Annotated in this window: 196 protein-coding genes, 1 tRNA gene, 1 pseudogene and 3 riboswitches; of the genes and pseudogenes, 132 read left to right on the forward strand and 66 right to left on the reverse strand. The window is 63.9% G+C overall.

What is annotated here, in order from left to right; all coding sequences use genetic code 11:
• Positions 1–167 precede the first annotated feature (167 nt).
• The 3 genes from AC1DLO_RS11305 to AC1DLO_RS11315 all read right to left on the reverse strand — a co-directional run bounded on the left by AC1DLO_RS11305 (position 168) and on the right by AC1DLO_RS11315 (position 6,893).
• Entirely contained in the window at positions 168–1,157 is a 990-nt protein-coding gene (locus AC1DLO_RS11305; RefSeq protein WP_476889985.1) for a LacI family DNA-binding transcriptional regulator, read from the reverse strand.
• A 206-nt stretch (positions 1,158–1,363) separates the two neighbouring features.
• On the reverse strand, positions 1,364–5,950 hold the full coding sequence (locus tag AC1DLO_RS11310; protein WP_476914475.1) for an endo-alpha-N-acetylgalactosaminidase family protein: 4,587 nt from the start codon (positions 5,948–5,950) through the stop codon (positions 1,364–1,366).
• A 268-nt stretch (positions 5,951–6,218) separates the two neighbouring features.
• Positions 6,219–6,893, reverse strand: a complete 675-nt coding sequence (locus AC1DLO_RS11315; RefSeq protein WP_476889987.1) for a GntR family transcriptional regulator — start codon at positions 6,891–6,893, stop codon at positions 6,219–6,221.
• 161 nt (positions 6,894–7,054) lie between these two features.
• Here AC1DLO_RS11315 and AC1DLO_RS11320 point away from each other — a divergent pair, with 161 nt between their 5' ends.
• From AC1DLO_RS11320 to AC1DLO_RS11330, 3 genes are all read left to right on the forward strand, one after another.
• Positions 7,055–8,041, forward strand: a complete 987-nt coding sequence (locus tag AC1DLO_RS11320; protein WP_476889988.1) for an ornithine cyclodeaminase family protein — start codon at positions 7,055–7,057, stop codon at positions 8,039–8,041.
• Between the two features lie 129 nt (positions 8,042–8,170).
• Entirely contained in the window at positions 8,171–9,631 is a 1,461-nt protein-coding gene (locus AC1DLO_RS11325) for an MFS transporter (protein WP_476889989.1), read from the forward strand.
• A complete protein-coding gene (locus AC1DLO_RS11330) occupies positions 9,615–10,811 on the forward strand; it encodes a metal-dependent hydrolase family protein (protein ID WP_476889990.1) in 1,197 nt (398 codons plus the stop codon). Before AC1DLO_RS11325 ends, AC1DLO_RS11330 begins: the two co-directional genes overlap by 17 nt.
• A 60-nt stretch (positions 10,812–10,871) precedes the next feature.
• Here the strand turns inward: AC1DLO_RS11330 and AC1DLO_RS11335 are convergent, their stop codons facing one another.
• Complete coding sequence (locus tag AC1DLO_RS11335; RefSeq protein ID WP_476889991.1) at positions 10,872–11,495, reverse strand: PadR family transcriptional regulator; 624 nt, start codon at positions 11,493–11,495, stop codon at positions 10,872–10,874.
• Positions 11,496–11,705: 210 nt separating this feature from the next.
• On the opposite strand from AC1DLO_RS11335, the gene AC1DLO_RS11340 reads away from it, so the two are divergent.
• Both AC1DLO_RS11340 and AC1DLO_RS11345 read left to right on the forward strand, forming a co-directional pair.
• Entirely contained in the window at positions 11,706–13,616 is a 1,911-nt protein-coding gene (locus tag AC1DLO_RS11340) for an EAL domain-containing protein (RefSeq protein WP_476889992.1), read from the forward strand.
• Positions 13,616–13,903 (forward strand): YciI family protein, encoded by a 288-nt coding sequence (locus AC1DLO_RS11345; protein ID WP_476889993.1) that lies wholly within the window; start codon positions 13,616–13,618, stop codon positions 13,901–13,903. The genes AC1DLO_RS11340 and AC1DLO_RS11345 overlap by 1 nt, the downstream gene beginning before the upstream one ends.
• A 471-nt stretch (positions 13,904–14,374) precedes the next feature.
• Here the strand turns inward: AC1DLO_RS11345 and AC1DLO_RS11350 are convergent, their stop codons facing one another.
• From AC1DLO_RS11350 to AC1DLO_RS11370, 5 genes are all read right to left on the reverse strand, one after another.
• Complete coding sequence (locus tag AC1DLO_RS11350; RefSeq protein WP_476889994.1) at positions 14,375–15,259, reverse strand: helix-turn-helix transcriptional regulator; 885 nt, start codon at positions 15,257–15,259, stop codon at positions 14,375–14,377.
• 125 nt (positions 15,260–15,384) lie between these two features.
• Entirely contained in the window at positions 15,385–16,008 is a 624-nt protein-coding gene (locus AC1DLO_RS11355; RefSeq protein ID WP_476889995.1) for a PepSY domain-containing protein, read from the reverse strand.
• Between the two features lie 414 nt (positions 16,009–16,422).
• A complete protein-coding gene (locus AC1DLO_RS11360) occupies positions 16,423–17,520 on the reverse strand; it encodes an ABC transporter substrate-binding protein (protein ID WP_476889996.1) in 1,098 nt (365 codons plus the stop codon).
• An 85-nt stretch (positions 17,521–17,605) separates the two neighbouring features.
• Positions 17,606–18,490, reverse strand: a complete 885-nt coding sequence (locus AC1DLO_RS11365) for an ABC transporter permease (protein ID WP_476889997.1) — start codon at positions 18,488–18,490, stop codon at positions 17,606–17,608.
• Positions 18,487–19,344 (reverse strand): ABC transporter ATP-binding protein, encoded by an 858-nt coding sequence (locus AC1DLO_RS11370; protein WP_476889998.1) that lies wholly within the window; start codon positions 19,342–19,344, stop codon positions 18,487–18,489. The genes AC1DLO_RS11365 and AC1DLO_RS11370 overlap by 4 nt, the downstream gene beginning before the upstream one ends.
• Positions 19,345–19,605: 261 nt before the next feature.
• Between AC1DLO_RS11370 and AC1DLO_RS11375 the strand changes: the two genes are divergently transcribed.
• The 4 genes from AC1DLO_RS11375 to AC1DLO_RS11390 all read left to right on the forward strand — a co-directional run bounded on the left by AC1DLO_RS11375 (position 19,606) and on the right by AC1DLO_RS11390 (position 22,810).
• Positions 19,606–21,258 carry an ATP-binding protein gene (locus AC1DLO_RS11375; protein WP_476890139.1) on the forward strand — a complete coding sequence of 551 codons (1,653 nt, stop codon included), beginning with the start codon at positions 19,606–19,608 and terminating at the stop codon, positions 21,256–21,258.
• Positions 21,255–21,926: a response regulator transcription factor gene (locus tag AC1DLO_RS11380; protein ID WP_476889999.1), complete on the forward strand. Its 672-nt coding sequence runs from the start codon at positions 21,255–21,257 to the stop codon at positions 21,924–21,926. The genes AC1DLO_RS11375 and AC1DLO_RS11380 overlap by 4 nt, the downstream gene beginning before the upstream one ends.
• 87 nt (positions 21,927–22,013) lie before the next feature.
• Positions 22,014–22,496 (forward strand): SRPBCC family protein, encoded by a 483-nt coding sequence (locus tag AC1DLO_RS11385; protein WP_476890000.1) that lies wholly within the window; start codon positions 22,014–22,016, stop codon positions 22,494–22,496.
• The gene (locus AC1DLO_RS11390; protein WP_476890001.1) at positions 22,493–22,810 is read left to right on the forward strand and encodes an ArsR/SmtB family transcription factor; all 318 of its coding nucleotides are present in this window, start codon (positions 22,493–22,495) and stop codon (positions 22,808–22,810) included. The genes AC1DLO_RS11385 and AC1DLO_RS11390 overlap by 4 nt, the downstream gene beginning before the upstream one ends.
• A 22-nt stretch (positions 22,811–22,832) precedes the next feature.
• On the opposite strand, the gene AC1DLO_RS11395 is transcribed toward AC1DLO_RS11390, so the two are convergent.
• The gene (locus AC1DLO_RS11395) at positions 22,833–23,147 is read right to left on the reverse strand and encodes a hypothetical protein (protein ID WP_476890002.1); all 315 of its coding nucleotides are present in this window, start codon (positions 23,145–23,147) and stop codon (positions 22,833–22,835) included.
• A gap of 163 nt (positions 23,148–23,310) precedes the next feature.
• Here AC1DLO_RS11395 and AC1DLO_RS11400 point away from each other — a divergent pair, with 163 nt between their 5' ends.
• From AC1DLO_RS11400 to AC1DLO_RS11445, 10 genes are all read left to right on the forward strand, one after another.
• Positions 23,311–24,795, forward strand: a complete 1,485-nt coding sequence (locus tag AC1DLO_RS11400; protein WP_476890003.1) for an APC family permease — start codon at positions 23,311–23,313, stop codon at positions 24,793–24,795.
• Positions 24,796–24,954: 159 nt separating this feature from the next.
• Positions 24,955–26,115: an extracellular solute-binding protein gene (locus AC1DLO_RS11405; RefSeq protein ID WP_476914476.1), complete on the forward strand. Its 1,161-nt coding sequence runs from the start codon at positions 24,955–24,957 to the stop codon at positions 26,113–26,115.
• Positions 26,112–27,074 (forward strand): ABC transporter permease, encoded by a 963-nt coding sequence (locus AC1DLO_RS11410; protein WP_476890005.1) that lies wholly within the window; start codon positions 26,112–26,114, stop codon positions 27,072–27,074. Before AC1DLO_RS11405 ends, AC1DLO_RS11410 begins: the two co-directional genes overlap by 4 nt.
• The gene (locus tag AC1DLO_RS11415) at positions 27,074–27,937 is read left to right on the forward strand and encodes an ABC transporter permease (RefSeq protein ID WP_476890006.1); all 864 of its coding nucleotides are present in this window, start codon (positions 27,074–27,076) and stop codon (positions 27,935–27,937) included. Before AC1DLO_RS11410 ends, AC1DLO_RS11415 begins: the two co-directional genes overlap by 1 nt.
• A 52-nt stretch (positions 27,938–27,989) precedes the next feature.
• Positions 27,990–29,069, forward strand: a complete 1,080-nt coding sequence (locus AC1DLO_RS11420; RefSeq protein WP_476890007.1) for an ABC transporter ATP-binding protein — start codon at positions 27,990–27,992, stop codon at positions 29,067–29,069.
• Positions 29,066–30,616: an inositol monophosphatase family protein gene (locus AC1DLO_RS11425; RefSeq protein ID WP_476890008.1), complete on the forward strand. Its 1,551-nt coding sequence runs from the start codon at positions 29,066–29,068 to the stop codon at positions 30,614–30,616. Before AC1DLO_RS11420 ends, AC1DLO_RS11425 begins: the two co-directional genes overlap by 4 nt.
• Positions 30,597–31,448 (forward strand): DUF6454 family protein, encoded by an 852-nt coding sequence (locus tag AC1DLO_RS11430; RefSeq protein ID WP_476890009.1) that lies wholly within the window; start codon positions 30,597–30,599, stop codon positions 31,446–31,448. Before AC1DLO_RS11425 ends, AC1DLO_RS11430 begins: the two co-directional genes overlap by 20 nt.
• Before the next feature lie 56 nt (positions 31,449–31,504).
• Positions 31,505–31,681 carry a hypothetical protein gene (locus AC1DLO_RS11435; RefSeq protein WP_476890010.1) on the forward strand — a complete coding sequence of 59 codons (177 nt, stop codon included), beginning with the start codon at positions 31,505–31,507 and terminating at the stop codon, positions 31,679–31,681.
• Between the two features lie 144 nt (positions 31,682–31,825).
• The gene (locus tag AC1DLO_RS11440) at positions 31,826–32,128 is read left to right on the forward strand and encodes a DUF4193 domain-containing protein (protein WP_028266109.1); all 303 of its coding nucleotides are present in this window, start codon (positions 31,826–31,828) and stop codon (positions 32,126–32,128) included.
• A gap of 218 nt (positions 32,129–32,346) precedes the next feature.
• A complete protein-coding gene (locus AC1DLO_RS11445; RefSeq protein ID WP_476890011.1) occupies positions 32,347–32,892 on the forward strand; it encodes an AMIN-like domain-containing (lipo)protein in 546 nt (181 codons plus the stop codon).
• Between the two features lie 67 nt (positions 32,893–32,959).
• Here the strand turns inward: AC1DLO_RS11445 and AC1DLO_RS11450 are convergent, their stop codons facing one another.
• From AC1DLO_RS11450 to AC1DLO_RS11470, 5 genes are all read right to left on the reverse strand, one after another.
• Positions 32,960–34,525 (reverse strand): APC family permease, encoded by a 1,566-nt coding sequence (locus AC1DLO_RS11450; RefSeq protein WP_184738037.1) that lies wholly within the window; start codon positions 34,523–34,525, stop codon positions 32,960–32,962.
• 252 nt (positions 34,526–34,777) lie between these two features.
• The gene (locus AC1DLO_RS11455) at positions 34,778–35,194 is read right to left on the reverse strand and encodes a flagellar assembly protein FliW (protein ID WP_476890012.1); all 417 of its coding nucleotides are present in this window, start codon (positions 35,192–35,194) and stop codon (positions 34,778–34,780) included.
• Complete coding sequence (gene flgL / locus AC1DLO_RS11460) at positions 35,191–36,078, reverse strand: flagellar hook-associated protein FlgL (RefSeq protein WP_476890013.1); 888 nt, start codon at positions 36,076–36,078, stop codon at positions 35,191–35,193. Before flgL ends, AC1DLO_RS11455 begins: the two co-directional genes overlap by 4 nt.
• Positions 36,079–36,081: 3 nt before the next feature.
• Positions 36,082–37,503 (reverse strand): flagellar hook-associated protein FlgK, encoded by a 1,422-nt coding sequence (flgK, locus tag AC1DLO_RS11465; protein WP_476890014.1) that lies wholly within the window; start codon positions 37,501–37,503, stop codon positions 36,082–36,084.
• Positions 37,504–37,536: 33 nt separating this feature from the next.
• Complete coding sequence (locus AC1DLO_RS11470) at positions 37,537–38,037, reverse strand: flagellar protein FlgN (protein ID WP_476890015.1); 501 nt, start codon at positions 38,035–38,037, stop codon at positions 37,537–37,539.
• Positions 38,038–38,329: 292 nt separating this feature from the next.
• On the opposite strand from AC1DLO_RS11470, the gene AC1DLO_RS11475 reads away from it, so the two are divergent.
• The 16 genes from AC1DLO_RS11475 to AC1DLO_RS11550 all read left to right on the forward strand — a co-directional run bounded on the left by AC1DLO_RS11475 (position 38,330) and on the right by AC1DLO_RS11550 (position 51,616).
• Positions 38,330–39,166 (forward strand): flagellin N-terminal helical domain-containing protein, encoded by an 837-nt coding sequence (locus tag AC1DLO_RS11475; protein ID WP_476890016.1) that lies wholly within the window; start codon positions 38,330–38,332, stop codon positions 39,164–39,166.
• 140 nt (positions 39,167–39,306) lie between these two features.
• Entirely contained in the window at positions 39,307–40,692 is a 1,386-nt protein-coding gene (gene fliD, locus AC1DLO_RS11480) for a flagellar filament capping protein FliD (RefSeq protein WP_476890017.1), read from the forward strand.
• Between the two features lie 3 nt (positions 40,693–40,695).
• A complete protein-coding gene (gene fliS, locus AC1DLO_RS11485) occupies positions 40,696–41,127 on the forward strand; it encodes a flagellar export chaperone FliS (protein WP_476890018.1) in 432 nt (143 codons plus the stop codon).
• The gene (locus AC1DLO_RS11490; protein WP_476890019.1) at positions 41,117–41,407 is read left to right on the forward strand and encodes a hypothetical protein; all 291 of its coding nucleotides are present in this window, start codon (positions 41,117–41,119) and stop codon (positions 41,405–41,407) included. Before fliS ends, AC1DLO_RS11490 begins: the two co-directional genes overlap by 11 nt.
• A 137-nt stretch (positions 41,408–41,544) precedes the next feature.
• On the forward strand, positions 41,545–41,886 hold the full coding sequence (locus tag AC1DLO_RS11495) for a flagellar basal body rod protein FlgB (RefSeq protein WP_476890020.1): 342 nt from the start codon (positions 41,545–41,547) through the stop codon (positions 41,884–41,886).
• The gene (locus AC1DLO_RS11500) at positions 41,886–42,278 is read left to right on the forward strand and encodes a flagellar basal body rod protein FlgC (protein ID WP_476890021.1); all 393 of its coding nucleotides are present in this window, start codon (positions 41,886–41,888) and stop codon (positions 42,276–42,278) included. Before AC1DLO_RS11495 ends, AC1DLO_RS11500 begins: the two co-directional genes overlap by 1 nt.
• Entirely contained in the window at positions 42,278–42,622 is a 345-nt protein-coding gene (gene fliE, locus AC1DLO_RS11505) for a flagellar hook-basal body complex protein FliE (protein WP_184738013.1), read from the forward strand. The genes AC1DLO_RS11500 and fliE overlap by 1 nt, the downstream gene beginning before the upstream one ends.
• Positions 42,622–44,241 carry a flagellar basal-body MS-ring/collar protein FliF gene (fliF, locus tag AC1DLO_RS11510; RefSeq protein ID WP_476890022.1) on the forward strand — a complete coding sequence of 540 codons (1,620 nt, stop codon included), beginning with the start codon at positions 42,622–42,624 and terminating at the stop codon, positions 44,239–44,241. The genes fliE and fliF overlap by 1 nt, the downstream gene beginning before the upstream one ends.
• Positions 44,238–45,272 carry a flagellar motor switch protein FliG gene (gene fliG / locus AC1DLO_RS11515; protein WP_184738010.1) on the forward strand — a complete coding sequence of 345 codons (1,035 nt, stop codon included), beginning with the start codon at positions 44,238–44,240 and terminating at the stop codon, positions 45,270–45,272. The genes fliF and fliG overlap by 4 nt, the downstream gene beginning before the upstream one ends.
• Positions 45,262–45,876 (forward strand): FliH/SctL family protein, encoded by a 615-nt coding sequence (locus tag AC1DLO_RS11520; protein ID WP_476890023.1) that lies wholly within the window; start codon positions 45,262–45,264, stop codon positions 45,874–45,876. Before fliG ends, AC1DLO_RS11520 begins: the two co-directional genes overlap by 11 nt.
• On the forward strand, positions 45,873–47,204 hold the full coding sequence (locus tag AC1DLO_RS11525; RefSeq protein ID WP_476914477.1) for a FliI/YscN family ATPase: 1,332 nt from the start codon (positions 45,873–45,875) through the stop codon (positions 47,202–47,204). The genes AC1DLO_RS11520 and AC1DLO_RS11525 overlap by 4 nt, the downstream gene beginning before the upstream one ends.
• Positions 47,201–47,656, forward strand: a complete 456-nt coding sequence (gene fliJ, locus AC1DLO_RS11530) for a flagellar export protein FliJ (RefSeq protein WP_476890025.1) — start codon at positions 47,201–47,203, stop codon at positions 47,654–47,656. The genes AC1DLO_RS11525 and fliJ overlap by 4 nt, the downstream gene beginning before the upstream one ends.
• Complete coding sequence (locus AC1DLO_RS11535; RefSeq protein ID WP_476890026.1) at positions 47,653–48,330, forward strand: C40 family peptidase; 678 nt, start codon at positions 47,653–47,655, stop codon at positions 48,328–48,330. Before fliJ ends, AC1DLO_RS11535 begins: the two co-directional genes overlap by 4 nt.
• Positions 48,330–49,934, forward strand: coding sequence for a flagellar hook-length control protein FliK (locus AC1DLO_RS11540; RefSeq protein WP_476890027.1), 1,605 nt, complete (start codon positions 48,330–48,332; stop codon positions 49,932–49,934). The genes AC1DLO_RS11535 and AC1DLO_RS11540 overlap by 1 nt, the downstream gene beginning before the upstream one ends.
• A 16-nt stretch (positions 49,935–49,950) precedes the next feature.
• Positions 49,951–50,397, forward strand: a complete 447-nt coding sequence (locus AC1DLO_RS11545; protein ID WP_311770534.1) for a flagellar hook assembly protein FlgD — start codon at positions 49,951–49,953, stop codon at positions 50,395–50,397.
• Between the two features lie 46 nt (positions 50,398–50,443).
• A complete protein-coding gene (locus AC1DLO_RS11550) occupies positions 50,444–51,616 on the forward strand; it encodes a flagellar hook protein FlgE (protein WP_476890028.1) in 1,173 nt (390 codons plus the stop codon).
• A gap of 165 nt (positions 51,617–51,781) precedes the next feature.
• Here the strand turns inward: AC1DLO_RS11550 and AC1DLO_RS11555 are convergent, their stop codons facing one another.
• On the reverse strand, positions 51,782–52,477 hold the full coding sequence (locus AC1DLO_RS11555; RefSeq protein WP_476890029.1) for a TetR/AcrR family transcriptional regulator: 696 nt from the start codon (positions 52,475–52,477) through the stop codon (positions 51,782–51,784).
• A gap of 110 nt (positions 52,478–52,587) precedes the next feature.
• Here AC1DLO_RS11555 and AC1DLO_RS11560 point away from each other — a divergent pair, with 110 nt between their 5' ends.
• The 7 genes and pseudogenes from AC1DLO_RS11560 (at position 52,588) to AC1DLO_RS11590 (ending at position 59,935) form a co-directional block, all read left to right on the forward strand.
• Positions 52,588–53,634 carry an NAD(P)-dependent alcohol dehydrogenase gene (locus tag AC1DLO_RS11560; protein WP_476890030.1) on the forward strand — a complete coding sequence of 349 codons (1,047 nt, stop codon included), beginning with the start codon at positions 52,588–52,590 and terminating at the stop codon, positions 53,632–53,634.
• A gap of 278 nt (positions 53,635–53,912) precedes the next feature.
• Positions 53,913–54,566: pseudogene (locus tag AC1DLO_RS11565) on the forward strand (DUF4389 domain-containing protein); the annotation flags it as partial.
• A 140-nt stretch (positions 54,567–54,706) separates the two neighbouring features.
• Positions 54,707–56,083: a DHA2 family efflux MFS transporter permease subunit gene (locus AC1DLO_RS11570; protein ID WP_476914478.1), complete on the forward strand. Its 1,377-nt coding sequence runs from the start codon at positions 54,707–54,709 to the stop codon at positions 56,081–56,083.
• A 15-nt stretch (positions 56,084–56,098) separates the two neighbouring features.
• The gene (locus AC1DLO_RS11575; protein ID WP_476890032.1) at positions 56,099–56,506 is read left to right on the forward strand and encodes a (R)-mandelonitrile lyase; all 408 of its coding nucleotides are present in this window, start codon (positions 56,099–56,101) and stop codon (positions 56,504–56,506) included.
• Between the two features lie 28 nt (positions 56,507–56,534).
• Entirely contained in the window at positions 56,535–57,392 is an 858-nt protein-coding gene (locus AC1DLO_RS11580; protein WP_476890033.1) for an aldo/keto reductase, read from the forward strand.
• A 1-nt stretch (position 57,393) separates the two neighbouring features.
• On the forward strand, positions 57,394–58,098 hold the full coding sequence (locus AC1DLO_RS11585; protein WP_476890034.1) for a flavodoxin: 705 nt from the start codon (positions 57,394–57,396) through the stop codon (positions 58,096–58,098).
• Between the two features lie 316 nt (positions 58,099–58,414).
• Complete coding sequence (locus AC1DLO_RS11590) at positions 58,415–59,935, forward strand: arylsulfotransferase family protein (protein WP_476914479.1); 1,521 nt, start codon at positions 58,415–58,417, stop codon at positions 59,933–59,935.
• Positions 59,936–59,966: 31 nt separating this feature from the next.
• Here AC1DLO_RS11590 and AC1DLO_RS11595 read toward each other — a convergent pair whose 3' ends face one another.
• The 4 genes from AC1DLO_RS11595 to AC1DLO_RS11610 all read right to left on the reverse strand — a co-directional run bounded on the left by AC1DLO_RS11595 (position 59,967) and on the right by AC1DLO_RS11610 (position 64,556).
• A complete protein-coding gene (locus AC1DLO_RS11595) occupies positions 59,967–61,418 on the reverse strand; it encodes a purine-cytosine permease family protein (protein WP_476890036.1) in 1,452 nt (483 codons plus the stop codon).
• Positions 61,419–61,488: 70 nt separating this feature from the next.
• The gene (locus AC1DLO_RS11600) at positions 61,489–62,289 is read right to left on the reverse strand and encodes a carbon-nitrogen hydrolase family protein (protein ID WP_476890037.1); all 801 of its coding nucleotides are present in this window, start codon (positions 62,287–62,289) and stop codon (positions 61,489–61,491) included.
• A 28-nt stretch (positions 62,290–62,317) separates the two neighbouring features.
• Positions 62,318–63,667: an APC family permease gene (locus tag AC1DLO_RS11605; protein ID WP_476890038.1), complete on the reverse strand. Its 1,350-nt coding sequence runs from the start codon at positions 63,665–63,667 to the stop codon at positions 62,318–62,320.
• 10 nt (positions 63,668–63,677) lie between these two features.
• Positions 63,678–64,556 carry a carbon-nitrogen hydrolase family protein gene (locus AC1DLO_RS11610; RefSeq protein ID WP_476890039.1) on the reverse strand — a complete coding sequence of 293 codons (879 nt, stop codon included), beginning with the start codon at positions 64,554–64,556 and terminating at the stop codon, positions 63,678–63,680.
• 94 nt (positions 64,557–64,650) lie between these two features.
• On the opposite strand from AC1DLO_RS11610, the gene AC1DLO_RS11615 reads away from it, so the two are divergent.
• On the forward strand, positions 64,651–65,412 hold the full coding sequence (locus tag AC1DLO_RS11615) for a FadR/GntR family transcriptional regulator (protein ID WP_476890040.1): 762 nt from the start codon (positions 64,651–64,653) through the stop codon (positions 65,410–65,412).
• Between the two features lie 135 nt (positions 65,413–65,547).
• Entirely contained in the window at positions 65,548–67,029 is a 1,482-nt protein-coding gene (locus AC1DLO_RS11620; protein WP_476890041.1) for a purine-cytosine permease family protein, read from the forward strand.
• Positions 67,030–67,170: 141 nt separating this feature from the next.
• Here AC1DLO_RS11620 and AC1DLO_RS11625 read toward each other — a convergent pair whose 3' ends face one another.
• From AC1DLO_RS11625 to AC1DLO_RS11635, 3 genes are read right to left on the reverse strand one after another with little or no spacing between them, the layout of a single operon-like run.
• Complete coding sequence (locus tag AC1DLO_RS11625; RefSeq protein ID WP_184737978.1) at positions 67,171–68,013, reverse strand: IclR family transcriptional regulator; 843 nt, start codon at positions 68,011–68,013, stop codon at positions 67,171–67,173.
• A 54-nt stretch (positions 68,014–68,067) separates the two neighbouring features.
• The gene (locus AC1DLO_RS11630) at positions 68,068–68,961 is read right to left on the reverse strand and encodes a hypothetical protein (protein ID WP_476890042.1); all 894 of its coding nucleotides are present in this window, start codon (positions 68,959–68,961) and stop codon (positions 68,068–68,070) included.
• A gap of 18 nt (positions 68,962–68,979) precedes the next feature.
• The gene (locus AC1DLO_RS11635; RefSeq protein ID WP_476890043.1) at positions 68,980–69,765 is read right to left on the reverse strand and encodes an alpha/beta fold hydrolase; all 786 of its coding nucleotides are present in this window, start codon (positions 69,763–69,765) and stop codon (positions 68,980–68,982) included.
• 188 nt (positions 69,766–69,953) lie between these two features.
• Here AC1DLO_RS11635 and AC1DLO_RS11640 point away from each other — a divergent pair, with 188 nt between their 5' ends.
• From AC1DLO_RS11640 to AC1DLO_RS11655, 4 genes are read left to right on the forward strand one after another with little or no spacing between them, the layout of a single operon-like run.
• Positions 69,954–70,763, forward strand: a complete 810-nt coding sequence (locus AC1DLO_RS11640) for a phosphatase PAP2 family protein (protein WP_476890044.1) — start codon at positions 69,954–69,956, stop codon at positions 70,761–70,763.
• Between the two features lie 10 nt (positions 70,764–70,773).
• Positions 70,774–71,427 carry a DedA family protein gene (locus AC1DLO_RS11645; protein ID WP_476890045.1) on the forward strand — a complete coding sequence of 218 codons (654 nt, stop codon included), beginning with the start codon at positions 70,774–70,776 and terminating at the stop codon, positions 71,425–71,427.
• A gap of 5 nt (positions 71,428–71,432) precedes the next feature.
• Positions 71,433–72,107, forward strand: a complete 675-nt coding sequence (locus AC1DLO_RS11650) for a response regulator transcription factor (protein WP_476890046.1) — start codon at positions 71,433–71,435, stop codon at positions 72,105–72,107.
• An 11-nt stretch (positions 72,108–72,118) separates the two neighbouring features.
• Positions 72,119–73,135: a sensor histidine kinase gene (locus AC1DLO_RS11655; protein WP_476890047.1), complete on the forward strand. Its 1,017-nt coding sequence runs from the start codon at positions 72,119–72,121 to the stop codon at positions 73,133–73,135.
• A gap of 162 nt (positions 73,136–73,297) precedes the next feature.
• Here the strand turns inward: AC1DLO_RS11655 and AC1DLO_RS11660 are convergent, their stop codons facing one another.
• A complete protein-coding gene (locus AC1DLO_RS11660; protein WP_476890048.1) occupies positions 73,298–74,956 on the reverse strand; it encodes an HNH endonuclease in 1,659 nt (552 codons plus the stop codon).
• Between the two features lie 103 nt (positions 74,957–75,059).
• Between AC1DLO_RS11660 and AC1DLO_RS11665 the strand changes: the two genes are divergently transcribed.
• The 4 genes from AC1DLO_RS11665 (at position 75,060) to AC1DLO_RS11680 (ending at position 78,167) form a co-directional block, all read left to right on the forward strand.
• Positions 75,060–75,188, forward strand: coding sequence for a hypothetical protein (locus tag AC1DLO_RS11665; protein ID WP_476890049.1), 129 nt, complete (start codon positions 75,060–75,062; stop codon positions 75,186–75,188).
• 37 nt (positions 75,189–75,225) lie between these two features.
• Entirely contained in the window at positions 75,226–75,423 is a 198-nt protein-coding gene (locus tag AC1DLO_RS11670) for a hypothetical protein (RefSeq protein WP_476890050.1), read from the forward strand.
• A gap of 327 nt (positions 75,424–75,750) precedes the next feature.
• The gene (locus AC1DLO_RS11675; protein ID WP_476890051.1) at positions 75,751–76,095 is read left to right on the forward strand and encodes a hypothetical protein; all 345 of its coding nucleotides are present in this window, start codon (positions 75,751–75,753) and stop codon (positions 76,093–76,095) included.
• Positions 76,096–76,892: 797 nt separating this feature from the next.
• Positions 76,893–78,167 (forward strand): MFS transporter, encoded by a 1,275-nt coding sequence (locus tag AC1DLO_RS11680; protein ID WP_476890140.1) that lies wholly within the window; start codon positions 76,893–76,895, stop codon positions 78,165–78,167.
• A gap of 2 nt (positions 78,168–78,169) precedes the next feature.
• Here AC1DLO_RS11680 and AC1DLO_RS11685 read toward each other — a convergent pair whose 3' ends face one another.
• From AC1DLO_RS11685 to AC1DLO_RS11725, 9 genes are all read right to left on the reverse strand, one after another.
• Entirely contained in the window at positions 78,170–78,742 is a 573-nt protein-coding gene (locus AC1DLO_RS11685) for an MOSC domain-containing protein (RefSeq protein WP_476890052.1), read from the reverse strand.
• 116 nt (positions 78,743–78,858) lie between these two features.
• Positions 78,859–80,013, reverse strand: coding sequence for an ABC transporter ATP-binding protein (locus AC1DLO_RS11690; protein WP_476890053.1), 1,155 nt, complete (start codon positions 80,011–80,013; stop codon positions 78,859–78,861).
• Positions 80,010–81,611 (reverse strand): ABC transporter permease, encoded by a 1,602-nt coding sequence (locus AC1DLO_RS11695; RefSeq protein WP_476890054.1) that lies wholly within the window; start codon positions 81,609–81,611, stop codon positions 80,010–80,012. Before AC1DLO_RS11695 ends, AC1DLO_RS11690 begins: the two co-directional genes overlap by 4 nt.
• A 4-nt stretch (positions 81,612–81,615) precedes the next feature.
• Positions 81,616–82,674: an iron ABC transporter substrate-binding protein gene (locus AC1DLO_RS11700; RefSeq protein WP_476914480.1), complete on the reverse strand. Its 1,059-nt coding sequence runs from the start codon at positions 82,672–82,674 to the stop codon at positions 81,616–81,618.
• A 241-nt stretch (positions 82,675–82,915) separates the two neighbouring features.
• Positions 82,916–83,338 carry an arsenate-mycothiol transferase ArsC gene (locus AC1DLO_RS11705; RefSeq protein ID WP_476914481.1) on the reverse strand — a complete coding sequence of 141 codons (423 nt, stop codon included), beginning with the start codon at positions 83,336–83,338 and terminating at the stop codon, positions 82,916–82,918.
• Between the two features lie 67 nt (positions 83,339–83,405).
• The gene (locus AC1DLO_RS11710) at positions 83,406–84,785 is read right to left on the reverse strand and encodes an FAD-dependent oxidoreductase (RefSeq protein ID WP_476890057.1); all 1,380 of its coding nucleotides are present in this window, start codon (positions 84,783–84,785) and stop codon (positions 83,406–83,408) included.
• A gap of 42 nt (positions 84,786–84,827) precedes the next feature.
• Positions 84,828–85,247: an arsenate reductase ArsC gene (locus tag AC1DLO_RS11715; RefSeq protein ID WP_476890058.1), complete on the reverse strand. Its 420-nt coding sequence runs from the start codon at positions 85,245–85,247 to the stop codon at positions 84,828–84,830.
• Entirely contained in the window at positions 85,244–85,945 is a 702-nt protein-coding gene (locus AC1DLO_RS11720) for an aquaporin (RefSeq protein WP_476890059.1), read from the reverse strand. The genes AC1DLO_RS11715 and AC1DLO_RS11720 overlap by 4 nt, the downstream gene beginning before the upstream one ends.
• Entirely contained in the window at positions 85,942–86,292 is a 351-nt protein-coding gene (locus AC1DLO_RS11725) for an ArsR/SmtB family transcription factor (protein WP_476890141.1), read from the reverse strand. Before AC1DLO_RS11725 ends, AC1DLO_RS11720 begins: the two co-directional genes overlap by 4 nt.
• An 81-nt stretch (positions 86,293–86,373) precedes the next feature.
• On the opposite strand from AC1DLO_RS11725, the gene AC1DLO_RS11730 reads away from it, so the two are divergent.
• The gene (locus AC1DLO_RS11730) at positions 86,374–87,123 is read left to right on the forward strand and encodes an ABC transporter permease (RefSeq protein ID WP_184737945.1); all 750 of its coding nucleotides are present in this window, start codon (positions 86,374–86,376) and stop codon (positions 87,121–87,123) included.
• A gap of 7 nt (positions 87,124–87,130) precedes the next feature.
• Here the strand turns inward: AC1DLO_RS11730 and AC1DLO_RS11735 are convergent, their stop codons facing one another.
• Together AC1DLO_RS11735 and AC1DLO_RS11740 are read right to left on the reverse strand one after the other, a co-directional pair.
• Entirely contained in the window at positions 87,131–87,895 is a 765-nt protein-coding gene (locus tag AC1DLO_RS11735; RefSeq protein ID WP_476890060.1) for a cation diffusion facilitator family transporter, read from the reverse strand.
• Positions 87,892–88,218 carry an ArsR/SmtB family transcription factor gene (locus tag AC1DLO_RS11740; RefSeq protein ID WP_476890061.1) on the reverse strand — a complete coding sequence of 109 codons (327 nt, stop codon included), beginning with the start codon at positions 88,216–88,218 and terminating at the stop codon, positions 87,892–87,894. The genes AC1DLO_RS11735 and AC1DLO_RS11740 overlap by 4 nt, the downstream gene beginning before the upstream one ends.
• A gap of 200 nt (positions 88,219–88,418) precedes the next feature.
• Here AC1DLO_RS11740 and AC1DLO_RS11745 point away from each other — a divergent pair, with 200 nt between their 5' ends.
• The 15 genes from AC1DLO_RS11745 (at position 88,419) to csrA (ending at position 100,047) form a co-directional block, all read left to right on the forward strand.
• The gene (locus tag AC1DLO_RS11745; RefSeq protein WP_184737941.1) at positions 88,419–88,673 is read left to right on the forward strand and encodes a flagellar FlbD family protein; all 255 of its coding nucleotides are present in this window, start codon (positions 88,419–88,421) and stop codon (positions 88,671–88,673) included.
• Between the two features lie 3 nt (positions 88,674–88,676).
• Positions 88,677–89,504: a motility protein A gene (locus tag AC1DLO_RS11750; protein ID WP_184737939.1), complete on the forward strand. Its 828-nt coding sequence runs from the start codon at positions 88,677–88,679 to the stop codon at positions 89,502–89,504.
• Positions 89,501–90,295 carry an OmpA/MotB family protein gene (locus AC1DLO_RS11755; protein ID WP_476890062.1) on the forward strand — a complete coding sequence of 265 codons (795 nt, stop codon included), beginning with the start codon at positions 89,501–89,503 and terminating at the stop codon, positions 90,293–90,295. Before AC1DLO_RS11750 ends, AC1DLO_RS11755 begins: the two co-directional genes overlap by 4 nt.
• Positions 90,296–90,377: 82 nt before the next feature.
• Complete coding sequence (locus tag AC1DLO_RS11760) at positions 90,378–90,836, forward strand: helix-turn-helix transcriptional regulator (RefSeq protein ID WP_184737935.1); 459 nt, start codon at positions 90,378–90,380, stop codon at positions 90,834–90,836.
• A gap of 10 nt (positions 90,837–90,846) precedes the next feature.
• Positions 90,847–91,257, forward strand: a complete 411-nt coding sequence (locus tag AC1DLO_RS11765) for a VOC family protein (RefSeq protein ID WP_476890063.1) — start codon at positions 90,847–90,849, stop codon at positions 91,255–91,257.
• 237 nt (positions 91,258–91,494) lie between these two features.
• Positions 91,495–92,391: a flagellar motor switch protein FliM gene (locus AC1DLO_RS11770; RefSeq protein WP_476890064.1), complete on the forward strand. Its 897-nt coding sequence runs from the start codon at positions 91,495–91,497 to the stop codon at positions 92,389–92,391.
• Positions 92,388–93,134: a flagellar motor switch protein FliN gene (fliN, locus tag AC1DLO_RS11775; protein ID WP_476890065.1), complete on the forward strand. Its 747-nt coding sequence runs from the start codon at positions 92,388–92,390 to the stop codon at positions 93,132–93,134. Before AC1DLO_RS11770 ends, fliN begins: the two co-directional genes overlap by 4 nt.
• Positions 93,135–93,707 (forward strand): flagellar biosynthetic protein FliO, encoded by a 573-nt coding sequence (gene fliO / locus AC1DLO_RS11780; RefSeq protein WP_476890066.1) that lies wholly within the window; start codon positions 93,135–93,137, stop codon positions 93,705–93,707.
• Between the two features lie 32 nt (positions 93,708–93,739).
• Positions 93,740–94,558: a flagellar type III secretion system pore protein FliP gene (gene fliP / locus AC1DLO_RS11785; protein ID WP_476890142.1), complete on the forward strand. Its 819-nt coding sequence runs from the start codon at positions 93,740–93,742 to the stop codon at positions 94,556–94,558.
• A complete protein-coding gene (gene fliQ, locus AC1DLO_RS11790; RefSeq protein WP_184737924.1) occupies positions 94,558–94,833 on the forward strand; it encodes a flagellar biosynthesis protein FliQ in 276 nt (91 codons plus the stop codon). Before fliP ends, fliQ begins: the two co-directional genes overlap by 1 nt.
• A 1-nt stretch (position 94,834) precedes the next feature.
• On the forward strand, positions 94,835–95,593 hold the full coding sequence (locus tag AC1DLO_RS11795) for a flagellar biosynthetic protein FliR (RefSeq protein ID WP_184737922.1): 759 nt from the start codon (positions 94,835–94,837) through the stop codon (positions 95,591–95,593).
• Complete coding sequence (locus AC1DLO_RS11800; protein ID WP_476890067.1) at positions 95,593–96,708, forward strand: EscU/YscU/HrcU family type III secretion system export apparatus switch protein; 1,116 nt, start codon at positions 95,593–95,595, stop codon at positions 96,706–96,708. Before AC1DLO_RS11795 ends, AC1DLO_RS11800 begins: the two co-directional genes overlap by 1 nt.
• Before the next feature lie 55 nt (positions 96,709–96,763).
• Positions 96,764–98,812, forward strand: a complete 2,049-nt coding sequence (locus AC1DLO_RS11805; protein ID WP_476890068.1) for a flagellar biosynthesis protein FlhA — start codon at positions 96,764–96,766, stop codon at positions 98,810–98,812.
• The gene (locus tag AC1DLO_RS11810; protein WP_476890069.1) at positions 98,790–99,794 is read left to right on the forward strand and encodes a hypothetical protein; all 1,005 of its coding nucleotides are present in this window, start codon (positions 98,790–98,792) and stop codon (positions 99,792–99,794) included. The genes AC1DLO_RS11805 and AC1DLO_RS11810 overlap by 23 nt, the downstream gene beginning before the upstream one ends.
• 4 nt (positions 99,795–99,798) lie before the next feature.
• Positions 99,799–100,047 (forward strand): carbon storage regulator CsrA, encoded by a 249-nt coding sequence (gene csrA / locus AC1DLO_RS11815; RefSeq protein ID WP_184737915.1) that lies wholly within the window; start codon positions 99,799–99,801, stop codon positions 100,045–100,047.
• A 283-nt stretch (positions 100,048–100,330) separates the two neighbouring features.
• Here csrA and AC1DLO_RS11820 read toward each other — a convergent pair whose 3' ends face one another.
• Positions 100,331–100,897 carry a hypothetical protein gene (locus tag AC1DLO_RS11820; protein WP_476914482.1) on the reverse strand — a complete coding sequence of 189 codons (567 nt, stop codon included), beginning with the start codon at positions 100,895–100,897 and terminating at the stop codon, positions 100,331–100,333.
• Positions 100,898–101,143: 246 nt separating this feature from the next.
• Between AC1DLO_RS11820 and AC1DLO_RS11825 the strand changes: the two genes are divergently transcribed.
• Positions 101,144–101,962 (forward strand): sigma-70 family RNA polymerase sigma factor, encoded by an 819-nt coding sequence (locus AC1DLO_RS11825; protein ID WP_476890143.1) that lies wholly within the window; start codon positions 101,144–101,146, stop codon positions 101,960–101,962.
• Between the two features lie 34 nt (positions 101,963–101,996).
• On the opposite strand, the gene AC1DLO_RS11830 is transcribed toward AC1DLO_RS11825, so the two are convergent.
• Positions 101,997–102,434 (reverse strand): DUF1003 domain-containing protein, encoded by a 438-nt coding sequence (locus AC1DLO_RS11830; protein WP_260404848.1) that lies wholly within the window; start codon positions 102,432–102,434, stop codon positions 101,997–101,999.
• Positions 102,435–102,596: 162 nt separating this feature from the next.
• A complete protein-coding gene (locus AC1DLO_RS11835; protein ID WP_476890071.1) occupies positions 102,597–104,138 on the reverse strand; it encodes an MFS transporter in 1,542 nt (513 codons plus the stop codon).
• A gap of 94 nt (positions 104,139–104,232) precedes the next feature.
• On the opposite strand from AC1DLO_RS11835, the gene AC1DLO_RS11840 reads away from it, so the two are divergent.
• The 11 genes from AC1DLO_RS11840 (at position 104,233) to AC1DLO_RS11890 (ending at position 118,477) form a co-directional block, all read left to right on the forward strand.
• On the forward strand, positions 104,233–104,772 hold the full coding sequence (locus AC1DLO_RS11840; RefSeq protein ID WP_184737909.1) for a TetR/AcrR family transcriptional regulator: 540 nt from the start codon (positions 104,233–104,235) through the stop codon (positions 104,770–104,772).
• A 188-nt stretch (positions 104,773–104,960) separates the two neighbouring features.
• Positions 104,961–105,058: riboswitch (glycine riboswitch) on the forward strand.
• 188 nt (positions 105,059–105,246) lie between these two features.
• Complete coding sequence (gcvP, locus tag AC1DLO_RS11845) at positions 105,247–108,114, forward strand: aminomethyl-transferring glycine dehydrogenase (protein ID WP_476890072.1); 2,868 nt, start codon at positions 105,247–105,249, stop codon at positions 108,112–108,114.
• 9 nt (positions 108,115–108,123) lie between these two features.
• Positions 108,124–109,257, forward strand: a complete 1,134-nt coding sequence (gene gcvT, locus AC1DLO_RS11850) for a glycine cleavage system aminomethyltransferase GcvT (protein WP_476890073.1) — start codon at positions 108,124–108,126, stop codon at positions 109,255–109,257.
• Between the two features lie 303 nt (positions 109,258–109,560).
• Positions 109,561–109,944, forward strand: coding sequence for a glycine cleavage system protein GcvH (gene gcvH, locus AC1DLO_RS11855; protein WP_476914483.1), 384 nt, complete (start codon positions 109,561–109,563; stop codon positions 109,942–109,944).
• On the forward strand, positions 109,941–111,263 hold the full coding sequence (gene glyA, locus AC1DLO_RS11860; protein ID WP_476890074.1) for a serine hydroxymethyltransferase: 1,323 nt from the start codon (positions 109,941–109,943) through the stop codon (positions 111,261–111,263). The genes gcvH and glyA overlap by 4 nt, the downstream gene beginning before the upstream one ends.
• Before the next feature lie 208 nt (positions 111,264–111,471).
• Positions 111,472–112,914, forward strand: coding sequence for an L-serine ammonia-lyase (locus tag AC1DLO_RS11865; protein ID WP_476914484.1), 1,443 nt, complete (start codon positions 111,472–111,474; stop codon positions 112,912–112,914).
• Between the two features lie 124 nt (positions 112,915–113,038).
• Positions 113,039–114,520, forward strand: coding sequence for a hypothetical protein (locus tag AC1DLO_RS11870; RefSeq protein ID WP_476890076.1), 1,482 nt, complete (start codon positions 113,039–113,041; stop codon positions 114,518–114,520).
• 21 nt (positions 114,521–114,541) lie between these two features.
• Positions 114,542–114,775 carry a hypothetical protein gene (locus AC1DLO_RS11875; RefSeq protein ID WP_476890077.1) on the forward strand — a complete coding sequence of 78 codons (234 nt, stop codon included), beginning with the start codon at positions 114,542–114,544 and terminating at the stop codon, positions 114,773–114,775.
• A 155-nt stretch (positions 114,776–114,930) separates the two neighbouring features.
• Positions 114,931–115,752 (forward strand): DNA/RNA non-specific endonuclease, encoded by an 822-nt coding sequence (locus AC1DLO_RS11880; protein ID WP_476890078.1) that lies wholly within the window; start codon positions 114,931–114,933, stop codon positions 115,750–115,752.
• 94 nt (positions 115,753–115,846) lie between these two features.
• Positions 115,847–116,920, forward strand: a complete 1,074-nt coding sequence (locus tag AC1DLO_RS11885) for a lipid II:glycine glycyltransferase FemX (RefSeq protein ID WP_476890079.1) — start codon at positions 115,847–115,849, stop codon at positions 116,918–116,920.
• Positions 116,921–116,998: 78 nt separating this feature from the next.
• Positions 116,999–118,477 (forward strand): threonine/serine exporter family protein, encoded by a 1,479-nt coding sequence (locus AC1DLO_RS11890; protein WP_476890080.1) that lies wholly within the window; start codon positions 116,999–117,001, stop codon positions 118,475–118,477.
• A gap of 33 nt (positions 118,478–118,510) precedes the next feature.
• On the opposite strand, the gene AC1DLO_RS11895 is transcribed toward AC1DLO_RS11890, so the two are convergent.
• On the reverse strand, positions 118,511–119,350 hold the full coding sequence (locus AC1DLO_RS11895; RefSeq protein WP_476890081.1) for a siderophore-interacting protein: 840 nt from the start codon (positions 119,348–119,350) through the stop codon (positions 118,511–118,513).
• Positions 119,351–119,462: 112 nt separating this feature from the next.
• On the opposite strand from AC1DLO_RS11895, the gene AC1DLO_RS11900 reads away from it, so the two are divergent.
• A complete protein-coding gene (locus tag AC1DLO_RS11900) occupies positions 119,463–125,504 on the forward strand; it encodes an Ig-like domain-containing protein (protein ID WP_476914485.1) in 6,042 nt (2,013 codons plus the stop codon).
• On the opposite strand, the gene AC1DLO_RS11905 is transcribed toward AC1DLO_RS11900, so the two are convergent.
• Complete coding sequence (locus AC1DLO_RS11905) at positions 125,492–126,274, reverse strand: uracil-DNA glycosylase (RefSeq protein ID WP_476890083.1); 783 nt, start codon at positions 126,272–126,274, stop codon at positions 125,492–125,494. The two genes, AC1DLO_RS11900 and AC1DLO_RS11905, sit on opposite strands and share 13 nt — an antisense overlap.
• A 156-nt stretch (positions 126,275–126,430) precedes the next feature.
• Between AC1DLO_RS11905 and AC1DLO_RS11910 the strand changes: the two genes are divergently transcribed.
• The 6 genes from AC1DLO_RS11910 to AC1DLO_RS11935 all read left to right on the forward strand — a co-directional run bounded on the left by AC1DLO_RS11910 (position 126,431) and on the right by AC1DLO_RS11935 (position 132,533).
• Positions 126,431–126,766, forward strand: coding sequence for a DUF3263 domain-containing protein (locus AC1DLO_RS11910; protein ID WP_028266152.1), 336 nt, complete (start codon positions 126,431–126,433; stop codon positions 126,764–126,766).
• A 49-nt stretch (positions 126,767–126,815) separates the two neighbouring features.
• A complete protein-coding gene (locus AC1DLO_RS11915) occupies positions 126,816–127,436 on the forward strand; it encodes a LytR C-terminal domain-containing protein (protein WP_476890084.1) in 621 nt (206 codons plus the stop codon).
• Between the two features lie 138 nt (positions 127,437–127,574).
• A complete protein-coding gene (locus tag AC1DLO_RS11920) occupies positions 127,575–127,778 on the forward strand; it encodes a cold-shock protein (RefSeq protein ID WP_234751546.1) in 204 nt (67 codons plus the stop codon).
• Positions 127,779–127,918: 140 nt separating this feature from the next.
• Positions 127,919–129,187 (forward strand): ABC transporter substrate-binding protein, encoded by a 1,269-nt coding sequence (locus AC1DLO_RS11925; RefSeq protein WP_476890085.1) that lies wholly within the window; start codon positions 127,919–127,921, stop codon positions 129,185–129,187.
• Positions 129,188–129,483: 296 nt separating this feature from the next.
• Positions 129,484–131,112 (forward strand): chaperonin GroEL, encoded by a 1,629-nt coding sequence (gene groL / locus AC1DLO_RS11930; protein WP_184737888.1) that lies wholly within the window; start codon positions 129,484–129,486, stop codon positions 131,110–131,112.
• Between the two features lie 317 nt (positions 131,113–131,429).
• Positions 131,430–132,533, forward strand: a complete 1,104-nt coding sequence (locus AC1DLO_RS11935) for an RNase H family protein (RefSeq protein ID WP_476890086.1) — start codon at positions 131,430–131,432, stop codon at positions 132,531–132,533.
• A gap of 106 nt (positions 132,534–132,639) precedes the next feature.
• On the opposite strand, the gene AC1DLO_RS11940 is transcribed toward AC1DLO_RS11935, so the two are convergent.
• The 4 genes from AC1DLO_RS11940 to AC1DLO_RS11955 all read right to left on the reverse strand — a co-directional run bounded on the left by AC1DLO_RS11940 (position 132,640) and on the right by AC1DLO_RS11955 (position 136,025).
• Positions 132,640–132,930, reverse strand: a complete 291-nt coding sequence (locus AC1DLO_RS11940; RefSeq protein WP_184737884.1) for a WXG100 family type VII secretion target — start codon at positions 132,928–132,930, stop codon at positions 132,640–132,642.
• A gap of 188 nt (positions 132,931–133,118) precedes the next feature.
• A complete protein-coding gene (locus AC1DLO_RS11945) occupies positions 133,119–134,600 on the reverse strand; it encodes a sensor histidine kinase (RefSeq protein WP_184737882.1) in 1,482 nt (493 codons plus the stop codon).
• Positions 134,601–134,602: 2 nt separating this feature from the next.
• A complete protein-coding gene (locus AC1DLO_RS11950; RefSeq protein ID WP_184737880.1) occupies positions 134,603–135,313 on the reverse strand; it encodes a response regulator transcription factor in 711 nt (236 codons plus the stop codon).
• A 76-nt stretch (positions 135,314–135,389) separates the two neighbouring features.
• Positions 135,390–136,025, reverse strand: a complete 636-nt coding sequence (locus AC1DLO_RS11955) for a LysE/ArgO family amino acid transporter (RefSeq protein WP_476890087.1) — start codon at positions 136,023–136,025, stop codon at positions 135,390–135,392.
• Between the two features lie 69 nt (positions 136,026–136,094).
• Here AC1DLO_RS11955 and AC1DLO_RS11960 point away from each other — a divergent pair, with 69 nt between their 5' ends.
• Positions 136,095–136,997 (forward strand): LysR family transcriptional regulator ArgP, encoded by a 903-nt coding sequence (locus AC1DLO_RS11960; protein ID WP_476890088.1) that lies wholly within the window; start codon positions 136,095–136,097, stop codon positions 136,995–136,997.
• Between the two features lie 87 nt (positions 136,998–137,084).
• The gene (locus AC1DLO_RS11965; protein ID WP_476890089.1) at positions 137,085–137,324 is read left to right on the forward strand and encodes a hypothetical protein; all 240 of its coding nucleotides are present in this window, start codon (positions 137,085–137,087) and stop codon (positions 137,322–137,324) included.
• Between the two features lie 51 nt (positions 137,325–137,375).
• Here AC1DLO_RS11965 and AC1DLO_RS11970 read toward each other — a convergent pair whose 3' ends face one another.
• The 3 genes from AC1DLO_RS11970 to AC1DLO_RS11980 are packed head-to-tail and all read right to left on the reverse strand — an operon-like array spanning position 137,376 to position 141,757.
• Positions 137,376–139,019, reverse strand: a complete 1,644-nt coding sequence (locus AC1DLO_RS11970; RefSeq protein WP_476890090.1) for a DNA repair helicase XPB — start codon at positions 139,017–139,019, stop codon at positions 137,376–137,378.
• 10 nt (positions 139,020–139,029) lie between these two features.
• Complete coding sequence (locus AC1DLO_RS11975) at positions 139,030–141,492, reverse strand: helicase-associated domain-containing protein (RefSeq protein WP_476890091.1); 2,463 nt, start codon at positions 141,490–141,492, stop codon at positions 139,030–139,032.
• A 49-nt stretch (positions 141,493–141,541) separates the two neighbouring features.
• Complete coding sequence (locus tag AC1DLO_RS11980) at positions 141,542–141,757, reverse strand: hypothetical protein (RefSeq protein ID WP_476890092.1); 216 nt, start codon at positions 141,755–141,757, stop codon at positions 141,542–141,544.
• A gap of 231 nt (positions 141,758–141,988) precedes the next feature.
• Here AC1DLO_RS11980 and AC1DLO_RS11985 point away from each other — a divergent pair, with 231 nt between their 5' ends.
• From AC1DLO_RS11985 to AC1DLO_RS11995, 3 genes are read left to right on the forward strand one after another with little or no spacing between them, the layout of a single operon-like run.
• Positions 141,989–142,372 carry a cold-shock protein gene (locus tag AC1DLO_RS11985; RefSeq protein WP_078106274.1) on the forward strand — a complete coding sequence of 128 codons (384 nt, stop codon included), beginning with the start codon at positions 141,989–141,991 and terminating at the stop codon, positions 142,370–142,372.
• A gap of 7 nt (positions 142,373–142,379) precedes the next feature.
• The gene (locus AC1DLO_RS11990; RefSeq protein WP_476890093.1) at positions 142,380–142,961 is read left to right on the forward strand and encodes a DUF3027 domain-containing protein; all 582 of its coding nucleotides are present in this window, start codon (positions 142,380–142,382) and stop codon (positions 142,959–142,961) included.
• Positions 142,962–143,005: 44 nt separating this feature from the next.
• Positions 143,006–144,349, forward strand: coding sequence for an MFS transporter (locus AC1DLO_RS11995; protein ID WP_476890094.1), 1,344 nt, complete (start codon positions 143,006–143,008; stop codon positions 144,347–144,349).
• A gap of 24 nt (positions 144,350–144,373) precedes the next feature.
• Here the strand turns inward: AC1DLO_RS11995 and serC are convergent, their stop codons facing one another.
• Positions 144,374–145,504, reverse strand: coding sequence for a phosphoserine transaminase (gene serC / locus AC1DLO_RS12000; RefSeq protein WP_476890095.1), 1,131 nt, complete (start codon positions 145,502–145,504; stop codon positions 144,374–144,376).
• A 315-nt stretch (positions 145,505–145,819) separates the two neighbouring features.
• Between serC and AC1DLO_RS12005 the strand changes: the two genes are divergently transcribed.
• The 10 genes from AC1DLO_RS12005 to AC1DLO_RS12050 all read left to right on the forward strand — a co-directional run bounded on the left by AC1DLO_RS12005 (position 145,820) and on the right by AC1DLO_RS12050 (position 158,436).
• Positions 145,820–146,515: an iron-dependent transcriptional repressor DtxR gene (locus tag AC1DLO_RS12005; RefSeq protein ID WP_476890096.1), complete on the forward strand. Its 696-nt coding sequence runs from the start codon at positions 145,820–145,822 to the stop codon at positions 146,513–146,515.
• A 124-nt stretch (positions 146,516–146,639) separates the two neighbouring features.
• Positions 146,640–146,851, forward strand: a riboswitch (cyclic di-AMP (ydaO/yuaA leader).
• A gap of 2 nt (positions 146,852–146,853) precedes the next feature.
• Positions 146,854–147,675, forward strand: a complete 822-nt coding sequence (locus AC1DLO_RS12010) for a M23 family metallopeptidase (RefSeq protein WP_184737861.1) — start codon at positions 146,854–146,856, stop codon at positions 147,673–147,675.
• A gap of 146 nt (positions 147,676–147,821) precedes the next feature.
• A riboswitch (cyclic di-AMP (ydaO/yuaA leader) is annotated at positions 147,822–147,989 on the forward strand.
• 5 nt (positions 147,990–147,994) lie between these two features.
• Complete coding sequence (locus AC1DLO_RS12015) at positions 147,995–148,753, forward strand: NlpC/P60 family protein (RefSeq protein WP_476890097.1); 759 nt, start codon at positions 147,995–147,997, stop codon at positions 148,751–148,753.
• Between the two features lie 333 nt (positions 148,754–149,086).
• Positions 149,087–149,587: an HNH endonuclease gene (locus AC1DLO_RS12020; RefSeq protein WP_028266173.1), complete on the forward strand. Its 501-nt coding sequence runs from the start codon at positions 149,087–149,089 to the stop codon at positions 149,585–149,587.
• 37 nt (positions 149,588–149,624) lie between these two features.
• Positions 149,625–150,242: a molybdenum cofactor guanylyltransferase gene (gene mobA, locus AC1DLO_RS12025; RefSeq protein WP_476890098.1), complete on the forward strand. Its 618-nt coding sequence runs from the start codon at positions 149,625–149,627 to the stop codon at positions 150,240–150,242.
• 31 nt (positions 150,243–150,273) lie between these two features.
• Positions 150,274–150,561 (forward strand): DUF6457 domain-containing protein, encoded by a 288-nt coding sequence (locus tag AC1DLO_RS12030; protein WP_476890099.1) that lies wholly within the window; start codon positions 150,274–150,276, stop codon positions 150,559–150,561.
• Positions 150,558–151,970, forward strand: coding sequence for a molybdopterin molybdotransferase MoeA (locus tag AC1DLO_RS12035; protein WP_476890100.1), 1,413 nt, complete (start codon positions 150,558–150,560; stop codon positions 151,968–151,970). The genes AC1DLO_RS12030 and AC1DLO_RS12035 overlap by 4 nt, the downstream gene beginning before the upstream one ends.
• Before the next feature lie 62 nt (positions 151,971–152,032).
• A complete protein-coding gene (locus AC1DLO_RS12040; protein ID WP_476890101.1) occupies positions 152,033–154,369 on the forward strand; it encodes an FdhF/YdeP family oxidoreductase in 2,337 nt (778 codons plus the stop codon).
• Between the two features lies 1 nt (position 154,370).
• A complete protein-coding gene (fdhD, locus tag AC1DLO_RS12045; RefSeq protein ID WP_184737848.1) occupies positions 154,371–155,237 on the forward strand; it encodes a formate dehydrogenase accessory sulfurtransferase FdhD in 867 nt (288 codons plus the stop codon).
• 166 nt (positions 155,238–155,403) lie between these two features.
• Complete coding sequence (locus AC1DLO_RS12050; RefSeq protein ID WP_476890102.1) at positions 155,404–158,436, forward strand: alpha-mannosidase; 3,033 nt, start codon at positions 155,404–155,406, stop codon at positions 158,434–158,436.
• A gap of 59 nt (positions 158,437–158,495) precedes the next feature.
• On the opposite strand, the gene AC1DLO_RS12055 is transcribed toward AC1DLO_RS12050, so the two are convergent.
• From AC1DLO_RS12055 to AC1DLO_RS12075, 5 genes are all read right to left on the reverse strand, one after another.
• Positions 158,496–159,323, reverse strand: coding sequence for an amino acid ABC transporter ATP-binding protein (locus tag AC1DLO_RS12055; protein WP_476890103.1), 828 nt, complete (start codon positions 159,321–159,323; stop codon positions 158,496–158,498).
• Positions 159,310–159,975 carry an amino acid ABC transporter permease gene (locus tag AC1DLO_RS12060; RefSeq protein ID WP_476890104.1) on the reverse strand — a complete coding sequence of 222 codons (666 nt, stop codon included), beginning with the start codon at positions 159,973–159,975 and terminating at the stop codon, positions 159,310–159,312. The genes AC1DLO_RS12055 and AC1DLO_RS12060 overlap by 14 nt, the downstream gene beginning before the upstream one ends.
• Before the next feature lie 15 nt (positions 159,976–159,990).
• Complete coding sequence (locus tag AC1DLO_RS12065; protein WP_476890105.1) at positions 159,991–160,809, reverse strand: amino acid ABC transporter substrate-binding protein; 819 nt, start codon at positions 160,807–160,809, stop codon at positions 159,991–159,993.
• 272 nt (positions 160,810–161,081) lie between these two features.
• Positions 161,082–161,798, reverse strand: coding sequence for a hypothetical protein (locus AC1DLO_RS12070; protein ID WP_476890106.1), 717 nt, complete (start codon positions 161,796–161,798; stop codon positions 161,082–161,084).
• Positions 161,795–162,520, reverse strand: a complete 726-nt coding sequence (locus tag AC1DLO_RS12075; RefSeq protein WP_476890107.1) for a hypothetical protein — start codon at positions 162,518–162,520, stop codon at positions 161,795–161,797. The genes AC1DLO_RS12070 and AC1DLO_RS12075 overlap by 4 nt, the downstream gene beginning before the upstream one ends.
• 211 nt (positions 162,521–162,731) lie before the next feature.
• Here AC1DLO_RS12075 and AC1DLO_RS12080 point away from each other — a divergent pair, with 211 nt between their 5' ends.
• Both AC1DLO_RS12080 and AC1DLO_RS12085 read left to right on the forward strand, forming a co-directional pair.
• Entirely contained in the window at positions 162,732–164,402 is a 1,671-nt protein-coding gene (locus AC1DLO_RS12080; protein WP_476890108.1) for an ABC-F family ATP-binding cassette domain-containing protein, read from the forward strand.
• Positions 164,399–166,312, forward strand: a complete 1,914-nt coding sequence (locus tag AC1DLO_RS12085; RefSeq protein WP_476890109.1) for an ABC transporter ATP-binding protein — start codon at positions 164,399–164,401, stop codon at positions 166,310–166,312. Before AC1DLO_RS12080 ends, AC1DLO_RS12085 begins: the two co-directional genes overlap by 4 nt.
• A 32-nt stretch (positions 166,313–166,344) precedes the next feature.
• Here the strand turns inward: AC1DLO_RS12085 and AC1DLO_RS12090 are convergent, their stop codons facing one another.
• The 6 genes from AC1DLO_RS12090 to AC1DLO_RS12115 form a co-directional block, all read right to left on the reverse strand.
• Positions 166,345–167,277: a GGDEF domain-containing response regulator gene (locus AC1DLO_RS12090; RefSeq protein ID WP_476914486.1), complete on the reverse strand. Its 933-nt coding sequence runs from the start codon at positions 167,275–167,277 to the stop codon at positions 166,345–166,347.
• Entirely contained in the window at positions 167,274–170,588 is a 3,315-nt protein-coding gene (locus tag AC1DLO_RS12095) for a response regulator (protein ID WP_476890111.1), read from the reverse strand. Before AC1DLO_RS12095 ends, AC1DLO_RS12090 begins: the two co-directional genes overlap by 4 nt.
• Positions 170,585–172,618 (reverse strand): glycosyltransferase family 2 protein, encoded by a 2,034-nt coding sequence (locus AC1DLO_RS12100; RefSeq protein ID WP_476914487.1) that lies wholly within the window; start codon positions 172,616–172,618, stop codon positions 170,585–170,587. The genes AC1DLO_RS12095 and AC1DLO_RS12100 overlap by 4 nt, the downstream gene beginning before the upstream one ends.
• Positions 172,619–172,746: 128 nt before the next feature.
• A complete protein-coding gene (locus AC1DLO_RS12105) occupies positions 172,747–173,184 on the reverse strand; it encodes an NUDIX hydrolase (RefSeq protein WP_476890113.1) in 438 nt (145 codons plus the stop codon).
• The gene (locus AC1DLO_RS12110; RefSeq protein WP_476890114.1) at positions 173,181–173,636 is read right to left on the reverse strand and encodes a DUF6314 family protein; all 456 of its coding nucleotides are present in this window, start codon (positions 173,634–173,636) and stop codon (positions 173,181–173,183) included. The genes AC1DLO_RS12105 and AC1DLO_RS12110 overlap by 4 nt, the downstream gene beginning before the upstream one ends.
• Before the next feature lies 1 nt (position 173,637).
• Positions 173,638–173,710 (reverse strand) — tRNA-Arg (locus tag AC1DLO_RS12115).
• 142 nt (positions 173,711–173,852) lie between these two features.
• Between AC1DLO_RS12115 and AC1DLO_RS12120 the strand changes: the two genes are divergently transcribed.
• From AC1DLO_RS12120 to AC1DLO_RS12130, 3 genes are all read left to right on the forward strand, one after another.
• Entirely contained in the window at positions 173,853–174,617 is a 765-nt protein-coding gene (locus AC1DLO_RS12120; RefSeq protein ID WP_476890115.1) for a DUF998 domain-containing protein, read from the forward strand.
• A 274-nt stretch (positions 174,618–174,891) separates the two neighbouring features.
• Positions 174,892–175,338 (forward strand): DUF7793 family protein, encoded by a 447-nt coding sequence (locus AC1DLO_RS12125; RefSeq protein ID WP_476890116.1) that lies wholly within the window; start codon positions 174,892–174,894, stop codon positions 175,336–175,338.
• On the forward strand, positions 175,328–176,848 hold the full coding sequence (locus AC1DLO_RS12130; RefSeq protein WP_476890117.1) for a putative bifunctional diguanylate cyclase/phosphodiesterase: 1,521 nt from the start codon (positions 175,328–175,330) through the stop codon (positions 176,846–176,848). Before AC1DLO_RS12125 ends, AC1DLO_RS12130 begins: the two co-directional genes overlap by 11 nt.
• Before the next feature lie 60 nt (positions 176,849–176,908).
• On the opposite strand, the gene AC1DLO_RS12135 is transcribed toward AC1DLO_RS12130, so the two are convergent.
• Positions 176,909–177,199, reverse strand: coding sequence for a hypothetical protein (locus tag AC1DLO_RS12135; RefSeq protein ID WP_476914488.1), 291 nt, complete (start codon positions 177,197–177,199; stop codon positions 176,909–176,911).
• A 172-nt stretch (positions 177,200–177,371) separates the two neighbouring features.
• On the opposite strand from AC1DLO_RS12135, the gene AC1DLO_RS12140 reads away from it, so the two are divergent.
• Positions 177,372–178,412, forward strand: a complete 1,041-nt coding sequence (locus AC1DLO_RS12140; protein WP_476890119.1) for a tetratricopeptide repeat protein — start codon at positions 177,372–177,374, stop codon at positions 178,410–178,412.
• Between the two features lie 87 nt (positions 178,413–178,499).
• Here the strand turns inward: AC1DLO_RS12140 and AC1DLO_RS12145 are convergent, their stop codons facing one another.
• Positions 178,500–179,126 carry a hypothetical protein gene (locus tag AC1DLO_RS12145; RefSeq protein ID WP_476890120.1) on the reverse strand — a complete coding sequence of 209 codons (627 nt, stop codon included), beginning with the start codon at positions 179,124–179,126 and terminating at the stop codon, positions 178,500–178,502.
• 33 nt (positions 179,127–179,159) lie between these two features.
• Between AC1DLO_RS12145 and AC1DLO_RS12150 the strand changes: the two genes are divergently transcribed.
• From AC1DLO_RS12150 to wsfD, 8 genes are all read left to right on the forward strand, one after another.
• Positions 179,160–180,002, forward strand: coding sequence for an inositol monophosphatase family protein (locus tag AC1DLO_RS12150; protein WP_184737805.1), 843 nt, complete (start codon positions 179,160–179,162; stop codon positions 180,000–180,002).
• 390 nt (positions 180,003–180,392) lie between these two features.
• Positions 180,393–180,602, forward strand: a complete 210-nt coding sequence (locus AC1DLO_RS12155; RefSeq protein ID WP_476890121.1) for a UDP-N-acetylglucosamine 2-epimerase — start codon at positions 180,393–180,395, stop codon at positions 180,600–180,602.
• A gap of 224 nt (positions 180,603–180,826) precedes the next feature.
• Positions 180,827–182,113, forward strand: coding sequence for a PVV-CTERM domain-containing choice-of-anchor G protein (locus AC1DLO_RS12160; protein ID WP_476890122.1), 1,287 nt, complete (start codon positions 180,827–180,829; stop codon positions 182,111–182,113).
• 45 nt (positions 182,114–182,158) lie between these two features.
• Positions 182,159–182,344 (forward strand): hypothetical protein, encoded by a 186-nt coding sequence (locus AC1DLO_RS12165; protein WP_184737799.1) that lies wholly within the window; start codon positions 182,159–182,161, stop codon positions 182,342–182,344.
• Between the two features lie 94 nt (positions 182,345–182,438).
• Positions 182,439–183,800: a glycosyltransferase family 2 protein gene (locus AC1DLO_RS12170; protein WP_476890123.1), complete on the forward strand. Its 1,362-nt coding sequence runs from the start codon at positions 182,439–182,441 to the stop codon at positions 183,798–183,800.
• A complete protein-coding gene (gene xrtS / locus AC1DLO_RS12175; protein WP_476890124.1) occupies positions 183,800–184,369 on the forward strand; it encodes an exosortase S in 570 nt (189 codons plus the stop codon). Before AC1DLO_RS12170 ends, xrtS begins: the two co-directional genes overlap by 1 nt.
• Positions 184,359–185,207, forward strand: coding sequence for a septum formation family protein (locus AC1DLO_RS12180; RefSeq protein WP_476890125.1), 849 nt, complete (start codon positions 184,359–184,361; stop codon positions 185,205–185,207). Before xrtS ends, AC1DLO_RS12180 begins: the two co-directional genes overlap by 11 nt.
• On the forward strand, positions 185,200–186,915 hold the full coding sequence (gene wsfD / locus AC1DLO_RS12185; protein ID WP_476890126.1) for a glycan biosynthesis hexose transferase WsfD: 1,716 nt from the start codon (positions 185,200–185,202) through the stop codon (positions 186,913–186,915). The genes AC1DLO_RS12180 and wsfD overlap by 8 nt, the downstream gene beginning before the upstream one ends.
• Here wsfD and AC1DLO_RS12190 read toward each other — a convergent pair.
• Genes AC1DLO_RS12190 through AC1DLO_RS12200 form a run of 3 tightly spaced genes read right to left on the reverse strand, consistent with a single transcriptional unit; the run spans position 186,912 to position 189,870 of the window.
• Positions 186,912–187,619: a sigma factor-like helix-turn-helix DNA-binding protein gene (locus AC1DLO_RS12190; protein WP_476890127.1), complete on the reverse strand. Its 708-nt coding sequence runs from the start codon at positions 187,617–187,619 to the stop codon at positions 186,912–186,914. The two genes, wsfD and AC1DLO_RS12190, sit on opposite strands and share 4 nt — an antisense overlap.
• Complete coding sequence (locus tag AC1DLO_RS12195) at positions 187,616–188,776, reverse strand: hypothetical protein (protein ID WP_476914489.1); 1,161 nt, start codon at positions 188,774–188,776, stop codon at positions 187,616–187,618. Before AC1DLO_RS12195 ends, AC1DLO_RS12190 begins: the two co-directional genes overlap by 4 nt.
• Before the next feature lie 11 nt (positions 188,777–188,787).
• A complete protein-coding gene (locus tag AC1DLO_RS12200) occupies positions 188,788–189,870 on the reverse strand; it encodes a sensor histidine kinase (protein ID WP_476890129.1) in 1,083 nt (360 codons plus the stop codon).
• Positions 189,871–190,211: 341 nt separating this feature from the next.
• Here AC1DLO_RS12200 and pcrA point away from each other — a divergent pair, with 341 nt between their 5' ends.
• The 12 genes from pcrA (at position 190,212) to AC1DLO_RS12260 (ending at position 205,231) form a co-directional block, all read left to right on the forward strand.
• Positions 190,212–192,812: a DNA helicase PcrA gene (pcrA, locus tag AC1DLO_RS12205; RefSeq protein ID WP_476890130.1), complete on the forward strand. Its 2,601-nt coding sequence runs from the start codon at positions 190,212–190,214 to the stop codon at positions 192,810–192,812.
• Positions 192,813–192,836: 24 nt separating this feature from the next.
• A complete protein-coding gene (locus AC1DLO_RS12210; RefSeq protein WP_476890131.1) occupies positions 192,837–193,562 on the forward strand; it encodes a hypothetical protein in 726 nt (241 codons plus the stop codon).
• Between the two features lie 258 nt (positions 193,563–193,820).
• Positions 193,821–194,990: an ADP-forming succinate--CoA ligase subunit beta gene (sucC, locus tag AC1DLO_RS12215; RefSeq protein WP_476890132.1), complete on the forward strand. Its 1,170-nt coding sequence runs from the start codon at positions 193,821–193,823 to the stop codon at positions 194,988–194,990.
• 12 nt (positions 194,991–195,002) lie between these two features.
• Complete coding sequence (gene sucD, locus AC1DLO_RS12220) at positions 195,003–195,905, forward strand: succinate--CoA ligase subunit alpha (RefSeq protein WP_184737777.1); 903 nt, start codon at positions 195,003–195,005, stop codon at positions 195,903–195,905.
• 311 nt (positions 195,906–196,216) lie between these two features.
• Positions 196,217–196,621, forward strand: coding sequence for a tautomerase family protein (locus tag AC1DLO_RS12225; RefSeq protein WP_476890133.1), 405 nt, complete (start codon positions 196,217–196,219; stop codon positions 196,619–196,621).
• Positions 196,622–196,830: 209 nt separating this feature from the next.
• Positions 196,831–197,856: a 5-dehydro-2-deoxygluconokinase gene (iolC, locus tag AC1DLO_RS12230; protein WP_476890134.1), complete on the forward strand. Its 1,026-nt coding sequence runs from the start codon at positions 196,831–196,833 to the stop codon at positions 197,854–197,856.
• A complete protein-coding gene (locus AC1DLO_RS12235) occupies positions 197,853–198,782 on the forward strand; it encodes a Cgl0159 family (beta/alpha)8-fold protein (protein WP_476890135.1) in 930 nt (309 codons plus the stop codon). Before iolC ends, AC1DLO_RS12235 begins: the two co-directional genes overlap by 4 nt.
• Before the next feature lie 20 nt (positions 198,783–198,802).
• Complete coding sequence (iolD, locus tag AC1DLO_RS12240) at positions 198,803–200,731, forward strand: 3D-(3,5/4)-trihydroxycyclohexane-1,2-dione acylhydrolase (decyclizing) (protein ID WP_476890144.1); 1,929 nt, start codon at positions 198,803–198,805, stop codon at positions 200,729–200,731.
• 42 nt (positions 200,732–200,773) lie between these two features.
• Positions 200,774–202,282, forward strand: a complete 1,509-nt coding sequence (locus AC1DLO_RS12245; RefSeq protein WP_476890136.1) for a CoA-acylating methylmalonate-semialdehyde dehydrogenase — start codon at positions 200,774–200,776, stop codon at positions 202,280–202,282.
• A 111-nt stretch (positions 202,283–202,393) separates the two neighbouring features.
• Positions 202,394–203,305, forward strand: a complete 912-nt coding sequence (locus AC1DLO_RS12250; RefSeq protein WP_184737767.1) for a sugar phosphate isomerase/epimerase family protein — start codon at positions 202,394–202,396, stop codon at positions 203,303–203,305.
• A 31-nt stretch (positions 203,306–203,336) separates the two neighbouring features.
• Positions 203,337–204,350 carry a Gfo/Idh/MocA family protein gene (locus AC1DLO_RS12255; RefSeq protein WP_476890137.1) on the forward strand — a complete coding sequence of 338 codons (1,014 nt, stop codon included), beginning with the start codon at positions 203,337–203,339 and terminating at the stop codon, positions 204,348–204,350.
• 8 nt (positions 204,351–204,358) lie between these two features.
• Positions 204,359–205,231, forward strand: a complete 873-nt coding sequence (locus AC1DLO_RS12260; RefSeq protein WP_476890138.1) for a sugar phosphate isomerase/epimerase family protein — start codon at positions 204,359–204,361, stop codon at positions 205,229–205,231.
• A 276-nt stretch (positions 205,232–205,507) separates the two neighbouring features.
• On the opposite strand, the gene AC1DLO_RS12265 is transcribed toward AC1DLO_RS12260, so the two are convergent.
• Positions 205,508–206,527 (reverse strand): sugar phosphate isomerase/epimerase family protein, encoded by a 1,020-nt coding sequence (locus AC1DLO_RS12265; RefSeq protein ID WP_476891871.1) that lies wholly within the window; start codon positions 206,525–206,527, stop codon positions 205,508–205,510.
• Entirely contained in the window at positions 206,524–207,525 is a 1,002-nt protein-coding gene (locus AC1DLO_RS12270; protein ID WP_476891870.1) for a Gfo/Idh/MocA family protein, read from the reverse strand. The genes AC1DLO_RS12265 and AC1DLO_RS12270 overlap by 4 nt, the downstream gene beginning before the upstream one ends.
• Before the next feature lie 156 nt (positions 207,526–207,681).
• On the opposite strand from AC1DLO_RS12270, the gene AC1DLO_RS12275 reads away from it, so the two are divergent.
• The 4 genes from AC1DLO_RS12275 to AC1DLO_RS12290 all read left to right on the forward strand — a co-directional run.
• On the forward strand, positions 207,682–208,692 hold the full coding sequence (locus tag AC1DLO_RS12275; RefSeq protein WP_184737757.1) for a LacI family DNA-binding transcriptional regulator: 1,011 nt from the start codon (positions 207,682–207,684) through the stop codon (positions 208,690–208,692).
• Positions 208,693–208,861: 169 nt separating this feature from the next.
• On the forward strand, positions 208,862–209,857 hold the full coding sequence (locus tag AC1DLO_RS12280; RefSeq protein ID WP_184737755.1) for a substrate-binding domain-containing protein: 996 nt from the start codon (positions 208,862–208,864) through the stop codon (positions 209,855–209,857).
• A 64-nt stretch (positions 209,858–209,921) separates the two neighbouring features.
• Entirely contained in the window at positions 209,922–210,980 is a 1,059-nt protein-coding gene (locus AC1DLO_RS12285; RefSeq protein ID WP_184737753.1) for an ABC transporter permease, read from the forward strand.
• Positions 210,981–210,991: 11 nt separating this feature from the next.
• The coding region (locus AC1DLO_RS12290; RefSeq protein ID WP_476891869.1) for an ATP-binding cassette domain-containing protein at positions 210,992–211,365 on the forward strand (374 nt) is incomplete at its 3' end.

A 211,365-nucleotide genomic window follows, 5' to 3' on the forward strand; every position in this document is an offset into this window, starting at 1 on the left:
AGCAACCGCTCCGCAAGCTCCTTCTGATCGATGATCTCTCCCGTCACAGGATCGATCATCACCCCTGTCATTGCGGTCGTGGACTCTGACACGGCCGTCTCCTTTCGGATCAGGCCGGACCTCACACACCGTTATTCAGACAGTCCCCTATTTCGCCTCAATCAGCGCTATGTGTCCCTAGCAGCCGCCGTCGTCCCGCGCACGATCAGCCTCGGCGTGACCAGTTCAGGTTCTTGGGGTGTATCAGGGTCCTGCATCTGCCGCAACAAGTGGAAGAACGCGCGCTGTCCCGTCGCCTCGAAGGATTGGCTGACTGTGGTCAACGGTGGCGTCGCGTAGGCGGCCAGCGCTATGTCGTCGATGCCGACCACGGACACGTCTTCCGGCACGCGGCGGCCCAGCTCGGTCATTGCACGCATGAGGCCGAATGCCATCTCGTCACTGGCCACCAGGACGGCCGTGACCTCCGGCTTCTTGGCGAGGATCAGTCCGCTTCGATAGCCGGACTCGGGTGACCAATCGCCGTGCAGTACCGGCGGGACCTCACGGTTGGCCTCCTCCAAGGTGGCACGCCAGCCGGCAACCCTGCTCGCTGCGTCATTCCACTCCTCGGGACCTGCGACGTGCCAGACGGTCCGGTGGCCGAGGTCGAGCAGGTGTTTCGTGGCGATCCGGACTGCGGTGGTCTGGTCGATCGCGACGACGTCGGCCGCCGAAGTGCGCGAGCCATCGAGGGTCACCGTGGGCTTGAGGCGGGTGAGTGCTTCGAGCGAGTCATCGACGTCGAGCAGTGGAACCGCGATGATGAGCCCGTCGACGCCCTGGAGGATGAGCCGGTTGATGGCCTCGCTCACCGCCGAGGTGTCCAGCGTCGCCGTCGTCGCCGTGTTGACGGTATAGCCGGATTGGCGGGCGGCGTGCTCAATGCCCAATGCCAGCGAGGCACGCGAATAGAAACTTGAGGCGAGGGATACCACGCCCACAGTCTTCGACTTGCCCGTGACGAGGGCCCGGGCCGTGTTGTTGCGGTGATAGCCCAGGCTTTCGACGGCGGCCAACACCCGGGCCCGGGTGGCTTCTTGGACATTGGGGTGGCCACTCAACACCCGGGAGACGGTTTGGGCCGAGACGGATGCTGCCGATGCGACATCACGCATCGCTGGCGAGCGCTTCCCATCCGCCATCGTGCCCCGTTTCGTCCGTCTGCCGCTAAGGTCAAGTCCAGTATATGAGCCGTTGTTACCCATAACAGTTTGCTCTTTGGAGCAAGGTCAAGCATCGTCGGACGGCAAAGGGCCGCGGCGGCCGTGGTTTCGATAAAGCTCAACCACCGGCCACCGCGGCCCCTCGAATGCTTAGGCCATTATGGAGTGCAGCCCGAGTCCGAAGGTCGCGGCGACGGGTCGAATCCCGTGGCCACGGCCGAGGAATGACCGAACACCCGCATCTCGGCGGCCGCAGCGAACGGCTGGCCGTTGATGGAGCTGTTCGCTTGGAACTTCACGAACTTCGCTTGGACCGGCGCGAAGGTAATGTTCTGCATCGCCGTCGTGTCGATCAGGTTGCCCGTGGCTGCCTGGGTCCACGTGGTGCCGTCCTCGGAGGTGAAGATCGTGTAGCCCTTCACCTTGCCGTTTTGGCCGCCGCTCTGGCGCCCCTGGTAACCGAAGCCGTTGACGGTGTATTCGGAGTCGAGCTTGAGCTGAACCCAGTGTGGGTAATTGGTGATGGTGGGATCGTACTGTGTGTGCCAGATGCTGCCTGGGTCACCGTCCAGCACGTTGCCCACTGGTCCCTCACCCGTCCCGGACGTCAGGTTCTCCGAATCCGCCGTCGCCGTCATGGACGACGTCGGCACAATCGGCTGGGTGCCCACCCGCAGGTTGGAGTCCGAGTCCACGGTCTTGGTGGCGCAGTTGTTGGAGTACGTCGCCGATGGGTGGATCGAGGTTGCGGTGCCGGCTGCGGCGGCCGGCGTCGTGATGATCCACGTGGTCTTGGCCGTCGCACCTGGCTTCACGGTGCCCGCCAGGTTGCYGTCCTTGGCGGAAACTTGGGCGCTCCAGCCTGCGGGCAGCGTGCCCAACGACATGGCGACATTGGTGGCGTCGCTCGTCTCGTTGTTGGTGAACGTGGTGACGTAGCTGGTTGTGGTGCCCGGGCTGAGGTCCGCATTGGCGGGTCCGGCCACGCTAGCGCAGGCCGCACCCCCGCCGATCGCACCGAGATCGGTGACCGTGAAGTCGTCGAGTACGAAGTCCGCGCCGTTGGCCCCGCCTGTCTTGCGCAGGCCCACCCAGTTGTCACCGCATCCGGCCGTGAACGTCCGGGAGTAGGTGGCGGTGTTCAGGGCAGGGGCCATGGCTTCGTCCTTCAGGTCCCGCGAGGTCACGGTGCCCGAGTCCACAGTGTCGGCGCCGGTCACCCACTGCCACTGACCGGCAACATTCGTTTGGTATGTGAACTGCACCTTGTAGGAGTGGCCTGCCGTGAACGGGACAGTGGCCGGCACCGTCCGGTACACCAAGCCGCTGTTTTCCTCGTGCGACTTCAACGAATTGTTGCCATCCAGGACGTCGTCTACGGCCTGGCCGTTGAGTGCACCGGAGTTGTAGGGGCTGTGGGTGTTTTTCCAGTCTTTCTGCGAGTAGGGGGCGTTGAGGTCGCTGATACTGGTGCGCGGATCGGTGGCACCGCCGGCGTCACCCTTCACGAACGGGCCCCAGCCGGGCTGGTTGCCTTCAAAGTTGGCGCTGGCCACAAGCGTTCCGGGACCTGCCTGCACGCCGGCCACCGGCGTCGTCGTATCCTCCATGATCCGCACATCGTCGAGGGTAACCGCGGCCGATCCGGCCACTGCGCTGATGGATACGTCCACCTTCTGGTTGACGGGGACGGTGAACTGCACGGAGGCGCGCTGCGAATAGGTGCCCTGTTTCGAGTCGGCGGCCACCTGGTTCTTGGCCGGGGTGATGTCGAAGGTATTGGAAACGCTCAGGTCTTTGCCCGAGACGCCCAGCGTGACAGAGCGGCGGCTGCCCGCCGCGATCTCCACATTGGAGCTCAACGTGTACTTCTTGCCCTTCTCCAGCGACTTCACCGATTGGGAAACGGACGACGCCGAGGTCCCCAGCACCGCTACGTTGTCGCCTGTCGCGGTGCGCGAGATCGCCGCTCCGCCGGTTGGGCTCCAAGCGTCGAGATTGCCGGCATTGAAGCCTGGGTCCGTCAGCGGGGTGCCGGCTCCGTAGCTGGCATCCCTGTTGACAGGCTGGTCACCACTGGGGGAGAGCACATAGGGGGTACCTTTGTCGCCGGTCAGGGTGACCTGTCCGTTACTGGCGGTCACATCGGAAACCTTGACCCGGCCTTGATCGGTGAGCTTGTACAGCGTGTAATTTCGCCTGTTGGCGAACTGGCTGGTCAACGTGAAGGTAGTAGTGCCGCCGTCGGCCGTGTAGAAGTACATCTTGTCCGCGGTAGTGGGCGAGGTGGTCTTGCTGTTGTCTGTTGCATCCTGCCACGGCAGGAGGTAGGTGCCGCCCTGCAGGACGACGGCGTCACCCATCGTGATCTGGCGCTGGCCGTTCACCATGTTGATGGCGACCCCGCCGGTCAGCTGGGCTGACTGGCCGAAGTTCCAATGGGTGACGTCGAAGTGCTGGATGAACTTGGTGGGCAAGTTGGACGTGAAGATGTTGTTGTAGAAGGTGTTCCAGTCATCCTGGCCGGTCCAGCCCTCGAATTCCTTGACCTGGGAGCCGCCCAGAAGTGGATCGGTGTTCCAGACGTCGCGTTGGGCGTTGCTGATGAACCGGACGATATTGGAGTTGATCCCTTTGTTGGTGGCGCCACCGTAGTTCTTGTCGTTAGCCCAGTGCGACCAGACGGAGTTGCCCTCGAACTTGTAAGCCCATTCGGAGGCCACCTCGAAGCCCATCTTGTGCAGTTGCGTGGCGAGCTGGTCGGCCAGCCAGCCGCTGGAGTAGTAGGCGTCAATGTAGACCGTCTTGATACCGGGAKCTTCCTTGCGGAGTTGGGCGAAGCGGTCCAAGATGGCGCCCGAGCCCAGGTCCGTGCGCTGGTCAATGTGGTACGACTGGTTCAGCCAGTCCCAGCCGTTGACCTGCCCCGAGATCATGCCATCGCTGAAGCTCTTGGCCTGCGGATAGGCCTCGGTGACGTTCACGTGGACGGCAACGTCGGCGTTGAACTGCGCACCGCCGGTCGTGAGCGCGTTCAGATCGGCAAGGCCTCCGGCGCGTGTGTTGTAGTCCCCGCCGTAGTCCGGGTGGCCAGAGTCGTGGCCCTCACTTGCGTAGCCCTTCTCCAACACCCACTGGCCGAGATCGTCCGTAGACATGGAGATCCGCTTGACGTTGTCGAGGGTTTTCAGGAACGGGTTGGTGGCTTGGGAAGCGAAATTGAACGGAATGTGCTGGACGACACGCTCCGGCACGCGGCTGGCGCCCAGCGGTGCGGTCATAGCGTTCCGAAAAGCGATCGCGCCGTCCTCCCACGTCACCTTCCCATCAGCGTTGGCATCGGCGGAGAGAACCACGGTGGTTTTCGGAAGGGTGTAGAACTGCACGCGGGGATCGGTAGCTCCAGCCGCCGCATACGTGTAGTTGCCCGCAGACAGCTCGGCGCGCTTTGCCCCGTTGCCGGCGTCCTCGATCTGCGACTGCAGCCGCGAGTTCCAGTTGCCGTTGGAGTCCTGGGCGGAATCGTCGGTGGCATTGGTCATGAGACCCGCGGATAGCTGCGAGTTGCTGACGAATCCGTAGGGCGTGCCTACTGGAGAAGCGTCAGTCTTGCTGGCGGCGGCTATGGAGACGAACTGGTCGGCCGTGGTGGTGGAATCGGTGGAGATCTTGGTACGGGCCAGCTGCGATTGTGCATCACCCGAGTCGACCGACACGAGGGACTGGTTCGGAATGGACAGTTGGTCCACTGTCGAAGCGGCGCTGCCGGAGATCTTCGTGACCGCAAATTCCACTGTGTTCTTCGGCGTGACGGTCAGCGAGGACTCGATGGCCAGGTTCGGCAAGTCGGCGAACGTTGAGGTGTATGCGACTGAGTCAGGCGCCGCGGTCGACGTGGTGGTGGCGGCGTGGTTCTTGCCGTTGATGGCGAAGTCCTTCAGCAGGGTTGCCTGGCCGGAGAGATGCTTGCCGTGCAGCGAGTAGGAGATGGCTTGCGGGAATTCCTTGCCCACCTGGACGTCGAGGCCTTTGCCGTTGCTGATGGTCATGGGCGTGGCGGGGTCAGCGGGCGCGGCCGGCGGGACAGGTTGTGGCGTAGTGTCGCCGATGGCCCGCACGCGTAGCTCAGATGCTGACACGTTGTTGCTTCCGTTGATGGCGCTGTCCGCCTCAAACTTCACGTACCGTGCTTTGACCGGAGTGTTGAACAGCACGGTCTGGACCTGGGTGTTGCTGCTTGGCTGGGTGAAGCTGCCTGTGGCCGCGGGGGCACCCCAGTTGCCGGCCGGGTCAGTTGCCACGGCACGGTCGTCGGTGGCGAAGACTTTGAAATCCTTGACCGGGCCGTTGGCCTGGTTCTTGACGGAGTAGTCCAAGGCGGTCAAAGTGAACGATCCGCCCATGTCCCAGGAGATCCAATGTGGCATCGGATCGGCCACGCCCACTCCGTTAACCACCTTGTAGGCGACCGTCCACTGTGAGGAGTAGTCGTTGTCGAAAGCGCCGGCGGCCGTACCGTCCAGCGCGGGTGGTGCCGGGTAAGCCGGTGACTGGGAATCCGTGCCGAGCAGTGTGTACTGGCTCGCGCTCACGGGTGTGCCGCTTGAATCAGGGGCGGCCGTGGCGGCCACCGTTCCCGTTGCCAAGCTGAGGGCCGCGACGAGTGCGGTAGTTACCGTGCAAGTGGTCAGGCGCTGGAACGCGCCGCCGCGTAGTGGGGGAAATAAGGATGGCGGATAGATCATGCGATGTCCTTCGTGCCGGGGAGCATATAGTCCAGAGCGGCTTCAAACCGAGTTGGACCACGCAAATGTTATGGATAACACGAAAGACTATGGCACTGAAGTGATGTGGATTACAAGGGCTTTATAGGTTAAAGATGATTGATTTGTGACCAATTGCATCATCTTTGATCATTTGGCGCTGGAGCCCGACGCCAGCTGCGTGGCGCCGGGCTGCGCTGGCGCTGGAGCCCGACGCCAGCTGCCCGGGTGCCGGCTGAAGGGCGCATGCCTAAGCCCCGAGGCTCTTCTCTACGATGGGCAGGCATTCATTGCGGCTGTGTTCAACGTGCGCGAAGGCGAGGGCTGCGGCGAGCTCGGAATGCCCCTCGGTGATCGCCTGGACGATGGCGCTGTGCTCGTGGTGCTGCACGAGTTGGTCACGGTCTGCGGCGACGTGGAAGAGCCTGCGGACGTGGCCATTCACCGGCGACATGAGCCTTCGGAGGAGGTGGTTGCCGCTGAGTTCGAGGATCTCTTCATGGATTCTTGAGTTGACGTCCGCGATGAGGTGCTCATGGTTGTCCAAGAGGGCGGTCTCGGCGGCACCCAGAAGGACCGTGAGCCGACTTGCGTCGGTGCCGCTCGCGCACGCCTGGGCTGCGAGCCGAGCGCCGAGGACTTCGAGGCTCGCCCTGACGTCGAAAAGTTCGGTGACGGCCTGGACCGTCAGGTGGGTCACGACGGCGCCGCGCCGGGGCAGGCTTTCGATGTAGCCTTCGCTCTCGAGCTGGGGGAGTGCCTCGCGTACGGGCACTCTCGACACCTGGAGTTCGAGCGCTACGTCCCGCTCGCGGATCCGCTGTCCCGGCGGGAATGTCCCGTCGATAATCCGTTCTCGGATCCACTCGTACACGTTGCCGGTGCGTGACGTGGTGATTGCCCCGCTCGTTGCTTCTGCTGTCACGTGATTCCCCTCTGGCCGGGCCTGCTTAGCAAGCAGAACTCCCTTGGCATGCCAATCATCCTCCCGAAGCCGGAAATATTGCAACAAATTCCACCCTCAGCACTATTTGGTATACCAAAAGTGGTCTATGGTGATTAGCACCATACTCGGAAGGAGTCCCCGTGACCCTCATTCTCAGCGCCTCGGACCTCGCCGCCTCGGCGGACATGGGCGCGACCATTCGCGCAATTGAGGCCAGCCTCGCAGACCAGGCGCGCGGCTCGGCCGCCCAGCCTGGACCGCTTTCCATGCAACTTCCCGATACTGACGCGCGGTATCTGGTCATGGCGGCCGCATCGGCCCCGCAAGGCTTAGTCGCGTCAAAGCTGCTCAGTGACATTCCCGATAACGGGAAGGCCGGCCTCCCCAGCCAGCGCTCATCGATCGTCCTGGCCGACCGGGCGACGGGGGAGACCCTCGCGCTGCTCGACGGCCGCGTGCCAACCCGGATTCGCACGGCTGCGATGACGGCGGTCGCTTCGCGGCACCTCGCACGGCCCGAGAGTAGCATCCTCGGCCTCGTCGGGGCCGGCGCCCTCGCGGTGGCGCACGTCGAAGCTATGAGGTCCGTTCTCCCCATCGACACAGTTGTCGTGTGGTCGCGTACCGCCGGGACCGTGGATGCGTTCCGGCGGGAGGTGGAGCACTACGGCATCGAGGTGGTCCGGGCGGCGACCGTGCGCGACGTCATGGATGCGAGCGATGTCGTCTGCACCCTCACCCCCTCGGAGTCGCCGGTTGTCCTCGGGCGTTGGTTCCGGGATGGGCAGCACATCAATGCGGTTGGAGCGCGTCCCCGGCCCGATCATCGAGAGCTCGACGCCGAAGCGATGTCACGGTCGCGAGTCGTCGTGGACAACCTGGACACCGCGCTGGCCAAGTCTGGGGACCTGCTCCTGGCGATGGGCGAGGGAGCGCTGTCCGCCGTCGACGTCGCGGGAGAGCTGGGCCAGGTGATCGTAGGCTCGATCGCGGGGAGGGAGGATCCGAGCCAAGTGACCCTCTTCAACTCCGTGGGCATAGGGCTGCTGGATCTGGCTATCGGGAGGCTCCTCTACGACGCGGCGCTTGAGCGTGGCCTTGGCATGTGGGTTGATCTCTCCGCCTGAGCCCCAAAAGACATTTGGCATGCCAAAATGAGGAAAATCTCCAAAACATGGTGACATGACTCACTTTAAGTGCAATTGTGTATACCAAACCTCCTCAAGAACCACTTCCTCTTACAGAAAGGCATAGTGATGGCATCTACGCGATCACTCCCCGAGCGGATGGACGGCATGCGGGTCGGCAGGCCTCACGTCCAGCTCGCTTTTATCGGAGGCCTCGGGCTTCTCTTTGACGGCATGGACGGTTCACTGGTCTCCTACGTCATGCCGATCATCAAACCGCTCTGGCACATGGATGGAGTCCAGGCCGGACTGATCGGAAGTTCACTCCTCATCGGCATCTTTATCGGCTCGATCGCCGCAGGAGTGCTCGGTGACCGAATCGGCCGCCGACAGGTCATGATGTACGCTCTCGCGCTCTACGCGGCGGCGACAATTTTTGCAGCCTTCTCACCGAACTGGGAGATCTTCTTCATTCTGCGGGTCATCGCCGGCATCGGCATCGGCGCAGAATCAGCCATCATCCCGACGTTTATTGCGGAGTTCATTCCCAAATACCGCCGCGGCTTCTTCGTTGGCGCCGTGGCTGGGTTCTTCGCACTTGGCTACGTGAGCGCCGCCCTGATCGGCACCACGGTGGTCGCGGGGCTCCCGGAGGGCTGGCGGATCGGTCAGCTCATCACGGCCGCGCCTGTCGTGATGCTGCTCTGGTGGCGGCGGGTGCTGCCCGAGTCCCCGCGGTGGCTGCTGACCCGCGGCCGGGAAGCTGAAGCGGAAGACGTGGTGCGCGGCCTCGAGGAAGGGCGCCTCGTCCGCGCATGGAGCGGGCTTAAGGCCGCTACCCGAATCGCGGCACCGAAAGCCCCGCCCCTGTTCCAGCACGCAGATCTCTGGCGGCACGGGAACGCCCGCCGTACCGCGGTGATCTGGCTGCTCTGGCTTGCCGTTACCTTTTCCTTCTATGGCTTCTTTGTCTGGATTCCCTCGCTCCTGGTGGCCAAGGGAATGACGATCACCGGCAGCTTCACCTACTCCCTCATCATCACCGTCGCGCAGATCCCGGGCTACTACAGCGCGGCGTTCCTCAACGAGCGGCTTAGCCGACGCGTCACAATCGCGCTCTACCTGGTTGGGGGCGCGGGCGCAGCCTTCCTTCTCTCCCAGGCCTCGACCGAGGGCGCTGTCCTCCTCACGGGCTCGCTGCTTTCGTTCTTCATGAACGGCTGCTATGCCGGCCTCTACGCCTACACGCCCGAGGTTTACGGGACCAAGCTGCGGGCAACGGGCATGGGGAGTGCCTCCGCGTTCGGGCGGATCGGCGGCATCACCGCCCCGATCCTGGTCGGGGCGGCCTTCCCGGTACTGGGCTTCGGGGGCGTGTTCACGATGATCATGGCTGTCCTGGGCGGTGCCGCGCTTGTTGTTCTCGTCTTCGGGGTTTCGACGAGCGGCCGTTCCCTCGAAGAGATCGACGCCGATTCTGCCGGTGAAACGGAGGGCGCAGCGCCCGACGGCGGCAGCCCGGCCACCATCGCAGGTATGCCCGGCGCGGTGCGAACCGGAGAGGAAAGCGGCCGTGGCAGTTCGCGCTGACCCCGGGCGTTCCCGCCCCACCGCCGTCGTCCTCCGGAGGGCGCAGGTCCTGGACGTCGCGAGTGGGGAGCTTAGCGCCCCGCGGACCATTGTCGCGCGGGACGGCGTTGTCGCCGAGATCTCAGACTCGACCCGCACAGTGGCTGATGCAGTCGAAATTGACGTGGAAGGCCAGACGGTGCTCCCAGGCCTCATCGATGCGCACGCCCACGTCACCCAAGGGTCCGGGGACTTCAACGAAATCCTGTCCTGGTCTCCGCAGTACCACGCGGCCCGCACGTCCTGGGTGATGCACGAAATGCTCCTTCGCGGCTTCACCCTGGTCCGGGACATGGGTGGAGCGGACACGGGCTTGTCCCGTGCTGTCGACGAGCGGCTCGTGACAGGCCCCCGGCTCAAGGCCGGTGGCCCGATCTTCGCCCCTACCGGTGGGCACGTCCTCACGAAAGTCTGCGACGGTGAAGTGGAACTTCGCAGGGCCCTCCGGGCGGAGTTCCGTGATGGTGCCGACCACGCGAAGCTCACTCTCTCGGGCGGAGTCGTGTCCAAGATGCGCCTTGAAGCCCTCGGCTTCTCAGACGCGGAGGTCCTTGCCGCCGTCGACGAGGCCCGCCTCGCGCACCGGTACATAGCCGCGCACGTATACACGGCCGAGGCAGTCTCGCGGGCGTTGCGTCTCGGTGTACGCACGATCGAGCACGGCAACCTCCTCGACGACGAGTGCACCGCGCTGTTCCTTGAGCGGGACGCGTTTTACGTCCCGACGCTCGTCACATACTGGGCGATCATCTCCGGGGCGGCAGGCCATGGCCTCGCCGCCTCCAAGAGGGCGGCGGTGGAGGACATCTTCGAGCGCGGCCTCGAATCCCTCGCGAAGGCTTCGGCCGCAGGGGTTCGAATCGGATACGGAACGGATCTCCACGGTGAGGGGCTACGGTTCCAGCTCGAGGAATTCCGATTGCGCACGCGAGTGCAGGAGCCTCTCGATGTTCTCCGCTCGGCTACCCTGGTCGGGGCAGAGATCGTTGGGGAAGTGGGCCGCGCCGGCATCGTGGCCGAAGGTGCGTACGCCGATTTGATCGTCGTCGAGGGAGATCCGCTCGCGGACATCGGCGTCCTAGCCGACGGACGCTCCCTTCGGCTCATTCTCGCCGATGGCGACCCCGTGCGCCCTGGGTAGACCATGGCGGCGGCGGCTAGCGACGAGTGAGGGAGGAGTCCCACCTCGGAAGGGTCGGTACTAATCCGCGAGGATGTGGTAGAGCGCGCGCCGTGTTTCGTCGATCTTTTCAATCGCTGCGGTGCGCTGTTCCTCGGTTGCGGCGAAGCGGAATTGGTGGATAACTCCCATGAGCTTTGCCACGCTCTGGTGAAATGCGGGCCCCGATCCTTCTTGATCGATGTTCCACGCATTTTCCAGGTCCTCGGCGTGCTCGGCTACGTAGGCTTTCCCGGCGTCGGTGAGAGTGAACTCAGTGCGGCGGCCTTCCCCGACGGGTGTAATGAGCTCTTCGTCAACGAGTTGCTGCAGCGTCGGATAGACGGAACCCGGGCTGGGGCGCCAGGATCCGGACGTCTTCTCGGCGATCGTCTTGATCAGCCCGTATCCGTTGGACGGTGATTCGGCGAGCAAGGAGAGGATCGCGAAGCGAACATCACCCTTGTTTGCGCGACGGGGTCCGCCTGGACCAAAACCCGGTCCAAAGCCCGGCCCGAACCCCGGTCCGAAACCGCGGCCCGGCCCAAAACCGCGGCCCGGCCCGAATCCGCCATGTCCGTGGGGTCCGCGACGGCTCCGGCCGCGTCCGAAGCGTTCCATATCCGGACCGCAATCTGTGTGCTTGTTGTCGTGAATGCCTTTCATAACGGCATCGTCCTTCCAGTGTTGTGTGTTGCCCTGATGGGCTCGCAGCGTGTTCTGCGATAGTTAACGATATATCGGTGAGTGTCGTTAAGCAAGGATGGAACGAGGGGTTCATGTCTGGGTGGTAAGAAGAAGGACGTGTGTTCTGACGGCGGTAGCAGTGTGCCTTCCCTTTTTCGTCCGCTCCCGTCCTGTTTAGGGGACCTGGGCGTGGAGGCTCTCGTCGTACCAGGTACCGCCCCGGCCACAGAAATTGATGCCATGTTCCGGGGCGACCTCAGCCTCAGGGCCGTCGTGATCGAACAAAGCGGCTCGTTCGCGTTGCTGACCCGCGACCAACTGGAGTTCATGCTGACCGGCCGACTCGGCTACGGACGGGCATTAAACACGAGAACGACGGCTTCGGAGCTCCTGCCTTCCGCGGGCTCGGCCATGGCGGCCGATGTGGATCTCCAGTCCGCGGCACAAGCCGTTCTGGAAAGACCTGAGTGCCAGCGGTACCAGGACCTGTTGGTCTTGAGTGCCGCCGGTCCGCGGATCGTTACGGTATCCGAGATCTTTGCCGCCGTTTCCGCGCAATTCCGCCACGCTTCACTGCACGATCCGTTGACCGGGTTGCCCAATCGGCGGATGCTCGAAGAGCACGGCCCCGACATCAGTGCCGGGCCGCCCGGCGTCGGACCGCTTGGCTCATTGGTGCGCCTCGGTGGTGACGAGTTCGCCGTCCTTCTTATCGACGTCGACGAGGACACCGCCCGCGGGATCGCGGCCGGAATCCTGGGCAGCCACGAGGAGCCCATCGAATATGACCCCGGCGAGCGGCGCGTTGGACGGATCGGCCCTCGCCAAGAACCGGCACCGTTCGCGCGGCAGGCGCACATCCGGCGTCGGCTGTCTTCGGCCGTCGACGACTCGGCCCTGACTCTCCAGTACCAACCTGTTCTGGACCTGGCGACGGGAGAGGGCGCCGGCGTCGAAGCGCTCTTGCGCTGGGACGATCGGGAAATCGGTCCGGTGGCCCCGGATGAATTCATCCCCGTCGCTGAACACACGGGCGAGATCCACAGGATCGGGGCATGGGTCCTGGACCAGGCCTGCGCCCAGTCCCGCTCCTGGATCGACGCCGGGACACCCCGGAAGATCGCGGTGAACGTCTCTCCAGTCCAGTTCGCCGCCGGAACCCTTCCATCCGACATTCGGGCCGCCATGAACCGCCACGGTGTCCCTGCCCGGATGTTGGAGGTTGAGATCACAGAAGGCACAGAGATAGTGGACGTCCCCTCCGCGGCATCGCAGTTGCAGGAACTGATCGACATGGGCCTTGGTGTTGCCTTGGACGACTACGGAAGCGCCTATTCGTCGCTGGCAATGCTCCGGGTCCTGCCGCTGACCACGCTAAAAATCGACAAAGCGTTCATCAGGGACATCGATATTGAGCCGCACACTGCGACTATTGTCCAAGGGCTGATCCAAACCCTCAACGCCATGGGGGTCCGGGTCACAGCCGAAGGAGTGGAACGCCAGGAGCAGTTGGATATCTTGCACGATCTCGGCTGTGACACAGCCCAAGGCTATTTGATCTCGCGGCCGATGGCTCCTGAGGAATTGGACGACACTGAACGATATGGAGGACAGCTAATGAACGAACAACTTACAACAATCGAGGTCCAAGAGTTCTTGCCGTATCCGCCGGCGAAGGTGTGGCGGACACTGACCGAGCCCAAGTTGCTTGCCCGCTGGTTGATGGAGAACGACTTCCAAGCGATCGTCGGGCACCAATTCCAGATGCGCGGCATTCCCGTCCCGGCCGTCGGTTTTAGCGGCCTGGTGGCCAGCGAAGTCCTTGAAGTGGACGCCGGGAAGCGGCTGCGTATTTCGTGGCGGGACGCGAACTCCGGCAATAGCCTCAAGAGCACCGTGACGTGGTCAGTCTCCCCGGAAGGCGCGGGCACACGGCTGTCGCTTGTCCACGACGGGTTCGATCCCAACGAACCGACCCACGTCGCATCGCACCGCATCATGAGTAGCGGATGGCGAAACCAGGTGCTCCCGCGGCTCGCTCAGACCCTGGCTGAACTGGGCAGCGCTGAACCCGATAGCGCCGAACCCGAAGGCAAATAATGCAGTTCGTCGTTTTCTACCGCTCGGAACCGTCGGCCCTTGCCGAACTCCAAGCCGTCTATCCCCGTCACGCCGCATACTTTCAAGCCTTCGCCGCGGAGGGCGGCCTGATCGGTATCGGGACCTTCGACAATCCCGCCGTGAACGGTTCGATGGGTATCTTCACCAGCAGGGAGAGGGCGGAGCAGTTCATCGCGGGGGATCCCTTCGTTCTTGAAGGACTGGCAGTTCCCAGCGAGATCCGGGAATGGAACGCGGTAACGTTCGGTCCGCAGGATGCCGCCTGAACACTCGGTGAGTGTCCAGGCGGCATCCGCAGCGCTTCACCGGCAAGCCTCCATGACCGGTTGCGGCTCAGGCTCGACTGCCCATGCGGCCTGGTGTAGGGCAGTCGCCAGCCAACCCCGCAAGCGGGCCAGCCGAACACGGCTGGCCCGCCAAGCGGGTCCTGCCCGGCGTGCTGATACAACAGTGGGCGCCCCCGGCAACGCGCTGCGGCTGTCATTGTTCACGATGTTGATGACTGCGCAAGCCATCATCAACGAAAATTCCATGGTCATCTTCTCTTCATCTTTAACGTCGTGCGCTGAACTGGCGAATCAGTCTGCGGCTGGAAGAAACCTGGATACTCAACGGCGGAAACCGCCGCCGTACAAGGTCCCGTTAAAGACGCTAAGCGCTACGGAATGCCATGTCAGCAGATGTGCCGCTCCCTGCTTTTCCTAGGACTGGCCGTCCTACCATCCGCGCGCGGAAGGTCAGTCGGAGATCGACGCCGGTGCGGCCAGTTCGGTTGCGCTGGTCGCCGCCCAGCTGGCGAGTAGTTTCAGGCGTTCATCACTCGCTGACCCTGGTTCCGCGGTGTACGCGAACATTGTCCAACCGGGGTTGGCTGGCAGTTCCATGGCCTCGTAGCTGAGTTCGAGATCCCCAACCACGGGGTGGTGGAGGCGCTTGGTGCCGGTTCGGTGGAAGCGGACGTTGTGGGCCGCCCAGCGTGTGCGGAATTCCTCGCTGCGGGTGGCGAGCTCACCCACAAGATCGCTCAGGCTCTTGTTGTGCGGTTGCCGTCCGGCGTAGTTGCGGAGGGTGGCGACAATGTCGTTCGCGCCCTGCTCCCAGTCCGGGTAGAAGGTGCGTGACTCGGGGTTGAGGAACACGAAGCGGGCGTTGTTCACGGGCCGGACGGGGTCGGTGAAAAGCGGCGAGTAGAGGGCGCGGCCAAGGGGGTTGGCTGTGATGAGATCCATGCGCTCGTTGCGCACCCACGTGGGGGCGCCTGTGATCGCGTCCATGAATCGTTGGAGGCTCGGGCGCACCTGCTGCGCAGGAGTTACTGCCCGACGGCGGCGGGCTGGCCCTGGCTGTGCGGCGCGGGCGAGGTCGAACAGGTGAGCCGTCTCGGCTTCGTCGAGCCGGAGGGCGGCGGCGATTGCTTCAAGGACTTCATCCGAAACGCCCGTGAGGTTGCCGCGCTCCAGCCGAGCGTAGTAGTCCACGCTGACCGAAGCCAGGGTTGCTACCTCTTCCCTCCGCAGGCCCGGCACGCGGCGGTTCGCACCCACTATGAGATTCACCTGATCGGGTGTCACCTTGGCCCGGCGGGAGCGCAGGAACTCACTCACATCGTTTCGACTGTCCATGGTTTCAGGCTACTTCCGGGGGTGGAACTGTGGGAGGTCCTGCCAGTACACGGTTCGCGGGGCACAAGGGCGTGGGCGGATGCGGCCGGTGCCATATCCGCCCACGTGGGTAGTTGGGTTGGGAGTCAGTGCCCGGGGCCGCCGGGGCCGCCGGTTTCGGTTGCTGTGATCTTGAAGTTCGCATCGAGTTTGACCGTGGCGTGGGTGCCGTCCGACTTGGTGATGTGGGCTTCGTAGGCGGCGCTGCCGTCATCTTCGGTGGTCATGTTCTCCACCGTGGCGCCGGAGTTGGCGGCCAGTACGGCGTCCTTGACCCTGGTTGCGGTGTCACCGGTGAGGTCGGTCTCGTTTCCGTGGTTGCCGTGGCCACCCTTACCGCCTCCCGGCCCGCCGGTTTCGGTTGCTGTGATCTTGAAGTTCGCATCGAGTTTGACCGTGGCGTGGGTGCCGTCCGACTTGGTGATGTGGGCTTCGTAGGCGGCGCTGCCGTCGTCTTCGGTGGTCATGTTCTCCACCGTGGCGCCGGAGTTGGCGGCCAGTACGGCGTCCTTAACCTTGGTTGCGGTGTCACCGGTCAGGGCTGTTTCGTTCCCGCGCGTGCCCCCGTTCGAGGCAGGTGCGGACGGGCTGGCAGTCGAAGTGTCAGTGGTTGCTGCGGTGGCCGGCAGGGCCATGGCGGTGAGAGCGCCGCCGCCAGCGACGGCGCCCATCAGGGCAACGCCCGCAGCGATTTTCCGGACTTTGTTCACGTTGGTGCTCCTTAGAAGTTCAACTCCGACGGTTTCGAAGCTATCCCTATCCTGGAACCCCACACTTTCGTACCTCTGTACCTACCCTGTGCCTGGACTGTGACAATTCCACAGGCTCACAGGCTCACAGGCTCACAGGCTCACAGGCTCACAGGCTCACAGGCTCACAGGCTCACAGGATCCGGTGGCTGCGGTTCGACGACGGCGGCGGCCGCCGCGGTCGGGCGCTAAGGTGAGCTGCCGCCGTCGGACGTGGGCGAGCCCGGAGGCGGCGCGGGCCCCGTGCGGACCGGAGACCCTGTGTGCGGGCGGACACAGCGCGATCGGCCTGCGTGGAGTACCACGCAGGCCGATCCTGAGGCGTCATGTGCTCGGTGGCATGGTGACGCCGGTACTTTTTATGCCGGGATCACATCAGCCGTTGTCGCCGGCAGGCGTCGAGGTGGTCGCGAAGCCGCCAACCTTGTTCGCTTCGATCGCGTACTTGTTCGTGAAGGTGCCGCCGAGCGGGATCTTCGAGGTGTCCATGCCGAGCAGCTTCTCCATCGAAGCGATGGTCTTGGGGCCGCCCGCGGGCATGATGCCGTCCGGGAGGAACTGGCCCTTGTCCTGCTCAAGAGCCTTGACGTAGTCCTCCTTCTTGACGTTCTTGTTCTGGACGTAGTCCTGGGGCAGCTTGTCGGCGATGTCCTGGGCCGAGTGCGTCGCGATCCAGTGCATCGTCTCCACGAGCGCGTTGACGACCCGCTGGACGGCGTCCTCGTGGGTCTTGACCCAGTCGGCGTTGGCGATGACGCCCGCAGCTGGCCAGGTGCCGCCCACGGCCTTGGTCGCGCCGTCGGTCGTCGCGAGGTCGATCGCCGACTGCGCGATGCCCTGGCCCTCCAGTGCGGCGACAGTCGGTTGGGTCGTCATGACACAGTCGGCCGCACCGGTCTTGATGGCGGCAAGGGCGGTGGCGCCGGCTCCCGCCTTGACGGTGGTGTAGTCCTTGTGCGAGACGCCGGCCTGTGCGGCGATGAACTGTGTCAGCGTGTCGGTGCCGGATCCGAGATCGGTGACGCCCATCTTCTTGCCCTTGATGTCGGCGCCGGAGTGGACGTTTGCATTGGGGCTGCACATGATGCGTTCGCCCGGGGCCCCCGAGAGCTGCACGAGGTTGATGATGTTCTTGCCCTTGGACTGGAAGTCGAAGGTGTGGATGTACCACGCGCCCGACATGTCGACCTGGCCAGACGCCATGGCGTCCTCGGCGCCAACGCCGCCGTTGGTCTCGGTCGAGAGCTCCATATTGACGCCGTACTTCTTGTACAGGCCGAGCTGGTCCGCCAGCTTGTACGGGAGGTAGATCTGCTTGTCGATGCCGCCGATCATCATCTTCACAGTGGGCATTGGGCCGGAGCCCGTAGTGGCCGCGCCGCTGCTTGCGGCCGGGGCATTGCCGCCACATGCCGCGAGGCTGAGCGCAACGGCTCCGGTAGCGGCGACGGCAAAGATAGAGCGCTTCATCATTGTTTTACGCATCCTTTGTTGATCCCTGAAGGGATGTGGGTGTTTGGTGGAACGGAATTGCGGGGTGGGAAAGCAGCTTTCGGCCCTAGATCGACTGCGCCTCAGAGCGGTTCGGTGGACGCCACTTGAGGAGCTTGTGCTCAAGCAGCCCGATGAGGAATTCGGCCCCGAGCGTGATGACGGCAATGATCACCATGCAGGCGAAGACGGTGTCCGGATCGAAGGTGCCCTGGGCTTGGCTGATGATCAGGCCGATGCCCTTCTGGGCGCCGAGCACCTCCGCGACGAGGGCACCGATGATCGCGAAGCCGAACGCCGTATGGAGGCTCGCGATGATCCACGTCATCGCGGACGGGATCGTCACGTGCATCGCCACCTGGAACGGGGAGGCGCCGAGCACCCGCACGTTCGCCACGAGGTTCTGGTCCACTTCGCGGACGCCCTGGAACGCATTGAAGAAGACGACGAAGAACACGAGCACGGCTGCGAGCAGGATCTTCGGGAAGCTCCCGAGGCCGAACGCCACGATGAAGATCGAGCCGAGCACAATACGGGGAATTGAATTCAAGATCCGGATGTACGGCCCGACGACCGCCGAGAGGTACTTGTTGGAGCCCAGGAGGAGGCCGAGCACCACACCGACGAACGTCCCGAGCACGAAACCGAGGAGCGCTTCCTGGGCTGTGACCCCGAGGTTCTCCCAAATGGTGCCGAATGCGGTTCCTTCTGTGAAGAGCTTGACGAGGCTGTCCCAGATCTGCGTGGGCTGGCCGAAGAAGAACTTGTCTACCCAGCCTTCCTCGGTGAACCACTGCCAGCCGCCAACCACCATGACGGCGAGCATCAGGCGGCCCATCCAGATCGCTCTCGTGCGGCGCTGGGCCTTGTTCCTGCCTGCGTTCTTGGCTGCTGTCTCGGTTTCCACTGGCTTCTTGCTCTCGCGCGTTTCATGGTGGGTGAGGGTGGTCATGCTGCTGCTCCTGCCGTACGCGCATAGGCGCGGTCAACTTCGTCCTTCAAGGACGCCCAAATCTGCCCCTGGAGTTCCAGGAAGCGCTCCTCGTGCCGGATCTCCTGGACATTTCCGCGCGGCCTCGGTAGATCGATGTCGAAGACATCCTTGACCGAGCCCGGGCTGCTCGTCATGATGACCACCCGATCGGAGAGCGCCACCGCCTCGTCGAGGTCATGAGTGATGAACAGGACCGAAGGGCGCAGCTCCTCCCAGAGCTTCAGCAGCTCGTTCTGCATGATGGCTTTGGTCTGCACGTCGAGCGCGCCGAACGGCTCGTCCATCAAGAGAATCCGAGGATTGTTGATGAGCGCCGCAGCCATGGCTACGCGTTTGCGCATACCCCCGGACAACTGGTGCGGATAGCGATCCTCGAAGCCGGCCAGGCCGACCCGACGCAGCCAGTCCATGGCTAGCGCGGTGGCTTCCCGCTTGGGCGTGCCGAGGAGGATCGGGCCCATCATCACGTTGCCGAGCACGCTCTTCCAGGGGAATAGTGCGTCTGCCTGGAACATGTAGCTCACGCCGTTCGTGATGCCCTCCACGGTCTGGCCGCCCACCTTGACGGAGCCTTCGCTCGGGCTTTCCAGGCCCGAGACCTGGGCGAGCGTGGTGGACTTGCCACAGCCGGTCGGTCCGACAATCGAGCAGAATTGGCCGGGTTCCACCTTGAGTGACACATCGCGGATGGCAGTGAACGTCTCGCCTTTGGGGGTGAGATAACGCTTGGTCAATCCGACGATGTCGATACCGGCACTGTCGTCGACTTTCTTGAGTGCACCGGGCGGGCGGTGGTGATCGGTGGCTTCCATTTGCTAAGACCTCTCTGTCTTTTTGTTCATGTGTGCGTGATCCGGATCACGGAAACTATGAAGAGCCTAGAAAGCGAAAGCCCGTGCCAGAAGGCTTCAGTAAGTTGTGGGGATTAACAGCAAAAGTGCATGTTTTGTGCGTTTCTGCACGTCGGCGGGTCGCGGCCCAGGTGCAGCGGTACGATCGACGGGCTCTTCCTGCATGGTGGCCGTGAACTTTGTCACATAAGCTGCTAATTGGAGATGAGGAAGAGGGTGGCAATGCACGCAGGGTTGTTGGCGCCTGTGAAAGCCCTCAGTGCACGCTGGAAGGCCCGTCCCCTCGCCTCCCAGATTCTGGTGTGGTTGCTCTGCATCCTGTTCGTCACCGTCACCCTGGGTGCGCTTCTCTACACCCAGATCAGCAACCAGACCCTTGAGGACCAGTACAGGCTCAGGGCCTTGGGGATCGCCACGACAGTGGCACAAATGCCCGAAATCGTGACGTCGCTGGGCAATGGAGATCCAAAGCAAACCATCCAGGCGATCGCCACAAAAGTGCAGGCCGAAGCGCAACCGGCGTACGTCGTCGTGAGCGACCGCAATGGGAAGCGGTACTCCCACCCGAATCCGGACCTCATTGGCCGGACCCTAGAAGAACCCGTTGCTGTCCTTGACGGGCAGACCCACGTCGGAATCGACAAAGGCAGCCTGGGCGACTCAGTCAACGCCAAGGCACCGGTGCGCGCGGCGGACGGGACCGTCGTCGGGCAGGTCTCGGTGGGAATCCTGGAGACCAAGGAGAGCAGTGAACTGGCCCAGCAGGTGTGGCTGATCGCCGGCTACTCGGCCGTGGTGCTCTTGATCAGCGCTACGGGTTCGGCACTGCTGGCGCGCAGGATCAAGCGGGTCACCTTCGATCTTGAACCGGTGGAGATTGCGTCTCTCTTGCAAGAGCGCGAAGCGCTGCTGCACGGCATCCGTGAAGCGATGATCGGGTTCGACGACGACGGGCGGGTCACTGTTATCAACTCCGAGGCGCGCTCCTTGCTGCACCTCGAAGAAAACGTACTGGGAGAGAAGATCGAGGATCTTCTGCCGCCCGGAAGGCTCCGTTCCCTGCTGACCGGTCAGATCAGCGGCACCGACCAGATCGTGATCACCGAGGACGCTTTGCTGGTGGTCAACCGGATGTCCGTCGCCTTGGCCGGAAGGAGCATAGGCTCGGTGGTCACGCTGCGCGACCGTACTGAAGTCGAGGGCCTGGTGCGTGACCTTCGCTCCGTCGAGGGCCTGATGGAGGCCTTGCGCGCCCAGGAGCATGAGTACGCCAACCGTCTCCACGTGGTGGACGGACTCTTGGAACTCGGAGACGTGGACCAGGCGCGGAACTTCGTCTCGCGGATTTCGGACACCTCACGATCGCTCGGCGAGGGTCTGCGCTCGCGGATCGAACCTCCGGAACTCGCTGCGCTCTTGCTCGCGAAAATCACCGTGGCCGACGAGCAGGACGTAGAGATATCGGTGACTGACGATTCGCAGCTGCGCCAACCGTTCCTGGAAACGCAAGCCCTGCTGACGATCGTCGGGAACCTCCTGGACAACGCCGTCGAGATCCTTTCGGAGCAACCCGCGCCCCGCGAGGTGACCATACAGCTGGACGATTCCTCCGGTATCTTCATTTGCGTCACCGACAACGGGCCCGGTGTTCCTGCAGAATTGGTGGGCACGATCACCGCCGATGGGTTCACCACTAAGGAGCCGCGGCCCGGAATGCGTCGAGGGATAGGCCTTGCGTTGGTGAGCAGGATCGTTCACCGTGCGGGAGGCACTATGGATGTTTTCCCGGGTCCCGGGGGACGCTTTGAAATCTGGTTGCCGGAGCCGCACGTGGAAACCGGAAGCCAAGTAATGACAGGAAAATCGATCGAATGATCCGCACATTGGTGGTCGACGACGACTTCCGCGTAGCGCGCATCCACGCCAGCCGCGTGGCAAAAATAGAGGGCTACGAGTGCGTCGGTGAGGCGCACACCGCGGCGGAGGCCAGGGAAGCGGTTCAGCGGCTCAAACCCGACTTGCTTCTCCTCGATGTCTACCTCCCCGACGAAGACGGCATCAGCTTGTTGCGGTCCCTCCAGGGGGCAGGCGAAAAGCTCGACGCCGTCATGATCACCGCCGCGCGCGACCTTGAGACCGTCCGTGCTGCCATGCGCGGTGGAGCGGTGTACTACCTCGTCAAGCCGTTCGGCTTCGAACAGCTTCAAACCCAGCTGGAGGCCTACCGGCGCTGGCGGCGGGAGGCGGAATCCCGGACCGTGGCCGATCAGGCGACGGTGGACCAGCTCTTCAGCCTGCGGCGGACGGCTGCCCCCGCCCAAGGTCCCCGTCGCCTGCCGCCCACCATGCAAAAGGTCCTCGACATGGTCATCCACGCCACCGAGCCCTTAGGCGCATCGGAGATTGCGGGCAGCGTCGGCATCAGCCGCCCCACGGCCCAGCGCTATCTTAGTGAGCTCGAACGCAAGGGACTCGTTGACCTGCATTTGGCCTACGGCGCCACCGGGCGCCCGGTCAATACGTACTTGCCGCACAAGGGGTGAGGTATCCGATCTGCAACCTAGGGGTTGCTCTTTCTTTAAGTTAATGCAACCCTGTAGTTGCAGTAACTGACTGAAAGGAACAGAATCATGACTATGACTGCAAACCAGGCCTCTGTCGTCGACGCCGGCGAATTCACCGTGAGGCGCACCATCACCATCGCAGCGCCAATCGAGAAGGTTTGGGCCGCGATCACCGAGGCCGAGCACATCGCGCGCTGGTTCGGACAAGCCGCCGTCCTCGACGAGGTCGCCGTCGGTGCCGGCGGTGTCTTCGCTTTCGAAGGATACGGCGCCTTCCCGGTGCTGGTCGAGGAGCTCGACCCACCGCGAATGATCGCCTACCGCTGGAGCAACGACGACGCCCGCGGCACCCAATCTGCCACGGTCGACCCTGACCACTCGACCGTGTTCCGCTTTACGCTCGAAGCGCTCGACGGCGGCACTCAGCTCACAGTCGTCGAGACCGGCTTTGACGCGACCTCCGACCCTGCTTTCAACATGGAGAGCCACCGTCAGGGCTGGGACTCTGAGCTGGACGAGCTGGTCGCTTACCTCAAGGGTGGGTCGTGACCACGAGCACCCTGGTTCCGGTGTTCGCCGCGCTCGGCGACGAGACGCGGTGGAGCATCCTGGCGGCCCTGGGCGAGGGCGACGCATCGGCGTCGGCCCTCGCTGCTCGGCTCCCGGTCACTCGTCAGGCGATCGCCAAGCACCTCGCCGTCCTGCAGGACGTTGGATTGGTCGAATCCGTGCGCGTCGGCCGCGAGCTACGCTACAGGGTGCTCGGCTCGCAGTTGAGCGAGACGGCACGCAGCCTCGATCGCATCGGCGCTGAATGGGACCGTCGCTTGGCCGCGATCAAGCGGATCGCGGAGGGACTGTAGCTCTTTCGACTCACCCGATGGTCTAAGTAGAACGCCGATTTCGCGCTTGGTGCGCCAGCTGGATGAAGCCATAGATGAAGGCGGCCTCGATGAGCGCCATCAATCCCAGCCACACCAACTCGCCCTTGCCGATAAAGTCGATGGCCCCGACGAGGACGAGCACGGTTCCGAGGACCAGCGCATAGACGGCGAAACCGAAGGCCACTCTTGCGCTTCGCACACCCGTCCGGAAGCCAAAGCCCAAAGGTTCTCCTCCTGGGTATCCCTGGACACGATCGTGTCCAGCGGGCTTGAGCCTGTCGAACTCATCCCAAGGATCCTGATCCTGATCGGTCATATTTCCATTATCCCGCGAATGTAAGCGAAGCAGTCTCCGGGTGCGCGGCTTTCATGCTCTCCTTCAATAGCTCCATTCGCCCTGAGTCAAGCCGTTCGGTTCCATGCCGGAACAAGATTGACCAAGGTGAACGCACCCGCCACCGATCAGCAAAGGAGCTAACGTGTCCGAAACGACCCAAAATACCCAGTTGAGGCGTAACACCCTCGGAGTTGCGGCCATTGTCTTCCTTGTCCTGGCCGCAGTTGCACCCCTCACCGGAATTGTTGTGGTTGCTTCCCTTGCGGTTGCGCTTGGCAATGGAGGCGGGGCCCCGGCGTCGTTCCTGATCGTGGCGGTGATCCTCATGTTGTTCGCCGTCGGGTACGCGCAGATGTCGAAGCAACTTGTCAATGCCGGAGGCTTCTACGCTTTCGTCGTGAAGGGTCTGGGCCGGACCGGCGGCCTCATCGCGGGACTGATCGCCACACTGGGCTACAACTTCTTCGTCGTGGGAACCATTGGTACCAGCGGGTTCTTCATGCAATCGATCATCGCCGGCCTCACCGGTTTCGATCTTCATTGGTATGTCTGGGGATTGGCCTCGATCGCAGTGTCCTTCTTCATGGCACGGCAGGGAGTCGATTTCAGCTCGAAGATCCTGGGCGTTTCCCTGGTGCTGGAAACCCTCATTCTGGTTATTTTCGACATCTCGGTCCTCTCGCAAACCGGATTTGACGTGTCCGCCTTCAGCCCCGACGCGGTGTTCTCCGGCTCCCTGCCAATCGGCCTCCTCCTCGCAGCGACGGGCTACCTTGGCTTTGAGGCAACCGCCCTTTTCGGCGAAGAAGCAAAGAACCCGCTGCGTACCATTCCCAAGGCAACCTATGTTGCGATCTGCACCATCGGGCTTGTCCTTGGGGTTACCACGTGGGCAGTCGTCAGTGCCACAGGAGTAAGCCAAGCACAAGCATCAGCAGTGGACCACATGCCCGCGGGAGATCTTCTCTTCAGCCTTTCGCAGCGTTATCTGGGTTCCGCCATGACCGACATCATGATGGTCTTGCTGCTCGTCAGTCTCTTCGCCGCGATGCTGGCTTTCCACAACTCCGCAACCCGCTACCTCTACTCCTTGGGCAGGGCGAAGGTTCTTCCCTCGGCCTTGGCGCGGACCAGGCATAACGGCGCTCCCCAGTTTGCCGGCGTCGTGCAAATAGCATTCGCCGCAATCACCGCCGGACTTTTCGCGCTCGCCGGACTCGATCCGATCACCGCACTGGTGCCGAGCATGCTCGGTTTCGGAACCCTCTGCGTGATTGTCCTGCAGGCCCTCGCAGCCCTGTCAATCGTTGTGTATTTCCGTCGAGCACGTGACCCCCGTCTTTGGAGCACCTTGATCGCTCCGGGCATCGGTTTCATCGGACTGCTGGCGATAGTCGTCCTGGCGATCACGAACTTCGACGTCGTCGCGGGGTCCTCGGAAATCACCATCCGGCTCATGCCGCTGCTGCTCGTCGGCGCCCTCATTGGCGGCCTCCTCTACGCAAGCTATCTCAAACGATCGAAGCCCGCGGTGTACGAGGGACTGGCCACCGATCTTGAAAAATTCAACGGCGATGCTCCCTTGGATCAGCAAGAAGAGGAAGTTCTCCCAGCCGTCCAGGTTTGACCGCACCTTTCATGCTGTTGTTCGTATGTCCTGACATGTTTGCGAGAATTCTGTTTTCGGTTAATCCCTGATTCACAGGCCGTGTCTCGCCCCTTCACCTTGCCCTTGGATGGTGGTTCCTGCATTCGGGGGACTTTTCAAACAAGATGAAGGAACACCATGACCAACCGCTTCCTAGCCGCGGCCGCCGTCGCCGTTGTTGCAGCCACCGCTGTGACCGGCTGCGCACAAAGCAGTACCGCATCGGCCCAGAACAATGGCGCCAGCGCATCCCCGGACAAGTCGATCACCGTGTTCATCAGCGGGGACACCAATGTCCAGAAACTGTGGGAAAAGAGCCTTGTCCCCGCGTTCGAAAAGGCCAACCCTGGCTACCACGTGAAGGTCACGCTGGATCTGCACGGCGAGCACGATGCCCAGACCCTGGCGAAACTGACCAGTGCCACCGAGCAGAACAAAGAACCCGATTTTGATCTGGTGGACGGCGGCTTCGTCTCCAAGGCCTCCGCAGCCAATCTGCTGACCTCCGTGAACTCGCAGACGATTTCGGCCCTGAACGATGTCCCGCAGGACGTCATTAAAGCCGGTGGCACGGGTGGGATCCCGTACCGCGGCTCCGCGGTGCTCCTGGCATATGACACCAAGACAGTTGCCGCTCCGCCGAAGACCCTTGACGAACTGCTGGCCTGGATCAAGGCAAACCCGGGCAAGTTCACCTACAACTCGCCCAAGTCGGGAGGGTCTGGCGGCGCATTCGTCGCCACTGTTTTGGACAAGTTCGTCCCGGCCGACGCTCGCGCCAAGATGACGGTGGGCTACGAGAAGGACTTGGAGAAGTACTGGGACCAAGGCTTCGCAACGCTGAAGGACCTCAACTCTTCCGTTTTCCAAAGCGGTGTCTACCCCAACGGCAACCAGCAGACCCTTGACCTGCTCGCCAAAGGACAGATCTCCATGGCTCCGGTCTGGTCGGACCAGTTCATCACCGGTTTGACGAACGGCCAGATTCCGTCCTCCGTGAAGGCAACCCAGATCAGCAACCCGTCCTTCACCGGCGGCGCCGCCTACCTCGGCATCCCCAAGTCCTCGCCTCGCCAGGAGGCGGCACTGAAGCTTGCCAACTTCGTCCTCACGCCGGACGCGCAGTCCATGATCATCAAGGAAATGTCCGGCTTCCCCGCCATCAGCCTGGACAAGCTGCCGGCGGATATGAAGGAGAAGTTCAAGGACGCAGACACGAACAACCTGCGTAAGGGCTACTTCGACCAGATGGGCAAAGACCTGAACAACCTCTGGGACCAGAAGGTTCCCGGCCAGTGACAACCACGCTTCACAAGCCGGCGGAACTGCAACAGACAGTTCCGCCGGCTCGCGTCGGGCGCCCAAAGCGCCTGGGCCAGCGCGCCGTCGGGTTCTTCATGGCACTCCCGCCGATCCTGCTGATCGCACTCTTCGTCGGATTCCCGATCGTGCTCGCCTTCGGGTTCAGCATCGGACTGACCGGCGGGCTGAACCACACGATTGCCACCATTGGCCAGAACGTGCACGAGGCAGACGCCTGGTGGGGGACCCTGGCCGCGTACCAGGAAATGTTCACCAACAAGCGCTTCCTTGGGGACCTTCTCGTCACGGTCATTGTGACGCTCGTGAGCACGGCAACGGTCATCTTCCTGGCCCTCGGGATCGGGCTCTACCTGAAGCTCAAAGGTGGCCGAATGGCCCGCGTGCTCTCCGGCCTGGCGATCGTTCCGCTGTTCATCCCGGTGGTCATCGCGTCCTGGGCCATCCTGACCTTCTACTCCGGCACGGGTTTCCTGCGGAGCGTTTTCGCGCTTGCCGGGCTCGACTTCCCCGTGTGGGCCTTCACCATGGTCACGGTCATCATCGGCTCGGTCTGGACGTCGCTGCCGTTCGCTGTGCTCATGGTCTCCTCCGGACTGCAGTCCGTGCCGAACGCCATGATCGAAGCAGCGCGCGACGCCGGTGCCGGCGCCTTGCGCACGATCGTCTCAGTGATCGTTCCCATGGCCGCCGTTCCGATCATCATCGCGACGACGTTTACGGCCATCGGAATCGTCGGATCGTTCACGGTCCCTTACTTCACCGGGCCCAATTCGCCGAACATGCTCGGAGTGGACATGTCCAACTACTTCTCGTCCTTCAACCAGCCGCAGCAGTCGGCTGTCATGGCCTTCACGGTCTTCCTGATCGCCTCCGGAATAGCCGCACTCTACGTGTGGGCAAACTTCCGCTCCGCCAAGGAACAGGGGAAAGTCTGATGGCGACCACTACCGGTTCCCCTGCTGCTTCCCGTACCCGAAGGCCTCTCACGCTGGACTCGATGGTCCGGAGTGCCCTGGTTGGCCTGTTCGTGGTCCTCATGGTCGTTTTCATCCTGGGCCCCTTGCTCTGGCTGGGCGTCCGCGCCTTCGCCGGCAACTGGACGTTCCCCAACCTCCTTCCCGATGACTGGACGCTGCGCTGGTGGCAGGTTGTCGTCAACGACGGCGCGCTCGGCATCGCGGTGCAGAACTCCCTGTTCTTCGCTCCGCTGACTGTGCTGGTTTCTGCGATCATCTGTTTGCCCGCGGCCTACGCCTTCGCCCGCTTCGATTTTCCCGGACGCCGCTTCTTCCTGATCAGTCTCTTCGCGACCAACGCTTTTCCGAAGATGGGTTTGTTCGTCACTCTCGCGGCGCTCTTCTACGCGCTGAACCTCATGAACAGCGTGCTGGGAATCCTGGTGGTGCACGTGCTGGGAACTGTGGTCTTCATGACCTGGATCCCGGCGGCAGCGTTCGCTGCCGTGCCGCGCAACCTGGAGGAAGCAGCCCGCGACGCCGGAGCCTCCAAACTGCGCGTCTTCGCTTCAGTGACGCTCCCCATGGCATTGCCGGGGATCATCGTCGCGGCCGTGATGTCCTTCCTGGCGTCCTTCGACGAAGCACAAGGAACGTACTTGGTGGGTGCGCCCGCCTTTATGACCATGCCTACCCAGATGTACAGCCTGGTGTTGAACTACCCCACCCAGGTGGCTGCTGTCTTCTCCATCTTGCTGGCCATCCCCTCCGTGGCCCTCATGCTCGCGGCGCACAAGCACATCCTCGGCGGCCAGCTCGCCGAGGGCTTCCAGATCAAATAGCCCCTGCGCTCAGGCTCAATAGCGCCCAGCGCTCACGTCAGACAGAGACCCCATGACAATTCATGAACCATTGACTCAACCACCCGCCGGCACAACCGAGCCGGGCACTGCGGCATCGAGTGGCGGCTTGAACATCCGCGGCCTGCACAAGGTCTTGGGTGGCCGCACCATCATCGACGACCTCGATCTCTCGGTGAAGGAGGGCGAACTCGTGTCTTTGCTGGGACCCTCCGGCTGCGGCAAGACCACAACCCTCCGAATGATTGCCGGCTTCCTGGAACCTGACTCCGGCTCCATCGAGGTGGAAGGCCAGGAAGTGTCCCACTTGGGCGCGGAGAACCGCCCTAGCGCGATGGTTTTCCAGAACTACGCCCTGTGGCCCCATATGACAGTGGCCAAGAACGTCGGCTTCCCGCTGAAGCTCCGCAAGATGTCCAAGGCCGAGATCAAGGACAGGGTGGAAGCCGTCCTGGAACTGGTGAGCCTTTTGCACCACAAGGATTCCAAGCCGGCCCGCATTTCCGGCGGCGAGCAGCAACGCGTGGCTTTGGCCAGGGCACTCGTCCAGGAGCCGAAGCTCTTGCTCCTGGACGAACCCTTGAGCAACCTGGACGCGAAACTGCGCGTCAAAGTGCGTGAAGACATCCGCAAGATCCAGCAGGAACTGGGCATCACCACGGTCATCGTCACGCATGACCAGGAAGAGGCCATGTCCATGTCCGACCGCATCGCCGTCATGAACGCGGGCAGGATCGAGCAATACAGTACTCCGGAAGCGCTCTATGCCCGCCCGGAAACCGAGTTTGTGGCCACCTTCATCGGCAGCATGAACCGCCTGGAAGGCTCACTCAACGACGGACTCATCACCGCCGGCCAAGACATCCTGGGCATCCGCCCTGAGGACGTCATCCTGGGAGCCTTGCCCTTCGCGGGCGCAGTCCCTGCGACCGTGGAGAGGGTTGTCCCCCGCGGACACTTCCAGGAAGTGTACGTGCGCAGGGCCGACGCCCAGCTCCGCAGCTTTGTCAGCGGTGAGTACATGCAACCCGGCCAACAGACATACGCGGGGATCCGCAAGGCCATGACCTTCCGGGACGGACGCCTCGTAGCAGAGTCGGGTGCCGCGCTTTGAGCAACACGATTGCCACCGAAAAGACCCTCGCCACAGCCCATCGGGGTGACTCCAGCAACTTCCTGGAGAACACGCTGCCCGCCATTTCCTCAGCCATCGACGCGGGTGCGGACCTCGTGGAAGTGGATGTCCGGGTGACGAAGGATGGCCAGGTGATCCTGCTCCACGACGCCTCGCTGCTCAGGATTTGGGGCCTGGACTGCGACGCGTCAGACGTCGACTATGACCGGATCAGCCAGCTGGGGGCGCGCGAGGAACGTATTCCGCTGCTGTCCGAAGCCCTCGAACTTTTCCGCGGCAGCCGGTCAACGCTGCTCATCGACATGGACGAGCCGGGCCCCGCTGAGGCGGCTGCCGCGGTCGTGCGTGAAAGCGGCGTGGAAGTGGCGTGGTGCGGAAGCCTGGAGGGAATGCGGGCCATCCGCGCCCTCGACCCCGCGGCCCGAATCTGGCTGCCGTGGAGCAAGAGGAGCGCCCCGCCGAAAGCGCTGCTTGTTGAATTGAGTCCCGAGTTCGTCAATTCCGAGCACGTGGTTCTCAGCAAGGACATGGTGGACCAGATCCACGGTGCAGGGGCCAAGGTCGCGTGCTGGACCGTGGACGATCTGGAGTCCATGCGCTGGGCATTGGGACTTGGCGTGGACTCGATCACGAGCAACCAACTGGATCTGTTGCAAAATGCCATCGCCGAAGACCCGCAGGCATGGGCTTCGGCCCAGGCTCCCGGGGGACTGGCCGGAGACGAGGTTCTTGAGTCCCGGAAGGTCGCGTTGGAACTGGCCGAATGGGCCGTCGGGTACATGCGCGACGCCGATCGCGGCCAGGTCACGGCCAAGGCCCACCCCGGTGACCTGGTCACCGAAGTCGATGTCGCCGTCGAGCGCTATGTCCGCGAAGTGATTGCTGCCCGCCTTCCGGGCCACACGGTAGTGGGCGAGGAAATGGGCGGAGTCGCCGTTCCCGGGGCACCGTGTTGGTACCTTGACCCGGTTGACGGAACCACCAACTATGTGAACAACGTTCCCTGGACGGCGTTCTCGCTCGCCTTGGCAGTGGACCGCAAGCCCGCCGTGGCAGTTGTCGCCGACCCGTGGCGTGGCGAGATTTTCGAGGGGTGGGCCGGTCATGGTGCCTGGCTGAACGGAAAGCCGCTGTCGCTGGCTCCTCTGGACGATTCGGCGTCGGCGGCTTTGGCCGGAACCGTCGTAGCGACCGAACTCGCGGGGCACTTGCCGTGGCCCGGAATGCTTGAGCTCCTTGAGGAACTTGGCAAGCGGCACAGCATCATGCGGATCATGGGATCAGCGACCATGACGGTGGTGGGCGTCGCCGCGGGGCGCGGTGCGGGGGCCGTTATCGGCAGCTTCAGCCCGATCGACCATCTGGCGGCCACGCTTATTGTTCAAGAGGCCGGTGGAGTTGTCCTCAATTCCGAAGGTGAGATCGACACATTCCCGGAACGGGGCGGGGTGCTTGCGGCTCGTCCGGAATACTCCGCCGAGCTGTACGGACTGTGGAGGCAGGCACATGCCGGTGCCGGCAACTGAGCTCCACTCCGACGCTATTTCCAGACTTGACCGGGGGAGCCGCTTCGAATTGATCGGGGAGGTCCGCCTCGACTTCCCGACCCATCACCCACAGGGCATGGCCTTCGCCAAAGGGCTGACTTTCTTGTCCTCCGTTGAGATTCTCGAAGCGCCGTGCCCCGCGGCGGATCCGGCGCTGCGCACTCCCGGGCGGGGGAGGGGACACGTCTTCGTCCTCGATCCAGACGGCGCGCTGCTACGCGACATCTCCGTCGGCGAGGACACCCGGTACCACCCTGGCGGCATCGACTACGACGGTGCGCACGTCTGGGTCTCGGTGGCCGAATACCGGGCCGGGAGCCGAAGCATCGTGTACACGATCGATCCGGACAGCTTCGAGGTACGCGAGCGGTTCCGCGTGGATGACCACATCGGTTGGATCCTCCGCGATCCCACACTGGACCTCGTCTTTGGCGGAAGCTGGGGTTCCCGGCAGCTCTTCACCTGGGATACGGAAGGCCGCCTGGTGGATCAGTGGGAGAACCCCGGCCAGTTCGTCGACTACCAGGATGCCCAGCTCCTGGGGCCGGGCCTCCTGCTGTGCAGCGGGATTTCCCTGTTGCCGCAGGCCAACGGAGGTGTCCTTGAACTCGGGGGACTGGCGTTGGTGGAACCACTGCAGCAAAGAATCAGACGGGACGTGCCCATCAGCGTGTTCAGCAGTGCTGGTCACGTCATCACACGCAACCCTGTCACCGTCACCGCAGATGAATCCGGACTGCTGATTCACGCGGCGCCGGATGACGGTGATGACGACGGCGGTACACGGATCCTGAGCTACAGGATCATTTAACACAGCCGTGACAGACCGGAAACCGGTCTTGAACGGAGCCTCGATAGCGTGGCCGCATGATCGTATCCATCATGTCCAAGGTCAGTGCCTGGATCGAAGCCGCCTACTTCTACGACGCCGCCGAGCTGGGGGCCTCGGGAGCCACGGAATCCACCCGGTACGGCTGGCTCCCGGCCCTCAGCGGTGTTGCCATTGCCGAGGCCCAGGCCCGGAAAATCCGCACAGGGGAGTAGCGCAAACCCCTGAGTTTCCGGGGTCTTCATGTGGCCGAATGTCTTGTTGAACACACTATTCGTTGATGGCGTGTACTATGCCCTAAACTGCTTCACTGAGGTGCCTGAAATGGCACTATGCAGCAACGAAAGTGAACCACAACAATGGCTACCGATTACGACGCCCCACGCAAGACCGAAGAAGAGTCTCCCGCCGAATCGCTCGAGGCCCTTCAGGCGTCGCGCGGCTCCGGTGCCCAGACTGCTGTGATCGACGTCGACGAGAACGACACAGCCGAGGGCATCGACCTTCCGGGTGCCGACTTGTCCGGCGAAGAACTGACCGTCATCGTTGTCCCGGAGCAGTCCGATGAATTTACGTGTTCATCCTGCTTCCTGGTCCGTCACCGGTCGCAGATCGCACTGGAAAAGAACGGCCTCAAGTACTGCCGCGACTGCGAAGGCTAAAGGTCCGGCGTCGTTATCCGGGATAACGAACAGAGGCGCGAAACGGCCCGGTTTCCGCTCATGGCCGCGGAAACCGGGAGGCTATATGACGTCCCCGTAACCCTAATCGAGGTCCACTAACAGTTGGGCGCCGAAGCGGATACGAAGCCCCTTAAAGGGCCCCCACGCTCCTACGCTTGAGGTATCAAATCGCTCAAGCACTCAGAGGAGTGGGCCCAGTGAGAAAGTTTCAAGTGTGGTTGGCAGCTTCGATGGTAGCCGCCGGACTTGGTTTCGTGGCTCCGGGGGCAGCATCCGCCGCCCCGTATTGCGGGATTGTCTGGGGATCCTTGGCGAAGTCCACCCCTGCGTTGACCCAGGCACAAGTCATCAATGTCAGGACAGGTCAGCAAACCTGCTTTGACCGTCTGGTGATCGACCTGAACGGCGCGGTTGCCGGCTATTCAATCCGCTACGTTCCGCAGGTAGTTCAGGACGGCTCCGGACTTCCCGTTGATTTGAGGGGTAACGCGTTCTTGCAAGTCACGGTCAACGCGCCGGCGTACAACTCAAGCGGCAGTGCCACGTACAACCCGGCTGACAAGAACGAGCTGACGAACGTCTCCGGGTACAAGACCTTCCGGCAGGTGGCGTACGCGGGAAGCTTCGAGGGCTACACCAGCCTTGGCCTGGGTGTCCGTGCCCGGCTCCCCTTCAGGGTCTTCACACTCGCCGGCCCCGGAACGGGATCGCGCCTGGTGATTGATGTGGCCCACATGTGGTGAACCAACCAACACATGACAGAAGCCCTGTTCCGGTGAGTCCGGAACAGGGCTTCTGTCGCGTTGGAGGCTACTCGGGCACTACGAGGGCCGGGGTGTCCTTGCGGAGGGTTTCACCGCGGAAGAAGCCGGGGCGGACGCGGGCCATGATCACCATGACCACCGCTCCGAGGGCCAAGATGCCGATGCCGATGATGAACACCAGGCCGACGCCGAAGATTTCGGACCCGCTGCCGAAGTCCGGCGACCAGCTGTCCACTGCCGTCTGGATGAAGACCAGCGTCAGTACGACGCCGCCGACCACCGGGAAGAGCAAACGCATGAAGAAGTTGCGGACGCTGCTGAACACGCTGTGCCGGAAGTACCAAGCGCAGGCAAATGCGGTCATTCCGTAGTAGAAGCAAATCATCAAACCGAGCGCCAGGATGGTGTCGTTGAGGACGTTCTCGCTGACCACCTTCATGATGGCGTAGAACCCGCCGGAGATCGCGCCGGCAACGATGGTCGCGTAGCCCGGGGAACCGAAACGCTTGCTGACGGTGGAGAATTTCTGCGGCAGGGCGCCGTAGTGCCCCATGGCGAGGAGGCTGCGGGCGGGGGAGGCCATGGTGGACTGCAGGGACGACGCCGTGCCTGCGAGTACAGCGAGGGACATCAGGATGGCCAGCGGGCCCATGACTGGCGACGCCAGTGCAGCGAAGATGTTCGACTGGTTGTCCGGGTTGTTCAGCCCGATGCCATCGCCGCCGATTCCGGCAACCATCATCGTGGCGACGATCACCGCGACGTAGAGTCCCAGCACGGCAATCGCCGTCGTTGTGCCTGCCTTGCCGGCGGTACCCTTGCCGCCCTTGGTCTCTTCATTGACCGTCAGACAGACGTCCCAGCCCCAGTAGACGAAGACTGCAAGGGACATGCCGGCGGCGAATTGCTCGAAGCTGCTGATCTTCGTGGGGTCGAACCAGTCCCAGCTGAAAGCGATGGCCGTGGGGGTGTCGCCGGAGGATGCGTGGGTGAGTGCCATGACGATGAAGACGCCCAAGACCACTACCTGGAATCCCACCATGGCGTACTGCACCAGTTTGGTGGCGTGCAGGCCGCGGTAGCTGACCCAGACGGCCAGTGCCACGAAGGCCAGGCAGGTGGCGATGTTCAAGGCTTTGTTGGACGTCAGGTCGGCCAGATCGGGATTGCCGAAAACCTGGGCAAGGAAGAGGTAGAAGAAGTCCACCGCGACGCCGGCCAGGTTGGAAAGGACGATGATATTGGCGGCCAGCAGTCCCCAGCCGCCCATCCAGCCGATGAACGGGCCGAAGGCTTTGGTGGCCCAGGTGAAGGTGGTGCCGCTGTCAGGGGAGTCCGCGTTGAGCTCGCGGTAGGCGAAGGCCACCAGGATCATCGGGATGAACGCAACGATGAAGATGGCGGGCAACTGCAGGCCCACTGCGTTGACTGCCGGGCCAAGCGAGCTGGTCAGGCTGTAGGCGGGTGCCACGGAGGAAATGCCAAGGACGACGACGGCGAGGAGCCCCAGCTGCCCCGTCTTGAGTCCTTTGCCGCTGATGCCGTGTTCGGTGCCGGCGGGATCGTGGGCCTCCACGGTTTTCCTTGCGCTTGGGCGGGTTATTTGAGTCATGTAATTGGCTCTTTCTAGATGGCCGAGAGGTGTTGCTGGGTGATGCTGTGGCATCCGGTCATGCAGATCGTTCTTCAGTGAGACGAGAGTCACTAAATGAATGACGTTCATTTAGTATGGACGTGGAGAGGCCGTGGCGCAAGTGGTTTTACCAAACAATTTTGGTTTGTGGCGCGCGAAAAGGGGAGATCTCGGCTCTTTCGCGGGTTGAAAGAGCCGAGATCTCACGTCTCGAAATGGGGAGTGGGCTGCTTAGGCGCTCAGTTCGGCCCGGAGGGAGTAGTCCTCGCCGTCCAGGACAACCTGGGTGCAGCGTCCGGTTTCCGGGTTCAGCACGATCGGTGCCGCGAGGTTGACCGTGGTCTTTTCCAGGGTCGGGTTGACCACGACGAGGACGGTTGCCCGCCCAGTTCGGTCCAGCCCAGTCCGGTCCGACCCAGTCCGCTCCAGGCCGAGAACCTCCAGCGTTGAGTGCGGGATGGCCGGGGCGTAGTCCGGAACATAGACTGCGGCATCGGCCAGGAACATCCGGATGCGCGGGCTGGCTGACTCCATGGCGTAAAGTCCAGGGGCGCCGTCGATTCCCCGCAAGGCGAACCCCTCTGCGGCTTCAAGCCCGGGCATCGGTGCTGTGAAGCTCAGCTCACCAAACGCCAGTGCGGTACTCATCGCAGGAAATCCATGAGCGTGGGCTGGAGTGCCTTGGCGGTGACCGCGAGGGCAACCTGGTAGTTGGTTTCCTGCAATTTCAAGTCCAGGACCGTCTTTCCCATGTCGGCGTCTTCTATACCGGAACGCTGTGCGTCCAGCGTCAACTTCAGCCCATCGACGGAATCCTGGGCGCTCAAGAGCTTGGCCTGCCTCGCCCCCACCTCCGCGCGACCCTCGATGACTGTTTTGATCCTGTCACCGATTGCCGGCAAACGGCTGCTGACATTAGCGCCGGAGCGGATGTCCGCGACGACGTTGCTCACCAAAGCGAAAACCGAGGCGGCGCCATCGCCGAAGATCGCACCGCCGTCGGCGTCTACCCGCACAGTCTGTGACGCATCAACCCGGCGTTCCACTGTGCTTCCTGGCGTTCCGTTGTACACGGGCGGGGTGGCGCTAGTGAACGCCCCTGCGGAATCGGAGCTTCCCGCGAAGATGTTTCGGCCCAGATATTGGGTATTCGCCTGGGCGAGGAGATCCTTGTTGAGGCCTTCGAGTTCGACGGCGATCGCCTCCTTGGCGGTGTCGTTGAGGGAGCCGTTGGCGGCTTGGACGGTGAGGTCCCGGACGCGGTTGAGGATGTTGGTGGACATGCCGAGGGCAGAGTCTGCGGTGGTGAGCCACCCGTTGCCGTCGCTGATGTTGTTTCCGTATTGCCCGGCCGCGCTGAGTTGGCTCTTGGTGGCAAGGAGATTCGCCGTGGCGGCGGGATCGTCCGAGGGGCGGGTGATGTTTTTGAGGTTGCTCGCTTTGTCCTGCAAGGCGGCGAGTTTGGACTGCCCGGCCTGCAGGTTTCGTTGAGCGGCCGCGGACATCGTCAGGTTCGTGACACGGTTCAGCATGCTTTACCTTCCCACCAATCCGGTGTGATTGATCAGGACATCGAGGGCTTCGTCTACTGCGGTCATCGCCCGTGCAGCCGCCTGGTAGGCGTGCTGGTTGGTGAGCAGGCTGATGTTTTCTTCGTCGAGGCTGACCGACGCGCCTGAGGAACGCTGCCCGACGGCGGCCGCGCTCGCGGCGTCGGCGAGCTGCTCGTGCTGCTGCGCCGAACGGGAAACAGCGCCGATGCCGGTCACGATCCCGGCCCAGAACGCGTCGGGTGATCCAGGCGAGGCACCAAGCTGGGCCACGGCATCAGCAATTTTGCCGTCGAGGGCGCCGGAACCTGGAGCGCCGGTAGCGATCCCCGCGGCGCTGGTCGGGACCACGCCGAGGGATAGTGCCGCGGGGATACCCGGGGTGGTGGTGAAGAAATCGAGGTTGGTGGCGCCGGTGGTGGATTGCCCCGTGCGGTGAACGGCGTTGACGTCGTTCATGAGTTTGGTGGCGAAGGCGTTGTAGGAAGCCGCGGCCTCGGAGATGGTGCCTCCCGTCCCTCCAGCTGCGGCGGGAGCGAGGAGGGATACCGCACCGGCGAGCTTTCCGCCGTCGAGGGGAACGGCCGCACCGGGTCGATCGGCCCATTCCAACTGCACTGCTGAACCGGGCGCGCCCATGGTCGTTTGGCCCGCCAAGGTGAGATCGCGGTGCGAGGTGCCGGAGACGATGGCGTTGCCTCCGACGAAAACATCCACCGTCCCATCGGTGTTTTCCCGGATGGTTCCCCCGGCCAGGGATGCGATGGTTTCAGTCACTTGGCTGCGGGCATCGATCAGCTCGTTGGCAGAGCCTCCCGAGGCCGTCACGGAGCGGATGGTCGCGTTGAGTCCTGCGACCCGGGCCGCGGCATCGTTCAGCGTGGTGACGGTGGTTGCCGCTTCCCCACGGACGCGCGTCCATTGGGAATCCAAAGCCCGGTAGCCCGTTGAAACAGTCGCGGCGAGGGTTGCGCCGGACTGAAGCACCGCGCCAGCCGGCGCTGCCTCCCCGGGATGGTTGGAGACTCCCTGCCATGAAGACCAGAAGGCCTGCAGCGCCGTCGAAATCCCGGCAGCCCCGGGCTCGTTGAGGGACCCCTCTATCCGCTGGAGTTCAGTGGACCTCAAGCCGGCGTAGCCGGCTTGAGCGGCAGTGGAACGCACGCCGGCGTCGAGGAAGCTGTTGCCGAGACGGGCGATCCCGTCCACTGACACGCCTTGGCCGGCCTGCGCTCCGGCGGCACTGAGACCCGTTCGGACGGGTGAACCGACGGCCGATTGTTCGATGCGTTGCCTCGTGTAGCCGTCAGTGCCGGCGTTGGCGATGTTCTGCCCGGCAAGGTTGATGCCCTGCTGCGCTGCGGTGAGGCCCAGGTAGGCCGTGTTGAGTCCGCCGAATGTGCTCACTGCTTGTCCTTTGGTGGTCCGGCCGGGTTTCGGTCAGAGTTGCTGGTCGAAGAGGCGGGACGGGGCGGGTTCCCCGGTCCTGCCCTGGGAGCCCGTCCGGCCGTGGGAGTCATACGTCCCGGCCGCCGGCTTCAGGTCCGCCATGGTTTCCTGGGTGGAGCGGACGGCGGCGCGCAGGAACTGCTCGTTGGAATCACGCAGCTCCTTGATGTTGGCGGTCTGCTGCTGCATGGCGTACAGGTGTGCGGACAGGACATCAGCCCAAGCTTCTTCCGGGGCGGCAGTGGCCAGCTCGCCTAGCGAGGACTCGGCAGACAGGCCCCATTGCTCAGCCACCGCCGCTACTTCCACAGCCCTGGCCAGACCGGCCTTGGACAGGTGTTCCAGGACCTGTTCCACTTCCCGCGTGCCATGCGGCAACCAGCGGGATTTGCCTGCTGTGAGGAGGAGCTGCTCTTCCTCCAGCTTGAATGTCAGCAGATCCAGTAGCTCACGTTCTCGCCACAGCAGGGCCGACAGTTCATGGATGGCCATGGCGGGTCAACTCCAGTTCCGGGTTGGTTTTTGGGTGCGTTCCCGCGAGAAAGCACTTCCCCCGTGCCTTCATCGCGCTAAAGACAACTATCGGCCGCGCTGCTCCATGCGTTAGGAGTCGTTCAAGCATGATTTGTGCGCTTTGTCCAGTCAAACGGCAGTCGGTCGATTTGTGTGCTGCAGCAGATTCCTAGCGGGTTTTTGCTAACCACAGGCTTCCCGGTTCCGATAACCAGAAGTGACAGGCCACGGATGGCCTGGAAGTAGAAGACCCAATCACGGAGGAAACACCATGGGCATGGCAATCAACAACAACCTGATGGCTAACAACGCATACCGCAACCTCAACAACACGCAGAACGATGTGTCCAAGTCGATGGAGAAGCTCTCCAGTGGCCTGCGCATCAACCGTGCAGCCGACGACGCAGCGGGCCTCGCGATCTCGGAAGGCCTGAAGTCCCAGGTCAGCGGCTCGGCAGTTGCCTCCCGCAACGCGCAGGACGGCATTAGCCTCATCCAGACCACTGAAGGCGCACTGGGCGAAGTCACCTCCGTCCTCCAGCGCATGCGGGACCTGGCTGTCCAGGGCTCGAACGATACGAACAACGCAGCGTCCCGCACCGCGATCAAGAAGGAAGCCGACTCGCTGGGCAAGGAACTGGACCGCATCACGCAGTCCACGAACTTCAACGGCATCAACTTGCTCCAGGCTGGATCGAAGAACATCCAGGTGGGCACCGGTGGCACTGCCAACGACACGATCTCGGTAAACCTCGGCGACGTGGCGACGGCAGCCGGCACCCTGTCCTCCAACACGGGCGCCACCGGCTTCGACGTCACCTCGAACGCTGCTGCCCAGACCACGATCACTGCGATCGACGCCGCCATCACGGCTGTCTCTGCCCAGCGCTCCGACCTCGGTGCCAACCAGAACCGTCTGGAGCACGCGGTCAAGACCCTGAACGTCTCCGGTGAGAACCTGCAGGCTGCTCAGTCCCGTATTGCCGACACCGACATGGCTGCGGAAATGGTCAAGTACACGAAGGCCAACATCCTGTCCCAGGCAGGCACGGCCATGCTGGCCCAGGCGAACCAGTCCGGTCAGGGTGTTCTTTCCCTCCTGCGCTAAGCCCTCCGGGTAAAGGACAACTTTTAGCGGAACTGCGTTAGCTCCAACGGCGGCCAAGACGGGCAACTTGCTCCCTTGGCCGCCATTGGCATCCGCCCGATGGCCGCTTACGGCATTCACAGACCCGGAAGGAACGTCCCGTGGGAACTTCGATTGATGGCCTCGCCAGTGGCTTGAACACCACGTCCATCATCAACTCGCTCATGAGCGTCGAAGCGCTGCCGCAGACGCAGCTCAAGACGAAACTGGCCTCGGACCAGACGATGATCTCCACCTTGCAGTCCTTCAACACGAAACTGGCGGCGTTGCGCGATCTCGCCACCGGTGACTCCGCGGCGAATGCCCTGAACTTGTTCACAGCAAGCACGACGTCCCCCTCCGTTACCGCCACGGCAACTACCTCAGCTACTGCCGGCTCCGTTGATTTGACCGTCACACAACTCGCCCAGACCCAAGTGGATGTCACCGCTGCCATGGCCACCTGGCCGGTTGACGGGACGGGCGCCCCCGCACACCTGACGCTGGTGGACTCCACGGGGAAACAGACCGAGATTGTTCCCGCCAGCACGTCCCTTGACGACGTCGTTACGGCGATCAACAACGCTTCCGGCGGAGCCCGCGCTGTGAAAGTCCCTGCGGGTAACGGCAACTACCGGCTTCAGCTGACGGCCACAACCTCTGGCGCGGCTGGAGCCTTCACTGCGTACCAAGGAACGGCGGCCCAAGTGACCGCCGGAACTGCCACGGACCTGATGGCTGATCCTTCAGCCGCCGTCGTGAAGGCCGCCCAGGACGCCAAAGCGACCCTGTACGCAGGCACCGCGGCCGCCCAGACCGTGACTTCTTCGTCGAACACGTTCACCGATCTCCTGCCAGGCGTGTCCGTGACCGCGACCGCCGTGACAGCGGCGCCCGTGACTGTCACCATCACCAGCGACACCGCCGGGATCGCCAAAAAGGCGGGGGACCTCGTGGCCTCGGTCAACGATGTGCTGGGGTTCGTCTCGATCTACAGCGCGGTCAGCAGCAAGACGGACGCCAATGGAGTGACGGCTCCGACGGGCGGGATATTCACCGGCAACAGCAGCGTCCGCGCGGTCAACGACCAGGTCCTCACGGCGTTGGCGATGCCCGTGAACGGGCAGTCCCCGTCTGCTTACGGAATCAACATCACCAAGTCCGGCGACTTCACCTTCGACTCCGCCAAGCTCGCGACGGCCTTGGCGGCGGATCCTGCCGGGACCCAAGCCGCCCTCCAAACAATCGCGTCCCGGGTTGCCGACGCCGCAACCGCTGCGACCGACCCGTTCAGCGGTTCCGTCACTGGCCTGATCAAAGGACAACAGGCCGAAGTAACAGACCTCGGCAACCAAATCTCGGACTGGGATCAACGCCTGGCAAGCCGACGTGCGACGCTGCAAGCCGTCTACACCAACATGGAGGTCCTGCTCGGAGGGCTCCAATCCCAGTCCTCGTGGCTCTCCGGACAGATATCCAGCCTTCCCAAGTCCTCGACAGGAGCGTAAAGCATGACCTCCACAGCCCTCCGCGCCAGCCAGCTTTCCCGGTATAACGACGACGCGGTGCTTTCTGCCCCGCCGGCCCGCTTGCTGACCATGCTGTATGACCGGCTGCTCCTGGACCTGAACCGAGCCCAATTCGCCCAGGAGAACGCCAATTGGGGCGTCGCAAGCGAAAACCTGTTGCACGCCCAGGCGATCGTCACGGAGCTGTCCTCCACCTTGAAGACCGATGCGTGGGATGGCGCCTCCGGGCTGTTGGGCATCTATCAGTACTCGATGGAAGCCATGATCGGGGCCAACATCTACCGGGACGTCAACCGGACCAAGGAATGCATTGCGCTCCTGGAACCGCTCCGGCAAGGCTGGCACGAGGCTGCCTCGCAACTGTCTGTCCAGGGCTCTGCAGCCAGGGCGAACGGCACGCTTGGTGTCGGCTGATCCAGTTCGGGAATGGTCGGAAATTTTCGACCGGCTTGAAGCTGACATCGCCCTGGCTGTTTCCGGCGGTGAACCCATGCCCTGGGATCCCCCCGCCGGGGCTGGTCCCCTTCCGGTGGAACTGGCTGGTAGGGCGCGGCGGATCCTCGATGCACAGCTGGAATCCATGACCATGCTCGGCAAGGTCCGCAACGACGCTCTCGCACATCTGGATGCCCTCAGTACCGTCCCGGAAGCCCGGAATTCCGCGCGCCCGCTGTTCCTTGACGTCCAAGGCTGAAGAGAAAGCATCGAAAACAATTCCCACGATCGGCTAACGGATTCCCCGCACGTGCCGATGGTGGAAGTTGAGYAGGGATTGCTCGATGCGCGGCCACGGATCGGCCTCTTCATATCTATTCGCGAAGGCAGGCCGTCGTGTTCGATTCAGTGACTTCTGTTGCCCTTGGTAGCGCGCTCGACGGGCTGACATTGCGCCAGCGCACCATCGCCAACAACATCGCGAACATCAACACACCGAACTACCACGCCAAAAGGGTCCAGTTCGAAGATGCGCTCGCAGCCTCCGTGCGTTCGGGTGACGGATACGCCGCGTCCACGATCTCGACGTCGCAGGAGCCCACCCAGCTCAATGGCAACAACGTGAACCTCGACACCGAAACGCTCTCCACCATTGACACGGTGCTCCGATACCAATTCGCGGCCCGGGCCGTCGGCAACGAATTCACCGCCCTTCGCACAGCCATGAGGACCAGCTGATGACTTTTGATGCGATTGGCATTGCCGGCTCTGCCCTGACCGTGCACCGCAAGTGGCTTGACGCCGTCTCGGACAACCTGGCCAACATGAATACCGCGACCCGCAGCAGTGCCAAGGCGTTCCAAGCCCGCTACATCGAGGCCGCCGAGGGTAGCGATGGAACCGGCGTGTACGTCAAGAGCACCCCACAGGGCAGTGCAACAGGCAGGCTCGTGTACCAACCTGATCATCCGTTGGCTGATGCCCAAGGCTATGTCCGCTACCCGGATATCGACCTCGCCGAACAGATGGGTTCGCTGATTGTGGCCCAACGCGGTTACCAGGCCAACGCCCAAGTGGTGGACCGTGCCCGAGAGACTTACCTTGCAGCGCTTGAGATAGGAAAATCCTGATGGCATTGGACCCGATCGGTGCAATTCAAGGCGCTGGCGGCGGGCTTGGCGTGCGGGGTGTCAGCGGCACCGGCTACGCAAATAGCGGGGGCAATGTCAGTGGAGTCACTGGGACGGCGGACGGCAACGGTTTTGCTACTGCACTGACCGGCGCAGTGGACAACCTCCAGTCACTGCAATCGACATCGAACCAGTTGGCAGTCTCCGCAGTCACGGGCAACCTTGATGACATCCATAAGGCGACCATCGCGGCAACGCGCGCCCAGATCACCATGGAACTCGTGGCCACCGTACGGAACAAGGGCGTTGATGCGTTCAACGAGATCATGAGGATGCAGGCCTGATGCCTCCGCAGATTGCCGCCTTCTTTCGCAAGCTCGGCGATGGATTCAAGGGGTTCACCGCCGGGCAACGCACTGTCGCCATCATCGGCATCGCTGTCTTGGTCCTGGGCGGCGTTGCCCTGTCAGCATGGTTGGGCAAGCCGTCCTACTCACCCCTGTTCTCCGGATTGAAGGACACGGACGCCAACGGGATCGTGGAGCAGCTGCGCAAGGACAATGTCCCGTATGAGCTCAGCAATGGGGGTTCCACCATCCTGGTTCCCGACAACAAGGTCAACGATGAACGGCTGAAGGCGGCCGCAGCGGGCCTCCCGGCGGCCGCGGCCACGGGCTATTCGCTACTGGACAAGCTCGGGGTGACCTCATCCGAGTTCCAGCAATCAGTCACCTACAAGCGCGCGCTTGAGGGCGAACTCGCTTCCACCATCCAGGCCATGGATGGTGTCAAGACCGCAGCCGTGCAGCTCGCCATTCCGGCAAAAACAGTATTCGTGGACAAGACACCGGACGCCACGGCATCCGTGTTCGTCGAAACACAGCCGGGCGTGACCCTGTCCGCAGACAAGGTCCAGGCGATCGTGCATTTGACGTCCGCTTCAATCGAAAACCTGAAGCCAACGAACGTGTCCGTGGTGGATTCCCAAGGTAACGTCCTCTCCACTGTGGGAGGCGGAGCCACGGGTTCCTCGTCCAAACAAGCCGCCGACTACCAGCAGCGCACGTCCGATTCGGTGAAAGCCGTCCTGGACAGGGTGGTGGGACCCGGCAACGCCACCGTTGCCGTCGCCGCCGACGTGACCGCAGAGTCCGCGCAACAGCGCAGTGAGACGTTCTCCACCGCCAAGGACGCTGTTCCGCTGAGCGAGACCACCAAGACCGAGAAGTACACGGGGACCGGCGGCGGTGCCTCCGGCGTCTTGGGACCGGACAACATCGCCGTGCCGGGCGGCACCAACGGCAACGGAACCTTCGATTCCAGCGACACCACCAAAAACAACGCGGTCAACAAGGTCACCGAAGACCGCACCATTCCGCAAGGTGCCGTGAAGCGCCAAACCATTTCCGTCGCCATCAACCAGTCCGCGGCGGCGGGACTCAACGTCAACTCGGTCAAGGCGTTGGTCACGTCAGCCGCCGGCATCGACCCTGCGCGTGGCGACGTGGTCACGGTTGAAGTGTTGCCCTTCGGCACGTCGGCTGCGGACGCAGCGGCCCAAGCGCTGGGCTCGGCCAAGGCCCAGGCCGACGCCAAGCAACAATCGGACTTGATGAATACGCTCATCCTGGCTGGCAGCATCCTGCTGGCAGTGGTTGCCCTGATCGTGCTGGTGCTCATCCTCTTGCGGCGCAGGCAGCAACGCGAGCCTGTTGATCTTGGTGAGCGGCTTGACTACGAGATGCTTCCCCACGCCGTCACCGCACCGGCGCTCGAAGGACCTCCCGCGACGACGGCGATTGAATTGCCGCCGGTGCATCCCGTTCCGGCCTTGCCGATGGCGGGAGCCGAAGCGCTCGACGGCGAGCGACGGCGCGCACAGATTGAAGCCATGGTCGCCGAGAACCCGGCCCGAACCGCCGAGTACCTGCGCGGGCTCATGGACGAAAAGCAGCCGGTATGAGGGCCGCAGAGCTCGGATACGAGGTGAGCGCCTTGACTGGTGCCCAAAAGGTGGCCGTGGTGCTCATGCAGATGAGCCCGGCCAGCGCAGCCTCGGTCATGACGCAGTTCTCAGAGTCTGAGGCTGAGGACATCGCCGCGGAGATCGTGCGCTTGCGCCGCGTCTCATCAGCTGTGGCGGACCACGTCATGACCGAGTTCCACGAACTTGCGATCAGCGGACGCCGGACAGCCCGCGGCGGCCAGGAATTCGCCGTCGGGCTCTTGGAAGCCTCCTTCGGTGCGGACAAAGCAGCAGGCTTCATGGACCGTCTTGCGTCCACCATGGCCGGGAAGTCCTTCGAATTCCTGGAAATGATGGACTCTGGGCAGCTCCTGGCGCTGATCGACAGCGAAATGCCGCAGACCATTGCCTTGATCCTGGCGCACTTGCGGCCCGGCAAGGCTTCCGCGGTCATGGCAGGTCTGGGTGACGTCCAACGGAGCGAGGTGGCACGTTGCATCGCCACGATGGGAATGGCGTCGCCGGAGGCCGTGGGAATCGTGGCCGAAACCCTCAAAGTGCGTGCCGGTGCGGTCATGTCGCAAAGGAAATCGAGCGAGATCGTCGGTGGGATCCAACCCCTCGTAGACATCATCAACCGATCCGACGTCAACACGGAACGCTCCGTGCTGGACGGTTTGGAGACCCTCGACCCGGAGCTGGCCACCGAAGTTCGCGCCCGGATGCTGACCTTCGTGGACATCGTAAAGCTGGAACGCCGCGACATCCAGCAGATCCTGCGCGGAGTCAATGCCGAAGTGCTCGCCGTCGCCATGAAGGGTGCGCCCGCCGTGGTGCTGGAGGCCGTGCGCACTAACGTGTCCGGCCGCAATCTCGAAATCCTCGAAGCCGAGATGGCCTCCGCCGGGCCGGTGCGCGCGTCCCAGGTTGAAGAGGCCCGTGCAGAGATTGTCCGTTCGATCCGTGAATTGGAAGCCGAGGGTGCAATCGTGGTCCGGCGCGGCGAGGAGGACGACTATGTCTACTGAGGCTGAGCTCCAAAGGGTCGTCTTCCCCGACATCCTGCCAGCCACTCGGTCCCTCAAGGAGGACCGGGGCTACACCCAAGGACACGCGGCGGGTTACGCTGCGGGGATCCAGGCTGCGGCGCTGGAACAGCAGCGCCTCCGAGAAAAACTCCAATCCGAGCACCGCGCAATGCTCGACGCCGGGCGGCAGGCGGTTGCGCACGCTGTCCGTGCGCTCGAAGCCTCCGCCGCCGCGTCCCGGCAACACCGCGGCGTTGCGTTGGAAGAAGCGCAAGACGTGCTGGCGGCCAGCGCGATTGAGCTTGCCGAAGCCATCCTGGGCTACGAACTCGACAAGGGCCAGGACACTGCCCGCGCCGCCCTGGCCCGCGCCCTGGGCACTGTGTCCGGTGCGGAAACCGTGACTTCCGTCCGCCTCCACCCGGCAGATCTTGCCGCGGTGGCCGCCGTCGACGTCGTGGACGTGGCCGGCGTCGAACTCAAAGCCGATCCGTCGCTCAAGCCAGGGGACGCGATCGCGGAATATCCGCAGGGTTGGCTGGACGCCCGGCTCAGCACCGCGTTGGACAGGGCCAAAAGGGCGCTGCTGGGGATTGACGCATGAGCATCACCGAGTACCGGCCGCACGCAGGCCGATTCGGCGCGGCGCTCGCGGCCGCGGCCCCGCAACGCGTGGGCACGGTAACGTCCGTGCTTGGCCTTGGCCTGGAGGTCTCCGGGCTGGACTGTGCCGTGGGGGATCTGGTGATGGTGGGCGATGCGCCCGGGCTCGACGCCGAAGTGGTCGCGTCGCTCAGTGGTGCCGTGCGCTGTATGCCGCTGGGACGGCTGGCCGGAGTTGCGGCAGGAGACGCGGCACGTGCCAAGGGCAGCCCGATCCTGGTCCCCACCGGACGCGGTCTGTTCGGGCGCGTGGTGGATGGGCTCGGGCGTCCGATCGACGGCAAAGGCCCACTGCCCGCCAGTCCCATGGTCTCCTTGGACAACGAAGCGCCGTCGGCCATGCACCGCGCCCGGGTGGACACCCCATTGCAGACCGGCGTCCGCGTCCTGGACACGATGGCCACGCTCGGCCGCGGACAGCGTATGGGACTGTTCGCAGGCTCGGGTGTTGGCAAATCCTCGCTGCTGTCCATGATCGCCCGCGGCACGGATGCCGAGGTCTCCGTGATTGCCCTGGTGGGGGAGCGCGGCCGCGAAGTGCGCGAATTCCTGGAGGACGACCTTGGCCCCGAAGGCCTCGCACGTTCCGTGGTGGTTGTTGCCACGTCCGATGAGCCCGCCCTCATGCGCCTGCGTGCAGCAGTGACGGCCACCCGGATCGCCGAATCGTTCCGCGACGCCGGACAGGACGTGGTGCTTATGATGGATTCGCTCACCCGCGTAGCCATGGCCCAGCGCGAAATCGGCCTGTCCGCCGGTGAGCCGCCCGCCACCCGCGGTTACCCGCCGTCGACCTTTTCCGTACTGGCCCGGCTTCTGGAACGCGCAGGCACCGCCGAAACCGGTTCCGTGACCGGTATCTACACGGTGCTGGTGGACGGCGACGACCACAACGAACCGATCGCCGACGCCGCCCGCTCCATCCTGGACGGGCACGTGGTCCTGGACAGGAAGCTTGCTGTCACAGGGCACTTCCCCTCGGTGGACGTGCTCGGTTCAGTGTCCCGCGTGGCCTCCAAGGTCAACACCGCCGATCGCACGGCGCTCGCGGCATCCCTGCGCAGGATCCTCGCCGYGCGGCGCAGCGCCCAGGACCTGATCGACGTCGGTGCCTACCACCGCGGCAGCAATCCCTTGGTTGATGCGGCGCTGGACCACGAAACCGCCATCAACCGGTTCCTGCGGCAAGGCATGGACGAATCCACCCCGTACAGCGAGTCATGGCCCGAACTCTTCCGACTCTCAGCAAGCCTCGAAGGAGCCGCGTGAACCGTCAATTCTCCCTGGCCGGGCTCCTGCGCCTGCGCCAAACGCAGCAGGACGCCGCCGCCAGCGGACTGGCCCGCGCCAACTCCCGGACCGCATCCCTGCGATCCCGCCGAGCTACCGCCCGCGAGGAACTGGCCGAGTCCGCCGGAGCTGCTGGAAGCTCCGCCTCACTCTTGGCCATCGCAGCCTCCCGCGCGTCCGCGCAAAGCATGCTGGCCGAGCTTGACGCCTTGGCCGCCAGCGCGGAGGCAGACGCCGAACAGGCCCGCGCGGAATACACCGAAGCCAAGCGTCGCGCGGTGGGGCTGGAGAAGCTCGAAAACCGACACGGAGCCGCCTTCGAGGCTTCCGCGCTGCGCGCCGAACAAGGCGTGCTGGACGAGATCGCCTCCTCCGCATGGCACCGAAGTTCCTCACAGCCGGCTCCGGCAGCGCGGAAGGCCGGCTCATGAGCGTAACCGAGGCCATCGGCCGCATCCAGAGCATCGAATCGATGCTGCAGCAACTGACACAGGGCGTTCGTCCGCAGTCCACGGGGACGGCCGGAGGTGCGTCCTCCTCTGGAAGTGCGCCTTCATCCGCGGACACGGCGTCCTTCGCGCAGGCGCTGAGCACGGCCGTCGGGGATTCGACGGGCTCGGCGTCGGGCATTTCGCAACTCGCCTCTTCCTTGGGGCCCGGGAGCACCACGGCCCTCAGAGGTGTAGCGGGGGCGGGTGCGCTCTCGGGCATAGCCAGCGGCACGGCCACCGGCGTCACGGGTGATGCCGTAGTGGCCGATGCCAAGAAATACGTGGGAGTGCCCTACGTCTGGGGCGGCACGAACCCCGCCGTGGGCATGGATTGCTCCGGCTTCGTGCAACGCGTCTTCAAGGATCTCGGCGTCGATCTTCCCCGCGTGGTGAGCGATCAGATGCGGCAAGGCACCCCGGTGGCTACCTTGGCTCAAGCCAAACCCGGCGACCTGCTGGTCAGTTTCGGCGGCGAACACATCTCCATCTATCTCGGCAACGGTAAAGCGATCGACGCGCCCGTTCCCGGACAGACCATCCAGATCCGCGATGCGTGGGAGCAGCAGTCCAATCTGACCGCGATCCGCCGCATCGTCCCAGCGGGAGGCTCGTGATGCAGTTGCCCCCGGCCAGTGCCGCTTCGCCTCGTCTGCCGTCTTCCGGACCCGGGACGGTTTCGCATTCCGGCTCGCCCGCCGGTTTTGATGCCGTGATGGGCGGCGTGCTGGCGTCCGGTGCGAAGGCTTCGGGGAAGGCGCCCGAAGCGAAGGAACAGCCAGTGTCCGACGACGGCGGGCGGGGAAAATCTGCCGCCGACGGTTCCGGGACGGTTGCCCACCCTGGTGAATCCCGGCTTGGTGAATCCCCGCAGGGTGAACAGGGAGAAGCGAAGGACGCCAAAGGTTCGGCTGCTCCCGTGAGTGCGGCGGCCAGTGCAGGCGTATGTGCTCCCAGCGGACTCGCGATTGCCGGAATCGCGGCGGCGCAGGGGGTTGCGCCCGGTCCCGGGTCCGGATCGAGCGTTGTGCCAGGCAAAGAGGGTGTCTTCGCGGGAACGGTGCCGCTCGGGTCGATCGCGGGCACCTCGGCAAAAGGCAATGTTGCGGCCCTGGCCGGGGGCTCGGCTTCTGGCGGGCCGGGCTTGGCGACGCAGCCAACAACTCAGCCAGCAACGCTGCTGGAAAATGCAGGAGGTCCTTCGGGACCGGCAGGTGTTGCCACGCTTGCGGGAAGCACACTGTCCTCGGGGAACACAGCGTCTTGGGGGAGCACAGCAGCTTCCAAAACCCTGGAGGCTTCTGCCGCTCCGTCGGCGCCAGCGCTCCCGGCCGGAAACCCGGGCGCAGTCCAGCTGGCCACAGTCCAGCCGGGCACGGTTCAGCCGGGCGCAGTCCGGCCGGGCACAGTTCAGCCGGGCACAGTTCAGCCGGGCACGGTCCAGCCGGGCACAGCGCCGGCACCGTCAGTACCGTCGGTCTCGTCAGCTCTGATACAGCCAAGCACCGCGTCAGCCGCCAGCCCGGCCCCCGTCGGCACCAAAACTGCGCCCACCGCCACCGCAGCCCCGGCGGATGGGGCCGGCACCGCCGTCGTACTTCCTCCCCGGAAACCCGGGACGCAACAGGACCCCCAACAGCCCGGCGGTCAGGGTATCGTTGCCACGGCGGCCGGCACTCAGGCCGGATTTCCGGCCATCACGCAGCCGGCATCGCCCCTCCAGCAGGTTCCCTCGCCCGCTACTCCCGGCATGGCTACGCCGGCACCACAGGCAGATCCAGCCAAGCTGCTGCCCCAGGTAGCCGGACCGCTGTTCTCCCTTGCCGCAGCGGACCCGGGAAAGCACGTGATGACGCTGAGGCTGTCCCCGGAAGACCTGGGCCCCCTGACCGTCCGGGCACACATAGACGGCTCGGGCGTGCGGATCGAATTGTTCGCCCCCGGGGAGGCTGGCCGGGAGGCAGTGCGCAGCATCCTGCCGGAACTGCGGCGCGGACTGGGGGAATCAGGCTTCGGCGCCAGCCTTGACTTGTCCGAACACAACACCCCGGCCGATGCCGGGACGAGTGGCTCGGACGCCCGCAGTTCTGATACACGGGACCGGCGCCCGGCGGAAAGCCCGGCCTTCCCACAGGGCAGCGGCGGCGAGCCGGTTCGCCTGCCGCGGACCGCCGTCGTGCTTCCACGAAGCAGTACAAGCAGCCTGGACATTCTCGTCTGATGAAGGAGAACCAAGAGTGACCATCCAAGCCATCGCGGCAAACAGCGGAGTCCAGCCTGGAACCACCGCGTCTGGAACCACCGCGCCTAAGCCCGCGCAGACCATGGACTCGAGCATGTTCATGAACTTGCTGGTGACACAACTGAAAAACCAGGACCCCAGCGCGCCCATGGATACCAACCAGATGATGGGGCAGACCATCCAACTGTCCATGATGGAGAAAATGACCGAACTTTCCACCGGGGCCAAGGAGAGTTTCTCGCTCCAGATGCGCACTGCTGCGGCGCAGATCATCGGCCACAACATCAGCTACGCGCTCGCGGACGGAACCAAGGGATCCGGCGTTGCGAGCTCGGTTTCCTTCGCCGGGGGAGTCCCCACCGTGGCGGTCGGGGGTGTGAACATTCCGCTCGATTCCATCAGCGGGATGACCGCCGCGGCCTCGCCCGCACCCACCGCCTGACGCTCCACCAACTTCCGCCCCGAACCACCCGAAGAAAGGCCACACCATGCTTCGTTCGCTGTACTCCGGAATCTCCGGCCTCCGAGCCCACCAGACCATGCTGGATGTTACGGGCAACAACATCGCCAACGTGAACACGGCCGGGTTCAAGGCTTCTTCCACCCAGTTCCAGGACACCCTCTCCCAGATGACGCAGGGTGCCGGTACCCCGCAGACCGAGACCGGCGGCACCAACCCCGCCCAGATCGGTTTGGGCGTGCGAGTGGCCGCGGTCAGCACCAACTTCAGCCAGGGTTCATCGCAGAACACCGGGCGTGCCACGGACATGATGATCTCCGGCGACGGTTTCTTCATCACCAGCAAGGGCGGCCAGCAACTCTACACGCGCGCCGGAGCCTTCGACATGGACGCCGCCGGCCGCCTGGTGAGCCCCGACGGCGGCATCCTCCAGGGCTGGTCCGCCGTAAGTGGCGCCGTAAACGTGGGAGGTCCCACCGGGCCTATCGCCCTCTCGCCCAACACCACGGCAGCCGCCGTCGCCACCACCAAGACTTCGCTGGACGGCAACCTGCCGTCGGACGCCGCCGTCGGGACCAGCGTGGAGCGCCAGGTCAAGGTGTACGACGCCGACGGCGCCTCCCGCAGCCTGACCCTGACGTTCAGCCGCTCCGCGGCCGGCTGGGACGTGGCCGGGGCAGACGCCAACGGAGCCACAGGCAACTCGACGCTCGCGTTCACGAACGGCGCGCTGACGTCGGGCGGCACCATGACGGTGGGCGGGATCACGGTGGACATGACCGGCGTTACCGGCTTCGCGGCCATGAGCACACTCACCGTCGGCAGCCAGAACGGCTCCGAAGCAGGCAAGCTCGAGTCCTTCACCCTGGGTGGGGATGGCTCGCTCATCGGTTCGTTCAGCAACGGCAGCAAGCAGGTCCTTGCGCGCGTTGCACTCGCCCGCTTCACAAACCCTGGCGGCCTCGAGAAGGCGGGCAGCTCCACCTACGTGGCCAGCGCCAACTCCGGCGCCGCCCAGGTGGGCGCACCCGGCGACGCCGGAATCGGCACCTTGACTGCCGGTTCACTGGAAATGTCCAACGTGGACTTGTCCCAGGAATTCACCAACCTGATCGTGGCCCAGCGCGGCTTCCAAGCCAACGCCCGCATCATCACTACTTCGGACGAGGTTCTGCAGGAGCTGAGCAACCTGAAGAGGTAGCGGTTGGGCTCCTGGGCTTGGTGCCGTGTCACGCTGAGCACCTTTTCGGCGCCCAGCCTCCTCCCGAGCCCCGGGATCTCGGGATCGCGGCTGGATCAAAGCGCCAAAAGCCTGCTCGGCGTGACGCCGGTGTAGCCGATCATCCGCGTGTTTGACAGGACTTCGCTAGCGCTGCCCCGGACCTCCGCCGGTGACCGGAACCGATTGGCTGAGGCCGTCAAGGATGAGGTTTAGCCCGAAGTCGAATTCATCCCCGAAGTCGTAGCCGGGTTTGAGGACGTGTTCGGTGGCGATCTCCATCATGTGCGGGTACTGGCCGGTCGAAAAGCGCTCAACAATCGGCGTCGTAATCTCGGGGGCGGTGTCCCGGCCCTCGAAAGGCAGAGCCGCTTCCTGGAGCGCGAATCCGTAGATGTAGCTGTCGAGCAAGGCGTACGCATGGGCCGTCATCTTGACCGAGAAGCCCGCTGCCCTCAGGGTGCTGAGTGTCGCCTCGTGGTGGCGCAAATTAGCTTCACCTGGGGAGGAGCGGCTCTCCAGCAGCCCTACTGCCCACGGATGGCGTTTGAGCGCTGCGCGGACGGCGTGTGCCCTTCGGTGCATCTCCTCCCGCCACTCGCCTGCGGGGGATGGGAGTTCGATTTCGCTGAAGACGATGTCCACGATGCCGTCCAGAATCTCATCCTTGTTGGCTACGTAGTAGTAGAGGGACATGGGCTTCGTTCCCATGCTCTGTGCGAGCGAGCGGATGGTCAACGCGGCGATTCCCGACTCGTCGGCGAGATTCACTGCGCAACCGAGCACCCTTTCCCGGCTGAGCGGAAGGCGCCGTTCGGCGAGCGGCTGCGTCGTTGCTGGCATGGGGACTCCTTGGGCTCTAGCGGTTTAGTACATTGTACGATATTCTGTTTAGTACAGCGTACGAAACGTAACGTAGGCTGCGCACCCCAAATGTTGTGAAAGGAATGGCTATGACCTCTGGTCAGCAGGCTGCGGAGACTCCTCTTTCGGGCGGCTCGCCATCGGCGGAGCCGCAAGCGTCCTCTACGATGGGGGCCATTGTGCAGGAGGCCTACGGCTCCGCCGACGTCCTGCACATGGCGCAGATCCCCAAGCCGAAGATTGCCGAGAACGAAGTGCTTGTTCGGGTTCACGCTGCGGGCTTGGACCGCGGGACGTGGCATGTCACCAGGGGCCTGCCCTACGCACTACGTCTGGCCTACGGCATGCGAGCCCCCAAAAACCCTGTGCCTGGGCTGGACCTGGCGGGCACCGTCGTGGCGATCGGCGCGGCAGTGACGCGGTTCGCCGCCGGGGACCAGGTCTTCGGCGTCGGGAAGGGCTCTTTTGCCGAATATGCGACGGCCCGCGAAAGCCAGCTCGCCCGCAAACCGGCGAACATCAGCTTCGAACAGGCCTCGGTGGTCCCGGTTTCGGCCTGCACTGCCCTGCAGACCCTCCGCGCGGCCAGCCAGATAACCCCGGGACAGAAGGTGCTGGTCCTTGGTGCCTCGGGCGGAGTCGGCAGCTATGCGGTGCAGCTCGCCAAGGCGGCCGGTGCCGAGGTCACAGGCGTGTGCAGTACGGGCAAGATGGATCTGGTGAGCTCCCTCGGCGCCGATCACGTCATCGACTACACCAAGCAGGACTTCGCCGACGGAATTGAACACTATGACCTGATCCTCGATATCGCCGGGAACCCCACCCTGTCACGCCTCCGCCGTGCGCTCACCGCCACCGGCACCGCCGTCATCACAGGCGGCGAGGAAGGCGGTTCCTGGACAGGCAGTATGGACCGGCAGCTCCGCGCACTAGCGCTGTCCCCGTTCATCAGTCAGCGGCTCACCATGGTCTTTGCAACACAAGGCTCGGCGGACCTTGAGCACCTCGCCGGACTCATCGAAGCCGGAACCCTCGTTCCCGCCGTCGGCCGAAGCTATCCGCTGGAACAAGTCCCCGATGCGATGCGCTATTTCGACGCCGGGAAAGCCCGCGGAAAAATCGCGATCACCATCTAAGAAGCCAGGATCACGCCATGAATACCAATCCTGCCGGAACGTTCGCGCATTCCAACCCTCCAAGCGAGAAAATGAGTCCCGTGCACATGCTCGTCCTTATGCTGGGAGACCTGCTCGCCGCTGGCTCCTTTGGTGTCTTCGCCAACTCCGGGCCCGTCCTCGTAGGGATCGCCATGCTAGCGGTCGGGCTTGCTCTGATTATCGTCGGGGCTGCCGGACTCGGCAGGAGAATGCTCCCTTCGTCCGCGTTGGGAATGAATGGAATCAGCGGAGGAGCTTATCCCGCGCGGTTGGAGGGGCAGTTGGATCCGAACCTCTCGCGGTGGATGTGGCTCGTCAAATGGTTCTTGGCCATTCCGCACTACATCGTTCTCGCCTTCCTCGGGCTCGCATTCGTCGTGGTGACTGTCGCGGCGGGGGTTGTGATCCTGTTTACCGGCCGCTACCCGGCCTCGCTCTTCCAATTCGCTGTTGGCGTCATGCGGTGGAATTGGCGGGTGGCTTTCTACGCCAACGGCGTCCTCGGCACTGACCACTACCCGCCCTTTACCCTCGCCCACGCGGACTATCCGGCCACATTCGACGTTGCGTATCCCGAAAAACTCTCCCACTGGCGGGTACTGGTCAAGTCCTGGCTGCTCGCCCTGCCTCACTTGATCATTGTCGGTGTGCTCGCTGGCAGCATATGGAGGTCCTCAACTGAAGGCGGCACTAACGGGATATCGCTGCTCGGCGTTCTCGTGTTCATCACAGCCGTGATCCTGCTGTTCACAGGCGTTTACCGATTGGGACTCTTCAACTTGATCATGGGAATCAACCGATGGGTCTACAGGACCGTAACGTATGTCGCGTTGATGAGCGACAACTATCCGCCCTTCCGCTTGGACCAGGGGCCGCTCGAACCGCCCGCAAGCTCCGGCAATTCCGGTTAGCGACTGCTAACTTCGGTTCGCTAGGCCGGCGAGGGTCGCCCTAACAGGCACTGGCAGTACACGGTACAACAGGCACTCCCACACGGATGCGGGGACTGGTTTTCTTGAATCAGTCCTTGTTTCTCCGTTTGGAAGGCCACATGTCTCCGACCACCATCAAATCTCCTCCGGCGACCCTCGCCCGGCCGCGCGCGTCGTTGGCGGTTGCGATGCTGGGATTCTTCGTCGTCGCCTTGGATGYCCAAATCGTCAACGTCGCCCTGCCCGGGATCCGGAACGATTTCGGGGGCGGACTCTCCGGCCTGCAATGGATCGTCACCGGCTATACCCTGATGTTCTCCGCGTTGCAGCTGTTCTCCGGGACGTTGTCAGACCGTGTCGGCGCCCGGCGAGCCTACGGCATTGGCATGACCCTGTTCACTGTTGCTTCRGTGGCATGCGGCTTCAGCCCCAGTCTTCCGGCTCTCATCGCCGGACGCGTGTTGCAGGGCATCGGCGCGGCCATGATCACCCCTACTTCCCTCGCGCTCATCCGTGAGGCCTACCAGGACCCCGCGCGGCGTGGAAGGGCAATCGTGTACTGGGGTTTGGGCGGCTCGGTCGCCGCTGCTGCCGGACCGGTGCTGGGCGGCGTTCTCACCCAAATCGACTGGCGCCTGATCTTCTTCGTCAACATTCCGGTTGGCGTGGCAGCCCTGCTCGTGCTCTCCCGCGTAGCTCCTTCGCCGTGGCGTCCGACGCCCTTTGACTGGCTCGGGCAGATCACGGCGGTCCTCACGCTGGCGAGCCTGGCTTATGGCATCATCGAGGGCGCGGAACTCGGCTATGGAAGTCCCGGAATCCTTGTTACCTTCGCAATCTGCGTCGCATCGGCGCTCGCGTTCGTGGGTGCGCAGGCCCGGGGCAAGCACCCGATGATCCCGCTCGACTTGTTCCGTTCACGCACGGTCTCCACCGCACTGACCATCGCCGCGGTCACCATGGCGGCCTTCTACGGCGTCGTGTTCCTTCAAAGTCTCTATTTCCAGCAACAACGCGGCGCCACTGCACTGGAAACCGGTCTCCTGTTCCTGCCCATGACCGGACTTGTTGCCCTCCTCAATCCGCTCGTGGCCCGGTTCGTGGACCGTTATGGGCGCATTGTCGCGATCGTCGCGGGCCTATTGCTCATGGCCTTGGGACTGGCGGGCCTTACCTTGCTCCCATCTGACGCGCCCACCCTGCTCGTCGCGTTCCTCATGGTTCCCGTCGGCGTCGGCGGCTCATTCACTGTCCCACCGATCATCGCCCTCATCATGGACCATGCGCCCGCGGGGCTGGCAGGAACCGCCAGCGGAGCGGTCAACACCGCCCGGCAGCTCGGTGGCTCGCTCGGCGTCGCCATCTTCGGTGCCGCACTCGCCGGTCAGGACTTCATGGCCGGCCTGCGCATCAGCCTCGGGACCACCGCCCTTCTCCTTCTGGTCCTCGCAGTGGTATCCCTGCCGCTACGGCACACCAAGCAATCACAGCACTAGCGAAAGGCAGTCAGGATGAAACTCGTACCTCCCACGCCAACGGCCAAAGCCCCGATCGAAAGGTTCACCGGGGAGGTCTACCTTAACCCTCTGCACAACGGCGAGGCTCCCTCGCGTCTCGTGGCGGCGATGGTCCGATTCACTCCTGGCGCCCGCACCAACTGGCATTCCCATCCCCTTGGCCAGACCCTGCACGGCACCGACGGCATCGGTCTCGTTGCCACCCGGGACGGCAGTGTGATCCTTATGCGCGCAGGGGACACGGTCCACACACCGCCCGGCGAGGAACACTGGCATGGCGCTACGAAAGACAACATGATGTGCCATCTGGCCTTGGTCGAACACGACAACGGGGAAAGCGCCACGTGGCTTGAACCCGTCAGCGACCAGGACTACGAAGCCGCGCACGCCCGAATTAACTGATGACTCCAAACCAACCAGATAGGAAACCATGAACAACGTCACCCTTAACAACGGCGTCGAGATGCCGATCCTCGGATTCGGCGTCTTCCAGATCCCCGACGACGAAACCGAAGCCGCCGTCGAAGCCGCCCTCGCAGCCGGTTACCGCCACCTGGACACCGCGGCCTCCTACGGCAACGAGGAAGCCGTCGGCAGGGCCATCAAGAACAGCGGAATCGCCCGCGACGAACTGTTCATCACCACCAAGCTCTGGATCCAGCACGCCCCGACAGGCAGTGTCCAAGACGACACCAAGCGCGCCTTCGACAGCTCGCTCAGCCGGCTCGGACTGGACTACCTCGACCTGTACCTGATCCACCAGCCGCTCGGGGACTACTACAGCGAGTGGCGCGCCATGCAGGAAATCCACAAGGACGGCCTCGCTCGCGCGATAGGGGTTTCGAACTTCCACCTGGACCGGCTGGTCGACCTCATCGACCACAACGAGATCGTCCCGGCCGTCAACCAGATCGAAACCCACCCCTTCCACCAGCGCGCCGTCGACCAGGCGCTGATGCGCGAACGCGGCGTCCAAATCGAATCCTGGGGTCCCTTCGCCGAAGGCAAGAACGGACTCTTCACGAATCCGGTCCTCAGCGCCATCGCCGAAGCGCACGGCAAGTCCGTCGCCCAGGTGGTGCTCCGCTGGCTCATCCAGCGCGAAGTGGTCGTCATCCCCAAGTCGGTCCGGCCGGAACGGATGGCCCAGAACCTCGACGTCTTCGGCTTCAGCCTCACCGAGGAGCAGATGGGCCAGGTTGCCACCCTCGACGCCGGCGCCAGCCTCTTCTTCGACCACCGCGACCCCGAGAAGGTCAGCTGGCTGGGCGGACGCAGGATCGACTGACATGCCCCCGCACCGGCCGGCCATCGACCGGCGCACCGTGCTGCGCTCCGCCGTCGTGGGGCTGGCCGGTGCGGCGGCCGTCGCCGGAACCTCAAGCAGCACCCCAGGAGCGCCGAACAACACCATGACCTCCCACCAAAAGAAGTCACAGATAACCACTTCCGAGCCAGGCGGCAACGGCGGGCGCGTCCTGCTCGCCTACTTCTCACGCGCCGGGGAGAATTATTACGACGGCGGCCGCATCCACCTCGACGTCGGCAACACTGAGGTGCTGGCCGGCATGATCAGCGCACTCATCACCTGCGACGTACACCGGATCGATCCCGCCGAGCCCTATTCCGACAACTACGATGCCACCGTGGCGCGCAACGTCCGGGAACAGAACGCGAACGCCCGCCCGGCCATCGCCACCCCGCTGCCCTCCACCGAGCAATACGACACGGTGCTGCTCGCCAGCGGCATCTGGAACGTCCGGGCACCCATGATCATGACCACGTTCGCCGAGAGCTACGATTTCACGGGCAAGACCATCCACCCGATCACCACCCACGCCATGAGTGGGCTCGGAACCACGGAGAAGGACTACGGCAAATCGTGCCCCGGCGCGATCATCGGCGAAGGACTCGCCGTGCGCGGCGAGCGTGTCCGCGACGCCGGACCGGACATCGAATCCTGGCTACGGCGGACCCAGCTCCTCCAAGGGTGATCGGCGCCGCGGTRATCGGCGCCGGAGGTGACTCGCGCCGCGTCACGCGGCGCGCCTTTTTGGCACCGCGACTCCGCTCAAACCTCGGAATCTTGAGCTCGCGGCCGACTCGACGCCCCAAAAACCTGCTCCGCGTGACGCCGTGCCGGCCAGCAACTCACACCGTCGTCGTGCCCGCTCCCTTACAGCAAACTTGCAGCTTCTGCCCGGTTCCCGCACTATGTTCCGGTTTTATCCTGAGGGGGTGGAGCGGAATACGGTGTCTGGGAACGGCGACCGAACTGTCCCGCGGGACGAGCGCGAGGCCCACTTCAGGATGAGCCGTCGAAGATTCCTCTCAGGGGCAGGGATGGCGGGCGCGGGCGTGGTTGCGGGGCTGGGTATTGCCAAGGCCGGCTTGCTGCCCGGAGTCCCAGCCTCGGTCACCGCTTCCGCACTTTCCCCGGCAGCGTCGCCGTCGCCGTCGCCGTCGTCGACTTCCACTGCTTCGCCGCCTGTGATCCGCAGCTTCGTGTCTACTGCTTTAACCGCTCCGCACGTTGCCAGTTGGTCTACCGGGCCCACGGGTGCGGGCCTGCTGTTCGTCGGGCCGATGGGCCGCGGCGCCAATGGGCTGATCATGGACAATCGCGGGGAGCCGGTATGGATGGAACCGACAGGTTCTGGCGTGACAGATCTTCGCGTGCAGGTCTTCGAGGGCCAACCGGTGTTGAGCTATTGGACCGGCACGGGAACCGGGGGACACGGTGAAGGAAAGGGCATCATCAAGGACACCCGCTATCGCACGGTAGCCGAAGTCAATGCAGGCAACGGACTTCAAGCGGATCTCCATGAGTTCACCATCACCTCTGCCGGGACGGCATTGATGATCTCCTACCCAACCGTCCGGCGTGACCTGACGTCCGTGGGCGGACCCGCGCAGGGCTACATCTTTGATTGTCATGTCCAGGAAATCGGCATCCGTTCCGGCACCGTCCTCTTCGACTGGACGGCCTCTGACCACGTCGACGTGAGCGAATCGTATCTGCGCCCGGCTGACAACCCCAAGGCTGATGGGTCCAGCGCGGCGAAAGCGTTCGATCCTTTCCACCTCAACTCCGTGGACGAGAGCGGGGACGCCCTCCTTGTTTCGTCCCGCCACACGCACACCGCCTATTTGATCGGCCGTCCGGAGGGGAAGATCCGTTGGCGTTTGGGCGGGAAACGCAGCGACTTCGCGATGACTCCGGAGTCTGTCTTCGCTTGGCAGCATGATGTTCGGCGTCGGCCCAACGGCATCATCAGCATGTTCGACAACCATTACAACCAAGGCAACACAGGGACATCTCGCGGGCTGCTTCTTGCCGTCGACGAAAAGGCACGCACCGCCGTCGTAAAGCAAGAGTTCAGCAGGGGCGGCCACCGGGGTGACGCCGAAGGGAACCTGCAGTTCGTCGATAACGGGCACGTCCTGGTGGGCTGGGGAGCGGACCCCGCCGCCACCGAATTCACTCCCGATGGGAAAGCGGTATTCGAAGCGACCGGCCTAGGCGATGCCTCCTACCGCACCTACCGCTCGCCATGGACAGGCCGGCCGGACACCGTCCCCGACCTCGCCGCGGTTCCCGGCAACGGGTCCACGATGCAGCTTTACGCGAGCTGGAACGGCGCAACCGAGGTTGCCAAATGGAGGTTCCTGACCGGAACCGGCCCCGGGTCCATGGCCGAAGCAGTGACGGTTCCGCGCCGCGGATTTGAAACCTCGACGGYGGTGGCCGCCGCACCGAGGGCGGCCGTGGAGGCCGTGGACAAGTCAGGCAACGTTTTGGCGACGTCCGCAGTCATCGCCACCGCGTGAATCCCGACGCCGTTACCGCCTCCCAGCGCAGCTACGGCAGGATGTGTTCGTGCGCGGCTGCCTCCAGGGCTTCGGCCTCTGCCTTGGCCAAGCGCGTTTCGGCGTCGACGTCGATACGGCGGGTCATCAGCCAGTACAGCCCGGCGGACACGGGAAGTCCGATAAACAGGGAGATGTCGGCGCCGTCAATGGCGTGGGCGATGAACCCGACGAAAAGCTTCCCGGCGGAGAAGAAGGGAATCATCACCACAAAGCCGACGAGGTAGGAAATGATTCCGGGCCAGCCCCAGCGTCGGTAGATCCCGTCGGGCTTGAAGATCTCGGCGATGGCGTAGTGGCCCTTGCGGACAATGAAGTAGTCGGTGAGGTTGACGGCCGTCCACGGAATGAAGAAGTACAGCACCAGCAGCAGGAAGTCGTTGAAATTCGCCAGGAAGTCGCTCGAGGCAAGGTTCGCTAGGACCACGGAAATGAGCGCGGTGATAGCGATTGTGATGATCCGGAGCCTCAGGGTCGGCCTGATCTGCCGCACACTGTCGATGGACGATATGAGGGTGAGGGAACCGCCATACATGTTCAGGGCAGTCACGGACAGCAAGCCCAGCGCGGCGACGAACAAGGCGATGCCACCGAATCCGCCGAAGAGCTGGTCGGCGGTGGATTTGATGGAGCCGATGGTCTCGAAGTTCTCCCCGGCCGCAGCGCCTATGTACGCGCCAAGGAACATCACCCAAATACCGCCCAGGGCGCTACCCCAGAACGTCCACCGGAAGGTGCCCCGTCCGCTTGCCGGCGGGAGGTAGCGGGAGTAGTCCGAGACGTAGATGGCCCAGGAGATCTGGTAGCCGGCGGCGACCCCCAATTGGCCCAGGAACGGCACCAGATGGAAGTCAGCCAGGTTGTACGCGCCGGCGGGGATGGCGAGCTTGACGGCCGCCACCGTGAGTAGCGCCAGCATGATGATGGTCAGGTAGGTCAGGTAACGCTCGAACGCGTGAATGAGGTCGTAGCCGAAAAGTGCGATGACAACGGCAACAATGGTGACCACCCAAAACCAGAGGGTTTGGGACCCGACGTTGACCGATTCCTGGATGGCTTGGCCGGCCAAGATCGTGTTGAAGATGTTGAATCCCGCGTACTGAAGATAGGCAAAGAGCCAAACTAGCAGGGCGCCGATATAGCCGAATTGCGGCCGGGACTGGATCATCTGGGGCAGGCCGAGCTGGGGACCCTGGGAGGAGTGCGCGGCCATGAACAGTGTGCCGACGAGGATGCCGATGGCGATCGCGAGCAGCGACCAGATCAGGTTGCCACCCGTGGTGATGCTGATCAACCCCACGGCCAAGGTAGCTATCTGGGCGTTGCTGACGAACCATAGCGGTCCGATGTGGGAGACCTTGCCGTGCCGTTCATTCAGGGGAACGTAGTCGATCGAGCGGATCTCCAGCCCGCGGCCCGATCCCTTATCCGTCGTTGTGCTCATGGCGTTTCTCCTTCGATGCGTGAGTGCATCTTGCACTTTGGTTTAGCACAGAGTTGGCAGTAGGTCGATATCAGAGGAGCCGGTGATGCCTCAGCGTGGGGAACTGCTCCCGGGCCTCCTGAACTGCATGTGGTGAGAGATCCAGCGTTGCGATGCTCGGCTCGGTGCCGAGGCTGTGCAGCACGGTGCCCAGCGGATCGATGAGCATGCTGTAGCCGATGGACACAGGCGGAGTTTGGGAGACAGCCGCCACGTACATGCCGTTCTCAATGGCCCGGGCCGTTGCCAGGGTGGCCCATTGCTCGGTCTTGCCCGTACCGGGAACCCAGGAGGAACAGACGAGGAGCGACTGGGCCCCAGCCTCGGCCAAGATGCGTGCGAGCTCAGGAAAGCGCAGGTCGTAGCAGGTCATCAACCCGAAGGTTATGCCGCCGCAGGAAAAGGTGACAGGCACTGGTTCCGGGGCGGGTTTGATGTACTCCGACTCACGGAATCCCTGGCAGTCAAAGAGATGGATTTTCCGGTAGCTGGCGAGACGGGACCCGTCCGGACCTATGGCCACCAGCGTGTTGAAGGCCCGGCGTCGTTCCTCGGTAGGGTCTTGTTCCTCTGACGCTTCGAGAAGGCCCGCGACGACGGTGATCCCGTAACGTGCCGCCGTCGCGTAGAGCTTGGCGGCCACCGGGCCGTCAAGGGGTTCGGCCATGTCCACGAAGCTCTGGTCCACCCGGCTTTTCTCGTACGTCGAGTACTCCGGGAACACGATGAGGTCAGACCCCTCCTGGGTGGCTCGGGCGCAGTAGTCCTCGATGAGGGCGAGGTTGCGGCCGACGTCCGTGCCGGAATCGATCTGGGCTAGGGTGATGCGCACTGCAGTCCAATCTCTCGTTGATCAGCCATCACACCAGGGCAGCTTCTTTTTCCTCCATCACCATCTCCGGTGGTGCCTTCCGGAACCCTTTGGTGATGATGCCGAGTACCACGACGCCGACGCAGAGCCAGATCAGCCCAAGTGTGATGGCATTCGAATCCAGCTGGGAGAGCAGGAACCCGTCGATGATGGCTCCCACCGCCGGGATGACCACATAGGACAATAGGTTGAGCCGGTGCCCTGAGCGTCGCTGGCGCACGTAGTAGGCAATGACTGAGATATTGACCAGGGTGAAGGCCGTAAACGCACCGAAGTTGATGAACGACGTGGACGTGGCGACGTCCAAGAACATGGCGACGAGTCCCACCGCGCCGGTAATGACCAGGTTGAATACGGGCGTGTGGAAGGACCTATTCAGCGCTCCGAAGATCTTCTTGGGCAGGACAGAATCCCGGCCCATGGCGTAGAGCAGGCGTGAGGCGCTGGCCTGTGCCGCGAGCCCGGAGGCAAACTGGGACACCACGAGTCCCGCCAGGAACACTGCGCCGAAGAACTGGCCCCCGATCTTCAGGGCTATGTCCGACGCCGCCGACGCCGAATCGTCGAACACCCCGCCGGGGTGGATCAGCTGGGTCGTGTAGGACACGACGACGAAGATCGCGCCGCCGATGAGTGCCACCAGCATGATCGCCTTCGGCACGGTCTTTTTCGGCTCGACGGTCTCCTCGGTGAGGGTGGAGACGGCGTCGAAGCCCAGGAACGAGTACGCCGCGATGGCCGCTCCCGCGGTGATCTTGTCGAAGCTCGAGGTGTCGTTGAAGAAGGGAGCGGTGCTGACCAGGGCGCTCGCGCCGGACGTGGAGAGCAAGTTTCCAACGGTCAGGGCAACGAACAGGACGATCACCAGAAGCTGGAACGCCATCAGCAGATAGTTGGCCTTGTCCGCGACCTTGACGCCAACCACGTTCAGTAGCGTGGTGATGGCGATGAACGCGACAATCCAGACCCCAATGGGGATGTCAGGGAACTGGGCCGTGAGGTAGGAGCCGCCGATCAGCCAGATAACCATCGGCAGGAACAGGTAGTCCAGCAGGACAGCCCAACCGGCCAGGAATCCGATCCGGGAATCGATGGAGCGTCGGATATAGGTATACGCGGAGCCGGCCACCGGATAGGCAACAGCCATGCGTCCATAGCTTTGTGCGGTGAAGAGCATGGCTACCATGGCCACCAGATAGGCCGACGGCGATGCTCCACCGGTGGTTTCGGCGATCACTCCGAAGATTGCGAGCACGATGAGTGGGGTCAGGTAGGCGAGTCCGAACAGGACCAGCGAGGGCAGTTTCAGGGCGCGCGTGAGGCTCGGTTGTGTTGTCACCGATGGTTCCTTAGGAGTCGGAGGACCGTGGGGTCCAAGTGGCCGGGTCGATGCGGCCTTGGTAGATCGGCAGCTCGATGGCCGGCTCGCCAGGGCGGAATTGGGACCAGGGACGGTTGAGGTTTTCGGTTCCGTGAGTGCGGACATGCTCGACGGCGGAAAGGTCCAGTTCCGCGGCGAGTAGGGTTGGGGCGTCGTCGGTGGCCTCGGCTATGGTGTTTCCCTCGGGGTCCACAATCAGGCTCAGGCCTTTGCCGGTGGGGCCCGCGCAGTTGACGCTGACCATGAAGACCTGGTTCACAATTGCGTTCGCCTTGGCGAGGACGAGTTCCTGCTTGCGGTCCGGCGTCGTGGTTTTCACGACGTTGAGGATGACTTCGGCGCCCATCCACGCGAGTTGGCGGGATACCTCGGGGAACCAGGCGTCGTAGCAAATGTTCAGGCCAACCCTGCCCATCCCCGCCAAGTCAACGGTCGTGAATCGATCGCCGGGGTCGTAGGGCTCAAAGGGGCGCCAAGGGAAGACCTTGCGGTAGTAGCCCGCAAGCTCTCCGGCAGGGGAGAGGACCAACTGGGTGTTGAACAATTGCCCCTCGGGGCCGCGCTCGCAGACGCTGCCCGGAACCAGCCAGATACCCAAATCCGCCGCGAGCTGTCGCAACTCGTTGACCCGCGGACCGTCCAGCGGTTCGGCAGAGTCCTGCAACACTTCAGTGCGCTGCTGATCCGGGTAGGTGTCCCCGAAGAGGTGCAGCTCCGGGAAGACCACAAGTTTGCTTTGCGGTTGGATCGCGACGGCGGCGGCGACCTCGTCTGCGAACGCGTGGATCGGCTCGCCGATCAGTCGGGGCGGCGCTTGAGCGGCGATGAGGGGAAGGATGCGTTGCACTGTTTTTCTCCACGTTGTCGTTGTGACTCGCCTCATATTAGATCATAATGATCAAATAAATGAAAGGTGGATTTTGCCCCGTAAAGTAGCGGATATGACCCGTCAGCTTGAGGACACTACCGGCGACTCACCCATCGATGCCGCCCCTTTGCTCGGTATCGACCGGAGGAGCGCGATCGACGCCGTGCGGCTGCGGATCGGCATGGCCATATCCCTGGGACTGCTCCAGCCGGGGGAGCGATTGCCTGACCAGCAGGACGTCGCGCTGGGTCTCTCGGTTAGCCCGATCACTGCCCGTAGGGCCTTGGCAAGCCTGGCCGATCAGGGCGTAGTGGTCCGACGCCGCGGACGAGGTGGCGGAACGTTTGTCGCTGACGAGCCGCCGCGGAACGTGCTCGAGGAGCTCGCGGCGTCGCCCGCCGAATCCCACGCGGTGAACCGGCTAGTGGACCGGCGGCTGCTGTTCGAATGCGCGGTGACGCACTTTGCCGTGGTCAATGCCACCGCCGGGCAACTCGATGAGCTGGAGCGGCTCACCCAAGAGATGGCTGGATCGACCAACTGGTCCGAGTATCACCAGGCCGACGAGCGGTTTCACCAACTAGTCGCGGTGTCCTCGGGATTAGGCCCGGCAGTGGACGCTTATAACGAGACATTGGCGGAACTCTATGCCTATTTCATCCCGTACCCGATCGAGCTTCTGCACAAATCCAACCAAGACCACATTGCGCTCGTGAACGCTCTGCGCGCACGGGACGATCGCGGGGCCGTCGAGGTGTCACGGCGGCATGTGGACGTGCTGCACAAGACGATGTTCATGGGCCTGGCCAGCGGTACCGGCAACCAAATGGGGTAAATCACAACTCTCGCCCTATAGTCCGGTATATCGGACTAAATATGGCTGCCTTTCGGTGATAGCCGTCACTTCGCATGCTCTGATTGATTCTCAGTTGGGGACATCGGACTTCGGTTGTCAAAGTAAGGAACAGGCATGCAGGCCACAGGAAACACGGGAACAGGCGGGCCGCGCGTCGAGCGCCGCTCCATTGATTTTGTCCCGGGGAACGAGCGGCATGGTTCGCCGGTCCAGCAGTTCACGCTCTGGTTCGGGGCGAACATGCAGATCACCGCCATTGTCGACGGCGCGCTGGCGGTGGTCTTCGGCGCTGATGCCCTGTGGGCGATCATCGGTCTCTTGATCGGAAACCTTTTGGGGGGCGCGGTGATGGCGCTTCACGCGGCCCAGGGTCCGAAGCTCGGCTTGCCACAGATGATTTCCAGCCGGGCACAGTTCGGAATCTTCGGTGCGGTGATTCCCTTGGTGCTGGTGGTCGTGATGTACCTCGGCTTCGCTGCAACCGGTACCGTCCTTTCCGGACAGGCCATCAGCCTCATCCTCCATACAGGCACCCCGGCCGTGGGCATGATCGTCTTCGGGGTGCTGACCATCATCGTGGCGACCCTGGGTTACAAATACATCCACATGTTGGGCCGCATTGCGACTGTGGTGGGTGTCCTTGGCTTCACCTACCTGGGCATCAGGTTGTTGGTCACCCAGGACGTCGGCGCACTCCTGGGAGCTGGCGGTTTCGAGTTTCCTACCTTCCTGCTCGCCATTTCGCTTGGCGCTGGCTGGCAGCTGACGTACGGTCCGTACGTGGCCGATTACTCCCGGTACCTGCCCGCCAACACTCCTGCGCGCAAGACCTTCATGTCGGCATACCTCGGCACGGTGCTTGGTTCTCAGTGGTCCATGACCCTCGGCGCGCTCTTCGCTGCCCTCGCCTTGCCTAAGGGTGCGAGGTTCCTGGATGGCCAAGTCGCCTTCCTCGGGAATTTGAGCGGCGGCGGACTGATCGCCGTGGTCATCTACCTCGTCATCGTGACCGGAAAACTGACGGTCAACACGCTTAACGCCTATGGCGGCTACATGACCATGCTTACCTCGGTCACGGCCTTCACTCGAAAGTCGGCAGTGGCATCTTGGACTCGTTTTGCCTATGTGATCGGCTTCATTGGACTCTCGGTACTCATCGCAGTCCTGGCTTCGCCCGATTTCATTGCCAATTTCAAGAACTTCGTCCTGCTCTTGCTGATGGTTTTCATCCCGTGGAGCTCGATCAACCTCGTGGACTACTACCTGGTTTCGAAGGAAAAGGTGGACATTCCGGCACTCTACGACGTGAACGGCCGCTACGGGCGTTGGAACAAGACAGCGTTGTTCAGCTACGCGATCGGCATCGTTGTCCAGATCCCGTTCCTGGCGCAGACCCTCTACACCGGCCCGATGACCGAGCTGCTCGGCGGGGCCGATATCTCCTGGCTCGTAGGACTCGTTGTCACGGCGCTTGTCTTCTACCCGCTGGGGAAGAGGAACTCCAACGCTCCGGCTGAGATGGTCTACCCGACGGAACTCGGCTCGGAGGCAGTAGCTCCGCTAGCCGGGTCAGAGCCGAACAACGCAGCAGTTTAGGCTCTGCCCCGCCCCCAGACGCTCGCTCACCTTTGGGGTGTTTCCGGCGGACGCTCGCTCACCTGAGGTGAGCGAGCGTCCTGGCATTTGGCCTCATATGTGAGCGAGCGTCCCTGCGCGAAGGAGGGAACGACGTCGGGATCAGGCTTGGGTGCCTAGCCTGCGGGAAATTTCCCGCGCACATCTGGTCACTTCCGGAATCCACTCGCGGGCGACGTCTTCAATGCGGACGGCCCTTTCCTCGGCCGTCTCGGCATCCTTACTCCGGTGCCTCATGCCCCCGCCGGGAAACGCGCGATTGGATACCGTCAACGTCACGCTGGCCACCGGATAGCGCTGCCGGTCAAGGACGGCGACGGCCACGGAGGAGAACCCCTCGGTGACCTCGTCCTGCTCCCACGCGTATCCGAGCGACCGTGCTCGCGCCAAGAGATCCTGCAACGCGGGCAAGGATTGCGGGCCTTTGCTGTGGCGTTCCGCGAATGCTTCCGGTCCCGGGAAAAGCGCAGCCACCTGCGCGGGGTCCATCTGGGCCATCATCGCCCTGCCGCTGGCCGTCAGGTGGGCCGGAAGTCGGACCCCGGTGTCGGTGACCAGGGGGCTTTGCCGCGGTGCGCGCTCCTCGATCACGTAAACGACATCGCGCCCGTGCATCACGGCTAGATGGGCAGTCCGACGGGTCCGGGCGACGAGCCGGGACAACGGGAACCGGGCAATCCGCTGGATCGGGGCTTGCCGCGAATACCCCGTCCCTAGCTCATGAGCGGTCACCCCCAAGGCGTACTTGCGCTCCTCCGGGAGATGGACCAAAAACCCGTCATCGATCAGCGAGGCAATGAGCTGATACGTCGTGGACCGCGGCAAGCCAACATCGCGCGCGATGATGGACGCGCTGACCGGACCGGCCTGGCCCGCGACGTATCTGAGAACCGCCAACACCTGGGCTGCAGCCGGTGCCTTAGGCCGCACGGAATGACTGTTCATCGTCCAAGAATACGCCCCCAACTGTCCGGTATATCGGACGCTTTGGATGCCTGCTTAGGACAGCCCCTCCAACCTGGTCCGCGCCGTTTCCGCCGCCCGTCGTTCCCGGCCGGCCAGCCGGGATGCCAGCTTGCGGTCCCGCTCGGCCAAGGTGACTGCCCATTCTGTGGAGGCAAGCTCCTGCTGCAACGCAGCCAGTTTGTCCTTGGCAGCTTTGACCTCGGCGGCGAGTTGCTCGCTTCGACGTACGGCCTCCGCCTTTTCGCGCTCGGCCTTGGCGAGTTCCATGTCGGCCTTGTCTGCATTGCGCTCAGCCTCCACGAGTGCGGTTTGTGCTTTCTCCCGTTCGCGCTGAGAGTCGGCGCGCTCGCGCTGCCGCCCGCCGTCGTCGGGCTCTTCTTTGGCGGCATCCCCGGCGGGACGGGCGCCCGCTACCGCGACAGAACCAGGCACCGCCACGGCGCCCGAGAGATCCACGGGTTCCAAGCCGTTCGTGGAGAGCGCGCGCACCAGTTGCCCACTGCGGAGCGCCGCGGCGGCGGCCGGATCCGTCATCGCGGCCCTCAACGTGGCTTCGATCTCCAGCGCGGCGCCGCCACTCACCTTGACGCCCAGGCCTTCCGCCACGGCGCGGGCCTGCTCGACGGCGGCTGCCAGCACGCGCGGGCGCTGCTGGCCGAGCGTTCGCAAGCGGTCGTGGTCCTGCTGCTCTTGGGCCCTCCCGAGCGATGCCCCAAGCTCCAGGACACCCGCGAATTCCTTGGTCCCGTGCCGGACGAGCATGTTGACCGCCCACGCTGCCGTCGAAGGCTTGGGCAACTGGGCTATCTGTTTCGCCAGTTCGGCGTTCCCGGCAGACTTGGCTTCCTTGGCCCGTGCGGTGCGGGCTGCCGTAAACGCCGAGGGAACCAAGGTGTAGAGTTCGACGGCGGTCGCGGCCAGGTCCATGGCGAATCCAGCGCCGTATTAGTCCGCGAAGAATTCAGCCAGCGCGTCAGCCATGACTCCGGGTTCCCAGCCGTGGTTGGCGGCGGGAATGGTCGCTTTGCGGGCGCTCGGGATGTTGGCAACGATGGAATCGGCGGCCTCCGGCATGATCGGCAGGGTTTGCTCGCCGACGATGGCGAGGGTGGGCTGGGTGACGCCGGACCACAGTTTGGCGCGCGGTGCCGACTGGGCCCACGCGAGGGATTCGGCGTCGGCCGAGAGGCTGGGTCCCAGTTCAAGCATGATGGGCCACCCCGGGCTGTTCTTGGCGCCTTCGAGCCACTCTGGCGGCATATCCTTCATGTAGTACTCGATGGTGGCGGCCTTGTCTCCGGATGCAACGCGTTCTCGGAATCCGGCGAGGAATTCGGTCCATTCCGTGCCGCCATCGGCCCTCAGTGGCACCTCCCAGAGCGCCAGCTTCGTGACGGGCAGGCCTGCTGCCGCTGCTGCCAGGGAAATCGCGCCGCCGGAAGAGCTCCCGAAGAGTGCGGCCGTGCCCCCTGCGATGTCGATGAGCGCGGCAAGATCGTCGATGTTGTCTTGCAAAGTGAATGATGGAGCGTCGGCGCTTTCCCCACGGCCGCGCCTGTCGTAGTTCAAGACCATTAACCCCTTGGCTGCAAGTTGCTTCGCCATTTCCACTGTGGTGGGGTCGAAGCCCCTGAATTGCATCGCACCGGCGACGAGGATCACGGCCGGTCCCTTGCCGTGCTGCTCATACCCGATGCGGGTGCCGTCTTTCGAGATCGCAAATTCGGACATCCCAAATCCTTTTTGACGTGGCGGGCATACGTTCCTCAACTCTGTGCCTAGGCATCTCACGGGTCAAGGGCCCCTCGTAGGATCAAGGGAACCTCCGGATTCGGGGGAGTTCTTAAGAGCTTCTTAAATGCCTCGCGGGAGAGTGGAAGCAGGCCGCAAACGGCCGCCACCTCACGTCGGAGAAACTCATGCCACCACACACCAAGCAGAACGCTCCCACGGAAGCCAGTTCCGCCGTCGTCCGCCACGGTGTGCCGTTGCTTCCGCAGCCCAGGTACTGGCTGCTGTGGGCGGTTGCCCTCGCTGCGGCAGTCCTTGCCATCGGCTTCAGCGTGCAGTTGGTAGCGGGTCTGACCACCAACGAGTTCGGCGTTGACCAGGAACTCAGCCGCCACCACGTTGGCGCTCTGACAACGTTGGCCATGGCCCTCAACTTTCTCTTCGCCCCAGTAGCAGGAGTCTGCATTGTCCTGGTGATCGGCTTGTACCTTTTCCTGGTTCGTAAGTCTTTTGTGCGTGCGGTCATGTTTGTGCTCTTCGCCTGTTCGGGGTGGGTTGCCAGCGAGGTATTCAAACTCATCGTTGCCCGCCACCGGCCCAATCCTGCGCTTCTTTTCGATCCCCTGGCCCCGGAAACGGGTTCCAATAGCTTCCCCAGCGGCCACACGGCCTTCGCCGTAGCACTCGCCTTTGCCTTGTACTTCTTGGTTCGGGGAACCCGATGGGGAGTCATCACCGCGTGGGCCGGGGCAGTCCTGGCCATTGTGGTTGCCTGGTCCCGGATCTACATCGGAGTCCATTACCCCAGCGACGTAGTGGCGTCATTCCTCGCCACCAGCGCTGCGGTCATCTTCCTGGCCGGGCTCTGGAACCGGTACGCGCCACGGGTCTTGGAACGTTTCCCGCGCCGGGCCCAATCAGGACTGGCTTCTTCAGAAGCAACCGCCTCGGACGAAGCGGCTTCAGAAACAGTCGCAACACAAGCTCACGGATCCTGAGGAGGATCAAATGCACGTACTTTCTGCCATGCCCGCATTCCTTGATCCCACCACCCTCCTTCAGGGCTTGGGTCCCGCAGCGTTGGGCGTCGTAGCCCTGATCGTCTTCATCGAATCCGGTCTCCTCTTCCCCTTCTTGCCCGGTGACTCCTTGCTGTTCACTACCGGGCTGTTGCACCAGCAACTTCAGCTTGAACTGCCGGTGTTGATTGCGGTTGTGTCGGCTGCTGCCATCGCCGGAGACCAGATCGGCTACATGCTGGGGCGCAAGTTCGGAAGGCGCTGGTTCAAGGACGATGCCCGGGTCTTGAAGACCGCCCACCTGGACAAGGCCGAGGAATTCTTCAAACGCCGCGGTGGACCGGCGATCGTCTTGGCCCGCTTCGTGCCCATTGTGCGGACATTTGCCCCGCTGAGCGCAGGCATCGCCCGGTACGACTACAAGTCCTTCACCCTCTGGAACGTCACTGGCGCCGTCATTTGGGGAACCTCCGTGACGCTTCTGGGTTCCTGGCTGGGACACTATGAATTCATCGCCAACAACATTGACGCCATTGCCGTCATCATGGTCTTGATCTCGGTGGTGCCCTGGGGAATTGAGTTGCTCAAAAAGCGGCGCAAGGTCACGGTGGGCGCCACGAGCGGACACGCAGGGGAAGAATAGACAGCATGACAACAGCTGAGCGGCCGTCCCTCCTCCTGGTCGAAGACGACGCCGCCCTAGGGCCGCTCATCAGCGAACTCCTGGAGCCGGACTTTTCCGTCCGCTTGGCTGTCAATGGGCGCGACGGACTCCACCTCGGCTTGACCCAGAGCTGGGATGCGATGGTCATAGACCGGGGCCTGCCCGTCATGGACGGTCTTGCCTTGATCAAAGCCCTTCGGTCCAAGGGAATTGCCACTCCGATCCTCATCCTGACGGCGCTCGGTGCTACCGATGAGAAGGTCCGGGGCCTCGACGCCGGGGCGAACGATTACATGAGCAAACCGTTCGACGCCATGGAGCTGGCCGCCCGCTTGCGAGCCCTCACCAGGACGTACGCCCCGCCGCCCACGACTCTGGGAATCGGGGACTGGGAGCTCGACGCCGGTGCCCGCTCCATGCGCTCCGTGTACGGTTCCGTGGTCACACTGACGGCGAAGGAAGCCGGGCTCCTCGAAACCTTGGCCAGCGAACCGGAACGCGTCTTCACCCGCGAAGACCTCCTCAACGCCCTGTTCCACCCAACGGACCAGCCGGGCGTGATCGACACCTACGTCCACCACTTGCGCCGCAAGATCTCCAAGACCGTGATCCGGACCGTCCACGGCCTCGGATACCAGATCGGCAATCCCCATGACTGAGAACAATTCCCGTGACTGAGAACTTGGACCAGGCGACACTCCGCAAAGCCTCCCTGAAGATCGCCGCACGGATCAGCGCCGCATGCGCGGTTTTAGTGTTGTGCCTCCTGGCGGCGGCCGCGATCTACCTCTTCAACCAGGCACAGCATCCAACGCTGCCTGGACGGGGCGAAACCGATTCCGTCTACGCGTATCTGGATACAAAGGACCTCCTGAAGGCCATGATCGTTGCCGGCATTGCGGGGATCCTCCTCGCCGGGGCCATCGGGTGGCTCAGCGCGCGGAGTGCCATCAGGCCCCTGGGAGAAGCGCTCGCATTGCAGCGACGGTTCGTGCAGGACGCCAGCCATGAACTGCGCACACCGTTGGCCATCCTGGATGCGCGCGTCCAGCTTGCCCAACGTGATACCGCTCCGGACTCGAAAACAGGGCAGGCACTCGCCCGCATCCGCAACGACACGGCGACCCTCACCGGCATCGTCAACGAATTGCTTGTAGCGGCCACCGGCTCGCCTTCGGACGTCACTGCAGAGCCAATCGATCTCGCCCACGTAGCGGCCGCCGTCGTCGAAAGCTTGCAGCAGCTCGCGGGGGAGAAAGACGTCCGAGTCACCCTCACGGAAAAAGACCGACCCTTCGCGCTCGTAGACGGCAACGGGTTCCGCCGCGCCCTCCTCGCCCTGGCGGACAATGCGCTGGCACACACCCCTCCCGGCGGAAACCTCGGGATCACGACGGCGGTGCTCGGCAACCGGGCCGTTGTCACCGTCTCGGACTCCGGGGCCGGGATCAAGGGTGTGGACCAGACAAGGATGTTTGACCGCTTCGTGAGAACACACAGCACGGAGGGCGCGCCGGGCCAACGCAGCTTCGGAATCGGCTTGGCGTTGGTCCGTGAAATCATCACCGGGGCCCGGGGCACTGTCGAGGTTGAGCGCAGCGGTCCGCGGGGAACGGTCATGAAGATCACCCTGCCGCTTGCCCCGAAAGACGCGACTCAGAGGGACGGGGCTCCGGGAGCCCGTTGAGCTAGGCCACCGGAGCTCCGCGGCAACGAGCTGGCCCGCCAAAGCTCCGCGGCGACGCTCAACGCTCGTCCGTCAATATCGGCAGGCTCGCCCGGAATAGCTTCCCGCCAAATACTGCCGGCACCCGGAATTTCCGTTCACTACTTAGGCGGCCGACAGTACTTAAGCTGCCTGCAGTTTGGCGGGTTGGGCGTATCTGAGCGCTTTGGCTTGGTGCCGTAGCTTGCGTCGGTGGTGCCTGGAGTGCGGTGCCACTGTGTTGGTGTTGGTGGTGTTGGGTAGCCCGGTTCCTGGCGGCGCGGATTTTGACAGCTCGCTACCTGGCGGCCCGGTTCGGGGGAGGGGCGGGGCTGTCGATCGGTACGAATGTCCGGTGGGGGTGCGGATGTCGAGGACATGCCTGCCCCCGGGGTGGGTTTGTGTTGTTCGGGTTTGTGCTGTCCAGTCGTTGAGTTCTTTGGTGTGGTTGCAGGCTTCGCACAGGCCTGCTCCGTTGGCCTGGCTGGTGGGTCCGGCGTGGTGCCAGGGGATGATGTGGTCGAAGTGCCGGATCGGCGCGTCGCAGTAGGGTGTGCGGCAGGTGTCGTCGCGGGCTTGGATGAAGCGCCGCAACCCCGCCGGGAACAGCCGCCTCCGGGAGTCCACGGCCACAAGGTTCCCGGTGCCGGGGGCGGTGTAGAGGCGCCGGAGCCAGACCTTGAGGTCCTGGCTCTGCTGGCCTTGAGCCGATTTTCCTTGCCCGGGCCCGCTGTTTCCGGCTTGGTCCTTGTCCGCGTCGCTGTTGCCGGGGTGGTTGTTCGCGGTGAGCATTGTCCTGGCCCAGGCGGCGGGGACGATGCCGTAGCCAGCGAGGCGCGCCGGTTCGCTGTCGCCCTGGAACAGGGTGCGGTCGGTCATAACGAGCTGAACCTCGACGCCGCTGATCCCCGCAGGGGTGCCGGTGGTGCGTTCGACGAGGGCGTCGGCCATGATCTGGGCCCGGGACCGGGTCTCCTCCCCGGCGTTGCGGAGGGTGTCGGCGTGCCGGGTCAGGGCCGCGTGCACGGCGACGCCCTGGGCGACGGGGAGCAGGGCGGTCAGATATGTCATGGTGTCCGGTGCCGGGCGCAGGCTGACGTGCCGTTCCTCGGCGGCGTGGCTGGCGCGCTGGGTGACGGAGCGCGGGTCCCGCCGGTAGGCCGCGGTCCGGGCCGCGGCGATAATCGCCTTGTCCCCGGCACCGTCGAAGGTCCCGGTGTCGGCGGCGAGTTCCTCGTCCACCGCGGAGCGGTCCTCGGCGCTCAGGCAGGCTGTTTCCTTCACGAGCAGCGTCGCACGCCATTCGTTCAGCCGCCCGGTGTCCAGTGCGGCGAGGGTGTGCGGCATTTCCGTCACGAGTGCCTTCGCGAGCCCGCAGAGCCGGGACCCGCGAGCGGGGGATTCCCGCCGGGCCAAGGCAATCTGCGCTCCGACGCCGCGTCCCTGTTCGTCGGCCGGAACGCCCAGGTCGGACTCGGCGCTGCGCTGGGCGGCATCGAACGCGACGGCGATCCGGGCCTGCAAACCCGCGACCGCGGACTTCAGGTCCTCAAGGGCACGCAACTGGTCGATCAATTCGGCGGGGTCCGGCAATACAGCACTGCCAGCCGACGCCCTGCCGCTGGGTGCGCGTGGCCGAAGCGAGTTCACGGCATGGATCAGGTCCTGCACCCGGGCATCTGCATTCTGCGCCTCCGCCAGCTGAGCATCAGAGGTCACAGCACACACGGCGGCCGAACTCGGAGCGGCATGCAGAGGTGGCTTACCCGCTCCGAGCAGTCGATCTCCCTGAATGCCGTCCATAATCGAAGCATCCCAAAGGGCTAGGACATTATTAGGTGGACAACTAGTCCGGCCCAAAAAATCGACGGAATTAGGTATCTGCTTAGCGGAAGTACGCTGGGGTATGGCCGATTTGCCGCCGCAGATGCCGCGTGGCGGCGTGGACTACCCGAGGACGTTCGGGCAGTTCCAGGACTGGTTCAGCACGGAGGAGGCCTGCTTCGAGTACCCGGCGAGGCTGCGCTGGGTATGAGACGGCGTGGGCGTGGATACACAAGCTCCGCCGCGCCATGATCCGCCCAGAGCGGGAACTGCTCTCCGGGCTTGTCGAGGTCGATGAGAGCTTCATCGGCGGGGCCCACCGCGGCCTGCCCGGCGTCGGCCCGGACAAGATCTCGGTCCTGGCCGCCGCGGAGCACGCGGACCACAACCGGATCGGACGGATCCGTCTCAAGCCCGCCCGACCGACCGCAGGCTGGCGCTGGTGAAGTTCGGCCAACGCGTCGTCGCGCCAGGCCCCACCATCCGCACCGACGGGGCGAGGCAGCTGCGGCGCCTCGCCGACGGCTCCTCCAGAAGCCACGAACACCGACCCCGCGCACCTGAAGGACCTCGACTCGCCCGCCAGTCTTTCCGCTCGGGGGCCTCCCCAGCGCGGCGGCGAGTGACGTAGGTTGAAGTCATGCAGAGCACGACCGCAGAGGTTTACCGCAGCTTCGCCGAGGTCGAGGCACGAGATGGTCAATGAGCAGCCCGAGCCCGAGTAATTTCGATTTCGTGATTAGTGATGGTTACGCGCCAACGGGGGCCGTTTAGTGAGGCAGTCCTGTGATCCGGGCGAAATCGCCCGCGGGCCTCGGCTCGGTCTGGTTCTGTCCACGGTGGTGTTGTTGCTCATCGCCTGTGCCGGGGCCTACTTCGGGATTGGGATCTGCGTTGCATTAACGATTAGCGGTTTCGGGCTTCATGAAGGCCCGAGAGCGGTCGCCTCCTCTGTCGTTTACGTACTCGCGGCCTACGCGGCGCCAACGGTCATCGGTGTCCACTTCTCCCGGACTCGCGGCTGGGGCCTGCTCAGGGCACTGCGGCTCGCCGCCGTCGCATCCATGGCTGTAAATATCGCGCTTTCGCCTGTAGGCATCGCAGCGCTGTCGATGTAGCCGTCACGCACCCGCGAACTTCAGCTAAGCAGAAACACCGACCCGAGCCCAGCTCACGGGTGAGAGCCCATGCGCAGGTGGCCCAGCAGAGTGGCCGGGTGAGCCGAAGCCACGACGGGCAGGCCGAACTTGCCAGCGCGAGCCTCCGGTCGGTCGGGCCCGGCTTTCGGGCGTCAAGAACGCCGCCGAGGTGTTGACCAGTTCGGATGGCGATAGATCGACCTGCGCCGACGGCCTGAAAGATCGACGACTTCGAGTACTGGCCCCGCCAGGAGGGGCCAGGGATGAACGTCTGCACGACGCGTGCGATCGTAAACGATCATCAGTTTGGCGCCATCGAGGTAGACATGGCCTGCCACGCCAGTCCCATCAATTGACGTGCTGGGATCTCCCACGATGATCTCGACCCTGTTGTCGCCGTCGATGAATCGAAGTAGAGCGGCACGCGCCTCCGGCTGCCACGCTTTCGGCCACGAGATTGACTCCACCGCCTCATCATTCCTCGGGCTGGGCAGCTGGAGCGTCACGACACGCGCGGCAGCAGAGGCCACCGCTCCGATCGGCCAATTCCGCATCTGCGGGTCACCTTCAGCTAAGCAGATACCCGATTCGAAAGACCAGCACGACTTCCTAGCGGGCATCGATAGTTTTGGGGATCCAGCCTCGCCTGCCTCCTGATGCTGGGCACCGAAGCTGTTTCGCGGGCGCGCAACTGACCCTCGGCTCTAGCGTGGTCAGCCGAAGGGGACGAGAATGGGCTCGTGCGTACCCCCCGCGCTGGACGGGACGGCGTCTTGATGAACGCCGCCGCCCGAAAGATTCAAAGTGTCTACCTCACGTTGACCCTCGGCAATACCCTTGCGGCCTCGTTCATCTGGGGGATCAACACACTCTTCCTGTTGGATGCCGGGCTCAGCAACCTCGAGGCCTTTGCGGCGAATGCCTTCTTCACGGCCGGAATGGTGGTGTTCGAGGTGCCCACTGGGGTGGTGGCCGACGGTTGGGGCCGTCGCGTCTCGTTCCTGCTTGGCACCGTGACACTGGCGGGGTCTACCTTCCTTTACTATTTGCTTTGGCAGTTTTCCGCCCCGTTCTGGTGGTGGGCGGTGGTATCGGTTTTACTCGGCCTGGGCTTCACTTTCTTCTCGGGTGCGGTGGAAGCGTGGCTCGTCGACGCGTTGCGCTTCACCGGATACGAAGGCGGACTTGAGACGGTGCTTGGACACGGACAGATGGTGTCCGGCGTCGCGATGCTGGTGGGCTCGGTGGCCGGAGGCGTGATCGCGCAGGTCACCAACCTGGGAGTGCCCTTCCTGGTGCGAGTGGGCGTGCTAGTGGCCATGTTCGTCGTGGCCTTCTTGCTCATGCGCGACGTCGGGTTCACCCCTGAACGCTCCACTCATCCCCTTCAGGCGACCCGCGCCGTCCTTGACGCCTCAATCGAGAACGGTTTGAAAAATCCACCCGTACGGTACGTGATGCTCGCAGCGCCGTTCAGTGCCGGCGTCGGGATCTATGTGTTCTACGCCCTGCAGCCGTTCCTGCTTCAGCTCTTCGGAGACCCGCGTGCGTATTCCGTGGCGGGTCTGGCAGCGGCCATCGTGGCCGGAGCCCAGGTGCTCGGTGGGTGGATTGCCCCCCGCATCCGGCGCCTCGTTCGCAAGCGCACCACTGTGTTGATCCTGAGCGGCGTGGTGGGCGCCTTGATCCTGGTGGCGCTCGGAATCACCCAGGTGTTCTGGGCGGCTCTGGTGCTCCTGACGCTCTGGGCAATGGTCGAATCGGCGGGCACCCCGGTGCGGCAGGCCTACCTGAACGACATGATCCCCTCGAAGCAGCGGGCAACAGTGCTCAGCTTCGACTCACTCATGGGATCAAGCGGTGGCGTGGTGGTGCAACCACTGCTCGGCCGGGCCGCCGATGTGTACGGCTACTCCAACTCGTTGGCGATCAGCGGTGTGATCGAGTTGATCGCGGTGCCGTTCCTGTTGGCGAGCCGTCGGCGCGGCTCCCTGGCCGATCAGGCCAACGCCGCGACTGCCACATCTGACGCGGAAACCCAACAGCTGTAGGCCTACGGCAGCCGTGAAGCTCGAAGCACCGTCGGCTGACCGGCCTTTTCGGGTTCGAGCGGCACGGGGCTAATTAGCACAGCTGGGCCACGAAACAGGGTGCCGTCCGAAAGCGGCTGGCAGCGTATGCCGCCCCGCCCACGCATTGCGGCATGAGCCCCTGGAGCCAGCATCTGGTCCATCCAAGCGCAGGGGTGGGCGGGCCGCCCTCCCCGTAGCCGCACAAGACCACCGCGGGATACCAAGGCGAACTCCTCGCCCAGCAGGGGAGCCAAGTGCGCTCCTCTGAGGACCACATTGCGGCGCGGGATGAGCGGGTCGAAGGGTGCCACACCGAGCTCCGTGGCGATGGCTTCGAGGGCCTCAACGGCGATGAGGGTGACTGCGGCATCCATGTGCGCGGCCTTGCCGAAAAACCGGTCGCCGACAATGCCCTTACCATTGACGACTTCGACCTGCTCGGCATCCGTGGTGGGCACTTCAGCGGCACCGTCACGTGCACGTCCGAAGTAGGCGTGTCCCGGTGATACCAGCAGATGAAGGATCTCGACGTCGTATCTGTAGCTAGCCGTCATGACGTAAGGCTATGCCCGTCCCTGGTCAGTGGCACAAGGACGCCTTCTGGGGTATGCGGAGCCCGCCCGCGACGCCACACGCCGCCGACCGTTGCACCCTCATCTGTGGCGGTCCCCTAATCCTCCACAGGGAACGCCACGCCTTCGCCCACCACGCGGAGGCACAGTTCCGTGCCGGGCTTGGTGATCGAAGCGTTCCAGTGCCGGATGGTGATGATTTCGCCGCCTCCCGGGTAGGCCAAGGAGGCGCCGGCCGCCGCAACGCGCGGTGCGAGCTTGATCCGCACCGTAGTCTCGGGTCCGAAGTAGTCGGTATCCACCACCACGCCGCGGATGGGGCCGTCGGGGGCAATCCGGATCTGTTCCGGACGAAGCATCAATTGCACGAGGCCCTGCGCGGGCGGACGGCGTACGGGAATTCCGCCCAGCGAACACGTGGCCAGGGAACCTTCCATCCAAGCGTTCAGGATGACTGCGTCGCCCAGGAACTCGGCCGTGGCGCGGTCGGCGGGACGGGTGTACACCACGAAAGGATTGCCGATCTGCGCCAACTTCCCGCCGCGCATGATGGCCACCTGGTCAGCGAAGGACAGGGCTTCAGCCTGATCGTGGGTCACCAGGATGGTGGTGACTCCAGCCTCGTTCAGCACCTTGGCCACTGCGCGCCGGGTGGCAACGCGGAGGCCGGCGTCGAGGGCGGAGAACGGCTCATCGAGCAACATGAGCTCCGGTTCACGGGCCAGGGCGCGGGCGAGTGCCACCCGCTGCTGCTGACCTCCCGAGAGCTGGTGGGGGCGCCTCTTGGCCATGTCCGCATCGAGGGAAACCATCTCCAGCAGCTCCTGGACCCGCGTCTTCACGGCGCGGCGGCCGCCGTCGAGCGCTGAGCTGTCCAGACCGAACGCGATGTTCTGCTCCACCGTGAGGTGGGGGAAAAGCGCACCGTCCTGGGCAACATAGCCAACGTGGCGCTTGTGTGCAGGCAACCAGACGCCGTTCCCGGCCACCGTGGTGCCATTGAGGCTGATAGAGCCGGTAGCCGGGTGTTCAAAACCGGCGATCAGGCGCAGCAGGGTGGTCTTGCCGGATCCGGAAGGCCCAACGATCGCGGTGGTCCCGCCCTTCGCCACGGACAGGTTCACGCCCTTCAACACGGCCTGGGAACCGAAGTTCTTGGTGACCTCGGCGATGTCCAGGTGCGTGTTGGTGGTGGGCGCCACTGACGCCGCGACGCGGGGTGCCGGAAGCCTTGAGGGGGATTGTTCGGTCACTGTCCGGCTACTTTCTTGGACTGTTGGAAAAGCAAGTACGTCATGGGTGCAGACAACAGGATCATGAGCAGGGCGTAGGGCGCCGCGCCAGAATAGTCGATCTCGCTGCTCTTGCTCCAGAATTCGGTGGCCAAGGTGTGCGTGCCGTTGGGGGATAGCAGCAGCGTTGCCGTCAGCTCGTTGACGATGGCAAGGAAGACCAGTGCTGCTCCGCCTGCGGCCGCGGGAGCGGTGAGCCGCAGGGTCACTTTCAGGAAGGACACGAGGGGTGTCTTGCCGAGCGACTGCGCGGCTTCGTCGAGTTCCTTGGGAGCCTGGGCCAGGCCGGAGCGGATGTTGACCAGGGCGCGCGGCAGGAACAGCAGCACATAGGCAGCAATCAGGACCCCCGAAGTCTGGTAGATTCCCGGGACCATTCGGATGCTCACTGTCACGAACGCGAGGCCCACCACGATGCCGGGCAGGGAGCTGGTGACGTAGTTGGAGAGTTCCAGCATCTTGCTGAACCAACTGGGGTGCCGCACGGCCAGATACGCCATGGGGAAGCCGACGACGATTGTCGCCACGGCGCCGACGGTGCCATAAGCGAGGGTCTGGAGCAGCGCCGGAAGGAACTCGTCGGCAGACCAGACGCGGGCGCCGCCCGCAAACACCCAGCGCAGGACGAACCAGATCGGCAATCCGAAGGCGAGCACCGTGACGGCCAGCAGGGCGAGCTGGGAGGGAATCTGGTAGTGGCGCAGCGGCAACCGGGTCGGCTTGGCTTGGGCCCCGGAACCGACGCGGGCGTAGCGCGCGCTACCGCGGCTCCTGACTTCCACCAGGAGCAGGATGAGGCAGAAGAACACCAGGACGCTTGCCAGCATGTTGCCCGCGGTGCCGTTGAACGTGGACTGGAACTGGGTCATGATCGCCGTGGTGAACGTGTCGAAGCGGATCATCGCGAACGCACCGTATTCGGCCAGCAGGTGCAGGGACACCAAGAGTCCGCCACCAGTCATCGCGATCCGCAATTGCGGCAGGACAACCCGGAAAAAGACGGCCCAGGGGCCCAGGCCAAGGGATGCAGCGGACTGCTCAATGGCTGGATCAAGGCGCCCCAGCGTTGCCGCGGCAGGAATGTAGACAAGGGGGAAGTAGGACAGCGTGGCAATGAGCACGCCGGACCAGATGCCCTGAAGCGATGGGACCGCGGACACCCACGAATAGCTGTTGACGAAGGCCGGAATGGCTAGGGGGGCCGCCAGGGCCACAGCCCACCAGCGATGCCCCCGCAGTTTGGTGCGTTCCACGAGCCACGCGCCGCCGACTCCCAGCACCAGGCAAATGGGCACTGTGAAGACCACCAGCATGACGGTGTTCAGGAGCAGCTCGCCGACGCGCGGCCGGAAGATGAGCCCGACGGCGGTGTTCCAGCCGGTCGCAGCCGTCATGTAAGCGACGTACCCCAGCGGGATGAGGGAAAACAGTGCGATCAGCACCGCTATGAGGGATATTGCGGAAACGCCGAAAGGCGGGCGGGGGCGCTTGCCCCGGCCCGCCGTCGTCGTGCTCTTCGAAGTCTTTGAAACTACGGGAGCCGATAGATCAGTGGTCACAGAATTACAGCAGTCCTGCCTTGGTCATCAGGTCGGTTACCTTCGCGGAGTTCAGCTTGGCGGGGTCCACGGTGGGAGCCTGCAGATCCTTGATGGGAACGACCTTAGCGTTGGAGTCCACCTTGGAAGCAACAGCGTATTCAAAGGAGGTGCCGTTCTTGAGGACTTCCTGGCCCTGCTTGCCGGTGATGAACTTGATGAAGGCCTGCGCAGCTGCAGCGTTCTTGGAGGACTTCAGCACGCCGCCGCCGGAAACGGACAGGAAAGCGCCCGGGTCCTGGTTCTTGAAGAAGTACGGGGTGACGTTCTTGGAGTTCTCGCCGGTCTTGGCCTGGTCGCCATAGTAGTAGTAGTGGTAGATCAGCGCCGCGTCGACCTCGCCGGCGTTGACTGCCTTCATGGCGGTGCTGTTGCCTTTGTACGCCTTGAAGTTGTCCTTCATGCCCTTGAGCCACTCTGTGGTGGCAGCCTCGCCCTTGAGCTCCAGCAGTGCGGAAACGATCGCCTGGAAGTCAGCGCCGGACGGCGAAGCCGCCCACTTGCCCTTCCACTCCGGCTTGGCCAGGTCCAACACGGACTTGGRCAGCTTGTCATCGCCGATCTTGTTCTTGTCGTAAACCAGAACGGTGGAGCGTGCAGCGATGCCGGTCCACTTGTTGGTGGAGGGGCGGTACTCAGCCGGGACCTGGTCCACAGTGGCCTTGTCGATGTCGGTGAAGAGACCGGCGTTCTCAACCTGGGCCATGGCGGGGGAGTTCTCCGTGAGGAAGACGTCGGCCGGGGACGCCGCGCCTTCCTGGACGATCTGGTTGGAGAGCTCGGTGTCGGAACCCTGGCGGACGGTGACCTTGACGCCGGTCTCCTTGGTGAACGCGTCCACCCATTCCTTGGTCAGGGTGTCATGCTGGGCGTTGTAGACGGTGATTTCGCCAGCCACCTTAGCGTCAGCAGAGGCAGAGCCGGTGGCTGCGGAGGAGGCGGTGCCATTGCCACAAGCGGCAAGGCTGAGGGCGGTGGTGGCGGCGAGTGCGATGCCGGCCAGCGCTTTAGCGCGAATCTTCATGAGGGCTACTTTCTGCGAGCAAGTCCTGGGGAGCCCGGGGGAAGGAAATGCGGGCTCACAGGTTGAAACTTTAGGTTAGCCATACCTAAATTTCCATCCAGAATGCCTGATCGTGACGGGAATCACATGTATTACGCAAGGTTTACGTGACCTAATCTCCCGCTACTGGTGCCGGGCCTACTGGACCGTTGGTGTTCCGCGAATCGGGCGCGGACTCTGCATCCACGATCTCGCCTGCGGCCTACTTTTCCGCGAGCTCGGTATAGAGCTTTTGGACCCGGGYCTGGATGTCGTCGCGGACCAGGCGCATGCGATCCATCCCTTCGATGCCGCGACTGGAGGGCTCGTCGATCTCCCAGGTTTCAAAGCGGGCCGTGCCTTGGGGTTCAACTTTGGCCTCGGTACCCAGGACAACAACGACGTCCACGGCCTCGAGTACCTCGTCCATGACGGGTTTGGGGTGCTCGCCCGTGATGTCGATGCCGAGTTCGTTCAAGGACTCCACGGATTCCGGGTTCAAACAGTTTCCGGGCTTGGTTCCGGCGGAGTAGATCGCGACGGCGTCTCCGGCCAGATCCCGCATGAGCCCTGCTGCGAGTTGGGACTTGCCGCCGTTCTTGCTGCAGACGAAAAGGACACTCGGTACCTTGCTGATTTCAGTCATGCCTATGATTCTTCCTTCTGTTTGGACGTGCCAAGGTTTGGATGTGCCCGCTATCAGGTGTGTGGGGTCAGAGTTCGCCGGAGCGTCCATGGGACAGTCCGGTGCGGAACCCGACAAGGACCGGTTCCGGGGCGGCGCAGCAGCCGGTTTCCTCGGTTGCGGTGGCGGGGTCCGTGGCGCGTGCGTCGCAGCTGTTGCCTGCATCGGTGGAGCAGACTCCGGTCTCGGGCAGTTCGAGCTGGACGGTGTCGGCCGCTGCCTGGTCTCCGGCGAGGGCGGCGGCAACGGAGCGGACCTGTTCGTAACCGGTGGCCAGCAGGAAGGTCGGGGCCCGGCCGTAGGACTTCATGCCGACAATGTAGAAGTCCTTCTCCGGATGGGCGAGCAGCTTCACGCCGTGCGGGGGCACGGTGCCGCAGGAATGGAATTCGGGGTCGATGAGCGGACCCAATTCGACCGGTGCTTCGACCGCGGGGTCCAGATTGAGGCGGAGCTCGCGCAGGATGCCCAGGTCGGGGCGGAAGCCGGTACAGGGAACGACGACGTCGGCCTCGAGGGTGCGGCCGTTGACGGCTTCGACGCTCACGTGGGAGTCCAGGGATTTCAGGGCCGCGATGCCGAATCCGGTATGCAATTCGATCCTTCCGGCCTTAACCAGGCGGCGCAGCCTTCCGCCAAGCTGGCCTCGCGCGGGCAGCCCATCAGCGTCCTCGCCGCCATAGACCTTTTCTGCGGACGCGCCGCGCACGGCCCACATGATCCGGGTTCCGGGTTCGTCCTTAGCCAGCTCCGTTAGGTTGATCAGGGTGTTCGCTGCCGAGTGCCCCGCGCCGACCACGAGGACGCGGCGTCCGGCGAAGGAAACACGATTCCGTGCGGTGACGTCGGGCAGGGGCGAGGAGATCCGGTCGACGGCGGTGTTTTCGCCGATGGCGGGCAGTCCGCAGGTGCCCAGTGGGTTGCGGGTGGACCACGTTCCGGAAGCGTCGATGACGGCTGCCACGGTGTGGTCCCGGACCTCTCCGGCTCCGTGGTCGACGCGGACGAGGAAAGGGGTGTTGTCGCGGTCCCGGACGTGCGTCTTGTCCAGGCCGGCACGGGTGACCGCGATGACACGGGCACCTGTCTGAAGGCGGGAGCTGATGGCCGGAAGTGCGGCTAAAGGCGCGAGGTAGCGGTCGATGATCTCCCGGCCATAGGGCAATGCGGTCAGGCGCGGGCTCTCCCAAGCGGAGGCCTCAAGCAGACGGACGGCGGCGGCGTCGAGGTTGAACCGCCAGGGCGAGAACAGGCGGATGTGCCGCCATTGTGCGACGGCGGCACCCGCGGCCGGGCCCGCTTCGAAGATGACAGGTTCCAGGCCGCGTTCGAGCAGGTGCGCGGCGGCGGCCAGGCCGATGGGTCCGGCGCCGATCACGGCAATCGGAAGGATGTTTTGTGCATCCATGCTGTCCTCTGTATCATCCGAGAGTCTTCTAGCGGTCGAGCGCTACTTTGCCGGCGTGAGGGATTCGATCAAGCCCTCAATGCGGGTCTTGATCTCGTCGCGTATGGGGCGCACGGCGTCCACACCCTGGCCGGCAGGATCCTCGAGGACCCAGTCCTCATAGCGCTTGCCCGGGAAGTAGGGGCATTCGTCGCCGCAGCCCATGGTGATCACGACGTCGGATTCCTTCACGGCGTCCGTGGTGAGAATCTTGGGGATCTCAGCGGACATGTCGATRCCCACCTCGGCCATGGCCTCGACGGCGGCCGGGTTGACTTTGTCCGCGGGTTGCGAGCCCGCGGAGCGGACCTCGATCCGGCCCTCGCCAAGGGTCGTGAGGAAGGCGGCGGCCATCTGGGAGCGGCCGGCGTTGTGGACGCAGACGAAGAGGACGGAGGGCTTCTTCACGGTTTCAGCGCTCATGAGAGGACCTTTCGATCGGCCGCAGCTACGGCCGGGGTGGGAGTGGTGGGGTAGAGGGCGCGGATCAGGAAGAACCCGGCGGTGCCGCCCAGCAGTTGGGCGAGGATGAAGGCCGGCGTGCAGGCCGGAGCGATGCCCGCGAAAGTGTCGGTGAGGGTCCGGGCCACGGTCACGGCGGGGTTGGCGAAGCTGGTGGAGCTGGTGAACCAGTACGCGGCCGTGATGTAGCCACCCACTGCGAAGGCCACCCGCTCGGCCCGCTGCGATCGGACGGTCCCGAAAATGACCAGGATCAACCCGATAGTCGCGATGATCTCGCCAAGCCACAGCCCCGTCCCGGCGCGTTCATGCGTGGACAGGGTTACGGCGTCGAGACCGAACATCAGGTTGGCGGTCACGGTCCCGGCCAGGCCGCCGCCGAATTGGGCGGCGATCAGGCCCGCAGCGGTGCGCGTGTCCACCATCCCGAGAGCCCGTTCCACCAAAGTCACCACGGGATTGAAGGATGCCGAGACCGGTTGCAGGGCTAGGATCAGTGCCACCAGTGCGGCGCCGGTGGCGACGCTATTCTGCAGAAGCTGCAGGCCGACGTCGTTCGGCGAAAGACGCGAGGCCATGACGCCGGACCCCACCACGGCCGTGACCAGGAAAGCGGTGCCCGCGAACTCCGCCAACACCTTCCGTCTCAACACACTCACCGGCTCTGACCCCCGATGAGGGCGGCGAGGTTTTCCAGAGCGTCGGTGCGAGCTCGGTAATAGACCCACACGCCGCGCTTTTCACGCTCCAGCAGCCCCGCTTCGTGCAGGACTTTCAGGTGGTGGCTGATGGTCGGCTGGGACAGCTCAAAGGCGTCATTGAGATCGCAGACGCAGGCTTCGCCACCCTCGTGGGACGCCACAAGGGACATCAGCCGCAGTCGCACCGGATCGCCCAGCGCTTTCAGCAACGGAACGATTCCGTCGGCTTCCGATTCAGACAACGGTTCCCGGGAAAGCGGTGAACAACAAGCCACCGCCTGGACGGGCGTTAACTCCAGAGGTATAGACACGCGTATATATTTACACTTATCGATATTGACGGCAAGGCGGGCCGGATTTCTTGCGGCACTCGATAAGCTGGCCCCATGCCCGGACTCGCCGAATTCACGCCGACATTCCTCGGCGTCGGCGTCTTGATGGCAGTCACGTTGGCACTGCTCTTGGCGTTCCGCGCCCCGCATCCCTTCGCACCCGCACTCGCCATTCTCCGCGGAGCCGTCCAACTCGCCGCGATCAGTTTCGTTCTGGGTGGCGTGATTACCAGCCCACTGTGGGTCGCCGTCGCGCTTCTGGTCATGTTCGCGGTGGCCGCGACGAGTGCAACCCGGCGCATCGGATGGAGCCTGCCCCATTTGGGCTTGGTCAGTGGCTCGATGGCCGGGGGCATAGCAATAACTCTCGCCGTCATTTTCGCCACGGGTGCCATCGCGTTCACCCCTCGCTACGCGCTCGCGATTGGCGGGATCGTCATTGGCAACGGAATGACCATCGCCGTCCTGGCCGGCCGGCGCTTCAAGGAATCGGTCTATGAGCATTGGGAGGAGGTGGAAGGCTGGCTCGCACTTGGCGCCACTCCGAGGCAGGCAACCCTGGATCTTGCGCGGCGCACGGTCTACTCGGCCTTGATTCCTTCCACCGATCAAACCAAGACGACGGGACTCGTCACGCTGCCCGGTGCGTTCGTCGGGGCGATCTTTGGCGGGGTCTCGCCGCTCGAAGCGGGGCGCTTCCAGATTGTAGTGCTCGCGGCAATCATGGCGGCCGGTTCCATGACGGCCGTCATGATCATCGGAATTCTCGCGCCGGTACGCGTCCGTCCGGCGACGCTCCGCTGACTCCGGGCTAGCGGGCGGTTTCCGGATTGTCGGTTTGGTGAGCCTGGGAAGCCGCTCGAACGGAAAGATTGACGGATTCAGGACCGGTTCCGCACTCAACGCAGCAGCCGTCGTCGGCTCCGGATCCTTGAACTGCGGGAACGCGCGGCACGGCGCAGCAGATGTCTCCGCGCCACGCGTTGAAGCCCTCCCGGACTGCGATTGCTGCGATCACCAAGGCAGAGCCGGCGTCGGCCCACCACCAGCCCAGCAGACTGTTCAGGACCAAACCTGCGAGCAGGACCGCGGAGAGGTAGGTGCACAGGAGGGTCTGCTTGGAGTCGGCGACGGCGGTCTTGGAGCCAAGCTCCCGGCCGGCCCGCCGCTGAGCCCAAGATAGGACAGGCATGATGAGCAGGCTCAAGGCGGCGATGAAGATCCCAGCCGTGGAGTTCCGGGCTTCACCCGCGCCAGTGAGGGAACGTACCGCCTCGACCGACACAAATGCTGCCAGGGCGAAGAAAGATATGGCGATGATTCTCAGGGTCACGTGTTCGCGCCGTTCCGGATCCGTCGCGGAGAACTGCCAGGAAAGCGCCAGCGCAGAGGCCACCTCGATCACCGAGTCCAACCCAAATCCGATGAGCGCCGAGGAATCGGCGACATCGCCTGCCCAGAGCGCCGCACCGGCTTCAACGACGTTGTAGGTGATGGTGGCCGCTGCGAAAAGCTGGATCCTCCGGCTCAGGACGGCCTTGCGCTCCGGCGTCGGAGCGTGCATGAGAACCGTCACGTGAGGCACCGGCCGTCCGGGGCGCAGCATGACGGGTCGACTGCGAGTACGACGCCGATCAGATCCTTGATCGCGTGGCCCAGGCGTTGATCGGCCAACTCATAGAGGCTGCGCCGCCCGTCCGGGACGGCGACCACGAGGCCGCAGCCCCGCAGGCAGGTCAGGTGATTGGACATACTCTGCCTCGAGACGGCCAAGGACTCGGCGAGATCGGACGGGTAAGCCGGTGCCTGCGCCAAAGCCAGAAGGATGCGCGCCCGGGTCGGATCTGACACCGCGTAACCGAAGCGTGCCAGCACGGGCGCAAGAGTCACAGTCTCCATGTCCTCAAAGTACATTGCTCGATGTATTCACGCAATTCTGTATGAAAATGCTCGGACCGCGGACCGATAAAACGCGGACGCCGTTTGATGACTGGAGCGACGCGGATCGGCGGCAAGCTAACGCGAGCGAGCCTCCGGCCGACAGTAGGAACTGAACCGCCCTCCCCACAGTGCCTTCCTACCTAAAGCAGAAACGGCCCATGATCGTTGTCACCCGCCTGAACGGCACCCGCTTTGCCGTGAATCCGGACATCATTGAACGGATCCACGAAAGTCCGGACACCCATCTGGTGACCCTCGACGGCGCTGCTTACGTTGTGCAGGAGAGCCTCGCCGACGTCGTGGAACTGATTGCGAATTACCGGGCATATATCCTTCGGCGGGCACAGGATCTCCCCACCGTGACGGGCTACCCCTTGAGCCTCGTTCGAACACCGGACCCGGACGGAAGGTAAGCCGTGGATCCCTCAACAATCATTGGCCTGTTCCTGGCCTTCGGCTCCGTGGTCGCCATGGTGACCCTCGAAGACGCCAACCTGATGGCCCTCTTGCTTCCCGCGCCGATGGTCCTGGTTTTCGGTGCCACCTTGGCCGTAGGCCTGGCCGGGAACACTTTCCGCGACACCATCCGGGCATTCAAGGACTTGCCCAAGGCCTTCAAGGGGAAGACGGATAAGCCCCAGGACAGCATCGACCAGCTGATCGGATTTGCCGAGAAGGCCCGCAGCGAGGGACTACTGACCCTTGAAGAGGCAGCTACCCAGGAAAAGGATCCCTTCCTGGCCCGGGCCCTCCAGAACATCGCCGACGGAACGGATGCCGAGGAGTTACGCATCCTCATGGAAGACGAGATCGACACCAAGATGCGCAGCGATCACGTCTCTGCCAAATTCTTCGCCAGCCTGGGCGGCTACGCACCCACCATCGGCATCATTGGCACGGTGGTATCGCTGACCCACGTCCTTGAGAACCTTTCCTCGCCGGACCACTTGGGACCCATGATCGCCTCGGCATTCGTGGCTACCCTGTGGGGTTTGTTGTCGGCCAACTTCATCTGGCTGCCGTTCAGTTCCCGGCTCAAGCGCCTGTCCGAGTTGGAAATCGAACGCATGACGCTCCTGATGGAGGGCATGCTTGCAGTGCAGAACGGGACCCAACCGCTGCTGCTCGCCGAGCGGCTCCGCGCCATGGTCCCTGCTGAGAAGCTCGGCAAGGAGAAGTCCGCAAAGAAGAGCAACGACGACGAAGGCCGTCCCGGCAAATTCGCTTCGTCCAAGGCCGCATGAGGTCCCGGCGCCGCCGTGGCTCACCTCCGGCGGAGGAGCACGTCGACGAACGCTGGATGGCTTCGTATATGGACATGGTCACTGTCCTGATGTGCATGTTCATCGTCCTGTTCGCGATGTCCACGGTGGACCAGGCCAAATTCGACAAACTCCGCAATTCGCTCGCGACCGGCTTCGGGACCGTCGCCAGCCAGAAGGTGGACACGGCCACCGGCACCGTGGTTCCGCCGGAGTTCACCCACGCCGACGCCCAAGGATTCTCTTCCTTGGACCTCGCGCTCAAGGAAGTGGACCGGCTCACCGCTTTGCGTGACGACATGAAGTCAAAGCTCGACGCCGCGGGGCTAGGGGCCAACGTGCAGTTCCAGATCGGCGAACGCGGACTCACCGTGAAACTCGTAGGATCACAGACCTTCTTCGAACCCGACCGGCCGGAGCTCACTGCCCGCGCAAGCCAGGTCCTTGGCACTATTTCCCCCGCCATGGTCAGCGCGGGCCTTGAAGTCATGGTGGAAGGCCACGCCGCCAACGGAATCACCTCCTACCCCTCTACCTGGGAGCTTTCTTCCGCGCGTTCCGTCAACGTCCTCAGGTACCTCGTGGACCACGGAGGCATCCCAGCGGGCCACATTGGAGCGGTCGCATTCGGCTCGGCCCGGCAAGTGAATGACGACTCCACCGAGGCGCTGATGGAACTCAACCGGCGCGTCGACGTCGTCGTACTCTCGGACAAACCCGAAGTGGTCCGCGCGCTGATCCCCGAGGCGCTCAAGGCGAGGGCGGGCCACTAGCGGGCACGTACGCGCGAGCGGCCGGTGCGGGACGGCGTCGGACTCCGTGGTAAAGCCCAGCGCGCCGAGGTACGCTCGTGGCATGACCCCGGAGGATCTTGCCAGGCTCACCTACTTGCGCCGGGCCCGTGACCTGATCGACCGCGAGTACGCCAAGCCCCTCGACGTGCCGACCATGGCCAGCCATGCCTTCATGTCACCGGCACACTTCTCGCGGCAGTTCCGGGCCGCTTATGGCGAGACCCCCTACAACTACCTCATGACCCGTCGGATCGAGCGCGCCATGGCACTCCTGCGCGGCGGAATGAGCGTCACCGACGCCTGCATGGAAGTCGGTTGTACGTCCCTTGGCTCCTTCAGCTCGCGCTTCACCGAACTCGTGGGAGTGACGCCCAGCATTTACCGCACCCGCGAGCACCTCGCAGTGGCGGCCATGCCCGCGTGCGTGGCGAAGATCCGCACCCGCCCCAGCAAACACGAACGGTCCAGCCGGAAAGAAGAGAGCAGGATTCAAGAAGCGCTCGTTATCGCCGCGGACTAACGTCATTGTCATGACCATTTCACTGCAGTACTCACACATCACTGTCAACGACCCCGACGAAGCTCTTACCTTCTACCGGGACGCCCTCGGCCTCGAGGTGCTCAACGACGTCGCGCAGGGCGGCTTCCGTTGGGTCACGCTCGGCAGCTCGGACCAGCCGGGTGTTGAAATCGTGCTTTCCGAACCGCACGCCGGTCGTTCCAGGGCCGACGGCGATTCCCTCCAGGAGTTGCTCACCAAGGGAGTCCTGGGGCCCATCGTCTTCCGCTCCGACGACGTCGACACTCTCTTCGAGAAGGTCAGAGCGTCCGGCGCGGAGGTCATGCAGGAGCCCATCGACCAGCCGTGGGGTCCCCGCGACTGCGCCTTCCGCGATCCCTCGGGCAACATGGTGAGGATCAACCAGGCACCGGCGGCCTAGGCCAGCCATTCATAACTATCGGAGGTCTCGTTTCACATCCGGAGCGGGACCTCCGTCGCGTTTTCGACACCCTGTATTGCCTGCGACGCGGAGACGGACGTAGGACGCGCAAATTCTGGTGTCGCCAGTGATTTTCAATGTCGCCAGCATTTACCCGTGTCGCCAGCGAACATAGGTGACTCGCGTCCGCCAAATTAACCCCTTACGCCCGCCCTTTCCTTGCCGATAGTGGCAACCGTGAGTGAACAGGAAGATCCGTTGGCGGGACGGCAGCGCACCGTGGACGTCTATGACTTCCGCAGGCCCACCACGTTGCCGCGCCAGCACAGCCGCGTCCTGGAGGTCGCTTTCGAGACCTTCGCGCGCCAATGGGGGACACAGCTCACGGCCAAGGTTCGCGTGAAATCCACCGCCACCTTGGAACAGCTCATCATGCAGAGCTATGACGAATACGCGGCTTCCCTGCCTTCCGTCACGTCGATGGTGTTGTGCCGTATTGAGGGCAGCGAGTCTCGGCTCGTCATGCAGTTTCCCGCCACGGCAGCCCTGTCTTGGGTGACCCGCATGTTGGGCGGAGGCACCGAGACGGCTGTCCCGGATCGAAAGTTCACCCAGATCGAGCAGGCCCTCATCAGCCGCATGGTGGAAGACGGGCTGGAAGACCTGAGCTATTCGCTGGGCGCCCTTCTGACTACTCCTGTGCGCATGGACGTCATCCAGTACAACTCCCAGTTCGCCCAGGCAGCGGCTCCGGCGGAACTGATGATCGTGGCATCATTCACCGTCAAAGTGGGTGAAAGCCTTGCCGCAGCTAGTCTCGCGATTCCCGCCGACGTCCTCCTTTCCGGGCTCGGCGACGTAAATCCCACGGTCCACAGCCGCGACGCCGAGGCGTTGGTCCGCGCCCAGGTCACCCAGGTGCCAGTGGATGTCGCCATCCAGTTGAGCCCCACACCGGTGACGCCGGCACAGATCCTGGGCCTCGCCGTCGGGGACGTCATCCCACTGCCGCACCTGGAGAACCGGCCGTTCGACGTCGCCATCAGCGGCACTCGGCTGGCTACCGCCGCCCCCGCCCGCAACGGCTCGCGTGCAGCCGCAGTCATCGTCACAATCGAGGAGAACCAGCGATGAGCATCACCCTGACCCTGCACGAGTCCGCGGCCGAGCGGTTGGCCGCCCAGTTGCCGACTCCTGCCGCGCTGCACGTCGCCGGCATCGTCCCCTCCCAGGGGGCTGCGCCGTACGCACCCCTGGCGATCACGGCCACCTTCGTGGGCGCCCTGACGGCGGACTTCGCACTCATCCTCACGGACCGTTCCTTCCTGGCCGCTGCAGGTGGCGCCCTTCAAGGGGCCCTGCCCGGTGGCGCAGTCTCCGCCGTCGACGTGCTGCGCCCCGCGATGGAACAAGCAGCTGAGGCGTTCGACGCCGGCGTGCTGGGCGAGTTGCGCGAGGAAGACGCCGCGGGGCTGCTCTCCGACCCCGAAACCGCTGTTTTTGAACTTCGCCAGTCCCCGGCAGGCGACGGCGGACAGGCATTCGGCTGGTTCGCCGTCCGGGTCCGAGAACACGGAACCGTGCAGGATACTCCGGCCGCTCGCGCCAGCCAGGCCAGCGCCGTTTCTTCCCGCCTCGGACTGATCAGCAACGTCGAAATGGCCCTCACAGTGGAGATCGGACGCACCCGCATGTCCGTGCGCGACGCCCTCGCCCTGGAACCGGGCAAAGTGATCGAACTGGACCGCTCGGCCGGTGCGCCCGCGGATGTCCTGCTGAATGGCCGATTGATTGCCCACGGCGAAGTTGTTGTGGTGGACCAGGACTACGCGGTGCGCATCACCCGCATCCTCGACGTCGCCGAGGGAATCTACTAGATGGATTCGCTCATCCTCGGGCTGCGTGTGCTCGTAGCCCTGGGTGCGGTGCTGGGCCTCATATGGTTCCTGCAACGCCGCCTTCTCAAGGGCAAAGGCAAAGGCCGGCGCCGGGCCAGTACCACCCTGACGGTGGTCAGCCGGCAGACCGTCGGCCAAAAGGCCTCGGTAGTGGTGGTCGACGCGGGGGACAAGCGATTCCTCTTGGGCGTCACCGAGCACGCGATCAATGTCCTGCACACCAGCGACGTCCCCGTGGAGCTTTCGGAAACCACGACGGCGGAGGCCCGGGTTCCGGGGGCGGCGCGGGTTCCTGCAGAGCGCCGGGAACTGGTGCCGGAGAGCTATCCGGCGCCGGAAGGCTTCGCCGACATCTTCCGCGACGCCAGCAGTACACCGCTGGCGGAAAATTGGCCCGAAGCCACTGAACCCCAAGCCGGTAGGCTCACGCGCCGCAGCGAGATCCACCGCCGCAGCGAGCTGGACAAGCAAGGGCAAGCCTTGCACGGATCCATCCTCGCCGGCTCAACGTGGCGGCAGGCCGCCGAGGCCATCAGGGGACGCCGCAGTTGATCCTGACTTTTGGGACTGTCGATGGCCGCCGCATGGCCAAAGTGGTGCTCGCAGTGCTCTGCGTGCTGCTGCTCACGGCCGTGTTCCTTTGGCTGGGCATGTCCGCTGGACATGCGGCCCCGATCGCCCCGACGCCACCCACCGCTCCCGCGGTGCCGAGCGCGCCGGCCCAGCCGTCCAGCGGCAACGTCAGCATCGACATCAACGGACTGGACGGTAAGCCTTCCACCGCAGTGGTGACCCTGATCGGGATCACGCTGCTCTCCGTCGCTCCTGCCCTGCTGCTGATGATGACCTCGTTCACCAAGATCTTCGTGGTGCTAGCGATGACCCGCAATGCTTTGTCCCTGCCATCCATCCCGCCCAATCAGGTCCTGGCCGGGTTGGCGCTCTTCCTGTCCCTCTTTGTCATGTGGCCCGTGGTTTCGGAGATCAACAACGTCGGAATCCAGCCCTACCTGAACGGGACGTTGGACTTCAACGGCGCCGTTTCTGCCGGATCCGCCCCGCTTCAGCACTTCATGGTGGCCCACACCCGGCAAGAGGACATTGCCCTGATGACCCGCGCGGCCAAACTAGCCAATCCGGCCAACCCGGAATCCGTCCCGCTGCAAACTCTCATCCCGGCGTTCATGATCTCCGAGCTCCGGGCCGCGTTCATCATCGGCTTCGTCATTTTCATCCCGTTCCTCGTGATCGACCTTGTGGTCTCGGCTGCGCTGATGTCCATGGGCATGATGATGCTTCCGCCGGTGATGATCTCGCTGCCCTTCAAAATCCTGCTGTTCATCCTGGTGGACGGTTGGGGCCTGGTGATCACAGCCCTGATCCAGAGCTATTCGAGCGGCTGATGGATACCAACGCAGTCCTGGACATCTGCCTCCAGGCCATGATCGTGGCCGCCAAGCTTGCGGCGCCAGCCCTGGTCACCGCGCTGGTGGTGGGACTGGCCATTTCCCTCTTGCAGTCCATCACCCAGCTACAGGAAGCCACCCTGTCCTTCGTGCCCAAAGCCGTGGCCGTGGCCGTTGCCCTGGTGGTGTGCGGGCACTGGATGATCACGGAGATGGTCTCCTTCACCAACGAGCTCTTCGCCCGGATCCCCGGGCTGATCGGGGGAGCGTGAAGTGGAGCTCCCCATCACCCAATCGGGGCTGGAGGTCCTCCTGCTGGCCTCCATCCGGATGATTGCTTTCCTCATGGTGGCTCCTCCTTTCTCCCACCACGCCATACCAGCGCGCATCAAGGCCATGCTGGGCCTCGGCCTGGGACTGGCCGTGTCGCAGCGGCTCTCGGTGGGTTATACCCCCAAGGACACCGCCGGCTTCATGACGGCCGTTGTCCTGGAGCTCGTGACTGGACTTGTCCTGGGCTTCCTCGTTTCCTTGGTGTTCGCGGCCATCCAATCGGCGGGCAGCCTGCTGGACCTCTTCAGCGGCTTCCAGATGGCCCAGGGCTTCGATCCTCAAATGATGGTCAACGGCGCCCAATTCACCAGGTTGATGCAAATGGCCGCGCTCGCCCTCCTCTTTGCCTCCGACGGCTACCAATTGGTGATCGGCGGCCTGACCGGGAGCTTCACCGCGTTGCCGCTGGCCGGAGGACTGGACCTGGCACAGCCTGTGCAAGCGATGGTCTCCGCTGTCACCGGAATGTTCCTTTCGGCGGTGCAAATCGCAGGGCCGCTTTTGGTGGTCCTGGTGCTCGCCGACATCGGACTAGGACTCCTCACCCGCGTTGCACCCGCTTTGAATGCTTTCGCCCTGGGCTTCCCGCTCAAGATCTTCATTACCCTGGCGCTTGCCGGGTTCCTCTTCCTCGCCCTGCCACGGCTCGTCGCTATGCTCGCCGAACAAACGGCAAACACGCTGATGGGGGTGGGCTGATGTCGGATTCACAGGAAAAAACCGAGCTAGCCACTGACAAACGAATGCGGGAAGTCCGTTCCAAGGGGCAGCTTTCCCGTTCGCAGGACCTCACCGCCTGGCTCGCCGTCGGTTCCGCGGCTGCCATGATTCCTTCGACCATTGAGCGGGCGTCCAACGCGGCGGCGGACCAACTGTTCAGCGTCCGCAGCGTGATTGCCCACCCCGAGCCCGCCAAGGCCGTCGCAGCCCTTGAGGCCGGGTTAGGTTCTTTGGCCCAGGTGCTGGGGCCTTTGTTCGTGGTGGTCATGGTGGTGGTCCTGGCGGGATCCGCGCTGCAGGGCGGCATCCATTTCAAGAAGTTCCGGGCCGAGTTTGAGCACTTCAACCTGGTCAGCGGCATCAAACGGATCTTCGGTGGGCAGGCGCTGTGGGGCGGCCTCAAAGCGCTGCTGAAGACCGCCGTCGTCGGGCTTGTCCTGTACGCGGTGGTGCAGGGCCTTATCCCGGTGCTGCTCACCGCCGGGGGCCTGCCAGTGTCCGGCGTCCTTTCCGCCGCGGCAGGCGGCATCGGTTCGCTGATCCAGTTCGCCGTGCTGGCGGGCTTGGTCCTGGCCGCCGCGGACATCTTTGTGGTCATGCGCCGGAACCGCAAGAAGACGCGTATGTCCAAGAAGGAAATCCAGGACGAAAACAAGAACAGCGACGGCGATCCCCTCATCAAGTCGCAGCGCCGCTCGCGCCAACTGACCATGAGCCGGAACCGCATGATCGGCGCGATCGCGGACGCCGACGTCGTTCTCGTCAACCCGACGCACGTCGCCGTTGCGCTGAAGTACGACGCCGGCAAAGCGGCACCGCGCGTTGTGGCCAAGGGAGCGGGGGTCATCGCTGCCCGCATCCGGGAAGAGGCGGAGGCGAAATCGGTTCCGATGGTGCAGGACATCCCGCTGGCTAGGGCGCTGCACTCGGCCTGTGAGCTGGGCCAGGAAATCCCGGTGGAACTGTACCGGGCCGTGGCGGGAGTCCTGGCGTTCGTGATGTCGCTCAAGGCCAGGGGCGCGGCCCGGGGAATGCATCGTATGCCAGGCGTAGCGGGAATCCCCGCACCAGCCACCGCAGGAGCCCCCGCATGAGCCGTAGCTCGCAGATCGCACCCAGCAGCCCCTCCACCCCGGACAGGACAAAGCAATGAACAACAGATTCGCCAGGCTCACCGTGCCGGTGGGAATCGTGGGCATCGTGCTGCTGCTGGTGGTTCCCGTGCCGGCGCCGCTCCTGGACTTCCTGATCGTCTGCAACATCCTGTTGGCCCTGCTGATCCTGCTCACCAGCATGTTCGTGAAGAAGCCGCTGGACTTCTCGGTGTTCCCGTCCTTGCTGCTGGTGGCCACGCTGTTCCGGCTGGGGCTCAACGTCGCCTCCACCCGGCTGGTGCTGGGGCAGGGCTTCGCCGGACAAGTGATCGACGCCTTCGGTAAGGTCACCGTGGGTGGTTCCATGATCATCGGCGCCGTCGTGTTCCTGATCCTGGTGGTCATCCAGTTCGTGGTGGTCACCAAAGGTGCCGAACGCGTGGCCGAGGTGGGTGCGCGATTCACGTTGGACGCTATGCCGGGCAAGCAGATGGCCATTGACGCGGATCTCAACGCCGGCCTCATCACTGATGCGCAGGCCCGTAAGCGCCGCGCCGAGGTGTCCGCCGAGGCCGACTTCTACGGTGCCATGGACGGCGCCTCGAAGTTCGTCAAGGGCGATGCCATCGCGGGCATCATCATTATCATCATCAACTTCGTGGGCGGCATCGCCATCGGCGTGCTTCAACGCGGCATGAACGTAGGTGACGCGCTGAACTCCTACGGCCTGCTGACCATGGGCGACGGGCTTGTCACCCAGATCCCGGCCCTCCTCATGGCCGTGTCCACGGGCATGATCGTGACCCGGTCCAATGCCGAGGAGGACATGGGCCGCACGGCGTCCTCGCAGCTCATGCAGTCACCCAACGCGATGCTCATCGCAGGACTGGCCGCAGTGGCCATGGCGCTGATCCCCGGTATGCCCATCCTGCCGTTCCTGCTGGTGGGCGCCTTCCTTCTGTTCGCTTCCCGGCGTTTGGCGGCGCAGCAGAAGAAACAGCTCGAGGACCAGGACGCCGAGGAAGCGGCCACCCTGAGCTCCGAAGAAGACCCCAACGAGCGGCTCATGCAGGACATGCGTGTCCACCCCGTGGAAATCCTGTTGGCCCCGGACCTTGTGGACATGGTCTCCGGCGCATCGGACGATCTCCTGGCCCGCGTTCGTTCACTGCGACACAAGATCGCCATGGAGTTGGGGATCGTGATCCCGCCCGTCCGCACGCGCGACAACGTGGAGCTGCCACCGGCGAACTACGCCATCCGCATTGCCGGCGTCGAAGCGGGACGCGGCACGGCGCCGTCGGGCAAGTTGCTCGCCCTCGGCGACTACCTTGACGCGCTCCCCGGCACCTCCACCGTGGAACCGGTCTTCGGGCTGGCGGGAAAATGGATTCCCACGGAAATGCGGCACAGTGCCGAAATGACCGGGGCAACCGTGATCGACCGGGTTTCCGTGCTGGTGACGCATTTGTCATCGATCGTTTCCGCCAACGCCGCAAGGCTCCTTACCCGCGAGGACGTCCGCGTGCTGACGGAAGGTGTGCGCAAGCAGAGCCCTGCCGCCGTCGAGGAACTCATCCCCGGGCTCATGTCCCTTGCCGAAGTGCAGCGCGTGCTGCAAGGCCTTCTCGAAGAGCAGGTTCCCATCAACGATCTTCCGCGCATTTACGAGGCACTCGCCCTGCGCGCCAAGGTTTCCACCGAACCCGAGGCGTTGGTGGAAGCCGCCCGGCAATCCCTGGGACCAGCGCTCGCAGCCAAGTTCTTGGACGGAACGGTGCTCAATGTGATCATGATCGATCCGCTCCTGGAACAGTCCATGCTCGAGGACATGCGCCCGGCCGAAGGAGGCACCCAGATCGTCATGGGCCAAGCGCGCCTGGACTCCGTTCTGGCCTCCGTCCAGTCTTCCGTGGAAGCAGCGGCCGCTGCCGGACGACAGGCCGTTTTGGTCTGCGCCCCGGCGTTGCGGCCGGCCGTGCGGCGGCTTGTGGCGGCTCCCGACGGCGGCGTTCCCGTGCTCTCCTACCGTGAAGTGACGTCGGCCAACATCCAGATCGAAACCGTGGGGGTGGTCCGCCATGCCGAAGCAATACAAGCTTAAGGGCACGTCCCTGGACGTCATCCGGCAGAAAGCCGAGCAGCACTACGGTCCGGGGGCACGGATCGTCTCCGCCGAGAAAGTCACCAATCCGGGGATCGCCGGGCTCTTCGCCGCTAATCGCTACGAGGCCACTATCGAAGTTCCGGCCGTCGTTCCAGCTCCCCTCGTCGTCTCGGACAAGAGCGAAGGGGACACGACGGCGGTGGCCCACCTTGGCGCCGCGGCGCACGCGCTGCAGGGGCCTGCCATCGCCGCGCTGCTTGAGCAGGCCGATGCGGCTGAAGTGGACCTTCACCGACCCGCGGCGGCTGTTTCGACCGACTCGCCGGATTTCGCCGGGCTCTTGGAACAGTTAGGCAGGGAGTTCCGGCCGCCTGCAACTGAACCGAGGCCCCAAGGTGTGCTGACCGCATTGCCGGCCGCCGCCGTCGGGCACGCTGTCCCGCAGACGGCACCCGCGCCAGTGCCGGTACCCGTGCTGCTAGCCGGCAGCGGCAACCTCATCATCCTGCTGGGCCTCGGCGACGACGCCTTGGGTCCGGCGCTGGAGATGTCCATCGCGGAGGGTGGCTCCGACGTCCGGACGGCGGGGGAGTTGACCGCGTTTGGGCACCTCCACGTGGCAGGGCGCCAGGGTGCGACGGCGGCCCGCGCCCAAGCCGTGCTCACCGGCCAAACGGTGCTCGTGGCGTATGGACTCGGGAGGCCAAGCGAAGCCGCGACGCAGGCGGCGCACATCGCCGGCCTCGCCGCAGATCAGCTGTGGCTGGTCGCCGACGCCGGGCGGAAAATGGAAGACACGGAGGCCTGGGTGCGGGCACTCTCCGCCGCGCTGGCCGCCGAGCGTGTCACGCTCGATGCCCTCGCCGTTTTCGGTGCGGCGGAGACCGCGAGTCCGGAGACGGTCAACGGACTCGGCCTTCCCATCGGCTGGGTGGACGGCAAGCCCGCCCGCGTCGCGGTGTTTGGAAAGGTAGATTGAGAGCATGCTGGTACTGACACGCAAGCCGGGCGAACAAATCATGATCGGTGATGACATTGTCATTACCGTCATGGAGGGCCGCGGCGACGGTGTGCGGATCGGGATCGAGGCGCCTCGCGGAGTGTCCATCCAGCGTCGCGAAGTGGTTGAAGCGATCGCCGCTGCCAATCTCGCGGCAGCGAAGGCCGGGCCCGAGGCCGAGGAACTCCTTGCCGGGCTGCGACCGCCTGCATCACGACGAAAGCCTGACTAGCCGGGGTCAGGAAGGCGGTGGGGCTCGACGGCGGGCCGCACCGTAGTCCCCACCCTCGCTCACCATTGTCGGGTTTTCTTCAGACGCTCGCTCACCTTTAAGGCAAAAACCGCCGACCCTCCTGCACATTTACGACGGCGTCGCGGCGGATGTGCAGAAGGGTTCGCCATTCGACCCCCAAAGGTGAAGGAGCGTCGGCCCACGTACTGCTATATGTGCAGGAGCGTCGGTCGAAAAGTTGTCAAAGGTGAGCGAGCGTCCTAGGGCGGCGAGGTGAGAATCGCTAGGCAGGGCCCAGGAATTCCTCAAGGAGTGGCAGCGAACAATCCCTCGTCACGGCCAAGGCGCGCTCGATATTGGCGTTTTCCGCCAGCAGCATCACGTCATCCGCAGTGTTGGCCGTGTCTGTCGGTGCCTCTGTTCCGGATGCAACCGGGGTTCCTGATGCACCCGGGGCCACAACGTCCCCGGGCTTCCCGGACCCAAGGGGCACGTCCCCGCTTGGCCCCTGCAGGAGCGCCTCGATGTTGGCGGCGACGGCAGCGTCTACTTGCTTAAGCAGACGCACCAAGGCGTGGTGGTGTTCCTGAAGCAGTTCCGCCCAGATTCCGGGTGGCGCCACCGAGGCGATCCTAGGCAGGGTTGCGTTCGCCGGAGCATGCCATTCGATGGCCACGGCCGACGACTCGATGTTCCGGGCAAGAGTGTCGAACCGAAGGTTTTCCAGGACCTTTTCCACGTCGGACGCGGTGAATTTCAGCCAATGCCAATTGCCGGCCCGAATGTGCACGAGCTGTGTTTCGAGCCGGAACAACAGCAGTTCCAGCTGCCTCCGCTCGCGCCACAACATCGCCGATAACTCTTCCGCCCCCACGGTTCCCCATTCCCGTTTGGCCCGCGGAACGTGATCCCGCGGCCCGTTTTGCATCTTTTTCACGAGCGTACACGCATTGTTATATGGCAGATGGTATGTTCACTGAATACGTGTCTGTTCCAGGTATTCTTTGGCCTGCTGCCTCGTCTCAGCAGCTCGCCGGAGGATCCCTGGAATCAGGCTTTTGCAACTCAATAATCCGGTCTCATGGGGGGACTAATTTTGAATCGCGAAGAACGCAACGAGTTGGTGCTGCAGCATTTACCGCTCGTTGGCTACTTGGTGTCTGAGCTCTGTGCGAGAGCTTCTCATTTGTCGCGCGACGATTTCGCGTCGGTAGGGTCCGTGGCGTTGATAACGTCCGCCGATTCCTTTGATCCGAATCTCGGAGTTCCCTTCGGAGCATTTGCGCGCCGCCGGATCGTCGGGGCGTTTGCGGACGAGATGCGGGCTAGCGATTGGGCTACCCGCTCTGCGCGAAAACGCATCAAGGAGACCATGTCGGTCCAGGAAACGCTGTCCGGCGTCCTTGGCCGTACACCTACGGTGGCGGAAACGGCGTCAGCCCTCGGCGTCGAGCGCAGCGTGGTGGAGGCCGCCCTCGCGGATGCCGCCCGGACGCTGTCGCCGCTGGACGACGTCGTCGTAGACACGGTCGCCGCGGACACCGTCTCCCCTGAACACTCCGTCCTGGCCGATGAACGCCTCAAGTACCTTCGCGCCGCCGTCGAGGCCCTGCCGGAAAAGATGCGCTACGTCGTCGAAGAGATCTACTTCGCCGGGAGGTCCGTCAAGGAGCTCGCCGAAGAGCTTGGTTCCACCCACGCTGCAGTGTCCCAGCAGCGCGCCGAGGGTATCCGGCTCATGCGCGATGGACTCTCAGCCCATTACGCAGACGACCCCGAGCAAGTCTTCGAGCCACAGTCGCGGATTACTGCCCGACGCCGGCACGACTACCTCTCGACGCTAGCCACGGCGACTTTGGGCGGAATTACCCGGGGGTTCAGTTCGCATGATCCCGCATTGAACCGTGCTGTCTAGTTTGGGGGCCGGGTAACCTCAGCGCCGTCTAACCTCAGCGCGCCGTCGGCGGGACGGAAACCGAGTCGGGAGTGATCCTGCGAAGCTCACGCAGGATCTCCAGCTGTTGTTCGTTAATCTTCAACAGCAGGCCAATGTCCGACCGCGCAGCGACGTCTGTGTCGTAGTCGTGTTGGGCCATAGCGGCCGCGATCGCATCCTGTCGTTTGGCGGCGATCAAGAGGATCGCTCCCTGAAGCCCGGCCAGCATGGACAGGAACAGGTTCAGCAGGATGAAGGGGTAGGGGTCCCAGGCGTGGCCTTGCAGGACCCACGTATTGATGGCCGCCCACACCAGCATGAAGAGGATGAAGCCGCCAACAAATGGCCAGCTGCCCATTCCATTGCGCATGACGTCGGCGGCCCGCTGACCCGAACTCAAGGTCGCCTTGTGTTCGGCGTGCCACGTGGACTTTTGTTCGGCTGTGCTCATGGTGCCCAGCCTAGCGGTGCTTCCCTGTGGAACCTCGTGGTGCCGCCTCACCCGGACCGAGCAAGATGCCTACTTCACGGCGGAGGACCGTTGAAGGCCGCAAAGAGGGCACCGAGGGACTCCTCGATGCCCTCAAAGCCTTCGCTGAAGGCAACCGGCAGCCTACTTTGCGGTCGGCACGCGACGGAGCACGACGGCGGCAAGGACTGCCGCGGCTGCCATCAGTACCAGCCCGATCGCCGCGGTGATGTGGACGCCCGATTCGAAGGCGGCACGTGCCGCGGCGGTCAGGGCCCCCGCCAGCGGCTGCGGAAGTGTCGCGGCGGTGTCCACGGCTCCGGCGAGCGTTTCCCGTGAGCGTTCGGCAGCATGGCCGGACAACTCAACAGGAAGCAGCAGGTGGTGCTGATAGGACGCAGTCAAGATCGAGCCAAGCACGGCAGTGCCCAGTAGCGAACCGAGCTCGTAGCCTGTCTCGGAGATCGCCGAGGCCGCGCCGGCCTTGTCGGCAGGAACGGCCCCCAGGATGAGGTCGTTGGAGATGGTCTCCGCCGATCCAACCCCGATGGCCAGCAGCAAGAGTGCCGTCAAAAGATAACCCGGACCCTGGCTATGGTTGCCCAGTGCCGCCACGAGATACCCCACGGCGCTCAACGTCAGGCCGGATGCCACCACCAGCCCTGGGCGGATCCGCTTGACGAGTGGAACCACCACCAGGCCCGCCACGATGGTGGCGAGCAGTGCCGGAACCATGGCGATTCCTGCCTCCATGGGGGACTGGCCCTCCACGAGCTGCAAGTGCTGCGCGAAGAAATAGATGAAGCCCGTCATGGAAAACAGGGACAGGACGTTGGCAATGATGGCCGTGCTGAACACCTTGTTCCCAAAAAGCCCCACGTCCAACATGGGCGAAGCCAAAGTGCGCTGCCTGCGGACAAAGACGATTCCCATGGCCAGGCCAAACGCGATGAAGGCTGCGGGGGCAGGGCCGAAGCCGTGCACTGCGACTTCCTTGATGCCATAGACCACGGGCGCCATGGTGAGGATGGACAGCACGATGCTCGGGACGTCCGGCTTGCCCGGATTGCGGTCCTTGGACTCAGGAATGAGGAATGGGCCGAAGGCGAGCAGCGGCAGCAACAGGGGCACCGCAACCAGGAACACGGCTCCCCACCAGAAGTGCTCCACGAGCCAGCCGCCGAAGATCGGCCCGAGCGCGGCGCCGCCGGAGAATCCCGCGGCCCACACGGCGACAGCAAGCCGGCGACGGTTGGGGTCCGGGAAGATGTTGCGGATCAGGGACAGCGTGGACGGCATGAGCATGGCTCCGAAGATGCCCATGCCGGCGCGTCCAGCAATCAGCCATTCGGGCGACGGAGCGAAGGCGGTAGCCGCGGAAACGGCGGCGAAGCCCGTGCTGCCGATCAACAGCAAGCGGCGGCGGCCGATCCTGTCTCCCAGGTTTCCCATGGACACCAACAGTGCGGCGAGCACCAGTGCGTAGACGTCTACGATCCACAGCAGCTGAACGCCCCCGACTTCCAGGGTCCGGGCAATTTCCGGCAAGGCAAATGTCAGCGCGGTATTGTCCACAGCCACCAGTAGCACTGGGAACATCAAGAGTGCCAGGGCAGCCCAATCGCGCCACGGTGCGGACTGGGTGGTCGGGATGCGGGGGTACTGGGTTGTGGATGGGCTGAACATGAACATAACTGTACCGTCTGGACGGTATAGTTTCAACTTGCCGTATCGACTTCGATATCGAACCGACGTATCCAACTAAGGGATGATGGACACCATGCCGCGAAAACCTATTGCCCGGGACGCCGTCCTGGATGCCTTTGAAGCCCTGCTGATCGAGGTGGGGGAGCGGGCTGCCACGCTCGACGCCGTCGCCAAACGCGCAGGAGTCTCCAAAGGTGGCTTGCTCTATCACTTCCCCAACAAGGAAGCCATGATCAGCGCCCTGCTCGAACGCATGGACGCCCTCGCGGCACTGGACATCGAGGCCATGAAGGCGGCTCCCGAGGGCGCCTCGGCGTTCTTCATCAAGTCCTCCCTTTGGGCAGATACGCCCATGGACCGGGTGTTCGTGGCCGCCACGAGGCTCGCGGAAGTGGCGCACGAGGAAACCCGCAGGCGCTTTGCGGGGATTCAGCAGCAATGGCTGGATGTGCTCGCGGAGGAAGTGGGCCCGGAGATGGCCAGGGCGGTCCGGTACATGGGCGACGGACTCTATTTCAACGCAATGCTTGAAGGTGGCCCGGGAGCCAATGCGAGCGAGAGGAACGCCGACGTCGGCGCGCTGCTGGCCGCCGTCGAACGCCTCCGTGACTGAGTGGGGCCCAACTAACTCGCAGTTGTTGTCGTTTAGAGGCTCCAAAACGACATCTAGTGCGAGCTAGTTGGGAAAGGCGGGCGGGGTCGGTGACCACATTTGCGGACGCGAGCAGTCCATAGGACAATGGACAATTGTGGCAGCCGTCACCGGCAACCACTGTTGATTCACATAACTGAATACGCCTTTGATCTGCGGCGGGAGAGTCCTGCAAGCATGTGATGCAGGCGCCGTAGGAGCAAAYCCTCCCCAGGAATCTCTCAGGCCCAYGTACCGCCGCGGCAAGGCAACTCTGGAAAGCAGCAAGCTGTCCACGGGTGTCCCTGACACCCGAAGACGCTGTGCTCACCGACGGTGCAAGCGAAGCAGTGCCACAAGCACGGATTCGCGGAAACTCTCAGGTCCAATACAGAGCGGGGAGGAACCCAATTAGCTGTGGCGTACCCTGCGCCGCCTTATTAATGGAGTTCCTTCGTGACGGTTAGTTCAACCTCCACTACGTTCGTAGATCGGCATATTGGCGCCCGTCGCCAGGCCGACATTGACATCATGCTCAAGTCTGTCGGCTACGACAGCGTCGATTCGCTCGTGGACACCGCGGTTCCCAATGACATCCGCCAGGACGTCGCACTGACGCTCCAGAACGCCCTCAGTGAGGTGGAAGTTCTGGCTGAACTTCGCAAGCTGGCGGCCAAGAACAAGACGGCCGTGCAGATGATCGGCCAAGGCTACTACGACACCGTCACGCCGCCGGTGATCCGCCGCAACATCCTCGAATCCCCGGCCTGGTACACGGCCTACACCCCGTACCAGCCGGAAATTTCCCAGGGCCGCCTCGAAGCACTGCTCAACTTCCAGACCATGGTCCAGGACCTCGTGGGCCTGCCCATCGCCAACGCGTCCCTGCTGGACGAAGCCACGGCTGTTGCCGAAGCCGTCCTCATGATGCGCCGCGCCAACAAGAACAAGACGGCCCACGACGGCAAGACCGTCCTTGACGCCGACTGCCTCCCGCAGACCATCGCGATCGTGAAGGGCCGCGCCGAGGCGCTGGGCTTCGAGGTGGAGATCGCCGATCTTTCCCAGGGCCTGCCCGACGGCGACATCAACGGCATCGTGCTGCAGCAGCCGGGCGTTTCCGGCCGGGTATTCGACCACTCCGCCGTGATCGCCGCCGCCAAGGAACGCGGCGCCCTCGTCACCGTCGCCGCGGACCTGCTCGCCCTGACCCTGATCACGCCTCCGGGCGAGCAGGGCGCCGACATCGCCGTCGGCTCCACCCAGCGCTTCGGCGTGCCGCTGTTCTTCGGCGGCCCGCACGCCGCCTACATGGCTGTCCAGAAGGGCCTCGAGCGCTCGATGCCGGGCCGCTTGGTCGGCGTTTCCAAGGACGACGCCGGCACTCCCGCCTACCGCCTCGCCCTCCAGACCCGCGAGCAGCACATCCGCCGCGAAAAGGCCACGTCCAACATCTGCACCGCGCAGGCCCTGTTGGCGATCGTGTCCTCGATGTACGCCGTCTACCACGGCCCCGATGGCCTGAAGGCGATCGCCGAGACTGCGTACAACCACGCCCGTACCCTCGCTGCTTCCCTGAAGGCCGCCGGCCTTGAGGTCCTGCACGGCAGCTTCTTCGACACCGTCACCGTCCGCGTCCCGGGCAAGGCTGCCGAGATCGTTGCAGCTGCCGAGGCCAAGGGCATCAACCTGCGCGGCATCGACGCCGACACCGTAGGCATCTCTGTTGATGAAACGACGACGGCGACCGTCCTCGCCGACGTCGCTGCAGCGTTCGGCGCTTCGATCGCAGACGGGGGCGAGGGCTTTGCCCTGGAGGCCGCCGTCGAGCGTTCTTCCGACTACTTGCAGCACCCGGTGTTCAACACCCACCGTTCCGAAACACAGCTGCTGCGCTACATTCGCAAGCTTTCGGACCGCGACCTGGCGCTGGACCGCACCATGATCCCGCTCGGCTCGTGCACCATGAAGCTGAACGCCACTGCCGAGATGGAAGCGATCTCCTGGCCGGAGTTCGCCTCGATCCACCCGTTCGCCCCGGATTCTCAGACCGAGGGCTGGCGTGAACTGATCGAGGGTTTGGAAGCTGACCTCACCGAGATCACGGGCTACGACCAGGTCTCCATCCAGCCCAACGCCGGTTCCCAGGGCGAGCTCGCTGGCTTGTTGGCGATCCGCGGCTACCACCTTTCCCGCGGCGATGACCAGCGCAACGTGTGCCTCATCCCGGCCTCGGCCCACGGCACCAACGCCGCCTCGGCCGTGTTGGCCGGCATGAAAGTGGTTGTGGTGGCCACGGCGGCCGACGGCACGATCGACCACGCGGACCTGCAGGCCAAGATCGACGCGAACAAGGACGTCCTCTCGGCCATCATGATCACCTACCCGTCCACGCACGGCGTGTACGATGCCGACGTGCGCGAAATCTGCGACTCCGTGCACGCGGCCGGTGGCCAGGTGTACGTAGACGGCGCCAACCTGAACGCGCTGGTGGGCTTGGCCCAGCCAGGCAAGTTCGGCGGCGACGTGTCCCACCTGAACCTGCACAAGACGTTCTGCATCCCGCACGGCGGAGGCGGACCGGGCGTAGGCCCGGTCGCGGCCAAGGCCCACCTCGCACCGTTCATGCCCGGCGACGCCAATAAGGCAGCACACGAAGACGGCGCTTCTTTGCCAGGGACTGGCGTGGCGATTTCCGCGTCGCGTTACGGTTCGGCGGGTGTCCTTCCGATCTCCTGGGCCTACGTGAAGCTCATGGGTGGCGAAGGCCTGACCGAGGCCACCAAGTCCGCGCTGCTGGCCGCGAACTACATCGCTTCCCGCCTCAACGAGTACTTCCCGGTTCTCTACACCGGCGAAGGCGGACTTGTGGCCCACGAGTGCATCCTGGACCTGCGCGAATTGACCGCTCGAACCGGAGTAACGGCGGAGGACGTCGCCAAGCGCCTCATCGACTACGGCTTCCACGCCCCAACCCTGGCGTTCCCCGTCGCGGGCACGCTCATGGTGGAGCCCACGGAGTCCGAGGACCTTGGCGAGATCGACCGCTTCATCGAAGCCATGATCACCATCCGCAAAGAAATCGACCAGGTTGCCAACGGCGACTTCACGGTGGAGAACAGTCCATTGCGCCACGCACCGCACACCGCTGCCGCCGTCGTGAGCTCTGACTGGAACCGTGAATACTCCCGCGAGCAGGCCGTCTTCCCGGTCCACCACCTCAAGCAGGACAAGTACTTCCCGCCCGTAGGCCGCATCGACGGCGCCGCAGGCGACCGCAACCTGGTTTGCTCTTGCCCTCCGATCGAAGCCTTCGAGAACTAGGACCCCACGATGACTGAGAACTACACTGCGCTCTACGAAGAGCACAAGAAGCTCGGCGCTTCCTTCACCGATTTCGGTGGCTGGCAGATGCCCCTGAAGTACTCCTCGGAACTGGCCGAGCACCACGCCGTCCGCCAGTCCGCAGGGCTGTTCGACCTTTCCCACATGGGCGAAGTCTGGGTCACCGGCCCGGACGCCGCCGCTTTCCTCGACTATGCGCTGGTCGGCAAAATCTCCGCGATGTCCGTGGGCAAGGCCAAGTACTCGCTGATCTGCCAGGAAGACGGCGGCATCATCGACGACCTCATCACGTACCGCCGTGGCGATTCCAAGTTCCTCGTGGTTCCGAACGCCGGCAACGCTCCCGTTGTTGCGGCCGCTCTCGCCGAGCGCGCCGCCAACTTCGACGTCGTCGTCCAGGATGCCTCTGCGGCAACTTCGCTGATCGCAGTCCAGGGACCCAAAGCGGAGGAGATCCTCCTCCGCTTGGTCCCTGCCGCCCAGCACTCCCTGGTCACCGAGCTGAAGTACTACGCCGCCGTCGAGGTGCCCTTCACCTTTGCCGGGAACACTGCGGAACTGCTGCTCGCCCGCACGGGTTACACCGGCGAGGACGGCTTCGAGATCTTCGTGGACAACGACGACGCCGCGGCCCTGTGGCAAGCCATCGCAGCCGCTGCCGAGGACGGCGAGCTGATCCCCGCCGGCCTGGCTTCTCGCGACTCCCTTCGGCTGGAGGCCGGCATGCCGCTCTACGGGAACGAGCTTTCCCGCGAAGGCAACCCCTTCGCAGCAGGCCTGGGTCCGGTGGTATCGCTCGCCAAGGAAAGCGACTTCGTGGGCCGCGCCGCCCTGGAAACCCTTAAGGCTGAGGGCGCCGGTTCCACCAGCGGCCGCAAGCTCGTGGGCCTCAAAGGCCTGGGACGCCGTGCCGGGCGCAGCCACTACCCGGTCCTCAAGGACGGCGTGGTGGTCGGCGAGGTCACCTCCGGCCAGCCCAGCCCCACCCTCGGTTACCCTGTCGCCCTGGCCTATGTCGACGTCGAACACGCAGAACTCGGCACGGCCCTGGACGTAGACCTGCGCGGCAAGTCGGAGCCCTTCGAAGTCGTGGCACTGCCGTTCTACAAGCGAGTCAAGTAAGTCGTCTCGCCTTAAGCCCGTCGGATCCGGGGGGCGAGTGGCCGTGGTTGCGTTTGGCCCGTCGGGTCCGTGCAGCTCACCTTCGAATCGGCTCACGGGAACCACGGGTCACCGACTAAAACCGAAAGGGCCAGCGTTCTTTTCCGGAACTGTTGGCCCCGAAAACTGAACACGCCTCTAGCGGTGGGGGAGCGGCATCCGGCAGCGTGCGTCAAACCGACGAAGGAGCAGCACGCCGAGGATGGCGGCCCCCGCCGCGTAACCTGACCACAACTGTTTTTAGACAAACGCAAAGGAAAAAACATGGCAAAAGTTGCACCTGAACTGCAGTACTCCGACGAGCACGAGTGGGTTGCCCGGGAGGCCGGCAACCTCGTGTCTGTCGGTATCTCCGCCGTGRCCACCGACGCCCTCGGCGACATCGTCTACGTTGACTTGCCCGGGGTCGGTTCTGCTGTGACCGCTGGTGAGACGTGCGGCGAGGTTGAATCCACGAAGTCCGTTTCGGACCTGTACTCCCCGGTGACTGGCGAGGTCACGGAAGTGAACTCCGCCGTCGTCGACGATCCTGCCCTGATCAACAACGATCCGTACGGTGCGGGTTGGCTTTTCAAGGTGGCCGCCGAGTCCGACGGCCCGCTGCTTTCTGCTGAGGAATACGCTTCCAAGAACGGCGGCGAGCTGTGAGCGCCGCGAGCGGAACCACCGCTTTCGAGCAGGTTGTGTCGCCGAGCCTGGACACCTTGCTGTCCGAGCTGGATCCGGAGATCGCGGCGAAGATCGACGACGAGCTGAACCGTCAGCGATCGGGCCTGGAAATGATCGCCTCGGAGAACCACACTGCCGTGGCTGTCATGCAGGCGCAGGGCTCGGTCCTGACGAACAAGTATGCCGAGGGTTACCCGGGCAAGCGCTACTACGGTGGCTGCGAGCACGTGGATGTCATCGAGCAGCTCGCGATCGACCGGGTGAAGGCCCTCTTCGGCGCCGAGTACGCGAACGTGCAGCCGCACTCGGGCGCCCAGGCGAACGCTTCGGTCATGCACGCCCTCATCAAGCCGGGCGACACCATCATGGGCCTGAACCTTGCCCACGGCGGGCACCTGACCCACGGCATGCGGATCAACTTCTCCGGCCGCCTGTACAACGTGATCCCGTACCAGGTTCGCGAAGAGGACCACAGGATCGACATGGCTGAGGTGGAGCGCCTCGCGCTCGAGCACAAGCCGGCACTGATCGTTGCTGGCTGGTCCGCCTATGCGCGCCAGCTGGACTTCGCTGAGTTCCGCCGGATCGCCGACCTGGTGGGCGCGTACCTCATGGTGGACATGGCGCACTTCGCCGGCCTGGTGGCCGCGGGGCTGCACCCGTCCCCGGTACCGCACGCACACGTGACGACGTCGACGACGCACAAGACCCTCGCCGGTCCGCGCGGCGGCATCATCCTCACCAACGACGCCGACATCGCCAAGAAGATCAACTCCGCGGTCTTCCCGGGCCAGCAGGGTGGGCCGCTGGAGCACGTGATTGCCGGTAAGGCCGTGGCCTTCAAGATCGCCGCCTCGGAAGAGTTCAAGGAGCGCCAGGAGCGCGTGCTGGCCGGTGCACGGATCTTGGCCGAGCGCCTGGTCCAGCCCGACGTCACGGCCAAGGGGATCTCCGTGATCTCGGGCGGCACCGATGTGCACCTGGTGCTCGTGGATCTGCGCAACTGCGAACTCGATGGGCAGCAAGCCGAGGACAGACTCGCGGCGATCGACATCACCGTCAACCGCAACGCGGTTCCGTTCGACCCGCGCCCGCCGATGGTGACGTCCGGTTTGCGGATCGGCACCCCGGCACTGGCCACGCGTGGTTTCGGTGAAGCGGCGTTCCGTGAAGTTGCGGACATCATCGCCGAGGCCCTGATCGCCGACGCCGACGCCGACCTCTCCGGTCTGCGTCACCGCGTGGAGGCACTCGCCGCCGCGCACCCGCTCTACCCGGGCGTTGCGAACCTCAGCTGACCCTCTCTTTTGGGCTGTTGGTTCCGGCGAACCTGTCGGAACCAACAGCCCGTCGGGGCCGGCATCCTCTGCGGGCTCGGTCGCGAAGACGCCCGCTGGGCGGACGTGACGCTCCCTTAGACGCCCGCTGCCGGATGTCGGTCCCGAAGGGGCCGCGCTGCTCACCTCCCCCACCGTCCCCGACCATATATCTAGTTAGGAACCGACAATGGCTGTTGGCGTCTTCGATCTTTTTTCCATTGGGATTGGTCCTTCGAGTTCGCATACCGTGGGGCCGATGCGTGCCGCGGCAGTGTTCGCGGGTGAACTGAAGGAGTCCGGCGCCTTGGACCGTGTGGCTTCCCTGCGCGTTGATCTGTACGGTTCGTTGGCGGCTACCGGCCGGGGCCACGGCACCATGACCGCGGTGCTGCTCGGCCTGGAGGGTTACCACCCCGAGGTCATCCTTCCCGAGGAAGTGGAGGAACGGCTCGCCTCGATCGCCGGAACCGGCACCCTGAACCTGGCCGGCGCCGTCGATCCCGGCGCCGGCCCCGAGTCCGGGGTGGCCCTGCCGTACGGGGAGTCGGACATGATCCTGCACCCGCTCACGGTCCTGCCCCGRCATACGAACGGTATGAAGTTCTCCGTGTCCKACGCCGACGGCGAGGTGCTCCACGAGGCCACGTTCTTTTCCGTGGGCGGCGGCTTCATCGTCCGCGAAGGCGAAGAGGACGCAGCCCAGAAGGAACTGGAGGAGTCCAAGAAGGAACTCCCACTGCCCTTCCGCACCGCCGCAGAACTGATGGGCCGCTGCGCCTCCAAGGGACTCGGCATTTCGGACATCATGTTCATCAACGAGCGCGCCTCCCGGAGCGAAGAGGAAATCCGCGAAGGCCTGCTGCACATCTGGTCCGTCATGGAGGCCTGCGTCGAAACGTCCCTCAAGCGCGAAGGCGTGCTGCCCGGCGGACTGAAGGTCCGCCGTCGGGCCCCCGACTGGCACGAACGCCTGTTGAAGGAAACGAAAGACCAGGACCCCGACTACCGGGACCCGAAGTACTGGCAGGAATGGGTGAACCTGATCGCCCTGGCCGTGAACGAGGAAAACGCCTCGGGCGGGCGCGTCGTCACAGCCCCCACGAACGGTGCCGCCGGGATCATCCCCGCCGTGCTGTACTACGCCCTGCACTTCGCCCCCGGCATGGACAAGGCCACCCAGGCCGACCGCGACGACGTCGTGGTGAAGTTCCTGCTCGCGGCGGGCGCCGTCGGGGTGCTCTACAAGGAGCAGGCCTCGATCTCCGGCGCGGAGGTCGGCTGCCAGGGCGAGGTCGGTTCCGCCTCCTCGATGGCCGCCGCGGGCCTGGCCGAAGTCATGGGCGGCTCCCCGGGACAGGTGGAGAATGCGGCCGAGATCGCGATGGAACACAACCTTGGCCTGACCTGCGATCCGATCGGCGGGCTCGTGCAGATCCCCTGCATCGAGCGCAACGCGATCGCCGCGGCCAAGGCCATCAACGCCGCGAAAATGGCGCTCTGGGGCGACGGCACGCACCGGGTGTCCCTCGACGAGGTCATCGTGACCATGCGAGAGACCGGCAAGGACATGTCCTCCAAATACAAGGAAACCGCCATGGGAGGCCTCGCCGTGAACGTCGTGGAGTGCTGACGGGCCTCCGTCACCGTTGATCGATCGGGGCAGCAATCGGCCAATCGAGCAATTTCGGAAGAAACGGAAGATTTTGTGGAGAGAGATGACAGCCGGGAACTAGACCATGATCTAGATTTGCAGCATGGTGCCACACGAAGGCCTCACGAAGCCACTTCGGACTGACGCGGAAAGACTCAGGATTCTCCTCTTTGAGTCGCACAATTGGGTTCACCGTCGTGTTGATGCCCTGAGATTGGGAAGCGGAGGGACCACGAGGCGACATGTATCGCTGGATTTTACCCTTGATGCAGAAAACGCCATCGTTGGCTCCAAAGGGACCGTTGTTGTTCCGGTAGCTGTGCTTCAAAAGGTCCCATTGCGAGGGTTTGATATTACGTGCAACGGAAAGCCGCTTTCCGTGTTAGGAACCAGCGACAGCGCCCCTGTCACGTTGGCGATGCTTGAAGGAACAGTACCCGAAGAAATTGGCCTTTCGTTGGAGTCACGTAAGGAATTGTCTGCTTTGATTCGAGAAGCAGTCTATTTTCAACCACTTCGACTTGCTGGCAACGGTGCCGAGGGGCTTCTTCAATATGAGGACGAAGGACAGCCCGGGCATTTAGATCCCGAACCGAGCCGAACGTGGATCGACGGATGGGACGCAGCGGATGTCGTCACCGACCGAATGAAAGAGTGGTTTGCGAAGCAAACGGGCCTTGTGGACGGGCAGACGGACGTGCTTGCCAAACGGATGGCCACAATAGAAAGGTTCATCCGATCCTTCGTGCTTCTCGCCGAGATTGACGAAATTTGTGTCAGTAGGAGGACTGTCGTAAAGTACGCACTGGATCAGGATTTTCCGGAGCGGCGAAGTATCCTTTGGCGCGAAATTCCGTTTATCCAAATAGTCCCGGATTTTGGATTTGCGCGAAGTCAGCACATTGAGTTCGAAGTGCCTGCCGGATTAGTGGTCAATTCACTAGAGTTGGTCCCCTTTGACTCAAACAATCGCAACGCAGGGTTGGTCCAACTGAGCAGAGGGGAACAGTCCAGAGCGGCCCATGTTTATGCCGCTCCGGAAGATCGATTCCAAGATGCGGTATTCCTTGCAGATGTTGCTCCTGCGGCACAAGGCTTGTTGACCTTCGTAACCGGGGCGGTCGCGGTTGTTCTTGCACTTGCCGTCATGAGTGTCCCAATACGAATGGCCGAACCTCCCATTATCGATACGGCGAAACTGCTGCCTTCCCCAGCCGCGTCACTTCTGCTCATTGGCCCAGCACTGCTCTTGTCGTGGATGGCCAAGGAGCCAGAGCATCGCTTGAGTGCGGCTGTCCTCTTCCCCCTGCGTGCCATGTTGATTCTCGATGCAGTGGCTTTGCTGCTGATGGCTGGCCTAGCGGCGGTCCCTACCGTTGCGTGGATCTGGTCGGCGACCTGGTGGGTCATCTACGCTCTCGTCGCTTTATCTACCGTGTGGTTGATACTGTACCGATGGGCCTGGATCGAGATTGCCGCGTCGAGCATTCGACTTGCCGACAAAATGCGCGGGGGATGGGCCCGGTTCTCCTTATGGACGTCAAGGGTGGCCCGTTCCGTCATAGATTTCAAAAGAGTAGATTGAATAGAAGGAGGCTTGCAGATCATGGCAGAAGAGAAGGCAAATACCGGTCTTGAACATGCCCTCATAAGGGTTCGTTTTGATTCCAATCAACCGATCGACAAGAAGATCGTGCGCTACGTAAGCCGGCGCGGGCTACGCAAGGTTCGCGTAATCGAGTCTTCTGGTGCATCGTTGGGCACCAACAAGGGTGTCTTCGTGGAAGTTACGGACTCCCGCGCCTCGCGCAGTGATTCGACTCAGGTCGGGCGTGGCTGACTCCATTACCGACCAGATTTTCTGGTGATGCGACCCTGTTTGTAGCAGTTGCCCAAACGGTTGCGTCCGGGTCTGTACCTCGTCTCAAGTAGCCCGTTGAGGACGTCAGCCGCACCCTTCTGTGAAGTGTCGGACCCCAGTGCCATCATGTATCCATGAGCGGGGGATACAGCAGTGAATTTTTGCGGGCAGGCCTTGAGCTGCCCAGTCCGTCGGAGACGACGATTCTTCTTGATTACACCCACTTTTCGGTGCGGTTCCGTCCGGACCGAAAGCTGGCCGCGATTGTGGCCGTCAACATCGAAGGCAGCCAGCTCGACCCTCTGGCACGCGAAGGAACCTGGCATTTCGATTCCAGGGTTCCCCAAGAACAGCAGGCCGGTCCGGACGTCTATGCGAACAATGCCTTCGACCGTGGGCATCTTGTGCGCCGGTTGGACCCCGTATGGGGGGATCCCGCCACGGCCAAGACCGCCAACCAGGAAACATTCGTCTTCACCAACGCGGCACCGCAGATCGATAAATTCAACCAGGGTAAGCAATTGTGGTCGGGACTCGAGGACCACGTTCTTGGCCATGCCGGTGCCTTTGGCGCCAGGATGAGCGTGTTTACGGGGCCGGTCTTCCGGGATGACGATCCTCCCTACCGCGGTGTGCACGTGCCGCGGAAGTTCTGGAAGATTGCTGCGTGGACCAACGACGCCGAACTCGGTGCCGCTGGCTTCGTCGTGGATCAGACCCCGCTCCTCGATGAGGTGGAAATGGAGAAGGTCACCAAGGAACGCCTTCTCGCGGAAGAACCTCCACCACTGGGGCCATTCCGAACCTTCCAGGTGCCAATCCAGGACATCGAGGACATCACAGGGCTGCCGCTCGAAGTCCTCGTCAAGGCCGATCGCCTCGCACGGGGCCAGAGGGAGCTCGGCGAGAAACCGAAGGCCATCCACTTGGAGGCGTTGGAACAGATCAGGCTGTAGCGCTCCCTGGGGGCCGATAGACTTGAGGCTGAACGCCTGCGCCGCACAGCGGTGCCTGCTGCCTCAAGTACGCAACTGATTGGACACGGCCCCCTTGCGAGAATTTACCGCACGCTTCGCCACCGCCGAGGAAATCGAACACTGGGACAAACACGTCACGGCCAATCCCAACGGCGGCAACCTCCTCCAATCCGAGGCTTTCGCAGACGTGAAACAGCACTTCGGCTGGAAGCCGTTGCATCTCGTCTATGAAACCCCGGACTACAGCAGCTACAACCTTGTCCTGGAGAAGTCCTTCCCGATGCTCGGCAAGCTCTGGTACCTCATCAAAGGCCCGGATGTTGCCGGAGTCGAGGACATCCCGGGGATCATCATGGCGAACGAGGAATTCGTTAAGCGGGGCAAGCTAGGGGTATTCGCCGTCAAGATCGAACCTGACATCGTCCTCAGTGACGAGGCCCGGGACGCGATCGAGGCCACTGGAGTGATCAAGACGCCCAACCTGCAGCCGAACGACTCCACCGCCCTGTTGGATATTTCCCCGGAGGAGAACCAGCTTCTCCGCAACCTCCATTCCCGCGGCCGCAACGCCGTCCGCCGGGCCATCCGCGAAGGCGTCGAAGTCCACACCATGGAACCTACGGAAGAGAACTTCCGTTCCATGTACGCGCTGATGACCAACACCGTCGAAGCGAAATCCCAAGTGCGGGTCCGCGAATTCGGGTACTACCGCCAATTCTGGACCAATTTCATCGAGCGCGGCCAGGGCCGGCTCCTGTTTGTCTTCGAAAACGGTGTTCCTTCGGTGGGGGCTTTCGTCATCAACTACGGCCGAAAAGGCACGTACAAGGACGGTGGATCATTGCAGAAGCGCTCACAGTACGGTGATTCGCACCTGGTCCAGTGGACGGCCATCAACCAAGTCAAGGAACTGGGCTGCACGGAATACGATTTCTGTGGCACTCCGCCTGCGGACCGGCTCAAGGACACCTCGCACCCGTTCCACGGACTCGGCCTATTCAAGACCAGTTTCAGCAAGACCGTGACCGACTTCGTGGGCTGCTACGACCAGGTCATCAGCCCGCTGAAGTACAAGCTCTGGACCGCCGCCGGAGAACGCATCGCACGGCAGCTCTACACCCGCCGCACGGGCCAGCAGTTCTACTAGAATCGCAGCTCTGCGCCGTCTACCGCCGGTGGAAAATACCGTATTTGGAGGAATCCCGCTCTTTGGAGGAATACCCGCGTGACTGACCGCCCCGACAATAGGCCCAGCACGGACGGCTTGCCCAAGACACAGCCGCTCAAGCCATCCCAGGTGCGCCAGAACGTCAATGCCAAACGCATGCTCCGCAGGCTCGTGCAGGGCGAGAATCCTCCTACCGCCCCCTTGAGCATCGTGGACCGCCTAGCCGGGAGCCCCTACGCCAACCCCACCATCCAAGTGGGCGGTGTTGATGCTTCGGCCCGCAAGACCATCGACTTCGCGCTGCACATGGCCGAATCGATGTTCCGTTACGGAGCCGGTGCACTGGAAGTCGAAACCAGCATCATCGCGGTCACGGCTGCTCTCGGCTTGAAGAACATCGAAGTCGACATCACCAACCAGTCGGTCCAGATCAACTATGCGCCCAAGGACCAGACCCCGCTCACCCTGCTCCGGGTAGTCCGCTCCTGGACCAACAACTACGCAGGCCTGGCCCAAGTCCACCAACTCGTCACCGACATTGTGGCCGGCGGGGTGGGCAGGGCGGAAGCCGTGCGCCGGCTGGATGACATCATCCGCAGCAGCAAGCCCTACCCGCGGTGGATGGTCACCATGGCGTTCGGTGTCTTCTCCGCTGTTTTCGTCGGAGTACTCGGCGGGGGACTGGGCGCGTCCGCTCTCGCTTTCGTATCCAACATGCTCATCAACCTCGTGGCCCGGCAACTGGGCAAATGGCGCACGCCGGACTTCTTCGTGACGGCGGCCTGCTCCTTCCTGGTCACCTTCATCGCGCTCATGCTCCGCTGGGCCGGGGCAGACATCCCGCCGTCCATTGTGGTGGCGGGCGGTATCCTCCTGCTGTTGCCGACTGGGCGGCTCGTCTCCTCGGTGCAAGACGCGATCAACGGATTCCCCGTCACTGCGGCAGGACGTTTCCTGTCCACCATCCTGACCTTCGGCGCGATCGTTGCGGGCATCGCCGTCGCGGTGGTCGTGGGTGACCTCATCGGCAGCGTCGCGATCGACGTCACCCAAACATTCCCCGAGGCGTATCCATTGTGGGGCCAGGCGATCCTGATCGCCGTTGCCGTGATTGCGATCGGCATCACGGAGCAGACCCTGCTCAAACTTCTGCTCCCGACGGCGGCAGTCGGTTTGGTGGGTTACTTCGTCTTGTGGGGGGCCTCCAACCTCGGCCTCGGAGACCGGCTCTCGCCAGCGATTTCCGCTGTGGTCATCGGCCTGCTGGCCCGCATGGTGGCACTCAGACTCGGGGCGCCGCAACTGGTGGTCGCCGTCCCCGCGGCCCTCATCCTGCTCCCCGGGTTGAAGATATTCCGTTCCATGTATGTGTTGACGGTGCAGGAAGCGGACATCCTGCTCGGCTCGGGTGGCATGCTCAATGCGGCAGCAATCGTGCTGGGTGTGGCAGCGGGAATTGTGCTGGGCGACAATCTGGCCCGGCCGTTGACCAAGGGGCTGGCCAGCAACGAGCGCCGCCGCGTGCGCAGGCGGTAACGCCGCGTCCGCCGGTGCTAGGCTCTTCAGACGCTAGATCTGCCCGATCGGGAGTTTCTTCTCAGCCTGGAAATCGTCCTCCACGCGCCCCTGGGCCCAGTATCCGGAGAGCGACACTTGGGAACGCTCCAGGCCGCGCTGCTTGAAGAAGATGTCCCTCAGGGCCTTCATGTAGCCGCGTTCGCCGTGTGCAAATACATCGACCCGGCCGGGCAGCCACTCGGCGCTACCCAAGGCATCGAGCAGGATGGAGCTTGAACCCGCAGGCACTCCTGAGCGAAGGAGCCAGCGTAGCTCGACGCCGTCGGGGGCCGCGATGTCAAGGATGTCGGCATCGCTGTCGACTTCAAGGAAAGCCAAGCCCTTGGCATCGGCGGGCAGGGATTCGATCGAGGCGGCAATTGCCGGGAGCGCTGCGTCGTCGCCCGCGAAAAGGTACCAGTCGGCGTCGGACGCTGGGTTGTAGGCGCCGCCCGGACCCGTGAAGACCAGCGCGTCGCCGGGCTGGGCGGCCAGGGCCCACGGACCCGCAAGGCCCTCGTCGCCGTGGACCACAAAGTCGATTGCCAGCTCCTGCGCGGCTTCGCTCACCCAGCGGATGGTGTACGTGCGCGTGTAGGGCCACTGTTCGCGCGGCATGGTCTCGCGGATGGCCCAGAGATCCAGCGGCAACTCGTAGTCGACGCCCGGCTGCGGGAACACGATCTTCACGTAACGGTCCACGAAGTCGTTGTTCGCGTAACCGGCAAACCCTGGTCCGCCTGCAATGATGCGCACCATGTGGGGCGAAAGCTGTTCGGTGCGCAGCACGGTCAGGTTCACCTGGGGGCGGGTATTTCGGGAAGCAGACGACGTGGCGGGCAAGGATGTCATGAAGGCAAGCCTAGGCTAAGTTGCCCTGGCGTTGCTGCGGCCGGTTCGCTACATTACTCCATTTGTTGATCTAATTGAACGGGAACACGCTGCAATAGGGGGAACGTCAGCCATGCCGTCATCGAAGCGAAGCCTTGTCCGGAACGCAAGAGTCCTCAAGGCGTCCGGGTTCTCCGTGGTGGCAAGCCTCCTGGCCGCGTTTGCAGTCTTCCACCCGGGCGTCATGTCGGCCGACGTTGATCTGAACGACGGCGGCGTCTGGGTGACGAACAAGGGCACGTCAATGGTCGCCCGGCTCAACTATCCTTCCAAGTCGCTCGACGGCGGGTTGACCCCGCCCGCGACGAACTTCGACGTCGTCCAGCGCGGCAATGAGGTCTTCGTCGACGACGGCGCCTCGTTGGCCCCCGTTGATCCGGCAGCCATGCGCTTGGGCGCTTCACTCCGGCTTCCGGAAGGGATCAAAGCGTCGACCGGCCAAGGCATCTATGTCCTCACGGACCCTGCCAAAGGCCAGGCATGGCTGGGGAACACGGACAGCGTGAAGGCGTTTACCAGGGAATCTGCGGAGCCGGTGGTGACCGGTGCGCCCAAGCTTCTTGCCGCCGTCGGGACCGATGGGGCGGCTTACATTGCGGATCCCGGCGCGAAGAAAGTCAGGCGCTTCACCGTGGACCGGGCAGGAAACGCGGCGTCCGTGACAGCCATGGATTTTGCCGATTTCTCCTCGGCCACGGATTTGCAGCTGACCACGGTTGGCGATCAGCCGGTGCTTCTCGACGCCGGTGCGGGCAGGGTCTATCTTCCGGGCGGCAGGACCGTTGAGCTACCGGACGGCAGGGACGCACGCGTGCAGCAGGCAAGCGCCGCGAGCGGATTCGTTGCTATCGCCACCACTAGGGGACTCATCAAGCAACCCCTGGGCGGTGGTGACCCCAGCACCCAGATGGTGGCTGGAGGCGGCCCTCCAGCCAGGCCGGTACAGCTTGATGGTTGTGTCCACGCGGCGTGGCACAAGGTCAACCGCTACCTGCGGGACTGCACCGATGATTCCCAGGACAAATCTGCGGACATTCCCAATGCGGACAAGAAGTCGGAGTTCGTCTTCCGGGTTAATCGCCACCTTGTGGTCCTCAACGATGTCGCGGGTGGAAACGTTTGGTTGGTCCAGCAGGAGATGCACTTGGTCAACAACTGGCAGGACCTGCAAGTACCGCCCAACAAATCACAAGAGGAGAAGGACGACGCCGCAGATCAGAACCCCCTCAACCAGCTGCCGGATCGCAGCAAGGAGAACAGGCCACCCAACGCCCAGGATGACGAATTCGGCGTGCGGCCGGGAAGAACTTCCTTGCTCACGCCGCTCGACAACGATTCCGACCCCGACGGCGACCTCCTGACCCTGGGCGTGCTGGGGTCGGGCCCAAGCATTGGCCAGGCCCAGCCGATATACAACGGCTCAGCCATCCAACTCAGCGTTCCCCAGGGAGCATCCGGGACGTCGACTTTCGGGTATCAGGTGGATGATGGCCGCGGGAAGAACGCGCAGGCGAAAATCACTGTCAAGGTCCGCCAGGCGTCCGAGAATGGCTTGCCCGTCCAGAAACGCAAGACCGTCATCCTTCTTGAACAGGGAAAATCGATCGGCCAGAACGTCCTCTCCGACTGGACCGACCCCGACGGCGATGATCTTTTCCTCAAGTCCGCCACGGTGGACAACGGGGTTGATCAAGTCCAGGTCCGCCCGGATGGCCTGCTGCAATTCCAGGACGTCGGTACGTCCCTAGGCCAGAAGACGGTCACCCTTCGCGTCTCCGACGGTCGGGGAGAGGCCGAAGGCAAGATCACTGTGGATGTCCGTGCCCGGGGAAGCTTACCGCCAGTCGCGAATCCCGACCACATGGCGGCGCTTGCTGGACAGGACGTGGTGGTTTCTCCACTGGAGAACGATCTGGACCCTGCCGGCGGATCATTGCGGCTCGCCCGGGTAGAGGGCCCCGCGAATGCCAAGGTGACGCCCCGCTTCGATACAGGAACCTTTGTGTTCAACGCGCCCACGGCAGGCACCTACTACGTGACCTACCAAGTGACCAATGGTCCGTCGAGCCAGCTCGGATTGGTTCGGATCGACGTCGGCAACGGTGGTTCCAACGGCGCCCCGGTGGCAGTGCGGGATGTTGCCCGGCTGCCCCAGGGCGGCGAGGTACTTGTGGATGCCCTCGCCAACGACATTGACCCCGCAGGTGGCGTGTTGGTGATCCAGTCTGTCAACGTGCCTGCAGGTTCGCCGCTATCAGTAGCCATTTTGGACCATAGCGTGCTGCGCGTCAGCGATGCCCGGGGTGCGACCGTCCCGGAAACCTTTAGCTACACGGTCTCCAATGGACAGCAGACCGGCGCGGGCGAAGTGACGGTCCAGCCCGTCCCGGCCCCGGCCAAGTTGCGCCCGCCCAAGGCGTTGCCGGATGAGATCACGGTCCGGGTCAACGACGTCGCCACAATCAACGTGCTCGCCAACGACAGCCACCCGGACGGCGCACCGCTGACCCTCAATCCCCAACTGGCGCAGACAGTTGACCTTGCCGACGGCCTGCTGGGCGTCTCCGGCGATTCGCTTCGCTTCAAGGCCGGCCCCCAGGCCAAGACCGTGCATGCCATCTACGTTGCGGTGGGGCCGGACGGCCAAGAGGCGTCCGCCCAGGTCACCATCAGGATCAAGGGCGGCGGCGCGGACCAGAACTCCCGCCCCGAGCCGCGTAACCTGACGGCGCGCACCATCGCAGGCAGTGCCACTCGGATTCAGATTCCCTTGGAGGGCATAGATCCGGACGGCGATTCCGTCTCCCTCATCGGGCTGGAAAAGGCACCCGCACAAGGGACGGTGAGGGTGGGTGCAAACTATCTGGAGTACACAGCGGCTTCGAAGGCCTCGGGGCAGGACACCTTCACCTACGTTGTCCAGGACACCTTCGGGGCACGGAACACAGCCATCGTTGCGGTGGGGATCGGTGCGGCGACCGGCAGCAACCAGCAGCCTGTTGCCGTTGACGACACGGTGGCCGTGTTGCCCGCACGCACAGTGGCCGTCGATGTCCTCCGCAACGATTCGGATCCCGACGGTGACCCCGTTGCCCTGGTTGCAGGCGGGCTCGACGCCGCTGCCGCACTGAATGCAAGCATCGAGGACGGAAGAGTGAGGTTCACGACGCCGGACTCAGCGGCCGCCGTCGTGCTCCGTTACCAGATCACCGACGGCCGGGGCGGGGTGGCCAGTGCCACGCTCAAGGTCGATGTCCGCCCGGACGCGCCACGAAGGGCGCCGATTGCGCGCGACGACCGCGTCTCGTTTGCCGAGACGCTCGGCAAAACCGCCGTTGATGTTCCGGTGCTTAAGAACGATGAGGATCCGGACGGCGTAACGTCGGACCTCAAGGTTGCGGTTGATCAGGCCCCTTCGGGGGTTTCCGTGCGGGACGGCGGGACCGTGAACGTGACTTTGATGCCGCAGCCGCGCATCATTTCCTACACCGCCACGGACCTGGACGGACTGTCCTCCACTGCTTTCATCCATGTCCCCGGAACTGCGGAACAGCGCCCGGCGCTCAAGGATCCGAGGCCGCTCGAGATTGCCAGCGGCAAGGAACTCACGCTGAAGCTGGGCGACGCGGTCCTGGTCCGCAAGGATCGAAGCCCGCGGTTAACGGTCGATTCCCGGGTATCGGCGGTGGGCGGCAACGGAAGGCCGCTGGTGAAGGATTCGACGACCATCGCTTTCACTTCCGCCGAAGACTACGCCGGTCCCGCATCGTTGACATTCGAGGTTGCCGACGGCCCGGTCGATGCCGCGGATACCCTGACCTCCGTCCTGACTGTCAGTATCAACGTGCTGCCCGATCCCACGAAAAACCATCCGCCGGTATTTTCGTCGACGACCGCGAAAGTGGCCCGGGGTGAAGAGACCGTGGTGGAACTCGGGCAGTCCGTGGGCGATCCGGACGAGGCAGATCAGGGCAAATTGACGCTCTCCATCGGACAGCCACTTCCGCCTGGAGTCAGTGCCAGCGTGGATGGCACTGCGCTCAAGGTCCGCGCGGCCGCCGACGCTCCGGCAAGCGGCGCCATCGCCATGACTGTTTCGGATCCGCGGGGCCTTTCCTCCCGCGGGACGGTGGAACTCCAGGTGATCACGTCACTCCGTCCGCTGCCCGTGGCCAATGATGATGTGGTGTCGGAGGCCGCCGCGGGCGAAAGCAGGGAAGTCGCCGTCCTGGCCAACGACGTGAACCCGTTCCCGGATACACCCCTCAGCATCATCAACGCCGTTGTGGAAACCGGGCAAGGGACGGCATCGGTTTCCGGCGGGAATGTCAGTGTCCGTCCCGACGCGTCCTTTGTGGGGACCATGGTGGTCAGGTACCGGATCCAGGATAAGACCGGCGATCCCGAGCGCCAGACCGACGGAAGAATCAGGCTCACCGTCAAAGCAAAGCCGGACAAGCCCGGAACCCCGATGGCCACGGAAGTGCGGGACAGGACCGTGGTGCTCAGTTGGACGCCCCCATCCGCGAACGGTTCACCGATCAGTGCCTACAAAGTGACCGGAAACAACGGGGCGGCAAAGGTCTGCGCTACGAATACGTGCACCATTGACTCCCTCACCAACGACCTCGAGTACACCTTCACGGTTGTCGCCGTCAACGCAATCGGCGAGTCTCCGGCGTCGGGCCCTTCCGCAGCCGTGCGTCCGGACCAGCGGCCGGAAGCACCGCAGGCGCCTTCCCTCACGTTCGGGGACAAGCTGCTGAACATCACCTGGTCGCCGGCGGTCACCACGGGATCGGCCGTCAGCGACTATGAACTGCAGCTTTCGCCGGCACCACCTGCGGGGGCGTCCCTCCGCCAGGTAGGCTCCGGATTGGGCTACAGCTGGACTGGACTGGCTAACGGCACGTCCTACCGGGTGCAGCTCCGGGCCAAGAACAAAGCCCCGACGCCGTCTGACTGGAGCCCGTTCTCCGCTGCGGAGACGCCGGCGGGAACCCCCGTGGTTCCCGGCAAACCCAGCAGCACGCTCGCCAGCTCCGGATCGGGTAATTCGGTGATCCAAGTCAACTGGAATGCGCCGGATGGCAACGGTGATCCCGTCTCGGAGTACACCGTGACGTCCTCACATGCGGGTTCCGCCCCGGTCACCCAAGTGGTTCCCGCGAGCAGGACGAATGCGCTCTTCACGGTGGGGAATTCGGACACCGGGTACACTTTCACGGTCGCGGCCAAGAACAAAGCAGGCTATTCGGCGGCCAGCCTTCCCTCGGATCCGCGGCGGGCTGTTGGTGCGCCCGGCGCCGTCGCCGGCTTGCGGGCAGACCCACTCGACAACAGTGCGCAACTGAGTTTCAGCCCCCCTGCCACTACGGGCGGGGCAGCATCCGGCGAAACGATCTACGAGTACCGTGTGAATGGCGGAGCGGTATCCACTGTTCCCGCCAACAAAGTGATCCCGGGATTGCCCAATAACGGCACCTACACGATCGGGGTGCGGGCGAGCAACATCGTAGATGGCCAGTCCTACCCCGGACCATTCTCGGATTCGAACCCAGTGGCGCCCTATGGAAAACCCGGCGCACCCACCGCCTCCGGATTCAATGAAGGCTACTCGGTTCACTTCATCCTCCGGGCTCCAGYGGCCAACGGGCGTCCGATCGTCGAGCTCCGGTGGGTGACGTCGGACGGCCAGCGGGGGAGCACGGCCGCCTCGTTCGCCGACGTCAACGTGGGCAACGGTCCCAACCAGAACGTTTGGATAGAAGTCACAGCGGTCGATTCAGTGGGGCAAACCTCCCAGGCCCGGGCCAGCGGGACAACCACGGTCAGCTCAGCAGCGATCTCCCGCGGAACTCCGGCCGGACCGCCCAACGAATACCGGATTCGGATGACACCCATCGGTTTCCCACCAGGAAACTACACGGTCCTCTGCTACAGCAGCTACGCCAACAACGGTTCGGCACCTTTCTGGTCCGGAACCGTGAATTTCCCGACGGCGAACGGGACCGTTGAGCTGCCGTGTGCAGGACACCTTGACTCCGCAAAGGGTGAGTGGCTTTCCGTTGAAGTCAGGGGAGTTGCCAGCGCCCCGAGGATCTACGCCTGGTAGGCAGAAGGGATCGGTGGAAGCTCCCAGATTACGGGACCTGCGCCTTGCATACGGAGCAGGGCGTTGGCCCGGCTGAACGGGCGCGAGCCGAAGAAACCCCGCGATGCGGACAAGGGACTGGGGTGCGCGGAGGTGATCGCAGGGGCACCTTCAAGCAAAGGCTGCACCGCTTCGGCGTCCTTGCCCCACAGGATCGCTACGAGCGGACTCTGCTGCCCGGCAGCTGTGCGGCGACGGGCGACGGCGGTGACTGCCGCCGTCGTGATGGCCTCCCAGCCTTTGCCGCGGTGTGAGCCGGCGGCGCCGGCCGCGACGCTCAGCACCCTGTTCAGCAGGAGTACCCCTTGGTCTGTCCATGCTGAAAGATCGCCGTGCACCCGGGGCGGCACGCCGAGATCGGATTCCATCTCCCGGTAGATGTTTGCAAGGCTGCGGGGGATGGGCCGGGTTTGGCCGGAAACCGCGAAAGAGAGCCCGACGGCGTGTCCCGGCGTCGGGTAGGGGTCCTGCCCCAGGATCAGCACCTTGACGTCGGCAAGCGGCTGCCGGAAGGCGCGGAGGATGTTCGACGCCGCGGGCAGCACGTGGGTGCCGCGGGTAGCCTCGCCCGCCACGAAGTCCAGCACGGAACGCAATTCGCCCTCGACGCCGGAAAGCGCTTCGGCCCAGTCCGGGGCCATCAGATCCTCCAGGGCCTTTCCCGGAAGTGCCTCGAATTCGGGGGAGTGATCCTCGGATTCAAGCTGGAACAACGCTTCTTCGCCTACCACCCAGCCATTGTCCCTGCACTTGGGGTTTGTAGGAAAGCGATCCCGCGGGACGGCTGTGACTCCACGGGAAGGCGGCGAGGCAAATGACATCGATGTTATTCGCCCGTTACCATGGGGGTGGGACAATTTTCAGTCAATGCGTCGAAGGAGTGTGTCGTGGCAGAACCCGCGCGGGAACCCATGGCGTCCGAAGCAACTGGATTGGTGCTGGAAGACCTGTCCACCGGGCTCCGCAGTGATTCGCCTTTGGGCGAGCGTGAGCAGCAGATGCTCGCCTTGGAGAGGCAATGGTGGAAGTACGCCGGGGCCAAGGAACAAGCTGTCAGGGAGCTCTTCGATCTCTCGGCGACCCACTACTACCAGCTCCTCAATGCTCTCATCGATACCGAGGAAGCACTGGCGCACGATCCCATGCTGGTCAAGAGATTGCGTAGACTACGTATGTCACGTCAGAGGGCACGCACGGCGCGCCGCCTTGGTTCTGACGCGTAAAGCACACGCTGATCCCCCAGCAAGCAAGCAGCAAGGACAAGGCCCCACCATGACCAAATTTGCCCGGGATGAATTCGACCGCGTCCCGCAGAGCTCATCGCGGCAGGGTGTCCACCGGCTCGTCGCCTCCGCCTCCCGTCCCGCCCTGTGGCCGGTGCTTCTCCTGGGTGGGATTGCGCTGGCTGTGGGCCTCGTTGCGTTCCTTATCCTGCCCAAGCTGGGGTTCACCTCCTCGACGACGCCGCAAGCTGCCGTCACCGCTGACGCTTCCAAGCAAAGCCCCTCGGCATCCGCTCCGGCACAGTCGGCAAGTGCTTCTGCGAGCAGCCCGGCCGCCGGCCAGCCGAGCCCCAGCGACACTCCTTCCAGCACGCCGACGCCCACCACTGCGCCGTTGGACAAGACTGCCGTAGTAGCGGTCTACAACGGCACCACCACCAGCGGCCTGGCTGCCCGGGTGGCCGGCGTCGTGCAAGGCGGCGGCTGGCCGCTGTCCACCGTCGCAAACTGGGGCGGCATGCCTCAGCAGACATCGTCGGTCTTCTACAAGGGCCCCGCCCAGAAGGGCAACGCTGAAGCTCTCGGCAAGCTGTTGGGCATCGCAAACCTTGTGGACAGTGCCGAATTCCAGCAGCCCGTGGTTGTCATCCTGGGGCCGGGATACAAGTAGAACTCGGTTACGCCTCAATAACATTGCAGCCACCCATACCCCAGGTTGCGCTACTGCAACGTGACTGTGGTTACAGTAGTTGTGAGCTGGCCCGGAGATCCCGGAAGCCGGCCACTGCTAGTTGAAAGTGTGGGGATCATGGCTTTGGGAACCGTCAAATGGTTCAACGCCGAAAAGGGCTACGGATTCATTACCGTGGATGAGTCCGGTGACGAGATCTTTGTGCATTGGTCCGCTATCCAGATGGATGGCTTCCGTGCGCTCGAAGAAGGACAACGGGTCGACTTTGAACTGGGCGAGGGCCAGAAAGGCCCGCAGGCAGAAAGCGTGCGGCTTATCTAGTGGGTGTTGCGGCAACAAGGCTGTCCCGGCCCTTTCGAGCGAAGCCCTTTGAAGCAGAGCCCTTTGAAGCAGAGCCCCTTGAAGGGCGCTGGTTTCGGTTAATTTCGCTGGCGGCGCCACTATTCGCAGGGTGTGCAGCCTTGGCCCTGGGCCTCGCCGGATGCTCCGCCCCCATCGGCAACGCCAGGCTCAGCTCCGTTACCGCGAGCGGCGACGGCGTCCTGCGCATCGGCGTGATCCTGGACAATGCCGGTAGTTCCGCCTTCCTCAACGAGTCCGAGTTGGCAGCCGCCAAGTTGGCTGTCAAACAAATCAACGACGCAGGTGGATACAAGGGCCACCCCGTCGAGTTGCTTCCGGCATCGGCGGTCAGTGAAGGCAGCAGCGCTAGCCAAGGGGCCAGCGCAGCGGCCTTCACTGCCGACACTGCGGCGCAAGCCAAGGCGTTGCTTGCCGCACACGCCGACGTCGTGGTGGGGCCCACCGATTCCAGCCATGCGCCCGCCGCTATCGATGTGATGGCTCCCGCCCGGATTCCGCTTATCTCGCCGGCCAACACCGCCTCCGGACTCAGCAGCTACAGGAGTGGCGGATTCTACTTCCGCACCTCGGCCACCGACGCCGCGCAAGGAAGCGTCCTGGCGAAGCTGGCCCACGATGCCGGCGCCAAAAGGCTTTCGGTCCTGCACGAAGCCGGGGACTACGGCACACGCGTCTCCGGAGCGGTCATGGACGCTGCCCGCAACCTCGGAATGGATGCCGTGTCCAACGTGGAATTCGCGGCCGGCAAAGCAGCTCCGGCTGCGGCGAGCATCAAGTCCGGCACGCCGGACGCCGTCGTCGTGGTTGCCCGTGACGGTGCCCAGGGCGCCCTGGCGGAGCTTCTCAACGCGGGGCTGAGTGGCAAGAAGCTGCTCTTGAGCGACGGTGCCATTCGCCAATACGGAACCGCGCTCGGTGCCGGTGGCCTCGACGGTGCGCGCGGAATTCTTCCAGGAGTCTTCCCGAGTGTGGAGTTCCAGGCCGGGCTGACGGGGATCGACCCCAAACTCAAGGACACGACGTACGCAGCTGAAACGTACGACGCCGTCACTCTCGCGGCGCTTGCCGCTGCGGCCGCGAACGACGACGCCGGAGCCTCGATCGCCGCATGGCTCACCACCGTGTCCGGCGGGATCCGTCCGACGTCGGGTGATACGGCGTCGAAAGAACGCACATCCTGTGCGTCATACAAGGATTGCGTCGAGGTGCTGAAGGGGGCCAAGCTCCCGGACTACGACGGTGAGTCCGGAACCATCGGATTCGACGCCAACGGGGACGTTACCTCGTCCAATTACATGGTCTTCACGTACGGTGCTGACAACACGGCGCGGGTGAGCGGCAAGGAGACCGCCTCTCGGACTCCGTGACGGGCTTGTGCCCGTAGCGAATTCCCTTGGCGTGGAGAGCAGTTTCCGGCTCTTCCTGCTTGCACTCTCCTCGGGTGAGTGCTAATTATTGATTAGCACTCTCAAGCGCTGACTGCTAATTCTTCGCGGCTCCGGCCGTATGGAAATAGTGGCGGTGCCTGGGGAACAAAGAAAACCTTGCTGGGGTGAGGTCCGGAGCACGCGGCGTACAGAGGCCGAATGTGAAGGATCGTCCGTCGCGGGCACCGCAGTGAAGGCACCTTCTTAACGACTGTCCCGAAAGGACTACCGCCGTTATGGCCAAGATCATTGCATTTGATGAAGAGGCACGCCGCGGTCTCGAGCGGGGTCTTAACATCCTCGCCGACGCCGTCAAGGTCACCCTCGGCCCGCGTGGACGCAACGTCGTCCTCGAAAAGAAGTGGGGCGCCCCCACGATCACCAACGATGGTGTTTCCATCGCCAAAGAGATCGAACTGGACGACCCGTTCGAGAAGATCGGCGCCGAGCTGGTCAAGGAAGTTGCCAAGAAGACGGATGACGTCGCTGGCGACGGCACCACCACAGCCACCGTTCTGGCCCAGGCCCTGGTCAAGGAAGGCCTGCGCAACGTAGCTGCCGGCGCCGACCCGCTGTCCCTCAAGCGCGGCATCGAGAAGGCTGTTGAGGCAGTCATCCGCGAGCTGCTCGCCTCCGCCAAGGAAATCGAGACCAAGGAAGAGATCGCGGCCACGGCTTCCATCTCCGCCGGCGACTCCGAAATCGGTAACCTCATTGCTGAAGCCCTGGACAAGGTCGGCAAGGAAGGCGTCATCACGGTCGAGGAGTCCAACACCTTCGGCCTCGAGCTTGAGCTCACCGAAGGCATGCGCTTCGACAAGGGTTACATTTCCGCTTACTTCGTCACCGACGCAGAGCGCCAGGAAACGGTCCTCGAAGACCCGTACATCCTGATCGTCAACTCCAAGATCTCCAACGTGAAGGAACTCGTTGCGGTCCTGGAGAAGGTCATGCAGTCCAACAAGCCGCTGCTGATCATCGCCGAAGACATCGAGGGCGAGGCCCTGGCCACCCTGATCGTCAACAAGATCCGTGGCACCTTCAAGTCCGTTGCCGTCAAGGCTCCGGGCTTCGGTGACCGCCGCAAGGCACAGCTCGCCGACATCGCCATCCTCACCGGCGGCCAGGTCATCTCCTCTGAGGTCGGCCTCAGCCTCGAGAACGCAACCCTCGAACTGCTCGGCAACGCCCGCAAGGTTGTTGTCACCAAGGACGAGACCACCATCGTCGAAGGTGCCGGCGACGCCGACGCCATCGCCGGTCGTGTTGCACAGATCCGTGCCGAGATCGAGAACTCCGACTCCGACTACGACCGCGAGAAGCTGCAGGAACGTCTGGCCAAGCTCGCCGGCGGCGTTGCAGTCATCAAGGCCGGTGCCGCAACCGAAGTTGAGCTCAAGGAACGCAAGCACCGCATTGAGGACGCAGTCCGCAACGCGAAGGCTGCTGTTGAAGAAGGCATTGTCGCCGGTGGTGGCGTTGCCCTCATCCAGGCCGGTGCCAAGGCATTTGCCAACCTGCAGCTTGAAGGCGACGAAGCAACGGGCGCCAACATCGTCCGCGTTGCCATCGACGCTCCGCTCAAGCAGATCGCTTACAACGCTGGCCTCGAGCCGGGCGTTGTCATCGACAAGGTCCGCGGCCTGCCGTCGGGCCACGGCCTGAACGCTGCAACCGGCGTTTACGAGGACCTGCTGGCTGCCGGCGTCAACGACCCCGTAAAGGTCACCCGCTCGGCTCTCCAGAACGCTGCCTCCATCGCTGGTCTGTTCCTGACCACCGAGGCCGTTGTTGCCGACAAGCCGGAGAAGAACGCTCCGGCCATGGGTGGCGGCGACGACATGGGCGGCATGGGCGGCTTCTAAGCCCCCGCGCTAGCTCACTAGCCACACGTACGACGGCGGTTCCCACTTCAGGTGGGGGCCGCCGTCGGCGTTTAACACGCTCGCTCACGTTTGTCGGGTTTGGGGCCGTCGCTCGCTCACGTTTGTCGGGTTTTGGGCCGTCGCTCGCTCACCTCTGGTGCAGGAGGGTTTGGGAATTGGGCGCTAAACCTGCAGGAGGGTTTGGAGTTTCGGGCCCATATGTGAGCGAGCGTCGTGGGGGAGGGGTGTGACTGGGGCGCGGGGGCCTGAGAGCTTTGAGGTCTGGAGTGTCGGGGTGGTCTGGCAGGATGGAAACCATGACGATTATTGCTGCCGCCGATGGTTCTGCCCTCGGCAATCCCGGGCCCGCTGGTTGGGCCTGGTACGTGAACGACTCTTGTTGGAGGGCTGGCGGGTGGCCGCACGGAACCAACAACCAGGGCGAACTCATGGCGGTGCTGGACCTCTTCCGATCCACGGCACACGTTCCCCACGAAGAGCTGAAGATCCTCTGCGACAGTCAGTACGTCATCAACTGCATCACCAAATGGATGCCGGGCTGGAAGCGCAAGGGATGGCGAAAAGCCGACGGAAAGCCCGTCTTGAATGTCGATCTGCTCAAGGAGATCGACCAAGCCATCATCGGCCGCAAGTACACGTTTGAGTGGGTCAAGGGCCATGCGGGCCACGACCTCAACGAGGCTGCCGACGATCGCGCCCGTGCCGTCGCCACGGCATTCCAGCAAGGAACTGCCGCTCCCGGCGGACCAGGTTATCCGGGAGCCGGCGAAGCCGCACGGCCCATGCCCCTTGACGGCTCTGCCCGCCAGACCGGGCCCTCGGCTCGCGCAGTACCCGTGGAAGCGCCCTTCCTTTTTGACACCGCCGACGAAGATGCTAACGCCGACGAAGATGCTGATGCGTCGGACGAAGACCTCACGCTGTTTGGCGGTCAGGACCTTTCCAGCGAGCCCGCGCCAAGTACTGGGCGGGAGGCGTTCACAGAACAAGACACCTTCATCGAGCCCACGCTGTTCGCAGAGTATGAAGAGACTGCAAGCCTTGGACAGAGTGGCGGGCGCTCAGACGAGGACACCGTTGTTCTCCTTGAGAAGGAGCTCCTGAGGCCTGATGTCAGGGGGGATCTTGGACGTACGGGGATGCTGCTTCACCCGGATTTCACGGAGATTGGTAGCTCCGGGCGTGTTTGGTCCCGCGACGAGCTCATGATGGCGTTGGAAGATAACCCAGGGGAAACCGCCGACGTAGAGGTCATTTCCGCGGATCGCATCTCAAGCAACACCATGCTGCTCAGTTATAGGAGCCATGGGCGAACCGGCTCGGCACTGAGGACTTCGATCTGGTTGTTCGACGAGGGCCGGTGGCGCTTGCGGTTCCACCAGTCGACGCCGGAGAAATAGCGCCGGAGCATCGGCGCCGAAGAATCACCCCCAGCACTGGGTGGTTGTCGGTCCGGAATCCGGCAGGGAAGCGCACGCGCCGCCCCACCGGACACCCGCACGGGACCTAGTAGGTGAACCGCTGGGTGTTGCCTTGTTCGGCCTGCAGGTAAGTCGACGCGGCGGAGGACAGCGCCAGGTTGATGGATGCGAGCGAGGCCTCCACCTTGTTCTGGGTCAACGTCCACTCCGAGACGAGGGCCTGGAAATTGTTGGCCGCCGATCCCTTCCACGTGGCCTGGAGCTCGTCCAGGCCACGTTTCATCGCCTGGACGTCGGCGCTGATGCGATCCACGGTGGCCTTGACGTTCGCGGACTTGAGCTGGAGCAGTTCGGTATCGACGGAGATAACGCTCATGGGGCGTTGCCTTTCAACTAAAGGGGGTCCGCAGGCGCGGCTGGCTTTTGTGGTCCACACAGTGAGCCTAGAATCCGCCAAACGGCACTGCCAGAGCCGAACCTGCCTATGTGGATAACTCGCCACGGCAGCCCAGAATCCGCGGCAGCCCACAATGCCCCCACCCTGAATGCTGCGCCCGACGAGCGCTAGTCGGAGATTTCCACCTCAGTAACGCTCGCGTCCTCAGGCACCTCGGACACGTCGTTTTGGAATGGGAGGCTGACAACCAGGGTGGCCCCGCCGCCGTCGGTCTCTTCGACCCGGACCGTACCGCCATGGGAGCCCACGATGGCGGCCACAATGGCGAGCCCGAGGCCGCTGCCGCCGGTCTCCCGAGTGCGCGAGGTATCCGCCCTGTAGAAGCGCTCGAAAATCCGGGGCAGTTCCTCGGCCGGAATGCCACTGCCGTGGTCCCGCACCTCAAGAACAGAGAACAGACCGGTCGGAGTGTTCCGAACTCCGACGGCGAGCTCAATCGGCGTTCCTTCGGGTGTGTATCGCAAGGCATTGCCCACCAGGTTTCCCAGGACCTGCCGAAGCTTGGCCTCGTCGCCCTGGACCGGGGCAGGCGCCGCCGCCCCGCCGTCGAGCCCTGTCAGCGAGATCTTCCGCTCGCCGGACGTCGCAAGGGAGTCGACGACGGCGTCGTTCGCCAACAGCTGCAGGTCCACAGGTTTGAGCTGGAGAGGCCTTTGTTCGTCCAGACGGGCAAGTAGGAGGAGGTCTTCCACCATGGATCCCATGCGCTTCGCTTCGCTCTCGATCCTGCCCATGGCGGTGCCCACATCTTCCGGCGTCGCAAGGGCTCCGTGCCGGTAGAGCTCGGAGAAGCCGCGGATAGTGACCAACGGGGTTCGCAGTTCGTGTGAGGCGTCGGCGGCAAATCGCCGCATCCTGGCCTCGGAAGCTGCCCGTGCCGCGAAGGAGGACTCGATGTGGGCGAGCATGGCGTTGAGGGAGCCACCCAGGCGTCCGACTTCGGTAACCGGGTTTTCGATCTCTACGCGGCGGGAGAGATCACCCGCCGCGATGGCGGCGGCCGTCTTTTCCACGCGGGCGAGGGGACGGAAGGAACGCGCAACGGTCCAAGTGGCAATGAAGAACGCGAGCACCAGGGTCAAGAGTCCGACGCCGACCACCACGAGGGTGGCGTGTTCCATGACCTTATCCACGGGAGACAGGGGCAGCCCCACGATCACCACAGCGTTTTGCCCCGTCCGGTTGTCGACCACATTGACCGCTACGACACGCCAATTGCCGCCGGCCGTGCCGCCCACCTGGAAGGGTGCGTAGTTGCGGTCCTTGGCCTCGACGGGCGTGATATTGGCGATGCTCGGCCGGTCGCTCTTGCTGCCGCCGAACGGATAGGGTGGCTGACCCTGCACGTACAGCGTCAGTGAGTAGTCAGTGGGCACGGCGGGGCTGCCCTCGGACAGGTTGGCGAACGATTGCTGCTGCTGGGCGATCTGGACGGCGGCCTTGAGTTTGTCATCCACTTGCCCTTGGAGGTAGCTCTTGACGAGCGTCAGCGTCCCCGCGCCCGTGGCGGCCAGGGCAAGGAGCAACAGCCCCATGATGATGGCGACCAGCTGCGACCTGAGGGAGGCCGACTTCCAACGGTTAAACAAGGTCAGCGCTTCTCGGCCGTCCGCAGTACGTAACCCACGCCACGCTTGGTCTGGATCAAGGCGGCGGCGTCCGGGTCAATGTCCACCTTGCGGCGGAGATAGGAAATGTAGGACTCCACGATGGAGGCGTCACCGTTGAAGTCGTACTCCCAGACGTGGTCCAGGATTTGTGCCTTGGATAGCACCCGGTTGGGGTTCAGCATGAGGTAGCGCAGCAGCTTGAACTCGGTGGGCGACAGCTCGATGATGGTGCCGCCGCGGCGGACCTCGTGGGCGTCGTCGTCGAGCTCCAGGTCATCGACGCGGATGACCGCGTCGTCGTCTTCCATGGGCTGGGTGCGGCGCAGCACGGCGCGGATACGCGCCACCACTTCATCCAGGCTGAAAGGCTTGGTGACGTAGTCGTCGCCTCCCACGGTCAGGCCTGTGACCTTGTCTTCCGTATCGTCCTTGGCGGTCAGGAACAGGACAGGGAAGTGCTTACCCGCGGCACGGAGGCGGCGGGTGACAGTGAACCCGTCCATGTCGGGGAGCATGACGTCCAGGACCGCGAGGTCCGGGGAGTGGAGATCCGCGGCTGCGAGGGCTTCGCGGCCGTTCGATGCCGCAACGACCTCAAAGCCAGCAAAGCGCAGCGAGGTGGAGAGCAGCTCACGGATGTTGGGTTCGTCGTCGACGACGAGGAGCTTGGCTTCGGGGCCGTTCTTTTTCATGCATTCATGATGCTCCCAGTTTCTGGGAGTTTACTGGATGCTTGTTGTGAGAATTACCGGGGTGTCGTGGTCCCGGCTAGCTGCCGAGAGCCAGCCCGACGCCGAGTCCCACCATGGTGAGGGCGATCCCGCCGTCCAGGATCCGCCATGACGCCGGGCGCGCGAAGAAGCCGCGCAACAGTTTCGCACCGAACCCGAGCGAACAGAACCACAGAATGCTACCCAACATGGCTCCGGCGCCGAACCACCATTGCAAGCCGTCGGCTTGCGCGTTCGCCACGGACCCCAGAAGCAGCACCGTATCCAGATAGACATGGGGATTGAGCCAGGTAAGTGCCAGGACGGTGACCAACGCTGGCGCCAGTCCGCTTCGACCGGCGCCCGAAGGCCCAGGCTCCGCGGAGACGAGCGCTTGTGGCTTGAGGATTCGCCGTGCCGCCATCACGCCGTACGTGACCAGGAATGCCGCACCGACATAGCGGAGAACGACGACGGCGGCAGGCGCCGCGGCGAGCAGGGCACCCGTGCCGAGTACCCCCGCTGCGATGAGCACGGCGTCGGAAATGGCGCACACGGCAACGATTGGCCCAACGTGCTCTCCACGGATTCCTTGCCGGAGGACGAAGGCATTTTGCGCGCCGATGGCGACAATGAGGGCCAGGCCAGTGCCGAGGCCAAGGCCAGCAGCATGAAAGACGTCGGGGAAGTTCATACTTCGAGGCTAGGTTTCGCCGTAGGCATTAGTCCAGCTAAACATTCTTAGGCATCGTAAGATTCTCTTATGTCTAGATTTTCTTCTGAGCAGTTGCACACCTTCGCCGCCGTGCTTACGGAAGGTACGCTCGACGCAGCTGCCCGATTGCTGAACATCACGCCGTCGGCGGTCTCCCAGCGCCTCAAGGCGCTGGAACAAGCATCTGGCAGGGTATTGCTGCAGCGCAGCAATCCGGTCCAGGCCACAGAATCGGGACAAGTGGTGCTCAGGCTGGCGCGACAGCTCGCCCAGCTGGAGGCCGACGCCGAACTCGAGCTAGGCCTGCCAGGCGAATCGCCGATGGTCTCGGTTCCGATTGTGGTCAACGCCGATTCCCTGTCCGTCTGGTTCCTCAAGGCCCTCACCCGGGTCCCTGCAGAGCTGAACGCTGTCTTCGACCTCCACCGGGACGACGAGCAGTATTCCACGTCCATGCTGCGCGCAGGAACGGTGATGGCCGCGGTGACGGCGACCCCCGAGCCGGTACAGGGCTGCCGGGTGGAACCGCTCGGGAGCATGCGATACCGCGCCGTCACCACTCCAGGATTCAGGGCACGGTGGCTTTCCGACGGCGTCGATGTCGCCTCGCTGCGCGCGGCGCCGGCCGTGGACTTCGACCGCAAGGATGAGTACCAGCACCGTTTCCTGGAGCTCTTGGGCGGCGCGGCACGTGGGACGGAACCGGCGGGACCGCGCCACTACGTTCCGTCCAGCCAGGAATTCGCCGAGGCCATTCGCTTGGGGCTCGGATGGGGACTCTTGCCTGAGGCGCAGTGCGGCCCGGACATAGCCAAAGCAGACTTGGTGGAACTCGCGCCGGAGCGGCCGTTGGACGTGCCCTTGTACTGGCAACGGTGGAGGACGCCGTCGCGAATACTCGACGCAGTGACTGAAGCGGTCCGCAGCACCGCCGCGGAAGTGCTGCGCTGAAGCGCGCTTCGGCAACTCGGCCGGCCAAAACCCAACACGCCGCCGGCACAGTCCTAAATTGTCGGAGCCCCGTTTCACACTGGAGCCATGAAGAACGAACAAGCCATGAAGAACGAACAAGCACCGGAACCTCAGCACATCGAATTCCATGTCAGCTATCTGGACGCGGAGTCCGGGCACATCGGGCATGAGGAGTTCGGCGATAGGGCTTCCGCTGAGCGCTTCGCCAACGCGCAGCTCAATGACGAGGAAGCCTGGGCCGTCGTCGACGTCGTTGCGCTGCAACCGGCGCGGCAACAGGAGCGCGCGCAACAGTTGGTTGCCTAGCGCCTAAGTTGCACAGCGCCTAAGTTGCCTAGCGACTAAGCTACGTAACCCCTACCCGGCGGGTACGTCCTTGGCGTCCATGATCCGGTACGCGTAGCCCTGCTCGGCGAGGAAGCGCTGCCGTTTGGCGGCAAAGTCCTGGTCGAGGGTGTCCCTGGCCACCAAGGAATAGAAGCGCGCCGCACGGCCGTCTTGCTTGGGGCGAAGCAGGCGCCCCAACCTCTGCGCCTCTTCCTGCCGGGAACCGAAGGAACCGGATACCTGGATTGCCACGGAGGCCTCAGGTAGGTCGATCGAGAAGTTGGCCACTTTGGACACCACGAGGGTCTTGATGTCACCGGCACGGAAGGCGTCGAACAGCTTCTGCCGCACCTTGACTGTTGTATCGCCTTTGATCACGGGAGCGTCCAAGCGCTCGCCGATCTCATCCAACTGATCGATGTACTGGCCTATCACCAGCAGTTGCTCGCCTTGGTGCAGCGCAACCAGCTGCTCCACCAAGTGGGTCTTGGTCTCCGACGTCGCGCACAATCGGTACTTGTCCGCATCCTCCGCCATCGCGTAGGCCACGCGTTCGTCCCTCGGCAGGTCCACCCGGACCTCCACGCAGTCTGCGGGCGCAATATAGCCCTGGGCCTCAATGTCCTTCCACGGTGCGTCGTAGCGCTTGGGGCCGATCAAGCTGAAGACCTCGCCCTCCCGCCCGTCTTCGCGCACCAAGGTCGCTGTCAGTCCGAGCCGTCGCCGGGCTTGCAGGTCCGCCGTCATCCGGAAGATGGGCGCCGGCAAGAGGTGGACCTCGTCGTAAATGATGAGACCCCAATCGTGCCCGTCCACGAGCTCGAGATGCGGGTAGAGGCCCCCACGCTTGGTGGTCAGCACCTGGTAGGTGGCGATCGTGACTGGCCGGACTTCCTTGACCGCGCCCGAATACTCGCCGATCTCCTCCTCGGTCAACGAGGTCCGCTTGAGGAGTTCGTCTTTCCATTGCCGGGCGGCCACTGTGTTGGTCACCAGGATCAGGGTGGTGGTGGAGCTGGTAGCCATGGCTGCCGCGCCCACCAAGGTCTTGCCCGCACCGCAAGGAAGCACGACGACGCCGCTGCCGCCCGCCCAAAAGTTTTCCGTGGCAAGTTTTTGGTAGGGCCGCAGGTGCCACCCGTCCTCGTTCAAAGCGATCAGGTGCGGAGTGCCGTCCACACAGCCTGCGAGGTCCTCGGCCGGCCACCCGAGCTTGAGCAGCAACTGCTTGAGCTGCCCGCGTTGGGAGGAATGCACCACCACGGTTTCGCCGTCGATCCTCGGCCCCAGCAGTGGTGCGATCTTCTTGGCCCGGATGACTTCCTCAAGCACGGGGTAGTCGGTGGTCCGCATGACCAATCCGTGCTGCGGGTCCTTTTCCAGGCGCAGCCGGCCGTAACGCGACATCGTCTCTTCGATGTCGATCAGCAACGAATGCGGCACCGGGAAACGGGAGTACCGCAGGAGCGTATCGAGGACCTTTTCGGCGTCGAGCCCCGCGGCGCGGGCATTCCACAAACCCAAAGGAGTGAGCCGATAGCTATGGACGTGTTCGGGGGCGCGCTCCAGCTCGGCGAATGCGGCAATCGCATGCCGTGCCTCGGTGGCGAGCTCGTGGTCGACTTCCAGCAGGATGGTTTTGTCGCTCTGTACGATCAGCGGACCGTCGCTCACTATTGCTTCCTCACTTGTGCGGATCCCCCGCAGGTTCCACATCGATGATGCGGTGGATGGACAAGACTCTTTCGGTGTCCCTGGCCGCGTCGAACACCCGGACCCGCCCACCGGACACCGATACGGGAACAACAGTCTCCGTGTTGGAATTCCCCGAGCCGTCCACCACGTTCATGGTGACCGCTTGCTTCAGCCGGATGGCCCTCTGCAGCGTTTCGAGACCCAGTTGCGTTGCCGCTTCGCCGGTCATCCCACCCGAGACCCCGCGATGGCGCCTCAGGACCTCAAGTTGGGCGTCGACGTCGTCGTCCGGCGGGGCAGTGCGGGGCGCCGTGTAAACCGGGCGGGCATTGCCGGCCACCGCCGTCGTCCTCTTATAGCGCACGACGGCGGGCTCGGCCTCCTGCATGGCCGGCGAGAGTCCCAGCTCGCGCAGCACCCTCGCGGTCTCCCGCGGGCTCGCCGCGGAGGTCAGTACCGTGGGTGCGATCTTGACGAGGCAAAGGCTCGCGGCCCCGGGCTCGTGAAGGAGTTCGGCAATGGCGGCCTCGTCGTCGCTTTGGATAAAGCTGGCGCTGCTGGCGACGCGGAGCCGGCCGTGCCGCGAGGCGATGTCCTTGATCAAGTACAGGAGCGGTTGGGGAACGTCAGTGGCGGAGATCGTGCGCAGGAATGCGAGGATGGCCTCCGCGTCTTGGCCGGCGTCGAGCGCACGCCGGATTGAATCTCCGGAGAAGCGGAAGATGGTGGCCGGGCCTTGGCCTTCGGCCTCAGCTATCAGGAGCAGTTTTTCGCTCAGTTCAGGTGCCAGGTATCCCGGGGCGACGGCGGTCAGGTCTGCTTGGAGCAGGACGTGGTTGACCGCGGCAGGCAGGTGTTCGCCGAGGATGCTCAGGGCAAGATCGGGCTGTTCGGTGGCGATGGCGGAGCCTAGCTGGGTGAGGGCGCCTGAACCCATGAGCCCCAGGATTTCCGCCTCGTGCAGGATGCCGCGGACCAGGGAGCTGAACCGACGAGACATGCGGGGCTGGGTCCATTCCGCCCGTTCCATGACAGCCTCCGCGTTGAGCACGGGGGCCTTGCCGTCCGGTGCCTCGACTTCGCGGGTGAGCTCATCAAGGATCTCCAGGATCCGCTTGCGCACCAGCGGGGCGTCAGGGCGTTGGGCTTCGGCCGACAACGCGTTGATGGAAGTTCCCGCAGAACCAGGCCGCGATCCCGTCGTGGCAGGACCGGGGAGCGTCAGGCCCACGAGTGACGGAGCGCGCTCGCTGGCCAGCCAAGCGTTGACCAGCCAGAGCCACTGTTCCTGGCGGGGGAGGGTGAGCCACTCCACCGTGGGCGGCTGGACCCACATGGAACTGTCCACATCGAGGCGCAACAATCCGGACAGGGCGCTGAGCTCAAGGATCAGCGCAGTCTCGGGCAACTCCAATCGGAGGCTATCGGCGAGGCGTCTGAGCTCACGCACGCCCACTCCGCCGCTGCGCAGGGTAACCACCGGCTGCTCCCGGACCGCATGCAGCAGTTCGCCCACCAGACGGAGTACTTCGGCAATGGCACCCATGGCGGCATTCCGGCGCAAGGCGGCACTTGTCTGGCCGAGCTCCGGCACGGGCGGCCTCAAAGTGAAGTGGTCCACGATTGCGCCGCCGCGCAGTGACAAACCCACGCTGTGGGGCAGCTCTACGTGTCCGGCGTCGAGGGGGACAAGCAATCCACGGGCCAAAAGCCAGTCCACCGGACCGACGTCGCGGCCTTCATGGAGCACGGAGGCTTTGCGCTGGGCCTGCGGAACGGCGCCCATGGCCCAGCTACCAAACTTGTTCAAAAGGGGACGGGTCCGTATGGGTGCCTCGGACAAGATGTGCTGCAAATTCTCAGGGGTCGAGGTCCATCGCTGAAGGGCCAACGCCGCGTCCATGGGCGTGGTGGCAGCCAGGACATTGGCGCCGCTCTGGTGAAGTTCGGCAACGAGTTGCACCACGCGCTGGGCGAAGGCCGGTTGCAGCCGTACCAGCTCCGTGTAGCTGCGGCCCAGGCCGGCGGGGTAGATACCGATGACGTCCTTGAGGCTGCCCACCGGCAAGTAGAAGCGCTGCCGGCCGGGGATGTGTACCGTGGCCGGTGGGTCGGCTCGGTGTATGAGAGCCAGTTCTTGGAGCTTGTTCAAGATCGGCTCAAGCGCGGCAAGCGTGGAGCCGTTGATGCATTTTTTCAATCCCGCCGCAGAGACGCTGTGGCCAGTGTCTGCATTGGTGCAGAGATGGAGTGTCTCCAGTACCTGCATTTCGGGCTTGTTGAGACGTTCGAGGGCGCGTTGCACGCTGACGCGTGCGCTCGCCCTCGCGGCCAGTGCCGCGAAGTCCGGGGCGACGGGGGAAATAAGGTCCGGCCGCGCGGCAAACAGGGCCCGCAGCGAATCATCGCTGCGCGCTTCCAGTTCCTTGCTGAGCGCGCGAATAAGGGACATCAGTTCAACGTTACCGCCAGCCGGGCCCGCCGTCGGGCTTTCTGCTGGCTCATTGGCGACGTCGTGCCCATACAGCGTCCACCACCAACGCGGCCATCAAAATGAAGGCGAGCGGCAGGCCATAAAGGGCCATGGATGTCACCCAAACCGGTGCCACGCCCTGGGCAAAAGCAACAGCCATGACGGTGCCTACTGCGGCCAGGGACAGCACGGCGACGACGGCGGCGACAATCATGAGCGGGCGGCGGTAGCCGTGGGGAATCATAGAAGCAACGCTAACAGTCCGCACCGCATGCGCTGTTGCCGGTCTGTGCAGGAACAAAGGCGACGGGAGCTGCTCCGCGTGGTCTCAAAGCGCGAATCCGCGGCCGGGCAGGATAACCTTGAAGCAATAGACCAACACGGACCAGGCAGTTACCCCTATTCCCGCAGTATTCTGCGGATGCGGTGGCGCGCCGGCTGTGTCTCCCAAGCAAGAACGAAGAAGGTTGATTACGTGCCCACCGGCAAGGTCAAGTGGTATGACAAGGACAAAGGCTTCGGATTCCTCGCTGCAGAGGACGGCCAGGAAGTATTTCTGCCCAAATCCGCCCTGCCCGAAGGCGTAGCGGATCTCAAAGCAGGCACCCGGGTTGAATTCGGCGTCGCCGACGGTCGGCGTGGCGCCCAGGCACTGGGCCTCCGCGTGTTGGATAAGTTGCCGTCCATCGCCAAGGCCAAGCGCATGAACGCCCGCGAGCTCGCGCCCGTGGTCCAGGATCTTGTGTCCGTCCTGGACAACCTTTCGGGGACGTTGTCGGCCGGTAAATACCCTGAAGGCGCCAAAGGCAAGGCCATCGCGGCAGCGCTGCGCAAGGTTGCCGACGAGCTGGAAGCCTAAACCAGCCATGACATCGGAATCCGCTGAAGCCAGTCCTGAAGAGAACGGTACCGGTGCCGCTCCAGCAACGGCAGGAACGGCCGATACCGGTGCTGGGCGGAAGCCGGCCACGGCGAAACCTCGCGCCGGCATTCCCGTGTGGCGCGTCGGCAAGCCGGACGCCTTCCTGGCGGCCGCCGTCGACGTCGCCCGCAACGCGGTGGAGACCATTGCCAAGCCGGGCGAAATCGGGCCACATATTGCCGCCCGTTCCGAAGGCGAACGCGTCGTCACGCACCTTTTTGAATCGCGGCTGGCCGGTTACGGCGGATGGCAGTGGTACGCCGTCGTCACCCGCAACTCGCGCTCCAAAATTGTCACGGTCAGCGAGCTCGGCCTGCTGCCGTCCGAGGATTCCATCCTCGCCCCTGAATGGGTGCCTTGGGCAAAGCGCGTCCGTCCGGAGGACGAAGCGGTTCCCGAGGAGCTGGCAGAGGAAGACTTCTCGATCGCGGACAGTTCCGCTGACGAGGACGACGACGCGCCTTCCGACGACGAGGCACCCTCCGAGGAAGACGACGACGAGGCCGACGAAGTCGAGGCTGACTAGCCTTTGGCGGACCCAGCGAGTGAATTGTTTGAAGGTGGAACCTGATGTCCACCTTCAAATCGCTGGGTGTCCTTAACTACCGCATTTGGTTCCTCGGCGCCCTTATTTCCAACATCGGCACATGGATGCAGCGAACCGCCCAGGACTGGCTGGTCTTTGCCCATCTGAGCAACCACGACGCCGGTGCCATGGGCATTACCTTGGCACTCCAACTGGGCCCGCAGCTGTTCCTGGCTCCGTGGGCCGGACTGCTCGCCGACCGCTACAGCCGGCGCAGGCTCCTGGTCATGACGCAATCGGCCATGGCAGTCCTGAGCGCTGGCTTGGGAATCCTGGTGCTGAGTGGCGCAGCGCAGTTGTGGCATGTCTACGTGTTCGCCTTGGTGCTCGGCGTCGTCTCGGCGCTAGACGCCCCGGTTCGCCAGACGTTCGTTTCGGAGCTCGTCAAGGACGACTACCTCTCCAACGCCGTTGCGTTGAACAGCGCCTCGTTCAACGTTGCCCGCATGATCGGTCCAGCCGTGGCCGGCATGTTGACCGTCGCCGTGGGGCCGGGCTGGGTGTTCATGATCAATACGCTGACCTTTGTGGCGATGCTTGGCGCGATCCGCGCGATCCCCCTCTCCTCCCTGCGCGTCCAGCCCCGGGCGGCCGCGGGCAAAGGACGGATCCGTGAAGGGCTCCGCTATGTGCGCAACCGCCCCGACATCATGGTGGTCCTCGTCGCGATCTTCATCATGGGCACGTTCGGCCTGAACTTCGTCCTCTTCATCGCGGCGATGGTTGGCACGGAATTCGGCATGGACGCAGGTGCATTCGGGCTCCTCAACTCGATCATGGCAATCGGCTCAGTCGCGGGAGCGTTGCTGGCCGCCCGGCGCGGCAGGCCACGGATGCGGCTCATCTTCGCCGCGTCCGGCGGGTTCGGCATCGCTAGCGGATTTGCCGCCCTGGCGCCGAACTACACCATGTTTGCCTTGGCCCTGATTCCGTGCGGCCTGTTCGCCTTGACCATGATCACCAGCGCCAACGGCTATGTGCAGTCCACTACCGAACCTGTCATGCGCGGCAGGGTTATGGCGCTGTACATGGCCATTTTCATGGGAGGAACGCCCATCGGGGCACCCTTCGTCGGCTGGGTGTCCAACGTGGCCGGACCCCGCTGGGCCGTTGGCGTGGCAGCGGCTGCCGGTGCCAGCACCGCCGTCGTCGGCATCATCTGGATCATCCGCGCGCGCCAGTTGCGGCTCCGCTTCGACAGTAGCGCCCGCGGATTGCGGTTCTTCCGTATCGAGTCCCAAGGTGCCAGTGGTGTTAACGGGAACGGCGCCGTTAAGAGGGCTGGCGCCGCCCGGGATCCACACCCGGACGACGCCGACAACTCCTGACCGCGGGAACGCCGCGGTGGGCTCCTACTTCTTCAGTTCACCCACTACGAAGTCGATGCTGGCGAGCAGCGCCGAAACATCGTCCGGTTCAATGGCAACGAAGGTAGCGATGCGGAGCTGGTTGCGGCCCAGCTTGCGGTACGGCTCCGTGTCCACGATCCCATTGGCGCGCAGCACCTTCGCAATGGCCGCGGCGTCGATTGAATCATCGAAGTCGATCGTGGCAATGACGTTTGAGCGGTCTTCAGCCTTTGCCACGAACGGGGTGGCGTACTCGGAAGCCTCGGCCCAGTTGTAGATGCGGCCTGCGGAGTCCGCAGTGCGCTTGCTTGCGAAGTCCAAGCCACCGCTCTTGTTGAGCCACTGGACCTGGGCGTCAAGCGTCACCAGGGTCGTCAGCGACGGCGTGTTGTAGGTCTGGTTGAGCTTCGAGTTGTCGATAGCCGTCTGCAGATCAAGGAAATCGGGGATCCAGCGGCCACTTGCCTTGACGCGTGCGGCGCGCTCAAGGGCGGCAGGGGAGAAGAGGCCAAGCCACAGGCCACCGTCGGAGGCAAAGTTCTTCTGCGGTGCGAAGTAGTAGACATCAGCCTCGGCAACGTCCACATCCAGGCCGCCGGCGGCCGAGGTCGCGTCCACCAAGACAAGTGAACCCTCGTCGGCACCCTCAACGCGCTTGACCGGAGCAGCCACACCAGTTGAGGTTTCGTTTTGCGGCCATGCGTAAACGTCCACGCCGGCCTCGGCATGGGAAACCGGGCGCGTGCCGGGCTCGGACTTGATGATGGAGGAGGCTTCCAGGAAAGGCGCTTTGTTGGTGGCCGAGGCGAACTTGGAGCCGAACTCACCAAAGGAGAGGTGCTGTGCCTTCTTCTCCACCAGGCCGAAACTGGCGACGTCCCAGAACGCGGTGGAGCCTCCGACGCCGAGAATCACCTCGTATCCCTCGGGCGCACGGAAGAACTGGCTGAGTCCCTCGCGGACGGATCCCACCAGGTTCTTGACTGGGGCCTGGCGGTGGGAGGTGCCGAGGATTGTTGTTGAGGCAGCGGACAGTGCTTCGATCTGCTCCGGGCGGACCTTGGAGGGCCCGGCGCCGAAGCGGCCGTCCTTGGGCAGCAAATCGGCGGGGATAGTGATGCTGTTGTCGCTCACGGGATGCTCCAATGGTGAAGTAGCGGCCTAGATGGGTCGTGGCAGGTGGCAAGCTGCCCCCTTCGACTCCCCAATTCTGCCTGACTCTGCGGGCGGGGACAGAACTGAACGCTTCATAGTCCGCCACGTGGAAAGCGTTCGTTCCGGTGGGCAGGGGCGGGACGCGAGGGTAGGCCCAAGAATTATCCAGAGTAATTCTAAATAAGCTAAGCTTGGAGCTGGCGCCCGGCCCAGGACGACCGGCGGGTCGACCGCCTGGCCGGCTGCGGTACGGTGGAAAATACGCAAGATACTGCGCTCGAGGAGCTGAGCTGGATGACGGATCTGATCGATACCACTGAGATGTATCTTCGGACCATTTTGGAGCTTGAAGAAGAGAACATTGTGGCTCTTCGCGCACGCATCGCCGAGCGCCTGCGGCACTCTGGTCCCACCGTTTCCCAGACGATCGGGCGGATGGAGCGCGACGGCCTGGTGATTGTTTCCAACGATCGGCACCTTGAGCTGACCGAAACCGGGCGGAAACGTGCCACCGAGGTCATGCGCAAGCACCGTCTCGCCGAGCGGCTCCTGGCCGACGTCATCGGACTGGACTGGGCCTATGTCCACGACGAAGCATGCCGTTGGGAACACGTTATGAGCGAGCGCGTGGAACGGCGGCTCTACGAGCTCCTGGACCATCCCACGGAATCTCCCTATGGCAACCCCATCCCGGGACTCGAAGCATTGGGCGGAGTCGCGTCCCACGCCTTTACGGATGGTGTGGTCAACCTTCTTGAAGCGATGAACGGATACTCACCGGATAACAGGGTCACTGTCAGCCGGTTGGCTGAGCCGATCCAAGTGGAACCGGAGCTGCTGGTGCAGCTGGACGAGGGTGGAATTCGGCCCGGAGCCAGGGTTTCCCTGGAACGGGTGGGGGAGTACATCTCCGTTCGCGTGCCCAATATCGACGGTGCGCTGGAGCTGCCGCCTGAGGTTGCGTCGCACGTGTTCGTCACCGTCGCTTAGCTCGTCTGCCAGGCTCCTGGCCAAGATAACGAAATTATTACTGCGGGGGTTAATCCCCTATAGTTGACTACTGGCGCCGATACCAAAGCGTTACCTGATCCGAAGCCTAGTTCTGCCAACGGATCGGGTGGATTAGTCCATTCATTGGCAGAAGCGGGGGAACCACCAGCGGCGGTCGAAAGACGGCCTTGGGGTGAAGTCCGCAGCGGAAGTGCACAAAGCGCAGAACCCTCTCCGGGGACTCTTCTGTGCTTCGAGGACTTCGTGCGGACCGGGTCCAAGAACTCTCTGACCCGAATCCGACAGCTAACTTCGCAGGCTTGCCAGAGAGGAAAACTTTGACCACGCAGAACACCAGGGGCCGCAGACGCGCGTCCGGTCCTACTGCTGAGCTGCGGACCACGCAAGTCGTTGCGCACGACCGGCCCCGCGATCCGCATCGCGAAGTGCGCCGCCGCAAAGGCCCCTTGCGGCAAATGGCCGATTTCGCCGCCGCGAGCGGTGCGGGACAGAAGGCTGGTGTCGCCCTCGCCGCCACGGGCCTCATCCTGACGGTTGCGATGCCTGGTACGGGCGCATTGACGGCCACTGCGGAATCGAATCAGGCTTCGGCCGCTTTGACGGGGACGCAGCCCGAGATTCCGGCTGCGGCCAGTGCCACGATCGATTTCAGCCGCGCTGCGGTATCCACCACGGCGGATCCTGATAGCAAGCTCAAGCAGCTCTTGAGCGCGCAGTCCGTCGGCAGCATCAAGACGTCGTCCTCCAAAGGGACCCTCGGGGCTCCGTTGGACACTCTGACTACGGCCTCGCCGTTCGGTTACCGCGTGAACCCCATTACGGGAGGCCTGGGGGAGTTCCACCGCGGCCAGGACTTCGTGGCCCAATGTGGCACCCAGGTGCATGCGGCTGCCGCCGGCAAGGTTACTTTCGCGGGCTGGCACCCATATGGCGGTGGAAACCGCATTGTGGTGGACCACGGCAACGGCCTGGAAACCACGTATAACCACTTGTCCTCGTTCAACGTCCAGGTGGGCCAAACGGTCAACCGTGGCGACGTCATCGCATTGAGCGGCACAACTGGCGCCTCGACCGGCTGCCACCTCCATTTTGAAGTCATGGTCAACGGCGATGTCGTTGATCCCTTGGGCTGGCTGTAAGCCAATCCGATGGCCGTCTCTCGCATGCTTGTCACGCTCCGTGACCTGAATGTGACATTCAGCCAAAACTCATGTACCGTCTAACTCGCATCAACTTTTAGAGAGTTGATGCACTCGGGTGGATTGCCTAGCTCTGCCACTGCCCGAGGTTCCGTTCGCAAAACATCGTCTGGCAGAGGCGGGGGACCCACTTTTGGTCATCTTCACCGATGGCCTTGGGGTTAAGTCGCACTTGTTTCCCACGGGAAGCATTGCGGCCGGATGACTCCCATCCGAATCCGACAGCTTACCTCGCGGGCATAGGGAGAGGCCTTTTAACGTGTCTTCACGCTCTACTCTTGCGCGCCACCGCGCCGCGGTCACCAAGACCAACTCGCTTGCCGTCATCGCTAAGACCGTCGGCAGCAATGCCGGTGGCGTGGGCCGTCAGGCAGCAGTTATCGCTGCTGCGTCCGGACTGGTCCTCACTAGCGGTATCGCAGCCAACGCTGCCGAAACCAACGTTCCCCGCGAGTCCACTGCGACCTCCACCCTGGAAGTCCAGTCCATCGCCCAAGCCAGCATTGCGGCCGATTCCTCGGTCGCCATCAAGTACGAGCGCCCGGTGGTTTCCACTGAAGCTGCTCCGGTTGTCGAAGCTCCGGTTGCCGTCCAGGAAGCTGTCGCCGCTCCCAAGGCCGGAACCGCTGCGGGCACCGCAACGCTTTCTGTTTCCGCAGCTGTATCCCCCGCCACGAAGGTTGCCAGCGGCAAGGGCGCGGCAATTGCTGCCGCAGCTTACGCACAGCTCGGCGTTGCCCAGGACTGCACCGCCCTGGCTTCGAACTCCCTGGCTGCCGTTGGCATCAACTTCCACGGCTGGCCGGCAGACTACCTCTCCCTTGGCCGCACGGTCAGCGCTGCTGAAGCGCAGCCGGGTGACTTGGTTTACTACCAGAACGGTGGCATGGGCATGGCTCACATCGCCGTTTACGTCGGGAATGGCATGGCGGTCCACGGCGGCTGGAACGGTGGCACCACTGCCCTGTACAGCGTCAACATCGGCTCCGGCCCGGTCTTCATCCGCGTTGGTGGCTAATAGCTTCGTCTGAATAGTCTTACTGGAACATCCCCGCTGGTCAGCCCGCGGGGATGTTCTGTTTTAACCAGCATGTGCTACCTCACGTCGCCCTACATCACGTCCCCAGGGGTCTGCCGGGGCGAGTCCGGGCGTGCTGTCCTTGGGCGTTTGGAGGTTCCCGCCACATGTCCGGCACATGAACTTTGCCCGACACAGCGCCTGAACCCACCCACGGATTCGTTGATCTGGCCTCTCCGTGTTTACTCTTGTGGTGTCGATCCACAGCCCGTACATGCAGAGGGCAGCCGGCCCTCGCGCCCCTGACGGGTGCGGCCGTGAAGAGGTACGTGCATGCGCACACTCGTTCTGAATGCTGGATATGAACCGCTGGCGGTAGTCACCTTCCGCCGGGCGCTGGTCCTTGTGCTCACCGGAAAAGCGAGCGTAGTGGCCGAAGGCGACGAGCCTGTCGTCGGGCCACAGGAGATTCTCGGACGTCCCTCCGTGATTCTGCTCAATCGCTACATCCGGCCGAGGTACAACACGATCACGGCGGTTACACGTCGCGGCGTCTTGCGCCGCGACGGTCACCGTTGCGCCTACTGCGGGAAAGCAGCCCACACTATTGACCACGTCCACCCCAAATCCAGGGGCGGCGCGGATTCCTGGGAAAACCTGGTGGCGGCGTGCCTACGCTGCAACAACGCCAAGAGTGACCACACACCGGCCGAGATGGGCTGGAAACTGAGGTTCACTCCGGCGGCGCCCACCGGGACTATCTGGCAGATCAAGGAGCTTGAGAAACCTGCGCCCGCATGGGATCCCTTCCTCTTGCCCGAATCGGCGGCCTGAACCGGAACTGAGACTGCTTCCCGGGTAATCTGGGCTGGTGGACTTTGATGCGGTGATCTTGGCGGGTGGCAAGTCCTCCCGCCTCGGTGGCGTGCCAAAAGCCCAGTTGACGTACGACGGCGCTACGCTCCTTGATCGCGCCCTCGCGGCCGCGTACGGGGCCGGGTGTGTCGTCGTCGTCGGGCCGGATCCCGGCGGTTTACCGGAAGGCACATTGACCGCCCGCGAGGACCCGCCGTTCGCCGGACCGGCAGCAGCGATCGAAGCCGGACTCGCCGCGCTAGAGGCGCAAGACCGCCAGAGCCCGTCCACGAAGCACGCGCCCTGGATCCTCGTCATGGCGTGCGATATGCCCCTCGCCGGCGCGGCTGTTCCGGTTCTCCTCCGGGAACTTGCCGGTCGCCAGAACGCGGAAGGAGCCATGGCCGTGTCCGCCGATGGGCGGAAACAGCCGCTGCTCGGAATCTACCGGCTCTCCGCTTTGCAACGGGAAGTGCTGGCCGCGGCAAAACAGGGTGGCCTGGCCAACGCCGCGGTGTTCCGCCTGCTTGCTAGGCTTGATCTGCTGGCCGTACCTGTTCCTGCTGGCTCCACCGATGATGTGGATACCTGGGACGATGCCGCGGCGCTTGGAGTGGACGGCGACCTGCCGTGACAAAAGCTGTACCGGACTGTGGAGGCGGATCGTGAAGACCCAGGAAGAAACGCTTGAGGAGTGGTGCAGGAGCCTGATGCAAGCATTTGAGCTTGAAGGCGTCGAAATCGACATCAATGAGATCCTGTCCTTGGCCGGCGTCGCGGCGCATTCAGTCGTTCGCCCGGCCGCTCCTTTGACCACCTTCATTGCCGGCTTCGCTGCCGGACTTGCAGCGGGTTCGGGCCAAGCGAGCGAAACCGCGTCGATGGATGCGGCGATGGGCCTGGCACGCACACTCGCCAAGGACTATACGAACCCGGGAACCGACGCCGGATGACCGATGCCCCCAAACAGGGCGCCGAGAACCAGGGCGGAGAGGAACTGGGCGCCGAGAACCAGCACCCTCCCTCCGTGACCGAACCGGGCCCGAACGTTGAGCATGTCCCGCACGCTGACCACTTGTGGGCGGAAGCCCGGCAGCTTGCCTTCGACTGTGCCACGCCCATTCCCGCCGCACCCGTTGCCCTGAAAGACGCGGTCGGCAGGACGCTGGCCGAAGATGTCCACGCCCTGCAGGACCTGCCGCACTACGCGTCTTCGGCGATGGATGGCTGGGCTGTCAATGGCGGCGGCCCTTGGATCCTGGCCGAGCCGGGCCACCGGCTGGCCCCACACCAGGCGAGTCCCATCGTCACCGGCGGCCTGATACCGCCGGGGGCCAAGGCCGTGCTCCGCAGCGAGAGCGGGGTCTTGACTACGGACGAAGATGGCTTGCCGGTCCTTGCGCTCGGCGGCAACGCAAAGCCTGGCGAGCCGCGGAATGGGCAACACATCCGGGATGCCGGAGAAGAAGCCGGGGCGGGCGAGCTGCTCATCAAATCCGGCGTTGTCTTGAACCCGGCCCACCTCGCGCTGGCAGCCCTCGCCGGCCGGGATGAACTGGACGTCCTGGGCAAGCCCGTCGTCAAACTGCTCTTGACCGGCTCCGAAGTGGTGACCGCGGGTGTCCCGGCCCCCGGYCGAGTGCGGGATACCTTCGGTCCCCAGCTCGGCGCCGTCGTCGAACTCCTTGGCGGGATCCGCGGCGGACAGCTCAAAGTGGGCGACTCTTACGACGAATGGCTCGCGGGTCTCGAGGAAGGCGAGTTGTCTCCGGACACGCCACCCGCCGACGTCGTCATCACCACCGGGGGAACGGGCCGTTCGGGGACGGACCACTTCCGGCGGGCCATTGCGGAGCTCGGCGGCCGCTTGCTGATTGATGGCATTGCGATGCGGCCGGGACATCCCGCCGTCTTGGCCGAATTGCCGGACGGGCGTTTTGTGCTGGGGCTCCCCGGCAACCCGCTCGCGGCAATGATGGTTCTCTTCACGATCGGCGCTCCGCTGCTCGCGGGGCTGGGGCACGGAAAGCTGCCCGAGGTGGGGGAGGTGCCTTGCGGTGCAATGCTCGACGCCGACCCCGGCCGGACGCGTTTGCTTCCCTTCAGGTTCGTGTACGGATTGGCCTCACCGGCGCAACACGCCGGGCCGGGGATGATGCGTGGCCTCGCGAGTGCGGACGGAGTCATGGTGGTACCGCCCCACGGTGTGCAACTGGGCGAGGCAGTGCCCGCTTTCCCTTTGCCCTGGGGGCCGCCGCTTCCCCAGCCTAAGTCTCCGGAGGACAAAGCCAAGAAGCCTCCTGCCAGGCCAGCGCGCAAAGTTCCGTCTGGACCTGTGGACTGGAGTGCCCTGACCGGTTGAGAATTTCGGGCGCCAAATGGACACGGGTGGAATCGTGAGTCACGCCTTGCAATGATGGGGACATGAACAGGCATGCTCCCGAGCAGGACATCAATGAAGATGACCTTCAGATCCACCCGCCCAAGCGCTCCGCCGCCGGTGTCAAGGCTGTCACCGTGGCATTGGAAAGGGGTTGGGCCCAAGCCGGTGTGAGCCGGACCGTCAAGTCGATGCTGCGCGTCAACCAGCGGGACGGTTTCGACTGTCCAGGTTGCGCCTGGCCGGAGTCCATTACTGGAAAACGCAGCCCCGCCGAGTTCTGTGAAAACGGGGCCAAGGCCATCGCCGAGGAAAGCACAACCCGCGTGGTCGATGCGGCGTTCTGGGCCCAGCACTCCCTGGCCGAGCTTGAAGGCAAGACCGAATACTGGCTAGGCAGCCAAGGCCGCATCGCCGAACCCGTTGTCATCCGCTCCGGCGATACCCACTATTCGCCGATCAGCTGGACGGATGCTTTCAGCCTGATCGGCGAGCACGTCAATGCCACCACGCCGGACCGCTGCGTGTTCTACACCTCGGGGCGCACCGCCAACGAGACCGCGTTCATGTACCAGCTCTTCGCACGGAGCCTCGGCACCAACAACCTCCCTGACTGCTCGAACATGTGCCACGAGTCGTCCGGCAGCGCGCTCAACCCGACCATCGGCATCGGCAAGGGCACTGTCTCCCTGGAGGACATCCACGAAGCCCAACTGGTGCTTGTTGTGGGCCAGAACCCGGGCACGAACCATCCGCGCATGCTCTCCGCCCTGCGCGATTGCAAGAACAATGGCGGCAAGGTTGTCGCAGTCAATCCTTTGCCGGAAGCCGGGCTCCTGAATTTCAAGGATCCCCAGTCGCTCAATGGCGTGGTCGGCGGTGGCACGGACATCGCCGATGAATTCCTGCAGATCAAGGTCGGCGGCGACCTCGCCCTGTTCCAGGCATTGGGCCACCTCCTGCTGGAGGAAGAGAAGCGGCAGCCGGGCACGGTGGTCGATCGCGCTTTCATCGAAGCACAGACCGACGGCTTCGAAGCCTACGCCGAAGCCCGGTCTACGCTGGATTGGGCTGAGACGGAACGCGCCACGGGCCTGAGCCGCATCGAAATCACCAAGGTGGCCGGCATGCTGGCCGCTTCGAAGGGCACCATCATTTGCTGGGCACTGGGCCTGACCCAGCAGCCGCACTCCGTGGACACCTTGCGGGAAATCATCAACCTGCTGCTCCTGCAGGGAAACTTCGGCAAGCGTGGAGCTGGAGCTTGCCCCGTCCGCGGACACTCCAATGTGCAGGGCGACCGCACCATGGGCATCTGGGAGAAGCCCTCGGAGGGATTCCTCGCAGCCTTGGACAAGGAGTTCGGATTCACGATGCCGCGGGAACACGGCTACGACTCCGTGGAAACCCAACACGCCTTGGAGAAGGGTGACGTTGATGTGTTCGTCTCCATGGGCGGCAACTTCGCGGCGGCGGGTTCGGATACCGTCGCTCTAGAGGAAGGGCTCAAGAGGGCCGGGCTGACGGTGCACATCTCCACCAAGCCCAACCGCGCCCACGTGGTGCACGGCAAGACGTCCCTGATCCTGCCTACCCTGGGCCGAACGGACACGGACGACAAACACCCCGGTGGAAAACAGTTCCTCTCCGTGGAAGACTCCATGTCCGTCATCCACTCCACCCAGGGCCGGCTGACCCCGGTCTCGGAGCACTTGCTCAGTGAACCCGTCATCGTCGCACGGATGGCCCAGGCAGTCCTCGGCGATGATCATGCGGTGAACTGGCGGGAGATGGCCGAGGACTACGACGTCATCCGGGACCACATCTCCCGGGTGATCCCCGGCTTCGAGGACTTCAACGCGCGTGTCCGCACCAAGAACGGCTTCGTGCTTCCCAATCCACCGCGCGACACCCGGACATTCGCCACGGATATCGGCAAGGCGCGCTTCACCGTGAGCCCGCTGGAATATCTTGAAGCCCCGGCCGGCCACCTGATCCTCCAGACGGTCCGCAGCCACGACCAGTACAACACCACGTTCTACGGGCTCGACGACCGCTACCGGGGCATTTCCGAAGGCCGCAGGGTCATCCTGGTCCACGAGGACGACCTCGGCGAACTCGGCTTCGAAGACAGGGACATGGTGGACGTGATCTCCACCTTCGGTGGAACCGAACGCCGGGCGGACAAGTTCCGGCTGGTCGCCTACCCCACGGCCAAGGGTTGCGCGGCCGCGTACTTCCCGGAGGCCAACGCCTTGGTGCACCGGGAGCTCGTGGCACGTGAATCCAATACGCCCGGCTACAAGGCCATGACGGTGCGCTTCGTCAAGCACGGGGAAGCCGTCAAGCACGGGGAAGCCGCCGAGACGGTGGGTATCTGAGATGGGACGGGTGACCCAGCGCCGCAAGGTGCACAAGTTTGTCCTGGACGGTTCAGCCCAGGCGTTGGAGCACCCGGTCCGTTACCGCGAGGACTTCCTGGCTGTCGAAGAACCGCTCGAGGTACGCCTAGGGCACATGTCCTTCTCCGTGACCATGAGGACCCCTGGCGACGACTTTGACCTCGTGGCGGGCTTCCTGGTCTCCGAGGGCGTCATCTGGGACCCGGCCCAGCTGATTTCGCTGCGCTTCTGTGCCGGCGAGGACGAGAACGGCGTGCAGACCTTCAATGTGGTGGAGGCCCAGTTGCGGCCCGACGTCGTCCTGCCGGAGACAGGCCGCAACGTCTACACCTCCAGCTCGTGTGGGATCTGTGGCACCGACTCCATCGAGGCAGTGCGCAAGTCCTCGCACTTCAGCCCGGCGGACGATGCCCTGCGCGTGCCGGTGGAGGTTCTCGCCTCGCTGCCTGACCGTCTCCGTGAGGCGCAAGCGGTCTTTGACAAGACCGGGGGAGTCCATGCGGCCGGTCTCTTCAAAATCCACGACGACGGCGAGCCCGAGCTTTTGTGCCTACGCGAAGACGTGGGCAGGCACAATGCCGTGGACAAAGTGGTGGGCTGGGCGTTGCGCGAAGGACTATTGCCGCTGAGCGGCACGGTCCTTCAGGTCTCCGGAAGGGCGTCCTTCGAGCTCGTCCAGAAGGCTGCCCTCGCCGGAATCCCGGTCCTTGCCGCCGTGAGCGCACCCTCCAGCCTCGCCGCGGAACTCGCCCAGGAGACCGGACTGACGCTGGTGGGGTTCAGCCGGGGGACCAGTCTGAACGTGTACACAGGAAGTGGACGGGTGGGCGTTCCAGCAAACATCTAGGGACTTGTACGGATAGTCGTCAATCACTTGGTAATTGCTCCGGAACAACGTAGATTTTATCCATCGAATGGAATCGTTGTTTCCCCGAACAGTAACCTTGCTTAGTAGGCTGCTTGTAACGGTATGGAAGCATCTCAACCCAGCCCAGCGCTAAAGGGGACCTGAATTGCACGACGACCGCCTGATCACTGAGAAGCGGCTCGAACGTTTTGTCCGGGAGCGGATAGCCCCCGCCATTTATGGCCGCGCGTTGCCTTTGGAATTGAGTAGCTGGGATGTGCCGGGGGAACCGGTTCCGGTTTCCGAGGCCCTCCACCAGGTCTTTGAACCCCAGGCGCACGGCGCTGCGTGGGGCAAGGCATGGAGCACCAAGTGGCTACGGCTCCGGGGCGAGGTTCCCGAGGGCTGGGGAGTGGCCGAAGGCACCACGGTGGAGATTGTGGTGGATCTCGGCTTCAGCAACGATGCCCCCGGATTCCAATGCGAAGGCATTGCCTGGCGACCAGACGGCACCATCATCAAGGCAATCTCTCCCCGCAACCAGCACGTCCCGCTGAAGCTCCTCGGTGGTGGCCTCTCGGTGGACTTTTACGTCGAAGCCGCCGCCAATCCTGATCTCACCCAAGGATGGAGTTTCGCGGCAACACCTCTGGGGGACAAGTCCACGTCCGGGGACGAGCCGCGGTATCGGCTGGGACGCATAGCCATAGCCGAACTCAACGAGATGGTCTGGGAGCTCTACCAAGATGTCTGGACCCTCAGCGGACTCATGCACGAACTGCCCTTCGAATTGCCACGGCGGCACGAAATCCTCCGCGCCTTCGAACGCATGCTGGATGTCATGGATCCTGATGACGTTGCGGGTACCGCGGCCGCCGGCAGGGAAGCCCTCGCCGAGGTTTTGAGCCGGCCCGCGTACGCTTCGGCCCACGAACTGCTAGCCACTGGCCACGCCCACATTGATTCAGCCTGGCTGTGGCCGGTCCGTGAAACCATCCGCAAGTGCGCCCGCACCTTCTCCAACGTTGTCGCCCTCATGGATGAGAACCCGGACTTCGTCTTTTCCTGCTCCTCGGCGCAACAACTGGCCTGGATGAAGGAGTTCTATCCTGAGCTGTTCATCCGGATCCGCGAGAAAGTGAAGGCAGGGCAATTCATGCCGGTGGGCGGCATGTGGGTGGAATCGGACACCAACATGCCCGGCGGCGAGGCCATGGCACGCCAGTTCGTCGAGGGCAAGAGCTTCTTCCTCCAGGAGTTCGGCATCGACTGTCAGGAAGCTTGGCTGCCTGACTCCTTCGGATATTCCGGAGCCTTGCCCCAGATCGTCAAATCCGCGGGATCCCGATGGTTCCTGACCCAGAAGATCTCCTGGAACCAGGTCAACAAGATGCCCCACCACACCTTCAACTGGGAGGGCATCGACGGCACGCGGCTTTTCACTCACTTCCCGCCCGTGGACACCTACAACGCCGAGCTTCATGGACGCGAACTCGCGCACGCCCAGCGCAACTATCGGGAGCATGGCCGGGGCACCATTTCCTTGGTCCCGTTCGGCTATGGCGACGGCGGTGGCGGACCCACGCGCGAAATGGTCGCCGCGGCTCACCGCACCGCTGATCTGGAAGGCTCGCCGAAGGTACGCATGGGAACCGCGAAGGAGTTCTTCACACAGGCCGAGGCCGAATACCACAATCTTCCGGTCTGGGTGGGGGAGATGTACCTCGAGCTGCATCGGGGCACCTACACCAGCCAGGCAAACACCAAGCAGGGCAACCGCCGCTCGGAGCACCTGCTGCGGGAAGCAGAGCTTTGGTGCTCGACGGCGGCCGTGCGGACAGCCGGCTCGTTCACCTACCCGGCAGCGGACCTCAAGCGCTTGTGGCGACTTGTGCTTTTGCAGCAGTTCCACGACATCCTGCCGGGCAGCGCCATTGCGTGGGTGCACCAGGACGCCGAGCGGAACTATGCCGCGATCGCCCGGGAACTGGAAGCCATCATCGCGAATGCCGCCGCTGCCCTGCTGGGTAAGGGGGACACTATGTTCCTCCTCAATGCGGCCCCACATGAGCGAAACGGCGTACCCCCACTCGCCGCCGCCGAAGCGGTTCACTCGGATGGCCCCGTCAATGTCACAGAACGGGCCGGCGGCTACGTTTTGGACAATGGCATCATCCGCGCCGTGCTCGACGCCAACGGACTGCTGATTTCCCTGGTGGACTACGCAAGCGGCCGGGAAGCCATCGCTCCCGGTCAGTTCGGCAACCACCTTGAACTCCACCGGGATACGCCCAACGAGTGGGACGCGTGGGACATCGACGAGTTCTACCGCCGGAACGTCGTCTCTGTAGTCGAGGCGCGTTCGGTGACGCTGGAGCGCGCAGGCTGGGACGCCGTCGTCGTGGTGGAGCGGACTGTCGGTTCCTCCACCATCACACAGCGCATTTCCCTCGAAGCGGGCGCGGAGTCCCTCGGAATCTCCACCACTGTGGACTGGCAGGAACGCGAGAAACTGCTGAAGATCGGGTTCCCGCTGGACGTCCGTGCGGACCGTTCCGCTTCCGAGACCCAGTTCGGACACGTTTTCAGGCCCACCCACACCAACACGTCGTGGGAGGCAGCCAAATTCGAATTCTGCGCCCACCGCTGGATCCATGTGGCTGAACCCGGCTACGGTGTGGCCATCACCAACTCATCAAGCTATGGGCATGATGTCACGCGGACCATCCGCGACGACGGCGGAACCACCACCAACGTCCGCTTGTCCTTGCTGCGGGCACCCAAGTTTCCGGACCCGCAGTCCGACCTCGGTGTGCACGTCCTGGAACTGAGCATCCGGCCGGGCGCCAGCATTGGCGATGCCGTGGAAGAGGGATACCGGACCAATCTCAAGCCGAGGCTGCTGGCGGGCGCGAAGCCTGTGGAACCGCTCTTCACCGTGTTCAACCAGGCGTTGGTGGTCGAGGCAGTCAAACTGGCCGAGGATGGCTCCGGAGACGTGATTGTGCGGCTCTACGAATCGCTGGGAGAACGCTCCATAGGCATGATCACGGCCAACTTCGATTCCAGGGCGGTGCACGCCGTGGACCTCCTGGAGCGCCCGGTCGAAGCTCCCGGCGTGACGCCCGGAGCTCGTGCCGCCGAACTCACCCTACGTCCGTTCCAGTTGGTGACCTTGCGCTTCACCTCACCCAACTAACTCGCATTTGTTGTCGTTATGAGGCCCCATAACGACAACAAATGCGAGCTAGTTGGGCCTCAGACGTCGTGCTGCAGTCGCTTGACGAATTGCTTGGTGCGTTCCTGCAGCGGGGCCCTCAAGACCTCCGCGGCGGGCCCGCGTTCCACTACTACGCCGCCGTCCATGAAGATGACTTCGTCGGCCACTTGACGTGCGAAGGCGAGTTCGTGGGTCACGATCACCATGGTCCACCCTTCGTCGGCAAGTTCCTTGATGACATCAAGAACCTCACCTACGAGCTCGGGGTCCAGGGCCGAGGTGGGCTCGTCGAAGAGCAACAACTGGGGTTTGAGGGCGAGGGCCCGTACGATTCCCACCCGTTGTTGTTGCCCGCCTGACAACTCGAAAGGGTAGGCGTCACGTTTGTCCGCGAGCCCTACCCGGACCAGGAGCCGCTCTGCCTCGGCCACCACTTCCGCCCGTGGCCGTTTCTGGACTTGGACAGGTCCCTCGATGATGTTCTTCAGCACCGTCATGTGCGGGAACAGGTTGTAGTGCTGGAACACCATGGCACTGCGGTCCCGGAGGGCAGCGATCTCCCGCTTGCCCACGGTGCCGGCGAAATCGAGGGTCAGTCCCGCCCCGGAGCCGCGGACGGTACCGGCGTCGGCGTCCCCGAAGGTGACGGTCCCGGCGTCGGGCACTTCGAGGCCGTTGAGCGAGCGCAAAACGGTGGTCTTCCCCGAACCGGAAGGCCCGATCAGTGCAACCACCTGGCCGCGCAGGACGTCGATGTCGATGCCGCGCAGCACCACGTTGCTGCCGAATGCTTTGGCTAGGCTGCGGGCGGACAAAACCAGCCCGGTGCCTGCTGGGGAGGCGTAGCTGGGCTCAGTGGGCGACATATCGGTCCAATCTGCGCTCCAGGGCGGACTGGGCCGTGGAGAGGACGAGGCAAATAACCCAGTAGACCAAGGCGGCTTCGAGGTACAGGATCATGAATTCCTGGCTGAACGCCGCGATCTGCTGGGCATTGCGAAAGAGCTCGGTGACCAAGATGAGAGAGGCCAAGGAGGTGTCCTTCACGAGGGAAATGAAGGTGTTGGAGAGCGGGGGCACCGAGACCCTCGCCGCCTGCGGGAGGATGATCCGCACCAGCGTTTGCGGCCGGGACATTCCGATGGTGTGCCCGGCCTCCCATTGGCCCTTGGGCACGGAGAGGATCGCGGCGCGGATGACCTCCGCCGCGTAGCCGCCTACATTGAGGGAAAACGCGATGATGGCGCTGGGCCACGGTTCCAGCTTCACGCCGATGCTCGGAAGGCCATAGAAAATCACGAACAGCTGCACCAGCAGGGGAGTGCCGCGGATCACGGAGACGTAGAAGCGTGCGACGCCGGAGAACACCCGGTTGGGACTCAAGCGCAAGAGTGCAACAAGGAGTGCCAGCGCCAGGCCCAAGGCGAACGACGCCAGGGTCAGGGGGATGGTGCCCGTGACGGCGCCGCCGATGATTGGCCCGAAGGAGCTCCAGACGAGATCCCAGTTGAAGGTCATCTGTGTGGCCGCCGGCTACTTGGTGACGTCTGCGCCGAAGTACTTCTGGGAGATCTTGGCCAGGGTGCCGTCGGCTTGGAGATCCGCCAGGGCCTTGTCCACGGCGGCCTTGAGCTCGGTGGATCCCTTGCGGAAGACCAAGGCGCTTTGGGTCTTGTCGCTTGTCTCCGCCGCGATCTTCAAGCCGGAGTCCGGGGTGGTCTTGGCGTAGTCGAGGTAGGTCAGTTTGTCGTTCACGGTTGCATCCACGCGTCCTTGGCGGACCAGGGTTGCGGCCTGCGCCCAGCCCTCGACGGCCTGGACGTTGGCTCCTGCGCCAACTGCCATCTTGTAGAAGTTGCTGGTGAGCGACTGGGCGGTGGTCTTGCCCTTGAGATCGGCGAAGCTGTTGATGGACGTGTTGTCCGACTTGGTCACCACAACTCCGGTAGACACCGTGTATGGCGCCGAGAAATCGTACTTGGCCGTGCGCTCGGGGTTGATGGAGATCTGGTTGGCGATAGTGTCGAAGCGCTTGGAATCAAGGCCCGCGAAGATGCCATCGAACTGGGTTTCCTGGAAAGTCGCTTTGACTCCGAGCTTCCCGGCCACGGCCTGTGCGATTTCGACGTCGAAGCCCGTGAGCGGACCTGCACCGTTCTCGTGGAAGCTGAATGGACGGTACGTGCCCTCAGTGGCGATAACGATCTCGCCCTTGGACTTGATGGCGGACAGCGAGGTGTCTCCGCCCGACGTCGACGACGGCGATGACCCGCCGCCGCAAGCGGACAGCGCCAGCGCGACGGCGGCAAGGGTTGCGGACAGTGCTGTGCGGCGAGTGGGCAGGCTCTTCATGAAAGCCATCTTAGTCACGGGCCTGGACTTCATGGGTCTCGTCTGCAGGGGCCCCTTCCGGCTCCTGTTCCGAAATGGACGCTTAAAAAGGCTGAGTGGGGGCGGTCCCCAACAGCCCGCCACCACTCATCCCCCCAAATGTGCTCCCGCACGCGCCACGAACCTTGGAAACCCGTTCATTGATTCTAAGGTCAGGCTGCGTCGCCTTCACACATTCATGATTATGTCACGATATAATAGATTTGTGAAAGAGGTTACGCGGTATGTTTTTACTATTGCGTTGACATTACCGCGCGGCTAGCCCGGCGCGCAATGGCTTTGGAAAGCCAGATGCCTCCCAAACCGAGCGCGCTTGCCAACGCAGCCGAGTAGTTGATGAGCGGCCGCAGCCACGCGAACGACGCCGGGATGAGCGGGAAGACCTGCGAGACGATCAGCAATCCGAGGCCCAAGAGCAGTGTGGCCGAGGCGGCCCGCAGCAGGGCAGGGCCGGAGCGCCGCACGGATCGCCACATGCCCGGGACGAGGCATGCGGCAACGTAGCCCGGATAGAACCTGCCCAAGGCCGCATAGATATCAAGGGCGGGTCCCGGGTCCAGATCATTCAGGCCAACAGTGGAGTCCCTCGTGTCCATCGAGAAGAAAAAGGACGCCGTGAGGACCGCGGTGGCTCCCAAAACGGCCAAGCCTACTGGCCCCCTGATGGCGCGTTCGCCGCCGGGCGAAGCAAAGGCCTTGGCCACCTTGATGCCCATGAGAAGGAACGTCCCGTAGAGCAGGAACCGGAGAAGCAGGTTACAGACATTGACATTGCCGAGCCACGCATCGATCAGCAAGTAGGGACCCTCGATGCTGAGCAGGATGTCAAGTGAAATCAGCGCGAACAGGACCAACATCATCCGGTTCTCGCCCCGTATGGCGCTGGGAATGCGGATGGCCGTCAACGCGAGGCAAACGGAGAGCGTGGTCCACTGCAGGCCGGTGATCATCCCAGGTTCTCCCAGATTCTGTTGGTGTGGTCAGCTTCTTGCTCTTGGCGGCGCAAGGTCTTGCCACGGGCCTGTAGCCGCTCGCTGGCCAACAAAGCCAGTTCGCCTTCACTCAGCCGGTCCAGGGCCTCCCGCCGCGCTCCGGGGGGCCAGCCAGCTTCAGACTCCGTGACGAGGCCGCTGGCCACGAGGCCTCCCGCCGGTCCGACGCCGGCGGCGCGCGAGGTTGCCAAGGCCAGTTCCGGGGGCAGCCGGTTAGCCGTCAGATGAGCGGAGAAGTTCTGTGGCGCGATTCCCGTAGCGCCGCTGACCCGGTGACGCAGCTCGCCGCCGTCGATCGCATCCACCCAGTTCCTGACTGACGTCGCGTGCGGTGTGTCTGCCAGGACCAGGGGCGGGCGGCCGTCCCGGGGTTCGGAACGTTCCACGATGGCCCGCAATAGATCCATGGTGGAGACCTGGCTGACGAGTTCCGCGGCAGTGGGCGGAACCGGAGTCCCGCGAAGCGCCGCGTAGGCTTCGAATTGCGCCAAGGCATCGAATGGATTCACGTCGAAGGCCCGGCTGATGCTCACGAGCGATGTCTCCGCCACCTTGCCGCGCACCAGTTGCTGGGCCAAAGTAGTGCGTTTCACTCCCGAGAAACGGCAGACATCGGCCGTGCTGGTGTTCGGGGCGATCCCGTGCAACCAGCGCTGGAATGCCTTGGAAGGGAGGGACATGAACCACTTTCTGATAGACGGTTTTCGGCGGGCAGTTTCTGACAGGAGAGAGGTCGATTTTACGATGCGGGCACATTGAATTATGCTTGATTCTCGAACCCGCTGGTCCGCACACCCCCCAAGTACGGACCAGCGGGTTCTTCCATGCTCCGGCCTTCCTTTCCGCGCTGGCCCTTTCCGCTGAGGGGCGGAGCAGTGAGAGGATAGACCAATGACTGCAACGCTTGTCGCCAAAGAGCTCTCCGGCGGCCACGGTCACCGCACCTTGTTCTCGAAGCTCTCCCTCACAGTCGCGCCCGGAGACGTCGTGGGTGTCGTCGGCGCCAACGGTGCCGGGAAATCCACGCTCTTGCGCATTCTTGCCGGAGCTGACCGTCCCCAAGAGGGCACAGTCAGCCTCGCTCCGGCTGACGCCTTTGTGGGATGGCTGCCTCAGGAACACGAACGCACCCCTGGCGAAACGGTTGCCGGCTACATTGCCCGCCGCACGGGTTGCGCCCAAGCCACGGCGGACATGGAGGCTGGCGCCGAGGGTCTCGCCGCGGGGACCCCGGAGGCCGATGAAGCCTACTCCCTGGCTTTCGACCGCTGGATGGCATCGGGTGCCGCGGACCTGGAGGACCGGATCCCCGGGGTGTTGGCGGAACTGGGCCTGGAATCAGGTCCGGACGCCCCCATGACGGGACTGTCCGGTGGGCAGGCGGCCCGCGTTGCCTTGGCCGCGCTCCTGCTGAGCCGCTTCGATGTGGTGCTTCTCGACGAACCCACCAATGACCTAGACCTTGACGGACTCGCCCGGCTCGAGTCTTTCGTCCAGGGCCTGAGGGGCGGCGCTGTGCTGGTTTCGCATGACCGCGAGTTCCTGGCACGCTGCATCACCAAGGTGCTGGAACTGGACCTGGCCCAGAACAATGTGGCGGTATACGACGGCGGTTACGATTCCTTCCTCGAAGAGCGGGCAGTAGCAAAGCGGCACGCCCGCGAACGGTATGAGGAATTCGCCAACACTAAGGCAGACCTTGTGTCCCGGGCCCGGACCCAGCGCGAATGGAGCTCTCAGGGCGTCCGCAACGCCATGAAGAAGAACCCGGACAACGACAAGATCCGCCGCGCTGCCAGCGTTGAGTCTTCGGAAAAGCAGGCCCAGAAAGTCCGGCAGATGGAGTCGCGTATCGCCCGGCTTGACGAGGTGGAAGAACCGCGGAAGGAATGGCAGCTGCAGTTCAGCATCGGCCAAGCTCCGCGCTCCAGTTCCGTCGTCGCAACCTTGCGCGACGTCGTCGCGCATCTGGGCGATTTCACGCTGGGACCCGTCAATCTCCAGCTCAACGCGGGCGAACGCATCGGCATCACCGGACCCAACGGTGCAGGAAAGTCCACCCTCCTACGGCTCCTGCTGGGGCTTCAACAGCCCGACGCCGGGGACGCCTCCATGGGCGCGTCCGTGGCGATCGGCGAGATCGACCAAGCCCGGGGACTGCTGGCGGGGCACCTCACCCTGGCAGACGCCGTCGAATCCGTCCTGGTCGAATGGAACTCCGCGGATGTCCGTACCCTTCTGGCCAAATTCGGCCTCAAAGCGGACCACACCTCCCGGACCGTGGATTCCTTGTCCCCGGGCGAGCGCACCCGGGCGGCGCTCGCGCTGCTCCAGGCTCGCGGTGTCAACCTGCTGGTCCTGGACGAACCCACCAACCACCTCGATTTGCCGGCCATCGAGCAGCTGGAGGATGCACTGGACAGCTACGACGGCGCACTCCTACTGGTCACGCACGATCGCCGCTTGCTCGAAAACGTCCGGCTCGATTCCCGTTGGCACCTTGACAACGGCACCGTGACTGAACTGCAGCACACTTCCGGAATGGGGAATCACAAGTCATGAGCATGGATGGCGTCGCCTGGCGCTCGCTCTACAACATCACTCGGGCCAAGAGCGGCTCCCAGCCGTTCTCCCGGGAGACCATCAAACGCGTGCTGGCCTTCGCTAAGCCGCACCGCAACAAGTTGATAGCGTTCGTGCTGGCCTCCATTGTGGGCGCAGTCCTTGCGGTGGCCACCCCGGTGCTCGCTGGCCGGGTGGTGGACGCGATCATTGCCCGCTCCGGAGTGGACGTGGTGATAGGGCTGGCCGCGCTCATCGCCGCCGTGGCCGTCGCCGATGCCGGGCTTGGCTTATTGACCCGCTGGTTGTCTTCAGTGATCGGCGAAGGCGTGATCGTGGATCTGCGGACACGTGTGTTCGACCACGTGCAGCGCATGCCTATCGCCTTCTTCACCAGGACCCGCACCGGAGCCCTGGTCAGCCGGCTCAACAACGACGTCATCGGAGCCCAGTCGGCTTTCGCAGGCACCCTCTCCGGAGTGGTCAGCAATATCGTGTCCTTGGCCCTGACGCTCGTGGTCATGCTCAACACGTCCTGGCTGGTCACCGTGCTCGCGATGGTGCTGCTGCCGATCTTCCTCATCCCGGCCCGCCGCATGGGTTCCAAGCTGGCCGACCTGCGCCGCGAAGCCGCGTCACACAACGCCGCCATGGGAACCCAGATGACCGAGCGCTTCTCGGCCCCTGGCGCCACGCTCGTCAAACTGTTCGGCCGCCCGGACGAGGAGTCCGCGGAGTTCGCCCTGCGCGCCGGCCGCGTGCGGGACATCGGCGTCCGCACCGCCATGCTGCAGTTCACGTTCATCACGGCCCTGACACTCGTTTCGGCCCTCGCCCTCGCGCTCGTCTACGGACTGGGCGGCTGGCTCGCGCTGGGCGGTCAGTTGGCAGCCGGCGACGTCGTCGTCCTGGCGCTGTTGCTCACGCGCCTTTATGCGCCGCTCACCGCGCTGTCCAACGCGCGTGTGGAGATCATGAGCGCGCTGGTCAGCTTCGAGCGGGTCTTCGAAATCCTGGACCTGGAGCCGCTCATCCAGGAAAAGCCCGACGCCGTCGCGGTGCCGCCGGGACCTGTTGCGGTGGAGTTCGACGACGTCCGCTTTGCCTACCCTTCGGCGGACAAAGTCTCCCTCGCGTCGCTGGAGGACGTCGCCACGCTGGATACCCGCGGCGGTGAGGAAGTCCTCCACGGAATCAGCTTCCGCGTGGAGCCCGGGCAGACTGTGGCGCTGGTGGGGTCCTCGGGCGCGGGCAAGTCCACGGTGGCCCAGTTGCTGTCCCGCCTTTACGACGTGGACTCCGGCTCCGTGCGGCTGGGCGGGCACGGGCAGGGCACGGGCCTGGACATCCGTGACGCTACCTTTGACTCCCTTCGCGCGACCCTGGGCATGGTCACGCAGGACGGGCACCTGTTCCATGAAAGCATCGCCTCCAATCTGCGACTCGCCAGGCCCGGGGCCTCGGACGAGGAAATGTGGGATGTGCTCAGGCGGGCGCGGCTCGAAGCCATGGTCCGTTCCCTGCCGGATGGCTTGGAAACCGTGGTGGGGGAGCGCGGCTACCGCCTTTCCGGCGGGGAACGCCAGCGGCTCACCATCGCACGCCTGTTGATCGCGCAACCGCGGGTTGTCATCCTGGACGAAGCCACAGCGGCTTTGGACTCCACGAGTGAAGCCGCTGTCCAAGCGGCCCTGGGCGAGGCACTACAGGGACGCACCGCCGTCGTGATCGCTCACAGGCTCTCCACCATCCGGGCCGCTGACGTCATTCTGGTGGTGGAGGACGGGTCCATCGTTGAGCGAGGCACGCATGCAGAGCTTCTCTCGGCGGACGGCCGTTACGCAGAGCTGTACAACACGCAGTTCGCCGAGGCCACGGCCGTGGCCCAGGAGGCTCTTCCGAAGCTCTGAGGCCTCGAAGCTCTAGGCCCGGTGGCGTTGTTTCAGCTTTGGGTGTGTTGACGAACCTCCGGCGCAACTTCCACGCGGTTTCTGCCAGCAGACTTGGCTGCATACAGTGCCATGTCGGCCTCTTTGAGGAGCCGTTCGCTACTGACCCGGTGGTCGGGAACGTAGGCCGAAACCCCAGCGCTCACCGTGAGGGTCCCCGAGGGATTCCCGGAATGCGCAATGCCCAGGCTGTGCACTGCCGCCAGGGCGCGCTCCAGCCTCGTTTCTGCCCCGGACACAGTCTGGTCCGGCAGCAGGAAAAGGAATTCCTCCCCGCCGAACCGGTATATTCCATCACTTTGACGCCCTTGGCCTGCGAGGGAAGCCGCGACGGCTTGCAGCGCCAGGTCCCCCGCTTGGTGGCCGTAGATGTCGTTGTAACTCTTGAAATTGTCCACGTCGCAGATGGCCAGGCTGTAGTCCGTCCCGTAGCGTGCGCATTTGTGGTGCAACTGTTCCAGGTCTTCCGAGAGCTTCAGCCGGTTATGCAGCTTTGTCAGGGGATCGGTCCGGGCTTGCTCGGCGAGCGCAGCGCGGTAGCGGGCCAGATCGCTGTGCAGCGAAGTAACCCTTTGCGCCACCAGAAGGCGGGTATGCAGCGTGAATGGATCAAGTGGCTTGGCGACGTAGTCGTCGGCGCCGGCCTTCATGCCGGCGACGACGTCCTCCCGTGAGTCCTTCGAGGTGACAAGGACAAGGTAGGTGTAGGAATCTTCTTCCGCGGAGCGGATGGCCCGGCAGAGGTCCAGACCGTCGAGTCCGGGCATCATCAGGTCAGTCACGACCACCTGCGGGCGGTGCTTCCTATACAGTTCCCAGGCAGAGCTGCCGTCCGCGGCCACGATGCACTCGTGGCCGGACTGCTCCACTGCTGCCTTGGCTACCAGACGCGAACCGAAGTCGTCGTCCGCGACCAGCACCTTCATGGGGCCACCGACAGGGCGTCGTCCAGTGCTTTGTCAACAAGGAGCAGCTCGGCCTCAAGACTGGCGAGGAGGGCGCGATCAACAGGCGCTCCGTCCGAAGAGCTGTGTTCCATTTCCTCGCACATCCGGGCCGCGCGTGCCGCTCCAATGTTCGCTGCTGAGCCTTTCAATTTATGGGCTACCTGTCTGAAAGCGTCTCCGCCCCCGTTGTCCAAAGCATGGTGGAGTGCTTCCAGGCTTGGTTGAATGTCTTTCCGGAAGGCATGTGCAGCGGCAGGCAGCAACCCCAGCCCGTCCGCCGGGCCGAGGTCGCGCAATGTTTCCAGCCTTGCGGGGTCGAGGGCAGGTTCTGTGCTTTCCTTCGGTGCCTCGGGAATCCACCGCGAGAGAACTTGGTCCAATTTGTCCATATCCACCGGTTTGGTGAGGTAGTCATCCATCCCGGCGGCAAGGCACCGGTCGCGGTCCTCATCCAGGGCCCCGGCGGTCATGGCAATGACGGGGAGCCTGCGGTGGCCATTTTGCCGTTCCCGAATGGCCTTGGTGGCCTCGAATCCGTCCATGACGGGCATATGGCAGTCCATCAGGACTGCCGCGTACTTGCTCGCCGCGGTGGCGGCGACTGCCTCACTCCCGTCAGCAACGACGTCTGCTTCGTACCCTAACTTTGCGACCATGCTCCGGGCCACGAGCTGATTGACCTCATTGTCCTCGACGATCAAAATCAGGCCGCGGGAAGGCCGGCTGATGCTCACGGGGACTGCGGGAGAAACACTCTGAGCGCCAATTGGATGAGTCGCCACGAGGCGCATGAGCCGATCGTAGAGTTCGGAGCTGCGCACGGGCTTCGTGAGCCACTCCTGGACCCCGGCCGCCACGAGTTCGGCTTTGTCCACATTCATGGTGGACGTCAGCATGATGATCCGGGTGGATTCCAACGCGACATCGGTACTCAGTGTGTGGGCCAACTCCAGTCCGTTCATCTGGGGCATGCACATATCGAGTACCGCAATGTCGAAGGGACGTCCGGCGGCGGCCTCCTCGCGGCAACGGGCCAAGCCCTGTTGGGCGTCGCTTACAGCCTCCGGTTTCATCCGCCAGCCCGCCAGTTGCCCCTCGAGTACCAAGCGGTTGGTAGCGTTGTCATCCACCACGAGGACCCGGAGTCCCGTCAGTTGATCGGGAGAGATCGACGGCGGAGTTGCGGCAGGACCTGTCACCCCCAACGGTAGGGTGGCCCAGAAGGTGCTGCCGTTGCCCAGGGAGCTGTCCACCCCGATCTCGCCACCCATCACCTCTGTGAGCCTCCGCGAGATCGCCAGTCCCAGGCCGGTTCCGCCATAGCGCCGGGTGGTGGATGCGTCGGCCTGGGAGAAGGACTCGAAGAGCCTGAGATGATCTGCTGCTTCGATCCCGATCCCGGTGTCACGGACTTCGAAGCGCACCCGAACGTTTGCGGCGTCCTGCTCCACGACCTTCACGCTGATGACCACTTCCCCGGAAGGGGTGAACTTCACGGCGTTTGACGCCAGGTTGAGGAGAATCTGCCGGATGCGACCGGCGTCGCCGACGAGCATCGCGGGAACTTCCGGCCGGCAGTACGCGATCAGTTCCAGGCCTTTGGCCTGGGCGGCTTCGGCCAAGAGGGCCGCGAGCTCCTCCACCAGGGTGCGTGGGCTGAAGGGGGCGGGGTCCAGGTCGACCTTGCCCGCTTCGAGTTTCGAGAAGTCCAGAATGTCGTTGATCAGGGTCAGCAGGGCTTCGCCCGCCCCTTTGACTCCTTCGGCGTATTGCCGCTGGGTTTCCTCCAAAGGGGTGTCCAGCAGCAATCCGGTCAATCCGATCACGCCGTTCATTGGTGTGCGGATTTCGTGGCTCATGGTGGCCAGGAACTCCGACTTCAAGCGGCTGGCTTCCTCAGCGGCTTCCCGGGCGGTCTCCAACTCCGCCTGCGCGATTCTGCGCTCAGTGATGTCCTGGGCTATCACGGCGACTCCGTGGATGCCTCCGGTACCGCGGATCGGGGACATCGTCAGGGAGACGGGAACGATTGAACCGTCACTTCGGATCCGTGTTGTCTCGTAGCTGTGCGTTTCTCCACCGGCTGCGATTGCTGCCAAGAGGGATTCTTCCTCGTTCCGGAGATGTTCCGGAATGAGGAAGGAGAAATGCCGTCCAATGGCCTCGGCCGCGCTGTACCCGTAGATCCGTTCAGCCCCCGGGTTCCAGCTGGTGATGACCCCGTCCACGGTTTTGCCGATGATGGCGTCCGCCGAGGAGTTGACGATCGCCCCCAGGCCTTCGAGTTCCGCCGTGCGCTGGGCGACCTTGGATTCGAGATCCCGCGTCAGGTTGATGTTCTCCAGGATCATGAGAATCTGCCGCGTGATGGCGAGGGCCAGCACGGTAAGGCCTACGGTTTGGAGGAAAGGGTCGCTGGGGCGCCCGACCCGTATGGGCGCCACCATGACCGCTCCGAAAACAGGCACGTAGGGGAGTAGTTCCAACGCCAAGGTGTAGAGGCGCCGGTCCGTCCGGGAACGGGCCGAGTAGGAGACCAGCGGGGCGAGGGCGATCAACAGGAACGCTGCGATCCAGCCCGCGGCCAAGGGCGTTCCGGTCAATCCGGTGACGCCGTCAAAGGTCAGCTTCACGTAAGTGCTGTCAGTGAACGCCAGGATGAGGAGTCCGCCCCCCAGGCAGACCCACCTGAGGCGCTCCCCAGGTGCCCTCCGCATCGTCAGCACGAGGACGATGGAGACCATCACGAAATCGGCAACAGGATAGGCAAGGCCGGTGAGATGGGCGAGGATGTCCTGCCCTTGCGCCTTGTACATGGAACCGAGCACCGTGGCCCAGCTCATGAACAGCACCGCGGAGGCGATCACTGCCGCGTCCAAGACCCCGCGCAGGAAGGCAACCCGGGAAACCCGGGGGCGCGGGAACAGGTAGAGGGCGATTGCGGCAGGGATCGAATAGCTAACGAAAGCGGCGTCGGCTATGGAGGGGTAGGGGTAGTCGTGGTCCAGTGTGAGCCCGTAGAAGGTCCAAATTGATTGACCGATGGTCCAGACGAGTACCGCAAGGGCCATGACCCACCAAGCACGTGCGCTTTCGTCCTTGCGTCGGGCAGCGCGTGCGCAACTGGCTAAAGCGGTCAGCGCGGCCGCCAGGATAGCGAGGTCACCCGCGGATTGTGCAGCCGCTGTCCCCGGGATTGCCCCAAGGACAACAGCCAGGATGACTACTGCCGTGCTGACGGCAATGATCATCCAGGATAGGGCGGGCTTTCGCCTCCCGTGCCCGCTCATGCCGACTCCCGCGTTGCAATGGCGGGAACACCGGCGGGAAAACCGGGAAGCGCATTGTCCGGAGTGTGGAACAGCCAGAGTGCGAGGCCTCGATACGCGGCCCAGTCGCCGTCGCGAACCCGCAGAGAGGCCATGCGGCAGTCCCTTGACGTGGACCAGACCCGAACGATGTCCAGGGCAATCGGTTCGGCCCCCGGCAGCGCCAAATGAACGCGGCCGGCCTCTGGCAGTGCGTCGGCCCCCACCCGGACGGCGGCACCACCCATGGAGATATCAAGCAGTTCTCCTGGAACCCCCTCAAGAGTGACGGGTAGGTTGACGGTGACCCGGTGGGCGCTCCTTCGTGACGTGGCAAATTCGGCGGCACGGATCCGGAGCGTTCCCAGCACCAGGACTACTCCGGCCAACACCAGCCAGACGCCGGCGGCAATCGTGGAGCCGGGACTTGTCCGCCAGGGCACCCACCCCAGGACTCCCGCGGTTGCGTAGAGAATGATCGCGGCAACGATGAAGATCAACACAAGAAGGATTCGCGGGGCCCGCCCGCGGAGTCGAAGTTCCGCGGCGCCTTTGGGAGTGACTTGAAACTCCAAGGTCTTGCGGGAGACGAGCCACCAGAGGCAAGCCATGCCCACGGGGACCCGGAAGATCCTCAGGGCGAACGCCGTCGGCCAATGGATCTGGTGGCGCATGAGTCTTTTGGCGCCCCACAAACGGATCCAGAACATTGCTCCAAAAGCGAGGGTGAACTCCACGGGACCGGCGGTGGAGGTCTGGGCTCCCGAGATCATGACCGCCATCGGAACAAAGAACGCAACCAAGGTGGCAATGCCTTCCAGCCACCATAAAGTTCCGTTGAGGTATTCATGGAAGTTCCGCCAAGTCATCCAGCTCTTGGCGGCCCAAAGGCGCTCGTAAGTCAGGATCTGCATAGCGCCCATACCCCAACGGCGGCGTTGCAGCAGGTACTGATCGGCCGTTGCCGGGGCCAGGCCCACTGCCAGTGTTTGATGGTGGTACACGGTCTTCCACCCGATCCGGATGAGCTTGAGGGTGGTGTGCATGTCCTCGGTGATGGTTTCCGTGGCCACTCCGCCTACCTCACGTAGCGCTTTGACCCGGAGCAGCGAGGTTGACCCGCACCAGAACGGCCCCGCGCCGGGAATGTTGCGTGAGGGCATGAGGACGTTGAAGAACAACCCTTGCTCGCCGGAGATTCCGTCGTCGTCGAAGGCTCCCGAGTTATAGAAAGCCTGTGGCCCCTGGATGAGGGCGATTTCCTCGTCGGCGAACCATCCCAAGGTAGCCGTCAGGAATGTAGGCAGGGGGACATGGTCGCAGTCCAGCACGGCAATGATGTCTATTGGGTCTTTACCGGCGGCTTCCTCCGCAGCCATCAGATCCAGTGCGTGGTTCATGTTGCCCGCCTTGGCATGGTCATGCTCCGCGCGGGTGACAAAGCGCGCGCCGAAAGATGCGCACATCTCGGCAACCCACGGGCGGGATCCGTCATCCAACACCCATGTCTCGTGGCTCGGTTGGAGGGCACAGGCCGYGGCGATGGTGGGGGCAAGAACCTCCACCGGCTCGTTGTAGGTGGGGATCAACACGGCGACCCTCATGCCATTGGGCGGTTCGACTACCGGCTCCGGCGCATGGCAGTCGATGTTCCACAGCGTGATGGACTTCAGGACCAGCCCCACAAGCGGGAGGGCCTCAAACGCCACCAGCGTCCAGGCGATGGCATGATCCCAGCCTCCAAGCGGCATGGTGAACGCTATGCGCCAGGTCAGGTAGAGCAACAAGGCCGCGATCGAAGCTATCCCGCCGGTCCTGGCCATTCTGCGGGAACGCGGAGCCTCGGGCGCGGGCGAACCCAGCTGYGCTGCCCAAGCCGCGATTCCCGCCGTCGAGAAGGTCTTGACCTCCAGCGGAGTGTCACGGAACGGTGTCCGTTCTCCACCGGCCTCTCCGCCGACTTCTCCACCGACGGTTCCCCGGGCGCGTCGGCGTTGTTCAAGAGATTGCATGCGATCCCCCAGCTGGATCTGACAATGCAGCCTGTATCAAGTTAAAACAAACTGTGCGACCACTATAGCCAGTTCCCACCCTATTTTCATGGGAAAACGGTGAAGTTTACGCCCTGCCAGAAGGAGAATTATCGCGGTGCGGAAAAGCCTTGCTTTCGCGAGAGAAAAGGCAGCACATGGTCCGTCAGGAGCGGGGCCAGATCGTCCGGAAGTTCAGCCACAAGGTCTAGCCAACGGATCTCCGCGATTTCGGCCGAGGGGTGGGCCTCCCAGGTGCCCGGAGCGGTGAAGACGGTGGCCTGGATGTCCGTGGCGGCCTCATTGGCGGCGACGGCGAGCCAGCTGCCCAGGGGCTCCAAGTCCGCGGAGCCGATGGTGATTCCCACTTCCTCGGCCAGCTCGCGGGATGCCGCCTCGGCCGCGGTTTCTCCGGGTTCCGGCTTGCCTCCAGGGTGCATGAATTTGTCCGTACCGCGCTTTCGGACCGTCAGCAGCCGCCCGGCGTCGTCGTAGACGCAGACCGCGCTGACCACGATCAGATCCTTGGCCGGGCTGTTTTGGCTCATCGCTCTCTCCTCAACTGCGATTCCAGCAGCAGATCCTTGGCTGGTCCCTGCACGTCCCAGGCGTAGCTAAAGGCATCGGGTCCGCCCCAGAAGTAGTTGACCTTGTAGTCATCGGGATCGCACCAGTGCCGGTCTTCGTTGGCACGGCCGATGAAGCTCATGCGGTGGAAAGGTTTGCCATCCGGGAAGTAGACGTCCATTGCGGCCGGGGAGTCCGAGGGGCGCAGGAGGTATTCGCGGAAGGCGGGGCCAGTGTGGGTAGGCCAGGTCATGGTGCCGTCCTCGCGAAGGAGGAGCCCGCCGTCGGGAGTTTCTGAATAGTGCACGACGCCGGTGAACGTACCGCGGGTGCCGCTCGCCCGGTCCCACAGGGACCGTTCCACGGTCCAGCCGCCCAGCAGGTAGGCCCGCAGGTCCTGCGTCGGAGACGAATTGCGCGGCTGGTCTTTCAAGTGCCCTCGATTGGAATCGAACCAACGACACCGGCTTTAGGAGAGCCGTGCTCTATCCACTGAGCTACGAGGGCCTGTGCACGTCCTGGACGCTCCGGGGAGCCGCTGGCCGGGCACGCATACAAGCATACAAGCTGCGGGGGCAGCCCCCGAACAACGAGCGTCGGCAACACCGACAGCCCGGCACGTCGGTGCTCTACGGCTAGGCTGGCGGGCATGAGAGAGCAGATGACCGTGCCGGCCGCCCCCGGCGACTACCTGCCGGACCTGGCCTCGACCCGCTCGTTCATTGGCGGCTGGGCGCAATTGAGCGTGGTGCAGTATTTCGTGGCCGAATCGGCCGTGATCGAAGCCTGGCACGGGCCCGAGGCCTACGATCGCCGGACCGGTTTCATCAGCGACCTTGGCGCGATCAACTGCGGGAACTACGAGCACCGCGACATCTGTTCGCCGCTCCATCTGCTCATGAACGCGTCCTTCGTGGTGCAGGGCCTCGGAATGCTGTTCGGGGCACTGCTGCTCAGCTCCGCGCTCCTGTGCATTGCGGCCCGTCCCGGCGTCCGGATCCAGCAAGGCGCCGCTTATCGCAAAGCGTGGAACTCCGCCGTCGGGGTCCGCATTCTGACGGGCATTTCCGGGCTGGGAACCGTGGTTGTCGGATTTGTGCCGGAAGACCTCCGGTCTCCCCTGCATCTTGTTGGCGCCCTCATGTTCTTCATCGGCGGGGCATTCGCCCTGTTGCTCCTCGGGCTGCTCTGGCTGCCGCATACGCCGATGAGTTGGTTCATTCTGGTGTGTGGAACGGTGTCCTTGGGAGCCCTCGTGGTAGGTGGACTGACCCGGATGGACGTCCCTGAACCCGGAACCTTGGAACGCCTGATGGCCTATCCGATCACCGTCGGATTTTGCGCCGCGGGGCTGGTGGTGGCGCAGCGCGTCCGTGAAGCACGACGGACGGCGGCGAGGTTTGCAGGACGCTGAGCTTTCAGGGGTACCCTCATGTCTGTGAGCGGGCAGTCTGTGTATCATGAGTGCACTCACCGGAATGGCGCCGGGCTGAGGGTTCCACGCAGTCTTGGCGCCGACTAGATTGATCGACACAGCAGAACATAGGACCCATGACTCATCAGCTTGTTCTGCGTCGTCCGGGACACGCAGGCTTCATATTCCGCATAAAGGCAACGTCCTGCCTCTCGGTTTGTGCCTTTCGGGACGTTCGTGGGCCGATCGCCCGACGGCGGCAGGCCACACAGCGATGAGCGCCCAGACACTGCCCGCCCAGGAATCCCGGCTTCCTGATGACGCGCTGCACGCCGCTGCGGAAGTGGTCTTCGCCGCTGCGGAACGGATCGCCGTCGACTTGTCGGACGACGGCATCGTTGAGGTCATCCTGCCCCCCAACACGGTGGTCCGCTCGCCTGAAGCGCGGGCTGCCGCAGCCGCTGTCCGCGCCTTTGCGGAAGGACGGAGGGTGCCGCTGTTGCTGACAGTGACCGGAGTCCTGTCAGTGACGAACGACGCGCGCCTCGCCTACACGAATTCCACCGTTGTTTCGGCATGTGCCTTGCTGGGGGAGAGCCCCGTGGATCGGGTGATCGCGCATTACCTCCTGCGCGCAAAGTCGGACTCGGTTCCGGCCCGGTTCTTTACCTCCGAGGCAGAAGCCCGCGACTGGTTGAGAGAGCACCACCGTGGATCATGAGCCCCAGGATCCACGACTCCTCGCCCTGGTTGAAGGGGTGGTCCGGATTGCGGACGGCGACCTCAGCACGCGGATTCCGGTCTCTGGCCCGCGAGACGAAGTGGCTGCCGTCATCACCGGGATCAATCTCATGGCGGACGATCTCCAAGCCATCTACCAGGAGCTCGAAGAGCGGGTCGAAAGCCGCACCGCCATGCTGCGCGAGGCCCAAATCGAACTTGAACGGATGGCACTCACCGATCCCCTGACACAGTTGGCCAACCGCACTGCGCTCAACCGGGCCCTGAGCCACGAACTCCTGGAGGCGGAGCGCGGAGAACTTCCCCCCGCGCTGCTCGTCTTGGACCTGAATTCGTTCAAGGGGATCAACGACACCTTGGGACACGGGGCCGGCGATACTGTCCTGCAGGTCACCGCCAAACGCTTGCTTGCCGCAGTCCGCGACGGCGACACGGTGGCCAGGTTGGGCGGGGATGAGTTTGCCGTCATGCTGCCAAAATCCAATGCGGCGCACGCGCGCGGAGTGGCCAAACGGATCCTCCGGGCGGTGGGCGAGAGCATCGAGATCGGTGAAGTTCGAATCATCTGCGGAACCAGCGTCGGGCTCACGGTTGGCGAACCAGGGCAGTCAGTGGACGACCTCGTGATGGAAGCCGATACGGCCATGTATGCGGCAAAAGCCGAACAGCGAAGCACTGTCAGGGTCTTCGAGCCGGCATTGTTGTATGCACGCCGACTCCAAGGCCTCATGATCTCGGAGCTGCGTGAAGCCATCCGGACAGATCAGTTGGTCCTCCACTTCCAGCCTGTTGTCGAATTGAGCTCGGGCAGGATTGAAGGCGCCGAGGCGCTGGTGCGGTGGAACCACCCTGACAGGGGATTGCTGATGCCGGATGCGTTCATTCCGTTGGCCGAGGAAACGGGCATCATCATCGATCTCGGCTATTGGGTTCTTCGCCAAGCGATGCGGCAACTGCGCGAGTGGCAGGATGGCCCGGGCGTAGACGACGACTTCAGCATGCGGGTCAACATTTCGACCACCGAACTTCAAAGCCTGGAATTGATTGAGCATGTGCGGGAAGTGCTCGCCGAAACCGGAGTGGAAGCATCCAAGCTTGTTATCGAACTCACGGAGTCGATGGCGGTGAATGGCAGCGACATCGACAAATACTCGCTGACAGGCCTCCGGCGCCTGGGAATCCGCTTGGAGATCGACGATTTCGGCACAGGCTATTCGTCCATCAGCTATCTACGCAACCTCCCCGTCAACGTGGTCAAGATTGACCGGTCCCTGATCCAAGGACTGGGCTCGGACGACAAAGAACGGGACTTTGTGGCGGCGGTTCTTCAGCTCATCCATGCATGCGGAATGCAGGCGGTCGCGGAAGGCATCGAAACAGCAGAGCAAGCGGCTGAGCTCTCGCGCTTGGGTTGCGCGAGTGGTCAGGGGTACTACTTCGGACGACCCATGGCGCCGGAGAAATTCGCGGAACTGCTGCGCGGCGCTTGAGGCCCCGTTGAGGGATGTGTGAAGGGCACCGGACCTCGGTCCGGTGCCCTTCACGTATTGCTAGTTGGTGGTGGAAGTCGTGGTGGAGTTTGGCCACCAACCGGTGGCTTCAGCCGAACCCTGGGTGGTGGAGTTCGGCCACCAGCCCRTAGCCTGAGCCGCGTCCTGGGCGAAGTTCGGCCACCAGCCGGTAGCCTGAGCCGCGTCCTGGGCGAAGTTCGGCCACCAGCCGGTGGCTACGGACGAATCCTGCGAGGGGCTCTCGCTGTTGGCGGAGACCGCTGCTGAGCTGGAAATTCCGGCAAGCAAAATTGCTGCGGCAGCGAGGAGAGCGGCGATGGTTCTTTTCATGCGAAAGCTCCTGATGGTAGTGACTGATGCGACTGGAGTGAACGAAGTGAAGCAAGGTCATTATAAAGAGCAACGACACGCCGTGTCATCAATGCTTGGACCACATCGCCCCGGACCGTGCTAAACACCTGGCCGCGTCCTCGACACCGTGTCTCGGAGACATAATGGAGCTATGCGAGAAAAGAAGGTTGCGCCGTCGTACGCTGCCGCGGAGTTGCAGGCAAGGGGGCACCGTGCCAGCCATGACTTCACCAAGGCCGCCGATGGTGCACGCTCGGCCGCTGATATTGCCCGTGATGAGGGTGATTCCACGGGGTGGTGGAACATGACTTTCCTTCAGGCGGAGAACCTTCTCGACGCCGGTGATTTCGCTGAGGCCACGGCCCTGGCGAAATCCCTTTCCGAGGCATCGTTGGCTGCGGCTTCACCCCAATACCGGGCTCAGGCACTCATCTTGATGGCGAATTCCCTCCGCGGTGAAGGGCTCCTGGAGATGGCCATCGAGGCCGCGGCATCGGCAGTCGGATTGGTCGATGACGATGCGGACATGGAAATCGACGTCCATGCCCGGCAGGCCCTGATCGCCGCGTTTGCCGAGTCCGGCAAGCTGGAGGAGGCATGGGAGGAGTGCCTGTCCCTCTCGGAAAGAATTTCTGATGAAATGGATGACCAACTCGCTGGCAAAGCCTACTGGGTCATCGGCAATGTGGCGTTCCTTTGCGACAAGGTGGATGAGGGGCTTCACTATCACGAGCTCGCCGCGGAAACCTTCTCCCCTTCCCGGAACCTCGATGTCTGGGCCAAATTCAATAAGGCGTCGGCCGCGATGAGGCTGGCCGCTGAAGTAGCAGATGCCGCCACCCTGCGGTGCATAGAGAGGGCCGAGCTTGCCACGGACGTGGTGGGAGGGAGCGAAGAGGATATCCTCCTGCTTCGGCTCAACCGCGCGCATTGGAATTATCTGGCAGGAGACGCCGGGGCGGCACTTGAACTGCTGGACGAAATCAAGGGCCGGGCTGATCAGTTGCCTCCCCAGATCGCAGGCGAAATATTCCTCTTGATGGCGCGTGCCCAAGCCGATACCGGAAGCAATCAGTCGGCAAAGGAAAGCCTGCTCGAAGCGGCTGACCGCTTCGACAAAGCAGGCGCCCACCAGCGTGCGCTCCAAGCGCGGGAGATGCTCGCTCCGGGAACCCGGCCAGAACCGGAATAGCGTCCCCTGACCGCGGGTCCCTTCGTTGCGGCGCGTCTTCTTTCCCGGCGAGCCTGGGCCTTCCCCCGCCTCAGGAGCGGAAGCTCGTCAGGCGCTCTTTGAACGCCGACGCCCCAAAAACACAGCCGCGCCGCCAACCACAAGGCTCAACAGGAAAAGCACCCAGCCCAAGACGGTGAGCGTGGACGCCAAAGCCACCTGTCCGGCGTCGGGCTCTGCGGCTCCCAACGCGGCGTCGACCGCGACGTTGCCCCACAAACGGACCACTGCGAACAGCAGGGGAGCGGCCCACAGAACCCAGCGCAGTGCCTTGCCCGCAACATTGGTGCCGATCAGCAGGAGCCACGTGAAGCCGAAGATCAGGGGAAACAGGGTTCCGGCGGTCTTGTGGATGTAGCTGAGTTGTCCGCGGGCATCATCAGTCATGGCGCCGTGGAGTAGTTGGACGTAGTCCGTGGAAAATCCGCCAATGAGGGAATCGGGCATGGCCATGCCGCCGGACAACTGGGTCATCTGGTTCAGGGTCAGGAGATGCACGTACCAGAACAGGAAAAGGCTGGCCACAACGCCGGCGATCACCACGAGTTTTGCATTGCTTTGCGCCTTCTCGGGAGATCGCTGGGTGGTGGGATTGACCACTGACGGCAGGTGGTGCTGCGGGACGGCGGCATTCGCGCCGTGCTTCTTGATGCGTTGGGCTGGGGTCTTGGCCATATGAATCATTATCCCGCCACATAAGCTGGACCTATGACCACTGGCAGGCACTCCGCCACAGAACTTGATCCTTCGCTCGACGACTACGAACTGGCTGCCGCCCTGGTCCGGGAGGCCGGGCAACTTGCCCTCCTGATGCGGATGGGTGGGTTGCAGGGGGAACGCAAGACCTCAGTTTCGGACGTGGTGACCGCGGCGGACCACGCGGCGGAGGCCTATGTCCTTGAGCAGCTGCGCCGCTGCCGCCCGGCGGACGGCATCCTTGGCGAAGAAGGAAGCTCGGTGGTAGGAAGCAGCGGGCGTACCTGGGTGATCGACCCCGTGGACGGTACCTACAATTTCCTGCACGGCTCTACATACTGGTGCTCGGCAATCGCCTTGAAGCACGAGCAGCTGGCACCGCACGGCGTCGTCTCCGATCCCGACGTCATCCTCGGCGCCATCTACCAGCCGGAACTGGACAAGCTCTGGATCGGCGGGGAAGGCCACCCCGCGACGCTCAACGATGAACGGATCTCCGGACCATCGGGGGCGGCCCTGAGCGAACTCGGCGCCGCCACCTACATCCACCCCACCTGGCTGGCCGATCCTCGCGCGGCCATGCCCTGGCATGCCGCCGCGGTGTCCGCGGCCTCGCTGCGCATGTTCGGATCCGGCTCCTGCGATCTCGGCAGGGTGGCCGACGGTGAGCTGGGCTGTTGGTTCCAACACAGCTGCCCCGAGTGGGACTGGCTCCCCGGAAAGGCGATTGTCCGCGCGGCGGGCGGGGACACCGGCGTCGTGCGCGTCAACGGACTGGATTGGTTCATTGCGGGAGGCCCGACGGCGGTCCGCGAGTTGCGCGCGGCGCTCACCTCGGTGCCGCAGTTCGCCTGAGCATGCGCTGTCCATGGTGGGAGAGATGGACATAGTGCCGCGGTTTCTCTGAGCATGCGCTCTCCTTGGTGTGAGGGGTGGACATAGTGCCGCGGTTTCTCTGAGCATGCGCTGTCCTTGGTGTGAGGGGTGGACATAGTGCTGATATGTCCAGTGGTTCAAGCGAGGAGGGGGCATGTCCGCTCGGGTGGATTGACCCTATTAGGGAGTACCCCGCGCGGCGCGGCGGACGGCTGCTAATCTCCGGAAGGCAGTGGAGATCGTCCTTCCCCTGCACCGGAATCCAGCAGGCCGGGAGCCTGTCCTGCCTGAAATCGAGGGCGTCCCGAACATCACCATCAGGGAGCCCCCGGCTACGTCCATTTCATTAAGCTCTTGAGCTTGTGCCACGTGGCCCTGACGGACCCGGGCGGGGTCCAGGAGGAGGCGCCGGCCCTCGGAAAACCGGTCCTGGTGATGCGGGATAACACCGAACGCCCTGAGGCCGTGGCGGCAGGCACCGCGCGGCTTATCGGGACGAACGAGCAAACCATCGTAGACGGCGTCATCGCTTTGATGCGTGACGATGTGCTGTATTCGGGCATGGCCATGGGGGGGTAATCCTTACGGCGACGGCGGGGCGGCCGACCGCGCAGTGACGGCCATCGACTCCATGCTGGGGATGGGCCAGCGACGCCCTGACTTCGTGGCTTAACCCATTCGGGTACCTTCCGCGGGCGCTTGCCACGGGCCTTGTTAACTTTCACGTTGGGGGGAAATTGTCCTCCCAGGGTTTCAGTTGCAGCACTCCTCGCGTGCCTGCGACTCTCACAAGGGGGCAATACTTGAATACCAGACACAAAACATGGTCTGCCGCGGTGGGCGTCAGCGCCGTCACAGCGCTGGCTCTCGGCTTGGTGGCGGCACCCGCAGCTACCGCAGCACCGACCGACGTTATTTCCTCAGGCAGTGGACAGATCATCGACGGCAGCGTCCTCGCGATGCCGAACTTTGCCAGCCTGGCATCAAATGGGGCAGCAACGGCCCAGCAGATTGGCACACCGCCGTCCGGCCCGGCGGTCATTGAAAACAGCACACCGCTGGATCTTTCCTCCGTCTTCGGCGTCGTGAACGTCGGTTCGGGCAATGTTCCGCTGTTGCAGAACAACGGCGTCATCACCGTAGGGGCCGTCAGCCAGTACGGCAAGGCCGTCAACGACGGATCCTCGGCGGCGTTCTCCGGCACTGTCTCCGGAGCACCCGGACTCGTCTCCCTGCCTGGCGGCTTGCCGACGTCGGGAACCACCGGAATCCCTGCCGCCGAGGTCAAACTAGGCACCGCTAACATCCTTGGCGGTGCAGACCTCGTCAATGTCGATCTCAAGATCACCACGCTGGCCGCCGCAGCCAAGAAGGACCAGGGCTCGGCCGCCGTCGGCGAATCAGCAATCGCGGGTGTCTCCGCGGATCTGGGCGGAACGGTCATTGGCGGAGTTGCCGGCACGGTTGGTACCGCCATTAGCACTGCCAACCTCGTTCTGACTCCCTTGGGCGTCACCGTCGCGAACCCGCTTGCAGGCGGCACCATCTCCATCACCGAGGCAGACCTCCTGGCTGTTGCGGGTGTGCCGAACCTGAACGCGCTACCCCCTGGAACGGACCTCATTTCGTTCCTGCCGCAGGCTATTGCCAACAAGATCACCAGCCTGGTCAACTCCACGCTGGCTAGTGCGACCACTGCAGTCAACGCTCTTGGACCGATCGCGCAGATTACTGCCGGCCCCGCGCTGGCTGTCCTGACCACCGCCCTGAACGGCGTGGTCTCGGGAGTGTCCGGAACCATCGTCACCCCGCTGTCCAACGCCTTGACCGCCTTGGTCTCGGCAAAGGTCAACATCAAGGAAAGCAACGGAGGCGTCTTCACGCAGCGTGCCCTGCAGGTAGGCGTGGCTGGCGGCAACATCGCCACGGTCAACCTGGCCAACGCCGTCGTCGGTCCGAACCTGGATGCAGCAGCCATCCCGGTGGTCAACAAGGACACCCTGGCCATCAGCGGTGCTGCGGCACTGCTGGCGCTCTTTGCCTGGCTGTTCTTCCGTGCACGCCGTCGGACCGCCGTTGTGGCTGCCTGATTGCATCTGCAGCATCAGCCAAGAACAACGGAAGGGACTTCCCACATGTACGGAAATAGCTTGACGACAGGGGGAGCGGTGGCAGGCGGCGGAACGTTGGCCCTCACCGGTGCACCGGTCCTCGGCTGGGCCATCCTTCTGGGCGTCGCGTTGCTGGTGACCGGTTTCGTGATCCTGCGCAACAGCAGGCTCAAGACCGCACAACGGTCCGCCGGCCGCAAGCACTCCTAGTACGGCAAACGCGGGGCGGCCCCACACCAGGGGCCGCCCCGCTTCACCATTTCTTGAAACGGCCCAAACAGCCGCAAAGCACCATCGGGGAGATATGTCAGTACTCGAGTCCGCGCAAGCTTTGGCGTTCGTGCTGTTGGTGGTGTTCCTCGCCTATATCAGCGTGATCTTGGTTCCGTTCCTGCGCCGCAAGCCGGATCCGGAGGGCGCACCGGGCAGCTTCGCCTGGCACGTGTTCATTCCGTGCCGGGACGAGGAAACGGTCATCGGACACACCCTTGAGAAGCTCAGGGGACAATTTCCGGAGGCCCACGTCTGGGTAGTGGACGACGCGAGCGACGACAACACGGCCCGGATCGTGCAGGATGCATCGGAGGCGGATCCGTTGATCCATCTCGTGCGCCGCTTCCGCCCCATGGCCCGCACCGGCAAAGGCGATGCACTGAACACCGCATATCGGGCCCTCGACTCGTGGCTGCCATCCGAAACCGACCGCGCCTCGGTGATCGTCCTGGTGCTCGACGCCGACGGGCTGATGGCGGGGAATGCGTTCCGGCAGGCGGCGGGACCACTCGCTTTCGGTGATCCTGAAGTGGGAGCCGCGCAGACCGCCGTGTGGATGTCCAACGTGGATGACCCGTCACTGAAGACGGCCACCGGATTGGCTCGCGTGAAGCAGGGATTCGCCCGGTACCTCATCCTCATGCAGGACATGGAGTTCCGCACCACCATCGCCGCTATGCAGTCCCTCCGCCGCCACACCCTGACGGTTGGCCTGGGTGGGAATGGCCAGTTCACGCGGCTTTCGGCCCTCGACACGATTGCCAGGACTTCCGGGCAGCCGTGGCACGGTGCCCTCCTGGAAGATTACGAGCTGGCGATACACGTGATGCTGAGCGGCTACAAAACCGTGTACATGCATGACACGCATGTGGCCCAGGAAGCGCTCCCTGGGCTACGCCGTCTGGTGACGCAGAGGACCCGTTGGTGCCACGGAGGGATGCAGTGCAGCAGCTATCTCGGGCGGATTTTCGATTCTCCATACTTCAGCAACATCGGGGCCATCGAGTCGAGCTATTTCCTGGTCCAACCGTTCATTCAGATGTTGGGCCTGGTCTTGTGGCCCACTCTGTTCGTCAGCATGGTGGCCCAAGGCTCCCTCACGATGGGCGGCTTCCAGGCTTGGCTGGCCGCGTCCTGGTTCATTATCCCGCTCATCGTCGTCACGGGCATTGCGCCTTTCGCCCTGTGGGGTCCCGTCTACCGCCTGCAGGCAGCCCCGGACAGGAACTGGGCAGTGGGAATCCTCTGGGGAGTGGGCTATTGGCTCTACATGTACCAAAACTACGTATCCGTGTTGAGGGCAACATATCGCTTGGTCACCGGACGGCACGGCTGGGCAAAAACCCGCCGCAACAATGAGAACGACGCCCAGTTGCTAGCGAAGGAAGCCTAGTGTCCACGAGTGCCGATTACTCCGCGGGGATCCCGCAGAGACCACGTTCCGCAAGGCTCCAGACGGGCCAGGGCGGTCTTCTCCCGGGCGTGGCGTGTTTGGCGGCGGCCGTCCTGGCCATGTTGCAACAAGAGCACATCCGTAGTTTCGAGGCGTGGGCCATGGCCTGGGTGTTCGACCGGGCGCTCGGCGGCTCGTCCTACAGCGTTCGCGACATCATCTTCCACAACATCGGCGGCGGTCACCCGTTCGCCCTGATGGTGACGGGATTGTGTTCCAGCTCGGTGCTGATAGCTCCCATCCTGGTCTTGTCTGGCGTCTTGTTCCTCATGGGCCGCATCGCGGTGCCACGATTGGCCCGTGCTGCCTTTGCGTCGTTGCTGATTGTGGTTTTCAGCAACGCCTTGAGGTATTTCATGATTGCCGGCGCACAGCAGGCGTGGGGCGAGCAAGGGTTCAGCATCATGCACCATTTCTTCGGTTCGTTTGTGGTGATCATCGGGTTTGTGGCGGCTATCATCGTCCTGGTCCGCGCAGGCAAGACAAGCCGGGGGCGGCGTGCCGCGTAGCTTAGCGGGATGGGGAAGGTTTTCGGTAGCAGCGTTACTGCTTGCCGGGGTCCTCAGCGGATGCAACCAGACCCTGCCCGGAGCATCGACCGGGAACCCCGCGGTGGGCGACTGCCACCTGATTGTGTCCCCGGAACAGTTTGACGCCGTCAGCGAACCCAGCCCGCCTGTTGCCTGTGGGGATGCGCACACGGCCCAGACATTCAAGATCACGCAGGTTCCGGCTCCCTTGGCTGGACGGGGAACACGGCCCGGACAACAAGAGCTTAAGACGGTCACCGCCCGGCTGTGCGATGTTGCCTCGCTCCGGAAGTACTTGGCCGCCGGTGAACGCGACGGTACAACCGGCCTGGTCATCGCCGGGTACGCACCGAGCCGCGACGATTGGGAGCGCGGCGCCCGGGCGGTACGTTGCGACGTACTCTTGGCCGCGAAAGACGGCACCCCGCTCGCCACCACTCTGGATTTGAGGGGCGTTATGGCTGGCCCTGACTCGGCCACATTGCGCCTGTGCTATCGGCAGGAACCCGCGGGCAGTGGACTGAGCGACGACGGCGTCGATGTTCCCTGCACCGAGCCCCACACCGGCGAAGACATCAGTGCGTGGTTCAACCTGGATGGCAGCGTGACCACACCGGCCGCGCGAAACGCGCGTTGCCTGCCGTATGCCTTGCAGTTCCTCGGCGCGGACGTACTCCCTGCCGGAATCGTGCTGCGTCCGGTCGTCCGGACGGTGGGCAACGCGCACACGGTCCGGTGCGCCGTCGCGCCCGTGCAGTCCAGTCCAAGCACCATCACCGGCACGCTCGCGCCGGCAGGAGGGCAGAAACATGGTTGAAGCCAGGCAGGATGATTCAGAGACCCGCGTGCCAACAACGACGTTCGCCCCGGAACCGGTCCGAGGGAAAAGCGGGACTGTTGAAGCGCTTCGCTCCGCTGCTGCCTATCTGGCCAGGATGTTCGGGCCTGGTGAGCTGGGCTCACCCCGCGTTCGCGGGGTTGCCGGGTTGTCCGGCACAGTTGCGGCGCTCGCAATGATCCTCCGCCTGTTCCTTCCCGAACCCGTTGGCATGGCTGACCAAGGATCCAGTCATCAGCTCGTTTGTTCACTGGGCCTTCGGAACGTCAGGCCGTGGGGCTACCAGGACTTCGCCCAGTTCATCCATCCGGGCTGGGTGCCGCAACAGTACTACGGCGAGGGTTGCGGTTTCCCTGGATCCGGAGAACCTGTCTATTCCTCGCAATTGCTGCTCTTGTGGCTCGGCAAGTGGCTCACGCCGGTGCTTGGTTGGGGATCCGGCCTTGATACGCGCGCCGTGGGGATTGTTTGCTGCGTTGTTTTCGGCGCCCTCATTGCGGGGCTCGTGGCGGCGTTGCCGGGGCGGACCCTGTTCCGTGTGCTGATCGCTGCGCTGGTCACTCTGGTCATGGCGGACGGGATCTTCGCGGATTTCTTCGTGTCGCCCTACGGCGAGCCGGCTGCATTCCTCGGAATCCTTGCCCTGTCCGTGGCGCTGCTGCACTACTGGAACGGCCGCGGGCCGCGATGGGCACCGGCGCTGATGGTGGTCTTCGCAGCCGCGTTCACGGTCTGGGCCAAGCCGCAGATGGTGTCTTGGCTGCCGGTGGTTGCCTTCGCGCTCCTTTGGCTGCCTGTGGGCGCCCGGAGGCGCGCGGAAGCCGAACGTGCGCTGCCGGAGGGGCCGCTTCCGGAAGGGCCACTTCGGGAAGGGCCCGACGGCGGTTCGGCAGCCGCCGTCGGGGAGGCACCTGCTGTTGGGCTTGCGCCGCCCGGGCGGGCTCCCCGACGGTGGCGGGCGTTCGTGGTGCCTGCGGCTGCCGTGGTTGCCATCGCGGCGGTTGCCCTGGCGTTCCTCGCGGTGCAGCCCAAACGCGCCACGGAAGTAAACCTCTACAGCACTGTCTTCGCGACGATCCTGCCCAGCAGCCCGGATCCCGCCGAGGATCTGGAGTGGCTGGGACTGGACCGGAGTTTTCTGACGGCCGCAGGCAGCAGCATGGACTCCATCAATTCTGCGGTGTACAACCCCCGCTATCCGCAGTTTGGGGAACAGATCAACCTCGGCAAGGTCGCCGCGTTTTTTGTCACGCACCCAGAACGACTGATCGGCCTGGGAGAGCGGGGGGTCAGCGCTCTGCTCACGCCCGAACTCAGCTATGCGGGATCGTACCTGGCGGATTCGGGCCAAGGACCGGGCGTCAAAGAACGCCGCGTGCCCCTGGTCCTGGGCCTGTACGCGGCCATGAAGGCGGCGCCAGTTGCGTTGGTTGGCCTCCACCTTTTGACCTTGCTGCTGGGGTTCGCCGTGAGTGCTCGACGCAGCTCGGGAATCGGACGCCTTGCCGTGGTGATGGTCCTCGGCTGCTGGGCGCAATTCTGGGTTGTCCTGATGATGGAAGGACAACCGGAAATCCACAGCCAGATGATTGTTGCCGGGTTCATGTCGGCATTGTGCGTTCCGCTCTTGGTTGCCCTGGTGAGCATCCTTGCGTCGACCTCCCGGGCCCAGCCGCAGGTCAGTTAGCCAAGCCAGCCGTCTTTGCGAAGCTGATCCTGGAGGCTGATGATGTTCCCCACGCTGAAGCCTGCGGCGGCATAGCGCTGGCGGACCCGATGCAAGTGGGACTTGACCGTCTGCTCGCTGATCCCCAAATGTTCCGCGACTTCCCTTGTGCCTCGAGGCATGGGTCCAAGGTACAGCTCCACGAGCCGCCGCTCCCTGGCCGACAGCTCCACCCTCGTATGGGCAGTCGACTCAAGCATGTCCTCGACGTTCGGGTGCAAGTATCGGCGGCCGGCTGCCGCGGCGCGGATCGCGGCAGCGGTGTGGCTGGGATCAGCCGACTTAGGCACAATGGCCAGAGCACCGGCGTCGAGGGCTGAACTGATGGCCATCGCAGGCTGCTGGTCCGCCAGCAGGACCACCTGCATTCCAGATTCCCGCAGCGAAGTCACAACATCGGCAATACTGCCGGGCTCGCCCCCGCGCAGTTCACCGACGACGGCGACATCCGCGCTGGCTCCAGCGCCGCCGGGCACCTGGCCTCCAAGTGGCCAGGCAGAGGTCCCGGCCAACACAGTGATCCCGGGAGCGTTCACGATCAACCATTGCGACAAGGAGTCGATCAAGAGCCGATGGGGGTCGATGATGAGAACCCGGATGCCCGGAACCGGGTCGGTTGCTGGGACGGAGCTGGACAGTACCGCAGCCGACTCAATAGTGCTCAACGTCGCCACCCTGCCGTCTCAACCACGATGCTGCAGCCCCCACGGTCATTGCGCGCTTCTGGACGGCCTAGCGAAGCCAGCTCGGTCCACAACAAAGGGGAGAGATGGCTCTTGTGCACTCCGCTGATGCGCCATGTCAGGCGAAAGCCGTCCCGGCCGGACTTCTCGGCGAAGAAATGGATGCGGTGCGCCGCCCTTGGCCGTGGAGCGGTGCCTGGCCGGTACATGCCGCCTAGGCGTGTGCCGCGCAACGTGGCGCCCACAGTCATCAGCATGGTGGCGGCCAGGATGGCCGGGCGTGAGCTCTCCGGCAGCTCTTCCACAATGTCAGCGGGCTGGGCAACAATCGCACTGCCGCCGAGGCCCTCCAGTTCCAATGCTTCTGTGAGCCAATTGTCGGACCATTCCTCCATCAATAACTGGCGCAAATTACCCGCAAGTTCCCGCGCTTCCCGGGCCACTTCCGGGTCCAAGGGCACGGACGGTGCCTGCGCCACTTTGGCAAACAGCTCATCGATCTGCGCCTTGGTGCTGGCCAGCTCAAGCTCGCGCACTGAAGTCGTGGCGTCGATGGCCTCTGTCAAAGCGTCCAGCCGCTCGCTCAGGCAGCCAGGACCCTTCCGTTGGATGGCGTCCCTGCGCAGCAACACGCTCACCGATCCGACGAAACCGGGAAGGAGCGACAGGAAGAGGATGTTCCATGCTGCCCGCGGGTCGGCGCCAGGAGTGACGGTGTAGAGGCCTGTGCTGACAGTTCCAATCGCGACGGTGAGGGCGATGAATCCACGAAGGTTCCAGAGATGGGAGACAAGAAGAACAGAGACCGCGGAGAAGAGCGCGTTCGCTCCGATCAGCGCCAGACCCGTATCCGGCGTGGTAGCCAACATTGCGCACCAACTGGCGCCCAGAATCAGGACCAGCCACGTGGCACGAAGAGTGGTCAGCCGATCCCGCTGGGTGCCGGCATCGGATGCGTGCACGGCAACGAGGAGCCCTAAAAGGTCCAAACCGGAAGCAAAGACGTGCCAAGGGGCAGCGCCGCCTTTGTTGCCGGTTCCTAGTGCGAGATAGAAGTTGAGGATCCACAGCACGAAACAGGCTGTCGTCAAAATCTCCCGGGACACGAAAAGTGGTCCCTCCACGCTGGTCCGCGACATAGCCGGCATCGTCATGCGTTCACCGCTTCCAACAGGATCGTGGTTCCTCGCCCAGGGGCAGAAAAGACCCGCGCGCGGCCCCCGGCATCGCGCATCCGTGCGAGAACGGATTCCTTGACGCCCAACCTGTCGGTGGGGAGCTTCGAAGGATCAAATCCACAACCGGAGTCGCTGACTACCACTGACACGTGGTCCGAAGTCCGGGACAGAAGCACATCCACATGCCCTGCGCCAGCGTGCCTGTCGGCGTTCAGGATGCATTCATCCACGGCCGCCAGCAAGGCAGCCTGGACAGTCGCGGTCAGTGGTCCGGTCATCCCATGGATCTCGACGCTGAAACCGTCCCGTGCCCGCTTCTCGGCGATTAGCCGCAGTCGAGCGGCGAGGTCGCCGGGTTCGGTCACCTTGGGCGGGGACATTGCTGCAAAACTGGCGCCGGCTGTGCCCGGGGAGGGTGAAGCACGCCGCGCCGCGATTTCTGCGGAGGCGCCGCCGTCGAGCATTTCCCGCAGTTCCTTCGAGGAAGCCCCGGCCCCTTGGCGACCGATCACGGTGAGCGTGCGCAAGGCGGTGTCGTGCAGATGCCTCGCGTTCCAGGCTGCGGAACTGCGCCGGTTCTGTGCGACGATGTGGGCCGCCACGGACTCTTGGCGCACGGCGAAATCGCCCCAGTACTGGGCCAAAGCGCGTGGTCCGCCAAGCCGCATTGCCAAGGTGATAACCCACGCCGCTGCCAGAATGAAAGCGCTCGCCGGGCGGACGCCTATCACCAAGGCGGACAGGACGGTGTATCCAAGGACGACCAGGAACGTCATGGCCGTGAACATCACCGAGCGCCAGGTTTTGCGCATCGAAAAGACGAGCACGGAACTTGCCGCGAGGACCAGGCTGTAGGGGAGGAAGGTGGGGTTGAGCTCGTCGCGTTGTTCCGAGGAGCCCAACAGTTCAGCGAGCAGGATCAGGCCGACGAGAATCCCCACGCGCTGGGGCCACGCATCCGAGTGGAGCATCAGTGCAAAGCAAAAGAAGAGCGCGGCCAAGACGAGGTATGCGGCCACGAATTCCCAAGGCTGGAGCCGGTTGGTCGCAGCCATGAACAAACTTGCCACCGTGGCGATGCACAATCCCAGAGTGGTGCCGAATTTCGACACCACCCCGGGCCGGCGCGTACGCCAAATCCCTCGTTTTCTGCGCATGCCGTTCCCCCGGATGTGTCCCTAAGCCTGCGAACTTGTGGCTTCTAAGAAGCATAAGTGGGGGAGGCCACCCGAACCTCGTTATTCCCCGGCAGAGCTGCTATTTGACGGGACATTGCGAAAGATCAGCAGGTCTTGCGTCAATGCCTTCCCCGCCAGGGCACGCTTCAGAAGTTTCGCCCTCGGGAACGGTATCCGGACATCCAGTGTCAGAGCCACCGCCTAGACTGGTAAACACCATGGATATGTTGTTTGACCCGTACGCAGATGGCCCCTTCAAAGCTGCCAGCAGAGCTGCCACCAAGGCCGCTCCAGCCATGCTTTCGCGCGCCGGCGGTGGCCTGCCGGACTTCGAACGAGGCTTGCCCGACGCCGGCGCGCAGCTCGGGCGTCAAGCCGAACCCGGTGCGGCCGGTGGCGGTAGCGGTGCGTCCTGGGGCGGGACTCCCGACGGCGACGCATCCAGTGGTGGGCACGGTCGGGGCCACTCGGGCTTGCCCTCTGCCCAGGCTTTGCTCCAAGGACTGAACCCGCAGCAGGAGGAAGCCGTCAAACATGCCGGCAGCCCTTTGCTGATCGTGGCTGGCGCAGGTTCGGGTAAAACCCGAGTGTTATCAAACCGCATTGCCTACTTGATCGCTACCGGACGGGCCCATCACGGCGAGATCCTGGCCATTACCTTCACCAACAAGGCAGCCGCGGAAATGCGGGAACGCATCGAGGCCTTGGTGGGCGGCCGCGCCAAGTCCATGTGGATCTCCACCTTCCACTCCTCGTGCGTGCGCATCCTGCGCCGCGAGGCTGCCAACGTGGGGCTGAACTCCAACTTCTCCATCTACGACTCCGCGGACTCCCTGCGGCTCATCACGCTCGTGGCCAAGAACCTGGACATCGACCCCAAGCGCTTCGCGCCCAAAGCCATCCAGCACAAGATTTCGGCGCTCAAGAACGAGCTCATTGACGACGACGCGTTTGCCTCCAGCGCCAACTACAACGAACCTTTCGAACAGGCCGTTGCCGAGGTCTTCAAGGGCTACACGCAGCGCTTGCGCCAGGCCAACGCCATGGACTTCGACGACCTCATCGCGCAAACGGTCTATATGTTCCGGGCCTTCCCGGCGCTCGCAGAGTCCTACCGCCGTCGTTTCCGGCATGTCCTCGTGGACGAATACCAGGACACCAACCACGCCCAGTACGCTTTGGTCCGCGAAATCGTCGGTGAAGGTCCCCACGCGAGCGAGCTCACCGTCGTCGGCGATTCAGACCAGTCCATCTACGCCTTCCGTGGTGCGGACATCCGCAACATTGTCGAATTCGAGAATGACTACCCGGACGCCCGCACCATCAAGCTGGAGCAGAACTATCGCTCCACGCAGAACATCCTGAGCGCCGCCAACTCCGTCATTTCGCGCAACCCGAACCGGCCGGACAAGAAACTCTGGACGGCCGAGGGCGACGGCGAGAAGATCATTGGCTACGTGGGCGAGAACGAGCACGACGAAGCCCAGTTCATCGCCAAGGAAATCGACCGGCTCCAGGACGAGGACGGCCTGCGTCCCGGCGATGTCGCCATCTTCTACCGCACCAACGCACAGTCCCGTTCCATTGAAGACGTCCTGGTCCGCGTGGGCCTTCCGTACAAGGTGGTGGGTGGCACCCGCTTCTACGAGCGCAAGGAAATCAAGGACGCCCTCGCGTACCTTCGCGTCCTGGTGAACCCGGACGACGACGTCAATTTGCGTCGCGTCCTCAACGAACCCAAGCGCGGTATCGGCGATCGTGCCGAGGGCGCAGTGGCCACCCTCGCCGAGCGCGAGCGTACGTCGTTCATGTCCGCGGCACGCAAGGCGGACCAGGCTCCCGGCATGGCCACCCGCTCCGTGAACGCGGTTCTGGGCTTCGTGAAGCTCCTGGATGACCTGGCGGAGGTGGCGACCGGCTCAGGTGCTGCGGCCGCCCTTGAGGCTGTCCTCGAACAGACCGGTTACCTTGCCGGGCTTCGGGCCAGCACCGATCCGCAAGACGAATCGCGGGTGGAAAACCTGGCCGAGTTGGTGGCCGTGGTCCGGGAATACGAGCGAGACAACCCCGAAGGCTCGCTGGGCGAGTTCCTGGAGCAAGTCTCGCTCGTGGCCGATGCCGACCAGATCCCCGACGCCCCGGAGGGATCCTCCGAGGACGCAGCCGCCGCGGTGGCAGAGGCCAAGCGGATGGGCGTGGTCACGCTCATGACCCTCCACACGGCCAAGGGCCTGGAATTCCCCGTGGTTTTCCTGACCGGCATGGAACACGGGCTCTTCCCGCATCAGCGCTCCGCTACGGATCCCAAGGAGTTGGCGGAAGAACGCCGCCTGGCCTATGTGGGACTCACCCGTGCAAGGAAGCGCCTGTATGTGACCCGCTCGGAAGTCCGCAGCATGTGGGGCCAGAGTCAATACAACCCCGCCAGCCAATTCCTTGAGGAGATCCCCACCGATCTCGTCGAGTGGAAGCGAGAAGGCATGTCCCGCCAAGGGGGCGGCTGGGGAAACGCGCCCATTGGTTCCAACCGTTACGGCGGGTCCTTCTGGGGCGCTGGCACCTCCCGAGGGGCCGCCGCCAGCGCTACCGCAGGGTTCGACGCCGACGTGCCGGCCGCCGTCGTACGCAGTCGTGTGCAGCCGCAGAAGGAAGTGGTGGCGGTCGTGGTGGGGGACAAGGTGAACCACACCAGTTTCGGCAACGGCACCGTGATCGGCGTCGAGGGCGCCGGTGACAAGACTGTGGCGAAGGTGAAGTTCGACGTCGGCGAGAAACGGCTGCTGTTGCGTTACGCGCCGTTGACCAAACTGGACTCCTAAGGCCAGTTCCGCCCGCAGGGCATAATGGGAGCCATGCGACGGACTGTCTTGGGGATTCTGGCCGCCTGTTTGGTGTTGTTGGCAACGGCTTGCTCCGTGTCCACCAAGGACCCGAACTATGTTCCTCCGGCGCCGTTGCCTCCCTTGGAGCAGCTCCGCCAGGCACCCGTTTCGCAGCCCAGCACGCTGGCGTCCACCGATGGAACGCTGGCGTTTGTCACGGCCGATCACAACGTGGTGTGCGCCATGACGTCGGCCCGCGGCGAGCACCTGGACCTTCCCTACGAGCCCAACTCCTATGCGGACAACGCCAACAATAAGCTCGCGATCGTGCCGGTGGTGCAATGCGAGCTGGCCGTCTACCCCAAGCCGCAGGCGGCGGACATCAAGGATGACTGCGGCGGGACGGGGCTGGGTTACCTTGGCGGAACGGTACTCCTGCGCCCAGACAAAGCCGTATACGGTGCGTGCCGTTCCGGGGTGACCCACATGGAATCCGAATTCGGACCCAAAGGAAGCCGCAATGGGCCCATTTCGCGGCTGCCCGTCCTGGAAGACGGGCAGAACATTGAGCGTAACGGCCTGCGTTGTTCCGCGTACAACGGCGGCGTCGCTTGCGGCAACGTTTCCGCTGGCGTGGCATTCTTCGTCAGCCGAACCGATTACCAGCTGATTTCCGACGGCGGAAAGCCCGCCGGGGGTCCGGGTCCGTCGTCCTCGCCACAGCCGTCCTACACAAGGCCGTCCTAACACAACGCAGGCCCGATGGTCTGGAAAACCGCGTCATATAGCGGTTTTTCTACGGCCGATAGAAGTGTGTGGTTACTCACTTAACGGGTACTGTAGAACCGGCTGGCCTCCCCGGGGGGCTAAAGTTCGAGAGGAACTTGCGCAATGTGACCGGCTGCCTGGCGGCCGTTCGATGCGCACCTATCCGCAGCCGGTTTTCGCGGTCACCGTGGTTTCCGGCTGTACAGAAACTACTTCGACGTAGAAGGACACTAAACCGTGGACCTGTTTGAATATCAGGCGCGCGATATGTTCGAAGCGCACGGTGTACCCGTGCTCGCCGGCATCGTGGCGCACACTCCTGAAGAAGCAAAGGCTGCAGCCGAGAACATCGGCGGCGTGACCGTCGTCAAGGCGCAGGTAAAGGTCGGTGGCCGTGGCAAGGCTGGCGGTGTCAAGGTCGCAAAGTCCGCTGACGAAGCGCTTGAGCACGCCACCAACATCCTTGGCATGGACATCAAGGGCCACACCGTCAACAAGGTCATGATCGCCCAGGGCGCCGACATTGCTGAGGAATACTACTTCTCCGTCCTGCTGGACCGGGCCAACCGCAACTACCTGGCCATGTGCTCGGTTGAAGGCGGCATGGAAATCGAGCAGCTTGCTGTTGAGCGCCCCGAGGCACTCGCCAAGGTTGCCATCGACCCCGCAGTCGGCATCGACCAGGCCAAGGCTGACGAAATCGTTGCCGCGGCCGGTTTCTCCGAGGAACTGCGTGGCAAGGTTGCTTCCGTCATCCTGAAGCTGTGGGACGTCTTCAAGAAGGAAGACGCGACCCTGGTTGAGGTCAACCCCTTGGTCAAGACCGGCGCCGGCGACATCGTTGCCCTTGATGGCAAGGTCTCTCTGGACGAGAACGCCGACTTCCGCCACGTCCACCACTCCGAGCTTGAGGACAAGGACGCAGCTGACCCGCTCGAGGCCAAGGCCAAGGCGCAGGACCTCAACTACGTGAAGCTGGACGGCGAAGTGGGCATCATCGGCAATGGCGCCGGTCTTGTCATGTCCACCCTCGACGTCGTTGCGTACGCAGGCGAAAACCACGGCAACGTGAAGCCGGCCAACTTCCTGGACATCGGCGGTGGAGCTTCCGCTGAGGTCATGGCCGCCGGCTTGGACGTCATCCTTGGCGACGAGCAGGTCAAGAGCGTTTTCGTGAACGTCTTCGGTGGCATCACCGCGTGTGACGCTGTGGCAAAGGGCATCGTCGGCGCACTGGCCGAGCTTGGTTCCAACGCCAACAAGCCGCTGGTCGTCCGTCTCGATGGCAACAACGTCGAAGAGGGCCGCCGCATCCTGGCCGAGGCCAACCACCCGCTGGTTACCCTGGCAGCCACCATGGACGAGGGCGCCGACAAGGCCGCCGAGCTCGCCAACGCAGCGAAGTAAAGGGACCTCACAATGTCTATTTATCTGAACAAGGACTCCAAGGTCATCGTCCAGGGCATCACCGGCGGCGAAGGCACCAAGCACACCGCCCTGATGCTCAAGGCCGGCACCAACATCGTCGGTGGCGTCAACGCCCGCAAGGCAGGCACCACGGTGCTGCACGGCGACAAGGAAATCACCGTCTTCGGCACCGTCAAGGAAGCCATTGCGGAAACCGGCGCCGACGTTTCGATCGTCTTCGTTCCGCCGGCATTCACCAAGTCCGCCGTGGTTGAAGCCATCGAAGCAGGCATCGGCCTGGTTGTTGTCATCACTGAAGGCGTGCCGGTTCAGGACTCCGCCGAGTTCTGGGCGCTCGCCCAGGCCACCGTGGACGCTGACGGCAAGCAGATCACCCGCATCATCGGGCCGAACTGCCCCGGCATCATCACCCCGGGCGAAGCACTGGTTGGCATCACCCCGGCAAACATCACGGGCAAGGGCCCCATCGGCTTGGTGTCCAAGTCCGGTACCTTGACCTACCAGATGATGTACGAACTGCGCGACCTCGGCTTCTCCACGGCCATTGGCATCGGTGGCGACCCCGTCATCGGTACCACCCACATCGACGCCCTGGCTGCGTTCGAAGCTGACCCGGAGACCAAGGCAATCGTCATGATCGGCGAAATCGGTGGCGACGCTGAAGAGCGCGCAGCCGACTTCATCAAGGCCAACGTCACCAAGCCGGTTGTCGGCTACGTTGCGGGCTTCACCGCCCCCGAGGGCAAGACCATGGGCCACGCAGGCGCCATCGTCTCCGGCTCTGCGGGTACGGCACAGGCTAAGAAGGAAGCTCTCGAAGCTGCAGGCGTGAAGGTCGGCAAGACGCCGTCCGAGACCGCCAAGCTGCTCCGCGAGGTCTTCGCAGCCCTCTAGTTCCGGGGTAATCCCCAAAACACGCCCGACGGCGCCTGTCACCTTCCACGTGAAGGTGACAGGCGCCGTCGTCGTTTAAGCACACGCTCGCTCACTTTTGGGGTGTTTCCCGCTGACGCTCGCTCACATCTGGCGGTCGTTTCAACGACGCTCGATCACATCATGTGATCGAGCGTCGATGTTTAAGGCCGGATAAGTGATCCAGCGTCGGTGGTGCCCCGCCCGAGGAGAGAGTGGCGCGACTAACCCTCCCTTGTGAGCTCCTGAGATAGTTTGTTAGTATGTCAGGACAAACTACGCAAGGAGAGCATATGCCCCTCGTTCGCATCGACGTCAACCAAGGCCGCACCCCGGAGCAGCTCGCCGAACTGAGCCGCCGGATCCATGATGCAATCCTCGCCGAGTACGGCATCCCCGAGCGGGACTACTTCCACATCATCACCGAACACCCCCAGGGCCAGATCTTCGCCCAAGATGCCGGGCTCGGCTTCGAACGAAGTTCTGGCGTGATCATGATCCAGATCTTCACCCAGGGCGGTCGTAGTCGCGAAGCAAAGCAGTCCCTCTTCGCCGCCATTGCCGCCGAGCTTGGTGAGATTGGTGTTGCCGGCGAGGACGTCTTCCTGGGTTACGTCGAAAACACCGCTGATGACTGGTCCTTTGGGTTCGGTCGCGCACAGTATGTCACGGGCGAGCTCGCTGTTCCCGCCCGCTAACTCCGGGGTTTGGCGCGGATTCACACCCAAATCAAGACGCAATCCCAGCCATTACGTTTCGTTGTAAATATGTCAGTACAAACCTTTGACAGGACATGAATTCTGGTGCAAAGTAGTGCTTGTGGCCCCGCTCACTGCGGGCCGGCAAAAGCACCGGAGCTCTCACCGTCCCGCAAGAAGAGTTCACTACAGAAAGGTCCGCGATCACCGTGACCCACGAACTGCTCACCATCGGGCGCATCAGCGTTGATATCTACCCGAACGACATCGGTGTGGGACTGGAGGACGTGCAGTCCTTTGGCAAGTATCTTGGCGGCTCGCCGTCCAACGTTGCCGTCGCTGCCGCCCGCCACGGCCGCCGCAGCGGCGTCATCACGCGCACTGGCGATGACCCTTTTGGTATCTACCTGCACCGCGAACTGCGCAAGTTCAAGGTCGACGACGCTTTCGTCACCCCGGTGCCGGGCCTTCAAACGCCGGCCACCTTCTGCGCGATCCAGCCACCGCACGACTTCCCGCTCTACTTCTACGGCCGTTTCCCCACGGCACCGGACCTGCAGATCAAGGCCGAGGAACTGGACCTGGACGCCATCAAGGACGCCGGCATCTTCTGGTCGACCGTGACCGGTCTCTGCCAGGAGCCCAGCCGTTCCGCCCACCTCGCGGCGCACGAAGCCCGGCCGCGCACCGGCCTGAACGAGGGCCAGTACACCATCCTGGACCTGGACTACCGCCCCATGTTCTGGGCTTCCGAGGACGAGGCCCGGGCGGAGGTCGCCAAGATCCTTCCGCACGTCACGGTGGCCATCGGCAATGACAAGGAATGCGCCGTCGCTGTCGGTGAAGGAACCCCGGACGAACAGGCCGACCGCCTTCTGGCCACCGGCGTCGAGATCGCCGTCGTGAAGCTCGGCCCCGAAGGCGTCATGGCCAAGACCCGCACCGAGCGCGTCGTCTCCGCACCGGTCCCTGTGGAGACCGTCAACGGCCTGGGCGCGGGCGACTCCTTCGGCGGAGCCTTCTGCCACGGACTGCTTTCCGGCTGGCCGTTGGCCCAGATCCTGGACTACGCCAACGCCTCCGGCGCGATCGTCGCCTCCCGCGTCTCCTGCGCGGACGCGATGCCGACGCCGGAAGAAGTCACCTCATTGCTCGTCGAACGCGGCCGCCTGACGCCGGCCGGCCCCAATGCCGCGGCTTCGCACGCAGCAGTTTCCGAAGGAGCAACACGTTGAGCTTCAATGATGATCCCCGCCGTTACGAGCACCTGAGCGCCATCCGGCTTGAAGATCCCGACGCCGTTGCCCGCGCCGCCGCCGCGCGCCGCCGCCACCCCGGCCTGAAGTACGGGACCCAGAACTTCATCGTGGCCGCCGACCACCCTGCCCGCGGCGCCCTGAGCGTCGGTTCGGATCCGGTGGCCATGGCCGACCGCCGCGAGCTCCTGGACCGCTTGCAGATCGCTTTGGCGAATCCCGCCGTCGACGGTGTCCTGGCGTCCCCCGACATCATGGATGACCTGCTCCTCCTCGGCGCCCTCGAGGGCAAGCTCGTCTTCGGTTCAATGAACCGTGGCGGCTTGGCTGGCCTGGTCAACGAAATCGATGACCGCTTCACTGGCCACACCGCAGCTGCCCTGGACGCCCTGGGCGCCGATGGCGGCAAGATGCTCACCCGCATCTGCCTCGGGGACCCGGACACGGCGAAGATCCTGGAGGCCACGGCGAAGGCGGTGGACTCCCTCGCGGCGCGCAAGCTGATCGCCATGGTGGAACCGTTCCTGTCGGTCCGCGAGGCAAACGGCAAGGTCCGCAATGACCTTTCCCCGGACGCCGTGATCAAGTCGATCGCGATCGCCGAAGGCCTCGGCTCCACGAGCGCTTACACCTGGATGAAACTGCCGGTTGTGGCCGAGATGGAGCGCGTTATGGCCGCCACCACGCTGCCCACGGTCCTGTTGGGCGGGGATCCAGATGCGGGCCAGGATGAGGTCTTTGCCAGCTGGCAGGCTGCCCTTGCCCTGCCGGGAGTCCAGGGATTGACTGTGGGACGGACCCTTCTGTATCCGGCCGACGGGGACGTTGCCGGGGCCGTAGCCACCGCCGCCTCGCTCTTGAAGACGGCGGAGCTGCTGAAGACACCTGCGAAAGTATCGGAGTAAGAGTAATGTCAACGCGCAGAATGACGGTCGCCCAGGCGGTTGTCGAGTTCCTGTCCAAGCAGTACACGGTTGATACCGTGGGCGGGAACGAGTACCGGGAGCGCCTGATCCCGGGCACCTTTGGGATCTTCGGCCACGGCAATGTTGCTGGTGTGGGCCAGGCGCTCAAGCAGTACCAGGCCGCAGACCCGAGCATCATGCCGTACTACCAAGGCCGCAACGAGCAGGCCCAGGCTCACCAGGCCGTTGGCTACGCCCGGCACACGCGCCGCCGCCAGACGTTCGCCATCAGTACCTCGATCGGTCCCGGCTCGTCGAACCTGCTGACCGGTGCGGCGCTGGCCACCACCAACCGGCTGCCGGTCCTGCTGCTGCCCAGCGACACCTTCGCTACCCGCGCGGCGGACCCGGTGCTGCAGCAGCTCGAGCTGCCCTACGCCTACGACATCACGGTCAACGACGCCTTCCGTCCGCTCTCGAAGTTCTTCGACCGGGTGTCCCGCCCGGAGCAGTTGTTCTCCGCGTTCCACCACGGCCTGCGCGTCCTGACGGACCCGGCCGAGACCGGTGCGGTGACCATTTCGCTGCCGCAGGACGTCCAGGCCGAGGCATTGGACGTACCCGAGGAATTCCTGGCTGAGCGTGAGTGGCGGATCCGCCGCCCCGAAGCCGACGACGACGATATCCGCCGCGCCGCAGAGGCCATCCGTGCAGCTAAACGGCCATTGATCATTGCGGGCGGTGGTGTCCTCTACGCCTTCGCCAACGAGGAACTGGCCAAGTTCGCCGAGCTGACCGGCATCCCGGTGGGCAACACCCAGGCCGGCGTCGGCGTCCTGCCGTGGGACCACCAGTTCTCCCTCGGAGCCATAGGCTCGACGGGCACGACGGCGGCGAACGCGATCGCTGCCGAGGCTGACTTGATCATCGGCATCGGCACCCGTTACGAGGACTTCACGACGGCGTCGCGCACTGCCTTCCAGAACCCCGACGTGACGTTCGTGAACATCAACGTGGCCGCGATCGACGCCTACAAGCACGGCACCGTGCTGCCGATCGTCGCCGACGCCCGCAAGGCCCTGGTCAAGTTGAACCAGGCGCTCGGCGGTTACCGCGTGGGCGCGGACCTGGAGCAGAAGATCGCGGCGGAGAAGAAGCGCTGGAACGCGATCGTTGACGAGGCCTTCGATACCCGCCACACCCCGCTGCCGGCACAGAACGAGATCATCGGCGCCACCAACCGGGCCATGGATGAGCAAGACGTAGTCATCTGCGCCGCGGGGTCCTTGCCGGGTGACCTGCACAAGATGTGGCGCGTCCGGGATCCGTTCGGCTATCACGTCGAATATGCCTACTCCTGCATGGGCTACGAAATCCCCGGTGGCCTGGGCGTCAAGCGCGCCGCGTTGGCCGAGGCCGCCGCGGGCGGCAAGGATCGCGACGTCGTCGTGATGGTGGGGGACGGCTCCTACCTGATGATGCATACCGAACTGGTCACCGCCGTCGCTGAACGCATCAAGCTGATCGTGGTCTTGATCCAGAACCACGGATACGCCTCCATCGGCTCGCTCTCGGAGTCGCTGGGTTCGCAACGCTTCGGGACGCAGTACCGGGTCCTGGACAAGGAACAGCACTCGTTCGACGCCGGCGCGAACCTGCCCATCGACCTTGCCCTCAACGCCGAAAGCCTCGGTGCCAAGGTGATCCGGATCGAGCCGGGCGAGAAGGTCATCGCCGAACTGGAACAGGCAATCCGCGACGCGAAAGCGGCGCCGGAAGACAGCGGGCCGATCGTCATCCACGTCGAATCGGACCCCTTGCTGGACGCCCCGAGCTCCGAATCCTGGTGGGACGTTCCCGTCTCGCAGGTCTCCGAACTCGAATCCACCCAGCAGGCCTACCAGACGTACACAGACCACAAGAACCGCCAGCGCAAGCTGCTCGGCTAACCCCTCAAGCTCCCTTCAAGCTACAGACAAGGAAGTCCGCACATGTCGACGACCACCCTGACCACTATCAAGCATTTCATCAACGGTGTTGAAACTGCCGGCGCAGGCGATCGCAGCCAGCCGGTCTACAACCCGGCCACCGGCGCAGTTTCCGCGGAACTGCGCCTGGCGAACCGGGCCGATTTGGACGCCACCGTCGCCGCAGCCAAGGCCGCCAGCGAAAAGTGGGGCGATTTCTCCCTGGCCAAGCGCACCGCGGTCCTGTTCAAGTTCCGCGAACTCGTCGCCTCGCACGTGGACGAACTCGCAGCCCTGATCACGGCAGAGCACGGCAAGGTCATCTCCGACGCCAAGGGCGAGATCGGGCGCGGCCTGGAGGTCATCGAATTCGCCTGCGGCATCCCGCAACTGCTCAAGGGCGACTACTCGGACCAGGTCTCCACCGGCATCGACGTCTTCTCCTTCCGCGAACCGCTCGGCGTCGTGGCCGGCATCACCCCGTTCAACTTCCCCGTCATGGTGCCGCTGTGGATGGCCCCGATGGCTATCGCCACCGGCAACGCGTTCATCCTCAAGCCCTCCGAACGCGACCCCTCCGCGTCCATGCTGCTCGCGAAGCTGTGGAAGCAGGCCGGCCTTCCCGACGGCGTCTTCCAGGTCCTGCACGGCGACAAGGAAACCGTGGACGGCCTCCTGACCCACCCGGACGTGGACGGCATTTCCTTCGTCGGCTCCACCCCGATCGCCAAGTACGTCCACGAGACCGCGACGGCGCACGGCAAGCGGGTCCAGGCCTTGGGCGGAGCGAAGAACCACGCGATCATCATGCCCGACGCCGACCTGGACAACGCTGCCGACCACCTGGCCGCTGCCGCGTTCGGTTCCGCCGGGGAACGCTGCATGGCCATCTCCGTTGCGGTCGCCGTCGGCGATGCCGCCGATCTGCTCGTCAAGAAGGTCGAAGAGCGCGCCCTGGCCGTGAAGGTCAAGAACGGCACCGAGCCCGACGCCGAGATGGGCCCGGTCATCACCCCGGCCTCCAAGGAACGCATCGTGCGGATCGTCACCGAAGCCGAAGCCGCCGGCGCGGCCATGGTCGTGGACGGCCGCGACCTCGTGGTCCCCGGCCACGAGGAAGGTTTCTGGGTCGGCCCCACCGTGATCGACCACGTCAAAACCGAAATGACCGCCTACACCGAGGAAATCTTCGGACCCGTCCTCGTCGTCGTCCGCGTCGAGGACCTGGACGCGGGCATCAAGCTGATCAACTCCAACCCCTACGGCAATGGGACCGCGATCTTCACGTCCTCTGGCGCGAACGCCCGCAAGTTCCAGCGCGCAGTCACAGTAGGCATGGTGGGCATCAACGTGCCCCTGCCGGTACCGGTGGCCTACCACTCCTTCGGTGGCTGGAAAGCTTCGCTGTTCGGCGACAAGCACATCTACGGACCCGAGGGCGTCTCCTTCTACACACGTGGCAAGGTCATCACCTCCCGCTGGCCCGAGCCCACCCACGCCTCCGGCGCCTCCTACAACTTCCCGTCCAACTAATCCCCACCGCCACCCAACTGACTCGCAATAGTTGTCGTTATGGGCCCTCATAACGACAACAAATGCGAGTCAGTTGGGCCGGAGGAGAGCCGTTCGAACAAGGATTGAGAAATGACAGAGAACAAACTCATCATCGGTACAGCGCCAGACTCCTGGGGCGTCTGGTTCGCGGATGACCCCCAGCAGACTCCGTGGGAGCGCTTCCTCGATGAAGTGGCCGAGTCCGGCTACAAGTGGATCGAACTTGGCCCCTATGGCTACTTGCCGAACGATCCCGCCCGCCTGGCCGAGGAACTCAAGCAGCGCGACCTCAAAGTGACGGCGGGAACGGTCTTCACGGCGTTCCACCGTGGTGCCGCACAATACGAGGAAGCCTGGGAGCCCGCACGCAAGGTTGCCGAGCTGACCGCAGCCATGGGTGGTGAGCACATCGTCGTCATACCGGCCATGTGGCGCGACGACGTCACGGGCGAGGCGGTGGAGAGCGGCGAATTGTCTCAGCAGCAGTGGGATGACCTGTTCGCCGGCCACAACCGCATGGGCAAGGTGCTGCTCGAAGACTTCGGCTTGAAGCAGCAATTCCACTCCCACGCTGATTCCCACGTCGGCGCCCAAGCGGATATCGAGCACCTGCTCGCCGAGACCGATCCCCAGTACTTGAACCTCTGCCTGGACACCGGACACGCCGAATACTGCGGCGCGTCGAGCCTGGAACTGATTAAGAACTACCCGGACCGCATCGGCTACCTGCACCTGAAGCAGATCAACCCGGACGTCCTGAGACAAGTCAACGAGGAGAACATGACGTGGGCCGCAGCCAACCTGGCCGGCGTCATGACCGAACCGCCGAACGGCCTCCCGGATCTCCGAGCAGTCATCGAAGCCGTTGAAGGACTCAACCGACCAATCTTTGGCATTGTGGAACAGGACATGTACCCCGTGGCCTTCGACGTCCCCATGCCTATCGCCAAGCGCACCCGCAACTACCTGCTCTCGTGCGGTTCCCGCACCACCGTGCAGTAGCACAGCAGCCCAGACACCTAAGGACAGAACATTGACTGACATTCTCCGCGTGGCCGTCATCGGCGCAGGCCGCATGGGCGCCGACCACATCAAGCGGCTCAGCACCCGCATCCACGGCGCCGAGGTGGCCGCCGTCGTCGACGTCGACCTCGCCCGCGCGCAGGCCGCCATCGCAGGGATCGACGGCGCGGTGGCCCTCGCCAGCGCTGACGAGGCCCTCAGCAACGGTGACGTCAACGCCGTGCTGATTGCCACCCCCGGATTCCTGCACGAGGAAATCCTCTACAAGTCGCTGGAGAAGGGCTTCCCGATCCTCTGCGAAAAGCCGCTGACTCCGGATGCCGAGAGCGCCTGGAAAGTTGTGCAGGCCGAAACCGCCCTCGGCCATAAGCGCATCCAGGTGGGCTTCATGCGCCGCTTCGACGCCGAATACGCCGCTTTGGGCTCCGTGATCCGCGACCGTGAACTCGGCGAGTTGCTCATGCTGCACCACCAGCACCGCAACCCGAACACCCCCGAGGGCTTCACCAACGAGATGCTCATCAACGACTCCGTGGTCCACGAGTTCGACGCCATCCGTTTCTTCACCGGCGAGGAAATCACCTCCGTGCAGGTCCGCCTGGGCAAGGCAACACGCAACGCACCGAACGGCCAGCACGACCCCCAGCACGTCCTGATCGAGACCGAGTCCGGCGTCCTGGCCGACGTCGAAATCTACGTGAACGCCAAGTTCGGCTATGAAGTCGCCACCCAGGCCTCCTTCGAGGACGGCATCGTGAACATCGGCGGCGATGGCGGTCCTTACGTCCGCAGCGCCGGCCGCTGGGGCGGCAAGGTCACGCCCGGTTTCGAAGAGCGCTTCGGTGCCGCGTACGACGTCGAGGTCCAGGCTTGGGTGGACGCCGCCCGCCGCGGCGAAATCGGCGGTCCTACCGCCTGGGACGGCTACGCCACCGCTGCTTGCTGCGAAGCCGGAGTCGAGGCCCAGAAGTCGGGCGAAAAGGTCGCAGTACAGCTCAATGCCAAGCCTGAGCTGTACAAGTAGGAGTGACCATGAAGATTGCCCTCGACCCCACCCCGTTCCACCACAGCCACAGCCTGCTGGAATTTCCGCGTTTGGCCGCCGATCTCGGCTACAAATACCTCCAGCTGACCCCGCACGCTGACTTCATCCCGTTCTTCAACCACCCCAAGGCCGACGACGAACTGGTGGGCCAGTTGAAGAAGGCCTGCAAGGACGCCGACGTCCAGATCGCCTCGGTGCTTCCTGTGCTGCGTTGGTCCGGGCCCGACGAAGACGCCCGCGAGGCCGCTGTCCGCTACTGGAAGCGGGCCATCCAGATCACGGTCGATCTTGGCGTGCAGACCATGAACACCGAATTCAGCGGGCGCCCGGAAAAGGCCGAGGAGTCCGAGAGGGCCTTTTACCGCTCTATGGAAGAGCTCCTTCCGATCATCGAACGCGAGGGCCTGGACGTCCTCATTGACCCGCACCCGGACGACTTCGTGGAGGATGGACTTGCGGCCCTCCGTGTCATACGTGGCGTGAACTCGCCCAACATCGGCATGGTCTACGTTGCCTCGCACACCTTCCACATGGGCAACAAACCGCTCGACATCATGCGGGCCGCGGGGGACAAGTTGCGCCTGGTCCACGTGTCCGACACCATGGATCACCACGCCTCCCACGGGCTGCGCTACATCACCAACCCGCCCGGCAACGCCGTGCGCGTGCACCAGCACCTCAAGATCGGCGACGGCGACGTCAACTGGGACGAGTTCTTCGGCGGACTCAAGGAAATCGGCTTCCTGGACAAGGACAACACGGTCATGGTGTCCAGCGTCTTCGCCGAGGACGACAACGCCAACGAGGTGTCCCGATACCAGTTGGAGACGATGGGCAAGTACATAGCCAAGGTCCAGTAGAGGGGACACGGAAGGGGGCGGCGATTTTCTCGCCGCCCCCTTCCGTGTTTATGGCCGGATATGTGAGCGAGCGTTGGTGATTAAGGCCGGATATGTGAGCGAGCGTTGCATCGACCGACGCTCGCTCACCTTTGACGCCCTTTTGACCGACGCTCGCTCACGATCTCATGGCAGAATCGCGGTCTTCCGGGACGACGTCGTGTACCAAAACTCGTGGGGGCTCCAACCGAACATCGGATGGAGCCCCCACTGGCGCTGGCTGGTTTCGCTGAGTTGCTAAGCCGTCACGTTCAGCGACTCGGTGAGCGCTGCGTCGGCGTCCCGCAGGACATTGGCGGCGACCTCGAGACCTTCGATTCGGCCGAGTGAGGTGTCTTCGTGCTCGATGTTAACGAGCATGCCGGGATCGACTTCGTGCAGGGAGCGCAGGAACTCGGTCCAGTAGGCGGTGTCGTGGCCGCGACCGAGGGCAACGAAGTCCCACGCGGAGTTCTTGGGCCACTCGTTGGCCCACTCGTCGCCGCCGAGGTTGGTGCGGTTTTCCTCCGGCGAGAGCCGGCGGAAGCTGTTGTCGAGGACACCGTAGAGGGCGGCGTTCTCCGTGTTCACGCGGACGTCTTTCGCGGCTGCCTGGAAAACCAGCGGGCCGAGTTCGCGGACCACCGCGACGGGATCCATCTGCTGCCAGAACAGGTGCGATGCGTCCAGTTCGACGCCCACATGCGTGGCTTCCGTGAGTTCGATGAGCTTGCGGACGTCGGCGGTGTTGAACACGATGTTCTGCGGGTGCAGTTCGAGGGCCACCTTGACGCCGTGCTCCGCGGCCAGGCGGTCGGTCTCGCGCCAGAACTTGGCTGCGACGCCCCACTGGTAGTCAAGGACATCGAGCGCAGCGGAGTTCCACGCGTTCACGATCCAGTTCGTCACGGTCGCGCCAGGCTCACCGCCGGGCAGGCCAGACATGGTCACTACCCGGTTCTGGCCGAGGCGCTCTGCGAGTCGGATGGAGCGGCGGATGTCCTCGGCGTGCTTCTCACCGATCTCGGGCTTGGGGTGCAGCGGGTTGCCGTTGCAGTTGAGGCCCGCGATCGAGACGCCGGTGCCTTCGAAGATGCCGAGGTAGTCATCCCGCGCGGCATCCGAGACGAGGATCTGGTCCATGGTGGGCACGTGGACGGCGGGCAGGAATCCGCCCGTGTTGATCTCGATGCCCGTCAGCCCGAGGTCGGCAATGACTTTGAGGGCCTCGGGAAGCGGCCGGTCGTGCAGGATTGCGTTGTAGACGCCGAGTTTCATAGCGTGATTTTCTTTCCGTTGTTGAGCGCGGATTCGGTGACGGCGCCGAGCAGCTCCATGTTGCGCACGCCCTCGTCGAACGTCGCGCAGCGCGGGAGGGACTCGGCCTCCGGAAGGCCGGCAACCTCTTCGAGGAACGCCCGGGCCTGGTAGCCGAAGGCGTCGTTCTGGCCGAATCCGACCTCGGGAGCGTCCATGGCGAGGCCGCCGGCGATGTAGGGATGGCCCGGGCCAAGGATGACCTGGCGGTAGCCGTTCTCGTTGCCCGAGCCATCGTTGAGGAACAGCTGGATTTCGGAGGGGCGGCGCTGGTCGAACTTGGCGGCGCCGTTCTCGCAGAACACTTCGAAGTTGAGGCTGTTGGCGTGCCCGGCGGCAACGCGGGAGACCTCGAAGCTTCCCGCTCCGCTTTCGAACTCCGCGTTGAAGGCCGCGTAGTCGTCGTTCTCAACAGCCTCAAAGGTGTCGCTCACCGCTGCATGGTCCTGTCCCATGACGGCGCCGAGCGGCAGCGGGCGCTTGCCGATCACGGTGCTGAGGCGGCCACCGGTGATGGACTTGATGTCGCCGCAAAGGAACTCGGAGACGTACGCCAGATGGCTTCCGACGTCGGCCAGCGCACCTGAGCCGGGGCCGCCTTTGTAGCGCCAGCTCATGGGAGCCGAGGGGCTGAATCCGTAGTCCGTCCAGTAGCGGCCGCTGAAGTGCAGGACGTTTCCGAGCACCCCGTTGTGGATGAGGTCGCGGATGTAGGCGATGCCAGGCGTGCGGCGGAAGGTGAAGCCAATGCGCGCGATGCTTGAAGCGTTGCGGGCGGCCTCCGCCATGGCACGGGCGTCCTCGAGGGAGTCGCTCAGTGGCTTCTCGCAGCCGATCGATACGAGGCGCACCGGCGGAAGCGCCGGGCTGTAAAGGGTAGACGCTGTGCGGTACGCCGCCGCGTGTGCCTTGCCGGCCATTCCTGCGCCGATGACGGCGACCCCTAGGCTCTCAGCCATTGATTTCTCCTTCGAAATTCAGCCTGGGTGCCGAACACCCCTCTGGCATTTTGGAGCGCTACAATTTAGCACTGGACTCAAAGCTTAACCATGTGAGTATGTCCTGTCAATGTCCGATGGATAGTCTAGGCAGAAGAGAAGAAAGGTTCCCCGAACATGAGCGCGACACGTCCCAAAACCCGCCGCCCGACCATCTATGACGTTGCCAAACATGCCGGCGTCTCGCCGTCGTTGGTGTCCTTGGTGTTGCAGTCGCCGGAGAGGGTTAGCGACAAGCGCCGTGAAGCCGTCCAGGCGGCAATTTCGGAGCTCGGCTACCGTCCCAGCCGTGCCGCGACTGCATTGGCGAGCAACCGGACGAAGAGTATCGGGCTGTTGATCGACGACTACCGGAACCTGTGGTTCGTGGACCTCCTGAGGGGCATGGAGTCCGTCCTCTCTGACCTGGGCTACCACGTCATGCTGGCCGACTCCCGGCCTGGCGAGAACCGTATCAAGGATGCCACGGACGGCCTCCTCGCTCTGCATGTTGACGCGCTTGTCATTGCCGCGGAGCCGAGCGAGTCCATGCTTGACGGGACGGGGGTTCCTACGGTGGTGGCCGGGTGGCGCAAGGGGGTGCCGATCGGCGCCGACCTGATAACCAACGACGACGACGGCGGGGGCGGCATGGCTGCCAACCATCTGCTGGGGCTGGGCCATACCCGCATCGGCCATCTGTCAGGGGCCGACGGCGCGTCAGCCCACCGGCGCGCCGGTTTCCGGCGGGAGATCCGGGCCGCCGGCGTCGAGCTTCTGATTGCCGAGTCCCAAGGCACTTCCGAGGAAGATGGCTACGCTGGCGCCTCCTGGCTCCTGGAACGCTATCCGGACATTACCGCGATCTTCGCGGCCAACGACACCATGGCCATGGGCGCCTTTGCCGTCCTCAAGGCCCGGGGCCTTCGCGTGCCGAGCGACGTTTCCGTGATCGGCTATGACAACTCGCCGTTGGCCAAGTCGAGGTACCTGGACCTCACCTCAGTGGACAACCGCAGCGACCTTGTCGGGATTGATGTCGCGCACAGGCTGCTCGCCAGAATCGAGGATCCGGCCATTGAGCCCCAGAAGACCTTGATCGAACCCGTTCTGGTGCTGCGAAGTACCACGGCCCGGGTGACCCGCTAGCCCCCATTCGGCGCTGTTCGCGGGAGCTCGCATGACTATCTCACGTAAAAACATCCTAATGTCAGGACAAAGTATTGACATCTGTGAGCCGAGTCACCATGATCTGTGTAGAGGGCTTTGAGCTCCTGCAGAGTGGCAGGGCCGCAACCCCTATCAAAGGAGATAAATCGTGAAGAAGTTTTCCTGGCGGAAGGCGGCACTTGTGGCGGCCGTCGTTCCGATGATGGCTCTTAGTGCTTGTTCCAGCCAAGGCGGGAAGCCGGCTGACAGCGGCAACGCCGCCGGTGGTGGACAGGCCGTGAGCACTCCGCGCATGAAGGTGGCCCTCATCACCCACGCCGCCGCGGGAGACACGTTCTGGGACATCGTCCGCAAAGGCGCAGAGGAAGCATCCGCGAAGGACAATGTTGACCTCCTCTACACAAGCGACCCTGAAGCCGGGCGCCAAGCGCAGCTCGTCCAGCAGGCCATCGACCAGAAGGTTGACGGCATCGCCGTCACCCTCGCCACTCCGGATGCCCTCAAGGACGTCCTCAAGAAGGCCGTCGATGCCGGTATCCCGGTGGTGAGCCTCAACGCCGGTGAGGGCGTCTCCGCGCAGCTCGGGGCCTTCACTCACTTCGGTTCGAATGAGAAGCTCGCTGGCGAGGCAGTGGGTACCAGGCTCGCTTCCCAGGGCTTCAAGCACCCGGTCTGCGTGATCCAGCAGCAGGGCCACGTCGGCCTCGAAGCACGGTGTGCCGGCGTCAAGGAGAAGGTGCCCGGAACGGAGATCCTGTACGTCGACGGCAAGGACATGACCGCGGTCCAGTCCACCGCCACCGCGAAGCTCCAGGCAGCCAAGGATGCAGACGTCATCATCGGTCTGGGCGCGCCGATCACCCTCACTCTCCTCAAGTCGGTCACGGACGCCAGCAGTTCTGCGAAGGTGGCCAGCTTCGACCTGAACGCGGAACTCGCCCAAAAGATCGTGGATGGCGCGGTGATCTTTACTGTGGACCAGCAGCCGTGGCTTCAGGGCTACATGTCGGTTGACTCCCTTTGGCAGGCCAAGCGCGGAGGATTCAAGCTCGGCGGTGGCCAGCCTGTCCTGACCGGTCCCACCATCGTGGACAAGTCCAACGCTTCCGATGTCCTCAAATTCGCCCAGCAGGGCGTCCGCTAGATCCAGGATTCTGGCCGCGCGGCGGGTGACCGCCGCGCGGCCTGACCAACAAGGAGTTCTTCCTATGGCAAACACAGCAACCCTGCCGCCGGCGCCGGCTTCGACGCCCGGCGATGAGCGGATCGGCAGACGCAGCCCGGTCCAGAAGTTTTTGGCGAGGCCCGAAGTCGGTGCCCTGGTAGGGGCGGTTGTCCTGTTCATTTTCTTCGCCTCGGTGTCCCAGACCTTCACGCAGCCGAATGCTTTGGCTACGGTCCTGTATGGTTCCTCGACGATCGGGATCATGGCGGTGGGGGTGTCGCTGTTGATGATCGGCGGAGAGTTTGACCTTTCCACCGGTGTGGCCGTGATCTCGTCCGCACTGACTGCCTCCCTATTCAGCTGGAACTTCTCGCTGAACGCATGGGTCGGCGTTGTGCTGGCGCTTGTGGTCTCCCTCAGTATCGGTTTCATCAACGGCTGGATCCTCGTCAAGACGAAACTTCCCAGCTTCATCGTCACGCTCGCGACCTTCCTCATGCTGACGGGCCTCAACCTGGCCCTGACCCGCCTCATCGGCGGCAGCGTGTCCTCGCCGTCCATCTCCAAGCTCGACGGATTCGATTCCGCGCACGCGGTATTCGCCTCGTCCATCAGCATCGGCGGCGTCGAGGTCAAGATCACGGTGTTCTTCTGGATCATCCTCGTTGCCATTGCGTCTTGGGTCCTGTTGCGCACCAAGGTGGGCAACTGGATCTTCGCCGTCGGTGGTGACGCGAACGCTGCCCGTGCGGTGGGTGTGCCGGTGACCAAGACCAAGATCGGCTTGTTCATGGCGGTGGGTTTCTGTGGCTGGATCTTGGGCATGCACAACCTGTTCGCCTTCGACGCCGTGCAGTCCGGTGAGGGCGTGGGCAACGAGTTCCTCTACATCATCGCGGCGGTCATCGGCGGCTGCCTCCTGACGGGCGGCTACGGTTCGGCGGTGGGCGGTGCGATCGGTGCGTTCATCTTCGGCATGGCCAACAAGGGCATCGTGTACGCGCAGTGGAACCCGGACTGGTTCAAGTTCTTCCTGGGCCTGATGCTGCTGCTGGCCACCATCGTCAACCTCATCGTCAAGCGCCGCGCAGATCTCAAGTAAGGGGCGGACCAATGAATGCCAAACAGATCGACCAACAGACACTGCTCAAGGATGAAAAGGATCCGCTGACCCACACGCCCGTGCACCTGCTGTCCCTGGACAAGATCGGAAAGCACTACGGGAACATCATCGCCTTGCGCGATGTGACCATGGCCGTGGACAACGGCCGGGTCACCTGCGTGCTGGGGGACAACGGTGCGGGCAAGTCCACGCTGATCAAGATCATCGCGGGCCTCCACCAGCATGATGAAGGCGTGCTGCACATCATGGGCGAGGAGCGGAAGTTCAACTCGCCCAGGGACGCCCTCGACGTCGGCATTGCCACCGTGTACCAGGACCTGGCCGTGGTCCCGTTGATGCCGATCTGGCGGAACTTCTTCCTCGG

It is taken from the genome of Arthrobacter sp. 01T419 (genome assembly GCF_056398865.1).

Coding starts and splice junctions, on each gene's coding strand:
- fliS (WP_476890018.1), top strand. CDS start 40,696: ATGACCTCCACAGCCCTCCGCGCCAGCCAGCTTTCCCGGTATAACGAC.
- AC1DLO_RS11625 (WP_184737978.1), bottom strand. CDS start 68,013: ATGAACAGTCATTCCGTGCGGCCTAAGGCACCGGCTGCAGCCCAGGTG.
- AC1DLO_RS11950 (WP_184737880.1), bottom strand. CDS start 135,313: ATGAAAAAGAACGGCCCCGAAGCCAAGCTCCTCGTCGTCGACGACGAA.
- AC1DLO_RS11380 (WP_476889999.1), top strand. CDS start 21,255: ATGATCCGCACATTGGTGGTCGACGACGACTTCCGCGTAGCGCGCATC.
- AC1DLO_RS11595 (WP_476890036.1), bottom strand. CDS start 61,418: ATGAGCACAACGACGGATAAGGGATCGGGCCGCGGGCTGGAGATCCGC.
- AC1DLO_RS12150 (WP_184737805.1), top strand. CDS start 179,160: ATGACCACTGGCAGGCACTCCGCCACAGAACTTGATCCTTCGCTCGAC.
- AC1DLO_RS11660 (WP_476890048.1), bottom strand. CDS start 74,956: ATGGACGGCATTCAGGGAGATCGACTGCTCGGAGCGGGTAAGCCACCT.
- AC1DLO_RS12140 (WP_476890119.1), top strand. CDS start 177,372: ATGCGAGAAAAGAAGGTTGCGCCGTCGTACGCTGCCGCGGAGTTGCAG.
- iolD (WP_476890144.1), top strand. CDS start 198,803: ATGACGGTCGCCCAGGCGGTTGTCGAGTTCCTGTCCAAGCAGTACACG.
- csrA (WP_184737915.1), top strand. CDS start 99,799: ATGCTGGTACTGACACGCAAGCCGGGCGAACAAATCATGATCGGTGAT.
- AC1DLO_RS11360 (WP_476889996.1), bottom strand. CDS start 17,520: ATGATGAAGCGCTCTATCTTTGCCGTCGCCGCTACCGGAGCCGTTGCG.
- AC1DLO_RS11615 (WP_476890040.1), top strand. CDS start 64,651: ATGACCCGTCAGCTTGAGGACACTACCGGCGACTCACCCATCGATGCC.
- AC1DLO_RS12250 (WP_184737767.1), top strand. CDS start 202,394: ATGACAGAGAACAAACTCATCATCGGTACAGCGCCAGACTCCTGGGGC.
- AC1DLO_RS11650 (WP_476890046.1), top strand. CDS start 71,433: ATGACAACAGCTGAGCGGCCGTCCCTCCTCCTGGTCGAAGACGACGCC.
- AC1DLO_RS11435 (WP_476890010.1), top strand. CDS start 31,505: ATGATCGTATCCATCATGTCCAAGGTCAGTGCCTGGATCGAAGCCGCC.
- AC1DLO_RS11455 (WP_476890012.1), bottom strand. CDS start 35,194: ATGAGTACCGCACTGGCGTTTGGTGAGCTGAGCTTCACAGCACCGATG.
- AC1DLO_RS11765 (WP_476890063.1), top strand. CDS start 90,847: ATGACCATTTCACTGCAGTACTCACACATCACTGTCAACGACCCCGAC.
- AC1DLO_RS12095 (WP_476890111.1), bottom strand. CDS start 170,588: ATGAGCGGGCACGGGAGGCGAAAGCCCGCCCTATCCTGGATGATCATT.
- AC1DLO_RS11335 (WP_476889991.1), bottom strand. CDS start 11,495: ATGAAAGGCATTCACGACAACAAGCACACAGATTGCGGTCCGGATATG.
- fliF (WP_476890022.1), top strand. CDS start 42,622: ATGCCTCCGCAGATTGCCGCCTTCTTTCGCAAGCTCGGCGATGGATTC.
- AC1DLO_RS12265 (WP_476891871.1), bottom strand. CDS start 206,527: ATGAAACTCGGCGTCTACAACGCAATCCTGCACGACCGGCCGCTTCCC.
- AC1DLO_RS11965 (WP_476890089.1), top strand. CDS start 137,085: ATGAAGAACGAACAAGCCATGAAGAACGAACAAGCACCGGAACCTCAG.
- AC1DLO_RS11710 (WP_476890057.1), bottom strand. CDS start 84,785: ATGGATGCACAAAACATCCTTCCGATTGCCGTGATCGGCGCCGGACCC.
- AC1DLO_RS12165 (WP_184737799.1), top strand. CDS start 182,159: ATGTACGGAAATAGCTTGACGACAGGGGGAGCGGTGGCAGGCGGCGGA.
- AC1DLO_RS12145 (WP_476890120.1), bottom strand. CDS start 179,126: ATGGCCAAGACCCCAGCCCAACGCATCAAGAAGCACGGCGCGAATGCC.
- AC1DLO_RS12285 (WP_184737753.1), top strand. CDS start 209,922: ATGGCAAACACAGCAACCCTGCCGCCGGCGCCGGCTTCGACGCCCGGC.
- AC1DLO_RS11810 (WP_476890069.1), top strand. CDS start 98,790: ATGCCGAAGCAATACAAGCTTAAGGGCACGTCCCTGGACGTCATCCGG.
- AC1DLO_RS11800 (WP_476890067.1), top strand. CDS start 95,593: ATGTCGGATTCACAGGAAAAAACCGAGCTAGCCACTGACAAACGAATG.
- AC1DLO_RS11450 (WP_184738037.1), bottom strand. CDS start 34,525: ATGACTCAAATAACCCGCCCAAGCGCAAGGAAAACCGTGGAGGCCCAC.
- fdhD (WP_184737848.1), top strand. CDS start 154,371: ATGGGACGGGTGACCCAGCGCCGCAAGGTGCACAAGTTTGTCCTGGAC.
- AC1DLO_RS11835 (WP_476890071.1), bottom strand. CDS start 104,138: ATGTTCAGCCCATCCACAACCCAGTACCCCCGCATCCCGACCACCCAG.
- AC1DLO_RS11820 (WP_476914482.1), bottom strand. CDS start 100,897: ATGTTGTGGCGCGAGCGGAGGCAGCTGGAACTGCTGTTGTTCCGGCTC.
- AC1DLO_RS12200 (WP_476890129.1), bottom strand. CDS start 189,870: ATGGCTGCGACCAACCGGCTCCAGCCTTGGGAATTCGTGGCCGCATAC.
- AC1DLO_RS12040 (WP_476890101.1), top strand. CDS start 152,033: ATGAACAGGCATGCTCCCGAGCAGGACATCAATGAAGATGACCTTCAG.
- fliG (WP_184738010.1), top strand. CDS start 44,238: ATGAGGGCCGCAGAGCTCGGATACGAGGTGAGCGCCTTGACTGGTGCC.
- AC1DLO_RS11955 (WP_476890087.1), bottom strand. CDS start 136,025: ATGAACTTCCCCGACGTCTTTCATGCTGCTGGCCTTGGCCTCGGCACT.
- AC1DLO_RS11995 (WP_476890094.1), top strand. CDS start 143,006: ATGTCCACCTTCAAATCGCTGGGTGTCCTTAACTACCGCATTTGGTTC.
- AC1DLO_RS11550 (WP_476890028.1), top strand. CDS start 50,444: ATGCTTCGTTCGCTGTACTCCGGAATCTCCGGCCTCCGAGCCCACCAG.
- AC1DLO_RS11630 (WP_476890042.1), bottom strand. CDS start 68,961: ATGGACCTGGCCGCGACCGCCGTCGAACTCTACACCTTGGTTCCCTCG.
- AC1DLO_RS11740 (WP_476890061.1), bottom strand. CDS start 88,218: ATGGAGACTGTGACTCTTGCGCCCGTGCTGGCACGCTTCGGTTACGCG.
- AC1DLO_RS11470 (WP_476890015.1), bottom strand. CDS start 38,037: ATGGCCATCCATGAACTGTCGGCCCTGCTGTGGCGAGAACGTGAGCTA.
- AC1DLO_RS11760 (WP_184737935.1), top strand. CDS start 90,378: ATGACCCCGGAGGATCTTGCCAGGCTCACCTACTTGCGCCGGGCCCGT.
- AC1DLO_RS12170 (WP_476890123.1), top strand. CDS start 182,439: ATGTCAGTACTCGAGTCCGCGCAAGCTTTGGCGTTCGTGCTGTTGGTG.
- AC1DLO_RS11440 (WP_028266109.1), top strand. CDS start 31,826: ATGGCTACCGATTACGACGCCCCACGCAAGACCGAAGAAGAGTCTCCC.
- AC1DLO_RS11745 (WP_184737941.1), top strand. CDS start 88,419: ATGATCGTTGTCACCCGCCTGAACGGCACCCGCTTTGCCGTGAATCCG.
- AC1DLO_RS11305 (WP_476889985.1), bottom strand. CDS start 1,157: ATGCGTGATGTCGCATCGGCAGCATCCGTCTCGGCCCAAACCGTCTCC.
- AC1DLO_RS11420 (WP_476890007.1), top strand. CDS start 27,990: ATGACAATTCATGAACCATTGACTCAACCACCCGCCGGCACAACCGAG.
- AC1DLO_RS11830 (WP_260404848.1), bottom strand. CDS start 102,434: ATGAGCACAGCCGAACAAAAGTCCACGTGGCACGCCGAACACAAGGCG.
- AC1DLO_RS12070 (WP_476890106.1), bottom strand. CDS start 161,798: ATGATCACCGGCCTGCAGTGGACCACGCTCTCCGTTTGCCTCGCGTTG.
- fliO (WP_476890066.1), top strand. CDS start 93,135: ATGGATTCGCTCATCCTCGGGCTGCGTGTGCTCGTAGCCCTGGGTGCG.
- AC1DLO_RS12085 (WP_476890109.1), top strand. CDS start 164,399: ATGAGCATGGATGGCGTCGCCTGGCGCTCGCTCTACAACATCACTCGG.
- AC1DLO_RS11935 (WP_476890086.1), top strand. CDS start 131,430: ATGACGATTATTGCTGCCGCCGATGGTTCTGCCCTCGGCAATCCCGGG.
- AC1DLO_RS12075 (WP_476890107.1), bottom strand. CDS start 162,520: ATGTCCCTCCCTTCCAAGGCATTCCAGCGCTGGTTGCACGGGATCGCC.
- AC1DLO_RS11585 (WP_476890034.1), top strand. CDS start 57,394: ATGCCCCCGCACCGGCCGGCCATCGACCGGCGCACCGTGCTGCGCTCC.
- AC1DLO_RS12195 (WP_476914489.1), bottom strand. CDS start 188,776: ATGTCGCGGACCAGCGTGGAGGGACCACTTTTCGTGTCCCGGGAGATT.
- AC1DLO_RS11365 (WP_476889997.1), bottom strand. CDS start 18,490: ATGACCACCCTCACCCACCATGAAACGCGCGAGAGCAAGAAGCCAGTG.
- AC1DLO_RS12270 (WP_476891870.1), bottom strand. CDS start 207,525: ATGGCTGAGAGCCTAGGGGTCGCCGTCATCGGCGCAGGAATGGCCGGC.
- AC1DLO_RS11755 (WP_476890062.1), top strand. CDS start 89,501: ATGAGGTCCCGGCGCCGCCGTGGCTCACCTCCGGCGGAGGAGCACGTC.
- gcvT (WP_476890073.1), top strand. CDS start 108,124: ATGACTGAGAACTACACTGCGCTCTACGAAGAGCACAAGAAGCTCGGC.
- AC1DLO_RS11430 (WP_476890009.1), top strand. CDS start 30,597: ATGCCGGTGCCGGCAACTGAGCTCCACTCCGACGCTATTTCCAGACTT.
- groL (WP_184737888.1), top strand. CDS start 129,484: ATGGCCAAGATCATTGCATTTGATGAAGAGGCACGCCGCGGTCTCGAG.
- AC1DLO_RS12125 (WP_476890116.1), top strand. CDS start 174,892: ATGAGCGCCCAGACACTGCCCGCCCAGGAATCCCGGCTTCCTGATGAC.
- AC1DLO_RS11665 (WP_476890049.1), top strand. CDS start 75,060: ATGGCCGATTTGCCGCCGCAGATGCCGCGTGGCGGCGTGGACTACCCG.
- AC1DLO_RS12005 (WP_476890096.1), top strand. CDS start 145,820: ATGACGGATCTGATCGATACCACTGAGATGTATCTTCGGACCATTTTG.
- AC1DLO_RS11895 (WP_476890081.1), bottom strand. CDS start 119,350: ATGACATCCTTGCCCGCCACGTCGTCTGCTTCCCGAAATACCCGCCCC.
- AC1DLO_RS12225 (WP_476890133.1), top strand. CDS start 196,217: ATGCCCCTCGTTCGCATCGACGTCAACCAAGGCCGCACCCCGGAGCAG.
- AC1DLO_RS11475 (WP_476890016.1), top strand. CDS start 38,330: ATGGGCATGGCAATCAACAACAACCTGATGGCTAACAACGCATACCGC.
- AC1DLO_RS11805 (WP_476890068.1), top strand. CDS start 96,764: ATGAACAACAGATTCGCCAGGCTCACCGTGCCGGTGGGAATCGTGGGC.
- AC1DLO_RS11395 (WP_476890002.1), bottom strand. CDS start 23,147: ATGACCGATCAGGATCAGGATCCTTGGGATGAGTTCGACAGGCTCAAG.
- AC1DLO_RS11730 (WP_184737945.1), top strand. CDS start 86,374: ATGCCCGGACTCGCCGAATTCACGCCGACATTCCTCGGCGTCGGCGTC.
- AC1DLO_RS11975 (WP_476890091.1), bottom strand. CDS start 141,492: ATGTCCCTTATTCGCGCGCTCAGCAAGGAACTGGAAGCGCGCAGCGAT.
- wsfD (WP_476890126.1), top strand. CDS start 185,200: ATGGTTGAAGCCAGGCAGGATGATTCAGAGACCCGCGTGCCAACAACG.
- AC1DLO_RS11915 (WP_476890084.1), top strand. CDS start 126,816: ATGACCAAATTTGCCCGGGATGAATTCGACCGCGTCCCGCAGAGCTCA.
- AC1DLO_RS12060 (WP_476890104.1), bottom strand. CDS start 159,975: ATGACCTTCAACTGGGATCTCGTCTGGAGCTCCTTCGGGCCAATCATC.
- AC1DLO_RS11870 (WP_476890076.1), top strand. CDS start 113,039: ATGGTGCCACACGAAGGCCTCACGAAGCCACTTCGGACTGACGCGGAA.
- AC1DLO_RS12065 (WP_476890105.1), bottom strand. CDS start 160,809: ATGAAGAGCCTGCCCACTCGCCGCACAGCACTGTCCGCAACCCTTGCC.
- AC1DLO_RS12260 (WP_476890138.1), top strand. CDS start 204,359: ATGAAGATTGCCCTCGACCCCACCCCGTTCCACCACAGCCACAGCCTG.
- AC1DLO_RS11540 (WP_476890027.1), top strand. CDS start 48,330: ATGCAGTTGCCCCCGGCCAGTGCCGCTTCGCCTCGTCTGCCGTCTTCC.
- AC1DLO_RS11960 (WP_476890088.1), top strand. CDS start 136,095: ATGTCTAGATTTTCTTCTGAGCAGTTGCACACCTTCGCCGCCGTGCTT.
- fliE (WP_184738013.1), top strand. CDS start 42,278: ATGGCATTGGACCCGATCGGTGCAATTCAAGGCGCTGGCGGCGGGCTT.
- AC1DLO_RS11980 (WP_476890092.1), bottom strand. CDS start 141,757: ATGATTCCCCACGGCTACCGCCGCCCGCTCATGATTGTCGCCGCCGTC.
- flgL (WP_476890013.1), bottom strand. CDS start 36,078: ATGCTGAACCGTGTCACGAACCTGACGATGTCCGCGGCCGCTCAACGA.
- AC1DLO_RS12275 (WP_184737757.1), top strand. CDS start 207,682: ATGAGCGCGACACGTCCCAAAACCCGCCGCCCGACCATCTATGACGTT.
- AC1DLO_RS11385 (WP_476890000.1), top strand. CDS start 22,014: ATGACTATGACTGCAAACCAGGCCTCTGTCGTCGACGCCGGCGAATTC.
- AC1DLO_RS11575 (WP_476890032.1), top strand. CDS start 56,099: ATGAAACTCGTACCTCCCACGCCAACGGCCAAAGCCCCGATCGAAAGG.
- AC1DLO_RS11560 (WP_476890030.1), top strand. CDS start 52,588: ATGACCTCTGGTCAGCAGGCTGCGGAGACTCCTCTTTCGGGCGGCTCG.
- AC1DLO_RS12080 (WP_476890108.1), top strand. CDS start 162,732: ATGACTGCAACGCTTGTCGCCAAAGAGCTCTCCGGCGGCCACGGTCAC.
- AC1DLO_RS11370 (WP_476889998.1), bottom strand. CDS start 19,344: ATGGAAGCCACCGATCACCACCGCCCGCCCGGTGCACTCAAGAAAGTC.
- AC1DLO_RS11940 (WP_184737884.1), bottom strand. CDS start 132,930: ATGAGCGTTATCTCCGTCGATACCGAACTGCTCCAGCTCAAGTCCGCG.
- pcrA (WP_476890130.1), top strand. CDS start 190,212: ATGGATATGTTGTTTGACCCGTACGCAGATGGCCCCTTCAAAGCTGCC.
- AC1DLO_RS11500 (WP_476890021.1), top strand. CDS start 41,886: ATGACTTTTGATGCGATTGGCATTGCCGGCTCTGCCCTGACCGTGCAC.
- AC1DLO_RS12055 (WP_476890103.1), bottom strand. CDS start 159,323: ATGTCGCCCACTGAGCCCAGCTACGCCTCCCCAGCAGGCACCGGGCTG.
- AC1DLO_RS11875 (WP_476890077.1), top strand. CDS start 114,542: ATGGCAGAAGAGAAGGCAAATACCGGTCTTGAACATGCCCTCATAAGG.
- AC1DLO_RS11990 (WP_476890093.1), top strand. CDS start 142,380: ATGACATCGGAATCCGCTGAAGCCAGTCCTGAAGAGAACGGTACCGGT.
- AC1DLO_RS12210 (WP_476890131.1), top strand. CDS start 192,837: ATGGGAGCCATGCGACGGACTGTCTTGGGGATTCTGGCCGCCTGTTTG.
- fliP (WP_476890142.1), top strand. CDS start 93,740: ATGGCCAAAGTGGTGCTCGCAGTGCTCTGCGTGCTGCTGCTCACGGCC.
- AC1DLO_RS11350 (WP_476889994.1), bottom strand. CDS start 15,259: ATGGACAGTCGAAACGATGTGAGTGAGTTCCTGCGCTCCCGCCGGGCC.
- AC1DLO_RS11345 (WP_476889993.1), top strand. CDS start 13,616: ATGCAGTTCGTCGTTTTCTACCGCTCGGAACCGTCGGCCCTTGCCGAA.
- AC1DLO_RS11325 (WP_476889989.1), top strand. CDS start 8,171: ATGGCATCTACGCGATCACTCCCCGAGCGGATGGACGGCATGCGGGTC.
- AC1DLO_RS12120 (WP_476890115.1), top strand. CDS start 173,853: ATGAGAGAGCAGATGACCGTGCCGGCCGCCCCCGGCGACTACCTGCCG.
- AC1DLO_RS11840 (WP_184737909.1), top strand. CDS start 104,233: ATGCCGCGAAAACCTATTGCCCGGGACGCCGTCCTGGATGCCTTTGAA.
- AC1DLO_RS11580 (WP_476890033.1), top strand. CDS start 56,535: ATGAACAACGTCACCCTTAACAACGGCGTCGAGATGCCGATCCTCGGA.
- AC1DLO_RS11920 (WP_234751546.1), top strand. CDS start 127,575: ATGGCTTTGGGAACCGTCAAATGGTTCAACGCCGAAAAGGGCTACGGA.
- AC1DLO_RS11640 (WP_476890044.1), top strand. CDS start 69,954: ATGCCACCACACACCAAGCAGAACGCTCCCACGGAAGCCAGTTCCGCC.
- AC1DLO_RS12105 (WP_476890113.1), bottom strand. CDS start 173,184: ATGAGCCAAAACAGCCCGGCCAAGGATCTGATCGTGGTCAGCGCGGTC.
- AC1DLO_RS12020 (WP_028266173.1), top strand. CDS start 149,087: ATGCGCACACTCGTTCTGAATGCTGGATATGAACCGCTGGCGGTAGTC.
- fliN (WP_476890065.1), top strand. CDS start 92,388: ATGAGCATCACCCTGACCCTGCACGAGTCCGCGGCCGAGCGGTTGGCC.
- AC1DLO_RS12090 (WP_476914486.1), bottom strand. CDS start 167,277: ATGAAGGTGCTGGTCGCGGACGACGACTTCGGTTCGCGTCTGGTAGCC.
- AC1DLO_RS11535 (WP_476890026.1), top strand. CDS start 47,653: ATGAGCGTAACCGAGGCCATCGGCCGCATCCAGAGCATCGAATCGATG.
- sucD (WP_184737777.1), top strand. CDS start 195,003: ATGTCTATTTATCTGAACAAGGACTCCAAGGTCATCGTCCAGGGCATC.
- AC1DLO_RS11685 (WP_476890052.1), bottom strand. CDS start 78,742: ATGACGGCTAGCTACAGATACGACGTCGAGATCCTTCATCTGCTGGTA.
- AC1DLO_RS11520 (WP_476890023.1), top strand. CDS start 45,262: ATGTCTACTGAGGCTGAGCTCCAAAGGGTCGTCTTCCCCGACATCCTG.
- AC1DLO_RS11620 (WP_476890041.1), top strand. CDS start 65,548: ATGCAGGCCACAGGAAACACGGGAACAGGCGGGCCGCGCGTCGAGCGC.
- AC1DLO_RS11670 (WP_476890050.1), top strand. CDS start 75,226: ATGATCCGCCCAGAGCGGGAACTGCTCTCCGGGCTTGTCGAGGTCGAT.
- AC1DLO_RS11880 (WP_476890078.1), top strand. CDS start 114,931: ATGAGCGGGGGATACAGCAGTGAATTTTTGCGGGCAGGCCTTGAGCTG.
- AC1DLO_RS12245 (WP_476890136.1), top strand. CDS start 200,774: ATGTCGACGACCACCCTGACCACTATCAAGCATTTCATCAACGGTGTT.
- AC1DLO_RS11680 (WP_476890140.1), top strand. CDS start 76,893: ATGAACGCCGCCGCCCGAAAGATTCAAAGTGTCTACCTCACGTTGACC.
- AC1DLO_RS11415 (WP_476890006.1), top strand. CDS start 27,074: ATGGCGACCACTACCGGTTCCCCTGCTGCTTCCCGTACCCGAAGGCCT.
- AC1DLO_RS11635 (WP_476890043.1), bottom strand. CDS start 69,765: ATGTCCGAATTTGCGATCTCGAAAGACGGCACCCGCATCGGGTATGAG.
- AC1DLO_RS11375 (WP_476890139.1), top strand. CDS start 19,606: ATGCACGCAGGGTTGTTGGCGCCTGTGAAAGCCCTCAGTGCACGCTGG.
- AC1DLO_RS11645 (WP_476890045.1), top strand. CDS start 70,774: ATGCACGTACTTTCTGCCATGCCCGCATTCCTTGATCCCACCACCCTC.
- AC1DLO_RS11405 (WP_476914476.1), top strand. CDS start 24,955: ATGACCAACCGCTTCCTAGCCGCGGCCGCCGTCGCCGTTGTTGCAGCC.
- fliQ (WP_184737924.1), top strand. CDS start 94,558: ATGGATACCAACGCAGTCCTGGACATCTGCCTCCAGGCCATGATCGTG.
- AC1DLO_RS11555 (WP_476890029.1), bottom strand. CDS start 52,477: ATGCCAGCAACGACGCAGCCGCTCGCCGAACGGCGCCTTCCGCTCAGC.